This is a genomic window from Cellvibrio sp. KY-GH-1 (genome assembly GCF_008806975.1).
Lineage (GTDB): Bacteria > Pseudomonadota > Gammaproteobacteria > Pseudomonadales > Cellvibrionaceae > Cellvibrio.
The window spans coordinates 4,567,501-4,798,186 of sequence record NZ_CP031728.1 but is presented as its reverse complement, the minus strand read 5'-3'; the positions used below and the strand labels follow the sequence as shown (position 1 = coordinate 4,798,186).

196 protein-coding genes, 5 tRNA genes and 2 rRNA genes (2 of these 203 running past the window's edge) are annotated in these 230,686 nt (G+C 49.0%); 63 read left to right on the top strand and 140 right to left on the bottom strand.

Annotated features, from left to right (window positions below; all coding sequences use genetic code 11):
* The 12 genes from D0C16_RS20260 to D0C16_RS20205 form a co-directional block, all read right to left on the bottom strand.
* Nucleotides 1–705 carry the 5' portion of a tryptophan 7-halogenase gene (locus D0C16_RS20260; protein WP_151034018.1) on the bottom strand. 648 nt of this gene lie to the left of the window's left edge, so only the first 705 of its 1,353 coding nucleotides appear in the window; the start codon lies at nucleotides 703–705; its stop codon lies beyond the left edge, outside the window.
* Entirely contained in the window at nucleotides 705–2,225 is a 1,521-nt protein-coding gene (locus tag D0C16_RS20255; RefSeq protein WP_151034017.1) for a tryptophan halogenase family protein, read from the bottom strand. Before D0C16_RS20255 ends, D0C16_RS20260 begins: the two co-directional genes overlap by 1 nt.
* A 76-nt stretch (nucleotides 2,226–2,301) precedes the next feature.
* On the bottom strand, nucleotides 2,302–5,850 hold the full coding sequence (locus D0C16_RS24095; RefSeq protein WP_191968568.1) for a TonB-dependent receptor: 3,549 nt from the start codon (nucleotides 5,848–5,850) through the stop codon (nucleotides 2,302–2,304).
* Nucleotides 5,851–6,189: 339 nt separating this feature from the next.
* Nucleotides 6,190–7,488 (bottom strand): adenylosuccinate synthase, encoded by a 1,299-nt coding sequence (locus tag D0C16_RS20245; protein WP_151034016.1) that lies wholly within the window; start codon nucleotides 7,486–7,488, stop codon nucleotides 6,190–6,192.
* 40 nt (nucleotides 7,489–7,528) lie between these two features.
* Complete coding sequence (locus D0C16_RS20240) at nucleotides 7,529–8,704, bottom strand: ATP phosphoribosyltransferase regulatory subunit (RefSeq protein ID WP_151034015.1); 1,176 nt, start codon at nucleotides 8,702–8,704, stop codon at nucleotides 7,529–7,531.
* Between the two features lie 176 nt (nucleotides 8,705–8,880).
* Complete coding sequence (gene hflC / locus D0C16_RS20235; RefSeq protein WP_151034014.1) at nucleotides 8,881–9,756, bottom strand: protease modulator HflC; 876 nt, start codon at nucleotides 9,754–9,756, stop codon at nucleotides 8,881–8,883.
* Entirely contained in the window at nucleotides 9,756–10,886 is a 1,131-nt protein-coding gene (hflK, locus tag D0C16_RS20230) for an FtsH protease activity modulator HflK (protein ID WP_151034013.1), read from the bottom strand. The genes hflC and hflK overlap by 1 nt, the downstream gene beginning before the upstream one ends.
* Nucleotides 10,887–10,937: 51 nt before the next feature.
* Entirely contained in the window at nucleotides 10,938–12,266 is a 1,329-nt protein-coding gene (gene hflX / locus D0C16_RS20225) for a ribosome rescue GTPase HflX (RefSeq protein ID WP_151034012.1), read from the bottom strand.
* A 29-nt stretch (nucleotides 12,267–12,295) separates the two neighbouring features.
* Entirely contained in the window at nucleotides 12,296–12,562 is a 267-nt protein-coding gene (hfq, locus tag D0C16_RS20220; RefSeq protein WP_039912679.1) for an RNA chaperone Hfq, read from the bottom strand.
* A gap of 125 nt (nucleotides 12,563–12,687) precedes the next feature.
* Nucleotides 12,688–13,692 (bottom strand): tRNA (adenosine(37)-N6)-dimethylallyltransferase MiaA, encoded by a 1,005-nt coding sequence (gene miaA, locus D0C16_RS20215; RefSeq protein ID WP_151034011.1) that lies wholly within the window; start codon nucleotides 13,690–13,692, stop codon nucleotides 12,688–12,690.
* Nucleotides 13,692–15,575, bottom strand: coding sequence for a DNA mismatch repair endonuclease MutL (mutL, locus tag D0C16_RS20210; RefSeq protein WP_151034010.1), 1,884 nt, complete (start codon nucleotides 15,573–15,575; stop codon nucleotides 13,692–13,694). Before mutL ends, miaA begins: the two co-directional genes overlap by 1 nt.
* Nucleotides 15,576–15,625: 50 nt before the next feature.
* The gene (locus tag D0C16_RS20205; protein ID WP_225318777.1) at nucleotides 15,626–17,350 is read right to left on the bottom strand and encodes an N-acetylmuramoyl-L-alanine amidase; all 1,725 of its coding nucleotides are present in this window, start codon (nucleotides 17,348–17,350) and stop codon (nucleotides 15,626–15,628) included.
* A 267-nt stretch (nucleotides 17,351–17,617) separates the two neighbouring features.
* On the opposite strand from D0C16_RS20205, the gene traF reads away from it, so the two are divergent.
* Nucleotides 17,618–18,982: a conjugal transfer protein TraF gene (traF, locus tag D0C16_RS20200; RefSeq protein ID WP_151034009.1), complete on the top strand. Its 1,365-nt coding sequence runs from the start codon at nucleotides 17,618–17,620 to the stop codon at nucleotides 18,980–18,982.
* A gap of 49 nt (nucleotides 18,983–19,031) precedes the next feature.
* On the opposite strand, the gene D0C16_RS20195 is transcribed toward traF, so the two are convergent.
* The 3 genes from D0C16_RS20195 to D0C16_RS20185 form a co-directional block, all read right to left on the bottom strand.
* Nucleotides 19,032–21,263: an EAL domain-containing protein gene (locus tag D0C16_RS20195; protein ID WP_151034008.1), complete on the bottom strand. Its 2,232-nt coding sequence runs from the start codon at nucleotides 21,261–21,263 to the stop codon at nucleotides 19,032–19,034.
* Nucleotides 21,264–21,413: 150 nt separating this feature from the next.
* Nucleotides 21,414–21,860 carry a tRNA (adenosine(37)-N6)-threonylcarbamoyltransferase complex ATPase subunit type 1 TsaE gene (tsaE, locus tag D0C16_RS20190; protein WP_191968567.1) on the bottom strand — a complete coding sequence of 149 codons (447 nt, stop codon included), beginning with the start codon at nucleotides 21,858–21,860 and terminating at the stop codon, nucleotides 21,414–21,416.
* Nucleotides 21,860–23,347: an NAD(P)H-hydrate dehydratase gene (locus D0C16_RS20185; protein WP_151034007.1), complete on the bottom strand. Its 1,488-nt coding sequence runs from the start codon at nucleotides 23,345–23,347 to the stop codon at nucleotides 21,860–21,862. Before D0C16_RS20185 ends, tsaE begins: the two co-directional genes overlap by 1 nt.
* Nucleotides 23,348–23,589: 242 nt before the next feature.
* Here D0C16_RS20185 and D0C16_RS20180 point away from each other — a divergent pair, with 242 nt between their 5' ends.
* From D0C16_RS20180 to D0C16_RS20160, 6 genes are all read left to right on the top strand, one after another.
* A complete protein-coding gene (locus D0C16_RS20180) occupies nucleotides 23,590–25,392 on the top strand; it encodes a DUF1631 family protein (protein ID WP_151034006.1) in 1,803 nt (600 codons plus the stop codon).
* Nucleotides 25,379–25,825: a PilZ domain-containing protein gene (locus tag D0C16_RS20175; RefSeq protein WP_151034005.1), complete on the top strand. Its 447-nt coding sequence runs from the start codon at nucleotides 25,379–25,381 to the stop codon at nucleotides 25,823–25,825. The genes D0C16_RS20180 and D0C16_RS20175 overlap by 14 nt, the downstream gene beginning before the upstream one ends.
* Before the next feature lie 188 nt (nucleotides 25,826–26,013).
* Nucleotides 26,014–26,169, top strand: coding sequence for a hypothetical protein (locus tag D0C16_RS24090; protein ID WP_191968566.1), 156 nt, complete (start codon nucleotides 26,014–26,016; stop codon nucleotides 26,167–26,169).
* Complete coding sequence (locus D0C16_RS20170; RefSeq protein WP_151034004.1) at nucleotides 26,150–26,743, top strand: hypothetical protein; 594 nt, start codon at nucleotides 26,150–26,152, stop codon at nucleotides 26,741–26,743. Before D0C16_RS24090 ends, D0C16_RS20170 begins: the two co-directional genes overlap by 20 nt.
* Nucleotides 26,744–26,778: 35 nt before the next feature.
* Nucleotides 26,779–27,912, top strand: a complete 1,134-nt coding sequence (locus D0C16_RS20165; protein ID WP_151034003.1) for a sensor histidine kinase — start codon at nucleotides 26,779–26,781, stop codon at nucleotides 27,910–27,912.
* Nucleotides 27,913–27,916: 4 nt separating this feature from the next.
* A complete protein-coding gene (locus D0C16_RS20160) occupies nucleotides 27,917–28,627 on the top strand; it encodes a LytTR family DNA-binding domain-containing protein (protein ID WP_151034002.1) in 711 nt (236 codons plus the stop codon).
* On the opposite strand, the gene D0C16_RS20155 is transcribed toward D0C16_RS20160, so the two are convergent.
* The 3 genes from D0C16_RS20155 to D0C16_RS20145 form a co-directional block, all read right to left on the bottom strand.
* The gene (locus tag D0C16_RS20155; protein WP_191968565.1) at nucleotides 28,624–30,501 is read right to left on the bottom strand and encodes a tetratricopeptide repeat protein; all 1,878 of its coding nucleotides are present in this window, start codon (nucleotides 30,499–30,501) and stop codon (nucleotides 28,624–28,626) included. The genes D0C16_RS20160 and D0C16_RS20155 overlap by 4 nt on opposite strands.
* 209 nt (nucleotides 30,502–30,710) lie before the next feature.
* Nucleotides 30,711–31,784 carry a VWA domain-containing protein gene (locus D0C16_RS24520; protein ID WP_225318776.1) on the bottom strand — a complete coding sequence of 358 codons (1,074 nt, stop codon included), beginning with the start codon at nucleotides 31,782–31,784 and terminating at the stop codon, nucleotides 30,711–30,713.
* A 344-nt stretch (nucleotides 31,785–32,128) separates the two neighbouring features.
* Nucleotides 32,129–32,902, bottom strand: a complete 774-nt coding sequence (locus tag D0C16_RS20145) for an SIMPL domain-containing protein (RefSeq protein WP_225318775.1) — start codon at nucleotides 32,900–32,902, stop codon at nucleotides 32,129–32,131.
* Nucleotides 32,903–33,040: 138 nt separating this feature from the next.
* Here D0C16_RS20145 and queG point away from each other — a divergent pair, with 138 nt between their 5' ends.
* The 11 genes from queG to D0C16_RS20090 all read left to right on the top strand — a co-directional run bounded on the left by queG (nucleotide 33,041) and on the right by D0C16_RS20090 (nucleotide 44,800).
* Entirely contained in the window at nucleotides 33,041–34,159 is a 1,119-nt protein-coding gene (gene queG / locus D0C16_RS20140) for a tRNA epoxyqueuosine(34) reductase QueG (RefSeq protein ID WP_151034000.1), read from the top strand.
* 259 nt (nucleotides 34,160–34,418) lie between these two features.
* Nucleotides 34,419–35,873, top strand: coding sequence for a decarboxylating NADP(+)-dependent phosphogluconate dehydrogenase (gene gnd, locus D0C16_RS20135; RefSeq protein ID WP_151033999.1), 1,455 nt, complete (start codon nucleotides 34,419–34,421; stop codon nucleotides 35,871–35,873).
* A gap of 304 nt (nucleotides 35,874–36,177) precedes the next feature.
* On the top strand, nucleotides 36,178–36,750 hold the full coding sequence (locus D0C16_RS20130) for a hypothetical protein (protein ID WP_151033998.1): 573 nt from the start codon (nucleotides 36,178–36,180) through the stop codon (nucleotides 36,748–36,750).
* A gap of 675 nt (nucleotides 36,751–37,425) precedes the next feature.
* The gene (locus D0C16_RS20125) at nucleotides 37,426–37,683 is read left to right on the top strand and encodes a type II toxin-antitoxin system Phd/YefM family antitoxin (protein ID WP_151033997.1); all 258 of its coding nucleotides are present in this window, start codon (nucleotides 37,426–37,428) and stop codon (nucleotides 37,681–37,683) included.
* Nucleotides 37,671–37,979, top strand: coding sequence for a type II toxin-antitoxin system RelE/ParE family toxin (locus D0C16_RS20120; RefSeq protein ID WP_151033996.1), 309 nt, complete (start codon nucleotides 37,671–37,673; stop codon nucleotides 37,977–37,979). The genes D0C16_RS20125 and D0C16_RS20120 overlap by 13 nt, the downstream gene beginning before the upstream one ends.
* A gap of 40 nt (nucleotides 37,980–38,019) precedes the next feature.
* Complete coding sequence (locus tag D0C16_RS20115) at nucleotides 38,020–38,622, top strand: GNAT family N-acetyltransferase (RefSeq protein WP_151033995.1); 603 nt, start codon at nucleotides 38,020–38,022, stop codon at nucleotides 38,620–38,622.
* Complete coding sequence (locus D0C16_RS20110; RefSeq protein WP_151033994.1) at nucleotides 38,619–39,092, top strand: murein L,D-transpeptidase family protein; 474 nt, start codon at nucleotides 38,619–38,621, stop codon at nucleotides 39,090–39,092. The genes D0C16_RS20115 and D0C16_RS20110 overlap by 4 nt, the downstream gene beginning before the upstream one ends.
* A 91-nt stretch (nucleotides 39,093–39,183) precedes the next feature.
* On the top strand, nucleotides 39,184–39,399 hold the full coding sequence (locus D0C16_RS20105; protein ID WP_151033993.1) for a DUF4287 domain-containing protein: 216 nt from the start codon (nucleotides 39,184–39,186) through the stop codon (nucleotides 39,397–39,399).
* Nucleotides 39,400–39,541: 142 nt separating this feature from the next.
* Nucleotides 39,542–42,874 carry a ligand-binding sensor domain-containing diguanylate cyclase gene (locus D0C16_RS20100; RefSeq protein WP_191968564.1) on the top strand — a complete coding sequence of 1,111 codons (3,333 nt, stop codon included), beginning with the start codon at nucleotides 39,542–39,544 and terminating at the stop codon, nucleotides 42,872–42,874.
* A gap of 92 nt (nucleotides 42,875–42,966) precedes the next feature.
* Entirely contained in the window at nucleotides 42,967–44,046 is a 1,080-nt protein-coding gene (locus D0C16_RS20095) for a DUF2817 domain-containing protein (protein ID WP_151033991.1), read from the top strand.
* Between the two features lie 19 nt (nucleotides 44,047–44,065).
* Nucleotides 44,066–44,800, top strand: coding sequence for an alpha/beta fold hydrolase (locus tag D0C16_RS20090; protein WP_151033990.1), 735 nt, complete (start codon nucleotides 44,066–44,068; stop codon nucleotides 44,798–44,800).
* Here D0C16_RS20090 and D0C16_RS20085 read toward each other — a convergent pair.
* The 4 genes from D0C16_RS20085 to D0C16_RS20070 form a co-directional block, all read right to left on the bottom strand.
* Nucleotides 44,780–46,324, bottom strand: coding sequence for a tryptophan halogenase family protein (locus D0C16_RS20085; RefSeq protein WP_151033989.1), 1,545 nt, complete (start codon nucleotides 46,322–46,324; stop codon nucleotides 44,780–44,782). The two genes, D0C16_RS20090 and D0C16_RS20085, sit on opposite strands and share 21 nt — an antisense overlap.
* The gene (locus D0C16_RS20080; RefSeq protein WP_151033988.1) at nucleotides 46,317–47,834 is read right to left on the bottom strand and encodes a tryptophan halogenase family protein; all 1,518 of its coding nucleotides are present in this window, start codon (nucleotides 47,832–47,834) and stop codon (nucleotides 46,317–46,319) included. Before D0C16_RS20080 ends, D0C16_RS20085 begins: the two co-directional genes overlap by 8 nt.
* A 166-nt stretch (nucleotides 47,835–48,000) precedes the next feature.
* Nucleotides 48,001–50,898 carry a TonB-dependent receptor gene (locus D0C16_RS20075; protein WP_151033987.1) on the bottom strand — a complete coding sequence of 966 codons (2,898 nt, stop codon included), beginning with the start codon at nucleotides 50,896–50,898 and terminating at the stop codon, nucleotides 48,001–48,003.
* 357 nt (nucleotides 50,899–51,255) lie between these two features.
* Nucleotides 51,256–52,290, bottom strand: a complete 1,035-nt coding sequence (locus D0C16_RS20070) for a LacI family DNA-binding transcriptional regulator (RefSeq protein ID WP_151033986.1) — start codon at nucleotides 52,288–52,290, stop codon at nucleotides 51,256–51,258.
* Nucleotides 52,291–52,504: 214 nt separating this feature from the next.
* On the opposite strand from D0C16_RS20070, the gene D0C16_RS20065 reads away from it, so the two are divergent.
* The 4 genes from D0C16_RS20065 (at nucleotide 52,505) to D0C16_RS20050 (ending at nucleotide 58,159) form a co-directional block, all read left to right on the top strand.
* On the top strand, nucleotides 52,505–54,535 hold the full coding sequence (locus D0C16_RS20065; RefSeq protein ID WP_151033985.1) for a glycoside hydrolase family 97 protein: 2,031 nt from the start codon (nucleotides 52,505–52,507) through the stop codon (nucleotides 54,533–54,535).
* Between the two features lie 276 nt (nucleotides 54,536–54,811).
* A complete protein-coding gene (locus D0C16_RS20060; RefSeq protein WP_151033984.1) occupies nucleotides 54,812–55,432 on the top strand; it encodes a gluconate 2-dehydrogenase subunit 3 family protein in 621 nt (206 codons plus the stop codon).
* Between the two features lie 59 nt (nucleotides 55,433–55,491).
* The gene (locus D0C16_RS20055; RefSeq protein WP_151033983.1) at nucleotides 55,492–57,231 is read left to right on the top strand and encodes a GMC oxidoreductase; all 1,740 of its coding nucleotides are present in this window, start codon (nucleotides 55,492–55,494) and stop codon (nucleotides 57,229–57,231) included.
* 64 nt (nucleotides 57,232–57,295) lie between these two features.
* Complete coding sequence (locus D0C16_RS20050) at nucleotides 57,296–58,159, top strand: sugar phosphate isomerase/epimerase (protein ID WP_151033982.1); 864 nt, start codon at nucleotides 57,296–57,298, stop codon at nucleotides 58,157–58,159.
* Between the two features lie 80 nt (nucleotides 58,160–58,239).
* Here D0C16_RS20050 and D0C16_RS20045 read toward each other — a convergent pair whose 3' ends face one another.
* Nucleotides 58,240–60,690, bottom strand: coding sequence for a patatin-like phospholipase family protein (locus tag D0C16_RS20045; RefSeq protein WP_151033981.1), 2,451 nt, complete (start codon nucleotides 60,688–60,690; stop codon nucleotides 58,240–58,242).
* A 503-nt stretch (nucleotides 60,691–61,193) separates the two neighbouring features.
* Between D0C16_RS20045 and D0C16_RS20035 the strand changes: the two genes are divergently transcribed.
* The gene (locus tag D0C16_RS20035) at nucleotides 61,194–62,261 is read left to right on the top strand and encodes an SGNH/GDSL hydrolase family protein (RefSeq protein ID WP_151033979.1); all 1,068 of its coding nucleotides are present in this window, start codon (nucleotides 61,194–61,196) and stop codon (nucleotides 62,259–62,261) included.
* A gap of 150 nt (nucleotides 62,262–62,411) precedes the next feature.
* Complete coding sequence (locus tag D0C16_RS20030) at nucleotides 62,412–63,395, top strand: family 43 glycosylhydrolase (RefSeq protein ID WP_151033978.1); 984 nt, start codon at nucleotides 62,412–62,414, stop codon at nucleotides 63,393–63,395.
* 33 nt (nucleotides 63,396–63,428) lie between these two features.
* Here D0C16_RS20030 and D0C16_RS20025 read toward each other — a convergent pair whose 3' ends face one another.
* From D0C16_RS20025 to D0C16_RS24805, 4 genes are all read right to left on the bottom strand, one after another.
* Nucleotides 63,429–64,637 carry an IS256 family transposase gene (locus D0C16_RS20025; RefSeq protein WP_151031701.1) on the bottom strand — a complete coding sequence of 403 codons (1,209 nt, stop codon included), beginning with the start codon at nucleotides 64,635–64,637 and terminating at the stop codon, nucleotides 63,429–63,431.
* Between the two features lie 130 nt (nucleotides 64,638–64,767).
* The gene (locus D0C16_RS20020) at nucleotides 64,768–65,148 is read right to left on the bottom strand and encodes a DUF2195 family protein (protein WP_151033977.1); all 381 of its coding nucleotides are present in this window, start codon (nucleotides 65,146–65,148) and stop codon (nucleotides 64,768–64,770) included.
* Entirely contained in the window at nucleotides 65,129–65,650 is a 522-nt protein-coding gene (locus D0C16_RS20015) for a tlde1 domain-containing protein (protein ID WP_151033976.1), read from the bottom strand. Before D0C16_RS20015 ends, D0C16_RS20020 begins: the two co-directional genes overlap by 20 nt.
* A 174-nt stretch (nucleotides 65,651–65,824) precedes the next feature.
* The gene (locus tag D0C16_RS24805) at nucleotides 65,825–65,995 is read right to left on the bottom strand and encodes a type II toxin-antitoxin system CcdA family antitoxin (RefSeq protein ID WP_151033975.1); all 171 of its coding nucleotides are present in this window, start codon (nucleotides 65,993–65,995) and stop codon (nucleotides 65,825–65,827) included.
* A gap of 89 nt (nucleotides 65,996–66,084) precedes the next feature.
* Between D0C16_RS24805 and D0C16_RS20005 the strand changes: the two genes are divergently transcribed.
* Complete coding sequence (locus D0C16_RS20005) at nucleotides 66,085–66,942, top strand: hypothetical protein (protein WP_151033974.1); 858 nt, start codon at nucleotides 66,085–66,087, stop codon at nucleotides 66,940–66,942.
* A gap of 46 nt (nucleotides 66,943–66,988) precedes the next feature.
* On the opposite strand, the gene D0C16_RS20000 is transcribed toward D0C16_RS20005, so the two are convergent.
* The 5 genes from D0C16_RS20000 to D0C16_RS19980 all read right to left on the bottom strand — a co-directional run bounded on the left by D0C16_RS20000 (nucleotide 66,989) and on the right by D0C16_RS19980 (nucleotide 72,371).
* Nucleotides 66,989–69,163, bottom strand: a complete 2,175-nt coding sequence (locus D0C16_RS20000) for a xanthine dehydrogenase family protein molybdopterin-binding subunit (protein ID WP_151033973.1) — start codon at nucleotides 69,161–69,163, stop codon at nucleotides 66,989–66,991.
* Complete coding sequence (locus D0C16_RS19995) at nucleotides 69,163–69,648, bottom strand: (2Fe-2S)-binding protein (RefSeq protein WP_151033972.1); 486 nt, start codon at nucleotides 69,646–69,648, stop codon at nucleotides 69,163–69,165. Before D0C16_RS19995 ends, D0C16_RS20000 begins: the two co-directional genes overlap by 1 nt.
* A 58-nt stretch (nucleotides 69,649–69,706) precedes the next feature.
* Nucleotides 69,707–70,294 carry an NTP transferase domain-containing protein gene (locus D0C16_RS19990; protein ID WP_151033971.1) on the bottom strand — a complete coding sequence of 196 codons (588 nt, stop codon included), beginning with the start codon at nucleotides 70,292–70,294 and terminating at the stop codon, nucleotides 69,707–69,709.
* A gap of 15 nt (nucleotides 70,295–70,309) precedes the next feature.
* Complete coding sequence (locus D0C16_RS19985) at nucleotides 70,310–71,362, bottom strand: XdhC family protein (RefSeq protein ID WP_151033970.1); 1,053 nt, start codon at nucleotides 71,360–71,362, stop codon at nucleotides 70,310–70,312.
* A gap of 115 nt (nucleotides 71,363–71,477) precedes the next feature.
* Nucleotides 71,478–72,371, bottom strand: a complete 894-nt coding sequence (locus D0C16_RS19980) for a transporter substrate-binding domain-containing protein (RefSeq protein ID WP_191968563.1) — start codon at nucleotides 72,369–72,371, stop codon at nucleotides 71,478–71,480.
* A 243-nt stretch (nucleotides 72,372–72,614) separates the two neighbouring features.
* On the opposite strand from D0C16_RS19980, the gene D0C16_RS19975 reads away from it, so the two are divergent.
* The 4 genes from D0C16_RS19975 to D0C16_RS19960 all read left to right on the top strand — a co-directional run bounded on the left by D0C16_RS19975 (nucleotide 72,615) and on the right by D0C16_RS19960 (nucleotide 74,748).
* Entirely contained in the window at nucleotides 72,615–73,763 is a 1,149-nt protein-coding gene (locus tag D0C16_RS19975) for a GGDEF domain-containing protein (protein ID WP_151033968.1), read from the top strand.
* 105 nt (nucleotides 73,764–73,868) lie between these two features.
* Entirely contained in the window at nucleotides 73,869–74,210 is a 342-nt protein-coding gene (locus tag D0C16_RS19970) for a type II toxin-antitoxin system RelE/ParE family toxin (RefSeq protein WP_151033967.1), read from the top strand.
* Entirely contained in the window at nucleotides 74,203–74,490 is a 288-nt protein-coding gene (nadS, locus tag D0C16_RS19965; protein WP_151033966.1) for a NadS family protein, read from the top strand. The genes D0C16_RS19970 and nadS overlap by 8 nt, the downstream gene beginning before the upstream one ends.
* A gap of 36 nt (nucleotides 74,491–74,526) precedes the next feature.
* Nucleotides 74,527–74,748, top strand: coding sequence for a PspC domain-containing protein (locus tag D0C16_RS19960; RefSeq protein WP_151033965.1), 222 nt, complete (start codon nucleotides 74,527–74,529; stop codon nucleotides 74,746–74,748).
* Nucleotides 74,749–74,838: 90 nt separating this feature from the next.
* Here D0C16_RS19960 and orn read toward each other — a convergent pair whose 3' ends face one another.
* Nucleotides 74,839–75,396, bottom strand: coding sequence for an oligoribonuclease (orn, locus tag D0C16_RS19955; protein WP_151033964.1), 558 nt, complete (start codon nucleotides 75,394–75,396; stop codon nucleotides 74,839–74,841).
* Between the two features lie 87 nt (nucleotides 75,397–75,483).
* Here orn and rsgA point away from each other — a divergent pair, with 87 nt between their 5' ends.
* From rsgA to D0C16_RS19935, 4 genes are all read left to right on the top strand, one after another.
* Nucleotides 75,484–76,503: a small ribosomal subunit biogenesis GTPase RsgA gene (gene rsgA, locus D0C16_RS19950; RefSeq protein ID WP_151033963.1), complete on the top strand. Its 1,020-nt coding sequence runs from the start codon at nucleotides 75,484–75,486 to the stop codon at nucleotides 76,501–76,503.
* An 11-nt stretch (nucleotides 76,504–76,514) separates the two neighbouring features.
* Nucleotides 76,515–77,348 carry a sulfurtransferase gene (locus D0C16_RS19945; RefSeq protein ID WP_151033962.1) on the top strand — a complete coding sequence of 278 codons (834 nt, stop codon included), beginning with the start codon at nucleotides 76,515–76,517 and terminating at the stop codon, nucleotides 77,346–77,348.
* A 72-nt stretch (nucleotides 77,349–77,420) separates the two neighbouring features.
* On the top strand, nucleotides 77,421–78,365 hold the full coding sequence (locus D0C16_RS19940) for an ABC transporter substrate-binding protein (protein WP_151033961.1): 945 nt from the start codon (nucleotides 77,421–77,423) through the stop codon (nucleotides 78,363–78,365).
* Nucleotides 78,362–79,855 carry a cell wall metabolism sensor histidine kinase WalK gene (locus tag D0C16_RS19935; RefSeq protein WP_151033960.1) on the top strand — a complete coding sequence of 498 codons (1,494 nt, stop codon included), beginning with the start codon at nucleotides 78,362–78,364 and terminating at the stop codon, nucleotides 79,853–79,855. Before D0C16_RS19940 ends, D0C16_RS19935 begins: the two co-directional genes overlap by 4 nt.
* Here D0C16_RS19935 and D0C16_RS19930 read toward each other — a convergent pair.
* The 6 genes from D0C16_RS19930 to D0C16_RS19905 all read right to left on the bottom strand — a co-directional run bounded on the left by D0C16_RS19930 (nucleotide 79,852) and on the right by D0C16_RS19905 (nucleotide 86,382).
* Nucleotides 79,852–80,724 carry a PEP-CTERM sorting domain-containing protein gene (locus tag D0C16_RS19930; RefSeq protein WP_225318774.1) on the bottom strand — a complete coding sequence of 291 codons (873 nt, stop codon included), beginning with the start codon at nucleotides 80,722–80,724 and terminating at the stop codon, nucleotides 79,852–79,854. The genes D0C16_RS19935 and D0C16_RS19930 overlap by 4 nt on opposite strands.
* Before the next feature lie 285 nt (nucleotides 80,725–81,009).
* Complete coding sequence (locus tag D0C16_RS19925; protein WP_151033959.1) at nucleotides 81,010–82,293, bottom strand: ATP-binding protein; 1,284 nt, start codon at nucleotides 82,291–82,293, stop codon at nucleotides 81,010–81,012.
* A gap of 3 nt (nucleotides 82,294–82,296) precedes the next feature.
* Nucleotides 82,297–83,040, bottom strand: a complete 744-nt coding sequence (locus D0C16_RS19920) for a response regulator (protein ID WP_151033958.1) — start codon at nucleotides 83,038–83,040, stop codon at nucleotides 82,297–82,299.
* Nucleotides 83,040–83,450: a DUF3019 domain-containing protein gene (locus D0C16_RS19915; protein ID WP_191968562.1), complete on the bottom strand. Its 411-nt coding sequence runs from the start codon at nucleotides 83,448–83,450 to the stop codon at nucleotides 83,040–83,042. Before D0C16_RS19915 ends, D0C16_RS19920 begins: the two co-directional genes overlap by 1 nt.
* Nucleotides 83,451–83,473: 23 nt before the next feature.
* Nucleotides 83,474–84,325, bottom strand: coding sequence for a MipA/OmpV family protein (locus D0C16_RS19910; protein WP_151033956.1), 852 nt, complete (start codon nucleotides 84,323–84,325; stop codon nucleotides 83,474–83,476).
* Between the two features lie 17 nt (nucleotides 84,326–84,342).
* Complete coding sequence (locus D0C16_RS19905) at nucleotides 84,343–86,382, bottom strand: TonB-dependent siderophore receptor (protein ID WP_225318773.1); 2,040 nt, start codon at nucleotides 86,380–86,382, stop codon at nucleotides 84,343–84,345.
* Between the two features lie 227 nt (nucleotides 86,383–86,609).
* Between D0C16_RS19905 and D0C16_RS19900 the strand changes: the two genes are divergently transcribed.
* Nucleotides 86,610–88,175, top strand: coding sequence for a DUF3369 domain-containing protein (locus D0C16_RS19900; protein ID WP_151033955.1), 1,566 nt, complete (start codon nucleotides 86,610–86,612; stop codon nucleotides 88,173–88,175).
* 26 nt (nucleotides 88,176–88,201) lie between these two features.
* Nucleotides 88,202–89,575, top strand: a complete 1,374-nt coding sequence (locus D0C16_RS19895; RefSeq protein WP_151033954.1) for a sensor histidine kinase — start codon at nucleotides 88,202–88,204, stop codon at nucleotides 89,573–89,575.
* Nucleotides 89,576–89,676: 101 nt separating this feature from the next.
* Here D0C16_RS19895 and D0C16_RS19890 read toward each other — a convergent pair whose 3' ends face one another.
* Nucleotides 89,677–90,513, bottom strand: a complete 837-nt coding sequence (locus D0C16_RS19890; RefSeq protein WP_151033953.1) for a hypothetical protein — start codon at nucleotides 90,511–90,513, stop codon at nucleotides 89,677–89,679.
* 222 nt (nucleotides 90,514–90,735) lie between these two features.
* Between D0C16_RS19890 and D0C16_RS19885 the strand changes: the two genes are divergently transcribed.
* The 7 genes from D0C16_RS19885 to D0C16_RS19855 all read left to right on the top strand — a co-directional run bounded on the left by D0C16_RS19885 (nucleotide 90,736) and on the right by D0C16_RS19855 (nucleotide 96,780).
* Nucleotides 90,736–91,134, top strand: coding sequence for a hypothetical protein (locus D0C16_RS19885; protein WP_151033952.1), 399 nt, complete (start codon nucleotides 90,736–90,738; stop codon nucleotides 91,132–91,134).
* Nucleotides 91,135–91,393: 259 nt separating this feature from the next.
* On the top strand, nucleotides 91,394–92,587 hold the full coding sequence (locus D0C16_RS19880; RefSeq protein ID WP_151033951.1) for a DnaT-like ssDNA-binding domain-containing protein: 1,194 nt from the start codon (nucleotides 91,394–91,396) through the stop codon (nucleotides 92,585–92,587).
* Nucleotides 92,499–93,188 (top strand): replication protein P, encoded by a 690-nt coding sequence (locus D0C16_RS19875; RefSeq protein ID WP_191968561.1) that lies wholly within the window; start codon nucleotides 92,499–92,501, stop codon nucleotides 93,186–93,188. The genes D0C16_RS19880 and D0C16_RS19875 overlap by 89 nt, the downstream gene beginning before the upstream one ends.
* 45 nt (nucleotides 93,189–93,233) lie before the next feature.
* The gene (locus tag D0C16_RS19870; RefSeq protein WP_151033950.1) at nucleotides 93,234–94,028 is read left to right on the top strand and encodes a glucosaminidase domain-containing protein; all 795 of its coding nucleotides are present in this window, start codon (nucleotides 93,234–93,236) and stop codon (nucleotides 94,026–94,028) included.
* Nucleotides 94,029–94,102: 74 nt separating this feature from the next.
* Complete coding sequence (locus D0C16_RS19865; protein ID WP_151033949.1) at nucleotides 94,103–94,681, top strand: outer membrane beta-barrel protein; 579 nt, start codon at nucleotides 94,103–94,105, stop codon at nucleotides 94,679–94,681.
* Entirely contained in the window at nucleotides 94,671–96,011 is a 1,341-nt protein-coding gene (locus tag D0C16_RS19860; RefSeq protein WP_151033948.1) for a hypothetical protein, read from the top strand. The genes D0C16_RS19865 and D0C16_RS19860 overlap by 11 nt, the downstream gene beginning before the upstream one ends.
* Nucleotides 96,012–96,141: 130 nt before the next feature.
* Complete coding sequence (locus D0C16_RS19855; protein WP_151033947.1) at nucleotides 96,142–96,780, top strand: ParA family protein; 639 nt, start codon at nucleotides 96,142–96,144, stop codon at nucleotides 96,778–96,780.
* Between the two features lie 15 nt (nucleotides 96,781–96,795).
* Here the strand turns inward: D0C16_RS19855 and D0C16_RS19850 are convergent, their stop codons facing one another.
* The 5 genes from D0C16_RS19850 to D0C16_RS19830 all read right to left on the bottom strand — a co-directional run bounded on the left by D0C16_RS19850 (nucleotide 96,796) and on the right by D0C16_RS19830 (nucleotide 105,103).
* On the bottom strand, nucleotides 96,796–97,857 hold the full coding sequence (locus D0C16_RS19850) for a polysaccharide deacetylase family protein (protein ID WP_225318772.1): 1,062 nt from the start codon (nucleotides 97,855–97,857) through the stop codon (nucleotides 96,796–96,798).
* Nucleotides 97,858–97,892: 35 nt separating this feature from the next.
* A complete protein-coding gene (locus D0C16_RS19845; RefSeq protein WP_151033945.1) occupies nucleotides 97,893–101,687 on the bottom strand; it encodes a hypothetical protein in 3,795 nt (1,264 codons plus the stop codon).
* 136 nt (nucleotides 101,688–101,823) lie between these two features.
* Entirely contained in the window at nucleotides 101,824–102,093 is a 270-nt protein-coding gene (locus tag D0C16_RS19840) for a PilZ domain-containing protein (RefSeq protein WP_151033944.1), read from the bottom strand.
* Between the two features lie 107 nt (nucleotides 102,094–102,200).
* Nucleotides 102,201–104,459, bottom strand: coding sequence for a DNA topoisomerase IV subunit A (parC, locus tag D0C16_RS19835; protein ID WP_151033943.1), 2,259 nt, complete (start codon nucleotides 104,457–104,459; stop codon nucleotides 102,201–102,203).
* Nucleotides 104,460–104,608: 149 nt separating this feature from the next.
* Complete coding sequence (locus tag D0C16_RS19830; RefSeq protein ID WP_151033942.1) at nucleotides 104,609–105,103, bottom strand: LEA type 2 family protein; 495 nt, start codon at nucleotides 105,101–105,103, stop codon at nucleotides 104,609–104,611.
* 270 nt (nucleotides 105,104–105,373) lie between these two features.
* Between D0C16_RS19830 and D0C16_RS19825 the strand changes: the two genes are divergently transcribed.
* The gene (locus D0C16_RS19825; protein WP_151033941.1) at nucleotides 105,374–105,748 is read left to right on the top strand and encodes a hypothetical protein; all 375 of its coding nucleotides are present in this window, start codon (nucleotides 105,374–105,376) and stop codon (nucleotides 105,746–105,748) included.
* Nucleotides 105,749–105,772: 24 nt separating this feature from the next.
* Here D0C16_RS19825 and D0C16_RS19820 read toward each other — a convergent pair whose 3' ends face one another.
* The 6 genes from D0C16_RS19820 to D0C16_RS19795 form a co-directional block, all read right to left on the bottom strand.
* Nucleotides 105,773–106,156, bottom strand: a complete 384-nt coding sequence (locus D0C16_RS19820) for a DUF2750 domain-containing protein (RefSeq protein ID WP_151033940.1) — start codon at nucleotides 106,154–106,156, stop codon at nucleotides 105,773–105,775.
* 20 nt (nucleotides 106,157–106,176) lie between these two features.
* Nucleotides 106,177–106,914 carry a M48 family metallopeptidase gene (locus D0C16_RS19815; RefSeq protein ID WP_225318771.1) on the bottom strand — a complete coding sequence of 246 codons (738 nt, stop codon included), beginning with the start codon at nucleotides 106,912–106,914 and terminating at the stop codon, nucleotides 106,177–106,179.
* 5 nt (nucleotides 106,915–106,919) lie between these two features.
* On the bottom strand, nucleotides 106,920–107,567 hold the full coding sequence (locus D0C16_RS19810; RefSeq protein WP_151033939.1) for an MBL fold metallo-hydrolase: 648 nt from the start codon (nucleotides 107,565–107,567) through the stop codon (nucleotides 106,920–106,922).
* A 78-nt stretch (nucleotides 107,568–107,645) separates the two neighbouring features.
* Complete coding sequence (locus D0C16_RS19805; protein WP_151033938.1) at nucleotides 107,646–108,284, bottom strand: hypothetical protein; 639 nt, start codon at nucleotides 108,282–108,284, stop codon at nucleotides 107,646–107,648.
* 54 nt (nucleotides 108,285–108,338) lie between these two features.
* Nucleotides 108,339–109,379, bottom strand: a complete 1,041-nt coding sequence (locus D0C16_RS19800) for a lytic polysaccharide monooxygenase (protein ID WP_151033937.1) — start codon at nucleotides 109,377–109,379, stop codon at nucleotides 108,339–108,341.
* A 415-nt stretch (nucleotides 109,380–109,794) separates the two neighbouring features.
* The gene (locus tag D0C16_RS19795; RefSeq protein ID WP_151033936.1) at nucleotides 109,795–110,193 is read right to left on the bottom strand and encodes a DUF6488 family protein; all 399 of its coding nucleotides are present in this window, start codon (nucleotides 110,191–110,193) and stop codon (nucleotides 109,795–109,797) included.
* 239 nt (nucleotides 110,194–110,432) lie between these two features.
* Here D0C16_RS19795 and asd point away from each other — a divergent pair, with 239 nt between their 5' ends.
* Both asd and D0C16_RS19785 read left to right on the top strand, forming a co-directional pair.
* Nucleotides 110,433–111,284, top strand: a complete 852-nt coding sequence (gene asd / locus D0C16_RS19790) for an archaetidylserine decarboxylase (RefSeq protein ID WP_151033935.1) — start codon at nucleotides 110,433–110,435, stop codon at nucleotides 111,282–111,284.
* 342 nt (nucleotides 111,285–111,626) lie between these two features.
* Nucleotides 111,627–113,213: a pectate lyase gene (locus D0C16_RS19785; protein WP_151033934.1), complete on the top strand. Its 1,587-nt coding sequence runs from the start codon at nucleotides 111,627–111,629 to the stop codon at nucleotides 113,211–113,213.
* A 163-nt stretch (nucleotides 113,214–113,376) separates the two neighbouring features.
* Here D0C16_RS19785 and D0C16_RS19780 read toward each other — a convergent pair whose 3' ends face one another.
* The 7 genes from D0C16_RS19780 to D0C16_RS19750 form a co-directional block, all read right to left on the bottom strand.
* On the bottom strand, nucleotides 113,377–115,620 hold the full coding sequence (locus D0C16_RS19780) for a S8 family serine peptidase (protein ID WP_151033933.1): 2,244 nt from the start codon (nucleotides 115,618–115,620) through the stop codon (nucleotides 113,377–113,379).
* Between the two features lie 260 nt (nucleotides 115,621–115,880).
* On the bottom strand, nucleotides 115,881–116,255 hold the full coding sequence (locus D0C16_RS19775; protein WP_151033932.1) for a hypothetical protein: 375 nt from the start codon (nucleotides 116,253–116,255) through the stop codon (nucleotides 115,881–115,883).
* Between the two features lie 174 nt (nucleotides 116,256–116,429).
* Nucleotides 116,430–117,443: a HEAT repeat domain-containing protein gene (locus D0C16_RS19770; protein ID WP_191968560.1), complete on the bottom strand. Its 1,014-nt coding sequence runs from the start codon at nucleotides 117,441–117,443 to the stop codon at nucleotides 116,430–116,432.
* Nucleotides 117,444–117,501: 58 nt separating this feature from the next.
* Nucleotides 117,502–117,990 (bottom strand): hypothetical protein, encoded by a 489-nt coding sequence (locus D0C16_RS19765; protein WP_151033930.1) that lies wholly within the window; start codon nucleotides 117,988–117,990, stop codon nucleotides 117,502–117,504.
* Between the two features lie 531 nt (nucleotides 117,991–118,521).
* The gene (locus D0C16_RS19760) at nucleotides 118,522–118,947 is read right to left on the bottom strand and encodes a hypothetical protein (RefSeq protein ID WP_151033929.1); all 426 of its coding nucleotides are present in this window, start codon (nucleotides 118,945–118,947) and stop codon (nucleotides 118,522–118,524) included.
* Between the two features lie 38 nt (nucleotides 118,948–118,985).
* Nucleotides 118,986–119,423, bottom strand: a complete 438-nt coding sequence (locus D0C16_RS19755; protein WP_225318770.1) for a hypothetical protein — start codon at nucleotides 119,421–119,423, stop codon at nucleotides 118,986–118,988.
* A 14-nt stretch (nucleotides 119,424–119,437) separates the two neighbouring features.
* The gene (locus tag D0C16_RS19750; protein WP_151033928.1) at nucleotides 119,438–121,648 is read right to left on the bottom strand and encodes a tetratricopeptide repeat protein; all 2,211 of its coding nucleotides are present in this window, start codon (nucleotides 121,646–121,648) and stop codon (nucleotides 119,438–119,440) included.
* A gap of 256 nt (nucleotides 121,649–121,904) precedes the next feature.
* On the opposite strand from D0C16_RS19750, the gene D0C16_RS19745 reads away from it, so the two are divergent.
* Nucleotides 121,905–122,543 carry a Crp/Fnr family transcriptional regulator gene (locus D0C16_RS19745; RefSeq protein ID WP_151033927.1) on the top strand — a complete coding sequence of 213 codons (639 nt, stop codon included), beginning with the start codon at nucleotides 121,905–121,907 and terminating at the stop codon, nucleotides 122,541–122,543.
* Between the two features lie 99 nt (nucleotides 122,544–122,642).
* Here D0C16_RS19745 and trxC read toward each other — a convergent pair whose 3' ends face one another.
* The 4 genes from trxC to D0C16_RS19725 form a co-directional block, all read right to left on the bottom strand.
* Nucleotides 122,643–123,083: a thioredoxin TrxC gene (gene trxC / locus D0C16_RS19740; RefSeq protein ID WP_151033926.1), complete on the bottom strand. Its 441-nt coding sequence runs from the start codon at nucleotides 123,081–123,083 to the stop codon at nucleotides 122,643–122,645.
* Nucleotides 123,084–123,327: 244 nt separating this feature from the next.
* Nucleotides 123,328–124,791, bottom strand: coding sequence for an efflux transporter outer membrane subunit (locus D0C16_RS19735; RefSeq protein ID WP_151033925.1), 1,464 nt, complete (start codon nucleotides 124,789–124,791; stop codon nucleotides 123,328–123,330).
* Nucleotides 124,788–128,027 (bottom strand): efflux RND transporter permease subunit, encoded by a 3,240-nt coding sequence (locus D0C16_RS19730; protein WP_151033924.1) that lies wholly within the window; start codon nucleotides 128,025–128,027, stop codon nucleotides 124,788–124,790. The genes D0C16_RS19735 and D0C16_RS19730 overlap by 4 nt, the downstream gene beginning before the upstream one ends.
* A 123-nt stretch (nucleotides 128,028–128,150) precedes the next feature.
* Nucleotides 128,151–129,332: an efflux RND transporter periplasmic adaptor subunit gene (locus D0C16_RS19725; RefSeq protein WP_151033923.1), complete on the bottom strand. Its 1,182-nt coding sequence runs from the start codon at nucleotides 129,330–129,332 to the stop codon at nucleotides 128,151–128,153.
* Nucleotides 129,333–129,674: 342 nt separating this feature from the next.
* Between D0C16_RS19725 and D0C16_RS19720 the strand changes: the two genes are divergently transcribed.
* Nucleotides 129,675–130,310, top strand: coding sequence for a TetR/AcrR family transcriptional regulator (locus D0C16_RS19720; RefSeq protein WP_151033922.1), 636 nt, complete (start codon nucleotides 129,675–129,677; stop codon nucleotides 130,308–130,310).
* Nucleotides 130,311–130,422: 112 nt separating this feature from the next.
* On the opposite strand, the gene D0C16_RS19715 is transcribed toward D0C16_RS19720, so the two are convergent.
* The 3 genes from D0C16_RS19715 to D0C16_RS19705 form a co-directional block, all read right to left on the bottom strand.
* Nucleotides 130,423–131,658, bottom strand: a complete 1,236-nt coding sequence (locus D0C16_RS19715; RefSeq protein WP_151033921.1) for a DUF5009 domain-containing protein — start codon at nucleotides 131,656–131,658, stop codon at nucleotides 130,423–130,425.
* A 193-nt stretch (nucleotides 131,659–131,851) separates the two neighbouring features.
* Nucleotides 131,852–132,349, bottom strand: a complete 498-nt coding sequence (locus tag D0C16_RS19710) for a peptidylprolyl isomerase (protein WP_151033920.1) — start codon at nucleotides 132,347–132,349, stop codon at nucleotides 131,852–131,854.
* Between the two features lie 117 nt (nucleotides 132,350–132,466).
* The gene (locus tag D0C16_RS19705) at nucleotides 132,467–135,055 is read right to left on the bottom strand and encodes a di-heme oxidoredictase family protein (protein WP_225318769.1); all 2,589 of its coding nucleotides are present in this window, start codon (nucleotides 135,053–135,055) and stop codon (nucleotides 132,467–132,469) included.
* Between the two features lie 324 nt (nucleotides 135,056–135,379).
* Here D0C16_RS19705 and D0C16_RS19700 point away from each other — a divergent pair, with 324 nt between their 5' ends.
* The 6 genes from D0C16_RS19700 to D0C16_RS19675 all read left to right on the top strand — a co-directional run bounded on the left by D0C16_RS19700 (nucleotide 135,380) and on the right by D0C16_RS19675 (nucleotide 141,761).
* Nucleotides 135,380–136,144 carry a 4'-phosphopantetheinyl transferase superfamily protein gene (locus D0C16_RS19700; protein ID WP_151033919.1) on the top strand — a complete coding sequence of 255 codons (765 nt, stop codon included), beginning with the start codon at nucleotides 135,380–135,382 and terminating at the stop codon, nucleotides 136,142–136,144.
* A gap of 104 nt (nucleotides 136,145–136,248) precedes the next feature.
* Nucleotides 136,249–137,211: a polyprenyl synthetase family protein gene (locus D0C16_RS19695; protein WP_151033918.1), complete on the top strand. Its 963-nt coding sequence runs from the start codon at nucleotides 136,249–136,251 to the stop codon at nucleotides 137,209–137,211.
* A gap of 145 nt (nucleotides 137,212–137,356) precedes the next feature.
* A complete protein-coding gene (fabA, locus tag D0C16_RS19690; RefSeq protein WP_151033917.1) occupies nucleotides 137,357–137,881 on the top strand; it encodes a 3-hydroxyacyl-[acyl-carrier-protein] dehydratase FabA in 525 nt (174 codons plus the stop codon).
* Between the two features lie 143 nt (nucleotides 137,882–138,024).
* Nucleotides 138,025–139,236: a beta-ketoacyl-ACP synthase I gene (gene fabB, locus D0C16_RS19685; RefSeq protein WP_151033916.1), complete on the top strand. Its 1,212-nt coding sequence runs from the start codon at nucleotides 138,025–138,027 to the stop codon at nucleotides 139,234–139,236.
* 311 nt (nucleotides 139,237–139,547) lie between these two features.
* On the top strand, nucleotides 139,548–140,639 hold the full coding sequence (locus tag D0C16_RS19680; protein WP_151033915.1) for an acyltransferase: 1,092 nt from the start codon (nucleotides 139,548–139,550) through the stop codon (nucleotides 140,637–140,639).
* Between the two features lie 33 nt (nucleotides 140,640–140,672).
* The gene (locus D0C16_RS19675) at nucleotides 140,673–141,761 is read left to right on the top strand and encodes an acyltransferase (protein ID WP_151033914.1); all 1,089 of its coding nucleotides are present in this window, start codon (nucleotides 140,673–140,675) and stop codon (nucleotides 141,759–141,761) included.
* Nucleotides 141,762–141,780: 19 nt separating this feature from the next.
* Here the strand turns inward: D0C16_RS19675 and D0C16_RS19670 are convergent, their stop codons facing one another.
* Nucleotides 141,781–142,662: a sugar nucleotide-binding protein gene (locus D0C16_RS19670; RefSeq protein ID WP_151033913.1), complete on the bottom strand. Its 882-nt coding sequence runs from the start codon at nucleotides 142,660–142,662 to the stop codon at nucleotides 141,781–141,783.
* A 149-nt stretch (nucleotides 142,663–142,811) separates the two neighbouring features.
* Between D0C16_RS19670 and D0C16_RS19665 the strand changes: the two genes are divergently transcribed.
* The 7 genes from D0C16_RS19665 to tatC are packed head-to-tail and all read left to right on the top strand — an operon-like array spanning nucleotide 142,812 to nucleotide 147,374.
* Nucleotides 142,812–144,095, top strand: coding sequence for an FAD-binding oxidoreductase (locus tag D0C16_RS19665; RefSeq protein ID WP_151035023.1), 1,284 nt, complete (start codon nucleotides 142,812–142,814; stop codon nucleotides 144,093–144,095).
* Nucleotides 144,092–144,910, top strand: coding sequence for an aldo/keto reductase (locus D0C16_RS19660; RefSeq protein ID WP_151033912.1), 819 nt, complete (start codon nucleotides 144,092–144,094; stop codon nucleotides 144,908–144,910). The genes D0C16_RS19665 and D0C16_RS19660 overlap by 4 nt, the downstream gene beginning before the upstream one ends.
* Before the next feature lie 18 nt (nucleotides 144,911–144,928).
* Nucleotides 144,929–145,309: a phosphoribosyl-AMP cyclohydrolase gene (gene hisI / locus D0C16_RS19655; RefSeq protein WP_151033911.1), complete on the top strand. Its 381-nt coding sequence runs from the start codon at nucleotides 144,929–144,931 to the stop codon at nucleotides 145,307–145,309.
* Between the two features lie 28 nt (nucleotides 145,310–145,337).
* Nucleotides 145,338–145,676 (top strand): phosphoribosyl-ATP diphosphatase, encoded by a 339-nt coding sequence (locus tag D0C16_RS19650; RefSeq protein WP_151033910.1) that lies wholly within the window; start codon nucleotides 145,338–145,340, stop codon nucleotides 145,674–145,676.
* 33 nt (nucleotides 145,677–145,709) lie between these two features.
* A complete protein-coding gene (gene tatA, locus D0C16_RS19645; RefSeq protein WP_151033909.1) occupies nucleotides 145,710–145,961 on the top strand; it encodes a twin-arginine translocase TatA/TatE family subunit in 252 nt (83 codons plus the stop codon).
* 3 nt (nucleotides 145,962–145,964) lie between these two features.
* Entirely contained in the window at nucleotides 145,965–146,573 is a 609-nt protein-coding gene (tatB, locus tag D0C16_RS19640) for a Sec-independent protein translocase protein TatB (RefSeq protein ID WP_151033908.1), read from the top strand.
* Between the two features lie 15 nt (nucleotides 146,574–146,588).
* Nucleotides 146,589–147,374, top strand: a complete 786-nt coding sequence (gene tatC / locus D0C16_RS19635; protein ID WP_151033907.1) for a twin-arginine translocase subunit TatC — start codon at nucleotides 146,589–146,591, stop codon at nucleotides 147,372–147,374.
* A gap of 112 nt (nucleotides 147,375–147,486) precedes the next feature.
* Here the strand turns inward: tatC and D0C16_RS19630 are convergent, their stop codons facing one another.
* From D0C16_RS19630 to D0C16_RS19580, 11 genes are all read right to left on the bottom strand, one after another.
* Entirely contained in the window at nucleotides 147,487–147,759 is a 273-nt protein-coding gene (locus D0C16_RS19630) for a DUF2061 domain-containing protein (protein ID WP_225318768.1), read from the bottom strand.
* Between the two features lie 57 nt (nucleotides 147,760–147,816).
* Nucleotides 147,817–148,287 (bottom strand): CYTH domain-containing protein, encoded by a 471-nt coding sequence (locus tag D0C16_RS19625; RefSeq protein WP_151033906.1) that lies wholly within the window; start codon nucleotides 148,285–148,287, stop codon nucleotides 147,817–147,819.
* A complete protein-coding gene (locus tag D0C16_RS19620) occupies nucleotides 148,200–150,458 on the bottom strand; it encodes a choice-of-anchor B family protein (protein ID WP_151033905.1) in 2,259 nt (752 codons plus the stop codon). The genes D0C16_RS19625 and D0C16_RS19620 overlap by 88 nt, the downstream gene beginning before the upstream one ends.
* 165 nt (nucleotides 150,459–150,623) lie before the next feature.
* Nucleotides 150,624–153,626, bottom strand: coding sequence for a TonB-dependent receptor (locus tag D0C16_RS19615; protein WP_151033904.1), 3,003 nt, complete (start codon nucleotides 153,624–153,626; stop codon nucleotides 150,624–150,626).
* Between the two features lie 71 nt (nucleotides 153,627–153,697).
* Nucleotides 153,698–158,176 (bottom strand): alpha-1,6-glucosidase domain-containing protein, encoded by a 4,479-nt coding sequence (locus tag D0C16_RS19610; protein ID WP_191968559.1) that lies wholly within the window; start codon nucleotides 158,174–158,176, stop codon nucleotides 153,698–153,700.
* A gap of 440 nt (nucleotides 158,177–158,616) precedes the next feature.
* Complete coding sequence (locus D0C16_RS19605) at nucleotides 158,617–160,536, bottom strand: alpha-amylase family glycosyl hydrolase (protein WP_151033903.1); 1,920 nt, start codon at nucleotides 160,534–160,536, stop codon at nucleotides 158,617–158,619.
* A 149-nt stretch (nucleotides 160,537–160,685) separates the two neighbouring features.
* Nucleotides 160,686–162,785: a glycoside hydrolase family 97 protein gene (locus D0C16_RS19600; RefSeq protein ID WP_225318767.1), complete on the bottom strand. Its 2,100-nt coding sequence runs from the start codon at nucleotides 162,783–162,785 to the stop codon at nucleotides 160,686–160,688.
* Nucleotides 162,786–162,883: 98 nt separating this feature from the next.
* Nucleotides 162,884–164,749 (bottom strand): glycoside hydrolase family 13 protein, encoded by a 1,866-nt coding sequence (locus D0C16_RS19595; RefSeq protein WP_151033901.1) that lies wholly within the window; start codon nucleotides 164,747–164,749, stop codon nucleotides 162,884–162,886.
* A gap of 39 nt (nucleotides 164,750–164,788) precedes the next feature.
* On the bottom strand, nucleotides 164,789–166,333 hold the full coding sequence (locus tag D0C16_RS19590) for a tryptophan halogenase family protein (RefSeq protein WP_225318766.1): 1,545 nt from the start codon (nucleotides 166,331–166,333) through the stop codon (nucleotides 164,789–164,791).
* A 153-nt stretch (nucleotides 166,334–166,486) separates the two neighbouring features.
* The gene (locus D0C16_RS19585) at nucleotides 166,487–169,360 is read right to left on the bottom strand and encodes a TonB-dependent receptor (RefSeq protein WP_151033900.1); all 2,874 of its coding nucleotides are present in this window, start codon (nucleotides 169,358–169,360) and stop codon (nucleotides 166,487–166,489) included.
* A 344-nt stretch (nucleotides 169,361–169,704) separates the two neighbouring features.
* Nucleotides 169,705–171,327: an alpha-glucosidase family protein gene (locus D0C16_RS19580; RefSeq protein ID WP_151033899.1), complete on the bottom strand. Its 1,623-nt coding sequence runs from the start codon at nucleotides 171,325–171,327 to the stop codon at nucleotides 169,705–169,707.
* 436 nt (nucleotides 171,328–171,763) lie between these two features.
* Between D0C16_RS19580 and D0C16_RS19575 the strand changes: the two genes are divergently transcribed.
* Both D0C16_RS19575 and D0C16_RS19570 read left to right on the top strand, forming a co-directional pair.
* Entirely contained in the window at nucleotides 171,764–174,172 is a 2,409-nt protein-coding gene (locus D0C16_RS19575; RefSeq protein WP_151033898.1) for a glucan 1,4-alpha-glucosidase, read from the top strand.
* A gap of 141 nt (nucleotides 174,173–174,313) precedes the next feature.
* Nucleotides 174,314–175,753, top strand: coding sequence for an MFS transporter (locus D0C16_RS19570; protein WP_151033897.1), 1,440 nt, complete (start codon nucleotides 174,314–174,316; stop codon nucleotides 175,751–175,753).
* Nucleotides 175,754–175,786: 33 nt separating this feature from the next.
* Here the strand turns inward: D0C16_RS19570 and D0C16_RS19565 are convergent, their stop codons facing one another.
* The 11 genes from D0C16_RS19565 to D0C16_RS19515 all read right to left on the bottom strand — a co-directional run bounded on the left by D0C16_RS19565 (nucleotide 175,787) and on the right by D0C16_RS19515 (nucleotide 188,320).
* Entirely contained in the window at nucleotides 175,787–176,827 is a 1,041-nt protein-coding gene (locus tag D0C16_RS19565) for a LacI family DNA-binding transcriptional regulator (protein ID WP_151033896.1), read from the bottom strand.
* A 121-nt stretch (nucleotides 176,828–176,948) separates the two neighbouring features.
* Nucleotides 176,949–177,866, bottom strand: a complete 918-nt coding sequence (locus D0C16_RS19560; RefSeq protein ID WP_151033895.1) for a trypsin-like serine protease — start codon at nucleotides 177,864–177,866, stop codon at nucleotides 176,949–176,951.
* 574 nt (nucleotides 177,867–178,440) lie between these two features.
* The gene (locus tag D0C16_RS19555) at nucleotides 178,441–179,394 is read right to left on the bottom strand and encodes a trypsin-like serine protease (protein WP_151033894.1); all 954 of its coding nucleotides are present in this window, start codon (nucleotides 179,392–179,394) and stop codon (nucleotides 178,441–178,443) included.
* Between the two features lie 240 nt (nucleotides 179,395–179,634).
* A complete protein-coding gene (locus tag D0C16_RS19550) occupies nucleotides 179,635–180,348 on the bottom strand; it encodes a DUF3313 family protein (protein WP_151033893.1) in 714 nt (237 codons plus the stop codon).
* A gap of 32 nt (nucleotides 180,349–180,380) precedes the next feature.
* On the bottom strand, nucleotides 180,381–181,571 hold the full coding sequence (locus tag D0C16_RS19545) for an ABC transporter permease (protein ID WP_151033892.1): 1,191 nt from the start codon (nucleotides 181,569–181,571) through the stop codon (nucleotides 180,381–180,383).
* A gap of 2 nt (nucleotides 181,572–181,573) precedes the next feature.
* Nucleotides 181,574–182,731, bottom strand: a complete 1,158-nt coding sequence (locus tag D0C16_RS19540) for an ABC transporter permease (RefSeq protein ID WP_151033891.1) — start codon at nucleotides 182,729–182,731, stop codon at nucleotides 181,574–181,576.
* Between the two features lie 2 nt (nucleotides 182,732–182,733).
* Nucleotides 182,734–183,459: an ABC transporter ATP-binding protein gene (locus D0C16_RS19535; protein WP_151033890.1), complete on the bottom strand. Its 726-nt coding sequence runs from the start codon at nucleotides 183,457–183,459 to the stop codon at nucleotides 182,734–182,736.
* 249 nt (nucleotides 183,460–183,708) lie between these two features.
* Nucleotides 183,709–184,932: an efflux RND transporter periplasmic adaptor subunit gene (locus D0C16_RS19530; protein WP_151033889.1), complete on the bottom strand. Its 1,224-nt coding sequence runs from the start codon at nucleotides 184,930–184,932 to the stop codon at nucleotides 183,709–183,711.
* Between the two features lie 259 nt (nucleotides 184,933–185,191).
* Entirely contained in the window at nucleotides 185,192–186,079 is an 888-nt protein-coding gene (locus D0C16_RS19525) for an ABC transporter substrate-binding protein (protein ID WP_191968558.1), read from the bottom strand.
* Nucleotides 186,080–186,218: 139 nt separating this feature from the next.
* Nucleotides 186,219–186,845: a single-stranded DNA-binding protein gene (gene ssb / locus D0C16_RS19520; RefSeq protein ID WP_151033887.1), complete on the bottom strand. Its 627-nt coding sequence runs from the start codon at nucleotides 186,843–186,845 to the stop codon at nucleotides 186,219–186,221.
* A 98-nt stretch (nucleotides 186,846–186,943) separates the two neighbouring features.
* Nucleotides 186,944–188,320, bottom strand: coding sequence for an MFS transporter (locus D0C16_RS19515; RefSeq protein WP_151033886.1), 1,377 nt, complete (start codon nucleotides 188,318–188,320; stop codon nucleotides 186,944–186,946).
* Nucleotides 188,321–188,521: 201 nt separating this feature from the next.
* On the opposite strand from D0C16_RS19515, the gene uvrA reads away from it, so the two are divergent.
* Nucleotides 188,522–191,392: an excinuclease ABC subunit UvrA gene (uvrA, locus tag D0C16_RS19510; protein ID WP_151033885.1), complete on the top strand. Its 2,871-nt coding sequence runs from the start codon at nucleotides 188,522–188,524 to the stop codon at nucleotides 191,390–191,392.
* 467 nt (nucleotides 191,393–191,859) lie between these two features.
* Here the strand turns inward: uvrA and rplQ are convergent, their stop codons facing one another.
* The 52 genes from rplQ to D0C16_RS19250 form a co-directional block, all read right to left on the bottom strand.
* Complete coding sequence (gene rplQ / locus D0C16_RS19505; protein ID WP_151033884.1) at nucleotides 191,860–192,252, bottom strand: 50S ribosomal protein L17; 393 nt, start codon at nucleotides 192,250–192,252, stop codon at nucleotides 191,860–191,862.
* A 135-nt stretch (nucleotides 192,253–192,387) separates the two neighbouring features.
* The gene (rpoA, locus tag D0C16_RS19500; protein ID WP_151033883.1) at nucleotides 192,388–193,374 is read right to left on the bottom strand and encodes a DNA-directed RNA polymerase subunit alpha; all 987 of its coding nucleotides are present in this window, start codon (nucleotides 193,372–193,374) and stop codon (nucleotides 192,388–192,390) included.
* A gap of 26 nt (nucleotides 193,375–193,400) precedes the next feature.
* The gene (gene rpsD, locus D0C16_RS19495; protein WP_151033882.1) at nucleotides 193,401–194,021 is read right to left on the bottom strand and encodes a 30S ribosomal protein S4; all 621 of its coding nucleotides are present in this window, start codon (nucleotides 194,019–194,021) and stop codon (nucleotides 193,401–193,403) included.
* A 15-nt stretch (nucleotides 194,022–194,036) separates the two neighbouring features.
* Nucleotides 194,037–194,432: a 30S ribosomal protein S11 gene (gene rpsK, locus D0C16_RS19490; RefSeq protein ID WP_151033881.1), complete on the bottom strand. Its 396-nt coding sequence runs from the start codon at nucleotides 194,430–194,432 to the stop codon at nucleotides 194,037–194,039.
* A 54-nt stretch (nucleotides 194,433–194,486) separates the two neighbouring features.
* Entirely contained in the window at nucleotides 194,487–194,843 is a 357-nt protein-coding gene (gene rpsM / locus D0C16_RS19485; protein ID WP_039912587.1) for a 30S ribosomal protein S13, read from the bottom strand.
* Between the two features lie 227 nt (nucleotides 194,844–195,070).
* Nucleotides 195,071–195,187: a 50S ribosomal protein L36 gene (gene rpmJ / locus D0C16_RS19480; RefSeq protein WP_151033880.1), complete on the bottom strand. Its 117-nt coding sequence runs from the start codon at nucleotides 195,185–195,187 to the stop codon at nucleotides 195,071–195,073.
* A 21-nt stretch (nucleotides 195,188–195,208) separates the two neighbouring features.
* Nucleotides 195,209–196,546, bottom strand: a complete 1,338-nt coding sequence (secY, locus tag D0C16_RS19475; RefSeq protein WP_151033879.1) for a preprotein translocase subunit SecY — start codon at nucleotides 196,544–196,546, stop codon at nucleotides 195,209–195,211.
* A gap of 10 nt (nucleotides 196,547–196,556) precedes the next feature.
* Nucleotides 196,557–196,991, bottom strand: coding sequence for a 50S ribosomal protein L15 (gene rplO, locus D0C16_RS19470; RefSeq protein WP_151033878.1), 435 nt, complete (start codon nucleotides 196,989–196,991; stop codon nucleotides 196,557–196,559).
* 1 nt (nucleotide 196,992) lies between these two features.
* Nucleotides 196,993–197,178, bottom strand: a complete 186-nt coding sequence (gene rpmD / locus D0C16_RS19465; RefSeq protein ID WP_039912583.1) for a 50S ribosomal protein L30 — start codon at nucleotides 197,176–197,178, stop codon at nucleotides 196,993–196,995.
* Between the two features lie 35 nt (nucleotides 197,179–197,213).
* Nucleotides 197,214–197,723 carry a 30S ribosomal protein S5 gene (gene rpsE, locus D0C16_RS19460; RefSeq protein ID WP_151033877.1) on the bottom strand — a complete coding sequence of 170 codons (510 nt, stop codon included), beginning with the start codon at nucleotides 197,721–197,723 and terminating at the stop codon, nucleotides 197,214–197,216.
* Nucleotides 197,724–197,732: 9 nt separating this feature from the next.
* Complete coding sequence (rplR, locus tag D0C16_RS19455) at nucleotides 197,733–198,083, bottom strand: 50S ribosomal protein L18 (RefSeq protein WP_151033876.1); 351 nt, start codon at nucleotides 198,081–198,083, stop codon at nucleotides 197,733–197,735.
* A gap of 9 nt (nucleotides 198,084–198,092) precedes the next feature.
* A complete protein-coding gene (gene rplF, locus D0C16_RS19450) occupies nucleotides 198,093–198,626 on the bottom strand; it encodes a 50S ribosomal protein L6 (RefSeq protein WP_151033875.1) in 534 nt (177 codons plus the stop codon).
* Between the two features lie 14 nt (nucleotides 198,627–198,640).
* On the bottom strand, nucleotides 198,641–199,033 hold the full coding sequence (rpsH, locus tag D0C16_RS19445) for a 30S ribosomal protein S8 (protein ID WP_151033874.1): 393 nt from the start codon (nucleotides 199,031–199,033) through the stop codon (nucleotides 198,641–198,643).
* A gap of 30 nt (nucleotides 199,034–199,063) precedes the next feature.
* Nucleotides 199,064–199,369: a 30S ribosomal protein S14 gene (gene rpsN, locus D0C16_RS19440; RefSeq protein WP_151033873.1), complete on the bottom strand. Its 306-nt coding sequence runs from the start codon at nucleotides 199,367–199,369 to the stop codon at nucleotides 199,064–199,066.
* Between the two features lie 9 nt (nucleotides 199,370–199,378).
* Entirely contained in the window at nucleotides 199,379–199,918 is a 540-nt protein-coding gene (gene rplE / locus D0C16_RS19435; protein WP_039912576.1) for a 50S ribosomal protein L5, read from the bottom strand.
* A 6-nt stretch (nucleotides 199,919–199,924) separates the two neighbouring features.
* Entirely contained in the window at nucleotides 199,925–200,242 is a 318-nt protein-coding gene (gene rplX / locus D0C16_RS19430; RefSeq protein ID WP_039912575.1) for a 50S ribosomal protein L24, read from the bottom strand.
* 36 nt (nucleotides 200,243–200,278) lie between these two features.
* Nucleotides 200,279–200,647 carry a 50S ribosomal protein L14 gene (gene rplN / locus D0C16_RS19425; protein ID WP_007644480.1) on the bottom strand — a complete coding sequence of 123 codons (369 nt, stop codon included), beginning with the start codon at nucleotides 200,645–200,647 and terminating at the stop codon, nucleotides 200,279–200,281.
* A gap of 39 nt (nucleotides 200,648–200,686) precedes the next feature.
* Nucleotides 200,687–200,953 (bottom strand): 30S ribosomal protein S17, encoded by a 267-nt coding sequence (gene rpsQ, locus D0C16_RS19420; protein WP_151033872.1) that lies wholly within the window; start codon nucleotides 200,951–200,953, stop codon nucleotides 200,687–200,689.
* Between the two features lie 2 nt (nucleotides 200,954–200,955).
* The gene (rpmC, locus tag D0C16_RS19415; protein WP_039912572.1) at nucleotides 200,956–201,147 is read right to left on the bottom strand and encodes a 50S ribosomal protein L29; all 192 of its coding nucleotides are present in this window, start codon (nucleotides 201,145–201,147) and stop codon (nucleotides 200,956–200,958) included.
* Nucleotides 201,147–201,560 carry a 50S ribosomal protein L16 gene (gene rplP / locus D0C16_RS19410; RefSeq protein WP_039912571.1) on the bottom strand — a complete coding sequence of 138 codons (414 nt, stop codon included), beginning with the start codon at nucleotides 201,558–201,560 and terminating at the stop codon, nucleotides 201,147–201,149. Before rplP ends, rpmC begins: the two co-directional genes overlap by 1 nt.
* 12 nt (nucleotides 201,561–201,572) lie before the next feature.
* Nucleotides 201,573–202,253 carry a 30S ribosomal protein S3 gene (rpsC, locus tag D0C16_RS19405; RefSeq protein WP_039912570.1) on the bottom strand — a complete coding sequence of 227 codons (681 nt, stop codon included), beginning with the start codon at nucleotides 202,251–202,253 and terminating at the stop codon, nucleotides 201,573–201,575.
* A gap of 11 nt (nucleotides 202,254–202,264) precedes the next feature.
* Nucleotides 202,265–202,597: a 50S ribosomal protein L22 gene (gene rplV / locus D0C16_RS19400; protein WP_039912569.1), complete on the bottom strand. Its 333-nt coding sequence runs from the start codon at nucleotides 202,595–202,597 to the stop codon at nucleotides 202,265–202,267.
* 12 nt (nucleotides 202,598–202,609) lie between these two features.
* Complete coding sequence (gene rpsS / locus D0C16_RS19395; protein WP_039912567.1) at nucleotides 202,610–202,888, bottom strand: 30S ribosomal protein S19; 279 nt, start codon at nucleotides 202,886–202,888, stop codon at nucleotides 202,610–202,612.
* Between the two features lie 34 nt (nucleotides 202,889–202,922).
* The gene (gene rplB, locus D0C16_RS19390) at nucleotides 202,923–203,750 is read right to left on the bottom strand and encodes a 50S ribosomal protein L2 (RefSeq protein ID WP_151033871.1); all 828 of its coding nucleotides are present in this window, start codon (nucleotides 203,748–203,750) and stop codon (nucleotides 202,923–202,925) included.
* Nucleotides 203,751–203,763: 13 nt separating this feature from the next.
* Complete coding sequence (gene rplW, locus D0C16_RS19385; RefSeq protein ID WP_151033870.1) at nucleotides 203,764–204,060, bottom strand: 50S ribosomal protein L23; 297 nt, start codon at nucleotides 204,058–204,060, stop codon at nucleotides 203,764–203,766.
* Complete coding sequence (gene rplD, locus D0C16_RS19380) at nucleotides 204,057–204,671, bottom strand: 50S ribosomal protein L4 (RefSeq protein ID WP_151033869.1); 615 nt, start codon at nucleotides 204,669–204,671, stop codon at nucleotides 204,057–204,059. Before rplD ends, rplW begins: the two co-directional genes overlap by 4 nt.
* 20 nt (nucleotides 204,672–204,691) lie before the next feature.
* Entirely contained in the window at nucleotides 204,692–205,336 is a 645-nt protein-coding gene (gene rplC / locus D0C16_RS19375) for a 50S ribosomal protein L3 (protein WP_151033868.1), read from the bottom strand.
* Nucleotides 205,337–205,439: 103 nt separating this feature from the next.
* Entirely contained in the window at nucleotides 205,440–205,751 is a 312-nt protein-coding gene (rpsJ, locus tag D0C16_RS19370; protein WP_007644456.1) for a 30S ribosomal protein S10, read from the bottom strand.
* Between the two features lie 210 nt (nucleotides 205,752–205,961).
* Nucleotides 205,962–207,185, bottom strand: coding sequence for an elongation factor Tu (gene tuf / locus D0C16_RS19365; protein ID WP_151033858.1), 1,224 nt, complete (start codon nucleotides 207,183–207,185; stop codon nucleotides 205,962–205,964).
* Nucleotides 207,186–207,217: 32 nt separating this feature from the next.
* Nucleotides 207,218–209,338 carry an elongation factor G gene (gene fusA / locus D0C16_RS19360; protein WP_151033867.1) on the bottom strand — a complete coding sequence of 707 codons (2,121 nt, stop codon included), beginning with the start codon at nucleotides 209,336–209,338 and terminating at the stop codon, nucleotides 207,218–207,220.
* A gap of 93 nt (nucleotides 209,339–209,431) precedes the next feature.
* Nucleotides 209,432–209,902, bottom strand: a complete 471-nt coding sequence (gene rpsG / locus D0C16_RS19355; RefSeq protein WP_049630925.1) for a 30S ribosomal protein S7 — start codon at nucleotides 209,900–209,902, stop codon at nucleotides 209,432–209,434.
* A gap of 133 nt (nucleotides 209,903–210,035) precedes the next feature.
* Entirely contained in the window at nucleotides 210,036–210,407 is a 372-nt protein-coding gene (rpsL, locus tag D0C16_RS19350; RefSeq protein WP_039913035.1) for a 30S ribosomal protein S12, read from the bottom strand.
* Between the two features lie 265 nt (nucleotides 210,408–210,672).
* A complete protein-coding gene (gene rpoC, locus D0C16_RS19345; protein WP_151033866.1) occupies nucleotides 210,673–214,896 on the bottom strand; it encodes a DNA-directed RNA polymerase subunit beta' in 4,224 nt (1,407 codons plus the stop codon).
* 106 nt (nucleotides 214,897–215,002) lie between these two features.
* The gene (gene rpoB / locus D0C16_RS19340) at nucleotides 215,003–219,088 is read right to left on the bottom strand and encodes a DNA-directed RNA polymerase subunit beta (RefSeq protein WP_151033865.1); all 4,086 of its coding nucleotides are present in this window, start codon (nucleotides 219,086–219,088) and stop codon (nucleotides 215,003–215,005) included.
* A gap of 283 nt (nucleotides 219,089–219,371) precedes the next feature.
* Nucleotides 219,372–219,740, bottom strand: a complete 369-nt coding sequence (gene rplL / locus D0C16_RS19335) for a 50S ribosomal protein L7/L12 (RefSeq protein WP_151033864.1) — start codon at nucleotides 219,738–219,740, stop codon at nucleotides 219,372–219,374.
* A gap of 66 nt (nucleotides 219,741–219,806) precedes the next feature.
* A complete protein-coding gene (gene rplJ / locus D0C16_RS19330) occupies nucleotides 219,807–220,298 on the bottom strand; it encodes a 50S ribosomal protein L10 (RefSeq protein ID WP_151033863.1) in 492 nt (163 codons plus the stop codon).
* 254 nt (nucleotides 220,299–220,552) lie between these two features.
* A complete protein-coding gene (rplA, locus tag D0C16_RS19325; protein ID WP_151033862.1) occupies nucleotides 220,553–221,248 on the bottom strand; it encodes a 50S ribosomal protein L1 in 696 nt (231 codons plus the stop codon).
* Between the two features lies 1 nt (nucleotide 221,249).
* On the bottom strand, nucleotides 221,250–221,681 hold the full coding sequence (gene rplK / locus D0C16_RS19320; RefSeq protein WP_151033861.1) for a 50S ribosomal protein L11: 432 nt from the start codon (nucleotides 221,679–221,681) through the stop codon (nucleotides 221,250–221,252).
* 145 nt (nucleotides 221,682–221,826) lie between these two features.
* Nucleotides 221,827–222,360, bottom strand: a complete 534-nt coding sequence (gene nusG, locus D0C16_RS19315; protein WP_151033860.1) for a transcription termination/antitermination protein NusG — start codon at nucleotides 222,358–222,360, stop codon at nucleotides 221,827–221,829.
* A gap of 5 nt (nucleotides 222,361–222,365) precedes the next feature.
* Nucleotides 222,366–222,734 carry a preprotein translocase subunit SecE gene (gene secE / locus D0C16_RS19310; RefSeq protein WP_151033859.1) on the bottom strand — a complete coding sequence of 123 codons (369 nt, stop codon included), beginning with the start codon at nucleotides 222,732–222,734 and terminating at the stop codon, nucleotides 222,366–222,368.
* Between the two features lie 24 nt (nucleotides 222,735–222,758).
* A tRNA-Trp gene (locus D0C16_RS19305) sits at nucleotides 222,759–222,834 on the bottom strand.
* A 55-nt stretch (nucleotides 222,835–222,889) separates the two neighbouring features.
* Entirely contained in the window at nucleotides 222,890–224,113 is a 1,224-nt protein-coding gene (tuf, locus tag D0C16_RS19300) for an elongation factor Tu (RefSeq protein ID WP_151033858.1), read from the bottom strand.
* Nucleotides 224,114–224,189: 76 nt separating this feature from the next.
* Nucleotides 224,190–224,265: transfer RNA gene (locus D0C16_RS19295), tRNA-Thr, on the bottom strand.
* 17 nt (nucleotides 224,266–224,282) lie between these two features.
* A tRNA-Gly gene (locus tag D0C16_RS19290) sits at nucleotides 224,283–224,356 on the bottom strand.
* 59 nt (nucleotides 224,357–224,415) lie between these two features.
* Nucleotides 224,416–224,499 (bottom strand) — tRNA-Tyr (locus D0C16_RS19285).
* Nucleotides 224,500–224,594: 95 nt separating this feature from the next.
* Nucleotides 224,595–224,670 (bottom strand) — tRNA-Thr (locus D0C16_RS19280).
* Nucleotides 224,671–224,715: 45 nt separating this feature from the next.
* Nucleotides 224,716–225,429, bottom strand: coding sequence for a hypothetical protein (locus tag D0C16_RS19275; RefSeq protein ID WP_151033857.1), 714 nt, complete (start codon nucleotides 225,427–225,429; stop codon nucleotides 224,716–224,718).
* On the bottom strand, nucleotides 225,430–226,188 hold the full coding sequence (locus D0C16_RS19270) for a type III pantothenate kinase (RefSeq protein WP_191968557.1): 759 nt from the start codon (nucleotides 226,186–226,188) through the stop codon (nucleotides 225,430–225,432).
* Nucleotides 226,185–227,180: a bifunctional biotin--[acetyl-CoA-carboxylase] ligase/biotin operon repressor BirA gene (birA, locus tag D0C16_RS19265; RefSeq protein WP_151033855.1), complete on the bottom strand. Its 996-nt coding sequence runs from the start codon at nucleotides 227,178–227,180 to the stop codon at nucleotides 226,185–226,187. Before birA ends, D0C16_RS19270 begins: the two co-directional genes overlap by 4 nt.
* Entirely contained in the window at nucleotides 227,173–228,273 is a 1,101-nt protein-coding gene (alr, locus tag D0C16_RS19260) for an alanine racemase (RefSeq protein WP_191968556.1), read from the bottom strand. Before alr ends, birA begins: the two co-directional genes overlap by 8 nt.
* A gap of 190 nt (nucleotides 228,274–228,463) precedes the next feature.
* Nucleotides 228,464–228,579, bottom strand: a 5S ribosomal RNA gene (gene rrf / locus D0C16_RS19255).
* Nucleotides 228,580–228,819: 240 nt separating this feature from the next.
* Nucleotides 228,820–230,686, bottom strand: a 23S ribosomal RNA gene (locus tag D0C16_RS19250) (it continues 1,020 nt past the right edge of the window).

Here is a 230,686-nt window from a genome sequence, read left to right as displayed (position 1 = left end):
TGATTGCGCCCGCAATGTAAATGGTAAACCGGGAAACCAACTCTCATATGCATGGCTCCCGCCAATTAGATCTGGAATAGTATTAATGAGGTAACTATATTCATGCGGACGATCTGATTCATCCCAAACAACACACGCATCACCTACTTCAACCTTGGAAACTCTATCTCCATTAACTTCAACTCCCATCGCGCTTGAGATTGATTTTAAAACATTCACGAATACTGCAGTCTCGAACGACCACGAGGATTCATAGGTTGAATTAATTGACTGAGAGTTTGGCGTGGGTTTTTGAAATTTTCCCGCTAAAATCGACGCAGCCCCTAGAGACAACTTGTTTAAGTCCGCGGTTTCACCCATCAAGCCAAACCTCATTAGCACTTGATGAAATTCAATAGGTCCAATCGGAGCACCATACTGCCCCCACACGTGAAAAAAAGGAGGTTTATCATTAAACAGAAAAGCTGTTCCCAGCTTGGGATGAAAATTCGCCTTCTCAGTTAACAAATCCGGCGAAACTTCAATCGCCCTCAAAAAAGATTCAAATAGTGGCAGGGGTGACTGTAGCTCGGTAGTTATCTCAGCTTCTACACCTACATGCAAAGTTATTTTGGTCTTAGTATGGCGTAACTGCTTCGCCATAAGTGCAGTTATCATCCACGCCGAAAGCCCATTACCTACAATGGCAATTTTTTCAAAATTCATTATCGTCTAATCCCATACAAACTCATACGAGACGCAGGCGGATGCGCAGCGACACTAGTTGCTGATTCGCCGAGCTGACTAACTATTTGATTCAGATGAGCTGGCATTCCCCTAATTAAGCCAATTGCTTCGTGAATATTACTTTCAGTGAGCCTCGAATCCAAATTACCAGGAAAAAGCCCTTGCCCCAAATATACAGCCAACCAACTAGGCGGCATAAACAAGCCTGTGTCGTACTCCACAACATGAGCGGTTGTTTTAAAAATATCAATTTTTTCCTGAAGACTATTCGGCAGCGTCATATTTGCACAATGCCGCCAAAACTCTTCTGGTCGATCATTCAATGCGTAGTGAAGAATAATAAAATCCCTGACTTTTAAATATTCGTTTTCCATCTGCCGATTAAATTCATCTTCTTCTAGCGCACAATTTTTACAGTCTCTTGGAAGCAGCTCCAATAATTTTAATATTGCTACTTCAACCAAATAAATGCTTGTCGACTCAAGTGGCTCTAAAAAGCCACAAGCCAAACCAATTGCGATACAGTTGTTTTTCCAGGTTTTTTCGCGAACGCCAGCTTCAAATTTTATTAACGCAGGATCCCGGATCATGTCCCCGGACAAATTAGCTTCAAGTTCTCGCAATGCCTGTTCTGAATTGGTAAATTCAGATGAAAACACATGACCATTTCCTATCCGGTGCGTTAACGGAATTTTCCAGCACCACCCTGCGGTTTTCGCCGTGGAGTGGGTATAAGGTTGCATGACTACATTGCCTTCTGTGGGTACCGCGAGTGCAGAATCACAGGGCAACCATTTTTTCCAACTCTGAAACTCAACACCCAGCTCTTGCCCTAATAGTCTGGAGCGAAAGCCGCTACAATCAATAAACAAATCTCCCTCGACACATTGACCGGAAGCTAACGTCAGTGACTCTATAAAACCAGTTTCCGTATTTTTATTAACAGTAACAACCTGCCCTTCGATTCGAGTCACACGATCTTCCGCGTATGTTCTTAGCAGCTTGGCGTAAGCGGTAGCATCAATATGGTAGGCATAAGAAAAAGTGGACAACACATCATCCGGGTTAGCAGACGGGTAACTGAATTTTTTTTCTCTGGCCAATACATTCCCCACGGAAAATGAGTCAAATGGCGCTATGCCTGCCCCAGCGTTTTTAGCACCCAGCCAGTAATGATGAAACCCGACTCCTTTAATCGGAAACCCATGATCCCCAAAGGGATGATAGTAGTCACTCGTCTCATTCCCCCAGCCGGTAAATCGGATCCCCAATTTGTAGGTGGCATTAACGGACTGCATAAAATGTGATTCTTTGATCCCAAGCATATCGTTAAACGCTCGGATATGCGGAATGGTTGCTTCGCCAACGCCAACCGTTCCGATTGCATCAGATTCGATTAAAACAATTTGCGCATTCTCCGAACTGACAAAACGAGCAAAGGCGGCAGCTGTCATCCACCCTGCAGTTCCACCACCAAGAATGACGTATTTTTTAATCATCTTTCTGCCACCCCAATAATCAACCAAAAAAAAAGCGCGCCTGAGCGCGCTTCTTCAACATCTAATTAAACAGCAATTAGAAGTTTGCTCTTACAACGAAAGTATAACGGGTATCGTCTACGAACCAAGTACGAGGAACCATCATATCCGAATCGATCTTCGAATAAGTACGGGTTTCTGTATTCAGCAAGTTAACAGCCTGGAGACCAACTTTGATATTGTCAGTGATGTTATAGAAAGCTGACGCATCCATATAACCCTGATCATCGTTGTACACTGGCAGCCCAGTAATTACGTCACGCGAGGTGAGCAAATACTCTGAACGCCAGTTATAAGCCAGACGCAAAGACCAATCATACTTTTCATACATCAATGCGAAGTTCGCAGTGTGATCGGACTGACCTTGCAAGCCCAAATCACCGGTAAACGCAAAGTTACCTGCGTCACTACTCAAGTTGGAGTTAGGCACACCTTCCGCTTTGATATAGGAGTAGTTTGCCTGAACACCTAAACCATCAAACGGCGAAGGCAACATATCGTAGAACTGCTGATATGCCAGCTCGAAGCCTTTCATTGAACCATCGCCGCCGTTTTGCGGACCAGCAATAGCAACCGTTTGGGTAACACCAGTCTCCGGGTTGGTGAAATCACGCGCGTAGGCGCCATTAATGAAGAAGTTCTTCAGGTCTTTGTAGAACAAGGACACAGTCATAGAACCACCTTGAGCGAAGTACCACTCCCAAGACGCATCGTACTGAATTGACTCCATTGGCATCAACATTGGGTTGCCAGAGTTACCCTGCCAGCCCATGAAGGTCACTTTGTCCCCATCTACAATGCTCTGCTCGTTCATTTCCTCGCCATCTCTTGCGAGGTACACCGGCATTTTAACGACCTCGCCAGTTACAGGTAATTTCACGTCTTTTAACAACGGGCCATCAGGTATTTTAGGATCATCATAAATGCCACAGTCAACTTCCGCTGTACCACTCATACAAACATCACCGTTTTTCACGGTTGCAGGAAGCCCTGAAGCATGGCGAACACCATTTATTACCGGCGTTTCTGGGTGAGGATTACTTGGCCCCCAGAACGGCTGCTCATAGGTGAAGGTTGAACCATCGGCAGTACCAATATTTACGTAGTTTCTCAGATCGCCAATATCCGGATAAGCAAGCGCTTTGGATATGCCCACGCGAAGGATTTGATCGTCCGTCAGGTTGACTTTCATGTTGAAGCTTGGCAACACATCATCAACGGTGCGTTTAGCCTCATTTGGCGTGTAAATCCCGTTTGCAAATTCATAAACTTCACTAGTCAAGAAATTGTTGGCGTTGCCTAAGTATTCGTACTTCCCATCCACATCATACAAATTATAAGCTGCGGGATTGACGTTTTTAGGGTCCCAATTTGGAGGTAAATCATTGCTTTTGGTAATCAGAGGATAGGTAGTAAATCCCTCGGTCTCGTTAGTTACACGCACATAGCGAACACCAATGTTACCTGTGGTAGGCAAACCGGCCAGCTCGGTTTCGAAATCGAAACGCACGTAAGCAGCGGTATTGGTTTCAGTGGTGGTATTGATTTCACCATCCAGGAAGAAACCATTCAGATCATCTCTCTTGACACACGCGGTACCATTCCATTCGGTACGCTCATCTGCTGGGCGCCACTCGGAGTTACAGTTATCAGAGTTATTTGCGTCATACATACCCGCGAAGTATTTACCCCAGTTTCTGTACTGCTGAGTCAACTCATCACTCGGATGAATAACTTTATTACCAGCACCTTGAATATCTACAATACCGCCACGGTAGAAGTCGCTCCAATCAATCGTTTGGTAAGCATCGCCGGTAAATGAGGCATCGAGCTCTGTTGTATCAAGCCAACTACCATTGTTATCCCACAACGGACCCAAACGATCCCAGTTATACGCAGAGTTGCGCACTGTTTGCTCACGCTCAGCGGTGCGGACACCCGCTTTAATTTTGGTAAAGAAACCATCCAGCGCATAATCAGCATCGATACGGATAGCATCAGAATTACCTTCGCTGCGCTCAAAGTGATCCATTGCCGCGTTGTACAGATAGGAGCTTTCAGAACTGAAATACTCATCACCCTTGTCATAGGTAGGGTTGCTTGTTGGTGCATATGACCAAGGGTTTAACACGGTTACGGCAGGCTTTCCTCTTAGATCCACATCCATGATCGCCCAAGTCATAAACATTAAGGTGACGTCGTCATCTTCTGTTTCTGCTTTAATGTGTTGCAAATCAAGTGACACTTCTAACTTATCGCTAGGTGTCCACTTCAAGTTAAAGCCAAAGTCATCAATAAGGGTACTTTGCTCTTTGTAACGGTTGTCTGTTTGGAATCTGTGACCAAATACTGGTACAGCCGGGCTGCTCCAACTGGCGTTATGCGGCACTTGCTGGCCATTACCACGCCAGCCGTCTTGCATGTGCGCCAATGAGCCACTCAGGAATACACCATTCTCATCAAACTCATACTGCTCACCTGGAGCACCGTAAGTGGTGCCGGTGTTGAAATCCATTTGGCTCTTAATTGCATTCTCAGTCCACGCCAGAGTTGCATCTGAACGCATAAACTGGAAGCTGGCCAACAGAGTTTCATCACTGCTTTCCCACTGGGTAGCTAAAGCGATACCGGTACGATCACGGGTATCAGTCTTCATGAACATGTTCATACCGTTGGGGATCAATACACCTTGGGTTCCAATATCAGTGTCAGGATTCAGTGGAGGAGTACCACTGTTAGGACCACCAGTTACCAGAGAACCGTCATAGGTATATGGGTTAGTCACATAACCAAATCCAGGGAAAATGCCATTGCCGGTAAGACGACGGAATTCATAACGGTCAACCTGAGCACCATGAGAGCTAGCCTCAAGGTTGGAATCAGAAGCGTTAATCAGGAAACCAAATTCGCCTGCGGAAGTATCCCAACGATCACTGAACAAAAACGAAACAGTAGGAGTCAACTCTTCTGTCATGTCGGCATAAGTGCCATCCGCAGAAAAGGAGAATACGCGACCGTCCTGGTCAAAAGGCTTGCGAGTACGCAGACTTACAGTACCTGAAATACCCCCTTCGATCATGTCAGCAGTCTGATTCTTGTAAACATCAACTCCTGCCATCAACTCTGGTGGAACGTCTTGGAAACTCAGACCGCGACCGGAGTTAGCTGTAAAAGAGTCACGGCCGTTAAATTCTGAACGAGTTTGTGACATACCACGAATCACCGCACCCGAACCCTCTACACCTTTATGGTCGGGGTCATTCGCTGCCGCGAAGCGCTCGATAGATACACCAGGAACACGAGACATTGCTTCAAGTACGCTACGATCGGGAAGCGAACCAATGTCGTCAGCAGAAATAGCGTCAACGAAGGTGTCGGAGTTACGTTTGATTTCCTGCGCGTTCTGCAAGTCTGAACGCATGCCGGTAACAACTACTTCCTCAACGCTTGCGTCTTTTTTCTCATCTTGCTCAGCAGTTTGCGCAAGAACCGGCACACTCATCGCCATTATGCACATCGCCAACATCGATCTTTTGAACTTTACACCCTGCTGTAGTGCGGTTTTATCGTTTTTATGGAAAACCATAAGCCAACCCCTTTGTTAAATTTATGATTAGGAAATTTTTAACGCCTTTGTGTCAATTAGACCCAAAGTCTCATCGAGTATAGATCAAGGATTAACAGGATCACGCAAACCTTGCACACTAGTAATTGTTTTTGGCAAGGCTTTCGTATCCTACGCGCCAAACTTGTTTTTTGTCAATATGACTATAAGTCAAAAACGAACAAAATATAGGCAACCAAAATGTAAATTGACAGCGCTATCAATTTAAACCCAATGCATCAATCACTGGTGATTTTATGTTTCACAAATAAAAATGCCCATCATTTCTGACGGGCATTTTATGCGACATAACAATGACTTTTACGCCAAAAAAGGATGCCTTAAGACGATAGTTTCAACTCGGTCAGGGCCGGTAGAAATAATATCAATCGGCGCCTTGATTAACTCCTCAAGTCGACGAATGTAAGCACGCGCGTTGGCAGGCAATTCCTCTAATGTTTGAGCACCTACGGTGGAGTCATTCCAACCTGGCATTTCTTCGTAAATTGGCTTGAGACCAGCCCAACCATCAGCATCATAAGGCATGCTGGCAATTGGATTACCCTTAGCATCCTGATAACCGATACAGATTTTGACAATCTCCAAACCGTCCAGCACGTCCAGCTTGGTCAGGCAAATACCAGTGACGCTGTTGATGCGATTGGCGTGACGCACCGCAACAGCATCAAACCAGCCACAACGGCGCTTGCGGCCAGTGGTAGCACCAAACTCATGACCTTTTTTGCCCAGGTACTCTCCAATTTCACAACCCAATTCTGTTGGGAATGGACCAGAACCAACGCGAGTTGTATACGCTTTAGTAATACCCAATACATAATCGAGATACAAAGGACCGAAACCGGAGCCTGTTGCTGTACCACCAGCGGTGGTGTTGGATGAAGTCACATAGGGATAGGTGCCATGGTCAATATCAAGTAACGAACCCTGAGCACCTTCGAAAAGGATGCTTTCACCCTGTTCGCGCGCGGTGTGAAGTAATTCGGTAACATCCGCCATCATTGGAATAAGCTGCTCTGCCCACAATTTACAATCGGCAAACACTTTGTCGAAACTAACGGCCTCAACTTTAAAATAACTGGTCAACACAAAGTTGTGATACGAAAGGATTTCCTGCAGTTTTACAGCAAAGGTATCCAGATCCAGCAAGTCGCCCAAGCGCAGACCTCGGCGAGCAACTTTATCTTCATACGCAGGACCAATACCGCGACCTGTAGTGCCAATCTTGGCATCACCACGGGCGAGCTCACGCGCCTGATCCAGCGCAACGTGGTAAGGCAAAATTAACGGGCACGCTGGCGACAAACGCAAACGACTGCGCACTGGAACACCAGTCGCCTCCAAACCGGCAATTTCTTTCAACAGAGCCTCTGGAGAAAGAACCACACCATTGCCTATCAAACAAGTAACGCCTTCACGCAAAATACCGGAGGGAATGAGGTGGAGTACGGTTTTCTTTCCGTCAATCACCAAGGTGTGGCCCGCATTGTGTCCGCCCTGGAAGCGAGTCACCAGGGAGACCTGATCCGTTAACAAATCAACAATCTTGCCCTTGCCTTCATCACCCCACTGGGTGCCCAAAACCACAACGTTCTTGCCCATGACTGGTTTAACTCTCTGTGCTAGATAAAAATAAAATGAATTAATTCAAGCGCTGAATTTGGTAGTGACCATCCTGTAAAACCAGGACGCGATCACACCCCAACTCTGACAAGTCAGCCGATGCGCCAACACTAATTACTCGCTCTCCGAGCGAACGCAACTCGCTTATTTTCTGCCACTGCAGCTGATCATTAGATTCGACGACGGCAATTGCTCCGATAAAAGTCCGCGGCAAAAGCCCCAACTTGCTTATCGCAGTGATATCCACCGCAAAACCGGTTGCGGGACGAGCACGACCGAAAACTTCGCCGATGTGATCATATCGACCACCACTTGCGATGGGATTTCCATAACCTGGAGCAAAAGCGGCAAACACCATACCCGTTAAATAGTGGTAGCCGCGCAACTCGCCCAAGTCAAAATATAACTCTGCGGCGGGATAGCGCTGCTCAATAACATCAGCAACTTGTGCCAATTGATCCACAGCATATAAAGCATCATCTAGCCCGGCGAATAAAGTTCTTGCCTTTTGCAGCACAGATTTATCGCCAGCCAAACCGGGCAACGCTAAAAACAGGTCTGCAATAGCGGGCTGCCTTATCGTGGACTCTACCCAAGTGCAAATTTCAGTCATCGCCTTGCGTTGCAACAACTCAAAGAATGTCTCTTCCTGGATTTTGGTCAATCCGGCACTGGTTGCTATAGCGCGATAGATACCAACATGCCCCAAATCAATATGCTGTCGAGCCAAACCTGCGACGCGCAGTGACTCTAGCAATAGCGACACCACCTCTATATCTGCCGCAATGCTGGGCTCACCGTAAAGCTCAAGCCCCGCCTGAATAGGGGTACGGGTAGCCAACGGATTTTTGGGGCGAGTATGAACTACGTGCCCGGCGTAACATAAGCGATTAGCGCCTGCGCGATGAAAACTATGGGCATCCATTCGCGCTGTTTGAGGGGTAATGTCTGCACGTATACCCAGGGTGCGACCACTTAATTGGTCAGTAACTTTAAATGTAAGCAAATCAACATCGCGCCCTAACCCTATCAACAGGGAATCTGTGTACTCCAGCAGCGGAGGGATGACCATGTCATATCCCCAAGTGCTATAGAGATCCAGCAGGCGACGACGCAAGGTATCTATGGCTTTAGCCTCGGCGGGGAGAATTTCTTCCACTCCATCCGGTAATAACCAGCGATCAGCGTAGGTCATAAGCGACTCAATATTCAGCAAAAATCCGGCGTACGCGCATAAAAAAACCGAGCGAGCGGCTCGGTTGCGGCATTTTAACACTGTTTGTTACCAGATTTGTAGGCCAAATCTGAACTTGGCTGGCAAAAGTTGCCCGACCAAAACAACAAGGCCCGCAGTTGCGGACCTTGTATTAATCAGTTTTTGCCGTGCGGGTCTTTTAAGTAGCGGAAGAAGTCGCTCTTAGGATCAACAACCATCAAATCCTCTTTGCCGCTAAAACTTTGGCGATAGGCGTTGAGACTGCGCACAAAACTGTAGAACTCAGGATCTTTGCTGTAAGCCTCTGCAAAAATGGCCGCTGCCTTCGCATCACCCTCACCGCGAATACGTTCGGCATCGCGATAGGCATTAGCCTCGAGCACGGCACGTTGCTTGTCAGCATCCGCACCAATTACTTCCGCCTGCTCTTTACCTTGAGAGCGATACTCGCGCGCTTCTTTTTCGCGATCCGCGGCCATACGGGCAAACACAGACTGACTAGCTTCTGGCGGGAAATCAATGCGCTTTACGCGGATATCCTTGACTTCAATACCCAGCAACTTAATAGCATCTACGTTAATGCTTGCTGTGATTTCGCTCATCAGTTCATCGCGCTTGCCGGAGACCACATCATGCAGGGTACGGCGACCAAATTGGTTGCGCAGACCATCTGCAACACGCTGAGCCAGCCGATCTTCTGCCAGCATTTCATCACCACCAGTCGCCTTGTAGTAAGTTTCCACATCTTTCACTTGCCACTTGATGTAAGAGTCCACCACCAAACGTTTATTCTCTACCGTAAAGAAACTCTCCGGGGTCATGTCTGCTGTAAGTAATCGAGCATCAAATTTGCGCACCTTCTCCGCAAATGGCAGCTTAAAATGCAACCCTGGCGGAACATCAGCCTTCACCAAACGACCAAACTGCAACACTACTGCACGTTCGCGCTCGGTAACCACATAAACACTGCTGGAGACTACCAACAATCCAATAACTAACAGGATAAGAGCAAAAAAACCTTTATTAGACATTAGCGCAACTCCCTACGTACAAGCGGTTTGGTAGCTTCAACACTCGGTGTCATGCGCGAGTTGAAGCTGTCTGTTTGAGCCTGCGGCTCCACGACACTTGAACGATTACCCATACGATCCAAAGGCAAATACAACATATTGTTTCCACCGGCCACGTCCACCATAACCTTGGACGACTTGGACATAACTCCTTCCATAGTCTCGATATACAGTCGCTGGCGAGTAACTTCAGGGGCACGCTTGTATTCCGTCAGCAAGCTTTCGAAACGATCAGATTCACCCTCTGCCCGAGCCACAACTTCTGCTTTGTATGCCTCAGCTTCTTCCAGCATGCGTTGCGCACGACCACGCGCTTCAGGAATTATCCCGTTAGCGTACGCCTGTGCCTGATTCTTCAGCCGAGCTTCGTCTTCTTTCGCTTTAATAACATCGTCAAATGCCGAGCGAACCTCTTCTGGGGGGCGAGCTTCCTGGATATTCACGTTAATAACCTGAATCCCAGCACCATACGAATCCATATACGCCTGTAAGCGCTGTTTCACTTCGGCAGCAATTGCTTGGCGCCCTTCTGATAAAACCTGATTCAACTCAGTAGAACCTACCACGTGACGCACCGCCGAATCGGTTGCATGACGTAAACTAACTTCAGGGTCACGTACGTTAAGCACATAGGATTTCACATCGGAAACGTTGTATTGCACCGTAATTGGCAACTCAACAATGCTTTCATCTTCGGTCAACATAAGACCGCGCGAAGGATATTGACGCTCTCCAGTCACGTTTACTATGTAGACATCTGTAATTAACGGCGCATTCCAATTGAGACCTTCCGTTTTAATCTCAGAGAAAGCACCGAACTTCAACACTACCGCACGCTCTTTCGCATCCACCTGGTAAAAACCGGTACCTAAATAAACCACCAACACAATAAAACTCGCTATCGCGATAAATGGAGTTAAATTGGTGCCGCCAGAAGATTTACCACCGCCTGAGCCGCCACCAAAAATACCATTCAGCTTGTCTTGCAACTTTTTGAATGCCTCGTCCAAATCCGGTGGGCCGTCGTTATTGTTACCACCGCCGCGGCCACCCCATGGGTCTTTGTCTTTTCCCGGTTCATTCCAGGCCATAGTTTTTCTCCAGATCAAAAATAATAGGGTTCTGGGGGTTGTTACACCGCATTACAACTCCCCCGATAAATCCTGTTCAGCGGGAACCGCATCCGCCCAAACCAATTCCTCAAATGCCATTGATTCAACACTGAGGATTCGCAACAAATCGCTTTTGGGTACACGTATCTGTAAAAGACTGGCGCCATCGTCACGATAATCTTCCGCGACCACTGCCTGCTGGGAATAAAGCATAGCGCGTAAGCGCCCCTGTTTGTGAGTTAATACCAAACGACCATTAACTACTTCTTTACCCAAAAGCTCGGATATAGCCTCTTGTAACAACTCACAACCAGCACCAGTTTGTGCAGATAACCAAACGGCAACAGGCTTTCCCGCATCATCGCGATCAATATGAGGCTCAGTATCTGTTAGCAAATCGACTTTATTGTAAACACGCAATTGCGGCAATTCAGCAGCATCAATTTCCTCCAGCACCAGCTCGACCTGCTCAATATTGCGAACCCGCTCTTCTGCCGCTGAATCTATCACATGCAGAAGTAAAGTTGAGTTACTGGCCTCCTCTAACGTCGCACGAAACGCTTCTACCAATTTGTGCGGAAGATGACTGATAAACCCCACTGTATCAGCCATAACGACCGCACCTATGTCGGCAAGCTCAATACGGCGCATGGTTGGATCCAAAGTCGCAAACAACTGATTCTCAGCATAAACATCCGCACCGGTAACACGATTAAACAATGTGGATTTTCCAGCGTTGGTATAACCCACCAAAGACACTGTGGGAATTGCAGCGCGCTGCCGCGAGCGGCGCCCCTGCTCACGCTGGGAACGCACTTTCTCCAAGCGCTGTTCAATCATAGTAATACGATTGCGCAACAAACGGCGGTCAGTCTCAAGCTGGGTTTCACCCGGGCCACGCAAACCTATACCGCCCTTTTGTCGCTCAAGGTGGGTCCAGCCGCGAATCAAGCGCGTAGCTGTGTGGCGCAACTGCGCCAGCTCAACCTGTAATTTACCCTCAAAGGTGCGGGCGCGCTGGGCAAAAATATCCAGAATCAGCCCCGTACGATCCAATACGCGACACTGCAATTCGCGCTCTAGATTACGCTCCTGACTCGGAGTCAACGTGTGATTAAAAATTGCCAGCTCGGCTTTGTGCTCGACAACCAACTGCCGCAGCTCCTCGAGCTTGCCAGTACTGATTAGAAATTTTGCAGTGGGGACAATACGAGAGCCGGTCAGAAAAGCAACAGGATCACCTCCTGCTGACAAAACCAACTCTTCAAATTCGCGAGGGTCTTCGGCATCTTGGCCATGAGACAAGTTCAGGTGAACCAGCACAGCCAGCTCACCTGATTCTGGGCGATCAAAAAACAATTAGCGACCTATTCAATTGGATTGATAGATTACTCAGCTTGCTCGTCTTCTTCGCCTTCGATACCACCAGCTTCATTGAGCAGTGGCACACGTACCGCACGGGATGGGACTACGGTAGAGATTGCGTGCTTGTAAACCATTTGGCTTACAGTATTTTTCAGCAGCACTACGAACTGATCAAATGATTCAACCTGGCCCTGTAACTTGATGCCATTTACCAGGTAAATGGACACAGGTACGCGTTCTTTACGCAGAACGTTCAGGTAAGGGTCTTGTAAACTATGCCCTTTTGACATGTTTATTCTCCTCGGGACAATAAATAATAAGAAAGCAAAAATTACCCACCCGAAACACCTAATACACCCAGTAAGGAGGGGGTGGAAGAATGCATGAAAATCTGACTAGGGTTCTCACGTGGGTATTATATGGCTCTCGTGCCTATAAAATTCAAGGCGCAACGCACAATTTCTTCCTTTGTGAGTGAAATTCCCTGCTCAGTCTCCGTGAATAACCAGTGTAGATCAGTATTTGCACTTGTCGACCAACCGCGCAACCAGGTGAATTGTCTTTTGGCCAACTGACGCGTGGCGATAATTCCACGCTCCGTCATCTCGTTGTAATCCCATAGCCCATCAAAGTAATCCCACACTTGACGATACCCGACCGCGCGAATTGCAGGCAGGTCTTTGTGCAAATCGCCGCGCTCATAAAGCGCGCGCACTTCTTCAATCAAGCCTTTTTTGAGCATGATTTGAAAGCGTTGTTCAATACGTTTGTGCAGGATAGAACGATCACGCGGAGCGATTGCCAACTGGTAGAGATCATAACGCTCGGCGATTGACCCCGTACTTGCCTGTGAATGTTGCAACTCTCGCAGTTGCGACATGGTTTTGCCACTCACCCGATAAACTTCCAACGCACGACTTAACCGCTGCGAATGATTGGGATGAATCTCTGCGGCTGTCTGCGGATCCACCGCTGTGAGCTGCTGATGAATGTAGGACCAGCCAAACTCGTCTGCCTCGCGCTCGATCTGCGCACGCACGTCTGCATCTGCCGCAGGCATTTCAGCCAAACCATCCAAAAGCGCACGAAAATAAAGCATGGTTCCACCAACCAACAACGGAATTTTTCCGGCGCGATGAATATCGGCAATTTCGCGCTCCGCATCGGCGAGAAAATCTGCTACTGAGTAAGGTTCCGAGGGATCGCGAATATCAATCAGGCGATGCGGCGCAGCGGCCAACTCTTCGGCTGTCGGTTTTGCGGTGCCTATATCCATCCCGCGATAAACCAGGGCGGAGTCCACACTAATCAACTCCACGGGTAACTGATGGCGTAAGGCAACAGCAAGATCTGTTTTTCCGGAAGCCGTTGGCCCCATTAAAAAAATCACCGGCAATTTTTGCACGCTAACTGCACTCATTACTGACCACGCATAAATAGTTTATCCAGATCATCCAGCGACTGGAGTAACCAGGTTGGTCGGCCGTGATTACATTGACCGCTGCGCTCAGTGGCTTCCATATCACGCAACAACGCATTCATTTCCGGAATAGTGAGTTTGCGGTTGGCCCGTACCGAACCGTGACAGGCCATAGTGCCGAGAATTTCATTGATGTGATGTTGGATGCGCTCGCTGGTGCCGTGCTCAATTAAATCGGAAAGCACATCGCGCACCAGCTGCTCAACTTTCGCGCGATTTAGAATCACCGGAATCTGGCGAATCAAAATGGTTTCCGGCCCAGCGCGTTGCAATTCAAACCCGAGGCTTTTAAAAATATCACTGAAATTTTCGGCACAGTCCGCTTCTTTTTCGCTAACTGCAATCGATTCCGGCACCAGCAGTGGCTGCGTTTGGATACCTCCGCAGCCAAATGACTCTTTCATGCGTTCGTAGGTAATCCGCTCATGCGCTGCATGCATATCCACAAGAATTAAACCTTGCGCATTTTCCGCCAGGATATAAATTCCTTTCAGTTGGGCGAGCGCGTAACCCAACGGCGGAATATCTTCACTGTGGGTTTCCGGCAACGGATTATTTATTAATGGCGATGCATGCAACGCGCCATATACCGCCATTTGTTCCCGTACAGTATTTTCATCAGGCGACGATGATCTAAACGAAGATTGATAATTACTTTGATAACCCGACGAAACCGGTGCGCGAAAACCAATCGTTTCCTGCCCTTTAAATTCACCGGCTGCAATACCTTGAACAGCTTTTGGTGAAGAAAGAGCAAATGGATTCACGCCGGGTGTGTCATCACTTTCGCTGGTGTCGCGTCGCGCCAGCGTATCTTCCGGGCGCACGCGCGCCAGAGCGTGATGCAAACTTGAATAAATAAAATCGTGCACACTGCGATTATCACGAAAACGCACTTCGTGTTTGGTGGGATGGACATTGACATCAACGGTCGACGGATCCAATTCCAGATACAACACGAATGCCGGGTGGCGACCATGGTACAACACATCCTGATAAGCTTGGCGTACTGCATGGCTCACTAACTTGTCGCGAATTGCGCGACCATTGACATAAAAGTGCTGTAAGTCCGCCTGGCTGCGCGAAAAGGTTGGCTGCGCAACCCACCCCCATAAACGCAGACCGCTGCGCTCGATATCGATATGCACCGCATTTTCCATAAACGCCGGGCCGCAGACTTGCGCCACACGACGCTCTTGTTCCAGTTGCGAATCGCCCGCACGCCAGGAATAAATGGCGCGATTGTTGTGACGCAAATTAAAAGCAACATCGAAACGCGAGAGCGCCAAACGCTTCACTACATCTTCCAAATGCGTGTATTCGGTTTTATCAGTGCGCAAAAATTTACGTCGCGCCGGGGTGTTAAAAAATAAATCACGTACTTCAACTGTAGTTCCGCGCGGATGTGGTGCGGGCGACACTTGTGTTTCCATATCGCGACCTTCCGCCACCACTTGCCAACCGGCGCTGTCTTCTGTGGTACTGCTGATTAACGCCAGGCGCGCCACCGAGCTGATACTCGCCAGTGCCTCCCCACGGAAACCTAAAGTAGCTACGGCTTCAAGATCATCAAGCTCGTAAATTTTGCTGGTTGCGTGACGACTCAGTGCGAGTGGCAGATCATCCCTTTCAATGCCACCACCATTATCGCGCACGCGCATTAATTTGATGCCACCTTCTTCCACGTCGATCTCCAAACGCGTAGCCCCCGCATCCAGGGAGTTTTCGAGCAACTCCTTGATAACGGAAGAAGGACGCTCCACCACCTCACCAGCGGCGATCTGGTTGGCAAGGCGCGGACTGAGTAATTTAATTTTGCGCATGGAAAAAACCGCGTTGATCGTTTTCAAAAATAGCGAAACGTAAAGCCGTATTATGAAGCGGGAATTTTAATGGTTTGCCCGATTTTCACTGTTGGGTTTTTCATATTATTGTGACGCAACAACTGCGTTACCGATACACCGTAGCGAGTCGCAATACCCGACAAAGTATCGCCAGCGATTACTTTGTGTTGGCGCGGCAGTGCGGCAGTTTGCGGAATTATCGGTCTAGATACCGGCAAGGTTGTGGGCGCCACCGGCGCAACGGCAATGGGTGCGACTGCTGCACTGGTACCGTTCACGGGGATTCTCAAAACTTGTCCGAGTTTTACTACAGAATCTTTCATATTATTGTGACGCATCAGCTGCTGGCTACTCACACCGTAACGAGCAGCAATCGCGGACAAGCTATCGCCAGCGACCACCGTGTGCTGCCGCTCAAAATCTTTAATGCCGCCCGATTGCAATTGCGCAGCAACATAGGTTCCTGCCGGTGGATGCTGGTAAAAATATTGGCGAATTCCTTTAAAGACTGAACTCGCCATTTGTTTGCGATACGCCTGCGTCGCCAGCTTGCGCGATTCATCCGGATTGGAGATAAAACCCGTCTCCACCAAAATGGAAGGAACATCGGGCGATTTCAACACCATAAAGCCCGCTTGTTCCACATGACGCTTGTGCAAGTGCGCAATGCCACCCAAGGAGCTCAGCACATGATGTCCAACCTGTAAACTGGAGTTCAATGTTGCGGTCATGGATAGATCCACCAACACCCCCGCGAGCACCTGATCTTTATCATCGAGGCTGATGTTACCCACACCGCCAATTAAATCCGATTCGTTTTCACGCTCCGCCAAAAAGCGCGCAGTCTCAGAGGTGGCACCGTTGCGAGATAGGGCAAAGACCGATGCACCGCGCGCGCTGGCTTTGTGAAATGCATCAGCGTGAATTGAAACAAATAAATCCGCTTTCATAGTGCGCGCAATATCGCGGCGTTTTTTCAGTGGAATAAAATAATCGCCCGTGCGCGTTAGCTTTCCGCTAAAGCCAGGCTGGGCATTAATCGCTGCTATCAATTCTTTGGCGATGGCGAGTGTCACTTCTTTTTCGCGGATGCGATTCGGCCCCATAGCGCCCGGGTCCTCACCGCCATGCCCCGCATCAACCGCAATTATAATCGTGCGTTTTCCTTGCAAATCCACATTCGCGGGCGCCGGTGTTTTATCGTTGACAGTTGGTGCCGGAGCCGGCTTGGTTGCCGCCACAGGTGCAGTGCTTGGTGGAGGATTATTCACGGCGGGACTTGCCGCGAGCTTTTCATTGACGGCCGCAGGCTTTTCACTAACAGCCGTCGTACTTACCGCGGTAGAGGTTGCCGCAGGCTCATCGTAAAGATCAATGACCAAGCGATCATGCATACCGCCGTGGGCTTTGAGTAAAAAACTGTTGGGGGCAATTTTCGCTTTTAAGTCCAGCACCAAGCGCAAATCAGTTTTGTTTTGCACATAGCTGCGAATGGCCAACACCGGTGTATCGGCCAATGGCAATTTAGTGAGGCCAGCATTTAATTGACTCGCGGGCACATCCAAAATAATTCGGTCGGGGTTATTGGCGAGGGTCAGGCTGTGCTGCGCGGGTGCGTCCAGGTCCAGCACTATGCGAGTGTGGTCAGGAGCGCGCCACACGCGCACGCCGTTAACCGTTGCCGACTGGGCAGCCTGGGCTATAAAAAGCAGCCCCAGAAAAATAACTCCACCAGCACGGCGCATAGAAGACATAGGCAAATTCAAAACTGGGATACTCTCTATCTGCTGATAGCAACAGCTTTTTGTGGTTATAAAGTCGCAACTTCTATTATTTCACTGGCACGACAACAGGCGCACTTTACCGCAAAACCCCGATTTCACTCTAGCAAAATTGCCAATTAGATCACCGTTTAACCGACTTGGAACCGGAAACTTTCCCGCTATTCTGTGAACCAGGCACGACTATACTCAAACCAGCTTCTGCATGATTGGCGCCCAACACTAGCAACGGTATAGCTTATGCCCGTATTTTCCCGCCCTTATCGCTATTTCAGGCCACTGGCCAAATATCAGGCATTGCTAGTCGCTGCTTGCAGTTGTTCGCCAGCATTCGCCATTAGCTACGGGATTTACGATTCGCGTGCCCTCGCGATGGGCGGTGCGGCTACGGCTATAGGCAGCCATGCTCAGGCGGCGTTTTACAATCCCGCCTTGCTCGCCTTTCACGAAGAAGAGGAAGAGGCCGGGCGCGATGGGCGAGTTTACATTCCCAACCTGGTCGTACAGTTTACCGACGGGACGGAATCGGCCATTGACGCAATAGAGGATGAGCTGGATACCCAACTGAGTAGCGCGATCGAAAACTTCAACGATGCACCGATAGAAACCACGGCTGGATTGATTCGCGATGTCGCTACCGACTTGCGCGATGTACTGGACGATATTGCGCAAGACGATTTATCGCTCGACAGTTTTATCGGCTTTAACATTAGCGAGCCGAGTAATCGCGAGGGCGGTGGATTTTATTTTGGCGCGCGAGCCTTGGCTGGCGGCGTTGCCAACGTGAGCGAGTCCGATCGCGCCCTGCTAGGTGATTACATAGATTCCATGGGGCGCGTTGCCACTGGTGAAGCTCTCACGAGTGTAGCGGCCGACTACCCGCACCTTATCAATAGCCGCGGCCAGCTGATTGACCCGACCGCCACGCTTACGTCCAACGCTGATGTCAGCGCCTTGATTGTGAGCGAATGGGGTATGGCGATGGCTAAACAATTTGAGTTTTTTGACCAATCAATCGCCGTGGGTATCACCCCCAAATTAATGCGCGGGGATGCCTTCCGCGATACTGCCGACTTCAACGATGGCCTGGATTCGGTGGATGAAGCCGAGGACGAATTTAAAGATAGCCAGGAAACTCATTTGGCGTTTAACGCTGACTTTGGCATAGCCGCCACTATTGCGGAGCACTACCGTGTGAGTCTTACCCTGAAGGACGCCTTCAAAAAAACGTTTAGCACGCAACAAGACCCTGATCCGGTGACGGGCGAACCCGCCCCTGATTTGAAAGTCACCTTGAGTTCAAGGGCGCGCATGGGCTTGGGGTATGTGGGTGATAACTTCAGTGTTGGATTGGATTACGACCTGGATGAATCCACCCCCATGGCCGAAGAAGCCGGTACCCAGGAGTTATCGCTCGGGGCAGAATATGTGTTTTGGGATAGCCTGGCGTTGCGCGCCGGTTATCGCAATGATCAAACCGGTCTTCACGAGAATATGGCAAGCGCGGGGCTTGGTTATCGCTGGAAGCGTTTCGTGGTGGATATTGCCTATGCGAGCGGTGGGAATTATCAGGGCGGAGGTTTGCAACTGGGATGGACCTTTTAGGTTGCATCCCGTTTTTTCGTTTTTATGCTCGCCACTTTTTCGTAACTCGCTACCGTTTCATAAACTGGCTCACATCAAATACCTGCGCGGCATGAGCGCGCATAAATTCAATAAATTCTACTTCTGCCATAGGTTTGGCAATCACGTAACCTTGCGCCAGATCGCAGCCGTCTTTTTTCAGCATTTGCAGAGTTTGGTCGTCCTCCACTCCCTCGGCAACAGTTGTTAAACCAAGCTCGCGCGCCATTAAAATGGTGGAACGCACAATGCTGTGATTGCGAGGATTGCCGATCATGTCACTAACAAACGTGCGATCGATTTTTAATTCGCGAATAGGGAATAGGCTTAAATAGGAAAGCGATGAATAGCCAGTACCAAAATCATCGACCGAGGCATAGACACCCAATTCGCTCAATTCCAATAACACCTGCTTCACCCGCTGCGGATCGCTGGCAACCGATGTCTCGGTCAGCTCCAATTTAATATCACTTGGCAACCCCTGATAGCGTACCAGTGCGTGACTGATGGCTTCACCAAGGTTGGTTTCAATCAGATCAAACGCTGCAATATTGACACTAATAGCGCAAGGCAGATTGCGTTTGCGTAAGAGCACAGCCACACGCACGGCCTCGTCTATCATTTGCGCGGTGACCTGCTCGATTAAGCCGGAGTTTTCCAACAACGGAATAAATACGTTGGGTGGAATAAACCCCAGGCGCGGATGTTGCCAACGTACCAGTATTTCGGCAGAGGTAATTTTACCGCTGCGTAAATCCAGCTGCGGCTGGAAGACAGGAAAAAGTCCTTGCACATTACCGTCAATAAAAATTGAAATAATATCCAAGTCCAAACGACTGGGTTCCATTGCTGTTTCATAAGCCATCCAGCGGCGACGGCGCGCAACACTCATGGCCATGGCGGTTTCTGCATGGCGCATTAACTTTCCGGCTGAACGCCCATGCTCTGGCCAATAGGCAGAGCCACCCACGAATTGCGAATTCAAGCCGGGATCTGAATTCGACATATCCGTCATTAGACGATCCAACAACACTTGCGCGTTACACTTATTGGTAAAAATCGCGAACACCCCACGCCCGAGATACGCTGACATGGCGTCAGTTAACTTCACCAGATGCATGGCAAACGCGTTGACCACCAACTCCGCGCGTGAGAAACCAAAGGTGCGCACAATCACATCCAGATCCACCAGTTTTACAATCAGGATTTCTTTTTCCTGTTTAACTGGCTGCTGGTGCGAGTGAAAATAATCATCCACTTGCTCAATAAAATGTTGCAGCTTGGCTAAACCGGTTTGCGCATCAAAATTAGCGAGGTAGCGCAGCTCGTGCTCTGCCATTTCGCGCTGAGTGAGTGCATCGCGAAGCTCCCGTGTATGGACGGCGACCGTGCGCTTAATGCTCCAGTACCAGCCTGCGGCGATTAGTAGAAGAGCAACTATGGTCGCTAACGCCAGCCACAGACTATTCATCAATGACGTATCAGCAGCAGAAGGCTCGAGTTCTGGTACCCATTTTTCATAGAGTTGCTGGTAGCGCCCTGAAGCGATAGTTTCACTGAGCGAGTCCTGCAGCCACTCCGCCAGTTCCGGTTTGTTTTTATTGACCGCAAACGCATAACCGCGCGACCAAAAAGGAACGCCCATGCGCTCCAGTCGCCAATCATTTTTTTTAAGCAGACTGTCAACGGCGAGACTGGTCAGCACTGCATATTCCGCGTCGCCATGCAGTAAGGCCTCTATCGCAGTAACCGTATTCGCAGTAACCACTAACTCAGGTTGAATAGCAGAGCTGCGCAATTGCTGATGAGCGAAAGATTCCTGCTCAACCACCACCTTATGACCGTGTAGATTATCAATAGAGGAAACGCGCACTGCACCGGGTAAGGCGTAGATGGAATGGGAAGGGTAGTAATAGGCATGGGTAAAAATAAAGCGCTTGGCCCGCTCAGCGGAGTAATACATGGGCATCACGTCGATGCGCCCCTCTTCCAGTGCACGCATCATATCCGGCCAGTTACCCAGCTGATGCTCAGCTTTGCTGCCACCGGTCTTTGCAATCTCCCGGGCCAACTCCACGTTAAAGCCTTTAGCCTGGTTTTTCTCCATCCATTCGAGCGGGGGAAACTCGGCATCCCCGCCAAACAATACGCGCTGGGGAGCGTCATTGGCTTGGCAGCTAAGGCTGGTAAACACCAGCCACAGCAAAAAGCTTCGTACCCGACCAGCAAAGGGCCTGGGCCGAACAAGTGGTTGTTTGTGCATGAATATCCCTCACCACACTAACTACTGGTCAGTCTCTCCGCGCGGCAGGGTTCAAAGGAGGGGGGAGTAAAGGCCAGGGCATGACACTCAAATGGAGCTGTAACCCCAAGCCTAGGCCAGATTCAGGGTTTTCACCAACTTGCGGCGATGTTAAATCACCAGCGAAAGCTGAGTTTGTAACAAAATATGGCGGCCAACAGGAGCCTGACGTATTTGCAAAGCAATGTCGGCGGTCGGCAGCAAGCTGAAACCGCGCTCGGGCCATTCGATCAAGCAGATGTTGGGCGCCACAAAGTAGTCGCGAATGCCCATGTACTCCAACTCTTCCGGATCTCCCAATCGATACAAATCAAAGTGGAACAGTTTGCGTCCGCCAAATTCATAGGGTTCAACCAGGGTATACGTTGGGCTTTTTACAGCACCGGTGTGGCCAAAGGCGCGCAGTATGCCGCGACTAAGCGTGGTTTTTCCCGCACCCAAATCGCCCTGCAAATACACCGACATTGCACCTTCGCAGGCCGCCAAAACATGCCCCAGGCGCTCGCCAAAGGCAACCATTTGCTCGTCATTATCCAACTGAAATTCGTAATGGTTCATCAGAGTAATTCACCCAGATAGGGGATTAAATCCGTAGCGAGCAAGCTACGCTCGCCGTGATCGGCAGCGGCCAAGTCACCAGCGCAGGCATGAACGACCGCACCCAGACGCGCCGCATCAGCAAGCGATACCCCTTGGGCAATCAAACCACCGAGGATGCCGGAAAGCACATCGCCCATACCACCGGTCGCCATCCCCGGGTTGCCATCGGTCACCACGCCAATAGTTTCATTGGCCGATGTCACCAGGCTGCCAGCCCCTTTAAGAATGACACTGGCGTTGTATTTGGATTGAAGCGCACGCACGGCGGCAAAGCGATCCGCCTGTACCTCAGCGGTAGCCTGGCCCAACAGCCGCGCCGCTTCCGCCGGGTGCGGGGTCAGCAGCCAGTTGTCGCGCTTCACACTGGCGGGAACCACTCGTCCAGCCGCGAGGATATTGAGTGCATCGGCATCCAGCACCAGAGGCAGGCCACTTTTTACTGCCTGCTGCAACATCTGCTCCGACCAGGGCGAACGCCCCAAACCTGGGCCAACAACCAATACGGTTGGGCGTGCAAGCAAAGGCTCAAGCTCCTGTCCGGATACCACACCACACGCCATAATTTCCGGGCGACGCGCCAGAATTGCCGGAATATGTTCCGGACGAGTCGCAATACTCACCAAGCCTGCGCCAGTACGCGCCGCTGCTTCAGCCGCCATAAGCGCAGCGCCGCCAAAACCAGTATCACCACCGATCACCATTACATGGCCAAAATCGCCTTTGTGCGCATCAGCAGCGCGCGTCGCGAGCAGCGGCAGGAGCTGATTCAAATGCAGCCTCTCAGCGGTTGGCGACACCTCCGAATAAGAGGAATCGGGCACTGCCAGATTAGCCAGTACTAACTCACCACAGAGTGCCGGGCCGCGCCCCGTCAATAATCCCCGCTTAACGCCTATGTAGGTTAGGGTAATTTGCGCTTGGACTGCCGGGCCTGCCACTGCGCCGGTATCCGCTTGTAAGCCCGATGGGATGTCCAGGGCGATAACCGGCAAACCACCGGTATTGATCTGCTCAATCGCTGCGGCGCATTCAGTGCGCACCGCACCTTTCAAACCTATCCCCAGCATGGCATCCACAATAATGCCCTCGGTGGGCTGGGCCCCGGGTGGCACCACCGTCACACCCTCCTGAACAGCAAACTCATAAGCCTGACGCACTTCATCGCGCAGTTGATCCGGCGCTACCAAGGCAATCACCTGTACCGGGAACAACCGCTGTGCCAACAGGCCAGCCAACACATAACCATCACCACCATTGTTGCCGCCACCGGCATAAATGCTGATCAAGCTGGCATCCGGGAAGCGCTCGCACACCAATTCAAAGGCCGCGCGCCCGGCGCGTTTCATGAGTTGGATGGAGAGAATGCCTGTAGCTATGGCAGCGGCATCTATGGCATAGGCCTCGGTAGCGGTGTACAAAAAAGGTGAGTCGGCGGTGATTTTCATGGCAAATTCCCAGGCTGATACGGCGAACGGGGCGGGATTATACGCAACTTACTTCCGTCAGGCGCACTCCCTTTCGCTGGTGCATTTTCCTCAGCGGATAAATGATCGGGCGAAAGTACTACGGGCGGCACGCAACTTGACTATATTGAGCAGAGTTGCTGATTCGACAGCGACGATGTGTAAACGGAAATGATGATTATTAGCCAGGTTAGCCCTGTGCGTTAGGTGATGTGCGAACCTCCATGTCTGAATTTACCCTGCAAACCATAATCGCCGGCGACTCACTGCAATTGAGTGAGGTCTTTGCCAGTATCGCCGCCCACGAGGGTAATGCGACTGGCCAGCTACGCGCACAACTTGCCAACGAGATTGCGCTGTCGTTTACAACAAGCCATTTGTGGGATCTACAACTACAACTTCCATTGCAACCACTGTGGCAATTATTAAGTAACGCGATCAGTCGCGACGACGAATTCTTCTGCAACACCCAACACCCGCTGCGCGCTCTTTTGCAGGCGCTTTTGACGGGTTGCTATTGGTATCCGCGCGAAGGCAAACCCGCACAACAATTTCAGGATAAATATCTAAGCCTGGTAGAAAGCTGCAAAACCAGACTCACTATCACCGATGAAGGATCAGTCGATAGCGCTTCACTACAAGCAGCCGTGCAACAATATTCCGATTGGCTAGCGGGTGAAGACAAGCGCGCGGCTATGCTTGAAACTCGCCTATGCGAAACCGAATTGGCCAACCTGAAACAAATCAGTGCAGAAACCCGGGTGATCGACCTGATCAATAAAAATCTGGCCGGCCGCCCTCTTCCCACCGATTTACATCCACTGGTCAGCGGTACTTTAAAAAGTGAATTGCAGTATTGGGCATTTAACAGAACGCCTGAAGAATTGATTCAGCTGCCGCTCTGGAAAAGCTGGAACCGTTTGTTACCCGCATTAGGCGAATTATTTTCCAGCGATGACGCGCAAGTTGATGACCAGTTCCTCTACCAGCAGATTCCATTGGTCATCGCCGAACTGGAACGCAGCAGCGAACACCCGGTTAACCATTCACAGTCTTATCAACAACTAATCGAACAACTTTCCGGCTACCTGATGGCCAACATCCAAAAGCAAGCGCTGGAAAACAGCCTCTTTCCCGCGCTCGCCAATAGCGCCGGCCAAAGCAGCAGCAATACCCATGTGCCCTACAGTTTGCTCAAACAAACCGAGCAAATTCATCCGGGCGACTGGTTTATTTTTTTCGGTGAAAACGATGAGTGCCTGCGCTGCAAACTGGCATTAAAAAATCCGGAAGTGGATCAACTGTTGCTGGTAGACCACACCGGGCGCAAAGTAATGATCAAAAGCCACAAGGATTTTGCACTCTGTTTATCCACGGGTATTGCGCGCCCGTTAATAGCGCCGGATATTCAGCGACTCATTGAAAACACTTTGCCAAGCTGGATCGAACGGGCCAACACAAGTGTGCAGGCACAATTACTGCAGCAAAAACAAAAAGCCGAGCAGTTGGTAAGAGCGCTGATTGCCAAGCAACAGGCCGCCGCCGAAGTTGCCGCCAAAGCGCGTGCCGAGGCCGAAGCACGCATGCAACAACAGTTGGAAGCGCGCCGCGCCGCTGCGCGCAAAGCGATGGCTGAAGCGCGCGCACTGGCCGATGAACAGCGCCGCCGCGAAGCCGAACAAGCTGCAGAAGCCGAACGTTTACGTATCGAACAGGCAGAAGCCGAAGCCGCCGAAACACTTGCCCGGCGGCAAATGGCGCAACAGGCAGTGAGCGAATTGCAAGTGGGTGCCTGGCTGGAAATCCAATTGGAGAACGAAAAGCAGCGCGCAAAGCTATCGGTAATTATTGCATCCACCAACAAATATATTTTTGCCGACCAGGTGGGGCGCAAACTGGCGGAATACACTCGCGACCAATTGCAGGAGCAGGTTGCACAGGAGCAGATAAAAATTCTGCGTAATGGCGATAATTTTGAAGATCAATTAGCCAAAGTCATTCGCGGTTTGCGACGTGACCTCAGCTGATAGTTTGCACTATTCACTCATGCGTAATGACACTCACTCATTCATTAACCACTTCATGGACAGCGCTATGGCGAACAATTACAGCGATTCCGAACAACGCCAGGAGTTTCGTTTAGACAACCAGCTCACAGTGATTATTGAGCTGGATTCTTCCGCCAGCGGCGACCCCACACTGGTGGTTACCCAAAGCCTGGATATTTCCGCCAACGGCTTGCGTGTAATCGCTACGCAAGCCGTTGCTACCGACATTATTTTGCGCTGCTGCATTCGCGATACCGAACACAATCGCCAGTTTTTGTTGGTGACGGAAGTGAAATGGTGTCGCCCGCAAGCCGCCACGGGAGATTATCTACTGGGCTTGAGCCTGTTTGATTCCGATGGCACCGACATAGTGGCCTGGAAGGAATTTATTGCGCAGATGTGCACTGATTAATCCCCCTAAGAGCCCTTGCATCTGCCCCAAACCGATCGCCCCGTCTTTCGGCCGTTCATCCGCAGCGGCCAACCACTCTCACGAAACTGCGCACAGCTTCGCCTACGGCACCTTACTCTGGGTAGATCGAGTCTCCTGAAATAGGCCTCGAACCAAACCACACCAATATCACCCGGAAGGAGAACGCCATGTTTAACAAAAAAATTTTCTGTAACCCTCGTTTTCGTTGGATTGCCATCATCATAGGTATCACCACAGCCTGTGCGAGTGGCAGCCACAAAGCGGAAGCCTCTATCTCTATCACTGTTGCACAAGGAAGCGTTTATGAAAACCCTAGCCTCTAATATCGACCTCAACGCCGCGCGCGCAAGTTTTAAACAGCGCCGCTTTTTGAATATGCCATTGGCGGGATTATTAGCCTGGGCCTGTGTTGGAGTTGGAGGAATATTTTTGGAGCCCCCCATGGCAAAAACCTGGCTGCTATTTATTGCCACTGGCAGCATTGTGTATATCGCCATGCTGCTCAGCAAGGTGACGGGAGATCCATTTTTTCACAAGGAAAAAAATCCATTCGATGCATTATTTTTCCACTGCATAATTATGGCGTTAGTGGTTTACAGCATTGCCATTCCATTTTTTATGCAGGATTATCGCTCCCTACCCATGAGCATAGGCATTCTCACCGGATTAATGTGGTTGCCTTTTTCATGGATTGTGGAGCACTGGGTCGGAAGTTTTCACACTTTGCTGCGCACACTACTCATTACACTGGCCTGGTTTTTATTTCCGGATCAATCCTTTGTGCTGATTCCAGCAATTATCGTTGGCGTTTATCTGGTGTCGATCTGGGGCCTGGAAATGCGCTGGCGTACACTGCAACCACCCAGCGCTACGACCATCATTAAACAACAGCCATAACACTTTAGTGCAAGGAAAAACCATTGGAAAATATTATGCACAGCGCGATTTCCCAGCGAGAAAATAACCAGCGCACGTCAAAGACCTATTTGGCGGTACAGCTAATTTTTTGGAGCTGTTATTTTCTCATCAACCTGATATTTGTCAGTGTTTCGGGTTATTACACCCACACTAGCGCACTCATTTTTTTGCTACTGTCATTGCTCCTCGGATGCGCCAGCCACGTTTTGCGCAAGCTATACCATCGATTTGCGCAACCACAGTCGACGCTTCGTCTGGGCTTGCATCTCTGCTGGTTATTGCCAACCACCGCCCTTGTGGTGCAAACGCTGCTACACGGTTTAATTTTTTTATCCATTCAATTATTCGGACCCAGCGATAACATTCAACCGGTTTCTGTGGGCAGCTTTGTTGGCTACAGCATAAATACCGGCATTATGTTAACCCTCTGGTCAATTCTGTATTTATTCCAACGCGAATTCAGGCAACGACGCGAAACAGAAATCGCCCATTGGCGCGACCAGGCCAAACTGCGCGATATGGAACTACAATTTTTACGCAGCCAAATCAATTCGCATTTTTTATTTAACTCATTAAATAATGTGCGCTCATTAATTCTGGAAGACCCACAGGCGGCGCGCCAAGGCCTAGCAGATCTGGCAACATTGCTGCGCGGTTTATTGCACGCGGATAACAAATTAACGGTTAGCCTGCGCGAGGAACTGGATTGGGTAGGTGGTTATCTCGCACTGGAATCACTGCAATTTGAACAGCGACTCAGTTATGCATTCCAGATTGACGAAGCACTACTGGACGAAAAGCTACCGCCTTTATTGTTGCAAACCCTGGTAGAAAACGCGGTTAAACACGGCATTGCCAGGCGCCGGGCAGGAGGCCGTATTCAGATCAGTGCGCAACGGCTTTCGCCCACTCACTGGCAGTTGGAAATCACCAATCCGTCCGCCGAATTGCCGGCCGAACACAGCGGCCAGAGTATTGGCCTGACTAACACTCGCGCCCGATTGGCCGCCGCCTTCGGCGATCAAGCCAGACTTGATTTGGTACTTGGAGTTTCTGTTAGCGCCCGTGTAGACTTACCCCTGAACACCGCTAACAAGCTCGCGACTAACGCGAATCCTAATAATAAAAGTCCGGCAGAAGAGACTTGAGACCATGAAAATCCTGATCGTCGATGACTCCCGCCTCGCGCGCAAGGAGTTGATTGGCCTGCTACAACATCACCCTGAATGCGAAATTGTCGCGGAAGCTGGTGATGTACAAAGCGCGGTTAGCGCGATTAACCAATTACATCCGGATTTGGTGTTACTGGACATCAACCTCCCGGACGGTAACGGTTTTGATGTGCTAGAGCAGAGCGACTACACCCCCGGTGTAATTTTTACCACTGCCTACGAAGAGCACGCGGTGCAAGCTTTTGAATATAACGCGCTGGATTATTTGCTCAAACCCATCACCCAGGATCGTCTGGATACCGCCATGCATAAAATGGCGGCGCGCGCGCAGCATGTTCCCTTCAATCAGCCGGAAAAGAGTTTAGATGCGCACATTTTTATTCGCGAAGGTGAACGCTGCCACTTTATAAAATTCCGCGAAATTAGCCGCATCGCGGTCGAGGGAAATTATGTACGCGTGCACTTCGGCATTATGAGTGCGCCAGTATTGCGTTCATTAAATTATGTCGAAGCCAGATTAGACCCACAGGCATTTTTCCGCGCAAACCGGCAAGAAATTATCAATCTGAATTTTATCGATCGTATCGAACCCTGGATTGGCGATGGGTTGATGATAGTGATGCAGGATTGCACCGAAGTGATAGCCTCGCGCCGTCAGGCGCGAGAGCTAAAACAGCGGCTGGAGTTTTAATATTTTGCCAAACGTTGCCGGGCATCAGTGACCCAGGAACCTTTGTCATCCAGAGCTAATGCTTGTTCCAGGAATTTTTTCGCGTCGGTTGAATTTCCGCTAACATCATAGACAACGCCAGCATGATAATGAATCACCCCGGAGGAAGGGGCGAGTTGAGTGGCACGAACCAGCAATTCTGTTGCCTCGCTATAGCGCTTTTGCTGGTACAAAATCCATCCCAAGGTATCCATTAATTGCGCGTTGTCGCGGATGACTCGATTAGCTTTACGCGCATTTTTTTCAGCATCATCCAACTTCCCCTGCTCCGCTTGCAAGGTAGCAAGATTATTTAACGCCACAACATTCTCTGGCTCTCGCTGCAGAACACGCGAGTAAACCAATTCCGCTTGAGGCAGTTGTTTATCCTGCTGCAAAAGCGTAGCGTAAAACAACGCTTCCGGAATTTGCTCTCCACGAACTTCATACAATTGCTTCGCTGTTGCAGCCGCGGACGTATGCTTACCTAACTTACTTTGAACCAGACTCATCGCTCGCAGAACATCAGGATTTTGTGGTCGTAGCTGATTCGCTTTTTCAAAATAGCTGAGCGATTCGTCGTAGCGCCGCAACGCAGCAAGCTCACTGCCAATGCGGAACTGCAATAAACTGCTTTTCGGAAATTTTTTAGCGCCCGCCAACAAGGTCTCTAGTCCGGCGTTCAGATTATTTTGCGCACGTTGCAATTCCGCTAGCGTCGTGTAGGTTTTTGGCTGGGCAGTCCCCTTGACTATCCCGGTCTGTAAACGTTTTATCGCCTCCTGCGGCTGCTTTTTTTCCAGATAGTAACTTGCAATTTTTTGATCAAGTGCAGCAGGATTTGCACCTTTGGCAACGGCGGTAGCAAATGCGGTATCCGCAGCATCAATCTGCCCAGATGCAAGGGCCAACTCCCCCTGCTCTACATACACAGCTTTCCAGTCGGAATGTTTGGCAAGCAGCGTTTTTATTGTCCCGGCGGCCTCATCCAACTGCAGGTTTTTGCGTTGACTCACCGCCAAGCCTAACAAGAATTCCTTTGTATCCGGTTTTAGCTCCAATGCACGGGCATATCGTTGGCTAGCGTTCGCAAATTGTTTAGCGCCTAAATAGGATGTAGCAAGAATGGATTGCACATTTGCATCAGCGATATGAATAGGTGCACGCGGCGCAAGGTATTCAAGTGCCTGATCATAAGCACCTTGCTGGTTTAATAACTGTGCCAGGTTTGGAGCCACCCCCAAGGTTTCATTACCCGTGCCAACTAGCCCCTTCTTCAGGTACTGGATAGCGTCTGCATTTTTTTTCTGGTACTCATACAACAAACCCAGTCGCTGATTAGCAATCCGATTGTCAGATTTTATTTTCAGAGATTGCTTCAAAGATTGCTCTGCAACATCCAATTGCCCTAATTCCATTTGCACAATACCCAACTTGTTCCAAGGGCCGACTTGCCCGGGCTCAAGTTGAGTAGCTTGTTGAAATTCTTTTAGCGCGCCTTCAAGATCACGGGAATAAAACAACACCGTGCCTAAAACTTCATGAGCCAGGCCGGACTTTGGATTTTTTTGAATTGCGGCGCGAGCAACTTGCCCAAGCTTCTCCAAACCGGCTTTACCCGGTTCAACAGTTATATTGGTAAACGCTTCAGCCCCTGGACGATTTTCCAATTCGATGTTTGGCGCAGGGCTCGCACCATGGTCGGTAAAAGCAGATGCAGGCTCTTGGGTGAATAAGCCGGCATGGGACACCAATGATCCAAGGGCTAAGCCGCAACCAAAAGCAAATTGGCACAACCACTTTCTGACCAGAAAGCGGGATTTACCTAAAGAGGATATGAATACAAGAGCAGTCACTGCCAACTCCTTTGTTTGGAACCTATGTTATTTGTTAATGGACACTCACCGCTGTCCCTCTGCGCCATCATATACTGATCGATACTTGCGACAAGCACTTCATTCAATTACTGCTTCAAAGTTGATTCATCGCCAACCGATCAGAAACTTTGTAGATTCCCAATAACAAAAAAAGCGGCCCCAAGGCCGCTTTTTTTGATAAGTCGGTATTAGGCAGCGCGAATACGACGACGGGTCAAACCCAAGCCGAGCAAGCCAACACCCAACAACAGTAAACCGCTTGGCTCTGGAACAGAAACACCACCGGTTACCACGATATGGTCTTTTTCGCTGGCAACAATACCTTTGTCAACCAGACCATGGGTCAAGAAATCGTAAGTTCCAACTTCTTTACCAGTGAAGGTAACAGAGAAGGTGAAAGAACGAGAGATGCTGCGATCAAAGCTACCCACCGCTGAATCACCAGCACAAGCACCAGTATCAGCAGTCAAACAGGTCACGGAAACGTCAACACCTGGCATACCAGCGCCCAGATCGTCAACGCTCACCTTACTATAAGTAGCAAATGAATCTTCTACACCAGCCATAATGGACGCAACCAGTGCAGCTGAGCTGATAGAGCTGGAAACGATGCTTCCGCCGGTAGCTGTTGCCAACACAGTTGGATCAATACCTTGGTAGGGATAGGTCATGTTGCCAAAATCAATACCGATAAAGGTAACATCGTTAGCAGCCAAAGCGGCTTGTGCAGATGCCAGAGTTGAACCATCAGACTCTTTAAAGGTTGCATCGCCCAACGCAATGATGAAACGAGAAGAACCTGGTCTCCAGGTTGTATTCTCTGCTGCCAGTTGAACAGCGTGAATACCTTCTTCAGGGAAATCACCACCGCCACCGCCGTCGTACAGGTTGATAGCGTTGATTGCTGCAATACCGGCAGCAGTATCAGTGGTCAAATCAGTATTCAAACCCGAGCCTGGCTCACTGTAATAACCTGAACCCGTGGCCAGATCACCAAAACCGGCAAGGCTGGACAACAGATTAGCCGCAGCAGCTTTAGCAGCATTAATAACACTACCCATACTGCCAGAGGTGTCGATCAGGAATACAACATCCAACACACCACTGGTCACAGATTCTTCAACAGTTACGGTTTTGGTGATAGTTACACTTTCACCAACTCCGAGAGTTGCGGCATAAGATTCAGGAGAAATAGTGTCAGCGTGTGCGGCAACTGGCAGAACCAGGGCAGCTGACAATGCGAGTTTTTTAAACATATTCATGGCATTAGATCCTTCACTAAAAATTGAATGATTGGTTTAGGTTCAACGGCACTATGTCCGCTCTAGTTATTAGCGCTAAGACGTTCACTCAAAATGCACTTCACAAACAAATCAGTGCAGTTCAGCATTCCTTAATAACGCAAAGCAAGAAACCACTAGCAACATTCAAACCAAAACAAAAAAAACCAATAGGATCAACGGAAAAAGACCATTCCCTGGCGTGTAATTGCGCCATTTCTGTAAATATCCTCGACAATTCCGCCTCACCGTCCATGCAGCACACAAGCGCAGCCCGGCAAAGTATAAAAAGCCGCCATGCGTAGCTGCGAGCGGAAGAACGAGACTTACTTCAGTAGATACACCACATAAACCTGTGCAGTGACTTTCATCACGCCGGCTTCAAAGGGCTCGCCCGGGTTATCTTGTGGCACATAGGATTCAAGTCGAGTAGAGACCTTATGTGATGACCGCCCCATCAAGTCACGGCTTGGGATTAACTCCCAACGCTCATTACCGCGATTATTAAATTCTGAAATTGACCAAGGGTCACCAATGTCGCGGCCCTGGGATTTTGCCAGGCGCGCTGCACGCGCTTTTGCATCAACCATTGCTGCCGTTTGCACTTTTTCTTCCACCGCTTTTTTATCAGCCACCGTTAAATTGGTGTTGATGGTTTCGGAAATTTTCGCATCCACCAACGCTTTCATCATCTCCGGATATTTTTTTAAATCGCGTAAGGTGATATCCACCTGACGGGACACGTTATTACCCGTTAATACGCGTTGATTATCACGGTAATCATATTCCGGGCGAATATTCAGCGCCGTAGTCGCTACGTCTTCCGCGTTGATGCCAAACTTTTTTACGGTGTCGATTAATAAACGTGAACGCGAATCCACATCAGCTTTCGCTTTGGCAAGATCCAAATCTACCGTTTGGATGCTGAGCGTAAAGGTCATGGTGTCTGGCTCAATTTCCAATTCCGCAGAACCCTCAACATACACATGGGGTTGATTGGGTAACGGCGTCGCCAACACCGGGATACTTAGCAGCAGGGATACAACGGCGGACATCAGAAACTTCGCGGGGGTCAAGGTTTTCATAGCGTTACTCTTCATGATATTGCTCCATTCAAACAGGCCCGCTCACTATAGTCGCGCAGCCTGAATATCTGCCAAATCAAATGTTTAAAAATGTAACGCAGCTCAATTTCAGGCAAAATGTCGCCATTCCTTTGCAGATTTCACCGCCCACCTATGAATCAACCTGACTTGCACCAACTTGCCAGCGACGTAAAACGCTGGGGCCGCGAACTGGGTTTTCAGCAGGTTGGTATTACTGATATCGATTTGGGCCAGGCTGAAATCCGTTTGAAGGAGTGGCTGGCCAAGGGCTATCACGGCAGCATGGAATGGCTCGCTGCCCACGGCAATAAACGCTCGCGCCCCGCCGAATTATTGCCCGGCACTGTGCGGGTGATATCAGTGCGGATGGATTACCTGCCCGGCGATACCCAACAAATCAAAACCCTTAAAGATCCCACCAAGGCCTATGTGTCGCGCTATACCCTCGGGCGCGACTACCACAAATTAATTCGTAAACGCCTGAGCATACTCGCACAGCAAATTGATGACGCCCTGCCCGCAGATTATGAATTCAAAGGCCAAAATCGCGCCTTTGTGGATAGCGCACCGGTCATGGAACGCCCGCTCGCTGAAAAAGCCGGGTTGGGCTGGACCGGCAAACACACGCTAATCATCAACAGCAATGCCGGCAGTTGGTTTTTCCTGGGCGAGATTTTTACCTTTGTACCTTTACCGATTGATGAACCCGCGCAACCCAATCAATGCGGAGAATGCACCGCCTGTTTAAAAGTCTGCCCTACGGATGCCTTTCCCCGACCCTACGAATTGGACGCGCGCCGCTGTATTTCCTACCTCACCATCGAAAATAGAGGCGCAATTCCCGAGGAATTTCGCGAGCCCATCGGCAACCGCATTTTTGGCTGCGATGACTGCCAAGCCATCTGCCCCTGGAATAAATACGCCCAGTTCACGGAGGAAAAAGATTTCCTGCCGCGCCATGGTTTGGCCGATAGCGATCTGGTGGATTTATTCAATTGGACGGAAGAAGAATATTTAATGCGGACCGAAGGCTCGGCGATTCGTCGCATTGGTTATGAGGGCTGGCTGAGAAATCTGGCCGTAGGGTTGGGTAACGCGCCCAGCGATGAGCAAATCGTTCAAGTATTAACCGCCAAAAAAGATCAGGCCTCTCCGTTGGTTAAAGAGCATATCGATTGGGCGCTAAACCAGCAGGCAAATCCGAATCGTCGCCGCAAACGTAAAATCCAGCAAAACCGCCCCACCAATTGACATAACCAATCCCCAAAATAGCCAGAAGTTTTACCGCATCGGCTATTCTTTTGACGCATAAACGGGAATAATACGCACCCCTTCAAGAGCACGACCATTTAAGAGTTGTGCCATTAGTGTTTAGAAATCGGTCAATCAATGCACCCTGAACCTCCGAACAGCGAGACCAGAGGCAGTGACTTGGTACTATGACCGGAACTGTCCTGTTGCAATGCTTCCGTGGGTAGGACATCAACCACAACGATAGGCTATTACTACTATGAAACCACTTTCCGATATAGGCTTGGTTGGCTTGGCAGTGATGGGGGAAAACCTCATCCTCAATATGGCGAGCAAAGGCTATACAGTTACCGCTTACAACCGCTCTGTAGAAAAAGTAGACGCATTTATCGAAGGCCGCGCCAAGGGCAAAACCATTCGCGGCGCGCGCTCTATTGAAGAGTTGGTAGCTTCACTGGCAAAACCACGCAAAATCATGCTGATGGTAAAAGCCGGTAAAGCGGTAGACGATTTCATTGAACAATTAATTCCACATCTGGAAGCGGGCGACATCATTATCGATGGCGGCAACACCCACTTCCCTGATACTGACCGTCGCACCGCTTACTTGGCGAGCAAAGGCCTGCGCTTTATCGGCACCGGCGTATCTGGCGGCGAAGAAGGCGCATTGACTGGTCCATCGATCATGCCTGGCGGCTCACCAGAAGCCTGGCCATTCGTAAAAGATATTTTCCAGGACATCTCCGCCAAAGTCGCCGATGGCTCACCTTGCTGCGACTGGGTTGGCGAGAACGGCGCTGGACACTTTGTAAAAATGGTTCACAACGGCATCGAGTACGGCGATATGCAATTAATTTGCGAAGCCTACCAATTGCTGAAAGACGTAGCTGGCCTGACCGCTGATCAAATGCACGAAGTATTTGCCGAGTGGAACAAAGGTGAACTCGACTCTTACCTGATCGAAATCACCCGCGATATCCTCGCCTACAAAGACACCGATGGAGAACCACTGGTTGAGAAAATCCTCGACACCGCTGGCCAAAAAGGTACCGGCAAGTGGACCGGCGTAATCGCATTGGATCTGGGCGTACCTCTCACCCTGATTTCTGAAGCAGTATTCGCGCGCTGCTTGTCATCACAAAAAGCTGAACGCGTTGAAGCGGCCAAAGTGATTAAAGGCCCAGCGGTGACTATTACTGCTGACAAACAAGCCTTTATCGATGACCTGCGCAACGCGGTATTCGCCTCAAAAATTATTTCTTACGCACAGGGTTATTTGCTGATGCGTGAAGCGGCGAAAGAATACGGCTGGCACCTGAACTACGGTGGCATAGCATTAATGTGGCGCGGTGGTTGTATCATTCGTTCATCCTTCCTCGGCAATATCAAAGAAGCATTCGACAAGAATCCTGAATTGAAAAACCTGCTGCTGGATGATTACTTCGCCAAGACTGTTGATGCCGCCCAAGCCGGCTGGCGTCGCGTTGCAGCGGCTGCAATTGCGAACGGCATCCCTGCTCCAACCATCACCTCAGCCCTCACCTACTTCGACGGCTACCGCACTGCCCGCTTGCCCGCCAACCTGCTGCAAGCGCAACGCGACTACTTCGGCGCGCACACCTACGAGCGCACCGACAAACCACGCGGTGAATTCTTCCACACCAACTGGACAGGCCGCGGCGGCAATACTGCATCGACGACTTACAACGTGTAGGATTTAATGCAATAAAAAAGCCCGGGCAATGGATATTGCCCGGGCTTTTTTATTTTCCACATCGCAACAACTTAAAACCAAAAAACCAAAAAACCAAAAAACCAAAAAACCAAAAAACCAACTAAAAGATAAAAACAAAAAAGATCGCAACAATCAAACAAAGCAAAAAACATTATTTTTCAATAAGTTATAAAATATCAAACTTTCAAACATGAAAAAATCAAAAATTCTGCAGTTCAAGGCGTTGATTTGATCAAAAGAAACACATGGACTGCGTACATATTGACCTATTGGGGCAGCAAGTATGCAGGACTACAGCAAACAAGCGATGTTAAATTTCCTTGATTATGTTGCAAATAAGCACCTAATTAACGGATCTACTGCTAAAAATTGGCGTTCGGCTTCAAGCCAATTTCTGGAGCTTCTGGATGAACATGAATCTCAAGATCTACGAACCCTTGACACAGATCACTTAAGCCAAAGATATGCGCATTCTAAAAATAATAGTGTCCGCCCCGACAGCGTTCGAATTTATTTAGCCCGCTTTCGCTCTGCTTATGAAAATTTTATTAAATATGCGGATGATCGAGTCAATTACCGCCCCATCAGCGCCTCAAAGATGAAAACTACTGGCAACACAGTAGTGAGGACAAGAGCTCGACCTGTCAAACCAACAGTCGCCACACAAGAAACAACTAGTCAGCCGACTTCAGCTCAACAGCAGAACAACTTTCAAGGTTCAATTAACTTTCCAATTCCAATAAGTGGAGGAAGAATAGTGGTGATCTCAAACTTACCACACCAACTGAATAAAACTGATGCTGATAAAGTGTTGGCAGTCATTAGGGCTTTGGTAACACCAGAGCTAGAAAATTAAAAAGGCCGTTGTCCGCAGGACAACAGCCTTTTTAATAAGGAATGGGAGGCCCACACCTTTAGTCTTCGCAAAACTAGAATAGTGGATTCCTTTTTCTATATCAAGTTCCGCTGGTCGCCTCCCACTCCGGGCGAGGAACATGATTATGCGCAACATTGTAACTAAACCAGCACCAAAAGGATTTAGATGGGTATTCTGTCGCTATAGACGCAAGAAAAATAGCTCTGAATACCTAGATGCTCATGATTATGGTTATAACGCATGGTGCTTTCTGGTTAGGTGTTAGCCATCTTCAACCTCAGCAATTATATTGCTGAGGTTTTTTATTTTAAAATACAATCTCCACGCACATAAGATCGAAAGTCATAGCTGATATAGTTTAAATATCTCAATCCTTATAATAAAAACTTGAAAATTTCCCATGCAAATTCGGTTAACTAACTGACTGTAGCCCGTAGGTTTGGGTGAGGAACGAACCCCAATATTTACAATCCCAAACAGCACATTGTTTTATTCAAACGAAAAACAACGGCGCACGAATTTGGTGTTGGTGGCTGCAGATACATGGTCATGTTGGGGTTCGTTCCTCAGCCTGCGCGGCCCGCACCAACCTACTCTTGCCCTACCAGAAAACCGAGTGATACTATAGTGACACTCTATTTTTGGAGCCTCCTCATGAAAACCGAGCTTGTCACCACCCTGAAGCGTGAAGCCACCAAAATTTTGGCCGAGCTGCACGACACTAAAGAACCCGTGCTTATCACCGAACACGGTTTACCTTCAGCTTATCTAGTAGATGTTGAAGACTATGAGTTTATGGTTGACCGGATGAAGCTATTAGAAGGAATAGCACGAGGCGAAAAAGATATTTTAGAAGGACGAGTATTAACGCACGCACAAGCTAAGGATAAGCTGAAGAAATGGTTGAAATAATATGGACCAACGCCGCAACTCACGACCTCAATGAAATCGCGGAATACATCGCCCTAAGCAACCCCATTGCAGCCGCAGAACTGGTAACGGATATTCTTGCTAAAGTTGAACGCCTTGAACAATTCCCCAAGTCGGGGAAGGTTCCTTTAGCCATTCCTGAGCTAAATTATCGAGAACTAACTGCATCCCCTTGTCGGGTACTTTACCGCACAGACAAAAACACCGTTCATATTATGCATGTGTGTCGCGAGGAGCGCAGCTTGCGAAAATTTCTAATAGAGCGGGGAACACTGTAAATCGCAATAAATAATTAATCGACAAACGCAAAGGAATACCATGAACCCCAAATGGCTTTACGAAACAACCCTGACCGGAAAAATTGTCACATTGACTCCACTCCAACCCGAACACAAAAACGGCTTACTCGAAGCAGCCTGTGATGGTGAACTGTGGAATCTGTGGTACACATCGGTTCCCAACAGCAACACGATTGATACCTATCTTAATCAGGCATTTAACGATCAGTATGATGGCCGCGCTTTGCTCTTTGCCGTTGTCGATAACGACACCCAAAAGATTATTGGCACCACCCGCTATTGCAATGCCGACAATTTGAATCACCGCGTGGAAATTGGTTACACATGGTATGCAAAGTCATTCCAACGAACCGGTGTAAATACCGAGTGCAAGTACCTACTGCTCAATCACGCATTTGAAACTCTTAACGCTATCGCCGTTGAGTTTCGTACCCATTGGCACAATCAAGCATCACGCAACGCGATTGCACGGCTCGGCGCAAAACAAGATGGGATACTGCGTAATCACCAGAAAAATGCCGAAGGGGTTTACCGGGACACAGTCGTGTTCTCGATCATTGATCAGGAATGGCCAACAGTTAAAAAAAACCTGATATATAAAATGGAAGCTTCATCACTATGAAAATGATATTTTTTCTCGCACTCCTGACTTCATCAATCGCTTGCGCAGAGGTCGATTTGGTAAAAGTCGATAAATCTGCAAACAAAATGTGCTTATTGGAGGGAGATAAAATCGTCAAGGAATATCATGTAGCGCTGGGAGCGAATCCAAAGGGGCACAAACAACAAGAAGGGGACGAGCGCACCCCAGAGGGAACCTACACACTGGATTACAAAAAAGAAGATTCCGCTTTTTACCGTGCAATGCACATTTCCTACCCCAATCAGCAAGACATTGAAAGTGCAAAGAAACGAGGTGTACCACCGGGAGGATTTATCATGATTCACGGGCAAAAAAATGGCCTTGAATGGATGACTGCCATTAGCCAGAACTTTAATTGGACTAACGGCTGCATCGCCTTAACCAATACGGAAATGGATGAATTTATGAAGCTGGTTGCGACAGGGACAAAAATTCAGATTGATTGGTAACTATAATTTGACCCGGTGATTGTCGATTTATGGATACCCCATCCGACTATGTGATAAATCCATTCCAATTATCACATCAACGGAGTTTCACATGTCCCCCGCCGAAAAAGTAAAAGGTCCCGCATCTTACTTTCCTTCCATCGAAACCAAATACGGCCAACCGGTTGAACACTGGTTCAAATTACTTCAGCAGCAAAGTGACCTCAAGCACATGGAGATGGTCAACTGGCTCAAGCGCGAACATGGAATGGGGCACGGGCATGCCAATGCGTTAGTCGCCTACTTGCGAAATCAGGAGAAACGCTAAGTCGCTCAAATTTGAGGGAAATCCGGCGTGCGAATTCACTATCAGCTGCTATAAATAGTTTTACACACTCTACGCCGGCTCCCTGGTTTCACTAATTCCATAAATAAAAATGATTCCACCATCTTCCGCTCTAGCTCGCTTCATGTGCTTATTTACGCCAACCAACGTCGGCCGGTTGTTTGTTGCCTATGCACTCCTAAGCACGCTCGCATTCAGCGCAAAAACCAGTGCTGCAGCCCAAACAGTGGATTACCCAAAAAATATTTACTTCCGCAACATCATGCAGAACCAGGATATTGCTCTGGGCGAAGTGGAAGCCATACTGCAGGACTATCAGGGGTTTATGTGGCTCGGCGGGAGAAACGCGCTCTTGCGCTACGATGGTTATGAATTTGCACCAATTCCCGCGGCGAAAGATCCTCAGGAGCTAAGCAAGACCGAACCCGTTAATCAGGTACTGGACTTGGTGGAAGACAAGCACCATAACCTGTGGGCGGCAACTCGCTCGGGTTTGTATCGCTATGATCGCGATCACGAAGTTTTGGTTCCGGTAAAAAGCCTAAATGCCTTGCTCGATGCAGGCGGAGCTGTAAACACTATTGCTGAGCACAGCGATGGCAAAATTCTGTTAGGCACTGCGAATGGTCTCGGCATTCTGGACCCCACCAGCGAAAAACTGGAGATTCTCAACCAGCAAACCGGTGGGTTACCGAGCAATCAGATCAGCGACATTGTGGTCGATGAGGAAGGGAAGATCTGGTTGGGGCAGGAGACAGGGTTAACACATCTGGATTTAGCCGCACGCCAATTCACCCAGCATATTCCCAACCCGGACAACCCCAAGTCCACCTTGGAAAATAGTGTTCGGGTGGTCGCTGTAGATCATCGTCAGCGCATTTGGATCGGTGGCGACAATGGGATCTATCGGTTGGACCAAAATACCGGCGCCTTTACTAACTATCGCTATGACCCCAAAGATACTTCCAGCCTCGGCAATAATTTTTCCCGTCAGATTTACGTAGACCGCAATGGCTGGATCTGGACGGGCAGTGATGGCGCGGGCATCAGCTTGTATAACGAAGCGAACGACAACTGGATTCGCTTTGAGCGCGGCGACGGCGGCAACGGCCGCTTGGTTAGCAACACCATTCGCCGTATTTATGAAGACCGCATCGGCGATCTCTGGATCGGCACCTACCCTTCAGGTGTGCACATCTATGACCGCTCCAGTACGGCGGTCCGGGTGTATCAAAAATCGTTGACCGAAAATCTGGGGCCCAATGACAACAATGTGGAAGCAATTGTCGAGGATCGAGAGGGCAATTTCTGGCTCGGCTCAGGCGGTATATCGCGCTTGGACCCTAAAACTGATCTTTTCACCCATTACAAGCATACGACCGACGAAGATTCACGAGTGGCCACGACCGCCGTGCTGAATGGGCGAATGGACTCGCGCGGCAATTTGCTCTTTAGCACCTGGGGTTCAGGCATCCAGAAATACAACCCCGTTACGGATCGCTTTGATACATTGCCGGTTGACCCGGATCAGAGCAAGCGTGGCGAAACAAACGGCGACAAATTAAATGACCTGATGGTGTGGAATATTTTTGAGGATCGCAGCCATAAACTTTGGTATAGCACCCACTACAATGGCTTAACGCGTTTTGATCCTGCAACCGGCCGCTACGATTATTTTCCCCACGATGATGCAAAACCGGACAGCATCTCCAGCGCGGTGATTTGGGTATCTTTCGAGGATTCCCAAGGGCGACTCTGGGCGGGCTCGGCCTATGGACTCAATCGGATGGACCGCACTACTGGCACGTTTAAGCGCTATTTGCCGGACGCTAAAAATCCACGCAGCCTGGCCAACGGGTCGGTGTTATCTATTCTTGAGGATGTCAAAGGACGCCTTTGGTTCGGCACTGATATGGGGCTGCACCTCTATCATCCAGAGACAGATGACTTCACGCTCTACAACACCCGCAATGGCTTTGCCGACCAAGGTATACGAGCGATTCTTGAGGATAGCCACGGCAATTTATGGTTGGGCACTAACAACGGCATAGTGCGCTTTAATCCCGACACCCTCACCGTCAAAAACTACACGCGAATTAATGGGCAGCTGATTGGTGGTGTGGCAACTGGCGCGGGATTGGTCACCAGCTCCGGTGACATCGCCTTTGGCTCGCGCAACGGTTTGTATTTTTTCGATGTTGATCAGCTCGACAATTATCAAAATAGTATTGCACCCAATATCGCATTAACCGATTTCCGCTTGTTTACCGAAAAGGTGGTGGTAGACGGGGCGGACAAGCTACTAACCCGCGCAATCACACAAACTGACTCCATCACCCTGGATTACACCCAGTCGATGATTTCGTTTAGCTTTGCGGCATTGAATTTTCGCGAATCAGAAAAGAATCTTTACGCCTACCGGCTTGAAGGTTTTGACGATCAATGGCGCACCGTGGGCAACCAGCGCAATGCGCTCTACACCAATCTCCCGGCAGGCAATTATCAGTTCCGCGTAAAAGCCAGCAACAACGATGGCATCTGGAACGAAGAGGGACACAGCATTCAATTAATCGTATTGCCGCCGCCCTGGAAAACCTGGTGGGCCTACAGCATTTATACGGCGCTCTTTCTTGGCATATTGCTAATGTTTGTACGCAACCAACACCAAAAAGTGGTCGTAGCACAAAAGATTAGCCACGAGCTGGAGCAAAAAGTTACTGAACGCACTGCCGAATTACGCAGTAAAAATAGCGAACTGGAAAGTGCCTACGCACAGCTGGAAGCGATTAGTTTGTCAGACCCACTTACGGGCTTGAGCAATCGTCGCTACTTGCAAAAATTGATGCCCATGGATACCGCCAAAGTGCAGCGAGAATACAGCGCAGCCCAATCCAGGGAGCCACGCAAAAAACCAACACCGGACCTCACGTTTTTTATTCTGGATGTGGATCACTTTAAATCAGTCAACGATATTTACGGTCACACGGCGGGCGACCAATTACTCATTCAGTTGTCAGATTTACTCACTCATATTTGTCGCGAATCCGATTGTGTCGTGCGTTGGGGCGGCGAAGAGTTTTTGGTGGTCAGTCGCTTTGCGGACCGCGACGACGGTCCACTCATGGCCGAGCGCATTCGCAAAACCATTGCTGAACATACCTTCAAATTGCCCGACGGTTCAGATTTGAAAAAGACCTGCTCGATTGGTTATGCCTGCTTCCCATTCCTGCGCGAAGCACCTACGGCATTGAGCTGGGAGCAAGTTATCGACGTGGCTGATCACGCGCTCTACGCTGCAAAAAAATCGGGGCGCAACCGCAGCGTTGGGCTCAGCGCAACCTCGACCACCCGCGCCAATGATCTTCATCAGGAAATTGGCAGCAACCTGCAAGGCATGATCCACAATCAAGAATTACATGTTATTGCACAAAACGCTGACGTGCTGGTGTGGGATTAACCGGCCCCCTTCGAGGTTCATAAAAGTGTAAAAATATTTGCACGCAATTGCGGCTATGCTCAGAGCACTAAAGACCCAGCTTGGCCGCCGCTATGAACTCTCCAGAAACCTCCCCAAGCCCTGATTCATCCAGCCTGCGCAGCGCTGAATTGAGGCGCGAGCTAAAACAAAAAATTCCCGAGCTATTACAACTCGAACGCTTGATTCGCAATTACCCGCAGCACTTAAATGCGCAGGTCGAGTTAATGCTACAAGTGCAGCATCTGCACTTACCACTCTACTCCATCACCTTGGGCACGACAGATACCTCTGCCCCAACACTGTTATTAACCGGCGGTATGCACGGTATTGAGCGTATTGGCAGCCAGGTTTTAATCGCCTGGTTGCAAACGCTGCTGGAGCGATTAAATTGGGATTCTCACCTGCAGCAACAACTCGCCCAGGTGCAATTGGTGTTAATGCCAATTTTAAATCCGGTCGGCATGTATTTGAATCAGCGCAGCAACGGCAACGGAATAGATTTAAATCGCAACGCGCCTGTCAACGCGGAAGGGGATGTCCCCTTACTCGGTGGCGGGCATCGCCTTGGGACATTCTTACCCTGGTATCGCGGCAAAAAAAATACACCCATGGAAGCTGAAAATATTGCACTGGAAAAATTATTGCAGAAACGAATTTTAGATCGCTCGTTTTCGCTGGTAGTGGACTTGCACTCAGGCTTTGGTATGCGCGACCAGCTCTGGTTCCCTTACGCCTACCGCAAAAAGCCTATTCACAATATCGCTGATTATGTCGCACTAAAATTGTTGTGGGAGCGCAGTTACCCCAACCATACCTATGCCTTCGAGCCGCAATCCATTCACTACTTATCCCACGGGGACTTGTGGGACTATTTTTGCCTGCAAGCGCGCTCACACCAGCAATCTCATTTCTTACCTTTGACGTTGGAGATGGGTTCCTGGGCCTGGATCAAAAAACGCCCGCGCCAAATTTTTAACCTCGCGGGATTATTTAACCCGCAAATGCAACACCGCCATGCACGAGTATTGCGCAGTCATTTGTTATTATTGGATTTCATGTTGGCCGCCACACTCAATTACCAAAACTGGTTGCCCGATAGTAAACAGCGTGAATTATTAAACCAAACCGCTAAAAGTCTATGGTTTAATTAACGAGTCAGGGACCTTATTGATGCATATTATTTTATTGCGCGGCCTGGCGCGCGAAGCAGCTCACTGGTTGCATTTTCCGCAACAGTTACAACACACACTCGGCCCCCGCTGGAATATTCACTGCATTGATTTCCCCGGTTGTGGAATTCATTATCAGGAAAGTCCGCTCGACTCCATCCAGCAGATGACCGAATACGCGCAGGCACAACTTGCCGCCCTCCAGATCAGCGAACCAATTTATGTGGTTGGTATTTCCATGGGAGGCATGATCGCATTGAATTGGGCACAACAATTTCCCGCGCAAGTTGCCGGTGTGGTATTGATTAATTCCAGTGCTGGCGATCAGCCAGTGTATTGGCGATTAAAGCCGCGCGCCTGGCCAGCCATTATCGCGGCGCTATTATTACCTGCTCGCTGGCGTGAACACCTGGTGTTACGTCACGTCAGCAATAATCGCCCAAAATTCAAGACACATTTGCAGCAGTGGCTGGCGATTCAAACTCAACATCCGGTTTCACGCACAACCATCATTAGCATGCTGGGTGCTGCTGCGCGCTTTCGCCCGCAGCACAATTGCGCAGTGCGCGGGTTAATTATCGCCAGCGCGGGCGATCGCTTTGTCAATTGCAACGCAAGCAAAGATCTCGCTCGGCGATTTAATTGGCCACTAGAGTTGCACCCGGATGCAGGTCACGACTTGCCATTGGACGCCCCCGATTGGCTCTGCCAAGTATTAGGCGCCTGGCTCAATTAATTTTCTGTCGTTCATCAACAGCGTTTTATGTAGCGGAAAATTCAGCGCACAACCCTCCACAAATTTAGCGACGTCGCATTCGCGATAAAGATCTCCTTTGCCCTGCCCCGGTTGATTGGGCGCCAGCGGCGGAAACGCCCCGTAGCCTGCCAGCAAACAATGCCAGGATGCGGCATTGAAGGCAGGTTTTATTTTTCGTTGCACAAGTTCCTCCGCTAAATCACCGCAGCGAAACCACACATCCAATAGTTGCAGAAGGGATTCAGGCATGTGCTTATTGTCGCGGTTCGCGCGCCAATAACCTGCATCGTCGCCCGCGCCATTGACCAAGCCACGCGTGTTGAGTTTGTAATGCGCGAGAATATAGTCGCGCACACCCTCAAAATGATTATTCACTGTGCGATTAAATTGTTCGCGCCCAGCGCAGGTAAATTGATGCTGATTCAAGGCATCAATCAGGGCTTCAATTGTTAATTGCACCAAATGCAATGCTGTGGCTTCCAGTGGTTCTATAAACCCTTGCGACAATCCCAAGCCAACGCAATTGAAGACCCAGTGTTGCTCCAATTGCCCAACGCGCATTTGCAGATGACGGCACTCCTGCGCCGAATCAATGACTCCCAGGTGCGCGCGAAATTCGGCTTCCGCTTGATCTTTGTTGATAAATTGACTGCTATAAACATAGCCATTTCCGGTGCGATGGATTAGCGGAATATGCCAACACCAGCCGGCGGTTAATGCGGTAGAGCGAGTTTCCACGGGATAATCTTGCGCGGCGGCACTGGGCATTACCACGGCGCTATCGTTAAACAATTGCTGTGCGTAAGAGCGAAAGGGCACAGCCAAACCCCGTTGCATTAATAGCGAAGAAAAACCGGTGCAATCGATAAAAAAATCACCGCGAATCAAATCGCCGGCGCGGGTTTGCAGCGCGCTAATATCACCTGCGTCATTGCGCAGCACCTGCGCGAAGGTTGCCTGGCGATGAACCACTCCGCGCGCAGCAGCAACCCGTGCCAAATAGCGCCCGAGCAATTGCGAATCAAAGTGATAGCCGTACTCCATCTGAAACGGAAAATTTTTCGGTGCCACAGGCGCTTTGCCTTGCCGCGCCAATTCGCCGTTAATAAAGAACCGCTCAGGCTCGGTAACCACATCCAAACCCAGGCGGCGCGTGCGACAATTAGTAAAAAATGCGCGCTCGTTAAATACATCCGGCTGGGAATAAAACGGATGGGAATAATTACTGACTCCCGAGGCGGGACTCCAATCGACAAAGCGAATATTGGCTTTGTAAGTTGCCTGACATTGCGGCATCCATTCGCACTCGGGAATATCGAGCGTTTTAAAAAAACGTTTGAGCGAGGGTGTAGAACCTTCGCCCACACCAATGATAGGAATTTCCGGTGCTTCGATTAAGGTTATCTGGACTTGCTCACGCGGCCATTGTTTTGCAAATAAATTCGCTGCCATCCAGCCCGCAGTACCACCGCCGAGGATTAGGATGCGCCATGGTTTATCCACCCTGGGTCACCTCGCGCGTGACACCCGCATACTGAAATAGAAAATCGTCATGACTTGGCAATTGCGCAAGCGGCTTGCGCTTGGCAGCTGCAATTTGTTCAAGCATCGCGCTCAATTCAGCGGCGGGCGGCAAATCAGCACTGGCGTGATAGTCGCGCGGCATAATTCCCTGCCCCATCATCACTTGCAGCCAGGATGAATCGAGAAAAATATCGCCCGCATCATTGACCACTGCGCCTGTTTCACGAAACAGTTCCATTTTGTGTGCGAGCCGTTCCGGAATCGGCATGTTGCGTAAATACCGCCAGAAGTCGTGATCGTCACGCTCGTTTAAGTGGTAATGCAAAATAATAAAATCGCGCACGGTTTCGTATTCGCGTTTGGAGTCCTGATTGTATTCATTGACCTGCGCAACGCTGAATCCTGCATTGGGAAAATTCTTGGCGAGGCGCACTATGGCCGATTGAATTAAATGAATACTGGTGGATTCAAGTGGCTCCAAAAATCCGCTCGACAGGCCAACGGCAATAACATTTTTATTCCACTGCTGCAGTGTTCGTCCGGTGTTAAATTGAATAGGTTTGGGATCGGCAAGCGCAACCGAATCCAGATTGCTCATTAACATATGCGCCGCTTCGTCGTCACTTAAATACTGCGAGCTGTAAACCAATCCATTCCCATTGCGGTGCGTGAGCGGAATTCGCCACTGCCACCCCACCTTGTGGGCGATGGCACGTGTATAGGGCAAGGTTTTTTCAAAGCGCTGCGAGGGCACTGCCAGCGCGCGATCACAGGGTAGCCAATGCCCCCATTCCTCGTAACCGGTGTGCAGCGCACCCTGAATTAATAACCCACGCATACCACTACAGTCGATAAATAAATCACCTCCAATGAGCTGACCATTTTCCATTTGCACAGATTCGACAAAACCGGAATCCGGATGAACGTTTACCGAACTGATTTTTCCCTCGGTACGCACCACACCTGCCTGCTCACTCAACTTGCGCAGATAGCGGCCGTAGAGGGCAGAATCAAAATGATAGGCATAAGGAAGTTGGTAGAGTGGGTCTTTGCTATTAAATTTTCCAAACACACCCGCATTACAACACAAGTAATTTAAATCGTATTCCCATAGCCCAGCGGAGCTCAACCCCTGTTGACGCGCGCGCAACCAGTAGTGCTGAAATGAACTGTAGCCGAGAGTAGCTCCCGGCGCACCGAAGGTGTGAAAGTAACTGTCACCGCACTGTTTCCAATGATCAAACCGTATGGCCATTTTGATGGTGGCCCGGGTTTCACGCAAAAATTCTGCTTCATTTAAACCCAGTACCGCGTTGAATGTTTGTATCGGCGGAATCGTTGCCTCACCCACACCGATAATGCCAATTTCCTCTGATTCAACTAACTCAATCTCTACCCGTTGCTGTAACATTTTTTTTAGCAGCGCAGCGCTCATCCACCCCGCCGTACCGCCGCCAACAATAACTATTTTTTTGATGGGTTTATTCATTCGTTCGCTATTCCTTACACTGCTTGCGAGGGCGTTGCTGTCAGTCAATATTCAACCGGATAAGATTAAAGATAGCCGCTTTTATCGCAGCACATCAAAATAGTCTCACCCATTAACAAAAAAAGCCTCCCGGATTGTTCCGGAAGGCTTTTTCAATCATTGCGCGTTAGAAAGAGTAGTTTGCGTTCAACATATAGGTTGGGCCAAATCCACGGCGCGCAGTGACTATGCCCTGATCGCCTACATCTTCTTCGTCTTCATCGGTCAGGTTGGTACCTTGCAATGACAGACGCAAACCATGCAGAGATTCCCAATCGGACTCAGAGAAGTCGTAACTAATCTGGGCGTCAATCAACTGCACGCCATTGCGCTTGGCATTTTCAATTTTGTTACTGCCGCCGCGTTGATAGGTTGCGAAGTCACTCCGATCGGTACCCGCTACACGCACCTCAAAACCGCCGGTAGTGTAATAGACGGTAAGAGACTTCACTTCATCTGACTGACCGGGAATAGCTGAACCATCATCCAGTTTCGCGTCAATAAATGAGCTGGACGCCGCAAAACCAAAACCTTCCAGCGCGTCGCTTAACAGGCTCAAGGGGACATTGGCGGTCAGCTCCCAACCATCCACTTTGCCTTTCAGGCCATCCTCAAAGGATGAGGAATAACCCATGAACTGCGCCGGAGCAACCACAGTGCCCGCCGTTAAGAACACATCATTGGGGCCATAGGTACCATCGGTCTGTACCGTTTTGTTGTGGAACGCGGGTATGTAGTAGTTGGCTCCACCGTTGGTTGCGTCGTTAGTAAAATCGATAACCGTCTGACCTTCGCGCGTCCAATTGACCAGATCTTTGTAAAAGTAAGTCACAGAAATATAACCATCGTCCGCAAAATATTTTTCGTAGGCCAGATCGAAATTATTAGACTCTAACGGCCGCAGGCTGGGCGCCCCCTGGAACTTGGACCAGGGCGTAGCGGCGGCGTAGTCCGTTGAGAGCAAAATATCGATGTTCTGATCGTACTTCACGTATCCGGATGCTTTCATTTGGTCGATGCGCGCGCGGCTAATGGTTTTGGATGCACCCAAGCGCACAAACTGGGACTCAGCCACTTCCGCGCTCAGGTTCAAGCTGGGCAGCACCTTGGTGTAGCTCGCGCCACCTTTGGCGGTGCGCGTTGGGTCAACACTAAAGGTTTCATCCACCAGGCCAGTGTAACCGGTAGAGGCCTGATCGGTATCCACCACCTGCACCCCGGCATTACCCACCAGATTGATCCCGCTGACTTCGGTATTGATATCTGCTTGCACGTAGTAGGTAGTTACTTCTTCAGTGACTACGTAGGAGTCGCCCAAGCGATCCGGCTCGAGATCCGCCGCCGAGGTTTGGTAGTAATAACCGTCTTTGTAGGGGGCATAGCCATCATAGGCAACTACCTTTCCCAAACCCGCCCAGGTTAAGTCCGCGAGGCCGAAACGATATTTTTCAGGAATGACTTCATCCACTTTGCCGGTACCATTGCCGTAGGGATAAGTTGGTGATGTGGCGAAGAAGCCATCGTTAATTTTGGATTTTTCACGATCGCTAAAGTAGGCCCCCAAGGTCACACCGGTGAAGAAGCCTGTGTCCAACTCAGCCGCAATTTCGACCTTCACGGTGGTCAGGTCTTCACTGAAACGCCCGGCGTTAAGGAAGCCATCCTGTGCGTTTTCGTAAGTGTATACCCCCCCGCCTGCGGCCTTTTGCACGTTGGAGGCAAACACGTCAGCTTCAGCAGCCAGTGAGCCGCCCCAACCTTGTGGGCCGGTCAGCTTGATACTATTAAAGTCACTGAAATCCATGCCGGAAATGCCGGTGAAGTAGACACCGCCCTGACTCATCACAAAGTTACGTGACCCCAACTGCGCATTGGTCAAAGACCCAGAACGCCCCAAGCCGGCGTAACTCTCACCGCGGGTATCGGTTTTGCTGGATTCGCTATCCGCGGCATCCAAATGGAAGGACCAGATTTCGTTGAATTTGTATTTGAGATTTATGCCGACCGTTTTCAAATCGCCAAGAATTTCCTTGGGGTCAGTGCGCAATACCGGGTTGGCATTAGCCTGAACCCCGGTAGCATCAAACTCCCCTGAACCCGCCGTAATACTGCCGACCGAGAAGGGTTCGATAAACCCGCGAATCACCCCGTAATCGCTGTAGTCGATATCAAGCGCATCAACCACTATGTCCAGATCTTCGTTGGGACGGTACTGGAAGATCGCTGAAATAGTGTCGCGCTCGAGCACTGAGGAGATCGCCATAATATCGAGGCCGGAGGGCACATAGCGGTCACTGGCCGCATTTTTGTCATAACCCCAGACGCCGTACTTGCGTTGATTAGTGGGCGATTCAGTAGAGGCGTAGGCCATCGCCAAACCTATAGTGTCATCGGCAAACTTTTGCGAAAAACCTATCGCGTAACGATTGCCGTTGTCATCAAATTCAGGGTTATCCGACCCCTGGGAATTCAATTCGTAAGACCCGTTCAGGGTAACCGTGGGGGCAGAGTCCAGTGGGCGCGCCGTGCGCAAGTCAACGGTTCCGCCAATCCCGGTGGTAGTCAATTTGGCTTCGGATGACTTGTAGATAACGGCACCCGACATAATTTCGGAGGGATAGAGATCGTATTCGGCGCCGCGGTTATCGCCAATACCGAGCAGTTCGCGCCCATTCAGGGTGGTACCGACAAAATCCTCTTTGAAGCCGCGCACGGAAATACCGCTCACGCGCCCGCCTTTGCGCTCTCCCGCCAAACCTGGCAAACGCGCCAGAGATTCGGCAATCGATGAATCCGGCAACTTACCAATATCCTCTGCGGCCAGCGCCTCTGAAATAGAGGCGTTTTCCATTTTCATAGACTGCGCACGCATCAAGCTCGCCCGGATACCGGTCACCATCACTTCTTCAACGTCTGAGGCAGCCTCATTGGTGGAATTTTGTGCATAGACCAGGCCGGCACTGCCCGAGGCAGTTGCTACGGCCAGGGACAAAATAGCAGGCTTAAAAATAGCGTTGTGTTTCATGTCTCTCTCCCGTTGTGCTTTTTAGGCTGTAAGAAAATCTTTGCAACCGGTTGTAATTTAGATCAGGCAGCGACGAAAGCCAAAAAAAGTTCCATTTTTTTTCTGATCGCTACAAAAGGTTACATTTTGATCAATTAATGGAACCTTCAGACTGCTACCGACAGAAACAACCGGTTGCAATACGCGCCACTAAATAACATTGGTTACATTAAGTGTCATATGAGAATAAATCGCATTGCACCCTGAAATGGGAGTTGCACACAGAAAACGACAAGATAGGCATGAAAAACGGCGCTGGAAAACAGCGCCATTTATCGGGGATTCAGGGAGAAATCAGGAGAAGGAAAAGAGGGAAATCTAGCCCTGACTGCTGTTGCGAATAAGGATGTCGGTGGGCAGCAGACCGGGCTCCACCCGCTCGCCGTCAATCATGGCGAGCAGCTTCTCCACCATTAACCGCCCGCCCAGCTCTCGATCCTGGCGAATGGTGGTGATGGATGGCGTGTAATAGCGAGCGAGAGAAATATCGTCATAACCAACCACAGCTACCTCAGTCGGCACCCTCAGCCCGTGCTCGGTCAGCGAGTTGATGGCTGCCATGGCGATGGCATCGCTGAGGCAAAACAAGCCATCAAACGTTTGTCCGCTGGCGATCAAACGCAACGCCGCTTCACGGTGACTGTCACGGCCCGATTCCAACGCGATCTCCAGCGCAGGATTCGGGCTTAAACCGCTATTGATCAGCGTCTGCCGATATCCTGCATGGCGCAAATGGCCTTCGGGGGTCGACCAATCGCCAATAATGGCAATTTGCCGGCGCCCCAAGTCAAGCAGATGCCGAGTGGCCAGCTCGCCGCCCAAGCGGTTATCGCCGCCCACACTGCAGTAGCGCTGATCCGGCAGCCTGGCCCCCCAAACCACGACGGGTGTATTGCCGTCGGCGATACGGTTTAAGTCCTCGTGGCAGTCCGCCTGACCAGCCACAATCAAGCCATCGCAGTTGATCCGCCGCAGGCCATCGTGACCGCTGGCTACGGCGTGCAAGCTTAAGCCTGACAGAAGCATTTCGTGCCCTTGCTCAATCAGGCTGAACGAGATGGAACCCAATAGCTCCAAAAAAAATGGATCGGTAATTTGCCAGCGGGCTTCATCCGCCGAGGGTATAACCACACCAATAGTAAGAGATTCTTTTAACCGAAAATTACGCGCCTGGGTATTCAGGCGGTAGTTATGCTCTTTCGCCAGCGCCTGAATTTTCTCGCGCGTCTCCAAATTGACCAGTTCGCTGTTTTGCAATGCACGCGAAACCGTCGACTTGGACACGCCCGCCATTTTCGCCAAATCCACCATTTTTAAGGCGGTTTTTTTTATCGTTGTCGATTCTGTCGTCATCGCCAGCCACTCATTAAGTCGTTCAGCGGAACCAGGCCACTGCACCAGACTGGCATCATAGTTCGTTTTTCACACGCCCACCATACAACCGGTTGTAAATCTGGCAAATATACCCCAGCAACCACTTGCCCTAACTTAATAACACTGGTTTAATTAGTAGCAAAAAAGTACATTAATACCTTCCGTCAACTGCGAGGCAGTGCAAGGGGCGCTGATGAAACACCTGTATCCCACGCTTGTTTTAGGGCTAGTGCTCGCCTTGTTGATGACGCCAAGTAAGGCCGATTCATCCCAAGGGTATCAATTACGGTCGCCCGATAGCACACTGGAGGTGGAGCTGGAAGTCCGCCCGGAGGGGGTGTTCTATAGCCTGAGTTACCTGCATAGATCGGTAGTAAAGCCCTCACGTCTCGGGCTCAAGATAAAAGGCCAGGCCCCTCTGGCCAGCGCACTCAAGGTCGATAAACACCGCGAGCGAGAGGTGGACCAGCAATGGCAGCAGCCCTGGGGAGAGCAACAGAGTATCAAGGAGCACTATCGCGAACTTCGCCTGGAACTGATCGAAACCACTGCAAATCCCCGGCGTTTAACTCTGGTAATACGCGCGTTTAACGACGGTATCGGCCTGCGTTACGAGCTACCTGATCAGCCGCATCTGAAGAATTTCGTGATCGAGGACGAGCTGACTGAATTCGTCTTGGCCGAAAATAGCCACACCTGGTGGCTCCCCGCTTATCGCAACTGGGGCCCGGAATATCAATACCTCAAATCAGCACTTAGCTCGGTCGATGTGGCCTTCACCCCGATTACGTTGGAGGCGCGCCATTACGCGCTGGCGATTCACGAAGCAGCGCTGGTCGACTACGCCAGCATGACACTGCGCTTGCAGGGCGATAACACCAAAACCCTGAAGGTGGACCTGGTGCCCTGGCCGAACGGCGACAAGGTGCGCACATCTACCCCCATGAAGTCCCCCTGGCGCAGCATTCAAATCGCGCCCAAAGCCATAGATCTGCTCAACTCTCACCTGACCCTGAACCTGAATGAAGCACCCACGCCCGAGGCGCTCGCTAGTGCCGAACGCTACCTGAAACCCGGGAAGTACATGGGAATCTGGTGGGAAATGCATATCGGTGAAAAGGATTGGAGCCCCGGCCCCAAACAGGGCGCCACCACAGCGCGCGCTAAACAATATATCGACTTCGCTGCGCAACACGATATCAGTGGCCTGCTAATCGAAGGTTGGAACAAAGGATGGGAGGGTGAATGGTGGCAGCGCCCGCCGACGTTTATCTTTAATCAACCCGTGGCAGGTCTGGATTTGGACGAAGTGGTAGGCTACGGCAGAGAAAAAGGCGTGGCTGTTATCGGTCACCACGAAACTGCAGCGGGGGTTACCTACTACGAACAGCAAATGGAATCGGCGTTTGGATACTACCAAAAGCTCGGCATTCACAGCGTGAAAATGGGCTACGTGGGTAAGCGCATCGACGGTGAACAGTGGCACCACGGGCAATTCATGGTGAACCATTTTCAGCGGCTAGTAGATACCGCCGCGCGCCATCAGGTGATGGTTAACGCCCATGAAACCGTCACCGATACCGGACTGCGCCGTACCTACCCGAATTTAATGACCCGGGAGTGCGTACGCGGCATGGAGTACAACGGCGGCAGCCCTGACAGCGGCAATTTGCCCGATCACACCACCATTATTCCTTTTACTCGCGGCCTCTCCGGCCCCACAGATTTCACCCCCGGCATTTTCAATTTCGACTACCAAAAACATCGCCCCAATAACCGGGTTCCCTCGACGCTCGCCAACCAGCTGGCGCTCTATGTGGTGATCTACAGCCCATTGCAAATGGTGGCGGATCTGCCAGAAAACTATGCCGGACATCCCGCCTTTCAATTTATCGACGATGTACCCACCGATTGGCGCGAGAGCCGGGCGCTGGAGGGAGAGATTGGGGAATATCTGGTGGTCGCACGACAAGACAAACACAGTGCCGACTGGTATCTGGGCGCTATCACTAATCAAAAAGCGCGAAGCATCCGCGTGAAACTCGATTTTCTCGCACCCAATACTGAGTACGAGGCGCAGATCTATCGCGATGGCAAAGATGCAGATTGGGAAACCAATCCTGAGTCCTACGACATTACCCGGCAGCGTGTGAACGCAGATACTGAGCTCAGGTTGGATTTAAAACCGGGTGGTGGTGCCGCCATACGATTTAAAAAACGCTAGAAAATTCACGAGCTGGGTTGGGTTCCTTAGACGTAATTTTTCGGGTTAGATCAACTTTGCCGACAAAGCCTTCTAACCCGCCTAAACCACTAGCAAAATGTGCGTAAAAAGCTCGAGTAACCGTTTTCAAATTTACAAATATTGACCCCTCTTAACCGAGCTGACTACTAGACTTGAGTGCAAGCCCGCCTAAAAAGAAACGGGTAGAAATTCCGTGTTTGCCTGTGCACCTGACAGCAACTGAGCAACACACAACAATAATTTCAGAGGCTTTACATGAACAACGCGCCCCAGTTAATTCCCTCGGTTGTGGAAGACCTAACCGCTTCGCTCGATATAGATTCAGCCCGCCGCACCGCCATTAAACAGGTAGCTGCGATTTGCGGCCTCGCGTTATCCGCCAGTTCGCTCTCGGCACTTGCCGCTGTGGTTACACCGCCCACGGATATGAATCGCAGTAAGAAAACGCTGCTCGATAAAGATCAATTGGCGCTGGTGCGCGAACTGGGTGAAATGATTATTCCTACTACCGATACCCCCGGCGCCATTGCCGCGGGTGTGCATGACTTTATTAATCATTTTACCGTTTACTGCGCAACGAAAGATGAGCAACAAAACCTGCTGGATTTTTTAGCGCGCCTGAACAACAAAACTCCCTTCCTGCAACTTGGCAAGCAACAGCAAATTGATTTGCTGAACAATATGGAGCAAGCCAAACACGGATTCACGCAAACGGACCGCAACAACTTCAAACAATTTAAAGCACTGGTGTTGTTTGGTTACTACACCTCCGAAATTGGCGCCTCGCAGGAACTGGCCTACCTCGCCATTCCCGGCGGCTACAAAGGCAACTTTAAATTTAAAGAGATAGGTAAAGCCTGGGCACTACCGCAGTAATTTTTCGCGTGCACCTTTCCTACTAATTTTTTATCTCTCTTTCCTGCGAAGTAATTTCCATGAGCGACAGCATTTATATCGTCAACAGCAAACAAATTTTTGATGCAATTGTGGTGGGTTCTGGCATAACCGGCGGTTGGGCCGCCAAAGAACTCACTGAAAAAGGTTTGAAAACGCTACTGGTAGAGCGCGGCCGCCCGGTCGAACACCGCAAAGATTATGTTGGTGAAGGTGTTAAACCCTGGCAAATGCCATTCCGTGGAAAAATTGAAAATTCAATTGTGGAAGAACAGCATTACATTCAGAAAAAGTGTTATGCATTCAACGATGCCACCAAACACTTTTTCGGCAATGATAAAGATTACCCCTACTCCACGCCAAAAGATAAACCCTTCGATTGGATACGCGGCAATCAACTAGGTGGCAAATCATTGCTCTGGCATCGCCAATCCTATCGCTGGAGCGAACACGACTTCACCGCCAATGCGCGCGACGGGCAAGGTACCGACTGGCCAATTCGTTACAACGATATTGAAAAATGGTACGACTACGTGGAAGTTCACGCGGGCATTAGCGGATCCGTTGAAAATCACCCGTCATTACCCGACAGTAAATTTCTGCCACCGTTTGAAATGAACGCGGTAGAAAAAGAAATGAAAAAGCGCATTGAATCCAAATGGAGCACGCGCAAAATGTTCATTGGCCGCACGGCCCATTTATCAGTGCCCGCACCGCACCATACCGCGCAAGGGCGCATTCAATGCCAAGCGCGCAATGAGTGTCAAAAAGGCTGTTCGTTCGGTGCGTATTTTTCTACCCAAAGCTCAACACTGCCGGCGGCACTTGCGACCAATAATTTGAATATCGCCACCAATAGCATTGTGCACAGCGTGATCTACGACCCTAAAACCAATCGCGCCACAGGGGTGCGTGTGATTGATGCAGAGACAATGGAAACGCGCGAATACTTTGCCAAAGTGATTTTCCTGTGCGCCTCCACACTCGGCACTACGCAAATTTTACTCAACTCCAAAAGTGATAGTTTCCCCACTGGCCTTGCCAATTCCTCCGGTGTACTGGGTCATTATTTAATGGATCACCTTTACACGGCCGGCGCAACTGGCCGCGTGGAAGGTTTTGAAGAGGAATATTATTCAGGTCGTCGTCCCACGGGCTTGGCGATTCCGCCATTCCGCAACGTGACCGAGAAAAATAATAAATTTTTACGCGGTTATATGCTCACTGGCGCCGCCATGCGCACCCCTTGGGATGCATTTGCCTGGCAGGATGGCTTCGGCGCAGACTTTAAAAAATCCATTCGCAGCGCTGGTGGTTGGACTTTCCACCTGGGTGGATCAGGTGAAATGTTGCCGCGTTATGAAAACCAGGTTTCCCTGCACCCGACACTAAAAGATAAATGGGGCATGCCGCAACTGCATATTGAATGCACCTATGGTGAAAACGATATTAAAATTTTCCACGATATCGCCGACACCTGCGCCGAAATTCTTGAAGGCATCGGCGTGAAAGACGTCCAAAAAGAAATTCGCGCATTAAAAAAAGGAGAATGGGCGCCGGGCTTGTCCATCCACGAAATGGGTACCGCACGTATGGGCAAAGATCCAAAAACGTCGGTATTAAATGGATGGAACCAGGCGCATGATGTGCCCAATTTGTTTGTCACAGATGGTGCCTGCATGGCTTCTTCCGCCTCGCAAAATCCGTCGCTCACCTATATGGCATTAACAGCGCGCGCCGCCAGTTATGCGGTAGAGCAATTGAAGCAGGGCACAATTTAACGCCGCCCGTTCCGATCAACACAACCACTAACAACAGTAAAATTTTCACAAAGGAACTTTCGTTATGAACCTCGCTAAAACCATAAAAGCAATCACCATGGCTGCCATTGCCAGCGTGAGCCTCTCTACCTTTGCTGCGGACATTGCCCAGACCTCACCCCAATTAAGCGTGCAGCTTTGGTCAATTAAAGATGATGTGGCAAAAGATTTTGAAGGCACATTGAAAAAGCTGAAGGCAATGGGCTTTCAAGGTGTAGAGTTTGCTGGCAATTTTGGCCCCTACGCTAACGACCCCAAAGGTTTAAAAGCATTTTTGGAAAAGACCGGATTAAAAGCGTCGGGCGCGCACGTACACTTCGACAAATTAACTCCCGAAACCTTCGATGCGACTGTTGCTTTCTACAAAGCGATCGATTGCAATTATTTAATTATTCCGATGGATAAACGTGCCTTCACACCGGAAGGCGCCAAAGAAGTTGCTGCAGATCTTGAAGCCCTGCAGAAAAAGTTAGCGCCGCACGGCATGCACACTGGCTACCACAACCACAAACCGGAAATGCTGGGCGATAAAGGCAAAACCCCATGGGATGTGATTGGTACCGGCACATCTCATGATGTAATCCTGCAGCAAGATGTGGGCTGGACAGAAGTTGCCGGTAAAGACCCGGTTGAATTTGTGAAAGCTTACCCTGGCCGCACTATTACCACTCACTACAAAGCTTCAGCACCTGAGCCAGGCAACAAAGAGCACCCAATCATTGGCCAGGACACCACAGACTGGAAAGCACTGATTCAAGCGAACAAAACCGTTGGCGGCACCTTGTGGCTGGTGGTTGAGCAAGAATCCTACCCTGAAGGCATGAGTCCGATGCAAAGCGTGGAAGCATCCTTGAAAGGTCTGCAAAAAATTATTGCCGACGGAAAATAATTATTTGGTCGAATAAAAAAACGCCGCAGACTGCGGCGTTTTTTTATTGTCGATTCAAAAGAATCCATTTACTCCGTTACTTATTGCAGCAAGGTTTTAATATTTTCCCCGGCCGATAACGCGACATAATTGCCCAATGAGCGATAAACCTCAAATTGCGTCTCATCAAAATATTGATCGTTGGTCGATTCATGCGGATAACACGGGTTAGCATGGCGATAATAACGCAAATACTCCGGCTCATTACCGGTAAACGAGAGTTTTAAATAAAGTAAGCGACCAATTTCGCCATTGCTGTACTCAATAATTCCCTCTGCATAATTGGTAGGTGAAAAGCCATTGACCGGGCGAATATCATTAACATTTAGTTTTATGTTAATGCCAAAGTCGATGGCCGCATAGCGCTGCAGCGTCACTAGCCCTGCAAAATCCATCGTTGGATCGGCTTCGGCATCAATGCAAATAATGGTTTTGCATTGACGCTTGAGCAATTCATAAACGCCCAAATTTTCCAAATGCCCACCATCTGAACAATTGACGTACGCTGTCCTCTCACTCGCCGCACCGAACGCTTCTCTGATTAAATAGGAAAGCCCCGGAGGCCTAAAGCGAAATAAAAATTTTTCGGCGCTGCGTTTGAATTTGTTAGGGTTTGGCAACCAATAATTTAAGCGCGTATTCAATAGGGTCAACAAAAAACGCAGTGGCCTGACGGTACCAACCCCCATATTCGGCGAAACAGCCGCCGCTGAAATGGCCATCGCCGTTGCCAGATTGAAATGCTTGTCAGCAGCCTCTAATGAATCGGTTGGGCAGTAACCGGTAAAGTCGCTGCCACAAAAACGTTTGCTCAATATAAACGGCATGGAGCGGCGGGAACGCAATTGCGGATTGTCGCTGCCCTGTAAGTTAAGCGTAGTGTTAATAATATGGTAGGGCGCACTGCTGCGCTCTCCATTTAACTCGCTCATTTTTAATTTATCGTTATGACCAAGCTCGCCATCTTGAGAGGTAAGTAAAAATGTGCGACTAAGCCTATCCCGATAAAAGGGGTGTAGTGAAAAACGGTTAATACTGACAAACAGAGTGTTATAAAACCACACCACTAACCCCATCAAATAAATCCACCACTCTGCATTGCCGCGGGAAATTTGCAATTGACTGATGCGCAGCATTTTTCGATTGGGTGGTAAATTTAAGGATTCAGCAAGATCCCAAGCACCCAGAGTACGCAACATAAACCCGACGCTCAATTCATCCACGATGGCGATATCGATACTGGAATTCTCATCCGTCGTGAAGGCGCTGCTATTAGCAAGCTCAGGGCATTCAAAATGAATATTGTGATCCCAATAGGAAGTCACTCGGCAACTCTGGGTATTAATATATTTCTTATTAAGAATAGGTACTAAATAATTATGCAATTGCGATGCTATTTCCGGGTTCAGCTCGCTCGCTGCAACATAGATTAACCGGGGCGCAACGGAATTCGCATAATAATTGATTACCCCGGAGGCATCGCTGGTATGCCTCGGATCGATGATCTTTCGCGTAGTATCGGTGAGGTCATAGCTGTAAGGTGTATTCACCGCCTGAATGCAAAAAAACAAATACATTAATATCAGCAGTAGCGGCGCAAACATACTGCTCAAAATCAGGATCAATTTTGCCCGCAACTTTATATAGCCAACTACAAATGCAACCAGAAGTGCGCTGGATGTTATGGCGATTGAAGTGGAATAGGTTTCCGCAAAAATTTTAAATTCCGTCACCAGCGCGGTCGCGTTGTAGCCAGCGACGTTGCGTAAAAAATGCAGCAGCGGAATAGAGATAACTGCCGATATGGCGATGACGGCGTAAAATACAAACCGCTCATCCGCGCGATCGCGCCCCAGCCAACTAAGCTTATCTTTGAACATGGGGCGCAGAATAAACCCGAGCAACAGAGGAATTATTCCCATAATTAATGGGAAGAAAAATTGTAGTTCAGCACTGAAGCGCCCAGCGACCTCCAAAAACAATTCAGTAATAAATACCGCGAGTATGACCATAGGAAAAAAGGTCAACACACTACGCAATGCCCCTTCAATAAATAAAATGGGAATTCGCAGCTTGCGCGCGAAACCATTAGTACGCAAATATTCGCTGTAATTGCGAATGTGATTGAGCGCATCGGGTTCATGGCGACCATTTTTATCGGTAAGTTTATGCAAGTTTTCTGCATCATCTTTTGCCAGTGCGCTGACACAACTACCAATATACCCTCCCCCAGAAACGGTTGAGAGGTAATCAATTTTTGAAAACCATTTGTGGGAGATCAAATACTGGATAACACCCAGGCAAAATGACGCCGAGCGAATTCCGCCCCCGGAACAGGCGAGCCCCACCAGATTATTACTGGTGCTAAAGCTATTTTCTAATGCGAGGGTATCTTTGTTGCCAGGGCAATTTGCCCGACGTTTGCCGATCTCATGCAGCTCCGCTGGAAACACTTCCTCCTGGAATATTTCAGTCTTTAAAGGGTGACTCATGGTATGAATATCCTTTTTAATAAATGCTATTGGTTTACCGTTTCTACCGATAAAAAGATGAAGAAACCTCAAAGGTCGTCCATGAGTAGCCGCGGCCTTGAGTAAAAAAGGTAGATACAAACTAATTCACCCGGTAACTCGAAGCGACGCAAGCCTGCCCCTAGATAGGGCAAAATAACGATTAAATGGTTAATTTTCGTGAGGAGGTGTGAATAGCCCGCCCCGATTCAGGCATAATAAGTTTAAACAACTACAAGCTCTATAACAAAACATAACAGCATAACAATAAACGCAACCCCAATGCCTATAACCCTTTACCGCACAGTGGCAACCAATACCAACAAATCAAGAGCGGTCTGGTTGGCGGCACTATGCATTGGCTGTGGATACTATTACTAGCGCTCGTTGCCAGTGGACGTCGCCAATCAGCAAAAACAAGAAGCTGCGCTAGTATTGAATAACCCAATTAACCAACATCACTATTTCTTCTACGAGAAACTTCAATGAAAAAATTCTTCCAATACAGTTTATTGTGCGGATTCGCAATCGCTCCCTCACTGTGGGCCGCTGATGTGCAACAACTGCCAGCCCACGTAGGCGGCCGAGTGCTGGAAAGCATGGCTGCCGATGGCAGCAAAGCCTATGAATACTCCTGGCCTGCTGTATATTTTGAGACGGCATTTAACGGTGATTCACTAAGTCTGAAGTTTGATGACGACCAAAATAATTTCCAATTAATTGTGGACGGCGCAGCGCCAGTCGCCATTAATAAACCGGGCAAGCAGGACTATCAAGTTCCCAATCTCAGCGCGGGTAAACACACAGTGCGGTTGGAAAAAATTAGTGAGACCCAATCCAATAGCGGTCGCTTCCTCGGCTTTTATTCCGATGACAAACCAGTAAAACTGCCGGCGCGCAAACGTCAAATTGAATTTATCGGTGACTCTTACACCGTCGGTTACGGGAATGTATCCTCAAGCCGCGAGTGTAACGATGCACAGCTCTTCAGCACCACCAATTCACAATTGGCCTTTGGCCCACTGACCGCAAAACATTTTAATGCAGATTATCAAATCAACGCCTCTTCTGGTTTTGGCATAGTGCGTAATTACAATGGCCACTCCCCCGAGAAAAGTTTAATTGGCTTGTACCCCTTTACGCTCCACGCCAACAACTTTGTGTACAATAGCAATTGGCAACCGCAAGTTGTTGTGATCGGATTGGGGACTAATGATTTCTCCACACCGCTTAATGCCAATGAACGCTGGAAAACGCGTGAAGAATTGCAGCAGGATTACATCCACAAATACACCGAGTTTGTAAAATCGCTGCAACGTAAAAATCCTAAAGCAGAATTTGTGCTGATGGCATCTGACCATGTGAATGGCGAAATTGCCAATCAGGTTGCCAAGGTACTGGAAAACTTGAAAGCGTCAGGCATGAAACGCGTCGACTTCATTAAGTTTTCCGGGCTTGATTTGCAAGGCTGCCACTGGCATCCATCCGCCAAGGACGACCAGCTGTTAGCTGATTTGATTATCAAACATTTACAAAACAAAAAGGTTTGGTAAGCGCGGCACTCGGGTAGAATGACTTAACACTATAAAAACGGGGCTCACAGGAGCCCCGAACTTAATCGCATCGGCAAATGCATCGGTCAGCACTATTGAATTCACGGCTAATCACCCATTAGCCAGATCATTAATAGCTGGACGAGAATTATGAAAACAATATTCACCACAGCAGCCCTGCTTCTTAGCGCACTTTACGCATCAACCAGCCTCGCGCAAAATCCGTTAAATTTTGGCAACAATATTCGCACGGCAGACCCCTCCGGCCATGTGTGGGCCGATGGCAAGATGTATCTCTACACTTCACACGATGAAGAGTGCCAGTTGGATTTTCACATGAAAGACTGGTACGCCTTTTCATCAGCGGATTTAGTCAATTGGAAAAACCACGGGCCAATTCTGAAAATTAGCGATCTCACTTGGGCAGACAATTTCGCCTGGGCGCCTGATGCGGCCTACAAAAATGGCAAATACTATTTAATTTTCCCCGCCGGTAATGGCTACAAAGATCGCGTCAACCCGGAAAAAAGCACCAAGTGGATGGGCCTCGGCGTCGCCGTAAGCGATTCCCCCACGGGCCCGTTTAAAGATGCAATTGGTAAACCTTTATTTACCACCCCCTACGCCAATGACCCGAGCCTGTTAATCGACGACGACGGGAAAGCCTATTTGTATTTCCACGGCATGAATGCGGACTATCAAGTCGCTGAAATGGCCGACGACCTGCTCAGCATTAAAGGCGGCTTACAAAAAATGGACATGGGCGGCTACGAGCCCAAAATGGAAGGCCCCTGGGTATTCAAACGCAACGGCATCTATTATTTCACCATGCCCGAAAACAACCGCAGCCTCGCCTACTACACCGCGAAATCGCCCAAAGGCCCCTGGAAATATCACGGGATTTTTATGGAAGCCGAAGGCGGCAACAATCACCACTCCATTGTTGAATACAAAGGCCAATGGATTCTCTTCTACCACCGCTGGTTAGACACCCCGGAAACAAAATGCACCAAAAAACAGCGCCATGTTGCGGCAGAATATTTGCACTTCAATGCGGATGGCACGATTCAAAAGGTCGAACGAACTGATGAAGGTGTTGGGGATTTTCCGGAAACAGTTGAAAAACAGAAATAAAGAGCCTGTAAAAAATTCTGTGTAACTGCCAGCTCAACGATAATCCATCAATCGCTCATCAAACACAATCATAAAATGATTGAGCGCTGCTCTCCAATTGCGAATGGGCATAGTCCATTTTTTGGAGGCATCCTGGATTGCCAAGAAAATCACTTTCTTGGCTGATTCATCCGTTGGAAATAATTTGCGCTTTTTGATTGCCTGACGGATTACGCTATTCAGCGATTCAATCGCGTTGGTGGTGTAAATTGCGCGACGAATGTCTTCAGGGTAAGCAAACAAGGTGCGTATATTTTCCCAATGGGTATGCCAGCAGCGACTAATTTGCGGGTACTTTTCATCCCAGCGCGCACCGAGCTGCGCGAGCGCCAGCAGTGCCTCTTCTTCAGTGATGGATTGGTAAATTCGCTTCAGGTCTGCCGTAACGGCTTTGTAGTCCCTCCACGGCACGTATTTCACTGAGTTGCGTACCATGTGTACGATGCACAGTTGAATCTGCGTTTCGGGAAAGGCCGCGTTAATCGCCTCCGGAAACCCTTTTAGCCCGTCAACGCATGCGATCAAAATGTCTCGAACACCGCGATTCTGTAGCTCCGTCAGCACGCCCAGCCAAAATTTTGAGCCTTCATTTTCCGAGAGCCACATGCCTAATAATTCTTTCTGGCCCTCCATGGTAACGCCCAATGCAAGGTAAATGGATTTGTTGATAACCTGCTTATCCTGGCGAATCTTTACCACGATGCAGTCGAGATAAACAATAGGATAAACCGAATCCAGCGGGCGCGATTGCCATTCGACGACCTGCTCAATAACAGCATCTGTCACTTTGGAAATAAGAGTAGCAGAGACGTCTGCACCATACATGTCCTTGAAAGTGGCTACGATTTCGCGGGTGGTCATGCCCTTGGCGTAGAGGCTTAGTATTTTGTCATCCATCGACGTAAAGCGGGTTTGGTGTTTCTTCACCAACTGCGGCTCAAAGCTGCCTTCGCGATCACGCGGCGTTTTGAGCTCCATCTCACCGTCTTCCGTTTTCAGGGTTTTGGTGGTGTAGCCGTTGCGGCTATTGGCAGCACCTGATTTTTGGTGTTTCTCGTAGCCAAGATGGGCATCAAGTTCACCGTTGAGAGCTGCCTCAACGGTGATTTTGGTGAGCATTTGACTGAAGTCGCTCAGGTCTTTCTCAGTCTTCATGTGCTTTGCTGCTTCGCGCGCAAAGGCTTCAAGGTCTTTTTTGTTCATACTGTTTATCCTGCCTATATGAGGTTAATGATAAACAGTTACACAGATTTATTTACAGTCTCGAAATAAAGTAATTCTTAAAAGCGACGGAGTTTATCCGCCGCTTTTATTTTCCCATTGAGTTAAATACCTAGTCCGGTTGCGCGCAGCTCAATTGAACTTCCAATACCCCAGAGCTAATCAGCTTCTCATCTGTAGCCAATGGCAAGTACTTTTTACCTGCTTTTGCGAAATTGATTTTTCCTCCCATCAAAAAGCTACTGTAACCGTCTTTTTTGGCGCTCACTGTAAAAGAACTAAATGCGGACTTGCAGCCACACTCACCAATTGACTTATTTAACTCAACCTCAAATGACAGTAGAGGAATATCCGAATCAGGGATAAATTTCCAGTTTTTGATCTGCGCACAAGCAGATAGTTTATTATCAAAGCCAATATTTTCTTCACCCAGGGCAAATACATGTACAGAAAATAAGGCCGAAAAAAGTAAACTATACTTTAGTACCGCCATTAGTTGGCACTCCTTTTTGATAAGCCACTTTCACAACCAAAAAAGACTTTCCACCATTCTTACTGACCTGCCGCAACAATGGAAAAATTCGACGCTCTACTTCAATGCACCCATGGCTATACCCCTTGGAAGAATCATGCAAATAGAACCCACCTCTCATAATTGGTGAACAACGAATTTTTGTACCTGAATCTGCCGGCTCCATTCGCGCACGATTATTTCCCCAATTAATCCAAAATTGTTCACAGTCGCCAGCCTCAACTCCTCGCGGAATTTGTTGAATTCCCCAAGCCGGACTAAGAGTACACGATCCAGTTCCATCATCTTTGGCAACACCTTTATTTTCCAGGTAAATTTTATAAAACCCTTCAGGTATTGGCCCACTCTCGGGGACACAGTAATAGTCCGGCTCTTGATAACCAGGTAATCCAGACGTTGCCTTAAAAGCACCTTTTCCTGACCATACTATTTTCTGTCCATCATAAATCATGTCGCTAATCATGCATCCCTCTCCCTAATTAACATCAACCAATAGAACGTTTATTTTTAATTGGAACCAAAAATAAAGTTGTGATCAACACAGCATATTTACAACCAAGCGCAAGATACCAAAGTAAAGTATTACCAAATACCCAGTGAATGTCGCCTTACCTATCAAATCAAACCAAACCATACATCAAAAGAGCCTCAATTCATCTCCAAATGCTCCATTTTCCTCTATTAGCTTGTTATAACTATCTATAGCCACCTTGTTTTGCTCATACCATATGAGCTCCCTCTCGTCATTGAATTGCGGAGAGTTTCCATCAACAGAACGGCTTTCACTAGAATTTTTGGTCGTAGTCATAGCTTCATTTTCAGCACTTTAACTGTGTAACCTCTATAATTGAGCAATCGACAGGCAACATGTAACATCAAACTAAAGTATCGAGATTAATGGCAATGCTTGACATAAAAGAAAGAATAGAAGTGATAAAAAAATTAGTTAGCCAAGATTCGGAATGCAGTTTGACATATGCAGCGTTAGAGTGTCGACTCACTATCGAATACATTGCATACGAAAGATTTAAAGCGTCGTATGCCTATTTATCACCAAAAGAACTTGAAGGATGGTCGCCAAGAGATGTCGTTCGACAGGTGGCAGCAGATGTAAACGACACAGTTTGTGATCAAGTTACATTACATATAAGTAAACAACCAATTACTGGGACTCCACCATCCACATTAGAAGAGTATGAATCTTTAGATTACATACCGATAGGAACTCAGGCAGAACTAAAACTAGGCAAGCTGCATAGTCTTTGGCATGGAGTTTCAAATACTGCATTGCACATACCCATACCTACAATCAGCACTGAAGCCATGAGCATTTATGGCCAACTAGATAAAATAAAATCTAAAGTTCAAGATGTAATTGATTTCCTATCAGATTTACAGACAGGCAATATGATACTAGGCGGCACCAAAGAGAAAACTTACAACTTTTCTTGTGATTCATGCAGGATAGAAATTAAAAAAACAATAAAATCAATAGGCCGCAAAAAAATAATTCATTGCATAAACCCAAAGTGCAAGGAAAGTTATTTAATTGAAGAAGATAGCAAAACAAAAGAACTCTTCTATTCAAGAAGAGTTTTTGTAGTGGATTGCAAATCCTGTGGCCAAAAACATGAAATCCCAACAAATATATTCAAAGGCCTCAAATTTGAAGAGGCGCTCAACATTCAATGCAGCAACTGCAATAAAACACAAGTTATTATTATGCGCCCCATGACAAAAATAGTCTCAGATTAGTGTAAAAACGCCGCAAACTAGCGGCGTTTTTTACCACCAAGTATAACTAAACCTTATTCCCCAGTGGTAATTTGGTGACCGGCTTTCCAGTCGCTGCAAATAATGCGTTAGCTACTGCGCCGGCAATGGGAGGCAAGCCGGGTTCGCCCACGCCAGAGGGAGCTTCCGCCGATGGAACAATATGCACTTCCACCTTGGGCATGCTGGCGATGCGCATCAATTGGTATTGATGCAAATTGGTTTGCTCCACCACACCATTTTTCAGCGTGACAGCTTCGCCCAGTGCTGCACTCAAACCCATACCTATACCGCCTTCCATTTGCGCGCGAATTACATCCGGGTTGACTGCTACACCGCAATCTACCGCGCAGACTACGCGTTCCACTTTAAAACTTTTATCCGCATTTACGCGTACTTCCGCGACCTGTGCCACCCAGGTACCGAAGGATTTATGCACGGAAATTCCACGCGTGACGCCCGCAGGCAGAGATTTTTTCCACTCGGCTTTTTCCGCCACCAAATTCAATACGCCTAGTGCACGCGGCTCGCTCGCGAGTAATTGGCGGCGAAATATCACTGGATCTTTTTTCGCGGCTTTGGCCAATTGATCAACAAAGGTTTCTACCACAAACGCATTGCCAGAGTGCCCCACTGAACGCCACCAGAGCGTAGGGAGTTTTACCGCCAACTCGGAGCCCTGCACTTGCAAATGATTTATGGCGTAATGCATGTCTTCTATGCCCTCCACCACAGTGCCGTCCACCGGGCCTTTAACCATACCTTCAAAAGGGGTACCGCGTAATATGGACGGTGCCACCGCATGGTGTTGCCACACCAGTGCGCCATCATCCGCCACAGCGCCGCGAATATGGTGTACCGCCATGGGGCGGAAACGCGCATTTAAAAATTCATCTTCACGCGTCCATACCATTTTCACCGCGCGCCCCGGAATTTGTTTGGCGATATGCGCTGCGTCCACCACGTAATCACTAGCGCAAGCCCGACGACCAAAACTGCCGCCCGCAAATACGCTGGTGATTTTTACTTGCTCGGGTTTTACTCCGGCAACGGCAGCCACTTCATTTTGATCAATAGTGGGCATTTGGCTTGCCGCCCAAATTTCCACCTGGGTTTTATCCATTTTAATAACACAATTCATCGGCTCTATCGGTGAGTGTGCTAAATAAGGCAATTCATATTTTGCCTCGATAATATTTTTTGCAGATTTTAAACTTGCCGGTGCGTCACCAGTGTTTTTTACCACATGACCTGCTTTATCCGCTTGCGCGTGACTTTCACTGTAGAGCAGATCGCTACCGCGTGTTTCACAGGCCGACAAATCCCAATCGATCGCCAACAATTTACGCGCTTTATTAGCAGCCCAGAAATTTTCCGCTATCACCGCTACTCCACGCGGAATTTCCACTACTGCAACCACGCCGGGGGACGCTTTGGCTTTACTGGCATCAAGTTTTTTCACCTTGCCAAAATATTGCGGCGGATAGGCGACCAATGCGGTCAGCATGCCGGGCAACTGAATGTCCTGGGTATAAACCGCTGTGCCATTGGTTTTGGCATGACTGTCTTTACGCGGAATGGATTTGCCGATTAATTGAAAATCCTTTGGATCTTTCAACGCCGGCTGCTGTGGAGTTGCCAGCGCCGCAGCTTTAGCTGCAAATGCACCCAACTCGCTGGAATGCTTGCCATGGCTGATAATGCCATTTGCAATTTTTACTTCCGCTGGCGGTACTTTCCATTCAGAAGCGGCCGCGGATTGCAGCATTTCACGCGCGGCGGCACCCGCTGAGCGCAATTGTTGCCATGAGTTAGCAATTGACGACGAGCCACCGGTACCTTGCATTGGGCCCCAAAAAACATTGTTGTAACGTTGAGCATCGGCCGGTGCAAATTCAAATTCTACTTGTTCCCAACGCGCACCCACTTCTTCAGCAATCACAGTGGCAAGCCCAGTGCTCACGCCCTGCCCCATATCCATGTGTTTGATGGCTACAACCACTTTGTTATCGGCAGTAATTTTTACAAACGCATTAAACACCGGCGATGCTTCTGCCGCCAGCGCAGAAGGTGAAAGGCTAATTGAACCGCAACCGATCAGTAAGCCGCTGCTCACTGCGGTCGCTTGTAAAAATTGACGGCGCGATAACTCGAGTGATTTTTTTTGTTCACGCAGTGCACATTGTTTATCGAGGAAATTCATTACACATTTCCTCCCGCTGCTTTGGGTGATTTTGCCATTGCATCTACCGCCAAATGAATAGCGCCGCGAATACGGTGATAGGTAGCGCAGCGGCACAAATTACCGGACATCGCTGAATCGATTTGTTCATCTGTTGGTTTTGGATTGGTCTGCAGTAACGCCGTTGCCGACATTATTTGTCCTGATTGGCAGTAGCCACACTGAACCACATCCAACTGTCGCCACGCCTGTTGCACAGCGTTGAATTCCGGTGAGTTGATCCCATCAATTGTCTGGATATTGGCACCCGCTAACGCGGAGATAGGCATACTGCAAGAGCGAATCGGCGTGCCGTTCATATGCACAGTGCAGGCACCGCACATGGCGATACCGCAGCCTAACTTGGTGCCGGTCATTTTTAATTCATCGCGCAATACCCACAGCAAAGGTGTATCTGGATCCAGCGTTAACTCATGCTTTTTCCCGTTAATCGTAAGCGAAATCATAAAGGGCTCCTTTATTGGCGATGCATTTAATTTGCAAACTGAATTGTTTTAAAACGGATTAGTTAAACGGAAACTCCCGCTCCATATCGGCCGGAGTATCTATATCAAACTCTGCCGACGGCATAGGAATTGCCAACACATGTTCTGCCTGCTGAAACAATAATTGTTTTGCGCCCCGATCACCGGAGCACGCCAATAAATGCGCTTTAAATTCTGCGGGAAATATCGCTGGTACACCCAGCGTATCGGCAAAACTGGCGCAGACAATTTGTGTTGGGCTTGATTTCCAACAGCGATATAACCGCAATAAATCTGCGGCACTGACTTGAGGCTGATCACCCAGTAGAACGAGTACCGGATTATCATTATTTACTTGCGCAACACCATGAGCTAATGAATGCCCCATGCCCAGCTGCCAGTCATCACAATAGGCGATTTCCAACTTGCTCACTGCCAATGTCGCACAGTAATCGGTCAACTTGGCGTGACTGGCACCAGTTACCAGAACAATGCGTGCCGGCGTAACCGCGTGCGCCGCATCCAGTATATGAGCGATCAGCGGCTGGCCGAGATAATCCGCCAGCAATTTGCAACTACCAAACCGCGTTGCGGCGCCTGCGGCTAAAATAACGCAGTCAATTGCCATAACCACTCCGAAAAACTAGCTGTTCGCAAGACTGTGCGTGATCACAGATATTTGCTGCCCGGCAAACATACTCAAGGGCAGCGCGCTGCTGCCAAATAAACGCGCGTGGCATTCCGCCAATACCGAAAGCGCAATACTCTCCGGCAAGTCACCGCCCAGCGCCAAACCCATGGGGCCAGCCACGGGATAACACAATTGCATTTCAGTTAAACCGGCGAGCGCAAGCACCTCCGCTTTACGCTGCGCCGGCCCCAGCAACCCAATATAGGGATTCATTAAGTCACAGGTTTGCAAATGAGCAATGGCCGCTGCATCCAATGGCATATTGTGATGGGCGATAACGACAGCATCCACCCCTTGTAAATACTCAACGGGGATATCAACAACCGACTGAACAACGACCGAAACTCCATCGGGAAAATTGTCGCACTTTTGCGGCGTAAGGCGCGCATCGGCCACAGAAACTTGCCAACCCATCGCCAGTGCCAGATGGCATAACGGGATCATATCCACCCCATTACCCAACACCAACAAATGCGGTAAAGGATTAATCAATGTGGTTAATTGCGTGCGACCATCAGTCGACAAATGTCCGCATTGACGCAACGTAAAATCGCGCGCACAAGGAATAGCGCGCGCTGTTGCAGAATCCAGGTCGAGCGAAAATTCGCACGCTCGATGTTGTTGCAAACACTCAAACACTTCCATTAAGTGTAAATAGCTATTTTCCGCATTGCAGGGATGCAGCAGAATTTCCGCGGCACCGCCACAGCCAATTCCCAAACGCCAGGCAATGTTATCTTCATCGGTTGCGTCATAAACGACTCGGCGCGATTTACCCAGCGCAATCACCTTGCGCGCCTGCAATAGTAGATCTGATTCTATACAGCCACCGCTTAATAAACCGAATTGATGACCTGCATCACTCAACAACATGAGCGCGCCGGTTTTACGATACACAGAACCGCGCGTGTTGATCACGGCCCCCAGCACCCAATTGGCAGAATCTTTTAACGGTAACCAGCGGGCGAGCAAGTTAAAAAAGTGATTGGAATTATGGAAGGACATAACAGCTTCCTTGTGGAAAGGCACCAGAATAATCCGATTAAGGGGGAAAGGAAGTATGGTTTACAAAACTAAACAGCGCCATGACAAATGCAACTAACGCACGCTGAAATGAGCACTAAAAAGCATTAAGTTGCTGATGATTGGGTTTACCCAAGCTGCCGTCATCATCCGGATTTTCCAGCTCGATAATTGTGCGCTGCGCTAAATTCAAGCGTTTCAGTCGCTCACCAAAGTGTTCGCTAAAAATACGATCCATCTCACCCGACGCCTTAAGCTCGCGCAACCCTTTGGTTAAGCGCTCGGCCAACAACGGCTCAGTGGGACTAACATAAAAATAAACCGGTAAAGGCATGTACAACAGCAGGGATTTTTCCGGCACCAGATAGTCCACCGCCATGCCATCTATTTCATAGGCATCATCAATTTCAATCGCGCTTAACGGAACAAAGGCATAGCGTTTGCCCGCTAACATTTTCAACATTATTGACAAGTTAATGGTCTCGATCACCGAAAAACCATTGTATTTATACACATGCCCCTCCCAACCTTTGCCAAAACCCATGGGCAAATAACGCAAATCCGCGAGCGAATCAATGGATGAAAAGCGCGTTTGATTTTCCTTGCGGATTAACAAAATGCGATACCCCATAATGCCGTTAAGAATAGGAACATCAACGCGCAGCAATCCCTGGCGCGGCCCACCCTGCACCGGAAAGCCCACCAAGCGATCAATATTTAATTTCTCGCCACTGATTAATAATTCATGCTTGCGCTCGGACGCCAACGCCTCTTGGGAATAAACCACGCGATAGGGGCCATAATCGCTTTCGGTAACCCGCAGCGCCGCCGTTATCAAAACCAGATAATAATCTTCACGGATGGCGGAATTGTTGCCTAGGTACTTTACGAGTTGCGGCTCAGCCGGGGTCGATCGCACAGGCGCAGCGCCACCCTCAGCCCAACCCGCGAAGGCGGCCAATAGCAGCAACAGCAATCTACATCTGATCAATAAATACATCCGGCCCCTCCGGAGCAAACCTATACATAATCCTAGCAGGCACTCAATTCAACACTACAGGCTATTTACGTCTGAAAAGAACAGGTTCAATGACAGGAGGATATAAACGAAGATGATTCAGGCGCACTATACTTTTGAGATCTTCGTTTATCTGAATGCCAGCGCAGGACCCCGGCAGGATGAGCTCGAGAAGACACCACGACTTTGGCCAGCCCTTACTTGCATGGATTGATTATGGCGCTTTTCGACACGATTCACACCATAGGTTCCACCGTATATTTTGTGCTTGCGGTTCTGCTGGCATGGCTTAGCCGCACCCCTCGTACTAACCCCGGCGCCGGCTTTTGGGCGCTTGCAATTTTTCTCGGCTTTTGCGGCCGCATTGCACTCCTGGCTTTGGGGCCGATCACAAATTCGCAAAGCACTGAAATTATTTATGCCGGTATTATCGCGCTCGAAAAATATTTTTTGCTGCTGGGCGCGTTTAAGTTCCTCAACAGAGAACACTATTCCCGACCATTTTCATTGTTTATTCTCGCCGGAGTCATGTGGATCGTCTGCTATTGGCTAAATATTATTGACCGCATTCAATTTGCGGTGGGATACGGCATTTTTAACAGCAGCATTTTACTATTATTTGCCATTATCGCTTACCGTGAACGCCACCTGGTAAGCCACCCAATTTTGTTAGCGACCGCGATCATCTGTTTTTTGTTTGCCGGTCACTGGTTAACTTACCCGGCGCTGCATTTGTACACTGGCTGGGCGGTACCTGGCTTTATTATTGGTACCACGCTGGTGTTGTTGCTGTATTTAACACTCACGTCGGCAGTGCTAATGCAATTTCAAAAACGTTTGCTGGATGCGGAACAAAATGCACTCGACATGGCCTACCACGACCCACTCACCGGGCTAAACAACAAGCGCTATATGAATACTTTGTTTGAGCAAGCGCTGGTGCTCGCCATGCGGCCCCATCAATTACTCGCACTGATTTATATTGATCTGGATAATTTCAAACCCATTAATGACACAGCCGGTCACTCGGTCGGCGATGAGGTTTTAAAAATTATCGCCAAACGCTTATTGGATCACACCCGCAGCACAGATATTTGCGCGCGCGTCGGCGGCGATGAATTTGTGGTCATCGCCACGCAATTGGAAAGTGCCGAGCACGCCAAACAAATTGCCAATAAAATTCTCGAACAATGCTGCGCCGACATCATCGTCGACCAACACATCTACCACTTAGGCGCAAGCCTCGGCGTAAGCATCTACCCCAGCCACGGCAACGACCTCACCCAATTACTACAACACGCCGATGAAGCCATGTATAAAGTGAAAAAAAATGGCAAGAGCGGGTTTCAGGTGTTTGCGGGTTAGACTTGTCTATTCGCCGCTTGCAATAGCATTTAACTTAACGGCAAGATCCGCTTTTTACCCAAACAAGGATTGAACACTGTAATCCAATGGATTAGGATTGTCTTTATGCACACTATCGTTGAACTACCCGAGTTTATTCGCCAGTCACAGGGGCTGTTTGCTGAAGATGAGAAGCGCAGCCTTATCAACTATTTAGCTACCCATCCCCAAGCGGGAGATGTGATTCAGGGAACCGGCGGAATCAGAAAGCTGCGCTGGGCCATGCAAGCTAGAGGCAAAAGTGGCGGGGCAAGAATTATTTACTACTACCACAATGAAAGCATTCCACTGTTTTTACTGACGGCTTTCGGCAAAAACGAAAAAGCCAATATCTCGCCCGCTGAACGCAATGAATTGGCCAAATTAACTAACCTGTTACGCAAGCACTATGGGGCAAATCATGAGTAACGCATTTTCCAGTATCAAACTGGGACTAGAAGAAGCTATTGAGTTTTCCAAAGGCAATACCAACAAAGCCGTTGTGCACGAATTCAACGCAATTGATGTAAAAAACCTGCGCAATAAAATTGGCATGTCACAAAATGAATTTGCATCGGCTTTTGGCATTAGCGTAGCAACATTACGCCACTGGGAAAGAGGGGATCGCTCACCACATGGGCCGGCGTTGGTGTTATTAAATGTGGTAGCGAAAGAGCCGCAGGCTGTTTTGAGGGCATTGCAATCCTAGTATTTCAACTCGTTCCTACTAAAAACAAGGAAATTTATGAACAACAAGCAGCTCACCAAATCAAATAACAAAGTTATTTCCGGCATATGCGGTGGCATTGCTGAGTTTCTCGATTGGCCAGCGAGTAAAGTGCGCTGGCTGTGGGCATTAATCACGATTTTCACCGGCGGCACACTAATACTTGCCTACATCCTCTGCATTTTTGTTTTTCCCAATCCTCCCAAAGAATTTGATTTGAATGATTTTCGAAAGCAGTGATTCTCTTAACTTTTAAGTGCTCTCTGATACGGTATAAATCTAAAACTACAAAGGCGCCAATCGGCGCCTTTGTTTTATCTAGAAAAAAACTCACTCCATCTTAAAAAACGTTTCGCGGTAGTGAACCAATTCAGCGATTGAATCGCGGATGTCATCCAATGCTAAATGTGCGCCGGATTTTTTTACGCCGGCGATGACATCCGGGCGCCAGCGGCGGGCGAGTTCTTTGATGGTGCTTACATCCAAATTGCGGTAGTGAAAGTAATCTTCCAGTTTGGGCATGCCGCGCACCAGGAAGCGGCGGTCCTGGCAGATGGAGTTGCCGCAAATGGGCGATTTACCTTTAGGGACCCATTGCTCCAGGAATTTAATGGTTTCAGCTTCCGCTCGCTCTGCGCTGATTTTACTCTCGCGCACGCGCTGGGTAAGGCCGGATTTGCCGTGTTGGTTGGTGTTCCATTCATCCATGCCGAGCATGACGCTGTCGGGTTGATGAACCGCAAACACCGGGCCTTCCGCGAGAATATTGAGGTTGGCGTCGGTGACGATGGTGGCAATTTCGATGATCACGTCGGCGTCCGGGTTGAGCCCGGTCATTTCCAGATCAATCCAGATAAGGTTGTTTTCGTTGGGGACGGGTGTTGTCATAGGTTATTCCTCGCAAATCAGGCACAATGCTTGCCAGACTAAACCATAAATCGCCCGCTAGCCAATTCAGGACCCGAAAAACCACGCATGTCCAAACGCAAACTGACCCGTCGCCAGCAATGGCGCATTGAGAAAATTCAGGAAGAACGCAGCGCCCGCGCCGCGAAACGCGACCAAATCGCCGATGAACAACTCAACGATACTGAATTGGGACCGGAACAACTCGGCCTAATCATTACTCACTTTGGCACCCAGGTAGTGGTGGAATCCACGGAAGGCGAAAATGCAGGTCAGCACCAGCGTTGCCATTTCCGCAGCAATCTGGGCTCGCTGGTCACCGGCGATCGCGTAGTGTGGCGCGCAGGCAACCCCACCGGCGTTGTGGTCGCTGTAATGCCGCGCGATTCAGCGCTGCAGCGCCCTGACCCCCATGGCGATATGAAAACCGTCGCCGCCAATATCGATCGCATCATGATTGTGGTCGCGCCCTATCCGGAACCCCACGCGAATTTAATTGATCGCTACCTGGTTGCTGCTAACGCAATTGACATGGAACCTGTGTTAGTTATTAACAAAATCGACCGCATTGACGATGCAACGCGCGAAAAAGTTACTTACCTGGAAAATACCTATCGTGATTTGGGTTACACCGTGTTGATGGTTTCCACCAAAACCGATCACGGGCTGGATTCGCTGCGCGATTATTTAAAAGATTACACCAGTGTATTTGTGGGCCAATCGGGCGTTGGTAAATCATCGCTGATTAACGCGCTCCTGCCGGATTCGAACTTGCGCGTGGGCGACTTGTCTGAACGACAACAAGGCACTCACACCACCACCAGCGCCATGCTGTTGCATTTTCCCGCCGGCGGCCACTTAATCGATTCGCCCGGCATTCGTGAATTCGGCTTGTGGCACATGGATGAAGATGAAGTGCTGGACGGTTTTATTGAATTTAAACCCTTTATCGGTCATTGCAAATTTCGCGATTGCTCGCACCGCCACGAACCCGGCTGCGCGATTTTGAAAGCGCAGGATGAAGGCAAAATCAGCGAAACGCGCATGAGTTCTTATCGTTATATTTTGCGTACATTAAATGAAAACTAAGGAGTAATAATATGGCACTCCCTTTTGTTATAGAACCGACACAACTCGCGGCACTGCTAGCACAACCAATTAATAGCAAATTATTAATTATCGATATGTGCGCTGAGCAAACGTACCTGCAAGGCCATATCGACGGCGCTATTCATGTTCCGCCCGCAAAAATTCTCGCCGCTGAGCCTCCCATCCCCGGAAAAATTGCCTCAGTAGAAAAATTAAACCGCGTGTTTTCGTTTTTGGGTTTAACGCCTGAAACCCACGTTGTGGTTTATGACGATGAAGGCGGCGGCTGGGCCGGCAGAATGATCTGGACGCTGGATGCGATAGGCCATAAACATTATTCCTATTTAAACGGCGGATTGCATGCCTGGTTGGCATCAGGGCAATCGGTAACGCAAGAAATTCCGGTCGTTACTCCATCCAAGGTGGAAGTAAAAATTGACCCGAACGTGGTGATTGAAATTCCCGATATTATTGGCGAAATGGATCGCGCGGATTTTGTCGTTTGGGACGCGCGCAGCCCACAGGAATACGCCGGCGAAAAAATTACGGCACAGAAAAATGGCCACATGCCAGGTGCCATTAATTGCGATTGGATTAATTTAATGGATCGCAACAATTCACTGCGAATTCGCACTGACGCGCGCGATTATTTAGCGAACCTCGGCTTTACCGCCGACAAACGGATTATCACCCACTGCCAGAGCCACCATCGCTCCGGGTTTACCTATTTAGTGGGTAAAGCAGTGGGATTAAATATTCGCGGCTACCATGGTTCATGGGCCGAATGGGGCAATCACCCAACCACACCGGTAATAACGAGCGAAGCCCAGGTTGAATCCACCTGACCCTGACCCAGCGAGTGGTTAAATCGCGCCGGCTCTACTAGAGTAAAAGTCATCTCCCTGGAGGACTTTACTATGGTAGCCAGGCTCCTGTTGCTGGTCAGTATGCTTGCTTTTGCCGCTGGCTGCGCGGAACAAAAACATCCACCATTGAAAGTAGGTTTTAACACCTGGCCTGGCTATGAATTTATTTACTTAGCGCAGGTCAAGGGGTTCTACGAGCAAGCGGGTGTTGACGTGAAGCTGGTAGAGTTGAATTCTCTGGGCGATGTTCGCCGCGCATTCGAACGAGGACAGATCGACATTATGGCCAGCACCTTGGTGGAGCTGGTCATCGCAGCAGAAAGCAGCGGTCACAAGCTTGCCCCTATTGCGATTACTGATGCTTCCAAGGGTGCAGACAAGTTAATCAGCACCACATCAATCACTAGCCTGGCAGACTTGCGCGGCAAGCGTGTTGGCGCAGAGCCGGGCACGGTAGATACCCTCGTCGTCGCCGCCGCAATGCGCTACGCGAATCTCGACATGCAGAGCACTACATTTGAATTCGCCTCTCAGGATGATTTGATCGCCAAAATTCACGCTGGCGAAATTGATGCGATCCAAACCTATCCTCCCTACGCCACCAAGCTTTTAGACACCCCCGGTTTCCACGTACTGTTTGATACACAACAAATACCTGATGAAATCTTCGATGTCTTGTCGGTAAAGCAATCGTTAATCAACGAACGCAATGAGGATCTGCAAGCGTTTTTAAGGGCCTTTTTTCAAGCTGTCGATTACTATTTTCAACATCCACAAGAGTCGGCCCAAATTATGGCGCAACGCGAAGGAATTACCGCCGACGAATTTATAGAAGCCATAAATTCGATGCACATTTTCACGGCCAACGAACAGCTCGCCGCATTGCAAAGTCCAAAAACTGAAAAGGCCATTCAATACACGATAGACGTGCTACATACACACGGATGGCTTGCGAACCCTGCCACCGCCAAGGATTTTAGTATCCCGCTAAAATGACATCATTTACCTCGTTTACACAACGCATTAATCGCCGCCTGGCATTGCAAATTCTATTGCCGTTGCTAAGCATATTTTTATTAATGGCGATTATCGGCGGAACGGCCATTAACGCATCGGTAGAAATTAGTTTGCGCGAACAACTTGTTGAGCGTGCGCATATCGCTGCAGATAGCGCACAGTTTGCCGTCGAATCTGCAAACACGCTGGGCACCATGCAGCGTTTTGTTTCTGCCCTGGCCGCGGAGGATGAGTTTCGTTCAGTGACGGTGATGGCGGGGAACCCACTTAGAATTGTTGCATCCAGCCAAATGAATGAAGTTAACAAACCTTTGTCCGCATTTAAGAATTCACCAAAAGCAGAAATACTCAAATTAAGCTATGAACTCAGACAAACCCCACACCATAGATTTCAGGACAATCAATTTTTGTATGGCAGTAGTGTCTTGATACTCGGTGTTTCCGAAAATGGGTTGCCGCTCGGCGCTGGCGCGGTAGTGCTGGAGATGAAACCGCAACATTATCGATCTGCAAAACGTTTTGTTTCAAGCACGCTGATATTAGTTATGCTCACAATTCTGGCGGTTATTCTGGTATGTACACTCTACTTACTACAACGACTTATTTTGACTCCCCAAAAAGCCTTGCTACAAACCCTGGACCGCCGAAAAAACAATGAAAAAATTCTCTGCCCTGTAAAGGGAGAAAATGAAATTAGCGCGATATCGCAATCACTCAATGAACTTTTTCTAGCAACGGACCAGGTAGATGAACTTAAAACGCAATTCGTATCTACCGTAAGTCATGAGCTGCGCACCCCGCTCACATCAATTCGCGGTGCACTGGGTTTAGTGCTAGGCGCCTTTGCACAAACGCTAGATCCGAAAATCAAAGAACTGCTTGCCACCGCCGATAGAAATGCGGAGCAGCTAGCGAGGCTAATTAATGATTTACTCGATCTGGAAAAAATGGCCAGCGGAAAAATGACATTTACCATGGAGGATTCGAACCTTTGCCAACTAGCCCGGGAAGCGATTACCAGTATTGAACCCTACGCGGAAAAACACGGTATCAAATTGCATTTCAACGCACAGAACATACAACAATTCGCCGAGGTGGACAAAACGAGAATCTTGCAGGTTTTGTTTAATTTACTATCCAATGCCATTAAATTTTCGGCTGACGGACAATCAGTGATTTTATCGCTGCAAGAAAATCCGCAATATCATCAGTTTAGTGTCAAAGATTTTGGGCGAGGAATTCCCGAAGAGTTTAGAGCAAAGATGTTTCAGCGATTTGCGCAAGCGGATAGCACTGATGCACGCGAAAAAGGCGGCACTGGGCTCGGCCTTAATATCGTTCAAATGATCGTTCAAGCACACGGAGGCAAGGTGGAGTTCTTTAGCGAAACCGGCAAGGGAACTGAGTTTTTTATCAAACTTCCAAAACATCTGCCTGCGGCGCTTACCGCCGCAGGCGAGAAGAGTTAACCTAACTTGCGACGACGCGCCACACCCAGGCCGAGCAAACCCAAACCCAACAACAATAACGCCGAAGGTTCTGGCACGGTAACAGGTGGTTGCGGAGGAGTAATGCCGTGTACAGTTTGCAAATTACCGGAAATACCGGCCCCTAAAAAGCGCACGCCATTTAGGGTTAAACCGTCACCCAATTGGAAATAACCATCCGGTGCGATGTATGTGCCTTGCATACTGCCAGCAGCGACATTTACGTGGCCGCTATTCAATACGCCGTGCACGTTGAACAAAACATTATCCGCTGAAATACCATCGAGAATAATTGCGGCACCACCGCCGAGAATAAAACCAAAAAAATCCACGTTTACAATAAACACATCATCGGCGTTGCCTTTCAGCGTCAGGCTTTTGCCCGCACTCAAATTCAATCCGAGAATGTTAAATACCGATACGTCGCCCTGACGATTAAAGGTTTGCGTAGTGTTAATATAACCGGCATTCACACCAGCAAGCGCCTTGGCAGTTTGCGATGCACCTTTAAGATCGGCGTAAAGCGCATCCCAAAAGCCAGCGCCCTGAACGGTTTTTTCGCCATCAATACTGGCACCGGGGTTCTGTGTGAGCGAGCCGAAATCTGCATCGCCGTGAATCACTGAACCGTGAGCCATATTAAGCGTGTTGCGCACCCCCACATTACCGTAGATCTCAGCTTCTGACCCCAATTCCAGGTTGCCGTACAGCGGTTGGCCGTACCAGATATTGGTGCCGTGCGAGAGCAAGGTGTAATTGCTGGCGTTACCCAAATCCACCGGTAGCGCAAATACCTGGGCAGATGCCAAAGCGAGGGTCGCTGTGGCTAATTTGATGAATTGTTTAATCACGGAGGTTTCCTTTGGTTGATTTGACCTAATGAGTGGTTTAACCCTGCTTTTACTGTATTTATAAGATTTGTATGTAAAGGAGTTCTTTTTTGGAAGTAGTGGTCATTAGGGTTGCGCGTGAATCAGCAATATCTGCACCATTTTGGGAACACCCAATGAAAACAGTGATTTGCATCACAGACGAGAGATCAGCGAAGCGCCAAGTGTAAAAGCTTTCGACAACGTTGTCTTGCGATAAAACGGCTTCAGGAGTGGTTATGGAGCAGTGGGATTTGCAGCAGATACCTAGCGACAAAGCTGAAAACTAAGTACAACTTTTAAGCCCCCCAAGGTTTCAGATTCGCCAAGATCTAACCCGGCCTCGTGCCACTGGGCGATACGCTCGACAATTGCCAATCCCAAACCATGACCCCGACGCGTATCGGTCGCCTCCAAATGACTACTGCGATAAAAAGGTTTAAGTACTTTATCCCGCTCTTCCGGTGCAACGCCTGAACCATTGTCTTCCACAACCAACAGCATCTCTTGCGCATGTAAATCCAGACTCAGGCGCACCTTCCCGCCACCATAGCGCAAGGCATTTTGCAGCAAATTATGTAGCAGCATGGCTATATATTCGGTATCTACCCTGCAACAACCACGTATCGCCGCTGGAGCAACCAGCAATTCAACTTGCTCGCGATAAAACTCCCCGTGCAAAGTCTGCACAAAATCCGCAATAACGGTGGGTGCAGGGCGAAATGAAATTTGTGCTTGCTCCAGGCGCGCATAATTCAGAAGCGCCTCTACCAATCCTTCCATCGCGACCATGTCACGATTTAAATGCGCCAGTTGGCGCTGTTGCAGGGGCGGCAAATCTGCCTCACCCAATACATCCAACCCGAAACGCAAACGCGCCAGCGGCGTACGCAAATCGTGAGAAAGCCCACGCGATAATAATTTATTGTCCGCAATTAATTGTTCGATGCGCTGCGCCATGCGGTTGAATTCCACTTCAATGGAATTGATGTAGGAGTTTTTATCGATGGCAATGCGCGCTTGCAAATTGCCTGCACCAAATTCCTGTGCGGTGCGGCGCAATAACGCCAGGCGCCGCAACAGCGGATACAACCACACCAGTACCATTAAAATCACGCCGGCATAAAATAAGAACGTGAGCAGCCAATTAATCCAGCTACCGGATTCCTGGCGCAACTCATCGGGTAACATTAAGGACAATACCTGATCCTGACTGGCGAGATAATAATTCAGGCTCAGCTGATCGCCTGACTCAAGCAACAAGGCCTCGCCCTTCTCAAAACTTGCTTTCAAATTTTCTGGCAGGGGAAATTCTGCGTAGGGAATCACTTGCGGGTGCAAATTAGAGAAGGCAAACCAATCATCCCATTCAACCTGCACGCCTTGCTGATCAATTAAAATAGCCAGATCGCGGCCAACATTCTTATACGCATTGAGCGCAGAATCTTCCAGTGCAGGTTGCTGCTGGCTGTACCACTGATCAATTCCCCAACCCAAACCAATCACAGCCGACACCACCACAATAAGCAGCGAGAGAGTTAACCGCCTCACGAATTAATCCCACGCCTCGGGTGAAAATAAATAACCACGTGCCCACACGGTTTTTATGCGGTAGGGTTGCTCGGTGTTATCGAGCAATTTTTTGCGCAAGCGTGAAATGCGAATATCGATCGACCGATCAAAGCCATCGTATTCAAATCCGCGCAACTGGCTAACCAATTGATCTCGACTGAGGACCTGCCCCGCCTGGCTCGCCAATAACCAAAGCACATCAAATTCGTTGGCGGTGAGTGGTACCGCTTGTTCGCGATAGAAGACTGCCTTGGCATCGCGTAAAATTTTTAATTGACCAAACTTCAACTGACCGTCAGGTAGTTCTTGTGTTTGCTCCAGCGGTTCACGCCGCAACAGTGCCTTGATGCGCGCAAGCAAGACGCGCGGACGAATAGGTTTATTGAGGTAATCATTCGCGCCCAATTCCAACCCTAAGACTTCATCAGTTTCTTCATTGAGCGCAGTGAGCATTAAAATTGGCCCATTAAAAAAAGTGCGCAACTCGCGGCACACATCAAAGCCGTTTTTACCCGGCAACATCACATCCAGAATAATCAGATCCGGTTTTCGTTGTTGTACGTCTGCCACCACAAGATCCCCTCGCGCCACATGACGTAGATGGTATTCATGCCCTTGCAAATATTGCTGAATCCACTCAGCGAGCGACGCGTCGTCCTCAACCAATAAAATCGAGGCAGTGGATTTATCGTGAACGGGATCAGTAGCTTGATGAATGCTGGTCATTAAAATAATCGCCAATGGGTTTTACGACGGGTATTGGCCTTGTATACCCAGGCCACTTCCATAGTCGCTTCCGCGACTACCTGTTGTTGCCCGTTTTTTAGTTGCAACACGCCCGTTGCATCACTGGCGAATTCAAACATCAATGCGCCCTGGGTTTGTTCTTGCCAACACTGCAAGGGTTGCGTTTTTCCCGCTTGATACAAACAGTAATTTCCTTGCAGGTAGCTGCTCCAGGAAACTTGTACACGCTGATAACACACCTGCCCCTGGTGTAAGGCCACACACCGCGCCGGCGTCAGTAGCAAACTACTGGGGTCGCGCCCAGCGGACATATCAGCAGCACTTGAAGGGCCATCGGCATGCGCCATTGCCACTGTAATCAGCAACAGTGCGATCCAGAATCCTTGCATTTGCCTGAGCGTAATCATTGCAGCTAAAACACGTAACTGACTGAGGTTGCGATAGCTTCGCCATGATCATCCAATATCAATGGACTTTTCATGGCATCCGACACTAAATCGATACGCCGGAAAAAACAGCGGAAAACCCACTTTTCACTGAGAGGATAAGTCGCTCCCACCTCGACCACATAAGCCATACCTGCAGGCACACGGCTCTCGGGATATTTTTCCGAGGCTTCATCGGCATCAATCGAAAAATAATAATCCGTAATTTGTTGCGAACGATAGGTAGCGCCAACTATCCCGTGCATTGTCCAATTGCGATACTGCCAATGACGCGCCAGCTTGAGCGAGTACAATTGTCCATGATGAGTATTGCTAATATCCGCAAGTGCATGCAGCTGCACAATATAGTTACCAAAATACGCTGTTGCGCGTGGGCCAGACATAAAATCACCACGACGTTTTTTTAGCCCGCGGTAATCATTGGTCTTATCCTCACTCATTTCATCATGCTGGGCCAGACCCACCCAGTCCAGCGACCAGTTGTCACCATTATAAAAATTGCAGCCGAGGGTAAATTGCTCCAAACTTTGCGAAAATAATTCTGCAAACAAACAGTGATATTGGTAGCGCGCACTGATATCGAGAAACGCTTCGGTGTGCACCTCACCTTTTTTATTGCCTTCAGGCATGCCCACTAGGGGATTGGTATAACTAACCGCACCCAGACCAATTTCAAAATAGCCTCCATTGCGATTATCGGGCGCGGAGGTGCCTTTACGCACCTCACTGGACAAATCGCCGGCGCACACAGACACCGCCATCAGTGCTAATAAAAAACCACTCAGAGTCGCCGCTGTGCGCACGCACGTGTTCCACATAAAAACCTAACCTGTTACTAAAAAGTCAGCGACATTCCCACCGCCGGAATTATGCCCATACCCACTTCATCTTCCAGCTTGAAATCGTGCGGGGACGTGGTGCGTTTATAATCCAAATTGCGGTCGGTAATATTGCGCCGGTTGAGGGCGTTAAGAATATCAATATTGTAAGTACCGGGATAACCCCAAAGCGTCATTTCGCGCTGAAAGCGCAAATCCAGTCGCGTATACACCGGCAGGCGATCAGAATAGGCCTCACCGTACACCGGCAATATGCGGTTTTCAAACCAGGGATTTTTTTGCACCCCAACAATTGGCGTGATCGCACGCCCGGATTGCGCGGTAAAACGTCCGCCAAAGGTCCACAAATCGTTTAACTGATAATTCATCACCCAATTCAACACTAGCGGCGTATCCAGATAATAATCCCGCTCTATGTCGGTTAACTTATTGGTGCGCGAGCTGTGCGACGCGCTAATCGCCAGCCAGCCGTACCAACGGTCAGTGCGCTCTTTGCTGATGAACAAATCCACTCCATAGGCCTCGCCTTCCACGTTATTGGTATATAACGGCTTGCTCGAATCATTCAGATCGCTGGCGAGCGGCAAGTCATCCATGGTTTTGTAATAGGTTGTTACTGACCAGCTCCACTCATTGGCCAATTCCTGCTTGATCCCGAGGGTAAAATGGTCGGATGTTGCCGAATCCAGTTCGGTGTTGCCAATGTCCGGGAAGGTTTTATCAATATCCGGCAAGCGATTGTACGAACCTGCGGATGAGGTTAGGGTCCAGTTGTCGATAAACTCCCAACTCATTGCCAGACGCGGATGGGTAAAGGTTTCTTCGGTGTAATCGTTGTAATGGCTTTGCACGCCCAGATCCAGAGCAAACCCTTCCGTCATTTGCCAGTGGTCATTCACATAAACAGATGATTCTTTAATGCGAATTTTATCGTCAGCATCCACCAATTCACCACGCCGCAATTCGCAATCCGGATCAAACTCCGTGCAAACATAATTAATAAAGCGCGCATCGTAGCTGTAATCCGTAGAGTGATATTCACCGCCGAGCGTCACATTGTGATTACTACCGACAATGAGTGAAAAATTAATCAGCGCGTAATTATCGGCAGTGGTCATATCAAAAAAATATTTATCGCCGCCCCAAAAGGTGTCCTGATTATTTTCATAGTGGCCAACTTGTACATCGAGCGCGGAGCCCTGTTCGCCTGCATATTGCCAACGCAAATTCTGGTTGTTAAATGTATTTTCAATTTTGGCGTTACCAGCAAAATCCGGCTCTTCCATCACCTCGGTGGACAGCTCGGTAAATTCCGCTGCGGCCAGATCGCTGGCGCCATTTGCACTCAGGGTTAATTTGTGATTGTCGCCCAGGCGATACTGATATTTAAACTGGTAATCCGTATCTTCCGGTGCGTCCTGCACACGGATGCCATCTTCCTTTTCCGCTTCATCCTCGTCAAAAAAATACTGAATCAAACTGGCGCGCCCGGAAAAATAAAGCGCGGAATTTTCAGTCACCTGCCCTTCGCTAAACACGCCCGCGCGCAGCAGCGACAAATCCACCTTGGTGGAAAAATCCTGCTGGCGTGGATCGCGCAATTTAATATCAAACACTCCCCCGATGGCATTGCTGTATTGCGGACCAAAACCAGCGGAGAACAATTGAAAATCCTGAATTATATTTTCGTTAAAAATCGAGGTGGAAAACGCGTGAAAAACATAACCAGCGGGCGCACCATCAACCAAATAGCGATTGTCACTGGGCGATGAGCCACGCACCGCCGGTGCACCGCCACCATCGCCCTCACTGATTACACCAGGCAAACTAAACACCGCCATTAAGGGGTCACCCAGAGAACCGGGAACATCGATAATTTTCTGCGCGTTTTCAGTAATCACCGAATAATCACTTGTGCGACCTTGGACGAGGGTCTCCTCCACCGCGGGATCAACGCCTGTATCCGCAGCAAAGACAGGGGCGGCAGGGACAAACAGAAGCAGAGGCATGAGTGCGCGACGCGAGGGCAAGTACATGGCAGTTTCCTTTTAGTGAAGAGGGCTGGAGAGGGTTCGCAGCCTAACCGCCAGTTCGCACAATGGCTGTAACAGGGAGCATGGGTCTGTATCAATCTGTAACAAACGCTGTCGTTTATTGCCAATAATTCCTTGAGCGGAAAGTGCGTTTCAAAAACGTTCTAACCAACCAAAGTTCAATCCGGTAGCCCTGCCTATACTTACCGCAAGATCCCGGGATGATAGCTATGAAATTTTTGAAAGCGACCAGTCAAGCAAGCAACACGCCCTCTTCACTGCAACCTTATGCCAGCCCCCAAGCACAGGCGCTCCCCTGGAAGGTGGCGATTATTGATGACGAAGAACAGGTTCACGCCGTTACCCAGATGGTATTGAAGAACACCAAAATTGATGAACAACCCCTGATGTTTTTAAATGCGTTTAGCGCTGCAGAAGGGCTGAGTTTATTTAAGGAGCACCCGGACATTGCCTTGGCATTTGTCGACGTGATTATGGAAACCGACAATGCCGGCTTGGAGCTAATCCACAACATTCGCAATGAGCTAAACAATCATTCCACTCGCATCGTGCTGCGCACGGGCCAGCCGGGTACAGCGCCGGAAGAAACTATCATCCGCACTTACGATATCAACGATTACAAAAGCAAAACCGAACTTACCGATACAAAATTAAAAACCTGTGTTTATTCTGCTATTCGTTCATATCGCGATATTTGTACGATTGAATCCAGCAAGCGCGGCATGCAAAAGGTTATCGCGGCTTCAGATTCGGTGTTGCGCAGCCAAACCCTCTATCAATTCGGCAATGCAGTGCTCAATCACACCTTACAATTGCTGAATATAAAAACCGCAGAGATGTATTTGGTAAGTCAGCAGGTGGATTTATTTGGTGATGCAGAGTTAATTCTGCTCGCCGCCACCGGTGATCAGGTTCAACTCAACACCCAGTGGGACACCGATATTATTCCGCCCGAAATCAAGGCTGCGGTACTGGATACACTTGACCGTCAGCAGTCTTTTGTCAGCGACAACGTATTTGTCGGCTACTACCACACCAACGATAACAGTCAAAGCGTACTCTACACCCGCTTTCATGATGGGCACGATCCGGCCCATAATGAAATTCTCAAATTGTTCGCAGCCAATATCACTCTAATTTTTCAGAACCTGCACAGCCGCGAACATATTCAGGAAACCCAGAAAGAATTGCTGCTGGTTCTGGGCGACGCAATTGAACAACGCTCCAAAGAAACCGGCACTCACGTGCGCCGCGTTGCGCTAATGTGTGAATTGATGGCACTCAAACTCGGCCAGAGCAGCGAGTTTGCGGAATTGCTAAAACACGCATCGCCACTACATGACATTGGCAAAATTGGCATACCGGAAAGTATTCTGCACAAACCAGGAAAACTGACGGATAGCGAATGGGAGACCATGAAAACCCACGCGCAAATCGGTTATGAGTTATTAAAAGATTCCACGCGCACCATTGCCAAAATGGGTGCACGCATTGCGCTCAGTCATCACGAATATTGGGATGGTAGCGGCTATCCGCTGGGGTTGTCAGGTAATGCCATTCCACTGGAAGGGCGCATAGTGGCGATTATCGATGTGATAGATGCGCTGGGTTCAGAGCGCGCCTACAAAAAACCCTGGCAAGAAAACGATATTATCCAATACATTACCGAGCGCAGTGGCAAACAATTCGATCCCGGCATGGTGGAGGCTGCACTTTCACTGTTTGATAATTTCCGTGAAATTCGCGCAAACTTTCCCGATCACCCAACACATTAATTTCCCCTACGAGTAGAACAATCCCTATGCAACGAACGCTGTACGATATTCTGCACGATGTTTCCAAATCGAGCATGGTCGATGACGGCGACCTACAGGCTGCAGGATTATTAATTCTCACCGCAGCACTGCATGGTTTGCAAATTAATCGCGTGGGCATTTGGATTTTTAATGATGACAAACAGGCCATTCGCTGTCGCATGTTAATTGATGGGGATGACTGCACAATCGATGGCACACTGGAGTTGGCACGCACCAACTTCCCCCATTATTTCACCAGCCTGGACAACGAGCGCGCCATCGTTGCTAATGATGCACAGCAACATTCCAGCACCGTCGAATTTCGCGAGGCCTATTTAATTCCTTTTGGCATTACCTCTATGCTGGATGCGCCCATTCGCCACAGAGGGCATATGCTCGGCATTATTTGCTGCGAGCACCAGGGCCCTATGCGCACCTGGAGCAACGAAGAAATTGCCTTTGCCAGCGCGTTGGCTGACACCTACGGCCGCGCGATCAGCGCCGCCCAGCGCAATGAGTACGAGCAACAGCTCAAGGAAATTAACGAACAGTTGGAACAAAAAGTGACTGAGCGCACCGATACATTGCAAACGGCGCTGCGTAATTTAAATCACACTCAGGCAAAACTGATTGAAAGCGAAAAACTCGCCTCTCTCGGCCGCCTGGTCTCCGGCCTTGCCCACGAAATCAATACCCCGCTCGGCATCGCCGTGACATCTGCCAGCCACTGCGCCAACGAATTAAAGCGAGTACAAAAGCTCTATCGCGATGAACAATTAAACGAAGAGGAGTTTGCCCAATTTCTGGGAGGCATTGACGACGGCCTGGGTTTAATTAATAACAACCTCAATCGCGCTGCCACTCTGGTGCAAAACTTTAAGCTTTCCGGCGCTATTCACACGGCGCATGAAGAAGAACAATTTGAACTGCGTGCCTGTATCGATTTAACGTTGAAAAGCCTGCAACCACTGTTGAAAAAACATCAGGTGAACTGCCAACTTGAGCCGGGCAATAACATCCAAATCAATAGCCACCCGGGAGCAATTGCTCAAATCATTACCAACTTGATCACCAACTCCATCCACCACGCTTACGCCAACATCGCGGAGAAAAAAATCCGTATCGAATTATCCGAGTCACCTGAAAAAATCACCATCCACTACCGCGACAATGGCTGTGGCATCGCCAATGAAATTCGCCACAAAATCTTCGAACCCTTTTTCACCACCGCCCGCCGCACCGGCGGCTCAGGCTTGGGGCTATCGATTGTTTACAATCTGGTAACGCAGAAATTGGGGGGAGAGATTATTCTGGGTGAGGATCAGTCTCAGGGGGCCAGTTTTTTAATAAGCATCCCCAAAAAACATTCCCAACAATAGGGTGGTTTAATTTATTAAACTTACCCCCAGACCTAAACGTTTACCTATAAACAAAAAGCCGGACAACGGCCCGGCAAACATTCAAATCAAAAAAATATTAACTATAAATTCTCTTTGAAAATTGACTCCTGAACCTCAAAAAATTTTTCTACCGAGTCGGGAACTGAGTTATCAAATTCATCCAACCCTAACTCACTGCGCCTCTTCGATAAGCTATCGTAAATTTCTTGCGCTCGGTTATTCACCTTTAATTGTTCTTCTGTCGACAAATTGATTTGATAGGTTTCTTTAAAAACACTTGCGTCATTTATATTTGGATATCTGTTACCTCGATAAGAGGCTGCATCATATCTAGCCAAAACCTCAATGACAGCCAAGCGCTTTTCGGTAGCTGATATGCCTGGTGTTCCAAAAACACGAGCATCATACATTAAAGCCAAATCAGCTAGTGCTTTTGATGACCCCAAGACAGCAGCCCTCCAAAGATACTCCTCTGCTACTGCGCCCCCATACCCTTCGAGCATATAATGGTCTTTATCAACACACATCTTAGCCAAGCGGTGTAATGCACGAATATCACCATCATTTCCCAATTGCCTGAGCGTACTCTCATCATAACTTTGATATTCAAGATCTTCTTCACTAAATAATTCACCATGTTGGGCAAACCATTTTTTTACTTCAGCTGTTTCTGCAGGAGTTCCCATAAATCCACGCAAGGCATCTCCATTTTTCTTGACTAAGGGCAATGCAACAGAAGCTGCATAAGGACTCGTAGAATCAGAGGAAGTAGTTTGGGCTAACGCCAATCCTTCCCCACTTTCGCTCTCTGCTAATTTAGCTTGATCAGTGTGCTCCAAAAAAAACCAAAACATCCCAATACAACAACTAATTAACAACAATGAAAGAACAAGTAATTTGAATTTAGGTATTTGCACGACACCGTCCTTTAATAGCTTCATAAGCAAATTATTTACATTGATTAACATAGTTAATATTTAGCGCAGACCTATTAGCCGCACATTGCCCCATGTCAGCACCTTGTACACGCATATGACCACTAACACATGTACTATTTGGACTAGTAGTATTTGAAGCGCTACCAGACACAGGACCATTAACTCCACCCTCAACAGTGTTTGATGTGCTAGGCGGACACAATGCAGAATTTTCAACAAACTTCCTTTTTGCATCAGCTGTACATTGTAAATAGTAGTGTTCAATTTGAGCCTCTAGTAACAAGCATTCCTTGGAGGGCGATTGCGGTGGTGGTGGTTGTACTGGAGGTTGCGCTTGTGGTGATGGTGATGGTGATGGTGATGGTGATGGTGGCGAGGATGGAGCATCAGGCACCCAAGTACAATTTTGCGCAGGCTTGCAAACTCTTTCCCAATAATAGCCCTTATTTATCATTGCACATGACTCATATTGTTGACAGACATAGGCAGCATTTGTCGGCAGCACACAAAAAACAACCATTGCGGGCAATAAATAACTCACGCCCTTTAAAAGCAATGATGAGCACGAACCATATTTTTTACAACGCAATCCCAAGTTAACCCAAAACATAAGCTTCTCCTATTGTGAATATTGTTTCCCTTTCGCGAAAAGGCAGTGAATGGTAGCTCTCATAACCACACTCATCTACACACTTAAACGCCAACATCAAGATTCATGTAACCGATCTCAAACATTGGACTTGTAGTTAAAATCCTACATACGATGCGGATATAACCTACTGGTGCCACTGGCATCCTTTACCCTATCAGCCTACAATTCCCGACCTAGAATTTTTTGGGCTTTGGCCCTGTTATTGCCATGACGTCACCCCTGATTCCCGAACGCCCACTGCTGATTTCGCCTTCCCTTGCCGCTACTATCGGCCTGGAGGAGGCCTGCATGCTGGGGGTTTTGGCGGAGCTGGCTTGCTTTCTCCCGCTAACCCAGGCCAATGGCCGCCAGTGGCTGGACGTGGGTGGCGATTGGGCCGAGCGGATGTTGCCCTTCTGGACTGACTATGACATCCAGCGCATCAGCCGCAGCCTGCACGACAAAGGTGTAATCCAACTGGTATCTGCCCCCTTTGCAGAGAGCCGTCGCCTGACCTTATCGCTCGATAGTGCGCCGACACAAACATCGCAACCGATTCCGGGCGTTGCCGCTGCGGTTTCTGTCGCGCCGCAAATCACACCGGGCGCCAACCTGATTCCACCTCACTGGCAGCCGGACCAGGAATTGCTCAAGCAAATCGCCCAGTACGCGATCCCACCGGAATTTGTGTGGCAACAGTTGCCCGAGTTTGTGACCTACTGGCGCGAGCGCGGGGAAACCAGCCACAGCTGGGGCGCGAAATTTTTAAAGGATGTGCTGCACAAGTGGCGCAACTACGAAACCCTGAACGCACGTCAGCAACGCGAAGATAAAGAGCGACAAGTGCGCGAGCGCGATGCCGAGTTTTTAAAGCGCGATCTGGAAACTGCCATGCACAGCCAATGGCGCCCCACGCGCGATGCGCTGGAAGTGCTGGTGAAGCACGCTGGCATCAGCCTCGCGTTTGTGGAAGATTCGATTCCGGAATTTGTCGTTTATTGGCAAGAGCGCGGCGAAGTAGGCCGCACCTGGAACAGCAAATTTATCCAGCATGTAAAACGCCAATGGCTCCGTTACAACTCGGCGCTGGAACACGATACCGAACCAAAACGCATTCCCGAGAACTGGCAGCCGGGTAAAGATGTCTATGACGTGTTAAAGCTGGCCAATATCGATTTGAAATTCGCGCAGCAGCAGGTCGCCGAGTTCGTGCTTTTCTGGCGCGACAGCAATCAGGTCTACGCCAGTTGGAACACCAAATTTTTGCAGCACGTGAAATATCACTGGGCCAAACAACACGCATTAACCACCGTCAACTCGCAGCAGGTTAACCATGCAGGACAGCAAATCCCTCATTCATCAGGTCGCACAAGAGATAGCAGCCTCGCAGAACAGCTCAACGACCGCAGCTGGGCCAGCTGATTCAGCGCGTGCGCAACGCGAGCAGAACAGCGCACCTACCGATGCACATATCGATGCGATTAATCAGGTGTTTGCCCTGTTCCGCATTAATTATCACAACCAGTATTACAGCGCGTTTAAAGACAATGAACTGCTCAACCAAGCGCGCCGCCTCTGGCTAAATTCGCTCGCGCAGTTTGCGCCGGAAACTATTTTGCGCGGCGCACGCAAAGTGATAGAAGAGTCAGAGTATTTACCTACATTGCACCGTATGATTCGCGCCTGTCAGGGCGAGCCGGAAAAGTTCGGCTTGATCGACGCTCACGCTGCCTATGTAGAGGCCTGCCGCGCTTCCAGCCCTAAAGCGGCTTACCACTGGAGCCATCCGGCGGTGTATCACGCCGGTTGTGCCAGCGATTGGTATTTTTTAGCAAGCAATGCGGAAAAAATTGCCTTCCCGATTTACGAGCGCCACTACTTAAAGATTTGCGAGCGAGTTATGAACGGCGAGCAATTACCGGCACCCAATGCGCCGGCACTGCCGCAAACAATCGAAACTCCGCTCAGCCGCGAAGAGAATCTCAAGCGCATGGAAGAGCTGCGCAAACAACTGGATATTTAATTTTTACGTTTTCAATCAACCGCAACACCCAGGTAAATTCACGCAATGAACAAACACGCTTCACAATGGTTTCTCGGTCTTTCGCTTATCGCCTTCCCACTGGCGACACTGGTACTGGTCATAGGGCTGATGAGTACACCCCTACAGCAAGTCTTTATGGACGAGGATGAACTTACCAGCAGCACCCTTTTGCCTGACTTTGCCGCTATCGACCAAACGCCGGAGCGCAAGGAACAATTCCTGGCTATGTTGCGCCCCTTGGTAGAAGAAAAAAATACCAAGTTATTACAATCGCGCGAGCGTTTATTAAAAATCAAAGCCGAGCGGGACAGTTCACAAACTATTAGCGGCGTGAACAAACGCAATTTGGAAAAGCTACGCGAAAAATTTCATGTGACTTATGAAACCTATCCGGATGATGCGAAAGCGGTTGATATTTTATTGCTGCGCGTGGATAGCATTCCCTCCGCGATGGTACTGGCGCAAGCGGCGGTGGAATCCGGTTGGGGCACCTCGCGTTTTGCGGAAGAAGCCCACAATTTATTTGGTCACTGGTGTTATAAACCCGGCTGCGGCATAGTGCCGAGCAAGCGCTCGACACACGCCAAGCACGAAGTTAAAAAGTTTAACAATGTGGAAGAATCGCTTACGGCATACTTCAACAACATAAATACCCACAATGCCTATCGCCCCTGGCGCCAACTGCGCGCACAGTTGCGCGACCAGCCAGCGGCCTTTACCGGCCATGCAATGGTGGCAGAACTGGGCAAATATTCCGGACGCGGCAGTGCCTATATCCACGAATTGCGCACAGTGATCCGCAGTAACGATCTTGAGTAACAATTTCAAATAAACGTTCAAATGTAATTTAGTACTACCTACACACCTCATTGATAACACAGCAAGGAATACTTATGTGTAAACAACTGGTTACTCCCCTGAGCGCACTGCTGTTAGGCGCTCTTGCCAGCACCGGCGCAAATGCAGACATTCCGCTGGATTTTCACGTTTCCGGCCAAGCAGTCTACACCCAGGTGTCCAGCAAATCCGATAACCTGACCCACAGCCGCTTCTCTCCGACCGTATTCCAATTTAAAGGCGGCTTGGAATTTACCGACGGCATTTTGGATGGTATCGGCCTGCAAGGTGTTGTAGGGGTTCCTATGAGCGATGACGAAAAGAACGGGATGACCGTAGAGATCACCGAGCAAACCGGAGCCTATATCACACTGACAAATCCTGAGCATGAGCCGAGTGATTTAAAAATCAGTGTACTGCTAGGCTACGCATCAACTGAGCTTGAATATCACCTGCCACGTGTTAGTACAGAACCGCATAGCGATACCTTTTCCGGTTTTAGCTTCGGCTTTTCCCTGCAAGATCCGATTATTGAAGGAAAGCCTTATTCGTGGACACTGGATTGTGTTCGCTCTTACAACGATGATGATTTACGAGTAGATGGCTGCGGCCTGGGAGTTAGCTATGCGTTCTAAAGGATTTCATTTGTCATTGGCACTAATAGCCAGCGTTGGACTGATTACGCTGACGGGCTGCGGCGGTGGCGATGGTGACAGCGCACGTTTTTCGCAAACAGTCGATGCCACGAAAAATACCGTCACTCAAATTGCATTGACCGAAGACAACATTACCGTGCATGTACAAGGCACTCACCAATTCAAAGTGAATGGGTTGAACGCTGAGGGCAAAATTATTGCCGACCTGACCAGCAAAGCCAGTTGGGAGCTATCAGATAAAAAGCTGGGCACTATTAAAAATGGTTTGTTTGAGGGCAAAAATACCAAAGGTGATACCGGCGAAGTAAAACTGCTGGTCTCCTACGCCGGCATTACCGATGAGACCATGGTAACACTCACCGACGCCAATTTAAAAAGCGTTGCCGTTAGTCACGACAGCGCCAATGCCAGTGTCGACGTTTGCAAAAACACTTCATTTAAAGCAACCTCGACCTTTGATGACGGCAAGTCCTACGAATTTCCTTTGACTTGGAAAATCACTGGCAGCACGCCAGTTAATATCGCCAGCTTTCCCGATGTTAACAGCTCTACACTTAGCACCAAAAAAAATGGCGTTATTAATGTCACAGCCACTGGGTTGGACAACGACAAAAAGGAAATCAGCTCTCCTGAATTTCAATTCACAATCGCGGCCAACCTTGCCAGTGTAGATCTCACGCCCAGTGAATCGTTTGAACTGCGTCAGGGCCAAAAGAAAACCATTAAAGTCACCGGCACATATCGTGATACCTCCACTGCCGACATTACCAAAAATGCCTCTCTCACCAGCAGCAACACCAGTGCCCTCACGGTTAATTCAACCACCGGTGAAATTACTGCTGCAGATGGGAGCGCCGAGGGGACAGATGTCACCCTCACAGCAGACTGTGATGGCATTACCAAAACGCTGGTGGTGAAAGTCACCAAGCCCGACATACAAAAAATTGAAATTATCAGTAGCGCCAACACTAACGCAACCGAATCGCTCTCGATATCCGTTGGAAGTAAAATTAACCCACGCATTAAAGTGACTTATCCAACCACTACCAATTTGGACCCCGAGGTTTATAAGGGTACCAATAGCGAGTGGACTTTCACCAACCTACCCACAGGCATTGACGCAAATAACCTGGCTGCTACGGTCAATGCAAATGGTGAGGTCACAGTCGAAGTAAAAGACTCGCTGACATTGACCACCAGTACCATCATTACACTGAATACCCGACTCTTTGATAAAAACAACAAAACTATTATCGGCACTGATGGATCCGAACTGAAAGACAGCATTCAGTTAACCATTAGCCCGTGATTTTTCTGTAAAATGCCATCACCTAAAAACCGCACCCAGTGCGGTTTTTTTACATTTGCCTTGCATAATCCTGTTAGCCGATTTACCAGCCAACAAAAACTTTGACTACCACGGAGGAACTAACCTCACCATGCCTAGTATTCTGGTAGTAAATCCCAAAGGCGGTTGTGGTAAAACCACTATCGCGACCAGCATTGCCTGCCATTACGCCAACCGTCAAATTCCTACTGTACTAATTGATCGCGACCCGCAAAAATCTGCCGCTGACTGGCATGCATCCCGCCCGGCGAATTGCGCTGTGATTGAATTAATCACATTGAACACCGAGGAAGAATTTCAAGCAGATATCACCGATACGGTGGTGATTCAAGATATGCCGGCCGGCTGGCAACCTAACGCAGACTCGCGTTTATTTCGCGCGGATAAAACCAGCCAATTACTGATTCCTATTTTGCCGTCGCCCGTCGACATCAAAGCAGGACTGCGTTTTTTAATGCAACTTTATCGCTCGGGACTGTTAGACAAAAACGTTCGCGCCGGCATGATCGCCAACCGCACTCGCGCACATTTACGGTTTCATCAGGAGCTGATGGATTTTTTACAGCGCGTACAAATTCCCTTGATTGGAACCCTGCGCGATTCACAAAATTATATTCGTGCGATGGAGAATGGAATTTCGATTTTTGATTTACCGACACGTCACGTGCAAAAAGATTTACAGCAATGGCAAGAGATTATTGAGTGGCTGGAACCGGGACCAAAAACCTGACGCAAAGGTGGACGCTTAATCCTTGTAAGTCCAGTTACCATTTTTATCTGTCGCCAGCCATTGTTGCGTGTACCAATAAAAGCGGCCTTTTTCTCCTGAATACGCGGTGCAGTTATAACGGGTGCGCCCGGTGCTCAGCGGTTGTTTTGCCTGTGCCCAGACTTGCTGATCAATTACTTCTACAGTAATTGGGCCTTGACCGGTTGCAAAACAATTTATTTTTTTCAGCAAACTCGCATCACTCAATTTCAATACCAACCAGGGTCTATCACCTGCACGCACCGTCAGATTTTCCAACTCATCCTGTTTGTTGGCAAAAAAACTGACCGCGCTGGTGGGCATGGGCTTGGTGTTGACCTTCATAATAAAATCGTCCAGCTCGGTAAAGCTACCGCCGAAAGGGAAACGCGGTACGGCTTGCAAATCGCCTTGTTCGTAAAGCACCCCGGATTGCTGGCCAAATGCGATATAGCCCATTTTTTTTGCGATCTGCTGCACCTCAACATCATATTCACCAAAGGGATAGGCGAGCATCATGGGGGCATCGCCAATTTCCTGTTTGATTTTTTGTTGGGCTTTTTCAATATCAGCGCGAATACGCGCGCGATAATCGCTTTTGCTTTCGCCGGGATTGTTGCGCGGTAAATGAGTGTGAGTGCTGGTGTGATTGGCAATAGTAGCACCGTGCTTAGCCATTTCACGCAACTGATCCCAGCTGACAAATAGTTTGGATTCACCGACAGAATCGGTATTCACAAAAAAGGTAAATGGCCAGCCGCGTTTTTTTAAGCGGGGATATGCAGATTCATAAACGCTTGCGTAGGAATCATCAAAACTGATGGCGACAGTTTTATCCGGCAGTGGCTCGCCCTTGCGCAGTTTTTCAACCAGCTCTGGTAAAGGAACTATAGTGAAATTGTTGTCGGCCAAGTAATCCATCTGCGCTTCAAACGCCGCTGGGCTAATGCTGGTGGATTTGGGTGTGTTATTGCTCACGTGGTGGTAAAGCACAACGACCGCAGCATTTGCTGGTAAACACCAACAAGCTGCAAACAATAACCACCAGCGAATGTTCACGCGCACACGACTCCGTTAACCCTGATATCACACACTTATTGCAATACTCGAATTTCCAATGGGAACTCTTTGCGATTTTGTGTGCGAGGAATATTGAACTCAATTGTTTCCGGAATTTGTTTTATGTCCAGCTCAATCGTATTTTTGCCAAAGCTGGTTCGCACTTCCGCAGGCTGGCTCACCACCAGCCCCATATCATCCAGCGCTTTTACCGACATAAGCTCCGGGAAATTGCCTTCGACATCAAAAACCAATCGCCCAGCTTCCCAACGACGTAGTTTTAAGTTGCCGTCATTACTATTCCACTGCATGCCGAATTGAAATGGCACCTTGACCGAGATCGGATCTTCCGCCGCCAAAAACACCAGCTTACCCCAAAGCGCCACCGCATCCGCTTGTTCCAGCGGGCGCTCGCGCAATTCGAGTTGTCCGCGCAGCCAGGGCTTGTTTGGATCTGGCTCGAATTTGCCATTCACCCAACCGCCACCCATATGCTCCATCGCAATTGGCGCTTGATGATTAACCTCGTGCAAATTTCCGGAAGAATCTTCTATTTCGCTGATCACCATGCGCACCGCACTCAACTGCCCTGCCAGCGGATGGGTGTTGCGGGTATAGATATCCGCCAGCAGCGAAAATTGTTGCCCGTTGAGATTCAGTTCATTGAGTGCGATTAACGCAGGCCCGGCTGCGATGGTTTGTTTGGGCGATTGGTAGGGATAGATCACATCATTAGGTGGTGATTCTTTCTCGAGCGCCGACAAGCTCGTTGCCGCCAAAGGTGATCCATCCGACTTTTCAATCAGGAAAGGTTTGGCCGGTGGAAAAAGCCGCGCAATGCTAAAGTCGTAATTTTTGGGTTCGAGCTTGCTGGCAACGACCACTTCCGCGGCCGCAATTTTTCCCTGGTAATCAATGCTGATTGTTTTGCCATTATCAAAAAAATTATCGCCGCGCATACTGTTAGTAGTGGCTAGCACCTTGCCATCCTCATTCAGCGCATTAACCTGCAATAACGCAGAGGTATTTCCGCTCACTTGAAAATACAAACGATTGGATTCGGCCGACAAAAAGCGTAACTGAACACCGTGTAAATCCAGTGTTTTACCTGCCAAGGGACCATTGAGGTTTACCCGCTCAACCTCTACCGGCAATTGCTGGCTGATAACCCCCTTGATCGCACCCACTGACGTCAGTGCCACACCGGCGGGTAACAGGATTTTTTTAGTGCCCTGCAAACCGGTAAAACTAATCATCTGGCCATTGGCCATGGCATTGCCTTGATAAACCATATTGATATTGGCCGGCTGCTTAATACCGCCTGCACAACCACCAACATCGGCCAATAAGGATTTATCCTGGTGATCCACAATGTCGGTAATGCGCAGCATAACGCTGTCGTTTTCTTTACTCAGGTTGGGTAGGTTAAACGCGTTAACATCCAGATTGATCTCAAGCCCCTGCGCACCTTCCTCCAGGGTACGTACCCCCAAACCAAACGGTCCCGTGGAAGCCTGGGCAACAAAGGTCTCATTAAGCTGTTGATTGCTGGCAAAGGGAGGCAATTCCGCCGCGGTCAAACTGGTAAATTGGGCGGGGTTAGGATCGAGGCGCTCTTCTGCCACCGGCACTGGTGCACTCGCCAAACCAAAGGCCCGCGTCAATAGTGAGGAAACCCACGTCTGAATTTGCTGCGGAGCCTGATTATCCAGATTAAGGCTGGCGTGCAGCTGATTGGGCTCTTGCACCAACTTTATCCGCTCATAGAGTGCGAGCGTCTCTGGCCAATCAGTAGCCATACTGGTTTTTGCAAGGCTGGTCGCCGCCGTTAATTTCGCAGAGGCATCGGTAAGAAATTGTTGATTGTCACTGGCGATAAGCGCATCAAACTTCACCGCCGGTGGAAACATTTTTGGCTCAAGCCCGAGATAAATTCCCTGAATAGGCTCTGCCGGGAGCGACAACTTTCCCAGCGCCATTGCGGCAGATCCCTCCGGCAGTTGCCCTGGGTGAAACAGGACTGCGGATACCATTTGGGTATTATATCCTTTAGCCCAGGTTTCAAGATTTTTTTCAGGAGCAGCACCCGCCTGCATACGACCATTAAAGGCCGCAACCAACTCCGGAGCGCCCAGCACAATTTGGTTGTTGCTGATGCTGGCACTCATCACCGGCGACTTCTCGCAGCTAAATTCATCCATGCTGGAAAAAATCAGCGCGTCTGGCGTATCGCTATCAATGGTGTAATTTTTCTTCAACCAATCACCCCAGGCTGCGGCGGAAAAATTTCCCTGCAACACCCAAAGCACCTTGGTTTGATTATTTTGTCCATAGACCCCGACCCAGAGATCATCTACCTCGTGTTTGATATCTATCCCGGCACCGCTCAGGCCACTCCAGAAGCCCGCTTTGGGTTCCGTCAATTGGGCAAAAACATCCGTGGATGGCGACAACAATTGCAGTCGATCCACGTCGGCGTGAACCATGCCGAACAAGGTTGAGGACGCTATGGCCTCGGTAATTTTTTGCTCCTGAGGCGCTACTGTCACCGGGGTCCAGGTGGAACGCTTTAACCAGAGAATGGTGCCGGCCGTTGCAATAATCGCCAGCAGGATGACGAGCATACCCCAAACAAAATGGGACTTATGGAAATTGACTTCCTCATAGACATCCTCATCGAAGTCCTCATCCAACTGCTCATCGCCCAGATCAAGCTCCTCATCGGTAAGTTGATCATCGGTAATTAATCCATCATCAAGCAGCGGTACTTCGGCGAGCGCCTCGATATCACCGTGATCAAAACGCGCGGGTGTTTCCGCAATTAATGCGGTCGGGGCAAGGCTCGCCATAGCAGCCGCTTTTTTCCCTTCGGCCGGCTGGGCAGCAACAGGGACTTGCGGCGCAGGGGCTGCACGCTCGTCGGCAACGGTTTCGGGTGGCACCTCACCGGATGAAACAATACTTGCCGCCGTCTCATCCAATTGCTGCTGCGCCGCCAGCGCATCAATCTTAGCGACTGACAGCTCATGCAATTCAGGTGCGCTTACAGCATCAACTTCAACCACATCCACCTGAGGCGCAGGCGTGGCGACAGGAATAGGTTCGGCCGCCGGTGCAGGTTTTTCGGCAGCAACTTTCGCTGGAGTCTGGGGTTTCGCGGTGTTAACCGTCTTTTTTGTTAACGCAGCAGTCTGAACGTTAGCAGGAGTAACCTCAATTGGATCTGCGGCGGCCACCACCGACTTATGGGTGCCATTTGGGTGAGCACCATTTTTACCCGTTTGTTGGGCACGACCATTTACTGCGTGGCCGTTTACCGCCGTTTCATTTGCAGCCGCACCGTTGACCGCGTGACCGTTAATGGCATTGCCATTCACCGGCGGCATTGGCTTTGCAGCAGGAATAACGTCTATTGGATATTCACTCAGAGCGCGGGTGGCCAAGGGTTGATTGGCAAACGTTTGCGGGTCACTATCAAAATCAGGGCTGATCACTTTACGAATCAGATATTGACGCTCGTCTGGCTCCTCCTCATCGCCCAGATCCAAGGCGTGCAGCTCCAGCTCTAACTCGATTTGATCGGCAATACTTTCTTCATCGGGTGAATCCACACCCATCACATCCAGATAAACCCCGGCTTCTTGAAAGGCTGCGCACCAGCGCTCCACTTCACTTGCAGAGTCGAGCATTTTTATAACGCTGGGGCGCTCTGACAAAAATGCCAGACGCACAGCCTTGGGCTTGAGGTTCAATAGCTGAGCCAGGTTGCCAACTACCTGGTCTGCATCGAATCCATCGACAAATTGGCCCTTGTAGGTGAGTTTGTACACAAGAACTCCTGCAGTTTTCAGTGAGCTGCCCCGATATTATTCAGGTTATACAGAGGGCAGAAATCTGAAAGCACCAAAATGGAAGCGCTTTGCAGCGGTATTATCGGAAAATTACTAATTGAGGGTTTGACGGGTATCAATCGTCGTGCACAAAGCGCAGACCTACGCCAACAGGCTCTACGCGCACCACTTCCATTTGCAACACGGGCGCATCATCCATTAGGCCCTGAACTTGACCAGCAACAACAGTTCCCACCGGAGGAATCTGCTCGGGCTCAAGAACGACAAATACACCACCATCGGAAATATCGCGAGTTTTTACTAGCAACTCGCCAATACTATCGTGAACTATTTTAATGCGGCAAGCAAAAGGGGTGCGGATGTGTTTTCGTTTTTCTTTAGACATGTGTCTACCTGTTATTTTTTTACTTGTAAAACTCTGCCGAAGCCTGCCCGAGCAATGCCTCGCCTGAACTTAACCGGCGAGGCGCTGGACAGAATATGTACAGAATATCACTTGTCGCTTACTTCTGCCTTATCCACTTTTTGGAATCCACGCGGTAATTTGTTTCCGCGGCGGCCACGCTCGCCTTTGTAATGCTCAAGATCCGACGCCTTCAAGGTGATATGGCGCTTGCCGGAATAGAGCGTCAACACCTGACCAGGGCTGATGACATTTAAGGAAACCACAAACTCCTCGCGGCTAATCACCTTGGCCCCCGGGATATTCATGATCTTATTGCCTTTACCTTTGGCCAGCTCTGGCAGCTCGGTCACCGGGAAAACCAATAGACGACCGTCATTGCTAACGGCAGCCAGTTGCGCCTGCTCAGGGTTAGTGATTAGTTGCGGTGGTAACACCAAGGCACCTTCAGGCAAGGTGAGCAGCGCTTTACCCGCTTTGTTCTTACTTGCCAGGTCCTCCAGTTTGGCCACAAAACCATAACCGGCATCGGAAGCGATGAGCACACGCTGAGTATCGGCACCCATCAGGGCCCCTTCAAAGGTAGCTCCACTCGGCGGGCTAATGCGACCACTTAACGGCTCGCCCTGACCACGCGCCGAGGGCAAGTTGTGCGCGGGAACGGCATAGCTGCGGCCGGTGGAATCCACCAAAATTACACTCTGGTTGCTCTTTCCCTGCACTGCAAATTTGAAGCTATCTCCGGCTTTGTAGCTTAGGCCTGCCGCATCAACATCGTGACCTTTGGCGGCGCGAATCCAGCCTTTATCGGAAATTACAACGGTAATGGCTTCCGCACTCACCAATTCGGTTTCACTGAGTGCCTGCGCTTCAGCACGCTCGACGATTGGCGAGCGGCGCTCATCGCCAAACTTCTCTGCAACCTGCAGCAATTCTTTGCGCACCAGATTTTTTAATTTCACAGCGGAATCAAGAATTTTTTGCAAGCCATCGCGCTCTTTCATCAGGTCGTCTTGCTCCTGACGGATTTTCATTTCTTCCAAACGCGCTAACTGGCGCAATTTGGTTTCAAGAATATATTCCGCCTGCATTTCGACTAAATTAAATCGCTTAATCAATACCGGCTTTGGATGTTCCTCCTCACGAATAATGCGGATAACTTCATCCACATTGAGGAACACAATCATCAAGGCCGCCAAACGCAGCAAACGTTCCTCAACTTTTTCCAACCGATATTGCAAACGGCGACGGGTTGTTACGGTGCGGAAACTTAGCCACTCGCTCAAAATTTTATTGAGCGGTTTAACGGCGGGTTTGCCATCGATACCAATCATGTTCATATTGACACGATAGGTGCGTTCCAGCTCAGTCGTCGCAAATAAGTGCTGCATGATTTGTTCGAGATCCACGCGATTGGAACGCGGAACAATTACCAGACGGGTTGGATTTTCGTGATCGGACTCATCGCGCAAGTCAGCAACCATCGGCAATTTTTTTGCCTGCATTTGCGCGGCAATTTGCTCGAGAATTTTTGCACCACTGACCTGATGCGGCAGCGCGGTAATAATAATATCGCCCGACTCTTCGTCTTTTTGCCAAACCGCGCGCATGCGAATACTGCCGCGCCCGGTTTCATACATTTTAATGATGTCGTCGCGCGAGGAAATAATTTCCGCTTCCGTCGGCATATCGGGGCCGAGAATATGCTGACAGAGTTCCGCAACCGTCGCGCCAGGATTATCGAGCACATGCACACATGCATTAACCACTTCGCGCAAATTGTGCGGTGGAATATCGGTCGCCATACCTACCGCAATACCGGTAGTTCCGTTTAGCAACACGTTGGGTACACGCGCCGGCAACACCGCAGGTTCTTCCAAGGTACCGTCGAAGTTGGGCTGCCAATCCACTGTGCCCTGCCCCAACTCTTCCAACAATACTTCGCTGTATTTGGTGAGGCGCGATTCCGTGTAACGCATAGCCGCGAAAGACTTGGGGTCATCCGGCGAGCCCCAGTTGCCCTGACCATCGACCAGCGTGTAGCGATAGGAAAATGGCTGAGCCATTAACACCATGGCTTCGTAAGACGCGGAGTCGCCGTGCGGGTGGAATTTACCGATTACATCGCCCACGGTGCGCGCTGATTTTTTATATTTCGCACTCGCACTCAGGCCCAACTCGCTCATCGCATAAACAATGCGGCGCTGAACCGGTTTAAGACCGTCACCAATATGTGGCAGGGCGCGGTCGAGAATTACATACATGGAATAGTCGAGATACGCTTTCTCGGTATAGTCCTTGAGCGCGATACGCTCATCGGCTTCGGGCAGGGTTATTTCGTCACTCATTTAACATCCTGAACTGCTAAGACTAAAAATCATCAAGAATTGATTGGTGGTTTTACAAACTGATTTTTACTTCGACTGCTTTTACATCAATTGCTGTTACATAAACGGAATTTACACCAACGTGTCTTTACACCAACCAGGCGCGTGCATTATTTACGTTTTTGCACCAAGGGAATGGCCCCTTTTTCATTGACACGCAAGGCCGGCAACCAGGCACTAAAATCCAGCTTGGCTGCAAAATTGTAATTCACTTCTTCACGTATCCCATTGCGGCCAAAATGCTCCAGCAATTTCACCAGCTGCAGCACATTGGCGGTCACCACGACTTTTACCGGTGTTTCCTTATAGGCAGTCAGTACTGGCAATTCGTTGCTCACTCCGCTGAGCAAGTCAAAATTCTCAATGCCGATGGTATAGGAAATTCCACGCAAGGATAAATCGCGATCATTGGGATTGGAGATTAATAAGCTAACTTCGATGGGCTGACTAAACCCTTGTGTGGGCAACAACTGCAATCCGGCCACTTTCACGCCCGGCTGCTCAAGCTTTGGCTGCAAACTGGCACAACTTGCCAGCAACATACAAACGGTTATTAAAAAAAACTTATTGCAACCAAATATTATTTTTGCGGAAATTTTAGCCATTTCTGTCGGTATCCTGATCTATAAACGCACACTGCGCGCTCGGGAAAAATGAAAACTGTGATCTGGCTGCTCCCGCCGCCTAACAACTCTGTGATCTAATCCACAGGCTTTTAACTGGCTATTCATCTTTTGGTTGGTCAGATAAACGCCATAGAATAATGATATCGATGTTTACGACCCTTATTATCGGGGCAGTCGCCGGATTTGCCACTGCAATATTTTTACCAGTGATGGTCAGCTCTTCAGTGTTACAGCCCTGACTGACTCAATATGTTGAACTCACCGCAAAAACAACTCATTAACCCGGATGATTTATTTGGCAGCCGCGAAATTCGCTTTCAGGATAGGCGCGAATCCCATTACCCGCAGCTAATGCGCCTGTGCGCAGATTTTAATTTTTCTGTCTTGCAATTACAGCGCAAAATTTTCAGCCATTTATCGCACAAGATGGTGCCCAGCTCTTTGGAGTTTGTGCTGGCATTGCGCGACGATGATGCGTGTTATTGGTACAGCCTGTCACCCGGCACTGAAAGCTTGAAACAGCTTGAGGACTATTGCAAAACCTTTGAAATTGACTTGCTGCATATGCATTTAATTGGCGATCTCGACAGCGATCAGGATCTACCCAAAGAGGCCTTTTATTAAATTAAAAGGCCTGCGCAAACGCCGCTAGTCACTCATCTCAGCTTCGAACTCTTCGAGTAAATCCAGCGGTTCCATCTCTTCACCTTCAAGCTCTTCGTTCCAATTTATGCCCACCAGCAAGACATCCTCATGCATTCCAGGCAGCCAATCTTCCAAAAACTCTTCAAGGTCTACCGGTACTGGCTGATAACCGGCCCAATCATCCACACAATGGGCGCGCGCAAAGGACTCTTGCGACCAGAAAGGCATTACGTCCACATCGTCATGATCTTCAGAAGCGCTGAGCGCCCAACCATCCGGCCCTTGCAAGCCCCATACACAGCCTAATTCCATAGCCTCCACAATAAAACGGTCGAGATTTTCGGCGGGATCATCACCTAATGGTTCAATAGTCACTGTATCGTTCATGCGGATTGCCTTTTCGAGGTTTATAAACAGAGCCTTGCGCCGTTGGCTTTTAACCAGACGCGATCAGCCTTGCACGAGGGGCAGAGGTTAGCTACCAAGGCCCAAAACTCGGCACTGTGGTTTTGGTGGCGCAGGTGGCTGACTTCGTGGGCGACAAGATAATCGACTATAGCTTCCGGGGCCAGCAGTATCTGCCAGTTATATTGGATTGCACCTTTGCTCGTGCAATGCCCCCACTTTGAACGAGTTGCCCGCACTTTTACGGACGTACAGACGAGCCCCGCGCGTGCGCACAGATCGGCCGTTTTGCGCGTAAGGATTTGCAGCGCTTGCTGCTGGTACCAACGCGCCAACAAGGCGCGAATTTGTTCCTGCTCACTCATGCGCACCCGCGCTGACAACAACAGATGCAGCTCCTGCCCTACGCGCGCAATCGCGGCCCGGGAACCGCGCCCTATCACCAAACGCAAGCGCTCATTCATAAACGCTAGCTCACTGCCTTGCCCATAGACTGCGGCCTCTGGCCGCGCCGCCATAGTCACTTGCTGCTCGGCAATTTTGGCCCTGACCCAAGCGGCTTTTTGCTGTAGGAACGCCATTAAAAAGGATTTCGCCGTGTTGAGGGGTGCGCGGACAACTACTTTGGCAGCGCGCACTTCAATACTTACCGTGCGTCGCCGTGCGGAGCGAGCGATGGAAAACTCAAACCCAAACTCAGCGGGCGGCGGGGATTTTTTTAGCCCGATTATTTCATCCATGCACATCAACCAAAGTTTTTATCGGCAACAAAAGGATTTGTGGCCCGTTCATGGCCAAACGTGGACATGGGGCCGTGGCCGGGAATAAAACGCACATCATCACCCAAGGGAAATACCCGCTCGCGAATCGAGTTAAGTAGATCCTGGTGATTGCCGCGAGGAAAATCGGTTCTGCCAATGGAGCCTTTGAAGAGCACGTCGCCCACTTGCGCGAGACGCGACTCGGGATCAAAGAAAATAACGTGACCGGGAGTGTGTCCAGGGCAATGCAATACCTTTAGCTCGGTATTTCCGACCTTGACCCTATCGTTGTGATTTAACAGGCGCGTTGGCACAAAACCCTCAACAGGCACAAAGCCCATCATCTGCGCCTGCTGTGGCAGCAGGTTGATCCAGAAAAGATCGTCCGCATGTGGACCGATTACTGGAAGCCCAAGGCGCTTCACCAGCGCGGCCGTGGCACCCACGTGATCCAGATGGCCGTGAGTAAGCAGGATTTGCGAGAGCTTCACATCAAGAGCCGCGGCCTCGGCCAGAATTCGCTCGACATCACCACCTGGGTCAACCACCGCCGCATCACGGGTTTGATCGCACCAGAGCAAGGTGCAATTTTGTTGGTAATGAGTAACGGGAATAATCTGGTAATGCAGCACTATGGAACCTCGCGTTGTTCGAGGCCGACACAATACCACAGCCAGATAGACTTACTCGACGCAGCAGGTTTCTTCTGATTAGTAAAACCCCAGGGTATACCCTTTACGCGCAATGTAGACTGATGTCAGCCCCTGCTCCATGCGTCTGGCAATGGAAGCCTCCGCCTTGAGTGCGCCTTCACGGAAGTTATCCAGCGCGTTGTAAAACATGGCAGTGAAATAATCCGCATCGGTATCGCGCGGCGTAAAAACTTCGATACGACACATGCTGGTGTGACAACTGATGGAATTGACACTGACGCGCATCAACCCCGAATGACTGGCAAACATTGCGCGCAGCGACTGCTCATAGGTCATCGCCCAATCCACATCAATTGCTTCCGCTTCAAACAAATTAGTGGCCTTCTCATAGACCGCATTCTCTTTACCAAATACCGCCTTGCGCGCCTCCTCCGGGGAAAGTAAAACTGCAGGCTCCTCCTCTGCCAAGGTTCCATAACCCGTTGATGGCAACACAGCGACGGGGGGTTGCCCGGCAACTGCAACAGGGATTTCTTTTTCCGGAGCCTTGGCACCCGGAACGGTCAGTTGATGCCGGGTAAACGTATCAACGCCCCGTGGCCGCTGCTGATCGAGATAAAACCCCAACGCCAAAATCGGCAGCACCAATGCGCCCCCCCAAACCGGCAAGCGCGTCTTAACTATCTGAATATTCACTCGAATACCTCCTTCAAACTGAACCCTGGCGGCGTACCGCCAGGGATAAAACCCTTATCGCGGTGCGTCGCAAGTCAGCTGACCGACACAAGTCTGACTGTTCTCGTTGTGCCACCCGGTGGTTTGCGTTTTACAGATGGGCACCATCCAGCCATACCAATTACAGTAGGCGGTCGAACCTGTTGATGAGGCGGCGCGACTGGACGAGACCGGCGCCACACTCGAACGGCTCGACGAACTACTGGAGCGGCTGGACGAGCTGGGAGCCAAGCTGGAACGACTTGATGAACTTGGCACCAGGCTGGAACGGCTTGAAGAACTCGGTAGCGCGCTGGAACGGCTGGAAGAGCTGGGCGCGATACTGGAACGGGAGCTCGCCGGCACCGAACTGGTATTACCTCCGCCACCGATTTGCACATCAATACAACCGTGGAAGCGCTCGTAGGTTGGCGGTTCGCGGCCCCACTCAGCGTATATCACATGGCGACCAGTGCGCGAAGGAACTGTACAAGTGGTGTGGATATGCGCGTTGCCCTTATCTGCACGAACATTGGGGTAAGCGCCGGGGTTGTCGTCGTTATAAGGTAAATCGCAGAAGGGTTGGTCTTCAAAATCTGCCCAGGTTAACTCCTTACCGACTTGATAAACGAAGCCCGGTTTGGTGATCCAATAACGGAAGTCCGAGGTGTCATCGAAATGTGGGCCATTACTGATATCCCAGGAAAACACCAAACTGCCGGAATTGATATTGTTTACCGGCCAATTGATGGAATTGTCCCAAGGCGTTTTACCGCCTTTCCAGGTTTCGCTGTCAAAACCGCACACATTTTTTGAAACCGGCCCCAGAACCTTGCGCCCTTGATGGTGATTGAGCACGCTCATATAGGAGTAGCCGCCGTTAAAGTCGCTCGCAAAAGCATCGCCGCACACCGGGTATTTAGCTGTCCCGTTAGCCACCTCATCGGGCTTGGTGACCTTGCCGCAAAAATAGTTGCGTGCGCCCGGGCTATCGACAAAACCGTGACCAAACGTCACCGCAGAAAAAGCCAGTAATACCGCACCCAAACCGCTTCGTTGGATTAATTTCTTATTCATTATTCACACTCCTTCACTTAACCGGATAAGAGAAACGATTCCTGTCGGAATCAAAACCCCCGGACAACCCGCCTTGGGAAACTACAAGTGACCACCCGCTCTGAGCCCGGCCTTTCGCCGCACACCAAAGCGCTACTTATCCGCGAAATACAACCGCAACAGGTATTGCCGGAGAGACATGCAGACGTCCATCGAGTGCTTATGAACTGCAAAATCATAGGAGAGAGCACAGGTACTTTCGGGTTTTTATCGTTATTGTTCTAATCTTGGCCGGATCAAAAAACGCCTCCGGTATGCAAGTGGACAACTGCGCAGGCGAAAGTCTCTGCGCAGCAGACAGCGCTGTCAAATTGTTAAAAACAATGCCCTCGATCAATTAAATGAATGCGTCGATTAAGAGGACAACTGTGAAAATTTATCCGCCAGATGATGCGGAAATCGAAGACACGGACGACGAGGCCGCAAAATTACCTGTGTAATTTGCGCCGGCAATGGCGCCATCCAAGAGGATTTTCAGATACAGCGTTTTAGCCTCCTGCACATTGTTAACCGCTACCACGTAATATCCACGCCCATTTTCATAAATGCTAACGTCTGCGTCTGTCAGTGAAGCCCAGGATGCAGGCAACTTACCAACGGCAAATGGCGAAGAGGAAGCAGCGTAATTTTTTGCCGTCTTCACGCCTATCTCCAGTGCAGATTTGATCGACACTGGCGCATGCTCATGCCCCTCATGTGCCAGTGCAAACTGGCTCCACAAAAAGCTGATCAGAAATACCCGGAACAACACTATGTTTATCAACTGCCTTTTCATTATTTTCTCCTCGTTATTTTTATTTGCAAGAAATCACCAGTAGGAAACGACCACTAAAACAATTCATCATCAGACACACCATGCAAACTGCTCAATAACTATTCGACCAGAGCCCCGCAGGAATTAACAGTACAAATTTGGCAAGTTTCGCGCGCACCCCACAGAGTTTGCTACACTGCTGGCCTGTTTTGCGGCCAGCATCCAACAACCCGATCGCCCCAAAGGAAATATTCTGTCGAATGAACCCACGTATTTTTATTGGTTTACAACACCTGGTTCCCCAGCATGCGCTCTCCCGCGCCGCCGGTTGGTTGGCCAGCACCCAAACACCTTTTATTAAGAACACCTTTATTAAATGGTTTGTAAAACGTTACCAGGTTGATATGAGCCTGGCGGCAGAAGAAAATCCAACCGCCTATGCCTGCTTTAATGATTTTTTCACCCGGGCACTCAAACCCGGTGCCCGTCCAATTGACTCGGCCAGCGACAGCATTGTGTGCCCCGCTGATGGCGCCATCAGCCAACTGGGCAAGATTATCGACGGCAAAATTTTTCAAGCGAAAGGCCAGGACTACACGGCGCTGGAACTGCTTGGTGGCGATGAAGCACTCGCGGCGGAATTTACCGATGGCAACTTTGCCACTGTGTATTTATCGCCGCGCGATTACCACCGCGTACACATGCCCTACGGCGGCAAGTTGCGCACCATGGTCAGCGTGCCGGGCGAATTATTTTCAGTGAATACCGTAACGGCCGAAAATGTCCCGCGCCTTTTTTCACGCAACGAGCGCGCCGTGGCCATTTTTGATACCGACATTGGCCCCATGGCTGTGATACTTGTTGGCGCCATGATTGTAGCGGGCATAGAAACGGTATGGGATGGCCAGATAGCACCTTTCGCCAGCCGCGACATTGCAACGTCCAATTACCCTTATCAGAATATCCAGTTAGCCAAGGGCGATGAAATGGGCCGCTTTAAACTGGGGTCGACAGCGATCATTTTATTTGCCAAAGACAAAATGCAGTGGGACCAAAAATTCATGGCAACCACCCCAACCAAAATGGGCGAGGTGATGGGGAAGCGAATTTAATTCCCCGCGCGCACCTATTTACTCCTCCAGATACACCTATCAAATACACCGGAATTGGTCACAGGACTGTAACGATTGGAAACGACCAATTCCGGAAAAATCACAAAAGACCCAGCAACAATCAGATAAAACAGAAAATTCTTGCCATGCATCACAGGGCTAACGTAATGTAATTAGCTCGCTCAGGAGTTTTGCACCCGGAAAAGAGTTATCGCCGGTTTGGAGAGATGTCTCCGGGCAATTATAAAAATAATAGCGTTATCTTTATCGGAATTACCCTCGCTACCCAGCTTGGTTTCGGTCAATCCGTCTAACTTTAATAATTAAGACGAGATTGAAATTATGTTTACTGTGCAACAACTACAATCAGCCAAAAACACCAAAGTATTTACCCTCAAAACCACAGCGGCAGTTATTGCCATGCTCGCAGGCTCTTCAGCATTTGCAGCAGCAACCGGCGGTTTCTCCACTACCGATGGCGGTAACGTCAGTGGTGCGCAATCGTTCACCGCGTCAACCTACGAGCAAATCAACACTATTATTGCCAACGCCAAACTCGATGCGAATGGCAGTAAAGTCACTGGCGGTGCTTATCCACTGATTATTACCTACACCGGCAACGAAGATGCACTGATCAACCAGATGATCAAAAACCACACCAAGGATTCCGCAGGCAATTGCCCGAATCCGCGCTGGAACGACGCCTACCGCTTCGTAGAAATTAAAGAATTTACCAAGGGTATTACCATCATCGGCGCCAACGGCTCTTCCGCCAACTTCGGCGTAGTGGTGAATAAATCCAGCAACGTTGTTATTCGCAATATGAAAATTGGTGCACTTGCCGGTGCCAACAATGATGCCGATATGATTCGTATCGACAGCGGCACCAATGTGCACGTTGATCACAACGAATTATTCGCGGTGAACAATGAATGTAATGGCTCACCCGACGGTGACCTGACCTTTGAAAGTGCAATCGACATTAAAAAAGATTCGCACAACATCACCGTGTCATACAACTATATTCACGACAGTAAAAAAGTTGGCCTCGACGGCTCCAGTAGTAGCGATATTGCAGGTGGTCGCGAAATTACGTTCCACCACAATATTTACAGAAATGTGAATGCGCGCTTACCGTTGCAACGCGGTGGTTGGACGCACATGTACAACAACTTCTACGATGGCATTACCGATTCCGGTATTAACGTGCGTCAAGCAGGCTACTCATTAATTGAAAGCAACTGGTTCCAAAATGCCAACAACCCGGTGACCTGTCGCTATGACAGCAGCAACTGCGGTTTCTGGGATTTGCGCAACAACAACGTAAAATCGCCCGCAGATTTTGCGACTTACAACATTACCTGGACCAGCGGCGGCACCATCGACGCAACTAATTGGACTACCACTGCACCTTTCCCGATTAGCATTCCCTACAGCTACTCGCCCGTTACGCCACAGTGCGTAAAAGACAAGTTGGGAACCGTGGCGGGTGTAGGTAAAAACGGCGCAACGTTAACGTCTGCTGTGTGCGGTGGTACTACGAGCTCTGTGGCGAGTTCTGTTGCACCATCCAGTAAATCGTCCAGTTCGGTTGCCGTGGTGTCATCGAGCAAATCATCCAGTTCAATTGCAGCAACATCGTCTAGCAAATCGTCCAGCTCTGTTGCGGTTTCATCCAGCAAATCGTCCAGCTCAGTCAGCAATGCACCCGTATTGACTGGCACAGGTGATTATCCGGATGGTTTCTCCAAGTGTGCTGACCTGGGCGAGACCTGCTCAGTCACTTCTGGCGATGGTTGGGTTGCATTTGGCCGCAAAGGCAAGTGGGTTACCAAGAAAGTTTCTGTACCCGGTTCAATTGCCTGTACCGTTGCCGCGTTCGGATCTGATCCAGCGGGCAACCCGAACAAGTGCTCGTACAAAAAATAATGGAATTTTTTTCTCTCCTTACAGTTGTCTTGTTAAACGTGGTTTAGCGAAAACCGGTTTTTCTAACCGTTGTGGAACTGAAACTGTTTAGCAACACTGTCAAAAAAAATCCCGCTGCAGCGACTGCAGCGGGATTTTTTTATTGCGCTAAAAGAACAACCACTTATGGCAAGGTCAAAATCAAATTCTTAACGCTTATCGATTTAGCCGCCGTTGCGCTAAATGTTTCACCGTAAGAAACGCTCTTGGCGGTCATACCAATGCTTGCAGTGGTGACGTAATTAGGCGCTGTCACCGTCCAACTTACCGTTTTGGTTCCACCATCGGCGATGCTGCCAACATTTTGCGTTGCCGTACCAGAAGCCAATACAAAACCCGCTGGCAGGTTGATGCTGACATTCACGTTGTGCGCATCCAAATCACCGGTATTTTTTACTGCCACCGTGTAGGTGAAATTAAACCCGCGATAGACACTTGCCGGGGCGGTAATGGTGTTGGTGAACACCGGCCCCGTTGCCAACGCAAAATTTTCTTCTGTCGCCAGGGTGTAAGGCTCCGTTGCCGCACCATCAAACGATGAACTGTAGGCATAAACTTTTACCACCGCCGCCTGACTTGCACTGGCAGCAACTTGATGCACGTTGTCTTTCACTGTGGTGTCAGAATCCAATTGGGTATTTGTGGTTTCTGCGTAGAGTTTTAAATCCAGGTCCGAAAGGCTGCGATAGCTGGTAGGCGTTGCGGCGTTGTTGTAATCCACGTCGCGCTCCCACACCAGAGTCGCTTTATCGCCGTTATACATTTGCCCTTTATAGAGTTTAAAACTGCCGGTTTGGCCTTTGGGTTTTACACTGCTGGAGAAATAATCGTTGCGATGGAAATGTGCATGCCACAAATCCAGATAGCCCCAACCGTAAGTTTTATTCCACTCTTTGCCAGTTTTTGCACCGTCATCCGCAGACGTATCCGTATTGTTGTCTTCCCAGGAATCGGCGGTGTTAATTAACACGGCTTTAATCGCACGCGGGTCCCAGTTACCACCGTCCATTAATAACAGCGATGCAGCGCCCACTTTCGGCGCTGCCGAACTGGTGCCACCAAGATTTGAATAGCCGCCACTGTTGTTACAGGTCATGGTCTCATGGCCAGGCGCGCTCAAGTCAGGCTTTTTGCGCCCATCAACTGTGGGACCACGGCTGCTGGTATTCCAGATCACATCGTCTGTGCGGGTGATGGTGTTGTTGTCGTACATATTGGTTACGGTAAGACCGTTGTAGTTATTGGCGGGAATGGTCATGGTGTTGGTGCCAGCGCCCTGATTACCCGCTGATTTTGCCCAGTTAGTGGCGTAATCAAATACCACACCATCCACAAAGCGGGACAGTGAATGCCAATCGCTACCGGTGGCATCGCCATTGCCCCAGGAATAGTTAATAACTTCCGGGTCGTCGCCCGCGAAGCGCAGCATCCAATCAGCGCCAGCCATAGTGGTAGCATCATCGCCCGCGTTATCCACCAGAATCGCATTTAACCCAAACGCGAGACCTTTGTGTGTTGCGTTGGTGCTGGCATACATACAGGCCACGCCGGTGCCGTGGTTGCCATTGGTGGCATAGTTTTCATAAAAGGTATGGCTCTTGAGTGCGTCATGGGTTTCGAGTACACCCTCATCCAACACACCCACGTCCCACACGCCGCCATCAAAGCCCGATGCCCACCAGGTATCCGCGCCCAGCGATTGCACTTGATTGCTCAGCTCTGCTTTACCCGGGTTGTTATAAACGATTTCAGCCACACCGCTCAGGCTGGCAATTTCTTTCAGGGCCGCGACCGGAATTTCTGCACTGATGGCGTTCAGGGTCGCGTAGTTCTCCTGAATTTTTGCTCCCAGGCTGCTAATGCGGCCGGCATACACTTTTTGCACTTCCGCGACCGCCGCCGCAGATTCCCGCGCAATTTGTTGGCGCAGTTCGCGCATCAATTTTTCGCGTTCTTCATTCAACGCGCGGATTTCTTTTTTATCTGCATCAGTCACATATTGACTGAGCTTTTTGCTGTGTTCGATTTCCTTATCTTCGGTGTCCTGGTTATCCCTGGGCAAATATTTATCGTAGATTCCTCGCACACGCGCCGCCAGTGCATCGATTTGCGGTTCATATTTTTCATTTAGAGCGCGTGCGATTTTACGCTGCGGTTGTTCGCCAAAGATAATTATCACCGGCAAGCTGGTTTGCTGGGCCGCAAGGCGCTCCAACATTGGATCTATGCGGACTACGGCATCTGCTTTGGGCAATTCGGTTTTGCGATCTGAATCGGCATAGCTGGTTGCTGCGCCTGCCGCCATGGCAATTAAAATCGCGTGAGTGAGGGGTTTAACGAAATGAAAAGCGTTGCGTGAAGTTTTCATAGTGCGATCCTTCTTAAAAGAAATGGAATAGAAAATCCAGCGAGGTTCCTGCCCTTAGCTGGATAGAAACAGTCTGACACTGGAAAATTTAAGTGACAGTGAATTAACCCCGGTACCGGGGTGAACTATTCACCTTTAACCGCGCTGAAAAAATTGCAAAAAAAAAGCCCTGCTGATTTACAACAGGGCAAAAGAGCTCATGAAATAACAACGGAGAAATCGATAGATAGTCGGTGATGCAGTGCAACACCAATCAGCGTTTATTTAGTAGAGGGAGAGCGACGGAATAAAACCACAATGGCCGTCAACACAAATAATAACAACAAAATGAATGGCCCCAATCCCGATGCGTTCCGATTGACGACCAACAAATCCTGAAGGGTTTCGACGCGAGGAATAATAGCGCAACCGGGTGATGCGGCGCATTGACCCTCTGTAGTAGGAGCTTCCGTGACATCCTTGCCATTACCTCCTCCTTGACGAAGCCCCACATCCCTGTGCAAGACCGCGCTTGAAGTGGTCCCTGCATCAGCCGGATTTGCTTCGATAGAAATCCCATCCATCGCAATAGCACCCGCCTGAGCAGAGAGAGAAACAGCGAGCAACGCGCCGACAATGAAAGAGTGAGTGATCATTCGCGTAACTCCATTTCTTCAACCATGATTAACCGCTAGATCTGTGTCCTTGATACCAATGCCGAAGGTGACGCCAATCAACCAACGTTTGATACGGGGGCCAGCTTAACCAGTTTAAATCTCTACAGCTGTGAAATATTCACGTGCGGCACATCAGCCCGACCGATGGTGCCATTACTCAGGCGCGTCCGCTGCCAGAGTAAAGCGTGACTGAATCCGGCGCGCCGCATCCTGCGCTATCGCCCTGCCATTCTCACTACCGTTTAACCGTGTTTCTATCGCGCCAATCACCGAACTGTCCCCTAAGGACACCAATGACTCCACTGCCATTTGCACGACACCCGGGTCAGGGTCCGCAAGCGCGTCCAATAAACTGTGCGTGGCCATGTAGTTATCACTGAAGGATAAACGCTGCGCCGCCAGTGCACGCACCTGGGCGTTTTTATCGCGCTTCAAACTGGTAATGATGTAATGCAAATCCTCTCCAACGGGTGACATTTCCTGCAATATCGTCATGCGAGTTTGGTCATCCGCCGTGAAAAAAATATCGCGTTTTATTTGCTGCTCATCGTTCGCCATCGCATTCGTCGCTGGTGCAGCGCCGCGTTCATGCATTTGCGACAGTGCAGGTTTTATCGTTGGCGGCGCAGATAATTGCGCACTCGATTTTTCCGCCACCAAAAACAGCGCGGCAATGGTGTGAGTATTAGTCGCGGCTTGATAAGCCATTTCCAGGGCAAATTGTTTAGTGCCAATCACACCTGATAATGCGTGCAGCAGGGGTACATCATCCATATTTACGGTGATAGGTTGGGTCCAGTAATCCACCGAATCATTGGGCAAACTAAACGCAAATTCCAGCGTCTCTGCCAAACGCTGCACCAGCAATAAACGTTGCATGTGTTGCACATGAATACTCACGCGGGTTTTATCGGCGCTGGGATAAATTCCGTCGCGCAGCTGTGCTTGTTGTTGCTGAGCGGCTGATTTTTTATCCGCCGTCGATGTCTCGGCTAACGCTGGAATTTGTAGTTTCTTGGAAACCGGCAATTGCTCGTTCGCGAATGATTTTTCTTGCAGAGCAAGATCATCGGACGACGACAGTCCCGCCAAATACCACGCCAGAAAAATTAGCAATCCAATGATCGCCAATGCAATTTTGGGCGTTAACAGTTGTTCGCTCATCATCTTCTCCCCTGAAAATTTCGTAGTCCGCAAAGGGGGCATTTGCTGCCCCCGCTCTCACTTACAAACGTCTAAACCAATTATCAATACGATAATCCGCACGGCCGGAACCGTCGGTAAAATGGGTATCAATGATGACACGCAGCCAGGCATCGGAGCCCGACCAAATCTGCGCCCAGACATCGCGCGTTGCAAAACCCTGATTATAGAAAAAGTATTGCCAATTGGCTGAAGTACGCGTGCCTTCCACTCTTCCCCAATAGCAATCGGTGGGCGAACACTTACCCCAGACCTTTACATAGTAGCGCGGCGTAACTGAATAAGTGACCGAACAAATATTGCCACTACAGTTATAAATTGGCGTGCTTTCACACACCATTTCAATGACTACTTTTGTTACACCGTTGGTATTAGGGTCGCTGTTCACCCAGGTGCCCGCCTCCTTGGGCACAATGCATTGGCCCGCCGACGCAATATTGGAGAACATAAACCCACACAACAACAGTCCCGCTGACACCAAAACCCGATAGTTTTTTATAAACGCTTGCATAACAATTCTCCTTAACTCGTTTAAAAAATAACATCACTGTGGTTAAAGCGCGGGCGCTTATCCAATCCATAAGCACCCGATTCATTTCGCGCACGAAAAGAATTCGGCGAGCAACTCAGCGAGCTACTCGAAAAGAAAAATGGGATTTGCTAAGGCACAACCGAAGATTGAAGTGTCATTCGCATAACTCCTTTTTACTCAGTAAGAACCGCGTGTTAATCCTTCAATTGAATGTCGCCATGGCGAAAAACGAAGAGAAAATTGTAGCCGGGCGCCCTGCCGCGTGGCGTATAGCTGCACATAAACCCAAAGCGATTGGGGGAGGCTTAATGCCTGACTGCGTCCTTGCCACTTTGGATTCTGTTGCTTGCTGCGTCTTATCCCTGAATGACGGAAACCAATCCGCTCGCGTATCCTTGCAGACGCCCTGCTACTGAGAGATAAGGTAACGGATAAGGAAATATGAAGATGTGAGTTTTTGTAAAAGGAGGGTGTGAATTATTCACGATGGCATCCTTGCCAAATAACTAATTAAAAATCATCTCTTACAATAAGAGGAGGGTCTAATTCCTTGCCGTTCACGCGGACACCATAATTAAATTCAATTCCAGCGTTTTGATAACCTTCTTCGAAGAACCGTTTATCTTCAAAGATTTTCTCTGGAATTTTTATGGTTACAACCCCGTCTTTCGACTTGAATTCAGATTTCTTAAAAGGTGTTTTTTGATCCTTAAAGAAAATACTAAACTCTTCAGGCCCCGTGAACACAATACGCTGCCCGGGTTTTAATTCGAGCAACTCCATAACACTGGGGAGAGGATTACCCTCCTCATCGAGAGATATGGTTATTACTATGGTGTTTGTGCCAGATATTGCTTTGCATTTTTTCTTGGTGCAAGGTTCAGCTGCAAATGCACTTACGCACAAAAACATAATCACCAAACATACGTACTTCATACATTAGTCCTTTAAAATAAAAAATTACATTAAAAAATTTAATCGTCATTTCTAATAATCATTGGCGGATCAAGTTCTCTCCCATTAATACTAATTGCGTAATCAAATCGCAGGTATCCATTTTTTCGATATTCCTCTGCATATTCTGATTGCTGAAGAATATCTTTTGGTATCACAACAACAACTACTCCATTACCTGATTCGTATCTTAACTTCTCAGGGGATTTTTTATTTTTAAATGAAATTAAGAATCTATCCGGCCCAGCAAAAACAACTTTTTGTCCCGGCTTTAGAACAACCTCCTTAATGGTCTCCAGTGGAAATCCTTTTTTATCTATTGCAATTCCAACAACAGCAGTACTTGTCCCTTTCAACGCAAAAGCAGAAGGAAGCCTGCTTGTTGATGTCTGACTAGCTGAACACGCATTAATAGATACAATCATTGCACACACGACTATAAACTTAAAAAACTTCATATACCCTCCCAACATTAGTTTAAAAACCACCCTTTGAAACGACTCTCTTTTAAAATAGAAAAATCCGGATCAGATAACAATAATTCAACTGAATATTCAGTTTTTCGCAAACAATCTACGTATTTTTTTATATCATGGTCACCTCCTTTTAAAACCGCCAACCTTAAGTTGGTATAACAAGATTCAGCACTACTGGAATCTAGCTCATTAGCAATTTTCATTATTTCACTTGCCTCATTGAGCCTGCCAAAAAAAGCATAAGATCTCGCCAAGTATTGATATGCTAGAGCCATATTTTTATTGGCAGCAATTTCTTTCTCTGACAACCTGATAGCGTTTTTAAAATACTCTTCTGCGAGTAATTTTTTCTCCGGCATGAACTTATAGGCATCAGCCAAATTAACCATCAACTGATAACTCTCAGGCTGCAACCTGAGAGCCTTATCGTAAAACTCAACGGCTTTTTCAAAATCGCCTACTGAATAATACATATTTCCCGTATTTACAAAAACCGAACTATTTGGCTCAACATTAGCCGATCGCTCAAAAAACCTAGCCGCTTTCTGAAAATCATTTTTATACACATAGTTTATTGCCATATTATTCAGTGCAAGAGCATGATTCGGATCTATATCCAAAACCATATCATAAAAACCAATAGCCTCATCATGCCGACCATTACGCATCAGAAAATTCGCATAACCACTATACACTCGCCAATTTTTTGGCGCCTGCTTTATAAGATCCAAGTATATTTTTTCTGCTTGACTTTTTTCATCAGTTAAGTTGTATACCGCTGCCAATGTAAGCGACAGCGTAACATCGTATCTATCTATTTCACGACCTCTTTCAAGGTACTTGATCGCACTTCTATATTGCCCAAAATCCCTATATATAGCCCCCATAGCTTTATACGCCTTAGCGGACATAGGATCTTGTGCAAGAGCAGCAAGACAAAAATTTTCCGCACTTTTTAACCATGACGCCACTCGTGTAATTTCGAATTTCTTCCAATAGGCGTTACAAACCCCAACATTTGCAAGCGAAAATTTATTATCATGAATCAAAGCAGTATTAAAGTTTTTAATAGCTTGATCCGCATTATCTTGTGTAGCAGGCAACTCAAGATAATCCAACCCCTTCAAATAATAATCATAAGCCGTAATATCATTCGTCAACCGTAACGGCGCGGGCCTGAAGTTCTGCAATTGAAATTCATCCGCGAGGTAGCGCGCGATCTCACCCACCAAACGATCCTGCAGAATAAAAATATCCTGATAGGTTCCATCTAACTTTCCGCCGGCGATTTGTACGTTGTCTTTGCGGCGGAATAAACGGTAGGCGATGCGGAGGTTGTCGCCGAGTTTTTGGACGCTGCCTTCCAAACGTATGGGAGCGTGAATGCCTTCTTTGGCATCGACTATGTAGACGTCGCGCATATCGGCAAGTTGGGAGCGGACGGCTTCGGTGATTCCGGCGGAGAAATAGTCCGCATCGCCTTTTTCATTCATGAGGTTTTTGAAGTCGGCGATTTCTACATAGTTGGCGGCATACCCGGGCACTAACCAGCGCGGAATAAAATAAAACCCGGCGGCAATTAATGCCAATACTGAAACGGCGATTGGGTAGCGGCAGGCGACTATTTTTCGGTTGAGGCCGCGCAGGAAATAATGCAGGTGATCACGCCAGCCGATGCCCGCCGGCTTAATAAAATAGACACGAATTTTTTGCTGGATATTTTTCAGCGGTTGCACGCCTAAGCGTTTTGCTGGCGATGAGAGCGAAAAACGCACCTCATCGTATACGCTTTGGGAAATGCAAATACCATCGGCGACGGCGAGCGGCTCAAGACGCGCGGCGATATTGACTGCATCGCCAAATACCGCGCCTTCGCGCAGCATGACTTCGCCTTTATTCAGACCAATGCGAGTTTGCAGCCTGGGTAATTTTTTATCGCGCGCTTCATTAAACGCTAATAGATGTTGCTGAATGGCGATCGCGGCAGCGACAGCGGCTGTCGCGGTATCGAAGCGCGCAAAAATCGCATCGCCCACAAACTCCACTAAATGTCCGCCTTGCGCTTCAATGTGCGAGAGCAAAATTTTGCGGTAGTCGCCCAACATTTCCACCGCCAGCGACTCATTGCGCCCCATAAGGCGTGAGTAGCCGACGATGTCGGTGAACATCAGCGTTTGTTCACAGTGTTGAGTCGAATCGACGCCCATAGTGCAGTCGGCTCTCCGTGCGATAGCGTTAAATGGTTAATGAATAATCGAATTATGATCCTTGCCGCAAAAAATGGCTTGATCGAAGCGCGTGATTATTGTGGAGCCAGGCGACAATAACAAGCAATCGCATTAGGATTGTGTGATTCGTGAGGTGATCCACAAGTTTTTGAGGAATTCAGCGCCAAAATTAGGCGGAGCCTCGCTGCTGAGGTTATGATTCAAATCGCCAATCAACCTACAAGAAGCCAACACCATGTTAGAGAACGTCAGCTTATTTGCCGATGTTCCGCCCCATTATTTGGCGGAACTGGAAAAACTCAGTGTGATGCGCAAGTACCCCAAGAACACTGTATTGGTCACGGAAGGCGACGAATCTACTCATATGTACATCATCCGCAAGGGTACGGTGAGTGCATTTTTAAATAATGAAGATGGCCGTCAGGTCAATTTGAATTACATGCACGAGGGCGATTATTTTGGTGAGCTGTCGCTTATTGATGGCAAGCCGCGATCTGCCTCGGTAATGACCATTAGCGACTGCGAGATTTTGTTAGTATCGCGCGCCAGCGTGCAAGATTTAATGCACAAGCATCCTGAGTTTGCGATGAGCTTGCTGTGTGAAGTCACTCGCCGTGTGCGCGACCTGACCGACAGCGTAAAAGATATGGCACTGCTGGATGTGTATGGCCGCGTTAGCGCCGCGTTGGAAAAACTCAGCGACGAAAATAAGCGCATCCACAACCCCAAAGTCACCCATCAGGATATCGCCAATATGGTCGGCTCATCGCGCGAGATGGTGAGCAGAATCATGAAACAATTATTAATTGGCGAATATATCGAGCAGTGCTCGGGCTATATTGAAATTAAAAAGCCGCTGCCGCGTTATTGGTAAATCCCTCTCTGCCAAAAATCCCTCCCAACCTCCCTTTTACAAAGAGAGGGGCTTACTCCCCCCTCTTTGTAAAAGAGGGGCCGGGGGAGATTAAAAATATCAACCAAATAACCCCGATTCATGCAACCACTTCATTAACTGTGGCATAGGTAGAGCACCGGACACGCGCTGCACTTCTTTGCCGTGATGAAATAAAATCAAGGTGGGAATACTGCGAATATTCCACCGCTGACCAATACTGGGCACAGCTTCGGTATTTAATTTGGCAAAGCGAAGATGTGGCTCCAAACGCGCGGCGGCTTCTTCAAATACCGGCGCAAAACTTTGGCAGGGGCCGCACCAAGGCGCCCAGCAATCCACCAATACCGGAATGTCATTATGCTCCAGCGTATTCGCCACATTACCGGGATTTAATTCCATCGGCTTACCGCTAAACAAAGGGCGTTTGCACTTGCCGCAATTGGGCTTATCTTCCAGGCGCTCACCCGGCAAACGGTTAGTGGCAAAGCAGTGGGGACAATTAATTTGTACGCTACTCATAGGTTTTCCAAACAAGGGCTAATTTCAAACAAACACATCTTTCAAATAAACTGGGTTCAGCTTATCAGACTTCAAGCTGCCACAAAAAATAAAACAATGGTCACGCCACATAAAAAAGCCCGCGCGTGCAAAACCCCAAGGGGCAGGAGCGACACGGCGGGCAAAGAGCAACTCTTTATTACAGCAACTGGCTGCAAGGGCTTAAAGAGTCGGTTTCCAATCAACAACGAGCAACGTCAGCTATTTAGGGGTTGCCAGCAACGGCTTGCTGTTGCAACTCCCAACCGCCCCCCAAGGCTTTGTAAACTGCAATCAGATTTAACAGCACCTGCATATCGCTCTGCGCCAATTGCGCACTTACCGTTAGCTGCGAGCGCTCTGCATCCAATACCGTTAAAAAATCGCTACTACCCACTTCAAACTTTTTGCGCGCAAAAAATGCAGCCTGATTGCTGGCCGCTAAGGCCCGTTGCAAACCCGTGCGCCGCTCCTCCTCGCGTGAAAAATTTTGCAGTGCATTGTCGGTTTCTTCCAGTGCGACTAACACACGCTGCTCAAATTCAGCAACACGCTGTTGAGTGCGCGCATCAGCCGCATCAATTTGCGCATTTACCCGCGCGAGATTAAATGCAGCCCAATGGATACGCGGAGTAATAGAAAATGTTTCGGTTTCGTCATTACCCAACCGATTCCAATCAGTCGACAGATACCCCAAGCTACCGGTAAAGCTAATTCCTGGATATAAATCCGCCACCTGAATATTGTATTCCGCCACCGCGCCTGCCAACGCCTGCTCGGCACGGCGAACATCGGGCCGCCGTTTTAATAAATCGGCTGGATTGCCCACCGCGAATGAAACCGGAATCGCCGGCAGCGCTTTTACCGCAGATAAGGTTAGCGTTAATGATTCATTCGGCGTACCCGTTAACACACCTAACCGATTCAACGCCGTGTTGACCTGAGCTTGCAGCGCGGGAATGGTTGCGCGTGTTAATTCGAGTTGCGCTTCAGCGCGTGCCACATCCAATTTATCGCCGCGCCCAACTTCTTCAAAGCGCTGCGTCAACTGCAAGGATTCCTGCTGGTTTTTTGCATTGCGCTCCGCCACATCCAATAAATATTGATTGCCACGCAAACTGATGTAAGCGCTGGCGACTTCTGCCGCGACACTCACTTGCGCCGCCTGTAAATCTGCCGCGCGCGCCGCCACCTGCGCTTTGGATAACTTCACGCCATTGCGCACGCGGCCAAAAATATCCAACTCCCAGCTTGCATCAAAACCAGCCTGAAACGTTTCAGTGATGGGCCCTCTGGTTGAACCAGGTGAAGCAACGGCACCGCTAATATCCACACTCTGGCGTTGACGCGTGCCACTCGCACTCGCCTCTACTGTTGGGTAGCGATCCAATTTGCTGTTGCGCAAATACGCGCGCGATTCCTGCAGCGATGCCTGTGCGATACGAATGCTATGGTTATGCTGCAGTGAATCGGTAATTAACTGGTTTAACTGCGCATCCTGCAATTGCGCCCACCAATCGGCTACCGGCTTTTCTGCACTCGCCCCTTGCGGCAAGGTAAATGCCGCCGGGGTTGTTGGGATTTGCGCAAGTTGTTGTGCGTTTTCTACCGATTTAAAACCACTGCACGCGCTAATCATCAACGGCAATAGTGCAAGACCAAATGCTTTCATTACGATGCGTCGATTCATACTTTCACCTCATGCTGCTCCAGACCTGCTGCGTGCGAAAAATGATTTCCGGTTTTATTTTCTTCAAGAACCCCAGGTTGTTCGGCTGCATCACCCTGATGATATTTTCGGTTGCCTTCCAGCTTGCGCAACAACACATAAAACATCGGAGTGAAGAACAAACCAAAGAAAGTCACACCCAACATACCGGAGAAAACCGCAATACCCATCACGCTGCGCATTTCTGCTCCTGCACCAGTTGAAAACACCATTGGCAAAACACCCATAATAAACGCGAAGGACGTCATCAATATTGGGCGCAAACGCATACCGCTTGCAGTAATCGCGGCCTGATAAGTTTGCATACCGCGCATTTCCAATTCGCGCGCAAACTCCACAATTAAAATCGCGTTCTTACTGGCAAGGCCGGCAAGCACGAACAAACTGATTTGCGTAAAGATATTGTTGTCACCTTTACTTACCCATACACCAAAGAGCGCTGACAATATCGACAGTGGCACAATGGTGACTACCACCAGAGGCAGCGCCAAGCTCTCGTACTGCGCCGCCAACACCAAAAACACTAACAGCAAACACAGTGGCAAAATATAAATCGCGGTATTGCCTGCAAGCACTTCCTGAAAGGTCAAATCAGTCCATTCGTACACAATCCCGGCAGGCAATACTTCATCCAGAATTTCTGCGATAGCATCTTGCGCTTGTCCGCTTGAATAACCGGGGGCCGCGTTGCCGTTAATATCCGCCGCCAGATAACCGTTGTAATGCGCCGCACTTTCCGGACCATAACTTTCTTTCATACTCAGCACTGCACCCAGGGGAACCATATCGCCTTGCGTATTGCGCACTTTTAAATTGAGCGCATCTTCAGGCGTATTGCGATACGGCGCATCGGCTTGTGCAATCACTTGATAGGTGCGACCAAACTGGTTGAAGTCATTGATATACAGCGAGCCCAAATAAACCTGCATAGTGTCAAAAATTTCTTTCACATTCAGGCCGAGTTGCTTGGCTTTGGTGCGATCTACATCCGCATATAATTGCGGCACATTGATTTTGTAGTTGGAAAACACACTTGCCAACTCAGGGCGCTGCATAGCCTTTTGTTGCACCTGCGCTACTACTTCGGCCAGCTTTTCGTAGCCTAAACCAGCGCGATCTTCAATTTGCAATTTAAAGCCACCAGTAGTACCCAAACCACGTACCGGCGGTGGAGGGAAAATCGCAATAAAAGCTTCTTCAATACCAGCGAATTTCATTTGCAGTTTTTGTGAAATCGCCGCGGCTGAAAGTTCTTTGCTGGTACGTTGGTCAAAATCTTTCAACGGAAAAAATACAATGCCGGCGCTGGAGCTATTGGTAAAACCATTAATACTCAAACCAGGGAATTGCACGGCATTTTCCACACCCGCTTCCGCCAAACCAATTTCGCCCATTTCGCGAATCACTTTTTCAGTGCGATCCAAGGTTGCACCATCCGGTAATTGCGCGAAGGCAATTAAATATTGTTTATCCTGCGCGGGCACAAAACCTTTGGGAATAATATTAAAACCCACCACCGCAATACCTAACAAAACCGCGTACACACCCACCGCAGCCATTTTACGACCAAGGATTTTTCCCACTTTGGTGGAATAGTTTCCGGAAGCGCGCGCAAAGCTGCGATTGAACCAGGCAAAGAAGCGACCGAATATTTTATCCATACCAATGGTTAAACGATCTTTTGGTTCGTGATGACCTTTTAACAAAAGCGCGGCCAATGCCGGGCTTAAGGTCAGCGAGTTAATCGCCGAAATCACGGTTGAAATCGCAATGGTCAAGGCAAATTGTTTGTAAAACTGGCCAGTCAAACCACTCACAAAGGCGATAGGTACAAACACCGCAATCAAGGTTAATGAAATCGCAATAATCGGCCCACTCACTTCCTGCATCGCTTTATAGGTTGCCGCAATCGGTGTTAGACCTTCTTCAATATTTCGCTCAACGTTTTCCACCACGACAATTGCATCGTCGACCACAATTCCAATGGCTAACACCAAGCCAAACAGCGAGAGCGTGTTAATAGAAAACCCGAAGGCCCACATCAATGCAAAGGTACCGATAATGGATACAGGCACTGCCAGCAACGGAATAATCGAGGCGCGCCAGGTTTGCAAAAACAGGATTACCACTACAACAACCAGTGCGAGCGCTTCAAGCAGAGTTTTAATTACCGCTTTGATCGAACTTTTCACGAAAATAGTCGGGTCATAAACCACGTGATAATCCACACCCTGCGGAAAACGTTTTTTCAGTTCCGCCATGGTCGAGCGAACATTGTCAGAAATTTGAATCGCGTTAGCGCCCGGCGCCTGGAAAATCGGAATAGCAACGGCAGGCTGGCTATCGAGCATGGAATTCAAGGCAAATTCCGATGCGCCCATTTCTACGCGCGCCACATCTTTCAAGCGGGTAATTTCCCCATTACTGCCTGCACGAATAATAATTTCGCCGAACTCTTCCGGGTTTTCCAAACGGCCTTTGGCATTAACCGGCAATTGCACATCCACCAGATCAGTCACTGGCGCGCCGCCGATAATACCGGCTGCTACCTGCACATTTTGCTCGCGCACCGCGGCAACCACTTCGTTAGCCGTGAGATTTTTCTCGGCAATTTTTTCCGGGTTCAGCCAAATGCGCATAGCGTAATCGCCTGAACCGAACAACCGCACCATGCCCACACCGGGAACCTTGGCCAACTCATCTTTAATATTCATCAATGCATAGTTGCGCAGATAAAGCTCGTCGTAACTTTTATCGGGCGAAATTAAATGCACCACCATGGTTAAATCCGGTGAGCTTTTTACGACGGTTACACCGCGCTGACGAGTGACATCGGGCAAGCGTGGCAAGGCTTGCGAAATACGGTTTTGCACCATTTGCTGGGCAAGGTCCGGATCTGTTCCGATTCTAAACGTAACCGTTAAGGTTAAGCGTCCATCAGTCGTGGCTTGCGAAAACATGTACAACATATTTTCAGTACCCGCGAGCTGCTCTTCCAAAGGTGTTGCAACAGTTTCCGCAATGACCTTTGGGTTTGCACCGGGATAGGAGGCATTCACGACCACTGAGGGCGGCGACACTTCGGGGTATTCCGAAATAGGCAATTGAAACATGGCGATAAATCCGCCGATAAAAATCAGCAGTGAAATCACACCGGCAAAGATGGGGCGATCCACAAAAAATTTGGAGATATTCATAGTTGTACCTGCCAAGGCTTGTTCATACCTGAATTTCAACAGGATGAGTTTGGAGAGCACCGGTAAAATTTACCGGTGCTACTGATGCTCTTTAAAAATTAAATTAGGATTATCGGAATCTGCTTAATGAATTGACGCAACCTGCGTATCTTCATCTTCCGCTTGTTCGGTTACTGCCAGGGTAGGACTTACGACACTTTTCGGTCGCACATGGGAAAGGCCATTTACAATCACTTTTTCGCCAGCATTAACGCCGACTTGTACAACACGCTGCCCCTGGTAATGATCACCCAAAGTTACTTCGCGATAATTTGCGGTGTTGTTTTCATCGACCACCATCACATATTTTTTGCTTTGGTTGGTGCCGATTGCGCGCTCAGGCACTAACAGCGCTTGCACTTTTTCTGCTGAGCCTAACCGCACATTCGCAAACATCCCCGCCGTTAAGGCACCGTCTTTGTTGTCAAAAATGGCGCGGGCGCGAATGGTACCGCTCGCGGTATCCAAACGGTTATCAAATGCATAAATGTGACCTTCGTAAGTCGCTGCCGTATCGCCCGCAAGACTTAACTCCACCGGCATTGCTTGCACATCATTCGTGTTGCGCACCAACTGCACATAGGCCGCCTCATCCACATTAAATTCGGCATAGAGTTTATCGTTAGCAACAATTTGCGTGAGCACCGGTGCGTTTACACCCGCATCAACCACGTTACCCACCGTAAGCTCTGCGCGCCCAACACGACCGGAAATGGGCGCACTGATATGGGCGTATTCCAGATCCAGCTTCGCTTGGTTTAGCGCGGCATCGGCTTGCTTCACATCCGCTTGGGCAACCTGATGAGCACTCAGGGCAGCATCGTAAACACTTTGCGATACCAGCTTCGCACCGATTAATTGTTCTGCGCGGGTGAGTTCATCCTTTGCCAGCGTTGCGCGCGACTGTGCGGTGGCCAGTTGTGCCTGGGCGCGTTGCACAGAGGCCTGGTGCGGGCGCGGATCAATCACAAACAAGGGCTGGCCTTTTTTCACTTGCTGGCCTTCAGTAAACAGCACCTGCTGGATAGTGCCGCTCACCAATGGCTTGATGGCTGCGCTCTCTACCGGTGCCAGACGACCGGAAAAGCCGGCCCAGGTACGGATTTCTTGCGGCTGTAAAACCACTACATCTACCGCCGGGGCGGGTGGTACGGCAGCCGGGGTAGCCGCATCAACACCGGAGATGTAATGAACACTGGCAATACCTGTCAGTATGGCCAACGCTGCATAAGTAACGATTTTGCGAGAAAAGATTGTGCTAGTCATGATGGGCTCCTGTTGCTCTTTAGCAAATCAATGGCGAGTTAAGCTCCCTTGGGAATACAAACGCGGAGAGATGAACCGGACATTTCGGAAAACTATACATACCGGTTGGTATGTCGGTCAACAGGATTTTTTTATTGTGTGTTTTGGCCTAGGCGCCTCGCATGGGGTGCGGGGTTAAAACCCCAATAAAATCAAGGGATTTCCGGAGTTGCACCATTTTGCGCAAGTCGGTATCTTGGTCATACCCCGGGTTTAGCGTTACTTTAGCCGATTGAAAAACATACCGCCCGGTATCATAATAACCCTAACGTTTGTACTTCTTTATCGACGAGCAACCTGTTTATGAACTCCCCCGATACACGCACACTGCTATTGGAAACCGCACTGGACCTGATTTGGAACAGCAACTACAGCGCTGTGGGCGTTAACGAAATCTGCAAGCAAGCGGGCGTGACCAAGGGAAGCTTCTATCACCATTTCGAATCCAAAGCCGAACTCTTCTGCGAAGCCACCAACCACCACTGGGAGCAAATTCGCCAGGACATGGATTGCATGCTCTCGCCCATCAACACACCGCTTGAGCAATTGGAAAACTGGCTGCAATTTATTTACGTCAACAAAGTCGGTGAAGACAAAGACAACGTTCCCGGCTGCGCGTTTTTTAGCGCCGGAATGCAAGCCGGCTGCTGCGAGCCGCGCATTACCGAAACCCTGCAACTCATGACCGAACGCGGCGCCAAATACAATCAGGCGTTGGTGCGCAGTTTGTTGAGCGGAAATTATTTAACAGAACAAAAAGATATCGAACAAACCGCGCGCTTAATGCAGCAATACGTACAAGGGTTAATTACCCACGCCCGCGTTACACGCAATATCGATAATGTAAGAAGTGATTTACCCACCGCCATTTATCGGCTGATTGGCCTAAAACCGGAATTCTGGTTTAGCGCAAAACCGACCTGGCCGTGCAAAGGTTGATAATTAGAAATTTTCTGAAAAGGCAGCTCGAAATAGCTGCCTTTTTTATTGGTACCGTTAGCAACGCCGCGAAAGAAAACCAATAAATTTTATTATTGAGTTTAGGCTGGCACTACAACTTAACCCTTAACCCCACCCGCGTAAGCCCGGCACCGATCAACATAATTACGCAAGAGAAAAACAAGCTCCAGATAATTCCCGCGATACCGCTGCTGCAAAAATCAGGGCGCAGATAGAAGCCAACAATTCCGCTAACCGCCAGTAATATGTAGGGCAATATGTAAACCAGGAGCGGATTGGTTGCTGATGGCTCAAAGAATTTGGTCCATGCGCGTTGCTGTTTTACATCCACCAGCCAATAAACTGCACCGAAAATTACGCAGCAAAAAAATATACTGAATAGCGCCCAGCTCGGTGTGGCCCAAATTTTAGAGATTGGAGATACCTGCCAGCTCGCTAATGCCAGCAAACCAACTACTGCAGTAAACAGCCAGTAGTATTTAGCTTTTTGTGCAGAAAATTGCGGCAAATAAAATAACTGCGACAATATCACTCCGGCTAATACAATCGCCGCGTGGGTATTGTTGCTATTCAGATCACTTAATAAACCAGGTACTGCAACACCAGCAGCCTCCAGTTTATCCAGTGCGAGAAACACACCGAGTAACACCAACGCAATAACGGCAAGCGCAATAACTTGTTGGGATGCTGCCGCAATATTGCGACACACTAAAAAGACACTGCCGGCAATTAAATAAGCCCAGCCAATTAAGCCGAGAATTCCCCACCACTGGGTAGTCATGCCGGTGTTTTCCGGCCCTTTATATAACCACCACAGCACTACCAGGCCAGCCACACCAATCAGCTTTGCCCCCAAGGTAATTGCGGGTGAAATTGTTTTGGAATAGTTCGACCAGATGAGCAACACATAGATAAACATTAGTAACGTCCAGAGCGGCATGGATATCGCCATTGACGCCTCATCAAAACCCGATTCGGTATTTACCATAAACACACCAATCACCATCAAGCCCAGGCTCCGCAGTGCTATGTGTTTAAATATTTCCAGCGTTGAATCACCTTTTTTAACGCGCGCCTGAATTGCAAAGGGAACCGACATACCCACAATAAATAGAAATGCCGGAAACACCAGATCAACAAACGTCATGCCGTCCACATTAGCAGGAAGGTGTTTCATCCACTGGGGAATATTGGTAACGCCGGCGAGCTCGTTTACAAACACCATGACAAAAATGGTGATGCCGCGAAACACATCGATGGATAAAACACGATTAGGTAGTGCGTGATTGGAGTGCGCCTTATTAGCGGTTAACGATGGTGAATTCATGGTGTTTGCCCGATTAAAAATTTATAAGAGTTATAAAAACCGGAAAACAATAGCGGAGCCTAAGCTACGGCCGCAAGCACTTATGACAACGTTGCCTTATTTTTTACACTTCCCTACAGAAAACGCGAAAGCTGGAAAAAAAAGCCAAAAAAAAGCCGCTTTTAGGCGGCTTCTTCTGACCAAGCGAACGATCTTAATCGTGGTGATGCCCACCTACGCCGTGCGCGTGACCATGGGCAACTTCTTCTTCGCTGGCATCGCGTACATCGACAACTTCCAGTTCGAAGTCCAGGTTTTTCCCGGCCAATGGATGATTGCTATCGATATCCACATTGAATTTGCCCGCTTTCACTACAATCGCTTCCCAGCCACCTTGCTGCGTGTTAACAACCACTTTCATTCCTGGCTTTAATTTGTTTTTGATTTTTTCATGGTCGATCAGATGTTTGATAGGTACGCGCTGGATGGCGCCTTCTTTGCGCTCGCCATAACCCTGCTCAGGGGTAATGCTTACCGTCACTTTATCGCCTTTGGCCTTGCCATCCAACGCGGCTTCCAGTGCAGGAAGCAGATTGTTGTGGCCGTGCAGGTAGAGGTTGGGTTCCGCTTCATAGGAAGATTCCAGTTGCGTACCACCAGTTTCACTCAGGCGGTAATGGAAGCTAACAACTTTGTCGGCAGTGATTTGCATGTTGACTCCAAAAATAGGTTTCGTTTTTTTGAGGGCGCGGATTGTCGCTGATTTGGGGCAAACAAAAAAGCCCGCATGACGCGGGCAAAGGAGAGGGAACATCGATTTACCAAGGAATCACAAGGAATTTAAAAACACTTTTAATGCAGTGCGATCCGCCGTCGATAGCGCCTCGTATTGCAAGCGGCTGTTATTCGCTTCGCCTCCGTGCCACAGAATGGCTTCATCCAGAGAGTGGGCACGACCATCGTGCAGGTAACGCACACTGGCATCATTTCCGGTTGAAGTGCCGCTCTGCACATATTTCAAACTGCCCAGCCCCCAGAGCGGTGCAGTACGCCACATGGCGGCGGATGCGCTATCTTGGGGGAGTGTATCGGCGAGGTCCGGCCCCATATCGTGCAACAACAAGTCGGTATAAGGACGAATGGTTTGGTTGCGTAATTCAGCAAACGGATGGGTATTGCCCGTTTGCAGGGTCGACTTATGACAGGCTACACAGTTGGCAGTTTCAAATACTGTTTTACCCAGCGCGATTTGCCCAGGATTCACATCGTGCTCCACTGATACGCGCATTCCGTTCGGGTAGCCGCTGCGATAACTGCGCTGCGCTGGCACACCGAGCAATTGCAGGTAGTTGGTCAGACGCGTCAGCTCAAGTTCGGATACGTGAGTTGTCACACCGGTTTGATGGCAATTGGTATCGGACTTTTGACAGGAACGCAGTGGATACACCGGCGAGGTCACCCCCATATCCTGCACAAAAGCTTCCGCGGCCTGATGACGCACACTGACCTTCGCCGCCTTCCAGCCGAAGCGACCAACCTGGGTTACGCCGGTTTCCGGATTTTTTACAAAATTGGCTTTGCCACGAACACCATCGCCATTTACATCGTTCGCATCCACATTAGCGAGAATGGTTTCTTCATCAATCGCTTCCAACAACCCAACGCCAATTACTTGCGGCGCCTGACGCACCGAATAAAGTTGCGGCACTGCGCTGGAAAATTCATACACAGGTTTATGCATATCCACGCGCGAGCCGTCATTAAGGAAACGCGGCGTCACATCGTAGCGCTGCAATTTCACCGCGTTATTGACCGCTCCTTTTTGCAGGACGTTAAAGCCGTAGGTTGGGTCGGGTAAATTGCCGGGCGCTCCGGTTAATACCGATAGTGTATCCAGCGCTGTACCCACCACCGCCGGTTTACTGCGACCATTTAACTGGTGGCAGGCGATACAACGCTCATCGTTAAAGTTGCTGCCTAATTGATTCAGGTGTGCGGTAAAGATGGGATTCTGGGTTGGAAACTCGGAGTGCTGCCCCGTTGCAAAAGAGGTGTGAAATAAACGGCGCCCTTTGAGGAAGCGATCGGTATTGGCAATACCAATATTGTTCGCCATTTGCTGGAACACGCGGTAAGGCTCTTCGGAATAGTTGTAGGACACACTGGTCTCGCCACCGAGCAGGGCGTCGCCAGGCACAGGCACTGAATCCAGATTAGGCGCCACGCCAAACCAGGGGCGCACTCCCTCGCCCACTACATACAACTGTTCGAAAGAGTAATAGCGCGAACCACCGCCATCGACGCGCGCGCGATTGTCGCTTTCACTCATCTCCACCAGGCGAGGCGCTGGCGCGAGTTCGATGCGATCGCCCATTACCAACGGGCGATGCGGATTGGGGCCGGTATTCCAGTAGGAATCAACATCCAAATAACAGTCTTCGTTGCCACCATCAAAACAGCGCGGCAAATTACCTTCTTTTAAATTGTTGAAACCGTAATTCAACGCCCAGCCAAATTCAGTCACCGTCGGGTCGCTGGAGTTGCGAAATAAACTAAACGTAGTGCCAAAAAAAGTCCCTTCATTGATCAGCATGGTAATGCGGATATTTTTACCGCCAGCCGGGATGGTATCGCGCACTTTCAAGCCGAAGGAGCGGTTCTGAAAATAGAACGGCGGATAAGTGAAGTAGCGTCCATCAGCTTCATTGGGCGATAACCACGCCTCACCGCGTTCACGCGCATGGCGCTCGGTGGAGCGCATGCCGATTAAAGTCACGAGAGTGCCATCTGGCTCACGATATTGGATTTGCTCAGTGACTTGCGTCCCCTCGGGAAATAAAGGCACATAACCTATAGGCGCTGCACGGCTTGATGAAGCGGAACTTACTACCGACGAGCGTGATGAGGAGGAATTGCTGCTGGCATTGCCCCCACTGCCAAATACTTTTAACTCAAAGATCGAATAGCCCCAGGCATTACCCGGCGCTGGCTTGGTTGCATTTATGCGCACATAGCGATAGCTGCCACTCACCGCAAAAGTGTCCGTGCGATTACCAAAAGTGCCGCCGGTTTTTTGCGCCAGGTTAGTCCAAGTGGAATTATTGTTGGAGCCCTGCACCTGATAGATTTCCGGGTTGGCCGCCTCCCACTCCACGACCACCTGAGTCAGGTTAGATGCGGTGCCGAGATCCACCGCAATCCAACTGGGGCTGACGCCGTGAGTGGATTCCCAGCGACTGTAACTCGATCCATCCACTGCATCTTTAGCGGCGCGTAGTTCGCTGCTCGCGGATACCGGTTTATTTAACGCGAGATTGGTTTGTGCCAGTGCAGTAGTTGTAAATGGCAAGGTACAGACGAAGGCCGCCCCCACCATCAGCAGGCGCTGCAACGTCTGTATTGGGTTGATGTTTGTCATGTGATTTTGCCTCAGCTTTTTATTAGTCTGATAAGGGTTATTCGAGCGTTTGATATAAACCTTCTCGCACAACAACAGCGAGCAGGACTGAACAACCGCGCTAGTGTGAGCGCAAAAAAATAAATAGCGTTCGTACCGACACAACGAACGGGCATTTCGACGTTCGACTGCGGTGAACGAAGCAAACCTGGCGCGCAAAAACGACGCCATATCACAAACATCAAACCAATTTGCGCGCTTGCTCACAGCGGAGAAAAGTGCGACTTACCGCCGCAAGCGATAGGCATTTTTTTTGCGTGCAAGCACCAGGCGGGATTGCGTATCATGAACAGCCACTTCAAGGATTCACTCATGATCGCATTGCCCGAACTCCAAACCACACGACAACCTTTGCAAAGCGGTCAGGTGCATTTGTGGCTGCTGGATATTCGCGAATTCCGCAATCAGTTAGCAGAAGAAGCGCTCGCGATAATGAGCAGCGATGAGCGCGAGCGGGCACAAAAATTTATTCGCGGTAAAGAGGAATACATCGCCAGTCGCTGGCTATTGCGTGAGGTGCTAGGCGCTTATTTGCAGCAAGCGCCCGAATCGCTGGTGTTTAGTCGCACCGAAAAAGGCAAGCCCTATTTCGCCAATCGTGCACTGCAATTTAATTTGAGCCACAGTGGTCACTGGGCATTGTTAGCTGTGGCAAAAGAGATGGAACTGGGCGTCGATATTGAGCAAATAAAAGTTTCCCGTGATTTGCTCCGTATTGCGGAAAGCTATTACCACCCGGACGAGTTTGCCCGGTTGCAGCAACTATCAGGTGACGCACAGGCGTACTACTTCTATCAACTCTGGACGTTAAAAGAGGCACTGTTGAAGGCGCTGGGTGTGGGCATATCCGCCGGGTTAGAGAATCTTAACTTCAGTCTGGACGACGGCATCTCGGTCAAACTCTCACCCGTGTTGCAACAGCAATCAGTTACCGATAAATGGCAATTTCATCAATGGCAGCTGGGCGATGGCAACTATTGCGCATTGGCCGCCGCCTGCCCCGAATTACTTTACCCGCACTGGTTTGCCCCCCTGGCAGTGCTCGCCTGAGCCAAGGCGTGCCACGGCTTTACTTGACTCTTTTTACTTGACTCCAAGGGCCTCACTGCTAGCATGGCCGCCATTCCTGTACCGTCAATCAATAAGAAGATTCCATGCTGCCATTCCACGAGGCGGTGAAAGACGATTTCACTGCGGTAAACCAACTCATTATCGACAAACTCCACTCTGATGTAGGCTTGGTAGAGAACATCGGCCATTATCTGGTAGAAGCTGGTGGCAAGCGTCTTCGCCCTCTACTGGTGCTTCTTACCGCCAATGCGCTGGGCTACCAAGGCAAGGACCATTTGTCGCTGGCGGCGATTATTGAATTTATCCACACCGCCACCCTGTTGCACGACGATGTAGTGGATATGTCCAGCCTGCGCCGCGGCCGCCCGACGGCCAACGCCCAATGGGGCAATGCGCCCAGTGTACTGGTAGGTGACTTCCTCTATTCACGCGCGTTCCAGATGATGGTGGCGATCGGCAATATGGATGTAATGGCAATTCTAAGTGATACCACCAACATCATCGCCGAAGGCGAAGTGCAACAGCTGGTAAACGCCAAAGATCCAAACGTAAACGAAGAAAACTACTTCCGCGTTATCGATAAGAAAACCGCAATTCTTTTTGCCTCCGCGTGTGAAGTCGCCGCGGTTGCCTGTGGCGCCAGTGAATCCCAGCGCAAGGCATTGAGTGTTTACGGGCGAAAACTAGGTGTCGCCTTCCAACTGGTTGACGATGCGCTTGATTACACCGGCGATGCCGCCACCCTGGGCAAAAACGTGGGCGATGATCTCGCTGAAGGTAAACCCACGCTCCCGTTAATTCACGCGATGCGGACCGGCACCCCGGCGCAAGCCGAGCTGGTCGCTAACGCCATCCGCAATGGCGATGCCAGCCAACTCCCAGCAATTCTGGAAATTGTACAAGCCACCGGCGGTATGACTTATACCTTGGATTGCGCCAAACAGCAGGTCGAGGAGGCCATCGCCCAGCTCGCACTTTTGCCGGATAACCGCTTTACCCAAGCCATGAAACAGTTGGCGGAATTCTCGCTGGCACGCAGTTTCTAAACCGCTATTGTTTGTTCCCGTTAAGGTGGCTGGCGCCACCTTAACTGGACAACTGAGCCACAGTGGTTAGAATGGCGCACCTTTGCGCTGGGCCAGCCCGGCGCGACTACCCAATTAGTACGTAAAATCAGAACGAGAAAAGCCCATGACCCCTTTTGAACCCAAAAGCTCCTATAGTCGCGATGACCTGCTCCTGTGCGGCGATGGCAAGTTGTTCGGCCCGGGCAATGCTCAGTTACCCAAGCCCAACATGCTGATGCTCGACCGTATCGTGCACATCAGCCAAACCGGTGGCGAATTTGGGAAAGGCGAAATTGTGGCAGAACTGGATATCACTCCGGACCTCTGGTTCTTTGACTGCCACTTCCCTGGCGACCCGGTAATGCCAGGCTGCCTGGGGTTGGACGCCATGTGGCAACTGGTTGGCTTCTTTTTGGGCTGGAAAGGCAACCCGGGGCGCGGCCGTGCACTTGGCTGTGGAGAGGTGAAATTCACCGGTCAAATCCTGCCAACTGCAAAAAAAATCACTTATCACATCAACCTGAAGCGCGTAATCGAACGCAAACTCATTATGGGCATCGCCGACGGGCGCGTCTCCTGTGACGGCAAGGACATCTATTTCGCAAACGACCTGCGCGTTGGCCTGTTCCAAAACACTGACAGCTTCTAAGCTTTAAAAATAACGATAAGCGGCGAGCGCCCAAACTCCTGTGGCATAATACTCGCCGTTTAAAATCCGTCAGATCATTACGCCAGAATCCTGCGCAAACCTGCTGTTCAGGCGCTAAAGCAAAATAGAGTGAGAGGTAGCCTATGAAACGCGTTGTTGTAACCGGTATGGGAATCGTGTCCTGTCTGGGCAATGATAAAAATGCCGTGTTGGACGCATTGCGCGCTGGCCGTTCCGGTATCAAATTTCAAGAAACCTACAAAGAGATGGGCTTTCGTAGCCATGTTGCCGGTTCCATTGATATCAACCTGTCCGAATTAATCGATCGTAAGATCCTGCGCTTTATGGGCGATGCAGCGGCGTTTGCGTATCTCTCCATGCAGCAGGCAATTGCCGACTCAGGCTTGACGGAAGAACAAGTCTCTAACGAACGCACCGGTATCATCATGGGCTCCGGCGGCGCCTCGTCCATGAATCTCGTGGAGGCGGCCGATATCCTGCGCGAAAAGGGCTTGAAACGCGTTGGCCCTTATCGTGTAACCCAAACCATGGGCTCCACTACATCTGCCTGTTTGGCCACCCCCTTCAAAATCAAAGGGGTTAACTACTCAATCTCTTCAGCCTGCGCGACCAGCGCCCACTGCGTTGGCAACGCCATGGAATTGATCCAACTGGGCAAGCAGGATGTCGTTTTTGCCGGCGGCGGTGAAGAAGAGCATTGGACTCTGACGGCACTTTTCGATGCCATGGGCGCACTCTCTACCAAATACAACGAAAGCCCGGAACAAGCATCACGGGCCTATGACGCCAACCGCGATGGCTTTGTGATTGCCGGAGGTGGGGGTTGTCTGGTACTGGAAGAATATGAGCATGCCAAGGCCCGCGGTGCGAAAATTTACGCGGAAGTCGTTGGCTACGGCGCTACTTCCGATGGCTACGACATGGTTGCCCCCTCGGGCGAGGGTGCGGTGCGGTGCATGAAGCAGGCGCTGACCACCGTGAACGGTGAGATCGACTACATCAACTCCCACGGCACCTCGACGCCAGTCGGTGACCTAGCTGAATTGCGCGCGGTTAAAGAAACCTTTGGCAGTAAAATTCCACCCATTAGTTCAACCAAGTCGCTTACCGGCCACAGCTTGGGCGCTACCGGCGTGCAGGAAGCCATCTACAGTCTGCTGATGATGGAAAACGACTTTATCTGCGCGTCCGCCAATATCGAAACCCTGGATCCAGAAGCGGAAGGCATGCCTATTGTGCTCAAGCGCCAAGACGATGTGAAGTTAACTCGCGTGATGTCCAATAGCTTTGGCTTTGGCGGTACCAACGCGACGCTGGTGTTTCAAAAAGTCTAAATATTGCGAGAATGACGCAGCACAAAAACGCGAGCCAAATGCTCGCGTTTTTTATGCGCTCACGTTCATTTTTTGCACCGGATTAAGGCACAGTCACTTAACGCGCTCTCAATTTCACTCCCGCACCGCACAGCCGCCCCACGTAAAAATGATAATTTTTGCATCCCACCAAAGTAAATTTGACAATTTGACACTGGGATCATCCATCGCTTTTCAAAAAAAACCTTTTTTAGCGTCGATTCATACAAGCACCTGACTGGCACAGAGCCTGCATAACGATAAGCTGCAGTTTCAAACCCAGGGAGCGCCCCATGAATTTGTTTGTCGACGAAGCTCGTCAGCGCAACTTCTCTTACCCTTTGCACGCGTTGCGTGGAGTAGCCGCCGTCATCGTCCTGCTCAGCCATATTCACATGCGCATCAAAGAAGCTTACGGCGATTGGGCGCTTCCGCCCATTTTTAATGGTAGCGGTGCCGTTATTTTCTTTTTCGTCCTAAGCGGTCTGGTGGTAGGTACCGCGCTGGCCAAACAGCAATTAACCCTTGATCGGGTCAGCACATATTTGCACAGGCGCTTTTTCCGGATCATTCCATTGCTATTTGTTACCGTAACTATCGGCGGACTCTATCTAGTACTGTTTAATGATTCGATGACCTACTCCCTGTATGACGACGCCTATGGAGACTTTTCGTTTGCTAAATTCCTCGCCGCCTATATTGGTTATTCGCTAAAGCCGAACCAACCCATATGGTCTATCTATATTGAAATTATTGCTTCATTGCTAATCCCTTTAATGATCCTTACCGGTACACGTGTTCGCAATGTAGTCGCCTGCGCGTTCTTGTGCATAGCCTTTTCATTAATTCCGTTTGAGCTAAAACATCACTGGAATTTTTACATGTTCAGTTTCTATATGGGATTAAGCATACTCATATGGGGAAAACATTTTGCGCGCTGGGCCTCGTCATTACCGGCTGCGGCATTCTGGGGGATCGTATTTAGCTGTTTCATGGCTTTTTATTGTGCCCGGATATTTACAACACCAACCTACGGCGATCTGTGGATTGTGTATTGGGAAACCTTCACGGTAACGCCATTAGTGGCCCTGATCTTTTATTTACCTGAGAAATTTTCACTCTTGAATAAACGACCTTTTATATTCTTGGGCGATATTTCTTACAGCCTTTACCTAACCCATTGGATTTTATTAGTGCTCGCGTTGAATTGTGTAACGTCCCTGATGGGCACAAGTACGCTCAGTGCAATTACTTTCTCATCGGTGTCGCTCATCGTTAGCTTTATTGTTGCTTACATTTCCTATTACAAAATTGAACTCAATGGCATTAAGCTCGGCGAGAATCTACGCACTGGCAACCGGCAGCTGCAAAGTTACTCGCCATAAATTCTACTCGTATTTGCGTCGAGGAAATCCAGGATGAATATTTTTGTCGAATCAGCAAAGCAGCAACGCTTCTCCATGCCCTTGCATGCATTGCGCGGCATCGCCGCACTCATTGTGCTGCTGTGCCATATACAAGCGCGAATTGACGAGGGTTTTCCGCAATTTTCTTTTACCCACGTTTTTAACGGCAGCGCGGCCGTTACGTTTTTCTTTGTGCTTAGTGGTCTGGTCGTTGGCGCATCGCTTGCAAAAAATGGGATTACCGCTAATTCAACACTGATCTACGCGCATCGCCGGGTATTCAGGATAATGCCACTAATGCTAGTCACCGTTACGCTTGGTGGACTCTATTTGCTCTATCTCGATCCGCATCTGGCCTTTTCTCTCAACCCCAAATCGTACGGCGATTTTAGTCTGGCTAAATTTGTCGCCGGTTATGTAGGCTACTCACTAAAAGCTAATCCCCCCACATGGTCCATCTTTGTGGAACTGGTTGCGTCAGCATTGATTCCGTTAATGATATTAAGTGGAAAAAGCATCCGGCTGATGGTGCTCACATTAATTACATGTATTGCGCTCTCGCTTCTGCCTTTTGAGTTTCAGCATTACTGGAATTTTTACATGATCAGTTTTTATTTGGGCCTCAGTGTGTTGTGGTGGGGCAAGCCAGCAGCATTGGCCATTGCGCACCTACCCACGAGCCTATTCTGGCTGCTGGTTGGTGGACTATTTACGGCATTTTATTTAGTGCGGCTAATGAGCGGGGCAGGATACGGCGACTTGTGGATTGTATATTGCGAAAGCATTCTGGTGGCGCTGTTGATCGCTATAATTTATTACTCACCGGCACGTTTTACTTTTCTCGCCAAACCGGTATTTAAATTTCTGGGCGACATATCCTACAGTCTATACCTCACTCATTCGCTGTTGCTGATTTTGCTGCTGAACGCGTGCGTATATTTGTTGGGCGCATCTACAGCTGGAGCGCTCGCCTTTGTAATCTCCAGCATTGTTATCAGCCTGGCAATTGCAATTCTGAGTTACCGCGAGATCGAACTTAAGGGGATGCAGTTAGGCGAAGAAATTCGTAAACAGAAGTCGGCGATTGAAAAATTATCTTGATAGCGCACAGCGCAATAAATCATTGCGCTGCTTTTATTTGTTCACGATTGTGCAACCACTGTTTCACCAACGGCAACAAACTGGGTCGCCATGAACGTGTTTGTACACCAAAATAATCGCGCACACGACGGCAACCGAGAATGGCGCTCAGAGGTTCATCGTCCGGTTCCTCGTCGATTAGCGATAAGCTGGGTTCCGCAGTGAGCAGTTGCTGTTGGATCAACAGCTGCAATAATTGCTCGGCAAACTCATCCTGTGTACAAGCATCACCGCTACAGTAATGCATCACGCCCCAATTTTCTGCACCACAACTAATTTGTTTGATCAATGCCACTGCCACTCGCGCCGCATCGGACAGAGCGGTCGGTGCCCCACGTAAACGCCGGTTTACACTCACCGATGCTCCGGCGAGATAGGCGCTTAGCAAACGGGTCAGCAAATTATCGCCGTAGGCACCAATCACCCAGCTCAAGCGCAGAATGATATGGCGAGGCAATTGGCCGAGAATTAATTCTTCTGCCTGCGCAAATGCTCGCCCGGAGTCATTAATTGGCGCGACTGTATCCTTTTCACTGTGGGTGCCCTTTGGATCAGCACCAAATACGCAATAGCTGGAAAAATGAATCAGCGGGACATTTGCCGATGCACAACTACTCGACAATGCACGAACTGTTTGGACCAGAGTCAGTTGACCGCCCGCATGAAAAGCTTCCTCCCAACCACGGCAGTTCAACACCAGATCCACTTTGTGCTGACTGAGATAGTTCGAGCAACTCACTGGATCAGACCAGTCCAATTCAGGACCTGGAGCCAGGACTTTAAATGGCTCGCGCTCAAGCTCGTGCTCAAGGGCCTTGCCCAGAGGGGAAATTACATCCGTTAACAACAAGGTAAATGACATGCTGATCGACTAACCCGTAAAATTTTTCTGCATATTAGCAGCAGAACCCGTTGCTGCGGTAAGGGCAATTAGCAGGAGAAACACTTATACTGCGGGCCCTTTGCCTGCCTGGCGATGCTGAATTCATCTTTGTGGATTACCGATTGACTATGACCCAAGCACCAACGACCGTTGTTTTCGACCTCGCCATTATCGGCGGAGGGGTCGCTGGGTTATGGCTCGCCAATCGCGCCAAAAGTGCCGGCTACTCAGTGGCCGTGTTTGAATCTGGAGATTTGGGTGGCGGCCAAACCCTGGCATCTCAGGGCATGATCCATGGGGGAATGAAATATACCCTCGCTGGCGCGCTCACTGGTGCATCCGAAGCGATCGCCGATATGCCGAGGCATTGGCGCGAATGCCTGTGCGGCGAGGGTGATGTGGACCTGCACCACACCCGAATACTCAGCGATCACTTTTTTATGTGGTCTGGAGATGACTTGGGCAGCAAGCTCACCAGCTTCCTTGCCAGCAAAATTACCCGTGGCCGCGTGGAGCCAGTGCACCCTGATCGCCGCCCGCCCCTGCTGCGCCACCCGCTCTTTAACGGCAGCCTCTATCGTCTGGAAGATCTCGTAATCGATGCGCACAGTCTGGTGGCCAACCTGGCCCATAACATTGAGGGCCACTGTTTCAAACTAGACTGGAGTCGAACCGAGTTACACCAAGATGCTGACGGGCAACTTTTTCTGGAGATAAAAAATCCGGACCAAGATCTACAGATCCGCGCGCAGCGTTTTATCTTTACAGCAGGTAAAGGCAACGCGGGGTTGCTCGCCAAAATCGGCAAATGCCAACCCGCTATGCAGCTGCGACCACTACAGCAGGTAATGGTCAAGCACCATCATCCTTTCGACTTTTACGGGCACTGTCTGGGCACAGACACCACCCCACGGTTGACCATCTCCAGCCATCGTCTGCCTGATGGCAGCCACGTATGGTACTTGGGCGGCAATTTGGCGGAAAAAGGGGCCACCATGGCCGCCGATGAATTGATCGCACTGGCCGAGCACGAGCTGCGCAACCTCATTCCCTGGATCAATCTACAGGGCTCTGCATGGGCGACTTTATCAATCGAGCGAGCAGAACCTTTGCAACCCGGATTAGCACGCCCCGATAACGCCTTTGCCGAGCGGGTCGCCGGTGCCAATCTGATGGTGGGTTGGCCCACCAAGCTCACCCTGGTACCCAATCTGGCCAACCAGATGCTGGAGTTTTTGCGCGAAGACGAAATTCATCCCTCCACCATCAAACCAGACTATCCAATGCTGCATAGCTACTTGCCTTATGCAGTAACAGGCAAAACACCTTGGGAAATCGCCTTCCCACCCAAGATGAGCGCAGAAGAAGCGCTTGCCTTGCGGTTTAAAGAATCCGACGAGAACGACGCATGATGCCGCGCAAGCGCCTGGGGCGCACAGACATAAGCATTAGTACTTTTGGCTTGGGCACCGTGAAATTTGGTCGCAACCAAAGCCTGAAATACCCCGGGACCTTTGAGTTGCCGAGCGATGAGCAGTTGCGCGATTTACTCGCCTGCGCGCGTGACTTTGGGGTCAACCTACTGGATACCGCGCCGGCTTATGGTTACAGCGAGGAACGAATTGGCGACCTGCTGAAAAAAGCGCGCAAGGATTGGATTATCTCCACCAAGGTCGGCGAAGAGTTTGTCGCCAACAAACATACTGGCGAAGGCCAATCCCACTTCGATTACGGCGCGAAGCACACCCGCTTGAGTATCGAGCGCTCCCTGCGCCGCCTGCGTACGGATTATCTGGATCTGGTACTGGTCCACTCGGATGGCAAGGATCTGCCGATCCTTACCCAAACACCGATCATTCAAACCTTGCAACAACTCAAGCAGGAGGGTTGGATTCGCGCCTTTGGTATCTCCAGCAAAACGCTTGAAGGCAGCCTTTTGGCAGCCGATCTGTGCGATGCCATCATGCTAGTCCACACCGCCGATTACCCGGACGAAGCTCCGGCGATTGCAAAATCTGCGCAACAAGATGTGGCAGTTTTGTTAAAAAAGGTTCTCGGCAGCGGACATATCTGCCATGATGCGCCACCCACTGGCGACCCGGTACAGGCCGCCCTGGATTTCGCCTATTCCCACCCGGGCGTTACCAGCGCCATTCTTGGCACCGTCAATTTGCAACATTTGCGCGATAACCTTATAAAAGCATTGCGCGCACAAAAGCTGGCGTGAGATTCTACAGAGTAAATTATGAGCAATTGGTTAGATGCCGTTTCCTGGAACAGCGACGGGCTGGTTCCGGCGATTGCCCAGGACGCCAAAACCGGTCGAATCCTGATGATGGCCTGGATGAACCGCGAATCGCTGCAACTCTCCGCAGAACGCGGCGAGGCGGTATATTGGTCGCGTTCGCGCAACAAGCTTTGGCACAAAGGCGAGACCTCCGGCCATATTCAGAAGCTGCATGAAATTCGCCTGGACTGCGACGAAGACGTTATTGTGTTGCAGGTTGAACAACTGGGGGGAATTGCGTGTCACACAGGGAGGGAGTCCTGTTTCTACCGGGTGCTAAAAGACGGCCAGTGGCACAGTGTCGACCCGGTACTCAAAGATCCTTCCGAGATTTATTAATCGATTTTACGCAGTAAGCAGATAGTTCATGAGCAACGATATTCTCAAGCAACTCACAGAAATCCTTGAAGCGCGCAAAAATAATGCAGACGCTGAAGGCTCCTACGTTGCCAGCCTGCACAAAAAAGGGCTCAATAAGATTTTGGAGAAAGTCGGTGAGGAATGCACCGAAACCATTCTGGCCGCCAAGGATGCCCAAGCCAGTGGCGACAATTCAGATTTGATCTACGAAACAGCTGATCTCTGGTTCCATAGCCTGGTTATGCTGTCTCACCTCGGCGAAAACGCCGATGCAGTATTGAATGAACTGGCGCGGCGCTTTAATGTATCTGGACACGATGAAAAAGCATCGCGCCCACAAGAATAATCATTTACGTCATTTTTTTGCGAGGAAATCATCATGGGTCTTGGCGGCATTAGTATTTGGCAATTACTGATCGTGTTGGCGATCGTGGTTATGTTGTTCGGCACCAAACGCCTGCGCACGCTGGGCAGTGATTTGGGCAGCATGATTAAGGGCTTCAAAAGCTCCATGAGCAACGAAGAAGCCGCAAAGGCCGAGGAAGAGCAAAAGAATCTGGAGCAACAGCAAAAAGCGGCAGCAACACAAACTACTGCCGAGAAAGTAGACCAAAACAACACTAAGGTTTAATCCGTGTTTGATATTGGTTTTACCGAGCTTCTGCTGTGCCTGGTCGTCGCTTTAGTGGTAATTGGCCCCGAGCAGCTACCCGGCACGGTACGCACCGTTGCTTTGTGGATAGGCCGGCTGAAGCGTAGCCTGGCGGAAACCCGTACCGAGATCGAGCGGCAAATTGGCGCAGATGATATTCGTCGCCAACTGCACAATGAAGAAATTCTGCGCAATATCGAGGAAACACGCCTGCAAATTGAGGCCAGCATTCGGGAACACACAGAACGCGCCGAACAGGAAAGCGCAGCCGCAGAACAGGCTCGCAGCGCCGCTGATTATGGCCCACCCGAGGAATTGCCCGACCATTCCCACGGTATTGAGCATGACACCAGCCACAACAGTGTCAGCCATGACAACTCCCATCCAGCCACAACCGGTGCTAATCAGCCGAGTAAACCAACTGCAGCAGTAACTGCGGCAGCCAATAGCGCGAGCCAGGTTGCAGCGCCGACGCAGAATAATAACCAACAACACCCGGCACCCGCGGCAGCCTCACCTACAGTGGCTCCTGCCGATGTGGCGCAGGTGCAAACGGATCCTAAAACAGGCTCCGGCCAACAGGCGGTATAGGTCAGTTAGAGCTTCATGAATCAGACAGTCCAAGACGATAAAGAACAACCCTTAGTGCAACACCTGATCGAGTTGCGCAATCGCTTGCTCTATGTGGTGTATTTTTTACTGGCCGTATTCTTGTGCCTGTTTCCATTTGCCACGGATATCTACGCGATTATCTCCGCGCCTCTACAAGCGGTGTTGCCTAAAGGCACCAGCATGATCGCCACCGATGTCATTTCACCCTTTTTAACACCGCTAAAGTTAACCTTTTACCTTTCGCTCTATATTGCAATCCCATTCATTCTGATTCAGATCTGGAGCTTTATCGCACCAGGCCTGTATAAGCATGAACGAGAGCTGGCTGCACCGCTGATGATATCCAGCGTGGTGCTATTTTTCGCCGGTATGGCATTTGCGTACTTCCTGGTCCTACCAATGCTCTTTGGTTTTACCATGGGTATCCAGTTGGAGGGTGTCGCGACTATGACCGACATCACCAAGTATCTGGATTTGGTGTTGCACATGTTCCTGGCTTTCGGGATTGCCTTTGAAATTCCGGTCGCCACCGTGTTGTTAATCCTCGCTGGCGTTGCCACTCCAGAGGGCTTGGCGGAAAAGCGTCGCTACATAGTGGTGGGATGCTTTGTGGTGGGAATGCTCTTAACACCACCCGATGTTTTCTCGCAAACTTTGCTCGCCGTACCCATGTGGATGCTGTTCGAATCCGGCTTGTTTTTTGGCAAGTTGATGAAACGACGCAGCTTGGAGCGACGCGAAGCGGAAGAGCAACACAACGAACAAGACGAAACAAAGTAAAAAAATTCGCCCAAACAAAAGGCCAGCAATTGCTGGCCTTTTGTTTTTCCGTCTTTGGGATTTTCGGCCAGTTTGTTCCAGACCGCCGTTTTAGCAGGCATTCATCCTGCCACTAAACCCGATTGGCAAAAGCCTCCGCCAGGGTTGCCTTGTGGGCTTCAAACTTCTGCCACCCCAACTCATGAAAGTAGAACGCAACTGTATTGACGGCCGGCTCAATTAGCGCCAGCGCACTACCCACTAAAATACTACCCGTTACCGCGTAACCAACCGTGAACGCAACGCTAAAATGTACTACCGCGAAAGTCGCTGTTTTGGCCATGATTAAATCCTCACCTGAGCTGGAATCTGGTAGCTGATCGGAGATCAGCAATGGAGTCATCATAAGCAGGCGATATTCATTATCAAAGAAAATTAAACAAACCAACCTGATAGCAATTACCTATGGCACTTTCTGCCAACGACTAAAGGGCACGGAGGACAGGTTTGAGTTGAAGTAACGCGCATCGCTGGTTACCTCCTCCCCGATCCAGGACGGAAAGGCAAACTGAGTGTCTTCAGCAGGCAGTTCAATCTCTGCGACTACCAGCCCTTGGTTTTCCCCAAGGAATTCATCCACCTCCCAAATAAAGCCTTCAAACAGAATTTTGCGGCGATATTTTTCAATGAGCGGCTGCTCACATAACCCAAGCAGGTCGCGCGCATCCCACAGCGGAATCGGGTACTCAAATTCCGCACGACTGGCCCCCGCAGACGTCCCTTTGATGGTTAGAAAAGCCTCCTCACCGGCAATGCGTACACGAACTGTGCGCTCTTTGGCGCGATTCAAATAACCTTGTGAGTAGTAGATTGCCGGGGCGTCGCGCCACGCATCGCCGGTAACCAGGAATTTGCGTTCAATTTCAATCGCCATGGGCTTTGTCCTTTGATCAGGATTAACAACAAAAGCGCAATTATCCAGTATCCCGGTGATCCACCACCACCGGATTTTGCAGTTGCTGTGTTGCTCGCAACCGAACTTGTCGCGACTGCAGTGCTGGCAGTTGAGGAAGATGAAATTATCACGACCGGTTCATCCGGTTTATCGGTAATAGTCACCTGCAATAAATTGGGTGCTCCTAAAGCCAAACCCTTGCGCGGGTTGAACAGACGCACAAAAAAGTGCTCGGAAAATTCGTCGTTGGGGCTGTCTGACGCGATTGGAATTTCAATCAATTTGTCGGCAACATCACCCTCGGCCCAATGAACACTCCCGCGCGCAGCGATATAATCCTCACCTTCACGCGCATTGCCTGCCTGGGTTTCATAAAAAATTTCTACCGCGCTCTTGCTGCCATCGCGCCGCTGCACAACGACCGTCACGGTTTCACCTTCTTTTGCACTAATACGCGCACTGGCAAATGCGGTGCGCCCCTGTTCGCTAGCGGTGTTATCGCGAATAACATACAAACCACTGTTGATGTCATTGACCAAAATATTGCCGCTGGGTAAAAACGGATATGTCCCCCAGGCACCATTAAACGACGCCGAATCAGTAATTGGATAGGTATCAAAAAAGCCCGCCTCTTTGGGCGTGCGTGGATCAGAAATATCCAGCACCACCAGACCGCGCTCGTAATTGGAAATATAATAGCGATTGCCGCGCGTATAACCGTTGTGATCTATCGCCGATGTCGGCCCGATATACTCCCCCGCCAATTCCGGCGCGCGCAAATTACTGATGGAAAAAAACCGCACGCGCGTGTTCAAACTATATCGCTGCTCATCCAACTCATCGTGCACGGAAATAAATTGCTTATCTTCTGTCCACCAACCGGAATGCACATAGGATACATATTGATATTGGGTGCGCGATAAATTTTCCGGTGTTGCGTTATTGGTTTTGTCCCACAATAAAATTTCATTTTCGTTGTAATCCAACAACAGATCGCAATCATTATTTTTATCGACGCACTGTTCACGGCGAGTATCGGTAATCCAGAGCGACGACACATCATGACTGTACCAGTTGCGCGAATTGAACGGATTTTTATAAACGGCTGCTGGGTTAATTGGATTTGCCAATGAATAGGAGTTAAAGGCACCGCCTTGTTTATCGCTACCCGCCACATGCATGTAAGCAGTTTTTCCGGTCAACGCGACGCCGGTTGAGTAATCCACGTTGCTGATATAAATATTGTGCGCGCTCGTATCAGTCGTTTCGCTCGCCGCCACCACCACATTTTTCGGCAACTGGTTTAAATCCAGAATCATGGTGCCAACACTCGCAGCGTCCGCTGTCACATAGGCATAGCTGCGCCAGCGACGCAAATTTGCATCAAAAAACTGGTAGGTTTTTAAATCGCGCCAGATGGTATTTTGGCTAGCAATAAAACTCACCACACGAGGGTTCAGCGGATCGGTCACCTCCACAATACTAACGCCATTGGTTAAGCCTACCAGTGCGTATTCACGGCCATCGTTTAAGTCGTAATGACCCCAAATATCATTGCCATGGGATGCACTATTGCCCAGGATCGACAAAGGCACATGCGCGAGCAGATCCAATTGATTGCAACTAAATTCACCGGCTTTTCCCTGCGCACAGGGCACATTGGTCTGGGCACTATTCATCGCCGCTAACTGCGATTGTTTGGCGTCGAGGTATTGCTGCTGTTCGCGATTAAGGCCTTTGGTGTCTGTGATAACCGTAAAACCTTTTTCCGCTAGTCCTTCGGCAAATTCCGGCGGCACCCCGATCAAAATGCTCTTGCCAATACTGGCCGATGTTTTCTGGAAAGTATTTTTTTGATGCCCGCCCGTCACCGGCACCGCGCTGGAGCTGAGATAAAAAATGGAATCGACATCAGTAATGTCATAGCGGCCTTCTGCCACGAGAATGCGGTCGCCCTTACCCGCCTGCTTGGCGGCATAGACAATGGTTTGGCAGGGCGATTCAGTTAAATCACAACGCCCTTCATCCTTACCTGTTTCCGCAACATAGCGAGCCTTGTCGTGCTCGGCATGGGCGAATACAGGCGCAGTCCAAATAGCATTAATACTTATAAAACCAATCCCTATTACCGAAACATAATCTATGCGCACGGCTTACGTCCTTCATTGTTAATCACGATGGAATTCAGACTAGGCGATAGCAGGAAGTAACTCAAGGAACCCGGTCATGCCCGGTAAGATAAAAGGGTAATGAAACGCCGTAAATAAAAAAGCCGCGCATAGCAATGCGCGGCACAAGCTTCAAAGTTACGAGGTTTAGAAAGTGTAATTAGCACCGATATAGAAAGTGCGGCCAAACCACTGCAGGGTACGCGTCAATTCTTCATTGAACATGTAGCTTCTATTGGGCTCGTTGGTCAGGTTGCTAATTGAAAAGATGACATCCACACCGTTATCAAATTTGTAAGCCGCCTGATAATCCAGCAGCGTTTCCGGGGCATAGATAATTGGCTGCAAATTGATATTGCGCGTCTCGCCCACAAACGAATCCTGATAAGTCGTCGAGAGACGCGTTTCAAATGAACCCAGGCTATAAAACAGCGTAAAATTCGCCGATTTTTCTACCAGGCCGGGGAACGGTAAATTGTTGCTGCCCTGCACGCTTTCCACCGGGTTTACCACACTGATTTCACTGTCAGTGAGCGAGTAAGCTGCACTCACCCCCAAGCCCTCCCAAATTCCGGGCAAGAAATTAAACGTTTGAGTGTAGGAAATTTCCAGTCCGCGAATAAATCCACCTTCGCGGTTGTTAATTGCCGTGGAGTAATCGCCATTTTGCACATCGGCTTCAACAATTAATCCACCCTCAACAACGTCCCAGCTATCCGGCACATCAAAGCCCGCTGCACGGAAATCAAAATTTTCGTAGGTAATATCCTGAATAAAGGATTTGATATCGCGATGATAAACCGCAATCACAAATGCGCCGTTGGTGTCTGGCATATAGTGTTCGTACGAAATATCAATTTGATCGGCAATAAATGGCGTTAAGAAGGGCGAGGTATTGCTGCCGAAATTGAAATAAGGAACATTACCTTCAATGGACACTGACCCTTCGGAATCCGGTGCAGCAAGGCGATTGATGGGCGGGCGCGATAGCACGCGCGCCAGTGCAATACGCAAATGATCGTCATCGGCCAGGGAGTAATTTAAATTGAGCGATGGCAAATTGTGATCGTATTTAGCACCCAGAGTTTGATACGCAAATTGCGACCTGCACTCGCCCGTTTCATCGCAAATTTCCATTGCGCCCTTACTTTCATCGCCATTCACGTTGACCAAAGCCACACTGGATTGGTCGGTACGCACATGGCGCACACCTATATTGCCTACTAAATCGCGATTAAATAATGTGGTGGAAAGATTGGCTTGCAGATAAAACGCCGATACATTTTCATCAATATTCGAACGCTGTTTCATCGACCAATCACGCCCTTCACCCCAACGTGCTGCAGGCTCAATCGAACGGGTGCTGGCAACGGGGTTGGGATTTTGTGCTGTGGCTGCAGGTACAGGACCTAACACCAAACCATCCGCATAGGCTTGCTGGATAATTTCGTCGCCGTCAATCGCGAGGAACGACGGAAAATTTTTAAACTCCCCTTTCCAATTCACGACATCGGAATTATCTGTCGTAATGGGTAAAGACCAATCGCTAGTGATGGTACCGGCCGCACCATCGCCGTAAACAAATACCTGGCGGCGGTCCTTGTGGTTACGCTCGGAATAACGCGCACCGGCTTCAATCGAATTAATGATGGGCAATTCCAATTCATATTTCACATCAAAGCGCGCCGCATCAATCACATCGTCATTAATTCGCGGATAGCGCTCGTAGTTGGTCATGCGTAAATTGCTGACGCCATTGCTGTCGTACCAGGTGTAATCACGGCTCAAATTCACGCTGGGGACATTGATGCCATCAAGCAAATAAGTCACCGATTGATCCGGGTCGCGTTCGAAAGGATCTGTCTTGGGCGCGGAGGCGGATTTGGGGCGATACAAGTGTGCACGCACCACACCATCCGCCTGCACACCGGAAGCATCGGAATGCGATAAGTCGAGCGACGCAGTGAGTTCATCCTGTTTCCATTTCAGGTTCAAACCACCGGATAAGAGTTCGTTGGTTTGGGTTACGTCGTTGCTATTAATTTGCAAGTTAAATGCAGTGGGGCTGGTATCGCTTACTTTAAATTCACCACCGACCACCGCGGCATTTTCCCACAGCACCAAATTGGTAATTTCCGCATTGCGCAGTGGCTGGATACGGAAACCGCGCGAGTAACTGTCGGACTCAAATTTGGAATAGAAAATATCCGATTGAATCGACAAATTTTCAGTAGGCTCAAATTGCAAGGAGCCAACATAACCATCGCGCGTCTCTTCACCACCGGTTTGAAACACTTCAAAACCTTCCGCCATAAATACGGCAGTAGGACGATTTGTTGTCGGCAGCAGATTAAAATTTTCATCCACTATGCTGATGTCGCTGGTGCCATCAGGATCGACAATGGCAAAGGGATTGGCTTCGTAATTGTATTGTTCAAACCGTGTCGCCGAGCGCGGCTGCACTAAACGCGCATACCCCAGGGAAACGCCCAACTTGTCGTCGAGCAATTTTTTCTGGAAGGAAATTGACAGCCGTTGCCCGTAAGGGTCAGCACCGTAGATATCATCTGCCTGATCGTTAAAGCTGCCGCGCACACCTATCACAACTTTTTGATCGTCCGCCATTTCCAGTGCATTCGCGGTTTTTAATTCCACCGAACCCGCCACTCCACCTTCAATCAGCGACGCCTTGGGAGACATATAGACTTCCACCGATTGAATTAACTCGGAGGGAAACTGGCTGAACTCCATGGCGCGAGTACCGTTGGGCGATACCTGCTCGCGGCCGTTCAGGGTAGAAAACACAAAGCCTTCACCCATACCGCGCACTTGAATGGTACCCGCCTGACCGCCAGAGCGAGTCACGGTAATACCGGGCACACGGCCCAGGGCATCGGCGATGGAAACATCGGGCAATCCACCCAGATCAGCCGCGGAAATTGCCTGCACCACCGTATCGGCATTGCGTTTGGTTTCAATGGCGTTTTGCAGAGAGCGGGCATAGCCGGTCACCATTACTTCTTCGACCTGCACATCTTTCGCTGAATCGTCGTCAGTTTGGGCTTGCTGCGCCGTCAGGTTTAATGACCAGGGCGCAAGGGTCAGGGTTGAAACAATCAGCGCCAGGGGCTTTACCGGGAATTTTTTCATTTTTCTCATCTCTTCTTGTCCGTTAGCTATCGCATAGGGCTCCCGCGCAGCAGGCGGGAGCCAGCTCTGGGTTAGTCAGCCGCTACCACCGTGAGGGTGATGGCTCCGGGGCTGGTGGTATCCACCGTAAAGCGATAGTTCCCGGCACTGGCAATGGTGATTGAGAGGTTGTCGTTAGAGCCCTGAATCAATTCCCCCGGCTCGCCAAGAACTACCGCCGAGCCGCCGAGGTTGGGATTACTCCAATTGGCTTCAGCCACTTTGAACTGGTAGGTTCCCGCCGCCATGCTGACGGTAATGGCGTAGAGGCCCTTGCCCTGATAAACGAGATTGTTGGTTGCATTAGTGTCACCCCAACCTGCCGAGGTCACTTCGCCACGCAAGTAAATCGGCGTTGCAGCAAACAGGTCCTCACGGTAAACCTTGATGGTTGGCGCATCGGGGTTGCGTGCATCCACTTCAAAGCGATAGGTCGCCGCCGCCGTAACGGTAAAGTTAATATTGCTATTACTGCCCTGCTCCAGCGTGATTGACTCACCCAGAACCACACTCGCACCGGCCCCCATATTCACCGTGCTCCAATCGCTGGAAGCCACTTTGAACATGTAATCCCCTGCGGTCATCGCAACGCTAATTGCATAAACGCTGTTGCCCTCGTAGGCCAGCAGGTTGCCAGCATTGGCATCCCACCCGGTCGCCGTCACAGTGCCGCGCAGGTACACGGGTGTGCCTTTCCAGGTTTCCGGGTCGGTCACACGCAGGGTCGGCGCCGTGGTGCTGGACGACGCGTCCAGCTCGAAGCGGTATTGACCCGTAGTCGCTACAGTGATGGTGATGTTGTCGTTACTGCCTTGGGTCAGGGTGATGGAACCACCCACAGTGATGGTTTGATTGGAGCCCAGGTTTGGATTGCTCCAATTGGATTCAGCCACCTTGAAGTTATGGGTGCCGGCAGTCACCGTCAGCAACGCGGTGTAGATGCCATCGCCTTCATAGGTCATGCGGTTCGCCGCTGTCGCATCCCAACCGGCAGCAGAGACATCGCCGCGCACGTAGAGCGCTGTATCGCCATAGGGCACAGCGGTACTGGAACCTATAGTCGCCTTGGCCGATAAGCCCTCGCCTTGTGCGCCGCTTTGCGGTTTCACAAATACGGCTGTGGTGTAAGCGGGCACACTGAAAGTGCCGCCACCATCCTCTGCGGCGAAGCTGGCGGTGCGCACCACGGAATCCGCCGAATTTAGCTGGGTGCTGTGCAGCACAAAACCGCTGGCAGTTTTCACCATGGCATTTTGTGCCGAGGCCGTGCCGTTGATAACCACGACGACGGCATTAACCGTTGGATCAAGGTCGGCACGGGCAGTCGAGGTGCCGTCCACCATTCCCATACCATCATCGATACTCATCACAATCAAACCAGCCACTTGCGATTTACCGCCATCGTGAAAACCCACCCGATCCATCACCTCGGTCGCGGTTTGCAAACTGAACAGCGGGCTGCCAGAGGCAATTGACAGGAACTCGTCAAACACCGCCGATGCCTGGGCGATATGGTTAGCGGTTGGTTTGGTATTCGGGTTCGCAAACAGGGCAGTTACCAATGGATCAGTCACACCATCACGCAACTCAGGCGGCAAACCCACTGCCCAATTGTTGGATTGTTTGGTGAAATCGACAGCGTTAAACCAATCACCGGCGTTATAGCTGTTGGGCGACATGGATTTGGAACGCAGCAGGTCGTTACCCATATGGATGAAAGGCACACCCTGGCTGAGCAAAGGAATGGAACTGGTCAGGCTGCTGATACGTACGCGATTGGCGATGCTGGTAGCCTCGGGAATTGCCCCAGGCCGGTGAATCCAATCCCACAGGGTTTCGTTATCGTGCTTGTCCACATAGTTAATCGCCTCTTGCGGGTCCAGGTTGTAGGCGCCCACAGTTTCAGCGTTAATCACCGCACCGGATTTGGTTTTAAGTTTGAACGCACTTAAGTTGCCCGCCAGGCCCGCACGAATCGCATCCACATTCTCACCGCGAATCAGCGCCATACGCTGTAGCGGATTGCGGATGCGATCATTGAAAGTTCCTATACCGGTACCCGCCAACGCCGCCTGTGTCGAACGCTCAACAATACGATCCCCCGAGGTGCCGCCCGCTGGAGTCCAGGCTTCCGCGTAGAAATAGTTATCCGCATCCACCGCTTTCACCGCGTTGTAGGCATCCACCAACACTGACTTGGGCATATAGCCGGATTGGTCAAAGCGGAACCCATCCACCTTGTATTGCTGCGCCCACTGCACGACTGAATCAGCAACAAACTTGCCCATCATGCGATGTTCAGTGGCCGTATCCGGGCCGGCGAAGGTACCGGTTTCCGGCTCGCCGGTAGCCGGGTTAGCGCGATAGTAATAACCGGGCACGACTTTATCGAAGACCGAATTAGCTGCCTCAGAACCGGATGAAATCGTGTGCGGGTAAACCACATCCATCACTACCCGCAAACCCAGTTGATGCAAAGCCATATTCATTTCGCGCATTTCTTTTACGCGTGTTACACCTTGCGGATTGGTGGCATAACTGCCTTCGGGCGCGTTGAAATGTTGTGGATCGTAACCCCAGTTAAATCCATCCAAATCAGCAATAGCCGCCGTTAACGAACGCGCCTTATCGGATTGCGGATCAAAACCCTGCAACACACTGCGTATTGTTGCCCCGTTGCTTACCGAACCATCGCACACGCTCACCGAATTTTTATTGGCGACCTTCGCACACAATTCAAAAATAAAACTATCGAGGTTCACTTGTGTCGTTGCATCTTCATTTATCGACGAACTGTCGTTACTCGGCAATAAATGGATATGTGTTAAACCGGCATCCACTAACGAACGCAAATGTTCAACCGGCGCCGTATTGGTTTGCGCAAAGGCGAGATATTTGCCACGGAACGCCGTCGGAGTGCTCTGATCATTGATACTAAAATCGCGCACATGCCCTTCGTAAATGGTTGCCGCTTCCGGTGCAGCCACTGTGGGCACGGCGTGATTATCCCAACCGGCCGGTTTTACATCTGCATCATTTAAATTTACAAATTGCGAATGGCGACCATTCGTCGACAGAGAAACAGAGTAAGGGTCTGTGACTTCCAAACGTTGAACGGCTTTGTCGCGCGCGCTATAAGCCGTGACACGGAAGCGATAATATTTTCGATCCAATTCTGACGCAGTGCCTTTGTAACTCCAGATACCGGAATTCGCATCCCACTGCATTTCCTTAGTGTCTGCTACCCGCAAAGGCTCACCGTCATAAATACGCAACTCCATTTTTTGCGCACTGGGTGCCCACACCGAAACGCCTACGCCATTGCTGTAATCGACACCCAGTTTTGCTTCGTCCGCATCGCTGGCATTGTTGGTGTAAAGCGCATCCAGAACATGGGGAATTTGAATGCGCGTTGCGCGCCCGCGTTCAACCGTGACCGTTGCACCGGCATCATTTTCTTCCACCGAATCGTAACGACCGAGAATTAACAACTCATCTTTCAATGCCGATTTAATCGTGTCGGTAGAAACGGAAGATGGCAAATCATAGGCGAGGTAATTGGACAAGTGCGGTACCAGCGCTTGCTCTTCCGCTGTCATTGGGCGCGCCGCCGCCAAGGATGCCAACAACTGACCACCTTGCAGGCTGCCATCTTTCGCCGCACTCATGCCACCTGCGGTTGAGCGATACAACTCCACTTTTTTATTGGCGGCAAATGCGCGGTTCCAAATAATGGTGCGCGGGCTAATCCAGTGCGCTTCCACATCGGTAATTGTCAACAATGGACGGTCAAGTGAGCACACATCGTTAATACAAATTGGAATGGTACTGGTGCGACTATTGCGCATGTTGTCGGTATTCACAATCACCCAGGCCATGCGATCAAACTCACCGCCATCGCGCTTGATACTCACCTGCAAGTCACCGGTTTGCGCAGCACCGCCCGGTGTTTTGATAATGAAATTACCGCAGGTTCCCAACTGACTGGTGGGGATGACAAAGAACGCACCGTAGTAAGGATCGTGCCGCTCTCCGGCTGCACCAGAATCTTTACTGGTTACGCCCGGGCCATTAGGCCAGGTGGTGGGAATAGTGTAAGTGGCACCGGTTCTGTCGGTGGCAGATGCCCCCCATCCATTGCCACAATCCTGCCACAAGTGGAGGTTGTAACCGGCAAAAGCGCTTAGCTTGTCGGTAGTGTCCAGGTTTACATAAATCACAACTTCATTCGGACCAGGTTTTCTTTCCGGTGTAGGAAAATCCGGCACCACGCACTCGGAACCATTGCGCACTTGCCCATCCGGGCAGGCAGGTAATTCAAACGGCGGACGCGGATCACCGCAGGTGCCATTATCTAAAATGACTTGCGGATCGCGACAGGTGGTCAATTCAGGCTTGGCGTTATCAGTGCCGCTACCGCCGCCGCATCCTGCAAGCGCGAAGATCGCAAACAGCAGCGGAATTGCGCTGTGCAAAATCCGCAGGGTTTTATTTCGCGAGCTAAGGTTCATGTTCTTTCTCCCGGATAATTATTTTTTACAAAAAAAAATGAAAACAGAATTCCGCCAAGCCATATACCCACACCGAATGAGCCAATTATTTTTTAATGCACAAATACAAAGGTGTTGGGATTCAAATGATCACTACCGGAAGCGGCGCCAAATTAGCCAGAATTTTCCCGGCGATGCTTGATGTTATAGCTATTAAAAACGATAAATTGAATGATCAAAGCTTAGTCTAAGTTTGTAAAAATCCACGCGCAAACTACATACGTATGCAAAAAAACGGCAGATAAAACAACAGGCATTGCATACGTATGCAACGGGAGAAAGGTAGGAAAAAGTAACACTTTTATAGATGAGAAAAAATTAACGCCAACTTGTTAATTCAGTTAGCAATATCAAAATATCTGGTAATGAAAAAACATTACCAGATATATACTTAGAGGCATTTAATATTTGAGGAGTAAAACCTGCGATTCCAGTGGCGCCAATGTTAATCTCACGCTGGCGTGTTGATTTTTAACATCCAACACAACAGGTTTATTGCCCTCACCCAGATGAGGAATTAACGAATAACCACCATGGGAGAGTTGCCATTGCTGAACTAATGACGTCGGTAACTGCAAGGAAAATTCGCGCGCTTCAGTGTCACTGAAATTACTCACCACCAACCAGCGTTGGTGAGAGTCCCAACGCGCGAACGCAAACACCTTGCCGTCATAGCCCGAGGTTTGGGTACGATTAACGCTGTGTAGTTCCTGATAATTTCCGTTAAAGCCGGATTCTCTTACCGATAAATTTAATAATTGGCGATAAAACTCGCGCAGATTTTTTTCTGCAGGCGTGGACTGACCACCATCGAATTTTCCGCCATTCATAAAGCGCTGGTGCGCAGGCACGCCGGCGTAATCAAAAATGCTGGTGCGCGATGGGTCGCCAAAACCGGAATCCAGTGCCCCCGCCTCACCTACTTCCTGACCGAAATATACCATGGTGGGTGAGCGACTGATTAATGTTGAAACCACCATCGCCGGTTTGGCTTTTTCCGCGCTGCCAGCAAATTCCGGGCTGGCAATACGTTGCTCATCGTGGTTCTCCAAAAAGTGCAGCATATGGCTTTCAATATCATTCATGCCGGCTTGCACGGTGGCGATCACATCCGTTTCGGCTTTACCCTGCATAATCGCTTTCAGGCCGTCATACATTTCTACTTTGTCGTAAAGATAATCCATCTTCCCAAGCCGCAAGTAATTGCGATACTCCGCCGGGTTGTAAACTTCCGCTAATAAAAACGCGTCGGGATTTTTATGTTTGATGGAGGAGTTTAAATAACTCCAGAATTCCACTGGAACCATTTCCGCCATATCGAAACGGAAACCATCGACACCCTTTGCTAACCAGTATTCTGCAATTTGTCGAAATTTAATCCAGGAATCAGGCACGGATTTCCCTTGCCAAAATTCATAATGCTTTTGCACCGATTGCTGTGCAAAACCAGCAGGTAATTCCGGAAAATCCTTGCTACCATCAGGGCGAACACCGTAATTTATTTTTACTGTTTCATACCAGTCATCAAACTTCGGCTGCGCCAAGCGAGAGCCATTACCCGTCCACTTCGCCGGCTTTTCATCAAACTTTCCATCGCTAAGGGGATGAACTTCACCACCGAGCGGGCGATAATTTTTTTGCGCGTTCCCGGTATTAAAATCGGGCACCTTAAAGTGTTCACCCACCACATAATAAAAATTATTGTTGCGTGCATACTCAACCGACTTGTTATCCTCCGCTCCAAAGTCCTCAATACCCGCCGGTTTACTCAGCGAGTGATAAGCACGGGCAACATGGTTAGGCACTATATCGATAATGACCTTCATCCCCTGCGCATGGGTGCGCGCAATTAGTGCTTCAAATTCTTGCAGGCGGTTGGCCGGGTTTACCGCCAAATCCGGATTTACGTTGTAATAATCTTTTACCGCATAGGGTGAACCCGCGCGGCCTTTCACTACATCCGGGTCGTCATTGCTAATGCCATAAGCGGTGTAACCGCGAATCACTGCATGGTGCGGCACACCGGTATACCACACATGAGTTACGCCCAATTCTTTAATAGATTTCAACGCAACCGCATCGATATCATTAAATTTCCCCACCCCATTTTGCTCAATCGTCCCCCAGGATTTATTAGTGGTATTTTTATTGCCGTATAAGCGGGTGAAAATTTGGTAGACCACGGGTTTAGCCTGCACACTCGCCCCCTGGGTAGCCGCCACTGGCTGCGCGCTAACAGAATTTGAATTTTTATTTGAGGTGCAGGCAGCGACTAATGAACAAACCAATAGCGTACTGCCAATCAGTATTTTTCTTTTCATAGAATTTTTCCTGGAAAAAAGCCACGGCATGCCTCAATGCTGCTTAAATCCCTCCCAACCTCGCTTGGCTACGCGCCCCGCTCAAAGGGAGGGGGCAATACTCCCCTCTTTAAACGGGGCGCGTAGCCAGAGGGGCCGGGGGAGATTAATCAAGGCAGCGCTTTAAGATGAATAGCGACACCGCCGCTGGTGCCCAGCTTGAATTTCAAATTATCACTGGCGGTAACGATTTTCGTTTCAATCACCAGGTCATAGGGATTGGTTTTCCATTCAGCTTTGTCGCCATCGCGATAAATTTGCGCTTCGTAGCGCTTGCCGGCTTTAAGGAAATTTAAGGGGATATTTACGTTGCGTGCAGACTCATCAGTAATGGCGCCCACAAACCAATCTTCACTATTACGCTGCTGGCGCGCGATGATCGCGTAATCGCCTACTTCGCCGCCAATCGCTTTAGAGACTTCCCAATCGGTGGGTATATCACGAATAAATTGAAACGCGGGCTTGAGGGTTTTTCCATCTTTCTCGTAATAATTTTCAATTAAATCAGCCGCCATTTGAATTGGACTGTAGATAATCACGTAGAGCGCCAATTCTTTTGCAAGTGTGGATTGCACGCGGTTTTCCGCATCCAATCCATAGGGCGCGAGATTAAAAATACCCGGCGTATAATCCATAGGCCCGGCGAGCATGCGAGTAAAGGGCAACATGACGGTGTGTTCGGGCGGATTCGGTGGTGAACCCCACGCGTTGTATTCCTGGCCACGTGCACCTTCGCGCGCAATCCAGTTGGGATAGGTGCGACGTAAACCGGTATCTTTAATAGGTTCATGGGTATTAATGCTGATGTGTCGCTCGGCGGCTTTAGTGACCGAGCGCAGGTACTCGCCAATCATAAACTGGCCATCGTGCCACTCGTTGCGCGCAATGCCATTTTCATCGATGCGCTCGGCCTTGCCACCATCGGCAACGTAACCAGTTTTTACTTGTGTCACTCCGTATTTTTTATACAGGTCAAACGCATCATCCATTTGAATCTTGTAATTGGTCACTGCACCGGACGTTTCGTGATGACCAATCAAACGTACCCCTTTGCTTAAACCGTAACGGGTGATTTCAGCGATATCAAAATCTTTATGGGGTTTGGTAAAACTGAAAATATCACCGTTGTTGTACCAATCACCGTCCCAGCCTTCATTCCACCCCTCTACCAATACACCATCAAATCCATATTGCGCTGCAAAATCCATATAGTGTTTGGTATTTGCAGTGGTTGCGCCATGTTTTTCCCCCGAGCCCCAGGTGTTGGTGCCCACATGCATACCCCACCAGATGCCAACATATTTTCCCGGTTTTACCCAACTGACATCGCCCAACTTATTTGGCTCGTTTAAATTCAAAATCAAACTGGAGTTAATTAAACCCGCCGCATTGTCGGCAATTTGAATGGTCCGCCAGGAAGATTTAAAACCCAATTGTGTCTTTACTTTTACGCCGTCAGACCAGGGCGTTAAATCGGCCTTGAGCACACCGTCGCGCTGCTGATCCAATACCATGGCGGCATAATCCGTCAGCGCCGCCTCATGAATACTCAGGTGCACACCCGAGGGCAATTTAAAAGTCATCGGCGTGTGCGCGCGATCCATGGCTTTAAGTGGAGTGGTGTTATACAAAAACTCGTACCGATTCCAGGCGCGACCAGGAATCCACCAAGCGATGGTTTTATCGGGTGCAGGAATAATAAATTCTGTTTTCTCATCGATAATTTCTATCTTGTTATCTTTGCGCGGCGCCAGCTTTTTTTGCTGCGGAACTTCGTAGCGAAACCCCAAACCATCATCGAATAAACGCACACGCAATTGCATGGTTTTTTTGGTGTTATTCACCCCGGTAAAAGTCACCAACAATTCATTGTGATGATCGCGCATTAAGCGCTGCTCGCCCCAGGGTTGTTCCCAGGTGCTGTCGCTGCTCGCGGTAGCGCTGTCGGCAATTTTTAAATCCCGCACAAAGCCATCCACGTCTTTGAATTCCAGCCCCAGGCGTGAAGGCTGAATCACTTCCTGCCCCCGATAACTCACTGAATAAGTGGGAACACCTTTATCGTCAGTGAGGGTAAATTTAATGTTTCCATCGGGCGAGCGTTGGGTAAGGCTCGCGGCATAAAGTGGTACGCTGCCAAACAGAGGGATAAGCGCTAACGAAAATGCAAGGCGCAGGTTGATAGGGAATTTAATTGGCGATCTATTCATTGTTATTGGTTCTCTCATTGGTTCATTGGCGGCTTGGTTCTCAACTGTTTGGCTATAACCATAGCCTATTTATTTGGCGCCAGTGGTGTAGGGTTGTGTTATTGCAACTCAAGCACCAGCGACGATTTTGCGGGCAACTGCAACTGCCCCTCCAGTGCAACCTTTTTATTTCCCAGCACATCGCGCGCGCTATTGGTGCCTGCCAATAATGAATCAAAGCGCTGTAAAGCCAGTGTTTTTTCTTGTTTATTTTTGTTGAGCACCACCATAATTTTTTTATCATCCAAATAACGGAAGTACACATAGACACCATCAACTGGCGCAAAATGCATTAATTTTCCGTGATGAATAACATCAGACTTTTTCCGCCAGCCCAATAAGGATTTAATAAATTGCTGTGCGTCTTTTTCTTTGGCAGATAGGCCTTTTCCACTAAAGGCATTTTTATCATCTCCGTTCCAACCACCGGGCATATCGGCGCGCACCGCACCGTCATCGCGCTCTTTGGGGCTGGTCATTAACACTTCCGAGCCGTAGTAAAATTGCGGAATCCCGCGCATGGTCGCCATATACACCATGGCCATTTTGAATAAATCCACATCTTCATTTAGCACCGAATAAATGCGCGAGGTATCGTGGTTTTCCGGAAAGATCACCAAATTAAATGGATCGGGATAGAGAAAATCATTCGCGAGGGCTTCGTACAAACGAATGACACCTGTGCCCCATGACTCCTCTTCACTCAGCGCCGCGCGCAACGCATCGTGAAGCGGAAAATCCATCACGCTCGGCATATAAGGGGTGTGGCCACTTTTATTGATTTTTCCTCGTTGCCAGTGCGCCACAATGGCAGGATTGCTACTCCACTCTTCACCCACAATAGTAAAGTTCGGGTATTCCTCCATCACTGTTTGAGCCCAGCGCGAGAGAAATTTTTCATCGGCATAACCATAGGTGTCTTCACGCACACCACTTAAACCCGCGTACTCAATCCACCAGAGCGTATTTTGAATCAGGTAATTGGCGAGGTGCGGATTGCGCTGGTTTACATCCGGCATGCTGGGCACAAACCATCCGCTGACAAATAATTCCTTATCTGCGGGCGCAGCGTAAGGGTCTTGCACTGTGGTACGACGGTGACTAGTCTCGGTATATTTTTCAGGAAAATTTATCCAATCTTTTTCTGGCAAATCCGTCATCCACCAGTGTTTGGAACCTATGTGATTGAGCACTATATCCTGAATCACACCCAGGCCTTTTTGTTTGGCTTTTTTAACGAAGGCTTTGAACTCTTCATTTGTACCGTAACGCGCATCGATCAAATACAAATTGGTTGCCGCGTAACCGTGATAGGAATATTCGGGTTGGTTATTTTCGGTTAAGGGATTGGGCCAGATTTGGGTAAAACCCATTTTCGCAATATAGTCCAAATGCTGAGTCATGCCCGCAATATCACCACCGTGACGACCACCGTTAAATTCGCGCTTTGGCTGTTCGGTTAAGCCGGGCATGGCATCGTTGGCGGAATTGCCATTGGCAAAGCGATCAGGCGTTATTAAGTAAATAGCGTCCTTCGCACTAAAACCTTGGCGCTGCGCGGAGTTTTTTTCACGCGTCAGCAACTCGAAGTTAAACTGACTTTTTTCTTCATTGCCAACCACAAAGCGAATAGGAAATCTTCCCGGTTTGGCGTTGGCATCGATTTTTAGCGTGACGAATAAATAGTTCGCGCTATCGGCCGTTTCAGTATTTACAACACCAACGCCCGGGTAATCAATCACCGCTTGCGCAGCGCCAATATTGTCGCCATGCACCAGCAACTCAATTTGGTTGTACTTCATGCCCACCCACCAATTGGCAGGCTCAAGATGCTTAACCTGATAGTCCTGCCCCAAGGCGGGTAATGGGAACAACAGGCAGAGACAAATTCCTTGCAAAACATTGCGCAGATGAGGAGTGCTCATAAATAACCTCGGTGATAAATTTATAGTTCTATTAAAACGCTAAACAGGCGCAGGCTTAACTACCGTCGATGACCAACTCGCCAACTGTTGCCGATGGGGTTTAAAATTCATGCCGCAGCGCTGAATGAAATTGCTGATTTTTTCCAGGTTGTATTTATTTGCAAACTCATTGCCCGGTTTTAATTGCGCTGGAGTTGGATATATTCCGTAGCCAGCGAGCAGACAATGCCAGGAAATGCTGGGATAATAGTTATCTATTTTTTGACGATCCAGTTCATCGCTTAAATTATTCCCACTTACCCAGGCATGCAAAACAGCGCGTAACGAATCGGATACTTTTTCGTTGCGGCCATTTTCAACCCAATAATCCGTATCCTTGCGCGAATTAACACGATAGTGACAAACGATATAGTCACGCACGGCCTCAAAACGCTTATTAATGCTGAAGTTAAACTCATCGCGCTTTTTATCGGTGAACTGCCCAGATTCAAAACAATTAATAAACTCTTGAACCGTTTCCTGCACCAAATGTAATGCCGTGGCTTCTAGCGGCTCAATAAAGCCTTGCGATAAGCCCACTGCGACACAGTTTTTTGCCCAATGCTGTTCCACCCTTCCCACATTCATTTGCAAATGGCGCGCTTGCACATCGGAATCCAGCAAGCCGAGATGTGCGCGCAATTCAGTTTCCGCATCATCTTTGGAACAAAAATGAGAACTGTAAACATAGCCGTTACCAATGCGCGATGTCAGCGGTATTGACCATGCCCAACCATATTTCAGCGCAGTAGAAATCGTTTGCGATTCAATCTGCTCACCGATAGGTGTTGGCATCACCACCGCCGAGGTATTAAATAAATTTTCACCAAATGATTTGAACGATACCTTTAAGGTCTTTTGAATCAGCAATCCGGAAAAACCGGAACAATCAATAAAAATATCGCCGGCAATAGTTTCACCGGTGTCAGTCGTTACACTGGCAATATCACCGTTTTCGCTCAAATTTACCTGATTAATAGTGGCTTCTTTGTGCACCGCACCACGCGCTACCGCTTTACGCCCTAAAAATTTCCCTAGCGACGAAGAGTCAAAGTGATAACCATAGTTAATTTCAAACGGAAAATGTTCAGCAGCTACAGGCGCAAGCTTTTGTTGTGCCAAATAACTAGCAAGAAAAAAATGATCTGGATGACCTTCAACATCAATGCCTTTGCGACGCACAAAACTATTATGAAAAAAGCCAGGTGCCGTATAGTCATCCGGCTGAGCAGGAAAGGGATGAAAATAACTCGTGAACCCGGGAATTACAGACCAATTGCGAAAGCTAATACCCACTTTATAAGTGGCATTGCATTCCGGCATCCATTCAGATTCTTCAATACCAAGCGAATCCATAAAACCCTTTAACTGGGGAGTGGAACCCTCACCCACACCAATAATGCCAATTTGCGGTGACTCCACCAGGTGAATATCGAAACCTAATTTTCCCCAGCGAGCAATCATCAGGTTTGCAGCCATCCAACCCGCAGTACCACCGCCAATGATTACAATTTTCTTTCTCGCCGGGGCGCCAGGATTCATCATTATTTATCTCTTTGGATTTCATTATGTTCTGCACTGCCAAGCAGTATAGATTGCATTTGCAAACGAGCTTGCCTGGAATAAAAAAGCCGCTGACAATTTTTTGCAGCGGCTTTTTTACAAGCCGGCTTTACTGCCGACTCGGATTACTAGCGATTAGAACTTGTAGCCAACACCGAAGAAGTATTGACGACCAAAGTATTTCACCTCGCCAACCGCATTGTCTGTGCCATAGTTGCTGGTGTTAGGCTCATCTGTCAGGTTATTCACTTGCAGATAGAGGTCTACACCATTATCAAAGGCATAAGAGACTTGTGCGTCCACTACGGTATAAGCATCCGCAATCTGGAATGATGTACCGCCAGGTGTTGCACCTGCATAGGTGTATTCATCGCGATAACGGGCATTCACGTTTGCACTGAAGCTGCCAATATCCCAGAACAAAGTGGTGCTCCACACATTTTCGGATAAGCCAGGCAATGGCAAACTTAAGTCTTCAAAATTTTGCCCACCATCAACTGAGGTTTCACTTTCAGTAAACGCGTAGCTAGCAGTCAATCCAAGGCCAGAGAACACACCAGGCAACTGATCAAAGGTTTGTGTATAAGCCAATTCCAGACCGCGGATATACCCACCTTGATCATTGTTACGTACAGTTTGGTATTGACCTTCAACTGTTCCAGCCGGAGCTTCAATACCAATTTCAGACCAGGCAATTTCACCTTCGTTGTAAGTAATGCTTTCAATCAGCGATTCGATGTCTTTATAGAAAACAGCAACAGTCGCAGCACCACCATTGTCAAAATAATGCTCGTAAGATAAATCAAATTGATCTGCGCGGAATGGATCCAGGTTCGGATTTCCTTTAGACCAAACGTTATAGCGAGGACTTACGCCATCGTTTGCGATATCGATCCAGGAACCAGCACCACCGCGCAATTGATACACCGGTGGACGCCCCATTACCTGAGCAGCAGCAAAGCGAACCTGATCCGTATCAGTAATTGCAAAATTCAAGTTAATAGAAGGCAATACATCGCGATACTCTGGGCCGTATTTAATGTGCTTGTAATCGTTGCGTACTACACCATCATCATCTGCAATCGCATCACCTTCACCGGCACGCACCTGCTGAATACCGATCGACTTGGTATCAGTTTCTACAACGCGCACACCAACATTACCTGTTACCGGAATGCCACCGATTTCGGTATCAAGGTTCGCCATCAAATAATAAGCAAATACCTCTTCTTCCACGGCACCGCTTTCAATCAGCGTCCAGTTGTGATTCCAGGTTTTCTTGGCCGCATAAACATCCGGGTTACCGAAAATTTCATTCGCAATTCCCACCATATCCAATTTCAGATAGCTGCCATATTGGGCTAGTGAGCCACCAAAATTTTCTACTGTGACAAACCCATCAATTTCGTGTGGAGTACAAGGCACACCACTGGTATTAAATTCACAAGACTGATCAACGATAGCGCCATTGATTACCTGACGACTTTGGCCTTCACGTTGCCCGTAGCGGAAAGTGCCGCGATCGTCAGTAAAAGTACGATCAGACCAACGGAAACCCGCTTCAATAGATGCAATGCCAGCAGCCTCGACATCGTATTTAAAATCTACCTTCGCACTATCGAGTTCATCAGTGTATTTATGTGGAAATTGTTCCCACTCAGACAAACGCATGTAACTCAAATCAGTGTAGTCGGTGGTAAAATCAATCGCAGGGCCTTTGCCTGCATTATTCATAAAGGTATAACCCTGACCGGTTTTCTCTTTCCAAGTTTGCACTACGGTGCCATCAGTTAAAGTGCCGGTGCCGTATTCATAGGCATGAACAGTAGCAATGCGATCCATACGGCTTTTGTCGCCAGTACTGCGGGCAATGTCAAACACCATGGATGCTTTGTCATTAATTTGCCACTCAGTTTTCAAGCCAAAGCTTTCACTATCCGATTCCGTAGATTGGTCTTCGCTACGCATTTCGGTCCACGGACCTACCAAACCACTCTGCAATACAGTACCGCCCACAACGAAGCCATTCTCGACAGTAGCATCGGTCAAACTGTAAGTATTTGCATTGCGGTGCAACCCTTCCAGGGTTAAACCATATTTTTCATCCTGTGACTCAAAGTCTGATTTGAAATAATCAAATTGGAAATTCAAGTTTTCACTCGGCTCAAACACCAGGGTGCCCATTAAACCATTACGAGTATCGGTTCCTGAACCCGCGCGAAATTGAAAGCCATTCATTACTCTTTCTGCAGTGCCATCACCATCTACATCGCGCGGGCTACCGTAAGGGAAGGTAATCGCCTCTTCTGCATTATTTGGCTGATCCAAACGCGCATACCCTAGGCCGACACCAAGCGTGTCATCCGCAAATTTTCCTTGATAAGAAAAACTTACACGACTGCCATATTCATCAGCACCAACATTTGAAGCGGCATCATTGAAAGAACCGCGCACGTTTGCCTGGAAATTATGTTGATTTTTTGCTTCCAGCGGGTTCGCTGTTTTAAGCTCAACAGTACCCGCTACACCACCTTCAATCAACGAAGCTTTCGGCGATTTGTAAATGGCTGCCTGGGTAATTAATTCAGAGGGATATTGGTCAAATGAAATCCAGCGACTACCCGCTGTATAACCAGACGTACTGGCTTGCTCACGACCATTCAAACTGGTTTGAACAAAATCACCGTTCATACCACGAATATTCAATTGCGACGACTGCCCAGAATCGCGCACTGTAGTTACACCCGGCATACGACCCAGCGCATCGGCAATAGACACATCGGGTAATGAACCGAGATCACCAGCATCAATTACTTCAACAACCTGATCCGCATTGCGTTTTGCTTCTACAGAATTAAGGATAGAACTGCGGAAGCCGGTAACAACAACTTCCTCTACTTCTTTCTCTGCACTTTTAGTGTTTTGCTGTGCATAAACAACTTGTGAACCAGCCACCATGGTCATGGTAGTAGCCAGGGCGAGCATATGGTTAAACGTGGGTTTTCTCATGGTTTTTTTCTCTCCGCGGAGGTATAGCTTTTATTGTTAGCGTGCTGCGTTAACGACATTCCTTTGTACGCAACTGCGTAAACAGAATGGTTCTGTCGTTGAAAAGATGGTAGGCCTTAGGGAGTGGCATCCACAATAGAATGCATACGTATTCAAACCACCGCATACGTATGCAATCACAGGAATTAGCGGAACCAATTCATTTGCTCACTGCAAAACGAATAGGGGAAACAGGTTTTTGATTCAGTAAAAAATGAAGATCAATGGCGGAAAAAATAAAAAAGAGGGCACAAGGCCCTCAAAGACATAACTAACAACAAGGACAGCAATTACTAGCGGTGCATTTATTGAACACGTGCAATAAATGCGGAATAGGCGGGAATATCCAACTGTTGGCCACTGGTGTTCGCGGTGCAGCAACCATGGCCATCAACAGCAATTAATGTGTAATCCGTATTCAATGGAATAGCGACGGGCTGCGCCGAAAAATTAAATGCGCACAATAATTTTTCGCCTTGATACTCGCGGGTAAACACCAGGTAATCTTCAGCATCGGCAACAAATTTTATATCGCCCAGCCGCAACGCCGGTTGCTGCTTGCGCCAGTGCATAAAGGTGCGATAGGCGTTGAGAACGGAGTCGCGATTGTCATCTTGCAGACTTACCGCCGCTGCTTTGTGTTCAGCAGCAACGGGTAACCAGCCGCTGGTTTGTGAAAAGCCAGCGTGTTGGTCGGCGTGATTCCAGGGCATGGGTGTGCGGCAACCATCGCGCCCTTTAAAGCGCGGCCAGAAGGTAATGCCGTAAGGGTCTTGCAATTGCTCAAAGGGAATATCCACTTCGGTTAAACCCAATTCTTCACCTTGATAAGAGCACACACTGCCGCGCAGTGATAACAACATGGCATTCAATGTTTTCGCCAACTGCGGTGATTGGTCTTTGCCGCCCCAGCGCGACATGACACGCACCACATCGTGATTGCCAATAGACCAGCAGGGCCAGCCTTCCAATAATTTTTGCTCCAGTGTTTCAACGGTTTCGCGAATGTAGGAGCCAGAAAGTTGATCGACCAATAATTCAAAACTGTAGGCCATGTGCAAACGCGAATTGCCCGCGGTGTATTCCGCCATGGTTTTGAGCGAATCTTCCGAGGCTATTTCTCCCAGGGTCACTGTGCCCGGGTAGCGATCCATCAAGGCGCGTAACGATTCTAAAAACTGCAAATTCTCCGGGCGGTCGCAGTCATACACATGCCGCTGGAAGGCGTAGGGGTTATCTTCACGGAAGCCGCGCCCTCTGCGCTCGGCTTCGGGTTTCGCGGGATTATCGCGCAACAATTTATCGTGAAAGCAAAAAATAATGGCATCCAGACGCAAACCATCCACGCCGCGCTTCAACCAGAATTCCACTTCATCCAGAATTTGTTGTTGCACCGCCGCGCAGTGGTAATTCAAATCGGGCTGGGTTTTTAAAAAGTTGTGCAGATAATATTGACAGCGGCGCGGCTCCCACTCCCACGCGGAACCACCAAAAATCGCCAGCCAGTTATTGGGCGGTGTGCCATCGGGTTTAGGGTCGGCCCATACGTACCAATCGGCTTTGTCGTTATCGCGCGACTCGCGGCTCTCCTGAAACCAGCCGTGCATATCCGAGGTGTGACTCAACACCTGATCGATAATAATTTTGATGCCGCGCGCATGAGCCTTTTCAATCAACTCATCGAAATCCGCCAGCGAGCCGAAGATGGGATCTATCGCGCGGTAGTCGCTGATGTCGTAACCAAAATCTTTCATCGGCGATTTGAAAAACGGCGATACCCAGATTGCATCCACCCCCAGGCTTTCGAGGTAATCGAGCTTGCTGATAATGCCGGGGATATCACCTATGCCGTCATTGTTGGCGTCCATCATGCTGCGTGGATAAACCTGATATACCACGGCACCGCGCCACCAGGGAGTCGTTGTCATTGCGGGAATCTCTAACTTTTTATTGATCTCATGAACGAGCCGACCATTGTCACACCCGTTCGCACTTCATGATCACAGCCTACGCGAGCCATTTTTTTTCGCCAAGTGACTACATACGTATGCACATCTATCCGCGGATTTTTAGCCTAAAAAAAAACCATAGAATACGTATGCATAAGCACAGCAGTTTTTACTTGCTGCCCGCCTTTATGGAATCACGTTGAAATTTTATGAACTACGCTTTAATGCATACGTATGCAGCCTGAATACGTATGCACCTGCTTGAGTTGAGTCTAGTCAAAGCCTAAGGTGGCAAAATAGTCATTTGTGCTATGGCAAAACCAGCATATAGCGAAAATGTCGAATAACAAAAGCAGACTGCGATTAATTGCACGTCAACTATGCACGCAAACTGTATTACACGAGAGATATTCGCATGAAAAAATCGCTTCTGACCTTGGTGATTGGCAGCTTGGGTTTGCTGGCCGGCTGCTCCGATAAACAATCGACGACGAGTGAAAACTCCATCGCACCCGGCGCACCGGGCCAGTCGTCGTTCTGGTCCTATTCGGGTAAAACCGGCATTGGCACCGCCTATGAAACCTACACCCAAGGCAAGTACAGCGATGCCGGTGCGTCCGGCACCATCTCCAAGGTCTGGTTCTCCATTGCCCAGGGCGTACTGACCGAAACCATGTTCGGCATGATTCACGAAGCACAACTGCAAGAACTACAATTTTTTATTCAAGGAAGCGATCCGCTCGACCCCAAAAAATTGGATGAAGAGAAAAGCGATACGCTCTCCACTATCAGCTATTTGAGCACCGATACACAGGGCCGCCCAACTTCCCTCGCCTACAAAATTGTAAATCGCGATAAAGACGGAAAATATGAAATTGAAAAACATATTTTTACCGACCCGGATTCGCAAGCGTTAATGATGCGCGTGCAATTTCGCGCACTGGCCGATGGGATAACACCTTATCTTTTTGTAAACCCGTCAATCGCCAATACCGGCGGCGGTGACTCTGCCAGTGTTGCCAATAACACCTGGACTGCCAGTGAGGGCAGCGTCAGTATGAGTTTAAAAACTACCGCAAATGCCGCGAAAGGCAGTGTGGGCTTTGAAGGTGTTTCCGATGGCATCTCCGAGGTAAAACAAACCGGTGAGCTCACAAATCTCTATTCATCCACTGGCGACAGCAAAGGTAATGTCGCCTTTACGTTGCAATTCAATTCGTTGAAAAAAGATGAAACGGCACAGTGGGATTTTGTGTTGGGTTTTGGCGAGACTCCTGCGGAAAGCCAATTAGTCGCCGAGCAAACTCTGGCGAAGGGTTATGACAAGGTTCTCGCCCACTACAACGGTGAAGGCGATGCGATTGGCTGGCAAGACTTTTTACAATCGCTGCCCGCGCTGGAAAAACTGTCTGCCACCGCCACCGATGGTGGAAAATTGTTGTACACCAGCGCCATGGTATTAAAAGCCCAGGAAGATAAAACGCACGCCGGCGCGTTTATCGCGTCGCTCTCCAACCCTTGGGGCGATACCAAATCCGCCGAAAAATTTGCCACCGGATACAAAGCCGTGTGGCCGCGTGATTTTTATCAAGTCGCCATGGCCATGCTAGCGCTCGGAGACACGCAATCACCGCGCATCGCATTTGAATATTTGCAACAAGTTCAAGCGAGCGAAAAAATTGCTGGCTACACAGGCACGCCCGGATGGTTCCTACAGAAGACCCACGTAGATGGCGAGCCTGAATGGGTGGGCGTGCAACTGGATCAAACCGGCATGCCAATTATGCTCGGCTGGCGCTTGTGGAAAGAAGGCGTACTGAGCGATAGTGAAATCACCGCGTGGTATCACAAGATGTTAAAACCTGCCGCGGATTTTCTCGCTAATGGCGGCCATGTAAAAATACTGTGGAATGACACCGACATTAAACCGCCCTACACGCAGCAAGAGCGCTGGGAAGAACAAAAGGGTTACTCACCCTCGACGACAGCAGCAATTATCGCCGGTTTGGTTTCTGCGGGCGACATAGCGACGCAAGCCGGGGATACCGTCAATGCAGAAAAATATTTTTCCGCAGCGGATAAATATTCTACCGAATTAGAAACACTGACTTACACCACCGCCGGCTCCTTAACGGGCGAACAAGGCAACGGCAATTATTATTTACGTATCAATGCCAATGAAGATCCGAATGATCACTCCGCACTGGGCACCAGCAATGCGCAAGTGATCAATGATGAATCCCTGGTGATTGATGGCGGCTTTTTGGAATTGGTGCGCTACGGTGTGCGCGCCGCAACTGACGCGCATATCCTGGAAACAATTCCTGAATATGACAATCAACAATTGCCGGATTTATTGCGCACCAAATACGAGTTCACCTTCCCCGGCGTAGCAGGAAAATTTCCCGGCTGGCGTCGCTACGGCATCGATGGCTATGGCGAAGATTCGCAAACTGGCAACGGCTATGTAGAAGCCAATAACTCAACTGCCGGGCGCGGGCGTGTTTGGCCTATCTTTACCGGCGAGCGCGGCCACTATGAATTGCAATTAGCGAAAGCCAACAACGCACTCGACACAGAAAAGCTGCGCAATACTTATGTGAAAGCCATGGAGTTATTTGCCAACGACGGCATGATGCTACCAGAACAAGTATGGGATGGCGTAGGCGGTAACAGTGCCTTTAATTATCCACTCGGTGAAGGTACTAATTCCGCTACACCGCTCGCGTGGACTCATGCCGAGTACGTAAAATTATTACGCAGCCTGAGCGATGAAAAAGTGTGGGACAGAAATGCCAGTACTGAAGCGCGCTACCTGAAATAAGGGCAGTGCGCAAACAACATCCCGCGTTCAATGTCATGTTGAACGCGGGATTTGTTGTTAATAATTTGCAGAAAAATTTTACCGCAATACAGATCAACCTAAATGACGAACAACTAACGCTAACAATAAAGGCGCTATACGATGAAACAACCTTCACTCCCCTTCTGGCAAGTATGGAATGTCAGCTTTGGTTTCCTGGGAGTCCAATTGGGCTTTGCTTTGCAAAACGCCAACGTCAGCCGCGTGCTTTCCGACTTGGGCGCCGACTTGCACTCGCTTTCACTATTTTGGCTGGCTGCCCCCATTATGGGATTGCTGGTGCAGCCAATTGTCGGTGCCGCCTCAGATCGCACTTGGAATCGGTTGGGGCGTCGTCGTCCGTTTATTTTAGGCGGCGCCCTCGCCGCTGCGGCCGGCATGTTACTGATGCCCAATGCACCGCTGTTTGTTTCGTTTATGGTTCCCATGTTATTTGGTGGGTTGATGCTTGCACTGATGGACGGCGCCTTTAACGTGACCATGCAGCCTTTTCGCGCGCTGGTGGCCGACATGGTGCCCAATGATCAGCGCACCCTCGGTTACTCCATTCAAGCACTGCTAATTAATATTGGGGCAGTAATCGGCTCCATCTTGCCTTTCCTGCTGACCAATGTAATTGGGCTTGATAACACTGCCCCCAAAGGCGAAGTCGCTCCAACCGTTACCTGGGCGTTTTATATTGGCGCAACCGCGTTATTGGGCACGGTGCTTTGGACTGTGATTCGAACTAAAGAATACGCACCCGACGATTACAATCGCTACAAAGGGTTAACCGCAGCTGCACCTACCAAAAAACAATCAATCACTGTACGCCTGGGAAATTTTTGGCAATTATTTATCAATATGCCGAAAACTATGCGCCAACTTGCACTGGTGCAATTTTTTTCCTGGTTTTCATTATTCATTATGTGGGTCTACACCACACCTGCGATTACCCAATATATTTGGGGCATTGAAGCCAAATGGTTTGATGCCGATTATTTACATTCGCTCGCTGTCATTCCGCCAGAAATTGCGGCCGCCAAGGGCGCAGCAGGTGATTGGGTAGGAATTATTTTTGCTGCCTACTCATTGTTTGCGGCGATTTTTTCCATCTTCCTCACGCGCATTGCCAATCGTTTCGGACGCAAATTAACTTACTCGCTATCACTATTGGCAGGTGGCTTGGGCTATATGAGCTTCCTGCTCTTTCAAAACTCGGATATGGTCCATGTCGATTTATTAATTACTGAAGTCACTGTACCGCAAGGCGCACTGGATTTAATTATTCCGATGATTGGCGTGGGCATCGCTTGGGCTGCGATCCTCGCCATGCCCTACGCGATTTTATCCAGCTCATTACCGGCCGATAAAACTGGCGTTTACATGGGAATATTTAACTTCACCATAGCCGCACCGCAAATTGTTTCCGGCTTGGTGGCAGGCCAGATTTTGAAATATGTATTTAATAACGAAGCGATTTATATCATCGTGCTTGCAGGTGTGTGCATGGTGCTGGGGGCGGTTTCAGTGATGTTTGTGAAGGATACTGAACAAAGCTAATCACCTGTCGGCCGGCCCCGTTAACGGAAGGGGCTAACACTTTAACGAATGGGCACCACAAGAGCCGCGCACCATTAATTTTGCGGGGAGTAACATGGATTCCGGTTTTTCGCCGGCAACAAGCTTTAATAAATTTTCCACCAGCAGTTCACCGGCGAGCAATGTATCTTGCTGCACGGTTGAAAGCGGCGGATGAGTGTAGGACGCCATGGGAATATCATCAAAGCCCATTACAGCGACTTCTTGTGGAATACGCAGCTCAGCTTCTTCAAGTGCTTTCATAGCACCAATTGCGATTAAATCACTCGCACCAAATATGGCATCAAACCCGATGCGGCGCTGCAGTAACTTTAACGTTGCTTTGTAGCCTTCTTCTTCCGATGTCTCAGCAGCAACCTGCAACTGGGGGTTAGGTTCTATACCCACTTCCTGCAAGGCCTTGCAGAAGCCGTGATAACGATCGGCAAACTCGGGGCTGTGCTCGGAAACATCACCGAGAAATGCAATATTCTTTCGGCCGAGCGCGAGCATATGCTTTGCGGCCATATAGGCACTATTAAAATTATCGCAGCCAATCGATACGCCGGGTTGCCCTTCCAGCACTGGCCCCCAGGTAATAAAGTGCGCACCAACTTCTGTGAGATAGGTAAGTTTTTTTACGAAGCTTTCGTAGTCGCCATAGCCTAAAAAAATAATGCCATCGGCGCGGTTGGCATCCTCATAGTCCGCATGCCAGTCTTCACTAAATTGTTGAAAGGATATTAATAAATCGAACCCGCGATTTGCGGTAGCGCGAGTAATGCTGCCGAGCATGGAAAGGAAAAATGGATTGATCAGCGAATTACCGGTGCCTTGGTCTTCACATAACAAGAGCGCAATAGTTTTGGTTTGTTGGGAACGAAGGCTGCTCGCGTTTTTATCCACCTTGTAATTCAGTTCGCGGGCAATTTGTTGCACTTTCAGGCGCGTTTCTTCATTTACCAACGGGCTGTTGCGCAGCGCGCGCGATACAGTGGACTGGGATACGCCAGCTTTATAGGCAATATCAAAGGATGTGGGTTTATCGTCTTTCACCTGCTTGACCCTCGCTCTAATCGTATTTTTGTTGTAATTCTTATTTTGCGATAGTTGTATGTAATAGGAGGCGATACTACATCACCCCCTATTTCACGTACAGCGGGATCAAACCAACCAGTTAATTGCCTTTCAGTGTGGCGCGCTGCCATCCAAGAATTATCAACCCCATCAGCATTAGCCAGAGAGCGCTGGGCTCCGGCACAACCACAGGATTAATTTTATTGCTGATCCAATCGATAAAACTACTTACCCGGGTCGAACCAAACACATCGCCATAACGCCAGGAGGCATCGCCATCGCGATCATCTACAAAAGAGTGGACACCGGCGAGATATAACTTTCCATTGTCTTCAAAAAAAAGCCCGCCTCCGGAATCCCCATAAGACGCCATTATTTCCAGCGTAGTTGCAAAATCATCCGTCTCCCTATCGCCTAATGAAAGTGCGTTGTAAGACCTATCATCAGGATGATCAAAATCAGCAAACAAAATTTGTTGCCCATTCCCTTCCGTTGAAAATATTGCATCTATGCTGTTGGTTCCCGCCCGGCGAAGAGCATCATAAGTGTCTGCGCCCGTGTAGCCCGTACCGGTCCACCCATATCCAACGCTATAGACCGTTTTAAACAGCTCTGATGAGCCGGAATAGAGTGCGACAGGAGCCACATCAATATCTGAAGTTATATGCATTAACCCCAGATCCCAGCCGCCATACACACTGACTGAGCTAAAGTTTTCATGTGCTATCCAACTATCCGCGTTATAAACTTGCAAACCGCTCGCCGTGGGCAGAGAGAAAGTCATCGCACTGGAGTCGCTAACGCAGTGGGCGGCCGTTAACACCCAATTTTTATGAATTACCGTTCCACTACATGCATCCGCCCCAGCAGATGTTTCAAATTGAATGAGCCCCACTGCGCTGAACAGCGGATTGGCAGCGAACTCGGTGTAGAGCGAATCAGGAGTGTCATGGCGGATAAGCCCCGCAAAAGCAGGAAAACTTAGGATTGCCAGCAATACACTTAGTACTCTTTTCATAATCAATTCCCTATATTTGCAATGAGCCTCTAATCCACACTTCCCAGGCCGTTACTCGAACGAGTTAATGTTACAAAATATAGCTAAATACACAGCCAGTGGATAGCTCAGGTTTTTATTTATGAAACATGGCCGACCAACGGTTAATTTTATTGCTAATCTTATGCCATTCATGTGAAAGGGTTTGCAGAAAGATGCAGACAGGAAATTTTGCCTCGCGCATGTATTCCCAAATGCGAGCAACCATCACTACGGTTATAGCAATTTGTAAAATTAGCCGAATCAAATAAATGAAATTACAAAAGGATTACGGGCAGTCAATACCAAACATCTAAACGCATACCTGATTTGACCGATGGATATCTCGCAAACAACCACTGGTGATGTGCCCCCAAACTACTGACACCGCCATACGTCCGCTGTGAGAGTTTCAAAAAAATGCCGCTAGTCGCGTAGCGGCACTCATACGATGAAATGAATTTTAACTATCGTTTTACCGGCTGAAAAAAAATATTGGTGCATACTCGCGCCAAGCCAATAGGGCACAACATTTCACAACCCTGATAGCCTATTTTTACGACAATGCGTTTGTACGAGAAAAAGTTACTAACGCCAATTTTCTGCGCAGCAACAACGCACCAACACCCATCAACATTAAAAACATGCCCGCCGGTTCAGGGACATTCACGTTAATCTTGCTGTCGATCCAACCTAAAAAGCTGCTGACCCGCGTTGAACCATAAAAATCTCCGTAGCCCCAAATGCCATCGCCGTTGTAGTCGCCGCCGAAGGAGTGAACTCCGGCGAGATAAACCCCACCTGCCTCTTCAATAAAAACGCCGCCACCTGAGTCCCCGGGTGCAGCCATGATTTCCAGCACACTGGCAAGATCATCAAACGCGAACCCCGGATAATCGAATAAATTGTAAGAGGGATCATCAGGATGATCGAAATCGGCCCAAATAATTTGGTCCCCATTGCCGCCTAACGACCAAAGATCATCTATAAAATTGGTGCCCGCGCGACGGGTATAATCGATGTGATCAAAGCCCGTGTAACCATCGCCCGTTACACCAAAACCAACACTGGCCAACGGGCTAAGCAACTCAGTATTACCGCGATAAAGTTGCGCAGGAGCCACGTCCAAATCAGCTTCAAAGTGCATTAATCCAATATCCCAACCATCAAGTAAACCGGTATCGGAAAATTTTTCGTGCGCAACCCAGGAATCGGAATCGTAGAAACGCCAACCGGTTTCGTCGGGCAAATAAAATGACATGGCTTTTGCGTCATTCACGCAGTGTCCAGCAGTAAGCACCCAATTTTTATGGATAACGGTGCCACTGCAGGTGTAAGAAGAATCTTCGGTATCAAACGCAATTAAACCAACACCGGAGAAAGCGGGATCTTTAGCAAAATTCGTATACCAGGAATCAGGCGTATCGTGACGAATAATTCCCGCCATCGCCGAAAAACTCAACGCACTCGAACAGACTACACCTAAAATAGATTTGGTGATTAATTTCATAACTTACTCCTTATAGCCCATGAAATTTACTGTAGATCCTGATTCGTCCATGATAGTTTTCGAATCACTCTACATCACCAATATAACCAACGCAGCAGAGCAAAAACAGTTTCGCAGACGCCATGAGATAATTTAGTCAAAAAATTTACGAAAAAAAGCCGCTGGGTCATCAGCGGCTCTTCGTGTCAAATGTAATTTCTCCATTGACCTCTTTTATACAGATAATTCATTTCGCGAGTATTACTTGGCATCCGTTATTTTAGCGTGCTTTAACCGCGTTAATTCCGCGTGCAAATTATCCAAGAACCGGCGAAAGCTGTTCCGCCACGCAAGATTCTGGGCTGCCTTACTGTTGCTATCGTGCATCGTTGCGAGGTTGCCAAAAGTAGCCGTTCTTGCGTTGATTTCCATTGTGTCTTCGATCATGGCAACCAATTCCCCCGTTTTGGCATTGGCAAGTGTTCCTCGCACAGTCACCACACCAAGCCCAGACTGATTACTTTGTACGCCAACGGTATCCATTCCCGAATCTTTATAACGTTTCGAGCTGGGCATATAGTCGACTAAGTTAAACTGAATCGCTAAAACATCAGTCCCACCTTGTTTCGTCGGCGTAAATTCGCCACCTTCACGAAATATTTTTTGGGCAAAATCGTCCATGTGCTGACAAATTCTATCCATTTCTTTCCAACTAGATTCATTCCAACTTTCAGCAAGGCGTTTATCAGTTGCTTCAGTGATCCGCAATTTATCAAACTGAGTGGCAAATAGAAGAACTTTATCAAACTGCCTGAATGCCTCCGCATTCTTAACAACAACCTTATCGATTTTATCTGCTTCTATATATCTCAATTCCGATTTTTCTATGGAATTTACCGCCAGGGTTTCAGTAGCTGGGTGTGAAGCACAGCCAGCTACCATAGAAGCTACCACAAGTGAAATTAACCTTTTCATAACACTCCATTAAAGTCGTTTTTATACATGTATTACACTTCACGCAACGCCGTAGCCACGGGCAAGCGCGCGGCGCGTATCGCGGGAAAAAATCCACCAATAAAACCAATCACCGTAGCAAAAATAACACCCTGAATTAATAAATCCGGTGTCACTGCAAAATCAAACACGACTTGGCTAAAACTCGCAAAATTCAACGTGGAAACGGTATATCCGTTAAAGACAAAATACACCACAATTGAACCGATAAGACCGCCGATAACAGCCAGCACTAGCGACTCCACCAAGGTTGATATAGCGACCGGAGTCGCGCCAAAGCCCAAAGCACGCAAAGTGGCGATTTCACGAGTACGATTGGATACCGAAGTATACATAGTATTGACTGCACCGAAAATTGCACCCAACGCCATGAGCATTGCCAGCGGATAACCAATCATTTTAATAAACTTACTCAACGGCTCAGACTGCTCAGCGAGATAGTCGGTTTCGCGCTTCACATCCATGTTTAATTTTGGATCGGCTGCAACTGCCTCTTTAAACGCTGCCAAGCCGTTTTTGTCTTCAAGTTTAATCCGTACAATTTGGTAGCTATTGCCACGGCGATAGGCATTTTGCAATATTTTAGCGTCGCACCATATTTCCGATTCCGCCAAGCCACCACCTGATTCAAACACACCAACCACATTCCACTCTGTTTGGCCAAATTTCACTACCGAACCTACGTTCAAATTGGCAAATTGCTTTTGTGCGCCGCGCCCAACAATCAATTCATTTTTTCCCGGCTCAAAATTTCTGCCTTCAATAATAGTGAATTGCTTGCGCACCGAAAATGCCATAGGTTCAACGCCGCGCAAGGGCGCGTTAGCACTGGCGTCTTTATTACGCATAGGCACATCCACGATAACAAATAACTCGGGCGAGCTGAGCGGTTTGCCATCCAGTTTTGCGACACCGGGAATATTCGCTATCAGCTGGCTTTGGTCGTATCCTAAACCGCTGTTCATCTCGGTAGTGGCCCCTGAACGCATCAACATAAGGACATCATCCGAGCCGGCGTTAACCATCGTACGTTGAAAACCGCTCGACATTGAAAGCACGCCAATAAATACACCCACGACGCAAGCGACACCAAACACAGCAACTGATGAGGTACCCAAGCGCTGCGGCAAATTGCGTAAGTTCATAAGCGTGATAATAAAAATTTGTGCGATGCTGTTAAACATAATTAGCGCCTCCGCAATGCGGTCACGATATTCAGCTGCAAACCTTGCAGCGCGGGGATAATGCCAGTGAGGACACCAAACACAAACATCAACCCTATTCCCAACAACATCATACTGGTGGACAAACTTAATCCGGGTAGTGTGGAAGCCATGGCAGTCGCTGCACCCGAGATAACAAATTTAGCCAACAATAATCCGACTAGGCCACCAATTAACGAAATTACCACCGCTTCAGCCAACACCAACAACATCACGGCAATATCGGAAAAGCCGAGCGTTTTTAAAATTGCCAATTCGGGAATTCGCTCGCGGAATGATTGCGCCATGGTATTACCCGCCACCAGCAACATAGTGAAAAACACCGCCCCCAGAATCAATGTGGTGATTAAACCTATATCGCCAAACTGTTTAGCAAATGATTTCGCAAACTCTTTTTCGCTACTGGTTTTTGTCTCTGCAGGCGAGTTAGCAAAGAGCGCATCAACCGCGCTGGCCACTTGCGCTGCCTGTTTAGGATCTTTCACCCGAATAATCAACCAACCCAAAGTTCCCTTGGCATATTGGCGCGCCTCATCAAAATATTCGTAGTGCATCAACATGGTATTGGTATCTGCGCTTTTACTTTTTGCTTCGTAAATACCTTCGATTACAAATTCCCAGGTAGTACTGCCATCTTCACGCGGGAACAATCCGATCAAAGGAATGCGATCGCCAATTTTCCACTTAAATCTATCCACCAACGCTTTTCCAATTACCACACCAACACGATTTTTCTTCCAGGCTTGCATTTGCTCTTCTGGTAAGCTGATCATCTCTTTATAGATATCAAAATAATCATCCGCGATAACCGGGAATTGCGGGAATTGGTTTTTGGCTTCTTGATAGTATCCACCAAACCAGTTGGCTGATGTGGCCTTATCAACCCCCTCAAGCCCCTGAACCTTGCCCAGGTAGGCTTCTGGTAGCGGTTGTATCAGGGAAATTTTATTGATGCTGATTAGCCTATCTTCGCCAGCAATTTCAGCGCCCTGATCAAATGCCGCCGCAAGGCTCCGCAACAAACCAAACAATAAAAAGGCCACCATAATCGACAACAAAGTCAAAATAGTGCGCGCTTTTCTGCGCCCGAGGTTACTTAATAAAAATTGCAGGTAATACATGATTAGTGACCTCCGGCATTGCCATTGGTCACAAGCGAACCTTTGTCCATATGCCAGATGTGATTGGCATGGTCAGCAGCGCGCGGGTCGTGCGTTACCATGATGATGGTTTTTTTCTGTTGACGATTGAGCGTTTGCAGGAGCGAAAGAATTTCATCCGCCGTGGCGCGATCCAGATCACCGGTAGGTTCGTCACACAAGAGTAAATCCGGATCACTTACCAGCGCGCGGGCAATCGCTACGCGCTGCTCCTGTCCACCAGACAATTCACTTGGGTAGTGCTTGGCGCGATTAGACAGCCCCACCAACTCCAGCGCCGCTGCCACATGGTGTTTGCGCTGTTTGCTGCTCAAGTTGGTGAGCAACAGCGGCAACTCGACATTTTTTTCTGCCGTTAACACCGGCATCAAATTATAAAACTGGAAAATAAAACCCACATGGCGCGCTCGCCATTTGGTGAGTTGCGATGAGGACATTTGATCCAACCGCTGTCCACCGATTATTAGTTCACCCGAGGTAGCCGTATCCAACCCACCTAATAAATTCAACAGCGTGGTTTTACCCGAGCCAGAAGGCCCCATAAGCGCAAGAAAGTCACCTCGATAAATATCCAGATCCAGGTCCGCAAGTACTTTTACCTGTTCCTTGCCTTTTTTATATGCCTTGCTAATGCCTTTTAGTTGCACCAGTAATTCTTCAGTCGCGACTTGGGACTCGAGCGCAGTCATAGATCCTCCGGGAAGTTAGACCAGCGTTAAAATATGAAATTTTTGATAAGAAAAAAGCGTATACACAAAATTGAAAAAATCAGCTGCGCAAATGAAATGGGTACTGAGAACGCTGCTTGGTAATATCAGCCATTTAAAGAAAATTTAATGGCGCGCTAAAAAAACATAAAACAGAGGTATTGTTATTTTTATGTAATCTCCTGCCACCTACAGGCAGGAGATTTTAGAAAATCGAATTCATTAAAACGTTTATTGCAACTCGACTTTGGCACCATCTTTCAATTCCGGTGTTACTTCCACCACAAAATCTTCGCCTGGGCGCAAGCCGCTACCAATGTAGATGTCGGTGCCATAGCTGGCATTGAGCGTCACTTTACGCAACTCTGCGACACCATCTTTCACCACAAAAATAAATTTATTTTCGCCGTCATTGCGCACCGCACTGATGGGCACTCGCACACCCAAAGGTTCTTTGGGTTTTTCGTCTACGACTGGCTCGGCGTTCAGAAACGCTACTTTAACCCCCATGTCCGGCAGTATGCGCGGGTCACTCACCTGGAAGCCAATGCGCACTTTTACCGTGGCCTTCTGGCGATCTGCGGCGGGAATAATTGCGATGACTTTTGCGGGAATTTTCCACTCGGGATAAGCTTCCAGCACAGCCTGTACAAATTGTTCATTGCGCACGCGCTGAATGTAGGATTCGTTAACATCCACTTCAATTTCCAGCGACGCCATATCCACCAAAGTACAAATACCGGTACGGGTAAAACCACCACCCGCAGACATAGGCGAAATCATTTCGCCGGGCTGTGAATCTTTGCTGATAACTACCCCGGCAAAGGGCGCGCGCAAGGTTAAATCATCGAGATTTTGTTGCTGAAGCGCCAAGCGTTTTTGACTCACGTCAACTTCCGCATTGCGCGCGTCCAATTGCGCACGCAGTGAATCAAAGTCGGCACGCGCTTTATCCAAGGCCGCGGCACTCACTAACTGGGTCCGCGCCAATTCGGTCGTGCGCTCCAATGTTAATTTAGCTTCGGTCAAACGCGCTTGGGTTTCAGTTACCAGGGTTTTTGCGGAGCGCCACTCTGCTCTGCTTAACTCCACCGCCTTGGCGGTATTGGAATCGTCCAATCGTGCAACCACCTGATCCTTCTCAACCTGCTGACCTTCTTCAATAAAAATTTCCGCCACACGCCCGGTCACTTTGGATGAAACCGTAGAGATGCGACGCGCCACTACATAACCGGTGGCATCCAGCACTGTTGCAGAGGATGAGTCCGGCACCGCCATGCGCGCCATTTCCACCTGCACCTTAACTGGCGCAGGATTGTTGAAGTAACTGACACCCAGGGTTAACAACAACAACGCAACACCGCCACCAACCCACAAGTGAGTTTTACTTTCACCTGCCGGTTGCTGATCGCGATTGATGCGAAGTTGCGATAAAAGTTCGTCTTTATTAGTCACAGTGCACTTGCCCTTAATCTTGTGGTTTCTTATTTGGAGCTCTATCCGAGTGCCGCATTATCACGCAAGACTCAGGCCAGAGCCTAGCAGTTTCAGTGCAATGTTGTCCCCACGCGGGGATCAGATCGCCGCGCCCCTGCGACATCCTGAAAGACAGAATAAGGGGGCGGCGGTGTATCAGTAAAACCACGATTGTCATGGAGTTGGTATGACAATTATCAGCAAGCAGCTAATTGAACGCTTTGCGCAGGTTCAATAGTTAAATGCCGGGCTTAAATCCGGCCATTTCTTTCGGCAGGATAGGATTTTCAAGGGTAATACGCGTGCGTTGAGTTAGCTGTAAAGGCCCCAGGAGACCGCCGTAGTAGCGATTAAAAATTTTATCCAGCTCTCCATTGCTGATGATCGCCTTCAATCCCGTGGTTACTCGCTCCGCCAACGCGGGTTGCTTCGGGTTCACATAAAACACCAGCGGAAACGGGTAGTAAACCAGCAACGACGGTTCGATCATTAATTTACCGGATTTTGCCGCTCGCTCGGTAAATACACCTGTCACTTCATTCGCACCAAAGGTCACATAATCAAATTCGTTATTTTCCAAACGTTGGAATAGATCATCAAAACTGCCTTTCTCTTCCACCGGGTAGCCGTTATGACGAAATAGACCTGCATCAGCCCAGGTCGCGGGAATTCCCATGCGCAATTTTTTTAATTCCGCCGCCGATTTAATTGCCGCAAATTTTTGTGCGTCCGCTTTACGGATAATTAAAATTCGGTAGCCCAAAATTCCTTTCATCAACGGCGACGGAATTATTATTTTTTGCTCGTGCGCCAACTTTTGGTTACCAGCCACTGTGCCAAAAATATCAAAGCCCTTGCTGCGAAATACACTGGCCTCATCTTCCGCGAGCGGATAGTCCACACGACTCTCTTCAATTTTATATGCGCCTTGTGCCCGCTCAGTCGCCGTTAAAACCGCAGTGAGAATATCGCGCTCATACTCCTGACGCGATGTGGTTTTATTGCCGTTCCAGAGCTTCACTGCAACTGGCAGCGTCCGGTCGGGAGCGGTGGAACTTGCGTTCGCAACGCCACTTAATAGAAATAAACCGGCGACTAAAACGCGGTAGTGTTTGGTGATTTTCACAGGTATCCCCCTGAAATTTGTTGTTGTGTTTGCGATGGTGCTGGTCGCGGATCGATAAATTATTTTTCCCGCGACCAATAAAAAAGGCGCACACAATTTGTGTACGCCTTGGTAAAAGTAGTCGATGAATAAACGCTTGTCAGAACGGAATATCGTCATCGAAAGAATCAAAACCACTCGCCTGTGGTGGCGCATTGTATTGTGCGGGCTGTTGATTGTGTTGCGGCTGTTGCGGGCGACTTGCCGGTGGTTGCTGCTGCGCATATCCACCTTGTGCTGACTGGTTATACCCTTGATTGTAACCGCCGCCTTGTGGGCCGTTATTTTGTGGCGCCATACCCTGTGGGCCATTGTTGTACTGGGGAGTTTGATCAAAAGCCCCCATAGCGGCGGCGGCACCCATGCCCGCGCCCATGCCGGCATTTTCACCACGACCATCGAGCATTTGCATTTCGCTGGCGACAATTTCTGTGGTGTAGCGATCTGAACCATCTTGCGCTTGCCACTTGCGTGTACGCAATGAACCTTCGATATACACCTTACTGCCTTTGCGCAAGTATTCGCCAGCGATCTCACCAAGACGGTTAAAAAATACCACACGGTGCCATTCAGTACGCTCTTGCGGCTGACCGGTATTTTTGTCCTTCCATGTCTCTGACGTTGCTACGCTGACATTGGTCACCGCGCCGCCGGAGGGCATATATTTCACTTCCGGGTCCTGTCCGATATTGCCGATCAAAATAACTTTGTTAATACCGCGAGCCATAAGAAATTCCTCTTGATTTACCGTGTATCCGCCTTCTGTTGTTTGTACTTCGGCGGCTTTCAGATTAATGATTTATCCCCGCAAAGGGGCTTTGCACTTTACACCTGCTCGACTATCGCCGCCAGCGTTTTGCGATCGACGCGACGCTGATCTACTTTCAGATAGGCGGTATCCTCCGAGGCCACTATCACCACCTCCGCCACCCCATCCACCGCGCGCATTTTTTCTGCAATCAACTGATGATCTCTACCACGCAAAGGAATCAGAACGCTGGCGAGGAAATGTGGCGGTTTCATCGACCAAGCCACCGCCAACCAGACCAACACCAGCAGGCTATTGAGCAAAAATACCGAGTTAATCCCCTGATGCTGTAACAGCCATCCACCCAGGGCGCCACCGCCAAATACTCCTAAAACTTGGCAGGTTGAATAGATTCCCGTCGCAGTACCCTTGGCCCCTGCAGGGGCAATTTTGCTCACCATGGAGGGCTGGGTAGCCTCGAGCACATTGAAAGCGATAAAGAATACAAAGAGAACCAGCAGAGCAAATATCAGATGGGTGCCTACCAACATCAGCGCCAATTCGGAGACCAACAGCAGTCCAACAGCAATCAAAAACACGCTTTTAATTTTGCGCCGCTTTTCCGCAATGATCACAAATGGCAGCATCAACATAAACGCCAGAGCGAGCAGCGGGAAATAAACAAGACCATGGTATTCGCGCGTAATCTGCAACTGGTTTTGCAACACCAATGGCAGCACTACAAAGCTGGACATCAACACAAAATGCAGGACAAAAATGCCAACATTCAAACGCAATAATTGGGGATGCTTGAGCGTGTCCCAAAGCAGATTGGGCACAGCAACAGCCTCCCGCTTAGGCACAGCAGTTTTAGCGACATCGGGAACCAGTTTCAGAAGGATATAAACCCCAACCAAACCCAGCGCGGCGGTCAGCCAGAAAATCGCACCCACCCCACCCCAACTTGCTAATAGCGGTCCCACCGTCATGGCAACAGAGAAAGAGACGCCGATGGACGCACCTATAGTCGCCATGGCCTTGGTGCGATTTTCGTCGGAGGTCAGGTCGGTAAGCAACGCCATCACCACTGCTGAAATAGCTCCGCCGCCCTGCAGGAAACGACCGATAATCAGGCCATAAACGGAATCCGCTAATGCCGCGACCACGCTGCCGAGCGTGAAGATAATCAAGCCGATCAAAATTAAAGGCTTGCGGCCAATACGGTCCGACATCACACCAAAGGGAATTTGCAATAAAGCCTGACTAAAGCCATAAGCGCCCAGCGCCACACCTAATAAAAATGGGCTGTGATGGGCATATTCAGTGCCGTAAACCGCCAATACCGGTAACAGCATGAACAGGCCGAGCATACGGAAGGTGTAGAGCGCGGCCAGGGAGTAAACCACTTTGCGCTCAAATGGTACGGCAGCAGAAATCGGATCAGTAGGTTGCATGGCGAGAGGATCTAGCAGCTTATTATCGAAAAAGGGCGACAGTGTACCAATGCCGCCGGCGCCTCACCATAAATCCCGCACAAGTTTGCTGAAATTGCCCGCCAGCTATTTACCAAGACTTACGAACTCCTGACATCTACTGGCAACGCATTTACGTATAATCTCCTATTTTGACCAATCAACCTTGGTGGAACGCAGTAGATGGACAAAATTATTGTCAGGGGCGCACGTACCCACAACCTCAAAAATATCGACCTGGATATTCCGCGCGACAAGCTTGTCGTGATTACCGGTCCGTCCGGTTCGGGCAAGTCCTCACTCGCGTTCGACACTCTGTATGCTGAAGGTCAACGACGCTATGTGGAGTCGCTCTCGACTTACGCCCGCCAGTTCCTATCAATGATGGAAAAACCGGATGTCGATCATGTAGAAGGTTTGAGCCCGGCCATCTCGATCGAGCAGAAATCCACCTCGCACAACCCTCGTTCTACCGTGGGCACCATTACCGAGATCTACGATTACTTGCGTTTACTCTACGCCCGTGTGGGCGAGCCGCGCTGTCCGGAGCACGGTGCCCCGCTAACAGCACAAACCATTAGTGAGATGGTGGATACCGTTCTGGCAATGCCCGAAGGCACCAAGCTGATGCTACTGGCACCAATCATTCGCGATCGCAAAGGCGAGCACCTGCATGTGTTTGAGCAGTTGAAGCGCGATGGTTTTATCCGTGCGCGCATCGATGGCATCCTGTGTGATCTTGACGACACGCCCAAGCTCGACAAGAAAAAGAAACACACCGTTGAAGTGGTCATCGACCGTTTTAAAGTGCGCGAGGATTTAAAACTGCGCCTCGCCGAATCGTTTGAAACTGCGTTGAATTTATCAGAAGGTATTGCCTGCATTAACTATATGGATGGCGAAGCGCCGGATCGCCTTTTCTCCTCCAAACACGCCTGCCCTATCTGCGATTACAGCCTGAGCGAACTCGAGCCACGCCTGTTCTCGTTTAACAATCCCGCCGGTGCCTGCCCAACGTGTGACGGCTTGGGTGTGCATCAGTTTTTTGATGAAGATAAAGTCATTCAGGACACTGCTCTCAGCCTTTCTGAAGGGGCCATCCGCGGTTGGGACAAACGCAACGTTTACTATTTCCATATGCTGGCGTCGCTTGCCAAGCACTATGCCTTTAACGTGGAGACACCTTGGTCGAAACTCAAAGCCAAGCAACGCGAAGCCGTGCTCTATGGCTCAGGCGAAGAAGTGATTGAATTTAATTACATCAATGACCGCGGTGATGTGTATAAACGCAGCCATACCTTTGAAGGTGTGCTGCCCAACATGGAGCGGCGCTATCGCGATACTGAATCCAGTTCAGTGCGCGACGATTTAATTAAATTTCTCTCCACCCAGCCGTGCCCCGAATGTGAAGGCACGCGCCTACGCATTGAAGCGCGCAATGTGTTTATCGATGAACGCCCATTACCCAAAATCACCGAAATGCCGGTAGCTGATGCTTACGACTATTACATGAAGCTAAGCTTTAAAGGTCGTAAAGCGGGCATCGCCGATAAAATTCTTAAAGAGTTGCGCGATCGTTTTCGCTTCCTGGTAGACGTAGGCCTGAATTACCTCACACTTAATCGCAGCGCTGAAACATTATCCGGTGGCGAAGCGCAGCGTATTCGACTTGCCAGTCAAATCGGTGCGGGTCTTGTGGGCGTTATGTATATTCTCGATGAACCTTCGATTGGTTTACATCAGCGCGATAACGAGCGCTTGCTGAAAACACTTACCCACTTGCGCGATATCGGCAACACAGTAATCGTCGTCGAGCATGATGAAGATGCAATTCGCCTTGCAGATCACGTGATTGATATTGGCCCAGGTGCTGGCGTGCACGGCGGCCAGGTGATCGCCCAGGGTAATGTTAAGGCCATTATGGCGAATAAGCATTCGATCACTGGCCAATATCTCAGTGGCACCAAAGAAATTGCCGTCCCGGCTAAACGCAATCCAGTTAACCCAAAAGAAATGTTGCGCTTGATTGGAGCTAAAGGAAACAACTTACAGAATGTTACCCTGGAAATTCCTGTCGGATTAATGACCTGCGTAACCGGCGTATCTGGCTCGGGAAAATCAACACTGATCAATGCAACATTGCATCCGCTAGCGGCTACAGAACTTAATGGCGCAACCACACTTGATCCAGCTGAATATGAAGAGATTCAAGGGCTGGATTTATTTGATAAATGCGTGGATATCGACCAAAGCCCAATTGGCCGCACACCACGTTCGAATCCGGCAACCTACACCGGAATATTCACACCCATTCGCGAGTTATTTGCGGGCACTCAGGAATCTCGCTCACGCGGCTATCAACCCGGCCGCTTTAGCTTTAACGTGAAGGGGGGCCGCTGTGAAGCTTGCCAAGGCGATGGCGTCACCAAAGTTGAAATGCACTTTCTGCCCGATGTGTATGTACCCTGCGATGTATGCAAAGGCAAACGGTACAACCGCGAAACCCTGGATGTAAAATACAAAAACAAAAACATTAATGAAGTGCTCGACATGACAGTCGAAGATGCGCGCGATTTTTTTGATGCAGTCCCATCCATTGCCAACAAACTACAAACATTAATGGACGTAGGTTTGTCGTATATTCGTTTAGGGCAATCAGCTACTACATTATCCGGTGGTGAAGCGCAGCGGGTAAAACTAGCGAAGGAATTATCAAAACGCGATACAGGCAAGACACTTTATATTCTGGATGAACCTACTACGGGTCTGCACTTTTACGATATCCAGCAATTATTAAACGTTCTTCATAGGCTTCGTGATCACGGTAATACTGTAGTTGTGATCGAGCACAATCTTGACGTAATTAAAACAGCGGATTGGATCGTTGATTTGGGGCCAGAAGGCGGTAGCGGTGGAGGTCAAATCATTGCCACCGGAACACCGGAAGAGGTCGCCCAACTCGAATACTCTCACACAGGTCGATTCCTTAAACCTATGTTGAAATTATTGGAAGCTAAAAAGAAACCCGCGAAGGCAACCAAAACGAAAACTTGATTTATTAATCGAAAAAAGAAAAAGGGGCGTTGCAAACCGCAAGCCCCGTTGCATCCTGCGTGGGTCAACGATCATCTTGACCGCATCGGCATCCAGCCTGATTCCTCATAATCCCTGTGTGGTTACATCCTGCAACCTAACTCCTTTTCTCAACACATCCTACGTTGATCAACGTCCTGTCATTGCTATTTTACGCTTTTGAAGCACCTTAGATAGCGGACAAAATCGGAATTACTTGTGAGACATTGACTACAAGAACCCCCACCACGAAGAGTAGTAACTCAAACTTTCATAGATTGACGACTCAAAGACCAACAAATGTAACACCTCCGAGCACCGTTCTATGAAGCTCAACGCCCAAGGAAATACAAACTTTAAATTACTGTGATTAAAGAAAATGAGTGAACCAAAAATAAAAAAGGCCGGACATTTCTGTCCAGCCTCTTGTTCGAACTGTTTTTGTAGAACTACTCAGCTTCTACTGCAGACTCCAGCGCTTTAGCTGGACGATCTACCAACTCTACGTACGCCATCGGCGCTTTATCGCCAGCGCGGAAACCGCACTTAAGAATACGCACATAACCACCTGGGCGGGTAGCATAACGCTTGCCCAAATCGCTGAACAGCTTACCCACAGCAGATTTGCTCTGAATGCGCGCAGAAACCAAACGGCGGTTAGCAACTGAATCAACTTTAGCGATAGTAATCAAAGGCTCGATCACACGGCGAAGCTCTTTTGCTTTAGGCAGAGTGGTTTTAATCAACTCATGCTCAACCAAAGAAGCACTCATGTTACGAAACATAGCCTTACGATGAGAAGCATTGCGGCCTAATTGACGACCAGAGAGACGGTGACGCATATCAAAATTCCTTCAAAATGGACTGCTTTACGCAATCTCGTTAATCACCTGCACCGAAGTGAGTTACAGGCGAACTAATAATAAAACCTTGAGCAATCGCAAAAAATGCAATCACTCAAGGCTTCGTTGCTTTTTTTAGTCGTTTCTCAAACTAGCTGGAGGCCAGTTTTCCAAACGCATACCTAAAGACAAACCACGTGACGCGAGAACATCTTTAATTTCGGTCAATGATTTTTTACCTAGGTTTGGTGTCTTTAACAGCTCCACTTCAGTGCGCTGAATTAGATCACCAATGTAATAAATATTCTCTGCTTTCAGGCAGTTTGCTGAGCGAACAGTAAGCTCCAAATCATCTACCGGACGCAACAGAATCGGGTCAATAGCCTCTTCTTTTTGCTCAGGAGCAGATTGCTTCTCACCTTCAAGATCAACAAACACCGCCAATTGCTGTTGCAGAATGGTGGCCGCACGACGGATAGCCTCTTCAGGATCAATAGTGCCGTTGGTCTCGAGATCAAGAATAAGCTTATCCAAGTCAGTGCGTTGCTCTACACGAGCACTTTCAACACTGTAAGCCAAGCGCTTAACTGGGCTGAAGGACGCATCCAGTTGCAAACGTCCAATTGCACGGCTCTCATCATCATCGCGACGACGACTGTCAGCAGGCTGATAGCCACGACCGCGAGCAATGGTTAAACGCATTTTCAATTCGGTGTTGCCAGTGATATTAGCAATCACGTGATCTGGATTTTTGATTTCCACATCGTGATCAACCTGAATATCAGCAGCGGTAACAACACCTGGACCTTTTTTGGTCAAGGTAAGAACAGCATGATCCTTACCGTGCATGATAACTGCAACACCTTTGAGGTTCAGCAGGATTTCAATTACATCCTCACGTACACCTTCAATAGCACTGTACTCATGCAGCACACCTTCGATTTCCGCTTCAACAATGGCGCAACCGGCCATTGAAGAAAGCAGAATACGACGCAATGCATTGCCTAAAGTATGTCCGAAACCACGTTCTAATGGTTCCAATACGACGCGCGCGCGTGTTGGGCCATTTTCTGTTACATCGATATGACGCGGAGTTAAAAATTCGTTTACTGCAGTCTGCATAGCCACACCTGTTAGCGGATCGTCCCTTACTTGGAGTAAAGCTCGACGATGAGGTTCTCATTGATGTCAGCAGGTAAATCAATACGATCTGGAACGCGTTTGAAAACGCCTTCTTTCTTCTCGCTGTTTACGTCAACCCACTCGACGTTGCTGCGTTGGCCAGCCAAATTCATTGCGTTTTGAATACGCAATTGCTTTTTGGCCTTCTCACGCACAGAAACCACATCACCAGCAGCAACTTGATAAGAAGCAACATTTACGGTTTTACCGTTAACGCTAATTGCTTTATGAGAAACAAGTTGACGAGACTCTGCGCGTGTAGAACCGAAGCCCATACGATAAACAACGTTATCCAAACGAGCTTCTAACAATTTCAACAGGTTCTCACCAGTAGCGCCTTTACGACGCGCAGCTTCTTTGTAATAACCGCGGAATTGCTTTTCAAGAATACCGTAGATACGACGTACTTTTTGCTTTTCACGCAGCTGTACACCATAGTCAGACAGACGACCGCGACGTTGGCCATGTTGACCAGGTGCAGTTTCAATTTTGCACTTTGAATCCAGTGCGCGCGCACCGCTTTTCAGGAACAGGTCAGTTCCTTCACGGCGAGACAGTTTACAAGTTGGTCCAATATAACGAGCCATTCTCTATGCTCCCCCTTAAACGCGACGTTTTTTCGGCGGACGGCAGCCGTTGTGTGGAATCGGCGTAACGTCAGTGATGTTGGTAATTTTATAGCCAACATTATTCAAGGCACGCACCGCTGATTCGCGGCCTGGGCCCGGGCCTTTAACTTCTACGTCAAGGTTCTTCAAACCATATTCTTTTGCCGCTTCACCAGCGCGCTCTGCAGCAACCTGAGCAGCAAAAGGAGTACTTTTACGTGAACCACGGAAACCAGAACCACCAGAAGTTGCCCATGCCAAGGCATTGCCTTGACGATCAGTAATGGTAACGATGGTGTTGTTAAAAGAAGCGTGGATGTGCGCAACGCCATCAACTACCGTCTTTTTAACTTTTTTCTTGGCTGTGGTTTTATTACCTGGCTTAGCCATAGCAATTCTTCCTACTAATTTTTACCGTATGTGAATGAGATTCGCGATCAAGGCTTATTTCTTGATTGGCTTACGTGGGCCTTTACGAGTGCGAGCGTTAGTTTTGGTACGCTGACCACGCAGAGGCAAGCCACGACGATGACGCAGACCGCGATAGCAGCCCAGATCCATCAAGCGCTTGATGTTCATGTTAATTTCACGACGCAAATCACCTTCTACGGTGTGCTTGCCTACTTCAGCACGGATTGCGTCCATCTGCTCTTCAGACAGAGTGCCAATCTTAGTCTCTTCAGCAATACCGGTAGCAGCACAGATCTGCTTGGCAGTGGTACGACCAATACCATAAACATAGGTCAACGAGATAACGGCATGTTTGTTATCTGGTATGTTTACACCAGCTATACGAGCCATTCAAATTACTCCAATAACACCTAAATTGTAGCGTTGACAGCATAATAGCCACCCCGCCCCTGAACAAAAGGCGCGCAGGATAACTGCTAGTACACCATAAAGCAATAGCCAAGCGATTTCTCACTTGACGACAGTCAACGCCCCCGACGACAACAGCCACATTTGCTCCGATAAAAAACTCAGGCAGGTATATGACCTGCCTGAGTTTACCGGAGCAATCTTAGCTATTAGCCTTGACGCTGCTTGTGGCGTGGCTCAACGGCGCAAATTACACGCAAAACACCGTTACGACGAACCATCTTACAATTGCGACAAATCTTTTTAACAGAAGCACGAACTTTCATGATTCAACCTCAATACTTGGATTAGCGAGCGTTGCCGCTGCCATACCCTTTTAAATTTGATTTCTTCATCAGCGACTCATACTGATGGGACATCAAGTGGGCCTGGACCTGTGACATAAAATCCATCACAACTACTACTACAATTAGCAGAGAAGTTCCACCAAGGTAAAATGGAACACCAGTAGCCACTACGAGAAACTCTGGCAACAAGCAAACAGCAGACATATAGATTGCGCCAACTACGGTTAAACGAGTTAACACGCTATCAATATACTTCGCTGAGTGTTCTCCCGGACGAATACCGGGGATATAGGCACCAGATTTCTTCAGGTTATCTGCCACTTCCTTCGGGTTAAACATCAAAGCCGTGTAGAAGAAACAGAAAAACGTAATCAGACCTGCAAACAGAATAATGTACAAAGGCTGTCCGGGACCTATAGCCAAAGCCAACTCTTGTAAAAATTCGTTTACAACACCTTCACCTCCCTGCCCAAACCACTGCGCTATTGACGCTGGGAATAGCAGAATACTACTGGCGAAAATGGCAGGGATTACACCTGACATATTAATCTTTAACGGAAGGTGGCTACTTTGCGCGGCATATCCCTGACGACCTTGCTGACGCTTGGCATAGTTAACAGTAATCCGGCGCTGGCCGCGCTCGATACGAACCACTAACCAGATTATTGCAATTGCCAAAATACTAACAATTAGCAACGCAATAATGTGTAAGTCACCTTGTCTCGCACTCTCGAATGCTTGACCAATAGCGCTTGGCATACCAGCAACAATACCGGCGAAAATGAGCATCGAAATGCCATTACCAATACCGCGCTCAGTTACTTGCTCCCCCAGCCACATCATAAATACCGCGCCTGTCACTAATGACACAACCGCAATGAAGTAATAGGAGAAGCTAGGTTCACCACCAAATGCATAAGCAGAAAAACTTACTGCCATTGCCAGCGCTTGAACTGTTGCCAGGACTACAGTGAAGTAGCGAGTGTACTGATTGATCTTCCGACGACCAGCATCACCTTCCTTTTTCAATTGCTCCAAAGACGGAGTAACTGCCGTTAGCAACTGCATAATAATCGATGCAGAAATGTAAGGCATGATACCCAAAGCAAGAATGCTCATGCGTTCTAAAGCACCACCTGAGAACATGTTAAACATGCCAAGAATGGTGCCTTGATTTTGATTGAACAGATTCGCAATGCGCTCTGGGTCTAAACCTGGCACTGGTATGTGAGTACCAATACGATAAATCACGATTGCCAGAAACAAAAAGCGAAGACGAGCCCAAAGCTCGCCCAAGCCTCTTTGATTTGCTAATGGCAGATTACCTGAAGTTGCCATCCGCGCCTCGTTACTCTTCTACTTTTCCGCCAGCGGCTTCAATCGCTGCTTTAGCACCTTTAGTTACAGCCAGGCCTTTAACAGTGACAGCTTTTTTCACTTCACCAGAAGCGAAAATTTTCGCACGCTTGATAACCGAGCTAATCAAACCTGCTTGCTTCAAGGTTTCGATATCAACAATTGAACCTTCAACAGCATTCAATTCCGACAAACGAATCTCAGCAGTAACCATACCGATACGGGAAGTAAAACCGTATTTAGGTAAACGGATTTGCAAAGGCATTTGACCGCCTTCAAAACCTGGTCTTACTGAGCCACCTGAACGAGATTTCAAACCTTTGTGACCACGACCTGCAGTTTTACCCAAGCCGCTACCGATACCACGGCCTACACGCTTTTTAGCATGCACACGACCAGGTGCCGGACTCAGAGTATTCAGACGCATCTTATTCCCCTTCTACCTTAACCAGATAGTTGACAACATTGATCATGCCGCGAACTGAAGGAGTATCTTCAACTTCCACAGAGTGACCGATGCGACGTAAACCCAAGCCGCGTACGCAAGCTTTATGGTTCGCCAGACGGTGAGCTGTGCTCTTGATCTGGGTCACTTTAATCATTTTCTTAGACATGGTGAATTCCGCCATCTAATAATCGAACTAATCGATTAGTTCAGAATATCTTCAACAGTCTTACCGCGTTTTGCAGCAACTGCTTCAGGTGAAGTCATCTCTTTCAGCGCGTTAAACGTTGCACGAACTACGTTTACCGGGTTGGTTGAACCGTAGCACTTGGAAAGAACGTTCTGGATACCTGCAATTTCGAGGACGGCGCGCATAGCACCGCCAGCGATTACGCCGGTACCTTGTGACGCTGGTTGCATGTAAACTTTTGACGCGCCATGAACTCCTTTGGTTGGGTACTGAATGGTGTCGCCATTCAGATCAACACTGATCATGTTACGACGAGCTGCTTCCATCGCTTTTTGAATCGCAATGGGCACTTCACGTGCTTTGCCGCGGCCAAAACCTACTTTTCCATTACCATCACCAACAACAGTTAGTGCGGTGAATTGGAAGATACGACCACCTTTTACAGTTTTAGCAACACGATTAACTTGAACTAATTTTTCCTGCAAGCCTTCGTTGTTGTCTTCTTCTTTCTTAGCGTATGCCATATCTCACCTTTAGAATTCCAATCCGCCTTCACGCGCTGCATCAGCCAGAGCTTTTACGCGACCGTGGTACTTGAAACCACTGCGGTCGAAAGCTACTTGAGTGATACCAGCTGCTTTTGCGCGCTCAGCAATCAGAGCACCTACAGCTTTGGCAGCATCAGCGTTACCAGTTTTACCACTGCGCAAATCTTTATCCAGTGTGGAGGCACTCGCGAGAACGCGAGCACCATCACCAGAAATCAGCTGAGCATAGATATGGCGTGGAGAACGGTGAATGGTGAGACGTGCAGCACCTAATTCACGAATCTTGGCACGGGCACGACGTGCACGGCGAAGACGACTTTCTTTCTTATCGCTCATATCTTAGCCCTACTTCTTCTTAGCTTCTTTACGCAGTACATTTTCATCCGAATAACGAACACCTTTACCCTTATAAGGTTCTGGCTCGCGGAACGAACGAATTTCAGCAGCAACCTGACCAAGCAACTGCTTGTCAGCGCCTCTGAGTACTATTTCAGTCTGACTTGGGGTCTCAACAGTTACGCCTGCAGGCAGAGCGTAGTTAACTGGATGCGACAAACCCAAAGACAGGTTTACAGTATTGCCCTCTGCTTTAACACGATAACCCACACCAACCAGATTTAGTTTCTTTTCGAAACCCTGGCTAACGCCTTTTACCATGTTATTAACTAGCGCACGGGTAGTGCCTGCTAGCGCATCTGACTGCTTGGCGCCATCGCGCGGAGCAAAAGTGAGCACGTTGTTTTCGTGCTTGACTTCTACGTTCGCATGGACTTGCAGCGCCAATGTACCTTTGCTGCCTTTAACGGACAGAGCCTGTCCGTTAAGAGTGACAGTCACTGCAGCAGGTACTTCAACCGGACTTTTTGCAACTCGTGACATGACGATTTCCCAAATTAGAATACTGTGCAGAGGACTTCACCACCCACGCCAGCGGCACGAGCAGCACGATCAGTCATTACACCTTTACTGGTAGAAACAATTGCGATACCCAAACCACCGCGAACGGTAGGCAGCGCGGTTTTACCAGCATAATTACGTAAACCTGGACGGCTTACGCGGTCAAGCTCAACAATAACTGGCTTGCCCTCAAAATATTTCAATTCTACAGTCAGCTCTTGCTTTGGGCCTTCGCTCACTGAAAAACCATTAACATAACCCTCATCAGAGAGTACTTTTGCCACGCTTACTTTCAATTTGGAAGAAGGCATGGTTACAGAAGCTTTACCAACATTTTGCGCATTGCGAATGCGGGTCAGCATATCTGCCATTGGATCTTGCATGCTCATCAGATTCTGCTCCTAAAATTAAGCCGAGGCCTACCAGCTGGCCTTGACCAAACCGGGGACATCACCACGCATAGCGGCTTCACGCAACTTGTGACGGCACAAGCCGAACTTGCGATAAACACCGTGCGGGCGGCCAGTCACGCGGCAGCGGTTACGCTGACGAGTAGCGCTGGCATCACGAGGCATTTTTTGCAGTTTGATTTGCGCTTCCCAAACCTGCTCCTCAGAAGAAGCTGGGCTTTGGATAAGTGCTTTCAATTCTGCGCGCTTGGCAGCAAATTTTTTAACGGTTTCTGCACGTTTAGCTTCGCGTGCAATCATAGATTTTTTAGCCATGACGTCACCTTAGCCTTTGAAAGGGAAGTTAAACGCTTTCAACAACGCACGACCTTCTTCGTCAGTGCGAGCCGTTGTGGTGATACAAATATCCAGACCACGTAAACGATCTACTTTGTCGTAGTCGATTTCCGGGAAGATAATTTGTTCAGTCACACCCATTGAAAAATTGCCGCGACCATCAAATTGCTTCGGACTGATACCGCGGAAATCGCGAATACGAGGAATAGCAATAGTGATCAAGCGATCAAGGAATTCGTACATACGATCTGAGCGCAGAGTTACTTTGCAACCAATCGGCCAACCATCACGGATTTTAAAGCCCGCGATTGATTTACGCGCATTGGTAACAACCACTTTCTGACCAGCAATTTTTGTCAGATCATTAACGGCGTTTTCCAGGATCTTTTTGTCGCCAACAGCTTCGCCAACACCCATGTTAATGGTGATCTTGGTGATCTTTGGCACTTCCATTACGTTCGCCAAACCCAATTCTTCTTTGAGTTTTGGAGCGAGTTCTTTCACGTAAAGTTGTTTTAACCTAGCCATGTTTCATTACGCTCCCAGGGTTTCGCCATTGGATTTGAAAACACGAACTTTATCGCCATTTTCAAGCACTTTGAAACCTACGCGGTCAGCTTTCTTAGTTGCCGGATTATAAATAGCAACATTGGAAGCGTGAATCGCAGCTTCTTTTTCAACGATTCCACCAGCAACACCCAATTGTGGGTTTGGCTTTTGGTGTTTCTTGATGATGTTAACGCCGCTAACAATCAAACGATCTTCAGCCAATACGCGAACCACTTTACCGCGCTTGCCCTTATCACGTCCGGCGATAACAATCACTTCGTCATCACGTTTAATTTTACGCATTTATCTGCCCTCGACTCTTTGACTTGACTGAGTGCCTTACAGCACTTCTGGAGCCAAAGAAATGATTTTCATAAATTTCTCGCCGCGCAACTCACGAGTTACCGGTCCGAAAATACGGGTACCAATCGGAGCATCTTGGTTGTTCAGCAGTACGGCAGCATTATCGTCAAACTTGATTAATGAACCGTCTTGACGACGCACGCCTTTTTTGGTGCGTACAACAACTGCCTTCATTACTTGGCCTTTTTTCACCTTACCGCGAGGAATTGCTTCCTTAACGGTTACTTTGATGATGTCACCCACGGCTGCATAGCGACGGTGGGAACCGCCAAGAACCTTGATGCACATGACACGGCGGGCACCGCTGTTGTCAGCAACATCTAAGTAGCTTTCTGTTTGAATCATCGTCCGTCTCCGAAACTGACTTACAAAAGCGCGGAAGTCTTAGACTTCGGAAGCGCGCTCTTCGATTTTTACTAAAGACCAGGTCTTTGTTTTTGACAGAGGACGCGACTCAGAAACAGTCACTATGTCACCTATCTTGCACTCATTCTTTTCATCGTGCGCGTGAAGCTTGGATGATTTGGTTGAGTACTTGCCATAAAGCTCGTGCTTAACACGACGCTCAATCAACACGGTGATGGTTTTATCCATCTTGTCGCTGACAACTTTGCCAGTCAGTGTACGAGCCACTTTAGTTTCTTGAGTCATCGTTACTTACCTGCCTTTTGACTAAGCGCCGTTTTGATGCGAGCGATGTCTTTACGAACTTGCGACAGCAAGTGCGATTGGTTCAACTGGCCAGTAGAAGCTTGCATACGCAATTTGAACTGCTCTTTCAATTGTTCCAACAAGACGCCATTCAGCTCTTCGACGGATTTTTCGCGGAGTTCTGAAGCTTTCATCACATCACCGAACGTTTAACAAATGTTGTTGTAATTGGCAATTTAGCCGCGGCAAGAGCGAAGGCTTCACGAGCTAATTCCTCGCTTACACCATCCATTTCGTAAAGAACTTTGCCAGGGCGAATTTGCGCTACCCAGTATTCAACACCACCTTTACCGCTACCCATACGAACTTCGAGTGGTTTAGCTGTAATCGGCTTATCGGGGAATACACGGATCCAGATTTTTCCGCCACGCTTAACGTGACGAGTCATCGCACGACGTGCTGCTTCGATTTGACGCGCAGTAATGCGACCGCGACCAGTTGCTTTCAAGCCGAAATCACCAAAGCTAACTTTGGAGCCACGTTGGGCTAAGCCGCGATTGCGGCCTTTCATCTGCTTGCGAAACTTTGTACGCTTAGGTTGTAACATGATGCGTACCCCTTACTTGGACTTAGCGGCTTTTTTCTTGGACGCTGCTTCGGTTTCTACAACATCACCGATAACTTCGCCTTTGAAAATCCACACTTTCACACCAATGATACCGTAGGTGGTGCTCGCTTCTGCAGTTGCATAATCGATGTCTGCACGCAGAGTGTGCAGAGGCACACGACCTTCGCGATACCATTCACTACGAGCGATCTCGGCACCACCCAAGCGGCCACCCACTTGAATTTTGATACCTTCAGCGCCTTGACGCATAGCATTTTGTACCGCGCGCTTCATAGCGCGACGGAACATAACACGACGCTCAAGTTGCTGAGCCACGCCTTGTGCCACTAAAGCTGCATCCAAATCAGGCTTGCGGATCTCTTCAATATTAATATGAACAGGCACGCCCATTTGCTTGCTAACTTCAGCGCGCAACTTATCAACATCTTCACCTTTTTTACCGATCACAATGCCTGGACGGGCAGTGTGAATAGTAATGCGCGCAGTATTAGCGGGGCGTTCAATATCAACGCGGCTAACTGACGCACTAGCAAGTTTGTCCTGAATGTACGCACGTACTTTCAAGTCGATGTTGAGTTTGTCTGCGTACTCGGTGCCATCGGCATACCATACAGAGGTATGCTTTTTGATGATCCCGAGACGAATACCGTTTGGATGTACTTTCTGACCCATAACGCGCTCTCTTACTTATCGGCTACTTTAACGGTGATATGACAAGTACGTTTGGTAATACGATCTGCACGGCCTTTGGCACGTGGCTTAATGCGCTTCAGGCTTACACCCTCATCCACAAAAATCGTTTTTACTTTCAACTCATCAACATCAGCGCCTTCGTTATGCTCAGCATTTGCAATTGCAGATTCGAGCACTTTCTTGATAATTGCGGCACCTTTTTTAGTGCTAAACGCAAGAATATCAAGCGCGTCTTCAACGCCTTTACCGCGAATTTGATCAGCAACCAAACGCGCTTTTTGCGCCGACAGACGAGCACCGCTTAATTTTGCTGCTACTTCCATCGTATACCTCGATTAGCGTTTTTTCGCTTTCTTATCAGCGGCATGGCCACGATAAGTGCGGGTTGCGGCAAATTCGCCCAGCTTGTGGCCAACCATTTCTTCGTTAACCAAAACCGGAACGTGTTGACGACCATTGTGTACAGCCAAGGTCAGTCCTACCATTTCCGGCATGATCATGGAACGGCGAGACCAAGTCTTGATTGGACGACGATCATTGCTCGCGATAGCGGCTTCGACCTTCTTAATCAGGTGAAGGTCGATGAAAGGACCTTTTTTCAGTGAACGTGGCACTGTCTCTTCCTCTATTCAGCTGTTAAGTCGGCGCTTATTTCTTGTCGCGACGACGAACAATCATGTTATCGGTGCGCTTGTTACTGCGCGTTTTGTAACCCTTGGTTGGAACACCCCATGGTGATACTGGATGACGACCACCAGAAGTACGACCTTCACCACCACCCATTGGGTGATCGACCGGGTTCATCGCAACACCGCGAACAGTAGGACGAATGCCTAACCAACGTTTTGCACCAGCCTTGCCCAATGAACGCAAGTTGTGTTCATTGTTAGAAACTTCGCCAAGCGTTGCACGACAATCACTCAAGACCTTACGCATTTCACCGCTGCGCAAACGCAAAGTTGCATAAGCACCATCGCGCGCAACCAACTGAGCAGAAGCACCAGCAGAGCGAGCAATCTGAGCACCTTTACCAGGCTTCAATTCAACGCAGTGAATTGTACTACCCAACGGGATGTTACGAATTGGCAAGGTATTACCCGCTTTAATAGCTGCGGCATTACCCGACTCAATTTTGTCACCAGCGCTCAAACCTTTGGGCGCAATGATGTAGCGACGCTCACCATCTGCATAGCAAACCAGAGCAATATAAGCGGTACGATTTGGATCGTACTCAATACGCTCAACAGTTGCAGGAATGCCGTCTTTATTGCGACGAAAATCTACTACACGGTAATGCTGCTTATGGCCGCCCCCAACGTGTCGAGTAGTAATTCTACCGGCGTTATTACGACCACCCGACTTGGATTTCTTCTCCAACAGCGGCGCGTAAGGGTCACCCTTGTACAAATCAGGGTTAACAACTTTTACTACAAAGCGACGACCAGGAGAGGTTGGTTTACATTTTACAATTGACATATCAACGTTCCCCTTACTCAGCTACCGCAAAGTCGATTTCTTGACCTTGCTCAAGACGAACATACGCTTTTTTCCAGTCGGATCTTTTACCGATACCGTAGCGTGTACGCTTGGTTTTACCCTTAACGTTCAATACACGTACAGACTCAACTTTGGCGTTGAACAGTGCTTGAACCGCGGCTTTAATTTCCAACTTATTAGCATCAGCCAATACTTTGAAAACCACTTGATTACCAGACTCACCAGCTGCTGCTGACTTCTCAGACACCACTGGACCTAGCAACACTTTATAAATGCGTTCTTGGTTCATCCCAGGATCTCCTCAAATTTTTTCAGAGCAGGAACAGTGACAACAACTTTATCGAAGCCAATCAGACTTACCGGGTCAACACCTTGCACATCAATCACACCGATTTTGTGCAGATTGCGTGAAGCAAGAAACAGGTTTTCACTCATCTCTTCAGTAACGATCAACGCTTCAGTCAAGTTAAATTGCGCCAGCTTTTGCACCAATGCTTTAGTTTTTGGTGCATCAACATCAAAGCTTTCAACAACAATCAAACGCTCCTGGCGATTCAACTCAGCCAGAATGCACTGCAATGCAGCACGGTACATTTTCTTGTTCAGCTTTTGTTCGAAATTACGAGGCTTAGCTGCGAAAGTCGCACCACCGCCACGCCAGATTGGGCTGCGAATAGTACCAGCACGAGCGCGGCCAGTACCTTTTTGACGCCAAGGCTTTTTGCCACCGCCAGACACTTCAGCGCGAGTTTTTTGCGCTTTAGTACCCTGACGAGCACCTGCCAAATAGGCAACTACCGCTTGGTGAACCAAGTCTTGGTTAAACTCTCTACCGAACGCCACTTCAGATACTGAAACAGTACCCTGTGTGCCGCCAGGACTAACAATATTTAATTCCATGGTCGTTTTCCCCCGGACAATTAACCGTTAGAGCGCGCTTTAACAGCAGGACGCACAATAACGTCGCCACCTGGAGCACCAGGAATAGCACCCTTAACAAGAATCAGGTTACGCTCAGCATCAACGCGAACGATCTCGAGATTCTGGACGGTTACACGCTCAGCACCCAAGTGACCAGACATTTTCTTGTTTTTGAATACGCGACCGGGAGATTGACACTGGCCATTCGAGCCAGGAACGCGGTGTGAGCGAGAGTTGCCGTGAGTGGCATCTTGCATACCGAAGTTCCAACGCTTAACAGTACCAGCGAAACCTTTACCTTTGGAGGTACCGGTAACATCGATAATTTGACCTGCGGAGAAAGACTCTACAGTGATCGATGCACCTACTTCGAATGCTTCTTGAGCATCGTTACGCAATTCATATGAAGCATGACCAGCCTCAACATTTGCCTTGGCAAAGTGACCAGCTTCTGACTTGGTAACACGGGAGGCACGACGAGAGCCAACAGTCACTTGCACAGCAGCGTAACCATCAACTTCGACGCTCTTAACCTGAGTAATGCGATTAGGAGCAACCTCAATCACAGAAACAGGGATGGAAACACCATCATCGGTAAATACACGAGTCATACCGCTTTTGCGGCCGACAATACCAATCGTCATTTTACTAACCTCTTAGTGTACGGGGCTTTTACCCGCTATGGCCGCCCATTTCAGAGCGTTACACAGTCCGGAACGCACCTGCGCCCGAACATTAAACATTTACTTAGCCGAGACTAATTTGAACTTCAACACCAGCAGCCAGATCCAGCTTCATAAGTGCATCAACAGTTTTTTCAGTAGGCTCAACAATATCCAGCAAACGCTTATGTGTACGGATCTCGTATTGATCACGCGCGTCTTTATTAACGTGCGGGGAAATCAATACAGTGAAGCGCTCTTTACGAGTCGGCAGCGGAATCGGACCGCGCACTTGAGCACCTGTACGCTTTGCTGTTTCGACGATCTCTTGAGTTGAGGCGTCAATAAGCTTGTGATCAAAAGCCTTCAGGCGAATTCTAATGCGTTGATTCTGCATGTGAACCAAACTCCAGTTGTTTGTTTAAAGAACTTCCAGTAAGCCAAGATAAAACCACCCCGGCGAAAGGAGGCGCAATTCTAAGGGCGACTTATTGACCTGTCAACAAATAAACAGATTAACTGCGATTATTTTGATCAAACCAAAAACAACCCGATTCATATAAAATAAAAGGCGGGCATATGCCCGCCTTTTTTACACTCAGATTAATTACTGAATGATTTTGGCAACAACGCCAGCACCAACAGTACGACCACCTTCACGGATAGCAAAACGCAGACCGTCTTCCATCGCGATTGGGTGAATCAGGGTAACAACCATCTTGATGTTGTCACCTGGCATAACCATTTCTACACCTTCCGGCAACTCTACTGCACCAGTTACGTCAGTAGTACGGAAGTAGAACTGTGGACGATAGCCCTTGAAGAATGGAGTGTGACGACCACCTTCTTCTTTGGACAGAACGTACACTTCCGCTTCAAACTTGGTGTGCGGAGTTACAGAGTTCGGCTTACACAGAACCTGACCACGCTCAACGTCATCGCGCTTAGTACCGCGCAACAGAACACCAACGTTCTCACCAGCACGACCTTCGTCGAGCAACTTGCGGAACATTTCAACACCAGTACAGGTGGTTTTTTGAGTGTCTTTCAAGCCAACGATTGAAATCTCTTCGCCAACTTTAACAATGCCGCGCTCTACACGACCAGTTACCACAGTACCACGACCAGAGATAGAGAATACGTCTTCTACTGGCATCAGGAATGGCTGATCGATTGCACGTACTGGCTCTGGAATGTAGCTATCCAGAGACTCAACCAGCTTACGCACAGCGGAAGTACCCAGACCGTTGTCGTCCTGGCCGTTCAACGCCATCAATGCAGAACCTGCAATGATTGGAGTATCGTCACCTGGGAAGTCGTAAGTAGACAGAAGCTCACGCAATTCCATCTCTACCAATTCCAGCATTTCGTTGTATTCGTCAGTGCCTACACCGCCGCAGTCTTCAGCCAGCAGGTCAGCCTTGTTCAGGAACACCACAATGTAAGGAACACCCACTTGGCGAGACAGCAGGATGTGCTCACGGGTTTGCGGCATTGGACCATCGGTCGCACCACACACCAGAATCGCACCGTCCATCTGAGCAGCACCGGTAATCATGTTCTTCACATAGTCGGCGTGGCCTGGGCAGTCAACGTGTGCGTAGTGGCGAGTTGGAGAGTCATACTCTACGTGAGAAGTGTTAATGGTAATACCACGAGCTTTTTCTTCCGGTGCATTATCGATACCGTCATAAGCTACGAAGCTACCGCCCCAGCTCTCTGCACACACTTTGGTCAAAGCTGCGGTCAGAGTGGTTTTACCATGGTCAACGTGACCGATGGTGCCCACGTTGACGTGGGGCTTGTTACGTTCAAACTTTTCTTTAGCCACTTTTCTATTCCTCCAAAAGATGAAATATCAAACTATTCGTAATCTCGGATCATTTTGCCCTTTGCAATAATCTCTTCAGCGACATTGCGCGAGGCCTCCTGATACTTCAGGAATTCCATGGTGTAGGTTGCACGCCCCTGAGTTGCTGAACGCAACGAGGTCGCATAACCAAACATTTCCGCCAGCGGGACTTCAGCATTAACGACCTTGCCGCTCACACTTTCATCCATACCGAGGATCATGCCGCGACGACGATTTAAGTCACCAACAACATCACCCATGTTCTCTTCCGGGGTAACCACTTCTACTTTCATGATGGGCTCTAGCAGAACCGCACCACCCTGCTGGGCCAGCTTCTTGGTCGCCATAGACGCCGCGATTTTAAACGCCATTTCTGACGAGTCAACGTCGTGGTACGAACCATCAAAGACAGTTGCCTTCAGGCCAAGCAGCGGGTAACCGGCCAAAACGCCATTTTGCATTTGTTCGGCAATACCCTTCTGGATAGCAGGTACATATTCTTTGGGGACAACACCACCAACGATTTCGTTTACAAACTCGAGGCCCTCAGCACTTTCGTCTGCACCCGGTTCGAAACGAATCCAACAGTGACCGTACTGACCACGGCCACCCGACTGACGAACAAACTTGCCCTCGATTTCACACTTGTTGCGAATAGCCTCGCGGTAAGCCACCTGTGGCTTACCAATATTCGCCTCAACGCTAAATTCGCGACGCATACGATCGACGATAATATCCAGGTGCAACTCACCCATGCCGCCAATAATGGTCTGACCAGTCTCTTCATCAGTTTTAACACGAAACGAAGGGTCCTCCTGAGCCAGTTTACTCAGAGCAACGCCCATTTTTTCTTGATCAGCCTTGGTCTTTGGCTCCACCGCAACATGAATTACCGGCTCCGGAAAATCCATGCGCTCCAGCACAATAATATTGTTTTGATCGCACAGGGTATCACCTGTAGTCACATCCTTCAGGCCGATAACCGCGGCAATATCGCCCGCCAAAACCTCTTTAATTTCCGAGCGCTGGTTTGCATGCATCTGCACCATACGACCAACACGCTCGCGACGCCCCTTAACCGAGTTATATACCGCATCCCCGGAACTCAACATGCCCGAATAAACACGAATAAAGGTCAAGCTTCCCACAAAAGGGTCAGTAGCAATCTTAAAGGCCAACGCTGAAAATGGATCGTCGTCATTTGCATGACGCTCAGCAACCGTTTCACCATCTTCCAACACCCCCTCGATAGCCTTAACCTCAGTAGGGGATGGCAGGTATTCAATCACAGCATCCAGCATCGCCTGGACACCCTTATTCTTGAACGCAGAGCCGCCAATAACCGGTATAACCTCACCAGCCAAAGTACGCGCACGAATGCCCGCCTTTATTTCTATCTCAGACAATTCTTCGCCACCGAGATACTTTTCCATCAACTCTTCTGATGACTCAGCCGCAGCCTCAACTATTTGTTCGCGCATTTTTTCACACTGCGCCAACAAATCAGCTGGAATTGACTGGTATTCAAAAGTCATTCCTTGATCAGCCTCACTCCAAATAATGGCCTGCATTTTTACAAGATCAACAACCCCCTTAAATTGGTCTTCAGCACCAATCGTCATTTGCAGGGGAACTGGATTGGCACCCAAACGGGTTTTGAGCTGCTCGATAACACGCAAGTAACTCGCACCAGTGCGATCCATCTTGTTAACAAACACAATGCGTGGAACTTCGTATTTATTGGCCTGACGCCAGACCGTTTCAGTTTGAGGCTGAACACCCGAAGAGCCGCAGAGCACAACCACCGCCCCATCAAGCACGCGCAAAGAGCGCTCCACTTCAATGGTGAAGTCTACGTGACCGGGAGTATCAATTACGTTAACGCGATGCTCGTCGAATTGGCCGGCCATACCTTTCCAGAAGGTAGTAATAGCAGCAGATGTAATAGTGATGCCACGCTCCTGCTCCTGCACCATCCAATCGGTGGTGGCAGCGCCATCATGCACTTCGCCAATTTTATGCGACAAACCGGTATAAAAAAGAACGCGCTCAGTGGTGGTAGTTTTACCAGCATCCACGTGCGCACAAATACCAATATTGCGGTAGCGTGCTATGGGAGTTTTACGCGCCACGGCTGTGCTTCCTCAATTACAAATTCTTTAAAAAAGGCAAAGGCAGCCATGCTGCCTTTAACCCTCACCCAGATAAGTCGAAGCCATTCCCACTTAGAAGCGGAAATGAGAGAACGCTTTGTTCGCTTCAGCCATACGGTGTACGTCTTCACGCTTCTTCACCGCAGCACCCTTACCTTGAGCAGCATCCATCAACTCACCTGCCAAACGAGCAGGCATGGACTTTTCACCGCGCTTGCGCGAGTAATCCACCAACCAGCGCATTGCCAAAGCGGTGCGACGAGATGCGCGAACTTCGACAGGCACTTGATAAGTAGCACCACCCACACGGCGAGATTTAACTTCAACCAATGGAGCGATGTTTTCGAGAGCCTCAGAGAAAACCTCCAAAGGATCACGATTCAATTTGGTTTTAACGATATCCATAGCACCATAAATAATGCGCTCTGCTACCGACTTTTTTCCACTAATCATTACGTGGTTCATGAATTTCGCCAGAGTCACGTTACCGAACTTTGGATCCGGCAGCGTTTCGCGCTTGGCGACGACACGTCTTCTTGGCATTTTAAAAGCCTCTCTTCAGGAATTTCCCAAGACAACCCTATAAACCCTATTGCTTACAGCTTGCTTGGCCTTACTCGGTTAAACCGAAAACATTAACGAACTAAAACAGGCGGCGGATACTATCCGCCAGCTATTACTTAGGACGTTTCGCACCGTATTTGGAGCGACCTTGTTTACGCTTGGCAACACCGGAAGTATCCAGTGAACCGCGTACAGTGTGGTAACGCACACCTGGCAAGTCTTTAACACGACCACCACGAATCAGCACCACGCTGTGCTCTTGCAAGTTATGGCCTTCACCGCCGATATACGAGGTCACTTCAAAGCCATTGGTTAAACGTACGCGACATACTTTACGTAGTGCCGAGTTTGGCTTTTTAGGGGTAGTCGTATACACGCGAGTGCAAACACCGCGTCTTTGCGGGTTACCTTGCAGAGCTGGAACGTCACTCTTGTCTACGATGGGTTTTCTTGGCTTACGAATCAATTGATTGATCGTTGGCATGAAAACAAACTCCATAGATATTCGCCTTCATCACGAAGGCAGGTTTAAGAAAGCGGTTTAAAAAAACAGACCAGCTTCCCACTTGGGTAAAAGTGGGTGGCGCATTGTAAAGATGCACCCACCCACCGTCAAGGCAAAACCCGCTTATTTAATAGCCTTATCCATCGACACGGGCTGATAAAAAAGCAAGGCTGGGGACGCCAGCCTTGCTTGGGTTTTGCATTGGGCGAAAAAGCTCGCCCACACCTCAGCAGTTGATCAAGTTTTAGTTAATGCTTGATTTCAATGCCTCAGTTAATGCTGCTTCAACATCTTCTGCGCTTACACCGACGTCCTGGTTAGCAGCTTCTTCACGGCGACGCTTGCGGTCTGAGTGATAAGCCAAACCAGTGCCTGCTGGAATCAGACGCCCCACTACCACGTTCTCTTTCAAGCCGCGCAGGGTATCTTTCTTGCCGGTTACCGCCGCTTCGGTCAGTACGCGGGTTGTTTCTTGGAAGGATGCAGCAGAGATGAACGACTCGGTCGCCAAAGACGCCTTGGTAATACCTAACAGCTGACGTTCATAGTTGGCTGGTTGACGCGCTTCTGCACGGAGTTTTTCGTTCTCCTCCAACAGTTGGTTGTATTCAACCTGCTCACCTTTAACGAAAGTAGAGTCACCCATGGTAGTGATTTCAACTTTGCGCAACATTTGACGGACGATAGTCTCAATGTGCTTATCATTGATCTTCACACCTTGCAGGCGATAAACGTCCTGGATTTCGTTAGTGATGTAACGAGCCAGAGCCTCAACACCCTGCAAACGCAGAATGTCGTGTGGGTTGGCCGGGCCGTCAGACACAACCTCACCTTTGGCAACCATTTCGCCCTCGAACACAGTGAGTTGGCGGTGCTTTGGAATTAGCACTTCGTAATGCGTTGAGCCATCGTCCAACACCTGACCATCTGTTGGGGTAATGATTAAGCGGCGCTTGCCCTTAGTTTCTTTACCAAAACTAACGGTACCACTAATTTCCGCCAGAATTGACGGCTCTTTTGGACGGCGGGCTTCGAACAAGTCAGCAACGCGCGGCAGACCACCGGTGATGTCACGGGTCTTGGAGCCTTCTTGTGGAATACGCGCAATAATGTCACCCACGTTGATGCTATCGCTGTTATTGATACTCAATATTGCTTTGGCAGGCAGCATGTAGTGCGCCGGCACATTGGTGTTCGCCAGGAACAGCTCTTTGCCTTTGGCATCAACCAGAGTTACCGCTGGGCGCAAATCCTTACCCGCGGATGGACGCTCAGCCGGATCCAGAATCTCGATAGAGCTCAAACCAGTCAACTCGTCGGTTTGACGACGAATAGAAAGGCCGTCTTCCATACCGGAGAAAGCAACAGTACCCGCCACTTCCGATACGATCGGGTGGGTATGTGGGTCCCACTTGGCAATGACTTGACCGCCTTTTACGGCTTCGCCGTCTTTAACAGTAATCAATGCGCCGTAAGGAATCTTGTAACGCTCACGCTCACGACCGCTGGCATCAGCAATCGCCAACTCACCGGAACGGGAAACAGCAACCAGATTGCCAGCAGGATTGCTAACCACTTTAACGTTCAGCAAGCGCACAGTACCTTCTTGCTTTACTTGTACGCTATCTGCTGCGGATGCTCGCGATGCAGCACCACCGATATGGAAGGTACGCATGGTCAGCTGGGTACCTGGCTCACCGATTGACTGGGCCGCGATAACACCAACTGCCTCACCCACGTTAACGCGATGACCACGGGCCAAATCGCGACCGTAACACATAGAACAGATACCGCTGCGCGCTTCACAAGTAATTGGTGAACGCACCAATACTTCGTCGATACCCATTTCTTCAATACGACCAACCCAGGCTTCATCAATCATGGTGCCAGCTGGAACCAGAATCTCATCGCTGCCCGGACGAATGACATCGCGCGCCACCACGCGACCGAGGATACGGTCACCCAGAGATTCGATTACGTCACCGCCTTCAATTACCGGCGACATGGTCAGACCTTCATCGGTACCACAGTCCTGCAGGGTAACTACCAGGTCCTGGGCAACGTCAACCAAACGACGGGTCAAGTAACCTGAGTTAGCGGTTTTCAAGGCGGTATCCGCCAAACCTTTACGCGCACCGTGGGTAGAAATAAAGTACTGAAGTACGTTCAAGCCTTCACGGAAGTTTGCCTTAATAGGTGTCTCGATAATCGAGCCATCTGGACGCGCCATCAATCCACGCATACCTGCCAACTGACGGATCTGAGCGGGCGAACCGCGCGCACCTGAATCGGCATACATAAATACTGAGTTGAAAGAAGGCTGCAGCTCTTCCACACCATCGCGGTTTATGACAGCTTCTTTGGAAATACCTTCCATCATCGATTTAGCTACCAGGTCGTTAGCGCGCGACCAGATATCGATAACTTTGTTGTACTTCTCACCTTGGGTAACCAGACCTGAGGCGTATTGGGTTTCAATTTCTTTTACTTCAGCATCAGCGCGAGCAATGATGTCAGCTTTGGCAGCTGGAATAGTAAAGTCGTTAACGCCGATTGATGAGCCTGACTTAGTAGAGAAGTCGTAGCCCATGTACATCAAACGGTCAGCAAAAATAACGGTCGCCTTCAACCCTACAACACGGTAGCAATAGTTGATTGCAGCCGAAATAGCCTTTTTCACCATCGGACGGTTGATCATTTCCAACGGCATACCTGGTGGTACTATTTCCCACAAAAGTACACGGCCAACGGTAGTGCTTACCAATTTAACCGTAGTGGTTTTTTCACCCTCTTCGCCAATAAGTGTTTCGCTCAGGCGCACCTTAATACGCGCCTGCAAATCAACCTGCTTGGAGTAGTATGCGCGCGATACCTCGGCAGTATCAGCAAATACCATGTTTTCGCCTTTCGCATTAACACGGTCGCGAGTCATCCAGTACAAACCCAATACCACGTCTTGGGAAGGAACGATGATTGGTTCGCCTGACGCTGGAGACAGGATGTTATTGGTAGACATCATTAGCGCACGCGCCTCCAACTGAGCTTCAAGAGTCAGGGGAACGTGAACTGCCATCTGGTCACCGTCGAAGTCCGCGTTATACGCAGAACAAACGAGCGGGTGGAGCTGAATCGCTTTACCTTCAATCAGTACCGGCTCAAACGCCTGGATACCAAGACGGTGAAGTGTTGGTGCACGGTTCAGCAGTACTGGATGCTCACGGATTACTTCGTCGAGGATATCCCACACTACCGCTTCTTCGCGCTCTACCATTTTCTTGGCAGCTTTAATGGTGGTAGCCAAGCCGCGCAATTCAAGTTTGCTGAAAATAAACGGCTTGAACAATTCCAGAGCCATTTTCTTCGGCAGACCGCACTGATGCAGACGCAGGGTTGGACCTACTACGATTACCGAACGACCAGAGTAGTCAACGCGCTTACCGAGCAGGTTTTGACGGAAACGACCTTGCTTACCTTTGATCATGTCAGCCAAGGATTTCAGCGGACGCTTGTTCGATCCGGTGATCGCACGACCACGACGACCGTTATCCAACAATGCATCTACCGCTTCTTGCAGCATACGTTTTTCGTTGCGCACGATAATGTCTGGCGCATTCAAATCCAGCAGGCGCTTCAAACGGTTGTTACGGTTGATCACGCGGCGGTACAAATCGTTCAGGTCAGACGTCGCAAAACGACCGCCATCCAATGGAACCAATGGACGCAAGTCAGGCGGCAATACTGGCAACACCTCCATTACCATCCACTCCGGTTTGTTACCGGAGAAGAAGAATGCTTCCAGCAGCTTCAAGCGCTTGGAGTACTTTTTAATTTTAGTTTCACTGGTGGTGTTTGGAATTTCTTCGCGCAGGCGTTGAATTTCTGATTCCAAATCGATAGCACGCATCAGAGTCTGAATCGCTTCAGCCCCCATTTGCGCTTCGAACTCATCGCCAAACTCTTCCATGGCCTCGAAGTATTGCTCGTCAGTGAGCAATTGGCCGCGCTCCAGCGTAGTCATCCCCGGTTCGGTTACTACGTAGGATTCAAAATAGAGTACGCGCTCGATATCACGCAGGGTCATATCCAGCAGCAAACCGATACGGCTCGGGAGTGATTTCAGGAACCAGATGTGAGCAACCGGGCTCGCCAGTTCAATGTGGCCCATGCGCTCGCGACGCACTTTAGCCAAGGTCACTTCCACACCGCACTTTTCACAAATAATGCCGCGATGCTTCATGCGCTTGTATTTACCGCACAAGCACTCGTAATCTTTTACCGGGCCAAAGATCTTGGCGCAAAATAGACCTTCGCGCTCTGGCTTGAAGGTACGGTAGTTAATGGTCTCTGGCTTTTTCACTTCGCCAAACGACCAGGAACGAATCATTTCAGGTGATGCCAAGCTAATACGAATAGAGTCGAACTCTTCGACTTGTCCCTGGGACTTGAGCAAATTCAGTAAGTCTTTCAAGGCGCTTTCTCCTGTTGGCTCCGGGGAGCTTTCATTAAACTTCTAGGCGAATTCTTTGGTGGTTCCGGGTTAATGCCAGCTCCGGAGAGCTGGCAACGGGCAAGCATTAATCTTCTTGCTCCAGCTCGATATTGATACCCAGAGAGCGGATTTCCTTGACCAATACGTTGAAGGATTCGGGCATGCCCGGCTCCATACGATGGTCGCCATCAACGATGTTTTTATACATCTTGGTACGACCGGCAACGTCATCCGACTTAACTGTAAGCATTTCTTGCAAGGTGTAGGCTGCACCGTATGCTTCCAGTGCCCACACTTCCATCTCACCGAAACGCTGACCACCAAACTGCGCTTTACCACCCAATGGCTGCTGGGTAACCAGACTGTACGAACCGGTTGAACGGGCGTGCATCTTGTCGTCGACCAAGTGGTTCAACTTCAGCATGTACATGTAGCCAACGGTTACCGGACGGGTGAACTGGTCACCGGTACGTCCATCATAAAGAATGGTTTGACCTGAATCGGACAAGCCAGCCAAACGCAACAGGGATTTGATTTCATGCTCTTTCGCACCATCAAATACTGGCGTCGCCATCGGTACACCGTCAATCAGGTTTTTAGCCAGATCCAAGATCTCTTTATCAGAGAATGACGCCAGATCTTCTTTCGCAGCAACATCGCCGGTCTTGTTGTAAATGTCTTCAAGGAAGGCGCGAACATCAGCAATCGCTTTTTGCTCTTGCACCAGCTTGTTGATTTTCACACCCAAACCTTTCGCGGCCATACCCAAGTGCATTTCCAACACCTGACCCACGTTCATACGTGAAGGTACACCGAGCGGGTTGAGTACGATATCAACGGTCTCACCATTTTCGTCATAAGGCATATCTTCGATCGGCATAATGACCGAGATAACCCCTTTGTTACCGTGACGACCTGCCATCTTGTCGCCAGGCTGGATACGACGCTTGATTGCCAAATACACTTTAACGATTTTGAGAACGCCAGGAGCCAGGTCATCGCCAGTAGACAACTTGCGTTTCTTATCTTCAAAACGCTCGTCCAGAATCTTGCGACGTTCAGCCAACTGCTCTTCAGCACGATCAATCTGCTCGTTCAGTGCTTCTTCGTTCATACGAAGCTTGAACCACTGGTCTTTCTCAAGACCATTCAGGATGTCGTGAGTCATGGCTTCGCCTTTCTTCACGTTTTTGCCTGATGCAACAATTTGGCCTACCAATGCAGAACGCAGACGCTCAAAGGTAGCGGTTTCAACGATACGATATTCTTCGTTGAGATCTTTACGCACTTCATCCAACTGTGCTTTTTCAATTTCCAGGCTGCGCTGATCTTTTTCCAGACCATCGCGAGTAAATACCTGAACATCGATAACAGTACCTTTGGTGCTTGAAGGCACACGCAGGGAAGTATCTTTAACGTCAGAAGCTTTTTCACCGAAAATTGCACGCAGCAATTTTTCTTCCGGCGTCAATTGGGTTTCGCCTTTTGGCGTTACCTTGCCAACCAGGATATCGCCACCAACCACTTCAGCACCGATGTAAACAATACCGGACTCATCCAGTTTGCTCAGGGCACTTTCACCCACGTTTGGAATATCGGCTGTGATTTCTTCGCTGCCCAACTTAGTGTCGCGCGCGATACAGGTTAATTCCTGGATGTGGATAGTGGTGAAGCGGTCTTCCTGTACAACACGCTCGGAAACCAGAATCGAGTCTTCGAAGTTGTAACCATTCCACGGCATAAATGCGATACGCATGTTTTGGCCAAGCGCTAATTCACCCATATCTACCGATGGACCATCAGCCAGGATGTCACCGCGAGAAACCACATCACCCATGCTTACGATTGGACGTTGGTTAATACAGGTGTTTTGGTTAGAACGGGTGTATTTGATCAGGTTGTAAATATCCACACCGGCATCGCCAGCCTGCACTTCTGCATCGTGAACTTTTACTACGATACGACCAGCGTCGACGCTATCGATCACGCCACCACGCTTGGCAACAACGCACACACCTGAGTCAGCAGCAACATTGCGCTCCATACCAGTACCAACCAGCGGCTTTTGCGAACGCAGAGTTGGAACAGCTTGGCGCTGCATGTTTGATCCCATCAATGCACGGTTAGCATCGTCGTGCTCAAGGAACGGAATCAATGACGCCGCAACCGATACAACCTGGCGTGCAGATACATCCATATACTGAACTTCAGCCGCAGGCTTGAGGGCAAATTCGTTTAAATGACGAACAGATACCAACTCTTCTGTCAGATTGCCTTGTTCATCCAGAGTTGCAGATGCCTGTGCAATCACATATTCGGATTCATTAATCGCTGATAAGAAATCGATTTCGCTAGTTACCTTGCCGTCAATCACTTTACGGTACGGGCTCTCCAGGAAACCGTAATTGTTAGTGCGCGCATAGGTTGCCAGAGAGTTGATCAAACCAATGTTTGGACCTTCTGGCGTTTCAATTGGACATACACGACCATAGTGAGTCGGGTGTACGTCACGCACCTCAAAGCCTGCGCGTTCGCGAGTCAAACCACCTGGGCCAAGTGCAGAAACACGACGCTTGTGCGTAATTTCAGAAAGCGGGTTGTTTTGGTCCATGAACTGGGACAATTGTGAAGAACCGAAAAATTCTTTCACTGCAGCAGCAACCGGTTTGGCGTTAATCAAATCCTGTGGCATCAAACCTTCGCTTTCCGCCATGGACAAACGCTCTTTCACTGCGCGCTCTACACGAACCAAACCAACGCGGAATTGGTTTTCTGCCATTTCACCCACAGAGCGAACACGACGGTTACCCAAGTGATCGATATCATCCACAACGCCTTTACCGTTACGGATAGAAATCAACGTCTTCATAACATCAACGATGTCGTCGTTAGACAAAGTGCCTTCACCGGTTTCCGCTTCGCGACCAAGACGACGGTTGAACTTCATACGACCTACTGCAGACAAGTCGTAACGCTCTTGCGAGAAGAACAGGTTCTGGAACAGCGCTTCAGCAGACTCTTTGGTTGGCGGCTCGCCAGGACGCATCATGCGGTAAATTTCCACCAACGCTTCCAGCGCCGTGCGGGTTGGATCAACCCGCAAGGTTTCAGAGATAAATGGGCCACAATCCAGCTCGTTGGTATACAACGTTTCTACTTTTTCAACGCCAGCCGCAGCAATTTTATTCAATACATCCGCAGTAATTTCGGTGTTGCATTCAAACAGCAATTCACCAGTGCGGGTATCAACAATATCTTTCGCCAATGAACGGCCCAACAGATATTCAGAAGGAACGTCCATTTGATCAACGCCAGCTTTTTCCAACTGACGAATATGACGTGCAGTGATACGACGCCCTTCTTCAACAATGATATTGCCTTTGTCGTCTTTAATATCGAATGTAGCCACATCACCGCGCAGACGCGATGGAACCACTTCGTAACTGAACTGGCCATCTTTACCCAAGGTAAAGCTGCTGGTCTCGAAGAACATGCCCAGCATTTCTTGCGAGCTAAAGCCCAACGCGCGCAACAAAATAGTCGCCGGTAACTTGCGACGACGGTCGATACGCACATACAGCAAATCTTTTGGATCAAACTCAAAATCCAACCAAGAACCACGGTAAGGAATAATACGTGCGGAATAAAGCAGCTTGCCTGATGAATGCGTTTTGCCCTTGTCGTGGTCAAAAAACACGCCAGGAGAACGGTGCAGCTGAGAAACAATGACGCGCTCAGTACCGTTGATAACAAACGTACCGTTATCAGTCATGAGCGGAATTTCGCCCATGTAGACTTCTTGTTCTTTAATGTCTTTGATCGCTTTGTTAGAAGACTCACGATCATAAATAATCAAGCGCACTTTAACGCGCAGGGGAACAGCGTAGGTAGCACCACGCAAAATACATTCGTTTACATCAAATGCGGCTTTACCCAGGTTGTAACTTACGTATTCAAGCGCAGCATTACCTGAGTAACTGACAATTGGAAAAACGGAACGGAAAGCAGCGTGCAACCCCATATCGTCACGCTTATTAGGTGCAGTCTCTGCCTGGGTAAACTTTCTGTAGGAATCTAACTGAATCGCCAAGAGGTAAGGTACATCCATTACGTGAGGCAGTTTGCCAAAATCCTTGCGGATACGTTTTTTCTCAGTATATGAGTAAGCCATCTGTATTCCCCAGCTTGTTCGCGGATCGGGCTTGATCGCAGCCATGAAAACGCCTGAGCGCTTCTTTGTGTAAAACCACTAACTCAACAATGTGTTCGATTGTTCGTAACATTTCATTACGATAATTGCTTCCCGCATCACTCAGCAAAAATTACCTGCTGACAAATTCCCTATGGGCATTTTTCAGTTAATTACTCTGAAAACAGAAAAAGGCTGGCGGGTAAAAAACCCACCAGCCTTGTGTCCAAACTAAAATGGACCCTGGAAAGCACCAGACGTAAAATTATTTCAATTCTACGATAGCGCCAGCTTCTTCCAGTTTTGCTTTTGCAGCTTCTGCGTCAGCTTTAGAAACACCTTCTTTAACTGCTTTTGGTGCTGCTTCAACCAAGTCTTTAGCTTCTTTCAAGCCCAGACCAGTCAATTCGCGAACAGCTTTAATTACGTTTACTTTCTTGTCGCCAGCAGAGGACAACATTACGGTGAATTCGGTTTGCTCTTCTACGGCAGCAGCAGCTGGACCTGCAGCAACAGCAACAGCAGCAGCAGCGCTAACACCGAATTTTTCTTCCATTGCAGAAACCAGCTCTACTACATCTTTAACAGACATTTCTGCGATGGCATTGATGATATCTTCTTTAGTCAGAGACATGACTCAATTCCTATTTTGGAGAGCATTACGCTCATAAATCATTAAAAATTTAAGCAGCTATCGAAATTAAGCAGCTTGTTCTTTTTGGTCGCGAACGGCCGCAATGGTGCGAACCAGTTTGCCAGCAGCTGCTTCTTTCATTGTACGCAGCAGGCGAGCCACAGCTTCGTCGTAGGTTGGCAGAGTTGCCAACATAGCGATGTTTACTTTCTCACCTTCAAAAGCGGCAGCCTTCAATTCAAACTTGTCATTTTCACGCGCGAAATCTTGCAGAATGCGGGCGCCCGCACCTGGATGTTCGGTTGAGAAAGCGATCAAGGTTGGACCAACGAAAGTGTCAATGAGACATTCGTAAGCTGTGCCTTGTACAGCGCGACGGGCCAAAGTGTTGCGGACGACTTGAATCCAAACGCCTGCTTCACGGGCCTGCTTGCGCAGAGCGGTCATTTTACCTACGGTTACGCCACGGGAATCCGCAACCACCGCAGACAACGCACTCTTAGCAGCTTCATGGACTTCAGCGACAATCGCTTTCTTACCATCAAGTCCTAGTGCCACGGGATTTCTCCTGTTGGGATAGAGATAATCTATCGTTGTCTTCAATTTCCATCGCAATCCAGATTTAAAATCAGGATAAGCAATGAAACCATCATTTGGTGATGTCATTCAGCTTTTTTATACTGAAAAGGGTCTCACCATCTGCGTAGGCAATTGCATTAAGTCTCGAGCAAAACTCAACTCTTAACACCTACGGTCTTTGACAGCCCGCCTACAAAAGCAGGCGGACCCCAAAGTTCTTTTGCATCTGCAAATTAAATTGCGAGAGATGCTTGATCGATTACCAAACCTGGGCCCATAGTGGTGCTCAAACAAATCTTCTTCAGATAAATACCCTTTGAAGTTGCAGGCTTGGCTTTTTTCAAATCGTTAACCAAAGCTTCCAGGTTTTCTTTGATAGCCACAGCATCAAAAGAAATCTTACCCAGCCCGCCATGAACGATACCGCCTTTCTCTGCACGGAAACGAACTTGACCTGCTTTAGCATTTTTTACTGCAGTCACTACATCTGGGGTAACTGTGCCAGTTTTTGGGTTTGGCATCAGGCCACGAGGACCAAGCACTTGACCCAACTGACCAACCACACGCATTGCGTCGGGGCTAGCAATTACTACATCAAAATCCATCTTGCCAGCTTTAATTTCAGCGGCGAGCTCATCCATGCCAACAAACTCTGCACCAGCAGCTTTCGCCGCTTCAGCGTTTGCGCCTTGAGTGAACACTGCAACGCGAACAGATTTACCGTTGCCATGAGGAAGGGTGGTAGCACCGCGAACAGACTGATCAGATTTACGTGGGTCAATACCCAAGCTGATAGCTACATCTACGGTTTCTGCAAATTTTACATTAGAGACTTCTTTCAACAGAGCAACAGCATCCTCAATTGAGTACTGCTTAGTTGAATCAACTTTCTCATTGATAGCACGTTGACGTTTGGTGATTTTTGCCATGTTATACGCCCTCCACTTCCAAGCCCATTGAACGCGCAGAGCCTGCAATAGTGCGCACAGCAGCATCCATATCAGCAGCAGTCAAATCTGCCATTTTTGTAGTAGCAATCGCTTCCAATTGCGCACGGTTTACCTTGCCAACCTTGTTGGTGTTTGGACGACCGCTACCACTGGTAATACCGGCAGCCTTCTTCAATAAGAAAGATGCTGGAGGTGTTTTCATTACAAAAGTAAAGCTGCGATCACTATATACACTGATAATTACCGGTACAGGCGCGCCAACTTCCATGCCCTGAGTTTGGGCATTGAACGCTTTACAGAATTCCATAATATTCACGCCATGCTGACCCAATGCGGGACCAACTGGTGGACTTGGATTTGCTTTACCAGCTGCAACTTGCAGCTTAACGTAAGCGGTTACTTTTTTTGCCATGACATTACTCCCCTATGGGTGTTAGCGCCTCAATCAGGTTTTTGGCAAAACCTGACGTCTTCGGCTCCCCGCCCTGATCGAAACCAAGGACACGAAAACCCCTCTTTGCATTGCAAAGAAGGGCACTTATAAACCTTGTTAGCTATCAGGTCTTTTCTACCTGACCGAATTCCAATTCAACCGGAGTTGAGCGCCCAAAGATCAGTACTGCAACTCGCAATTTATTTTTGTCGTAATTAACTTCTTCAACGACACCATTAAAATCATTAAATGGGCCATCAATTACACGAACCATTTCACCAGGCTCAAATATGGTTTTAGGCTTAGGCTTTTCGATTGAATCGTCAACACGACGCAAAATTGCTTCTGCCTCTTTCTCAGTAATAGGCGCAGGCTGATCAGCCTTGCCACCAATAAAGCCCATTACCCGCGGAGTGTCTTTCACCAAATGCCAAGTATCATCATTCAATTCCATTTGAACTAACACATATCCAGGAAAAAACTTACGCTCACTTTTACGCTTTTGCCCACCGCGCATTTCAACAACTTCTTCTGTAGGAACAAGAATTTCACCGAAACTCTCTTCCATACCGTAAAGCGCAACGCGATCACGCAATGATGACGCAACTTTTTTTTCATAGCCCGAGTAGGCGTGAACCACATACCAGCGTTTAGCCATAATTCTTAACCTATGATGCTGGAAGCAACAAAGCCAAATAGGGTGTCTAACAACCACAAAATAATCGAGGCCACTATAACAACAGCCAGTACAATTAATGTTGTTTGATTAGTTTCCTGACGCGTAGGCCAAACAACCTTACGCAACTCAACTAATGCGCCACGCACCACATCAGCGATGGCTGAACCTTTTGCTGTTTGCAGCGCGACAAATACAGCAACTGCAGCAAGCACAATCAAGCCAAGCGCACGATAAAGAATAGATTCAGCTGAAAAATGAGAATTTCCGACAACACCAACAGCAACCACAGCCGCAACCAGAAGCCATTTTAATGCATCCAGCCGATAAACTTTCTCTTCAGTATTTGCAGTCATTATCACGGAAACCTTCATGAAATTTGGCAGGCCAGGAGGGACTCGAACCCCCAACACCCGGTTTTGGAGACCGGTGCTCTACCAATTGAACTACTGGCCTAACATAAATGAAGCAGCTTTGTGCAGCAGCCATAAAGCTGCCACACAAAAGTTAATTACTGAATGATTTTGGCAACAACGCCAGCACCAACAGTACGACCACCTTCACGGATAGCAAAACGCAGACCGTCTTCCATCGCGATTGGGTGAATCAGGGTAACAACCATCTTGATGTTGTCACCTGGCATAACCATTTCTACACCTTCCGGCAACTCTACTGCACCAGTTACGTCAGTAGTACGGAAGTAGAACTGTGGACGATAGCCCTTGAAGAATGGAGTGTGACGACCACCTTCTTCTTTGGACAGAACGTACACTTCCGCTTCAAACTTGGTGTGCGGAGTTACAGAGTTCGGCTTACACAGAACCTGACCACGCTCAACGTCATCGCGCTTAGTACCGCGCAACAGAACACCAACGTTCTCACCAGCACGACCTTCGTCGAGCAACTTGCGGAACATTTCAACACCAGTACAGGTGGTTTTTTGAGTGTCTTTCAAGCCAACGATTGAAATCTCTTCGCCAACTTTAACAATGCCGCGCTCTACACGACCAGTTACCACAGTACCACGACCAGAGATAGAGAATACGTCTTCTACTGGCATCAGGAATGGCTGATCGATTGCACGTACTGGCTCTGGAATGTAGCTATCCAGAGACTCAACCAGCTTACGCACAGCGGAAGTACCCAGACCGTTGTCGTCCTGGCCGTTCAACGCCATCAATGCAGAACCTGCAATGATTGGAGTATCGTCACCTGGGAAGTCGTAAGTAGACAGAAGCTCACGCAATTCCATCTCTACCAATTCCAGCATTTCGTTGTATTCGTCAGTGCCTACACCGCCGCAGTCTTCAGCCAGCAGGTCAGCCTTGTTCAGGAACACCACAATGTAAGGAACACCCACTTGGCGAGACAGCAGGATGTGCTCACGGGTTTGCGGCATTGGACCATCGGTCGCACCACACACCAGAATCGCACCGTCCATCTGAGCAGCACCGGTAATCATGTTCTTCACATAGTCGGCGTGGCCTGGGCAGTCAACGTGTGCGTAGTGGCGAGTTGGAGAGTCATACTCTACGTGAGAAGTGTTAATGGTAATACCACGAGCTTTTTCTTCCGGTGCATTATCGATACCGTCATAAGCTACGAAGCTACCGCCCCAGCTCTCTGCACACACTTTGGTCAAAGCTGCGGTCAGAGTGGTTTTACCATGGTCAACGTGACCGATGGTGCCCACGTTGACGTGGGGCTTGTTACGTTCAAACTTTTCCTTCGCCATTGCGAGCGCCTCCTCAGACGTAGATGACTTTTACACAGATAAAAAAGCTGCGAGAGAGCAACTCTCGCAGCGCACTTGGAGCTCATAAGCAGATTTGAACTGCTGACCTCACCCTTACCAAGGGTGTGCTCTACCAACTGAGCTATATGAGCCTAAAACCTTAATAGTTTGGAGCGGGTAGCGGGAATCGAACCCGCGCCATCAGCTTGGAAGGCTGAGGTTCTACCATTGAACCATACCCGCTTTAATCAGATATTGGCTGCTAGCTCACTTGCTTTTGCCTTTCTCTGTATTAGAGAATTTGGTGCAGGGGGGTGGATTCGAACCACCGAAGCTCGCGCGTCAGATTTACAGTCTGATCCCTTTGGCCACTCGGGAACCCCTGCCGAAAACCGCCGGCATTTTCCGACCTGAATCGCCAACTGTCAATCTATTTTTTTAACAAATTCACAGAGTTACGATCAAAACAACTGGTTAAAATTGGAGCTGGCGAGAGGAATTGAACCCCCGACCGGCTGATTACAAGTCAGCTGCTCTACCTACTGAGCTACGCCAGCTTTCTAACCACCGCTGTTTGTGGAGGCAGAATTCTATTGAAACATTTACTGAGAAGCAACACCTAAACAATAATTTTGTCGTTTTTCTAAGCCTGATTGTTTACTTAAGAGATCCACCCATACCAATTCGTCTACTTTTTCAGCAAGCCCCGCATCCAGAACCACCCAAGTCTCCAGAATTGTTTTTGGTAAAGCTTTTATCGCAACTTCATAACCGTGACCTTTTATTTCGCTCGATTTTATTTCAGCCTCAGCGTAATCGGCAAAACGCCCGAAAGAAATTCCATTGGCCAACTCACCCCGGGTAATGATATGGCTTTCAATATTTTTCTTTTGTAACTCATATAAACGTCGAACAGCCTCTTTCTCTGACATTTCCGGCTTGAGATATACCCAGAATGACTCACCCTCCTGAATCTCTATCGGTGCTATATGAGCACTGATGCCGAAGGCCGTCAAACGTTCTACCGCGTACTCAGCTTGCAATAACTGCTCATACGGACCAATCATTGAGCACAACTCTCCACCTCCAGTGCCATCAGACTTATTATTCGACGTAATTTCTGTCACCTTTAAATTATTTTTTTTTGCTGGGGCAATTTCACCAGCGGCCTCTGATAATAATTGCAAATTATTTTTCGTTTCTGCGACACCTCGGTCATCAACCAACGGCAACACTTCACCATCTTTCAAAAAAAATGCTTGATGAACAAAAAAAGCAGCGTTTGCAATCACTAGCACCAAAAATATTGCCCGCATTTATTGCTCCGTATTTTTGGAATTGTTGAAAACATAACTAAGCCCATCCAAAGTCAAATCTGGTAAAAACTGAGCTTCCGGGTACAACGACAGGAATTTCCCTGCGTCACCTCCCGTGAAAACAATATCCATCTTCGACTCAGGCTCCATTTTTTGAAGTTGAGTTATCCCATTGCCGACTAACCCCATTAACATTGCAGTAACGGCAGAGTGAACTGCCCCACTGGTTGCGATGCCGGGCTGTAGGCTCGCTACGCTAAAAAATTCATCGATCGCAACCCGACAGGTTCCGTTCACCAAAGAACTTAGCATAAGGTTAATTCCTGGAGCTATGAAGCCACCTAGGTGTCGACCACCTCTCAAAATCAGATCCACTGTTATTGCGGTCCCGAACGAGACAAGTATTAGCGAATTATGAAAACGATTATGGGCACAGACAATCCCCACCCAGCGATCAGCCCCCAACGTAGAAGGTTCTACATACCCATTGACCACTTTACCAAATGCAGGCGCTACGCGAGCGAACTCAGGAGTAATGCCCAAAAAAGACTCGCACCACGCTACCATTTCTCGTTCCTTAGCCTCGCTGACAACACTAACGCAGAGCACCCTTTTGATACTTAACCGATGCAGATCCAAGGGAATATCAAGCTCATTAAAATGCGTCGCTGTTAACAAATGGCCGCGAGCCACTACTTCGTGGTCGGTACGCAATCGCCATTTACAGCGAGAGTTACCTAGATCAAACTCCAAAATCACGATAACGACCTCAAAGAAAGTTCACCGCCATGAAAAGTCTGCTCTCCGAGATCGGTTTCAAGGCACAACGCCCCTGTTGATGAAACACCAGAAAACCTACCCGTCACCGTTTGCTGTCCGTTGCGCAAGACAACACGATCCCCCAAATACGCAGCTTTCTGCATCCACTCAGAGTGGTAGCGCGCAAAACCCGTCTGATGATAATCCGTTAATATCGCAATCAAATTGTCGATCATTGCAGCCGCCAAATAATTTCGCTCCATGGTCGACTTTGCCTCCTTCGCTAGAAGAGAGTTCAATGCCGTCCATGGCTGGTCAATGTCATTTATTTGGTTGTGTTGCATGGCAACGTTCAGCCCAACTCCTACAACAACCTGGCAACAACCGACAGGATCACCCATAACCTCAATCAAAATACCGGCGAGCTTTTTATTTTGATGTAAAACATCATTCGGCCACTTCAGTGTTACGTCATTTACGCCTGCTATTTGTAAAGTGCGTACAACTGCTACGCCTATTGCCAAGCTAAGCCCTTCCAGTGCTGCTACTCCGCCATCAAATTCCCACCCAATTGAGCAATATATATTTTGCGCCAGTGGGCTGACCCAAACGCGACCTCTGCGCCCCCTCCCTGCAGACTGAAACTCAGCTAAACAAATTTTTCTGGAAGGATTTTGCTCACGCATCAGAAAAGAATTTGTTGAATCCAATTGAGCAAAGACTCTTAAATCCAGATCTTCTTTAGAGGTTAAATTTGCTTTAATTTTTTCCGCATCTAGGAGATCTAGCCCCCCCTGAATACGATAGCCTCTACCTTTTACTGAAGATAAGCCGACGCCAAACCCCTCTAGTTTTTGTAGATGCTTCCATACTGCTGCACGACTTACTCCTAAGATACCACCCAAATCCTCGCCTGAATGAAACTCACCATCAGCCAGCAAAGTCACGATATTCCAAAGTGCTCCGAGCTCAGACTTATGTGAATCAATCATGATTCGCCTCGGATAAATACTGCCTCTTATAGCGCCCACCGAGTGATGTCAGCACCTCGTAGCCTAACAATTGACTTTTATTGCTCAGATATTCAAGCGTGAAGTTTTCACTTATGACTTCTATTGATTGACCCAATAATTGGTCGCTAGGCAAGTACACGTCAGAGATATCGAAGAGCGTTACATCCATAGATATACGCCCAATTGTGCGAACTCTATATCCGCACAAATCACCTTCAGGCTGCTTCCCAAGCGTTCTATGCAATCCATCAGCGTAGCCCCCAGCAACCACAGCTACTCGCTTACCTTTTGGTAGAGAGGCATCAGCCCCATACCCAAGAGTAACATCGTCGTCCAAAGTTCGGACCTGAATAATCGGTAAGGACAAACGCACAACCGGCATCATGGGATTAACTTGTTTGGGCTGTGGATTTATTCCGTAAATAGCTGCACCAGGTCTAACCAGATCAAAATGCCATTTACTACCTAAAAAAATTCCCGATGAATTGGCGAGACTTCGTCGAATCGAAGGGATAATCTTTGCAATAAGTGCAGCACTTTGCGCGAACCGCTGTTGTTGTACTGAGTTTAATCGGTGCGAGGGGTCATCAGCACAGGCAAGGTGACTCATTAGTAAAACGGGATTAATCGCTTTTATCAAATCAGCGTCTTCACAGAGAAAGTTAAACTCATAACGATCCAAGCCAAGACGGGTCATCCCTGTGTTGAGTTTTACTGCAGAAGGGAATGTGCAATTTTGTTTTTGGTTTTGTTGCGCCCAATCTTTGATTTGCGACAACGAGCAGAGAACAGGAATTAATTTAGCGCCGATAAATTCTTGTGTCTCGCAGATACGAGGACCACCCAACACATAGATAAGACTATCGGAAGGAAGAAAGCCTCTGGCGGAAAGCCCCTCTTCAAGAGTGGCCACAAAAAAATCTCTACAACCTGCGGAATAAAGTGCGGGGCCAACCCGTGAGGCACCTAACCCGTATGCATTTGCTTTTATCACAGCTGCGGCTGTCCCTTGTGAAACAGATGAAATGTAGAGCCAGTTAGCTTGAATAGCGGAAAGATCAATTGTTAACACGTGATGAGCCCATGGTGCGGAACAGAAAATACATCTAAGCAGAGCTCAATAATAAAAGCCAGTGATCAGAAGGCAAAAAGGGTGTAACCACAAATTAGAATCTAGCGGTTTTGCGCAGGAGAAAGATCAAAAATTTGATGCAAATAAAAAACGCCCGATAGAGTATCTATCGGGCGTTTTATATTTAGAAGCTTGACGATGACCTACTCTCACATGGGGAAGCCCCACACTACCATCGGCGCTAAGTCGTTTCACTTCTGAGTTCGGTATGGGATCAGGTGGTTCCAACTTGCTATGGTCGTCAAGCAATTTTGTATGAGTTCGAAGGTCTTATGACATTTATTATGTCAGCCTTGATTGACTCAAATAGGGTGGTGGATTGTAAAGCGTTGCTGTTTTACTTTGTATCTATCTACTTGCTATCTAACGATTAGCCAGTTTGTCATATTTTACAGTGTTTTGGATGCTTGTATATCCTGAACAAGTCCGAACAGAGTTTTCTTCTCTGTGTGAATCGTTAAACCGTCTAACAGTCGATTCTGTTATATGGTCAAGCCGCACGAGCAATTAGTATTGGTTAGCTCAACGCCTCACAGCGCTTCCACACCCAACCTATCAACGTCGTAGTCTTCAACGGCTCTTTAGGGGACTTAAAGTCCCAGGGAGATCTCATCTTGAAGGAGGCTTCCCGCTTAGATGCTTTCAGCGGTTATCCCGTCCGCACATAGCTACCGGGCAGTGCCGTTGGCACGACAACCCGAACACCAGAGGTGCGTTCATTCCGGTCCTCTCGTACTAGGAACAACTCTTCTCAAATCTCCAACGCCCACGGCAGATAGGGACCGAACTGTCTCACGACGTTCTAAACCCAGCTCGCGTACCACTTTAAATGGCGAACAGCCATACCCTTGGGACCGGCTTCAGCCCCAGGATGTGATGAGCCGACATCGAGGTGCCAAACACCGCCGTCGATGTGAACTCTTGGGCGGTATCAGCCTGTTATCCCCGGAGTACCTTTTATCCGTTGAGCGATGGCCCTTCCATACAGAACCACCGGATCACTAAGACCTACTTTCGTACCTGCTCGACATGTCTGTCTCGCAGTCAAGCGTGCTTTTGCCTTTACACTAACCTCATGATTTCCGACCATGATTAGCACACCTTCGTGCTCCTCCGTTACTCTTTGGGAGGAGACCGCCCCAGTCAAACTACCCACCATACACTGTCCGTAACCCGGATAACGGGCCGACGTTAGAACCTCAAACATACCAGGGTGGTATTTCAAGGACGGCTCCATCGAAACTAGCGTCTCGACTTCAAAGCCTCCCACCTATCCTACACAGATAGGTTCAAAGTTCAGTGCAAAGCTATAGTAAAGGTTCACGGGGTCTTTCCGTCTAGCCGCGGGAACACGGCATCTTAACCGCGATTTCAATTTCACTGAGTCTCGGGTGGAGACAGCTCCCCCATCATTACGCCATTCGTGCAGGTCGGAACTTACCCGACAAGGAATTTCGCTACCTTAGGACCGTTATAGTTACGGCCGCCGTTTACCGGGGCTTCGATCAAGAGCTTCGCTTGCGCTAACCCCATCAATTAACCTTCCGGCACCGGGCAGGCGTCACACCCTATACGTCCACTTACGTGTTTGCAGAGTGCTGTGTTTTTAATAAACAGTTGCAGGGGACTGGTATCTTCGACCGGCATGGGCTTACGGAGCAAGTCCTTCACCCTCACCGGTGCACCTTCTCCCGAAGTTACGGTGCCATTTTGCCTAGTTCCTTCACCCGAGTTCTCTCAAGCGCCTTGGTATTCTCTACCTGACCACCTGTGTCGGTTTGGAGTACGGTCTCTTTTTACCTGAAGCTTAGAGGCTTTTCTTGGAAGCATGGCATCAACCACTTCGTGTTCCGAGGAACACTCGTCATCAGTTCTCGGCCTTAAGATCCCGGATTTGCCTAAGATCTCAGCCTACCACCTTAAACACGGACAACCAACGCCGTGCTGGCCTAGCCTTCTCCGTCCCCCCATCGCAGTAAAAAGAGGTACAGGAATATTAACCTGTTTCCCATCGACTACGCGTTTCCGCCTCGCCTTAGGGGCCGACTAACCCTGTCCCGATTAGCGTTGGACAGGAACCCTTGGTCTTCCGGCGAGGGGGTTTTTCACCCCCTTTATCGTTACTCATGTCAGCATTCGCACTTCTGATACCTCCAGCATGCTTCTCAACACACCTTCGACGGCTTACAGAACGCTCCCCTACCCCACATACAAAGTATGCAGCCGCAGCTTCGGTTGCTAGTTTTAGCCCCGTTACATCTTCCGCGCAGGCCGACTCGACTAGTGAGCTATTACGCTTTCTTTAAAGGGTGGCTGCTTCTAAGCCAACCTCCTAGCTGTCTAAGCCTTCCCA

What these genes read in the sequence shown, in the direction of transcription:
- D0C16_RS20255 (WP_151034017.1), bottom strand. Translation starts at nt 2,225, where the DNA reads ATGATTAAAAAATACGTCATTCTTGGTGGTGGAACTGCAGGGTGGATG.
- D0C16_RS24095 (WP_191968568.1), bottom strand. Translation starts at nt 5,850, where the DNA reads ATGGTTTTCCATAAAAACGATAAAACCGCACTACAGCAGGGTGTAAAG.
- D0C16_RS20245 (WP_151034016.1), bottom strand. Translation starts at nt 7,488, where the DNA reads ATGGGCAAGAACGTTGTGGTTTTGGGCACCCAGTGGGGTGATGAAGGC.
- D0C16_RS20240 (WP_151034015.1), bottom strand. Translation starts at nt 8,704, where the DNA reads ATGACCTACGCTGATCGCTGGTTATTACCGGATGGAGTGGAAGAAATT.
- hflC (WP_151034014.1), bottom strand. Translation starts at nt 9,756, where the DNA reads ATGTCTAATAAAGGTTTTTTTGCTCTTATCCTGTTAGTTATTGGATTG.
- hflK (WP_151034013.1), bottom strand. Translation starts at nt 10,886, where the DNA reads ATGGCCTGGAATGAACCGGGAAAAGACAAAGACCCATGGGGTGGCCGC.
- hfq (WP_039912679.1), bottom strand. Translation starts at nt 12,562, where the DNA reads ATGTCAAAAGGGCATAGTTTACAAGACCCTTACCTGAACGTTCTGCGT.
- miaA (WP_151034011.1), bottom strand. Translation starts at nt 13,692, where the DNA reads ATGAGTGCAGTTAGCGTGCAAAAATTGCCGGTGATTTTTTTAATGGGG.
- mutL (WP_151034010.1), bottom strand. Translation starts at nt 15,575, where the DNA reads ATGCGCAAAATTAAATTACTCAGTCCGCGCCTTGCCAACCAGATCGCC.
- D0C16_RS20205 (WP_225318777.1), bottom strand. Translation starts at nt 17,350, where the DNA reads ATGTCTTCTATGCGCCGTGCTGGTGGAGTTATTTTTCTGGGGCTGCTT.
- traF (WP_151034009.1), top strand. Translation starts at nt 17,618, where the DNA reads ATGCCCGTATTTTCCCGCCCTTATCGCTATTTCAGGCCACTGGCCAAA.
- D0C16_RS20195 (WP_151034008.1), bottom strand. Translation starts at nt 21,263, where the DNA reads ATGCACAAACAACCACTTGTTCGGCCCAGGCCCTTTGCTGGTCGGGTA.
- tsaE (WP_191968567.1), bottom strand. Translation starts at nt 21,860, where the DNA reads ATGAACCATTACGAATTTCAGTTGGATAATGACGAGCAAATGGTTGCC.
- D0C16_RS20185 (WP_151034007.1), bottom strand. Translation starts at nt 23,347, where the DNA reads ATGAAAATCACCGCCGACTCACCTTTTTTGTACACCGCTACCGAGGCC.
- D0C16_RS20180 (WP_151034006.1), top strand. Translation starts at nt 23,590, where the DNA reads ATGTCTGAATTTACCCTGCAAACCATAATCGCCGGCGACTCACTGCAA.
- D0C16_RS24090 (WP_191968566.1), top strand. Translation starts at nt 26,014, where the DNA reads ATGTTTAACAAAAAAATTTTCTGTAACCCTCGTTTTCGTTGGATTGCC.
- D0C16_RS20170 (WP_151034004.1), top strand. Translation starts at nt 26,150, where the DNA reads ATGAAAACCCTAGCCTCTAATATCGACCTCAACGCCGCGCGCGCAAGT.
- D0C16_RS20165 (WP_151034003.1), top strand. Translation starts at nt 26,779, where the DNA reads ATGCACAGCGCGATTTCCCAGCGAGAAAATAACCAGCGCACGTCAAAG.
- D0C16_RS20160 (WP_151034002.1), top strand. Translation starts at nt 27,917, where the DNA reads ATGAAAATCCTGATCGTCGATGACTCCCGCCTCGCGCGCAAGGAGTTG.
- D0C16_RS24520 (WP_225318776.1), bottom strand. Translation starts at nt 31,784, where the DNA reads ATGAATATGTTTAAAAAACTCGCATTGTCAGCTGCCCTGGTTCTGCCA.
- D0C16_RS20145 (WP_225318775.1), bottom strand. Translation starts at nt 32,902, where the DNA reads ATGAAGAGTAACGCTATGAAAACCTTGACCCCCGCGAAGTTTCTGATG.
- queG (WP_151034000.1), top strand. Translation starts at nt 33,041, where the DNA reads ATGAATCAACCTGACTTGCACCAACTTGCCAGCGACGTAAAACGCTGG.
- gnd (WP_151033999.1), top strand. Translation starts at nt 34,419, where the DNA reads ATGAAACCACTTTCCGATATAGGCTTGGTTGGCTTGGCAGTGATGGGG.
- D0C16_RS20130 (WP_151033998.1), top strand. Translation starts at nt 36,178, where the DNA reads ATGCAGGACTACAGCAAACAAGCGATGTTAAATTTCCTTGATTATGTT.
- D0C16_RS20125 (WP_151033997.1), top strand. Translation starts at nt 37,426, where the DNA reads ATGAAAACCGAGCTTGTCACCACCCTGAAGCGTGAAGCCACCAAAATT.
- D0C16_RS20120 (WP_151033996.1), top strand. Translation starts at nt 37,671, where the DNA reads ATGGTTGAAATAATATGGACCAACGCCGCAACTCACGACCTCAATGAA.
- D0C16_RS20115 (WP_151033995.1), top strand. Translation starts at nt 38,020, where the DNA reads ATGAACCCCAAATGGCTTTACGAAACAACCCTGACCGGAAAAATTGTC.
- D0C16_RS20110 (WP_151033994.1), top strand. Translation starts at nt 38,619, where the DNA reads ATGAAAATGATATTTTTTCTCGCACTCCTGACTTCATCAATCGCTTGC.
- D0C16_RS20105 (WP_151033993.1), top strand. Translation starts at nt 39,184, where the DNA reads ATGTCCCCCGCCGAAAAAGTAAAAGGTCCCGCATCTTACTTTCCTTCC.
- D0C16_RS20100 (WP_191968564.1), top strand. Translation starts at nt 39,542, where the DNA reads ATGTGCTTATTTACGCCAACCAACGTCGGCCGGTTGTTTGTTGCCTAT.
- D0C16_RS20095 (WP_151033991.1), top strand. Translation starts at nt 42,967, where the DNA reads ATGAACTCTCCAGAAACCTCCCCAAGCCCTGATTCATCCAGCCTGCGC.
- D0C16_RS20090 (WP_151033990.1), top strand. Translation starts at nt 44,066, where the DNA reads ATGCATATTATTTTATTGCGCGGCCTGGCGCGCGAAGCAGCTCACTGG.
- D0C16_RS20080 (WP_151033988.1), bottom strand. Translation starts at nt 47,834, where the DNA reads ATGAATAAACCCATCAAAAAAATAGTTATTGTTGGCGGCGGTACGGCG.
- D0C16_RS20075 (WP_151033987.1), bottom strand. Translation starts at nt 50,898, where the DNA reads ATGAAACACAACGCTATTTTTAAGCCTGCTATTTTGTCCCTGGCCGTA.
- D0C16_RS20070 (WP_151033986.1), bottom strand. Translation starts at nt 52,290, where the DNA reads ATGACGACAGAATCGACAACGATAAAAAAAACCGCCTTAAAAATGGTG.
- D0C16_RS20065 (WP_151033985.1), top strand. Translation starts at nt 52,505, where the DNA reads ATGAAACACCTGTATCCCACGCTTGTTTTAGGGCTAGTGCTCGCCTTG.
- D0C16_RS20060 (WP_151033984.1), top strand. Translation starts at nt 54,812, where the DNA reads ATGAACAACGCGCCCCAGTTAATTCCCTCGGTTGTGGAAGACCTAACC.
- D0C16_RS20055 (WP_151033983.1), top strand. Translation starts at nt 55,492, where the DNA reads ATGAGCGACAGCATTTATATCGTCAACAGCAAACAAATTTTTGATGCA.
- D0C16_RS20050 (WP_151033982.1), top strand. Translation starts at nt 57,296, where the DNA reads ATGAACCTCGCTAAAACCATAAAAGCAATCACCATGGCTGCCATTGCC.
- D0C16_RS20045 (WP_151033981.1), bottom strand. Translation starts at nt 60,690, where the DNA reads ATGAGTCACCCTTTAAAGACTGAAATATTCCAGGAGGAAGTGTTTCCA.
- D0C16_RS20035 (WP_151033979.1), top strand. Translation starts at nt 61,194, where the DNA reads ATGAAAAAATTCTTCCAATACAGTTTATTGTGCGGATTCGCAATCGCT.
- D0C16_RS20030 (WP_151033978.1), top strand. Translation starts at nt 62,412, where the DNA reads ATGAAAACAATATTCACCACAGCAGCCCTGCTTCTTAGCGCACTTTAC.
- D0C16_RS20025 (WP_151031701.1), bottom strand. Translation starts at nt 64,637, where the DNA reads ATGAACAAAAAAGACCTTGAAGCCTTTGCGCGCGAAGCAGCAAAGCAC.
- D0C16_RS20020 (WP_151033977.1), bottom strand. Translation starts at nt 65,148, where the DNA reads ATGGCGGTACTAAAGTATAGTTTACTTTTTTCGGCCTTATTTTCTGTA.
- D0C16_RS20015 (WP_151033976.1), bottom strand. Translation starts at nt 65,650, where the DNA reads ATGATTAGCGACATGATTTATGATGGACAGAAAATAGTATGGTCAGGA.
- D0C16_RS24805 (WP_151033975.1), bottom strand. Translation starts at nt 65,995, where the DNA reads ATGACTACGACCAAAAATTCTAGTGAAAGCCGTTCTGTTGATGGAAAC.
- D0C16_RS20005 (WP_151033974.1), top strand. Translation starts at nt 66,085, where the DNA reads ATGGCAATGCTTGACATAAAAGAAAGAATAGAAGTGATAAAAAAATTA.
- D0C16_RS20000 (WP_151033973.1), bottom strand. Translation starts at nt 69,163, where the DNA reads ATGAATTTCCTCGATAAACAATGTGCACTGCGTGAACAAAAAAAATCA.
- D0C16_RS19995 (WP_151033972.1), bottom strand. Translation starts at nt 69,648, where the DNA reads ATGATTTCGCTTACGATTAACGGGAAAAAGCATGAGTTAACGCTGGAT.
- D0C16_RS19990 (WP_151033971.1), bottom strand. Translation starts at nt 70,294, where the DNA reads ATGGCAATTGACTGCGTTATTTTAGCCGCAGGCGCCGCAACGCGGTTT.
- D0C16_RS19985 (WP_151033970.1), bottom strand. Translation starts at nt 71,362, where the DNA reads ATGTCCTTCCATAATTCCAATCACTTTTTTAACTTGCTCGCCCGCTGG.
- D0C16_RS19975 (WP_151033968.1), top strand. Translation starts at nt 72,615, where the DNA reads ATGGCGCTTTTCGACACGATTCACACCATAGGTTCCACCGTATATTTT.
- D0C16_RS19970 (WP_151033967.1), top strand. Translation starts at nt 73,869, where the DNA reads ATGCACACTATCGTTGAACTACCCGAGTTTATTCGCCAGTCACAGGGG.
- nadS (WP_151033966.1), top strand. Translation starts at nt 74,203, where the DNA reads ATGAGTAACGCATTTTCCAGTATCAAACTGGGACTAGAAGAAGCTATT.
- D0C16_RS19960 (WP_151033965.1), top strand. Translation starts at nt 74,527, where the DNA reads ATGAACAACAAGCAGCTCACCAAATCAAATAACAAAGTTATTTCCGGC.
- orn (WP_151033964.1), bottom strand. Translation starts at nt 75,396, where the DNA reads ATGACAACACCCGTCCCCAACGAAAACAACCTTATCTGGATTGATCTG.
- rsgA (WP_151033963.1), top strand. Translation starts at nt 75,484, where the DNA reads ATGTCCAAACGCAAACTGACCCGTCGCCAGCAATGGCGCATTGAGAAA.
- D0C16_RS19945 (WP_151033962.1), top strand. Translation starts at nt 76,515, where the DNA reads ATGGCACTCCCTTTTGTTATAGAACCGACACAACTCGCGGCACTGCTA.
- D0C16_RS19940 (WP_151033961.1), top strand. Translation starts at nt 77,421, where the DNA reads ATGGTAGCCAGGCTCCTGTTGCTGGTCAGTATGCTTGCTTTTGCCGCT.
- D0C16_RS19935 (WP_151033960.1), top strand. Translation starts at nt 78,362, where the DNA reads ATGACATCATTTACCTCGTTTACACAACGCATTAATCGCCGCCTGGCA.
- D0C16_RS19920 (WP_151033958.1), bottom strand. Translation starts at nt 83,040, where the DNA reads ATGACCAGCATTCATCAAGCTACTGATCCCGTTCACGATAAATCCACT.
- D0C16_RS19915 (WP_191968562.1), bottom strand. Translation starts at nt 83,450, where the DNA reads ATGCAAGGATTCTGGATCGCACTGTTGCTGATTACAGTGGCAATGGCG.
- D0C16_RS19910 (WP_151033956.1), bottom strand. Translation starts at nt 84,325, where the DNA reads ATGTGGAACACGTGCGTGCGCACAGCGGCGACTCTGAGTGGTTTTTTA.
- D0C16_RS19905 (WP_225318773.1), bottom strand. Translation starts at nt 86,382, where the DNA reads ATGTACTTGCCCTCGCGTCGCGCACTCATGCCTCTGCTTCTGTTTGTC.
- D0C16_RS19900 (WP_151033955.1), top strand. Translation starts at nt 86,610, where the DNA reads ATGAAATTTTTGAAAGCGACCAGTCAAGCAAGCAACACGCCCTCTTCA.
- D0C16_RS19895 (WP_151033954.1), top strand. Translation starts at nt 88,202, where the DNA reads ATGCAACGAACGCTGTACGATATTCTGCACGATGTTTCCAAATCGAGC.
- D0C16_RS19885 (WP_151033952.1), top strand. Translation starts at nt 90,736, where the DNA reads ATGCAGAATTTTCAACAAACTTCCTTTTTGCATCAGCTGTACATTGTA.
- D0C16_RS19880 (WP_151033951.1), top strand. Translation starts at nt 91,394, where the DNA reads ATGACGTCACCCCTGATTCCCGAACGCCCACTGCTGATTTCGCCTTCC.
- D0C16_RS19875 (WP_191968561.1), top strand. Translation starts at nt 92,499, where the DNA reads ATGCAGGACAGCAAATCCCTCATTCATCAGGTCGCACAAGAGATAGCA.
- D0C16_RS19870 (WP_151033950.1), top strand. Translation starts at nt 93,234, where the DNA reads ATGAACAAACACGCTTCACAATGGTTTCTCGGTCTTTCGCTTATCGCC.
- D0C16_RS19865 (WP_151033949.1), top strand. Translation starts at nt 94,103, where the DNA reads ATGTGTAAACAACTGGTTACTCCCCTGAGCGCACTGCTGTTAGGCGCT.
- D0C16_RS19860 (WP_151033948.1), top strand. Translation starts at nt 94,671, where the DNA reads ATGCGTTCTAAAGGATTTCATTTGTCATTGGCACTAATAGCCAGCGTT.
- D0C16_RS19855 (WP_151033947.1), top strand. Translation starts at nt 96,142, where the DNA reads ATGCCTAGTATTCTGGTAGTAAATCCCAAAGGCGGTTGTGGTAAAACC.
- D0C16_RS19840 (WP_151033944.1), bottom strand. Translation starts at nt 102,093, where the DNA reads ATGTCTAAAGAAAAACGAAAACACATCCGCACCCCTTTTGCTTGCCGC.
- parC (WP_151033943.1), bottom strand. Translation starts at nt 104,459, where the DNA reads ATGAGTGACGAAATAACCCTGCCCGAAGCCGATGAGCGTATCGCGCTC.
- D0C16_RS19830 (WP_151033942.1), bottom strand. Translation starts at nt 105,103, where the DNA reads ATGGCTAAAATTTCCGCAAAAATAATATTTGGTTGCAATAAGTTTTTT.
- D0C16_RS19825 (WP_151033941.1), top strand. Translation starts at nt 105,374, where the DNA reads ATGTTGAACTCACCGCAAAAACAACTCATTAACCCGGATGATTTATTT.
- D0C16_RS19820 (WP_151033940.1), bottom strand. Translation starts at nt 106,156, where the DNA reads ATGAACGATACAGTGACTATTGAACCATTAGGTGATGATCCCGCCGAA.
- D0C16_RS19815 (WP_225318771.1), bottom strand. Translation starts at nt 106,914, where the DNA reads ATGGATGAAATAATCGGGCTAAAAAAATCCCCGCCGCCCGCTGAGTTT.
- D0C16_RS19800 (WP_151033937.1), bottom strand. Translation starts at nt 109,379, where the DNA reads ATGAATAAGAAATTAATCCAACGAAGCGGTTTGGGTGCGGTATTACTG.
- D0C16_RS19795 (WP_151033936.1), bottom strand. Translation starts at nt 110,193, where the DNA reads ATGAAAAGGCAGTTGATAAACATAGTGTTGTTCCGGGTATTTCTGATC.
- asd (WP_151033935.1), top strand. Translation starts at nt 110,433, where the DNA reads ATGAACCCACGTATTTTTATTGGTTTACAACACCTGGTTCCCCAGCAT.
- D0C16_RS19785 (WP_151033934.1), top strand. Translation starts at nt 111,627, where the DNA reads ATGTTTACTGTGCAACAACTACAATCAGCCAAAAACACCAAAGTATTT.
- D0C16_RS19780 (WP_151033933.1), bottom strand. Translation starts at nt 115,620, where the DNA reads ATGAAAACTTCACGCAACGCTTTTCATTTCGTTAAACCCCTCACTCAC.
- D0C16_RS19775 (WP_151033932.1), bottom strand. Translation starts at nt 116,255, where the DNA reads ATGATCACTCACTCTTTCATTGTCGGCGCGTTGCTCGCTGTTTCTCTC.
- D0C16_RS19770 (WP_191968560.1), bottom strand. Translation starts at nt 117,443, where the DNA reads ATGATGAGCGAACAACTGTTAACGCCCAAAATTGCATTGGCGATCATT.
- D0C16_RS19765 (WP_151033930.1), bottom strand. Translation starts at nt 117,990, where the DNA reads ATGCAAGCGTTTATAAAAAACTATCGGGTTTTGGTGTCAGCGGGACTG.
- D0C16_RS19760 (WP_151033929.1), bottom strand. Translation starts at nt 118,947, where the DNA reads ATGAAGTACGTATGTTTGGTGATTATGTTTTTGTGCGTAAGTGCATTT.
- D0C16_RS19755 (WP_225318770.1), bottom strand. Translation starts at nt 119,423, where the DNA reads ATGAAGTTTTTTAAGTTTATAGTCGTGTGTGCAATGATTGTATCTATT.
- D0C16_RS19750 (WP_151033928.1), bottom strand. Translation starts at nt 121,648, where the DNA reads ATGGGCGTCGATTCGACTCAACACTGTGAACAAACGCTGATGTTCACC.
- D0C16_RS19745 (WP_151033927.1), top strand. Translation starts at nt 121,905, where the DNA reads ATGTTAGAGAACGTCAGCTTATTTGCCGATGTTCCGCCCCATTATTTG.
- trxC (WP_151033926.1), bottom strand. Translation starts at nt 123,083, where the DNA reads ATGAGTAGCGTACAAATTAATTGTCCCCACTGCTTTGCCACTAACCGT.
- D0C16_RS19735 (WP_151033925.1), bottom strand. Translation starts at nt 124,791, where the DNA reads ATGAATCGACGCATCGTAATGAAAGCATTTGGTCTTGCACTATTGCCG.
- D0C16_RS19730 (WP_151033924.1), bottom strand. Translation starts at nt 128,027, where the DNA reads ATGAATATCTCCAAATTTTTTGTGGATCGCCCCATCTTTGCCGGTGTG.
- D0C16_RS19725 (WP_151033923.1), bottom strand. Translation starts at nt 129,332, where the DNA reads ATGACTAGCACAATCTTTTCTCGCAAAATCGTTACTTATGCAGCGTTG.
- D0C16_RS19720 (WP_151033922.1), top strand. Translation starts at nt 129,675, where the DNA reads ATGAACTCCCCCGATACACGCACACTGCTATTGGAAACCGCACTGGAC.
- D0C16_RS19715 (WP_151033921.1), bottom strand. Translation starts at nt 131,658, where the DNA reads ATGAATTCACCATCGTTAACCGCTAATAAGGCGCACTCCAATCACGCA.
- D0C16_RS19710 (WP_151033920.1), bottom strand. Translation starts at nt 132,349, where the DNA reads ATGCAAATCACTGCCGACAAAGTTGTTAGCTTCCATTACCGCCTGAGT.
- D0C16_RS19705 (WP_225318769.1), bottom strand. Translation starts at nt 135,055, where the DNA reads ATGACAAACATCAACCCAATACAGACGTTGCAGCGCCTGCTGATGGTG.
- D0C16_RS19700 (WP_151033919.1), top strand. Translation starts at nt 135,380, where the DNA reads ATGAACAGCCACTTCAAGGATTCACTCATGATCGCATTGCCCGAACTC.
- D0C16_RS19695 (WP_151033918.1), top strand. Translation starts at nt 136,249, where the DNA reads ATGCTGCCATTCCACGAGGCGGTGAAAGACGATTTCACTGCGGTAAAC.
- fabA (WP_151033917.1), top strand. Translation starts at nt 137,357, where the DNA reads ATGACCCCTTTTGAACCCAAAAGCTCCTATAGTCGCGATGACCTGCTC.
- fabB (WP_151033916.1), top strand. Translation starts at nt 138,025, where the DNA reads ATGAAACGCGTTGTTGTAACCGGTATGGGAATCGTGTCCTGTCTGGGC.
- D0C16_RS19680 (WP_151033915.1), top strand. Translation starts at nt 139,548, where the DNA reads ATGAATTTGTTTGTCGACGAAGCTCGTCAGCGCAACTTCTCTTACCCT.
- D0C16_RS19675 (WP_151033914.1), top strand. Translation starts at nt 140,673, where the DNA reads ATGAATATTTTTGTCGAATCAGCAAAGCAGCAACGCTTCTCCATGCCC.
- D0C16_RS19670 (WP_151033913.1), bottom strand. Translation starts at nt 142,662, where the DNA reads ATGTCATTTACCTTGTTGTTAACGGATGTAATTTCCCCTCTGGGCAAG.
- D0C16_RS19665 (WP_151035023.1), top strand. Translation starts at nt 142,812, where the DNA reads ATGACCCAAGCACCAACGACCGTTGTTTTCGACCTCGCCATTATCGGC.
- D0C16_RS19660 (WP_151033912.1), top strand. Translation starts at nt 144,092, where the DNA reads ATGATGCCGCGCAAGCGCCTGGGGCGCACAGACATAAGCATTAGTACT.
- hisI (WP_151033911.1), top strand. Translation starts at nt 144,929, where the DNA reads ATGAGCAATTGGTTAGATGCCGTTTCCTGGAACAGCGACGGGCTGGTT.
- D0C16_RS19650 (WP_151033910.1), top strand. Translation starts at nt 145,338, where the DNA reads ATGAGCAACGATATTCTCAAGCAACTCACAGAAATCCTTGAAGCGCGC.
- tatA (WP_151033909.1), top strand. Translation starts at nt 145,710, where the DNA reads ATGGGTCTTGGCGGCATTAGTATTTGGCAATTACTGATCGTGTTGGCG.
- tatC (WP_151033907.1), top strand. Translation starts at nt 146,589, where the DNA reads ATGAATCAGACAGTCCAAGACGATAAAGAACAACCCTTAGTGCAACAC.
- D0C16_RS19630 (WP_225318768.1), bottom strand. Translation starts at nt 147,759, where the DNA reads ATGATGACTCCATTGCTGATCTCCGATCAGCTACCAGATTCCAGCTCA.
- D0C16_RS19625 (WP_151033906.1), bottom strand. Translation starts at nt 148,287, where the DNA reads ATGGCGATTGAAATTGAACGCAAATTCCTGGTTACCGGCGATGCGTGG.
- D0C16_RS19615 (WP_151033904.1), bottom strand. Translation starts at nt 153,626, where the DNA reads ATGAAAAAATTCCCGGTAAAGCCCCTGGCGCTGATTGTTTCAACCCTG.
- D0C16_RS19610 (WP_191968559.1), bottom strand. Translation starts at nt 158,176, where the DNA reads ATGAACCTTAGCTCGCGAAATAAAACCCTGCGGATTTTGCACAGCGCA.
- D0C16_RS19605 (WP_151033903.1), bottom strand. Translation starts at nt 160,536, where the DNA reads ATGAAAAGAAAAATACTGATTGGCAGTACGCTATTGGTTTGTTCATTA.
- D0C16_RS19600 (WP_225318767.1), bottom strand. Translation starts at nt 162,785, where the DNA reads ATGAATAGATCGCCAATTAAATTCCCTATCAACCTGCGCCTTGCATTT.
- D0C16_RS19595 (WP_151033901.1), bottom strand. Translation starts at nt 164,749, where the DNA reads ATGAGCACTCCTCATCTGCGCAATGTTTTGCAAGGAATTTGTCTCTGC.
- D0C16_RS19590 (WP_225318766.1), bottom strand. Translation starts at nt 166,333, where the DNA reads ATGATGAATCCTGGCGCCCCGGCGAGAAAGAAAATTGTAATCATTGGC.
- D0C16_RS19585 (WP_151033900.1), bottom strand. Translation starts at nt 169,360, where the DNA reads ATGAGAAAACCCACGTTTAACCATATGCTCGCCCTGGCTACTACCATG.
- D0C16_RS19580 (WP_151033899.1), bottom strand. Translation starts at nt 171,327, where the DNA reads ATGACAACGACTCCCTGGTGGCGCGGTGCCGTGGTATATCAGGTTTAT.
- D0C16_RS19575 (WP_151033898.1), top strand. Translation starts at nt 171,764, where the DNA reads ATGAAAAAATCGCTTCTGACCTTGGTGATTGGCAGCTTGGGTTTGCTG.
- D0C16_RS19570 (WP_151033897.1), top strand. Translation starts at nt 174,314, where the DNA reads ATGAAACAACCTTCACTCCCCTTCTGGCAAGTATGGAATGTCAGCTTT.
- D0C16_RS19560 (WP_151033895.1), bottom strand. Translation starts at nt 177,866, where the DNA reads ATGAAAAGAGTACTAAGTGTATTGCTGGCAATCCTAAGTTTTCCTGCT.
- D0C16_RS19555 (WP_151033894.1), bottom strand. Translation starts at nt 179,394, where the DNA reads ATGAAATTAATCACCAAATCTATTTTAGGTGTAGTCTGTTCGAGTGCG.
- D0C16_RS19550 (WP_151033893.1), bottom strand. Translation starts at nt 180,348, where the DNA reads ATGAAAAGGTTAATTTCACTTGTGGTAGCTTCTATGGTAGCTGGCTGT.
- D0C16_RS19545 (WP_151033892.1), bottom strand. Translation starts at nt 181,571, where the DNA reads ATGTTTAACAGCATCGCACAAATTTTTATTATCACGCTTATGAACTTA.
- D0C16_RS19540 (WP_151033891.1), bottom strand. Translation starts at nt 182,731, where the DNA reads ATGTATTACCTGCAATTTTTATTAAGTAACCTCGGGCGCAGAAAAGCG.
- D0C16_RS19535 (WP_151033890.1), bottom strand. Translation starts at nt 183,459, where the DNA reads ATGACTGCGCTCGAGTCCCAAGTCGCGACTGAAGAATTACTGGTGCAA.
- ssb (WP_151033887.1), bottom strand. Translation starts at nt 186,845, where the DNA reads ATGGCTCGCGGTATTAACAAAGTTATTTTGATCGGCAATATCGGACAG.
- D0C16_RS19515 (WP_151033886.1), bottom strand. Translation starts at nt 188,320, where the DNA reads ATGCAACCTACTGATCCGATTTCTGCTGCCGTACCATTTGAGCGCAAA.
- uvrA (WP_151033885.1), top strand. Translation starts at nt 188,522, where the DNA reads ATGGACAAAATTATTGTCAGGGGCGCACGTACCCACAACCTCAAAAAT.
- rplQ (WP_151033884.1), bottom strand. Translation starts at nt 192,252, where the DNA reads ATGCGTCACCGTCTCTCTGGTCGTCAATTAGGCCGCAATGCTTCTCAT.
- rpoA (WP_151033883.1), bottom strand. Translation starts at nt 193,374, where the DNA reads ATGCAGACTGCAGTAAACGAATTTTTAACTCCGCGTCATATCGATGTA.
- rpsD (WP_151033882.1), bottom strand. Translation starts at nt 194,021, where the DNA reads ATGGCTCGTTATATTGGACCAACTTGTAAACTGTCTCGCCGTGAAGGA.
- rpsK (WP_151033881.1), bottom strand. Translation starts at nt 194,432, where the DNA reads ATGGCTAAGCCAGGTAATAAAACCACAGCCAAGAAAAAAGTTAAAAAG.
- rpsM (WP_039912587.1), bottom strand. Translation starts at nt 194,843, where the DNA reads ATGGCTCGTATAGCTGGTGTAAACATACCAGATAACAAACATGCCGTT.
- rpmJ (WP_151033880.1), bottom strand. Translation starts at nt 195,187, where the DNA reads ATGAAAGTTCGTGCTTCTGTTAAAAAGATTTGTCGCAATTGTAAGATG.
- secY (WP_151033879.1), bottom strand. Translation starts at nt 196,546, where the DNA reads ATGGCAACTTCAGGTAATCTGCCATTAGCAAATCAAAGAGGCTTGGGC.
- rplO (WP_151033878.1), bottom strand. Translation starts at nt 196,991, where the DNA reads ATGCGTCTGAATACTCTGAGTCCGGCACCTGGTCGTGTGCATGCTAAA.
- rpmD (WP_039912583.1), bottom strand. Translation starts at nt 197,178, where the DNA reads ATGTCTAAGAAAATGATTAAAGTGACCCAGATCAAGAGCACAGCTCAC.
- rpsE (WP_151033877.1), bottom strand. Translation starts at nt 197,723, where the DNA reads ATGGCATACGCTAAGAAAGAAGAAGACAACAACGAAGGCTTGCAGGAA.
- rplR (WP_151033876.1), bottom strand. Translation starts at nt 198,083, where the DNA reads ATGAGCGATAAGAAAGAAAGTCGTCTTCGCCGTGCACGTCGTGCCCGT.
- rplF (WP_151033875.1), bottom strand. Translation starts at nt 198,626, where the DNA reads ATGTCACGAGTTGCAAAAAGTCCGGTTGAAGTACCTGCTGCAGTGACT.
- rpsH (WP_151033874.1), bottom strand. Translation starts at nt 199,033, where the DNA reads ATGAGCATGCAAGATCCAATGGCAGATATGCTGACCCGCATTCGCAAT.
- rpsN (WP_151033873.1), bottom strand. Translation starts at nt 199,369, where the DNA reads ATGGCTAAAAAATCTATGATTGCACGCGAAGCTAAACGTGCAGAAACC.
- rplE (WP_039912576.1), bottom strand. Translation starts at nt 199,918, where the DNA reads ATGGCTAGGTTAAAACAACTTTACGTGAAAGAACTCGCTCCAAAACTC.
- rplX (WP_039912575.1), bottom strand. Translation starts at nt 200,242, where the DNA reads ATGCGTAAAATTAAACGTGATGACGAAGTGATTGTTATCGCCGGACGT.
- rplN (WP_007644480.1), bottom strand. Translation starts at nt 200,647, where the DNA reads ATGATTCAAACAGAAAGCTACTTAGATGTTGCTGACAACAGCGGTGCC.
- rpsQ (WP_151033872.1), bottom strand. Translation starts at nt 200,953, where the DNA reads ATGACTCAAGAAACTAAAGTGGCTCGTACACTGACTGGCAAAGTTGTC.
- rpmC (WP_039912572.1), bottom strand. Translation starts at nt 201,147, where the DNA reads ATGAAAGCTTCAGAACTCCGCGAAAAATCCGTCGAAGAGCTGAATGGC.
- rplP (WP_039912571.1), bottom strand. Translation starts at nt 201,560, where the DNA reads ATGTTACAACCTAAGCGTACAAAGTTTCGCAAGCAGATGAAAGGCCGC.
- rpsC (WP_039912570.1), bottom strand. Translation starts at nt 202,253, where the DNA reads ATGGGTCAGAAAGTACATCCAAACGGTATTCGTCTCGGGATCATCAAA.
- rplV (WP_039912569.1), bottom strand. Translation starts at nt 202,597, where the DNA reads ATGGAAGTAGCAGCAAAATTAAGCGGTGCTCGTCTGTCGGCGCAAAAA.
- rplB (WP_151033871.1), bottom strand. Translation starts at nt 203,750, where the DNA reads ATGTCAATTGTAAAATGTAAACCAACCTCTCCTGGTCGTCGCTTTGTA.
- rplW (WP_151033870.1), bottom strand. Translation starts at nt 204,060, where the DNA reads ATGAACCAAGAACGCATTTATAAAGTGTTGCTAGGTCCAGTGGTGTCT.
- rplD (WP_151033869.1), bottom strand. Translation starts at nt 204,671, where the DNA reads ATGGAATTAAATATTGTTAGTCCTGGCGGCACACAGGGTACTGTTTCA.
- rplC (WP_151033868.1), bottom strand. Translation starts at nt 205,336, where the DNA reads ATGACGATTGGTATTGTCGGCCGCAAAAGCGGTATGACTCGTGTATTT.
- rpsJ (WP_007644456.1), bottom strand. Translation starts at nt 205,751, where the DNA reads ATGCAGAATCAACGCATTAGAATTCGCCTGAAGGCTTTTGATCACAAG.
- rpsG (WP_049630925.1), bottom strand. Translation starts at nt 209,902, where the DNA reads ATGCCAAGAAGACGTGTCGTCGCCAAGCGCGAAACGCTGCCGGATCCA.
- rpsL (WP_039913035.1), bottom strand. Translation starts at nt 210,407, where the DNA reads ATGCCAACGATCAATCAATTGATTCGTAAGCCAAGAAAACCCATCGTA.
- rpoB (WP_151033865.1), bottom strand. Translation starts at nt 219,088, where the DNA reads ATGGCTTACTCATATACTGAGAAAAAACGTATCCGCAAGGATTTTGGC.
- rplL (WP_151033864.1), bottom strand. Translation starts at nt 219,740, where the DNA reads ATGTCTCTGACTAAAGAAGATATCATCAATGCCATCGCAGAAATGTCT.
- rplA (WP_151033862.1), bottom strand. Translation starts at nt 221,248, where the DNA reads ATGGCAAAAATCACCAAACGTCAACGTGCTATCAATGAGAAAGTTGAT.
- rplK (WP_151033861.1), bottom strand. Translation starts at nt 221,681, where the DNA reads ATGGCAAAAAAAGTAACCGCTTACGTTAAGCTGCAAGTTGCAGCTGGT.
- nusG (WP_151033860.1), bottom strand. Translation starts at nt 222,360, where the DNA reads ATGGCTAAACGCTGGTATGTGGTTCACGCCTACTCGGGCTATGAAAAA.
- secE (WP_151033859.1), bottom strand. Translation starts at nt 222,734, where the DNA reads ATGACTGCAAATACTGAAGAGAAAGTTTATCGGCTGGATGCATTAAAA.
- tuf (WP_151033858.1), bottom strand. Translation starts at nt 224,113, where the DNA reads ATGGCGAAGGAAAAGTTTGAACGTAACAAGCCCCACGTCAACGTGGGC.
- D0C16_RS19275 (WP_151033857.1), bottom strand. Translation starts at nt 225,429, where the DNA reads ATGCGGGCAATATTTTTGGTGCTAGTGATTGCAAACGCTGCTTTTTTT.
- birA (WP_151033855.1), bottom strand. Translation starts at nt 227,180, where the DNA reads ATGATTGATTCACATAAGTCTGAGCTCGGAGCACTTTGGAATATCGTG.